Here is a 210,699-nt window from a genome sequence, read left to right as displayed (position 1 = left end):
CCAGCTTGCTGGGACGATCTGGCGCGTGAAACGCAGGTTCAACAATCCCCTCCCGCAAATACTTCTTGATCGTGTTGCGAGACACGCCCGTCCGCCGCGCGATCTCGCGAATGGGCATCTTGTCACGCAGCGCCCATTTCCGGATAACTTTTAAAAATCCCATGTCTATCACTCCAAGTGCTCCCAGCTGATTCAAGCCGGGGTAAGGTTGCACATGGGTCAATTCTCGATGACAATTTCTGCTGCTGCCGGGTCAGTTCTCAGTGACAATCAACAATCTCGGGCCCCGAAATGATCTTGTCTCGGGGCTTGGTGCTGGCGATGAATACATCGTCTTCAGCCGCGGGTCGGACTACCTGCTATACAATATCAACGGCGGTCTGCCCACGACGCCAACGCAGTTGACCTATCTTGCGACCAACGAGAACGGCGATCCGACGGCAGGCAACAACAACGGCGAACTGGAATTTCTGGATGCTTACGGTGCGTTCAACGTCATCTGTTTTTGTGCCGGCACGCTGATCGCGACAGACAAAGGCCCGCATCCCGTCGAGACGCTGGCGGTCGGCGATCTGGTCGAGACGCTCGACAGCGGCCTGCAGCCGATCCGCTGGATCGGACGCAGCGACATCAGCCTTGCCGCGACCCTTTTGCATCGCAATGTGCTGCCGGTCTGCATCGCCGCGGGCGCGATGGGATCAGGGCTGCCGCGCCGCGACCTCTGGCTGTCACCGCAACACCGCGTGCTGGTCCGGTCCAGGATCGTCGCCCGGATGACCGGCAAGCCCGAAGCGCTGGTCGCCGTGAAACAATTATGCGCGACGCCCGGCATCAGCCAGACGACGCAGCCGCGCGACGTCAGCTATCTGCATCTGCGGCTGGACCGGCACGAGATGGTGCGCGCCGAGGGCCTTTGGGCCGAGACCTTGCTGGCCGGGCCGCAGGCCATGCGCGGCATGGACCCGGACGCGCAACGCGAACTGGCGTTGATCTTTCCCGGACTGATCGAAGGTGCCGACAATGCCGTCCGCCCGATCATGGCGGGACACAGCGCGCGTGCGCTTGCCCAACGGCATCTGCGCAACGACAAGGCCCTGCTGGCCGAAAATCACTAAACCTGCGTCAAATCACCCGCCGTCTGGCGCACCACCTCGGCCACCTGCCGGAATTGCGCCGCCATCGGATTGGTCTTGCGCCAGATCATCCCCACCGTGCGCGCCGGTTGCGGGTCGGCAAAACGGCTGATGCGCACAGGTGCGGACCGCGTCTCGACCGCGACGGCCATCTGCGGGATCAGCGTGACACCGATGCCAGCGCCCACCATCTGCACCAGCGTGGACAGCGAACTGCCGTCCAGCCCGTCGCGGGTCATTGCGGATTGCAGGTTGCAGAACGACAGCGCCTGATCGCGGAAACAATGCCCTTCTTCCAGAAGCAGCAACCGCATGTCGCGCAGGTCGGCGGGTTGCGGCACGGGGGCCGCGCCATCCTTTTCGGACCGGACCAGCAGCAGCTTTTCCTCGAACAGTGTCAGTTCCTCCAGCGCGGGCTCGGCCACGGGCAAGGCCACGATGGCGGTGTCGATCTGCCCGTCGTGCAATTCCTCGATCAAGCGTTGCGTCATGGTTTCGCGCACATGCACGTCGAGGTCAGGAAAGCTGCGCCCCAATGCGCCGATCAGCCCCGGCAAAAGGTAGGGCGCGATGGTCGGGATCACCCCGATCCGTAACCGCCCTGCCAAGCCCGATTGCGCCGCGCGCGCCATATCGGCAAGTTCATCGACCGCCTGCAGGATGCCACGCACGCGCTGCGCCCAGTCTTCGCCAAATGCGGTCAGCCGGACCTGCCGCGCGCCGCGTTCGAACAGGGCCGTGCCAAGCGTGCTTTCCAACTCCTTGATCTGCACCGACAGGGCAGGTTGGGAAATGGCGCAGGCATCCGCCGCGCGCCCGAAATGGCCGTGGCGGGCCAGCGCCTCGAAATAGCGCAGCTGTTTGAGCGTGATATTCATAACCTGAAGTTATCGAAACTATTATAAATTGCAACTTAAACAAATGGCATACTTATGTTAGAAGGATTCTAATCGCGCGCGCCATGCAAGCGGCAGCGTTGCGAACCTGCTTTGCCACAACACGATCGGAGAGAGAATCATGGACGGAAACGATGTTGGAAAATGCCCTGTCATGCACGGCGTCGGGCTGAACACGACGACCGGCACACGCGGCAACCGCGACTGGTGGCCCAACCAGTTGAACCTGCGCATCCTGCACCAGAACGCACCCGCGCTCGACCCGATGGGCGAAGATTTCAATTATGCGGAAGAGTTCAAGAAACTCGACCTGCAGGCGTTGAAACAGGACCTGACCGCGCTGATGACCGACAGCCAGGACTGGTGGCCCGCAGACTATGGCCATTACGGCCCGTTTTTCGTGCGCATGGCCTGGCACAGCGCCGGCACCTACCGCACCGCTGACGGACGTGGCGGATCGCGGTCCGGCACCCAGCGTTTCGCGCCGCTGAACAGTTGGCCCGACAACGGCAACCTCGACAAGGCGCGTCGGTTGCTCTGGCCGCTCAAGCAGAAATACGGCAACCAGATTTCCTGGGCCGACCTGATGATCCTTGCGGGCAACGTCGCGATGGAATCGATGGGCTTCAAGACCTTTGGTTTTGCAGGCGGTCGTGCCGATATATGGGAACCCGAGGAAGACATCTATTGGGGCACCGAGGATACATGGCTCGGCGACACTCGCTACAAGGGCGACCGCGAGCTGGAAAACCCGCTGGCCGCCGTGCAGATGGGTCTGATCTACGTCAACCCCGAAGGCCCGAACGGCAACCCCGACCCGCTGGCCTCCGCCCGTGACATTCGCGAAACATTCGCGCGCATGGCGATGAACGACGAGGAAACCGTCGCATTGGTCGCCGGTGGCCACACGTTTGGCAAGTCGCATGGTGCCGGTGATGCCGCCCTGATGGGCCCCGAACCCGAAGGCGCGCCGATCCACCAGATGGGGTTCGGCTGGAAGAACGGTTTCGAGACCGGCAAAGGCGTGCACACCACGACGAGCGGCATCGAAGGCGCATGGACCCCCACGCCCACCACTTGGGACATGAGCTATTTCGACACGCTTCTGGGCAATAATTGGGAACTGACGAAAAGCCCCGCCGGTGCGCATCAATGGCGCCCTGCCAATGGCGCGATGTCGGATGCGGTGCTTGACGCCCACGACCCCGCACGCCGCCATGCGCCGATGATGACAACCGCCGATATGGCGCTGAAACTCGACCCGGCATATGCGAAGATTTCCAAACATTACCACGAAAACCCCGAGATTTTCGCCGATGCCTATGCCCGCGCATGGTTCAAGCTGACCCACCGCGACATGGGGCCAAAGGCGCTGTATCTTGGCAACGAAGTCCCCGCCGAAGACCTGATCTGGCAGGACCCGATCCCTGCCGCCGATCACGACCTGATCGACGCCGCCGATGTGACCGCGCTCAAGGCGCAGATCATGACGACGGGTCTGAGCGTGCAGGAACTGGTGCGCACGGCCTGGGCTTCGGCCTCGACCTTCCGCGGGTCGGACAACCGGGGCGGTGCCAATGGCGCGCGCATCCGTCTGGCCCCGCAAAAGGACTGGACCGTCAACGAACCTGCCGAGCTGTCCAAGGTGCTGGCAGCGCTCGAAGGCGTGCAAAGCGCGTTCAACGCGGCCCAGACCGGCAACAAGCGCGTGTCGCTGGCCGATCTGATCGTGCTGGGTGGGTCCGCCGCGATTGAAGCTGCGGCAAAGGCTGCGGGTCACGATTTGTCGGTGCCGTTCACGCCCGGTCGCACCGATGCCAGCGCCGAACAAACCGATTCCGAAAGCTTTGATGTGATGGAACCGATTGCCGACGGTTTCCGCAACTACCTCAAGCCCGGCCTATCGGTGGCCGCTGAAAAGCTGCTGGTGGACCGTGCGCAACTTCTGGGCCTGTCCGCACCGGAAATGACCGCACTGGTCGGCGGCCTGCGCGTTCTGGGGGCGACCTATGGCAACACCAGCCACGGTGTGCTGACCGACAAACCCGGCACGCTGACCAACGACTTTTTCGTCAACCTGACCGACATGGCCTATGACTGGACCCCTGTCGCAGGTGATGAAAATGCGTTCGAAGGGCGTGACCGCGCCACCGGTGCGGTGAAATGGACCGGCACGCGGGTCGATCTGGTGTTCGGCTCGAACTCGCAACTGCGCGCCATCGCCGAAGCCTATGCACAGAACGATCAGGCAGAGCGCTTTGTCGGTCGTTTCGTTCAGGCATGGACCAAGGTCATGGAACTGGACCGTTTCGATCTGAAGTAAGCAAGACAGGGCGCAGCCGGTTTTCCGGCTGCGCCCCTTTTTCGCGGCCATTGCACGGCAAGGGGGCCGCTGATGAAAACCTCAACCCTCATTATCGGTGGTGGTCTTACTGGCCTTGCCCTTGCCCATCGGCTACAGATGGTTGGGCAGGATTACCTGCTGATCGACGCGCGAAACCGTTTCGGCGGGCGGATCGCATCCTTGCATCTTGACGGTGAAGGCTTCGATCTGGGTCCCTCTTGGGTCTGGCCCGGGCAGATGCGGATCGCGGCCCTGTGCGACCTGCTGGGTATCGCGCTTTTTGGGCAATACGCCAGTGGCGCGCAGCTTTACGAACAACCGAACGGGCAGGTCATCCGCGACAAAGGATTCATGTCGATGGCCGGATCGCTGCGGATTGCAGGCGGCACTGGCGCACTGGTGGACGCCCTTGTCGCGCGGCTCGACCCTGCGCGGCTGATCACGGGTGCCGTCGCGCAACGGGTGTCGGACAGCGGCGCGACCTTGCAGGACGGCCGGACCATCACCGCCGACAGGATCGTGATCGCCATCCCGCCACGGCTGGCGGCAGGTCTGGATTTTACGCCCGCCTTGCCCAATGACGCGCGGCAGGCGCTGGCGGCGGTTCCGGTCTGGATGGGCGCGCATGCGAAATGCGTCGCGGTTTATGACAGCCCGTTCTGGCGCAAGGACGACCTGTCCGGCGATGCGGCAAGCAGGCGCGGCCCTCTGGCGGAAATCCATGATGCGAGCCCTGCGCAAGGTCTGCTTGGGGCCTTGTTCGGGTTTGTGGGAATCTCTGCCGACCAGCGTGCGCGAACCGATCTGCGCGCGCCCGTGATCGCCCAACTGGTCAATCTGTTTGGACCTCAGGCCGCGGGGCCGCGCGCGCTGCGTATCATGGATTGGTCGCGCGAAGCCTTTACCGCCACCCCTGCGGACGCCACGCCCCCGATGGGCCATCCGGCCTATCTGCTGCCACCTGCCCTGCGGCAGGTCGCGCATGACAGGATCATTTTCGCCTGCGCGGAACTGACCACCGACAACGGTGGCCTGATCGAAGGGGCGCTGGCCGCCGCCGAACGGGCGGCCAGTCTTGTCATGACCGCGTGATCATTCTGCCGGAACAAACGCCGTGTTCGGCATGGCCCGCTTGGCCCGCTTTTCGCCCAGCATGAGCATCGCAGGCGTGACCAGCAGGGTCAGCACCGTTGCGAATACGAGGCCGCCCGCAATAGCGCTCGACAGTTCTGTCCACCATTGCGTCGACGGAGCGCCATAGACGATCTCGCGTGTGTAAAAGTTGATGTTCAGCCCGATCACCATCGGCAGCAAGCCCAGCGCCGTCGTGGCCGAGGTCAGCACCACAGGCCGCAGACGTTGCGCCCCTGTCCGCAAGGCGGCTTCCAGTGATGACAGCCCCTCGGCGCGTAGCTCGTTGAACGTGTCGATCAGAACGATGTTGTTGTTCACCACGATACCGGCCAAGGCGATGACACCGATCCCCCCCATCACGACGCCAAAGGGACGGCCCGTGATCATCAGCCCCAACAGCACGCCCGCGACGGAAAACACGATCGCCGACATCACGACAAAGGCCTGCCAGAAGCTGTTGAACTGCGTCAGCAGGATCAGAAACATCAGCCCGATGGCCGACATGAACGCGCCAATCAGGAACACCATCGATTCTGCCTGATCTTCTGCTTCGCCGCCGAACTTGACCGTCACGCTGTCAGGCAGGTCCAGATCCGCAATGGCCGCTTGCAGGGCGAGCGTCTGGTCGTTCGCAAGCACCCCCGGTGCGACATCGGCGGAAATCGTCAGAACCCGTGCCTGATCGATCCGCGTGATCACGCCGCTGCGCGGGGCGGGATTGAACGACACGAAATTCGAGATCGGCACGAGCCCCACGGATGTGGGCACGCGCAGTGCCTCCAACTCGGCGAGCGTGCGGCTATCGGCGGGGAAACGCACGACGATATCGACCTCGCCATCGCCATCCTCGGGACGGAAATTGGCAACGTTGATGCCGCGCGTCAGCAATTGCACCGCTTGTCCAAGCAAGGCGACGTCGGCCCCGCTGCGTGCAGCCTCGGAGCGGTCGACGCTGATCTGCCATTCGACACCGGGGCTGGGGCGCGAATCGATGACGTCGATAAACCCGCCTAGCCGGTTCATCGACCCGAGCACGGCTTCCACGGCTGCGGTCTGGTCCGCATCGTTCCCGCTGAAGATTTCCAGGTTGATCGGCTTGCCACCGCCCGGCCCGGCGGCGCTGGTCTGCACCTGCACCTCGATCCCGGGGATTTGCGCCATCTCGGTGCGGATATCCTCGGCGATCAGGGCGACAGGCCTGCGGGTGTCCCAATCCGTCAGTTCGAGTTGCAGCGCGCCGATCACGTCGCCGCTTTCGCGGGACCCGCCGGACCGCGCGTAGATACTGGCGATTTCGTCATAAGCCTCGAGGCGGGACTCGACCTCGCGGACGAGCGCATCCTGTTCATAGACCGAGAAATTGTCCTTGGCCAAGATTTCGACCTGCGCGTAATCGGGTTCAACATCGGGGAAGAAGGTCAGGCCGTTGCCGAAATGCCCATAAGCGACAAAAGACCCGACGAGCGCGATCATCGCAAAGCTGAGCGTCGTCCATGGGCGCAAGATCGACCATTCCAGAACCTTGATATACCCACCCATGAAGCCTGTCATCTGACGCGGATCGCCTTTTTCGGCGGCGTAAAGCTGGGCTTTGGCCTTGGCCGTCTGACCTTGGCGCTTGCCGATCATGCCGCCAACGACGGGAATGAAGATCAGCGCCATGAACAAGGATGCCGACAACGTGACGATCACGGTGATGGGCAGGAATTTCATGAATTCGCCGACGACGCCCGACCAGAACAGCAACGGAAAGAACACGCACAGCGTGGTCGCGGTCGAGGCGATGATGGGCCAGGCCATCCGCTTGGCCGCACGGGCATAGGCGGATTTGGGGCTGTCGCCTTCGTGCAAGTAACGATCCGCCAGTTCGACCGTGACGATCGCCCCGTCCACCAGCATCCCCACGACAAGGATCAACGAGAAGAGCACGACGATATTCATCGTCAGCCCCATGAAATACAAGATCGCGACGCCGGTCAGGAATGCCCCCGGAATGGCCAGCCCGACCAGCAAGGACGACCGCAGGCCCAGCGCATAGACGATCACGATCATGACCAGGATGATCGCTGCGATCACGTTGGCTTCGAGGTCGGACAGCATCGTCTTGACGGTTTCGCTTTCGTCCAGCGTATAGCTGATCTCGACGCTTTCGGGCCAATCGGCGCGCACGCGGTCGATCACGGCGCGCACTTCATCCACGGTATCGATGATGTTGGCCCCGGCACGTTTCTTGATTTCAAGCGCCAAGGCGGGCTGTCCGTCGATGCGGGCATAGCCCGCTGGGTCCTCGAAGGTGCGGCGGATCGTGGCGACATCCGCAAAGGTCACGACCGTCTGGCCGCGTGTGATGATCGGCAATTCCATCACGTCCTGCACATTCTCGATCAGGCCCGGCACCTTGAGCACGATGCGCCCTGCCTCGCTTTCGATGGCACCGGCCGCGATCAACTGGTTGTTGCGCGTGATCGATCCGATCAGTTCATCGAACGACAGATTGTAGGTCTCGAACACTGTCGGGTCGATCAGCACCTCGAGCAATTCATCGCGCTTGCCCGCGACATCCACCTCGAGCACGCCGCCAAGCGCCTCGATCTCGTCCTGCAGATTGTCAGCCAGCGCGTTCAGCGTCCGTTCGGGCACCGGGCCGGACAGGATCACCGTCAGGATCGGGAACAATGCTGTGTTGATCTCGGTGACGGTCAGTTGCACGCTGTCCGGCAGGTCGTTCTCGGCCCGGTCGGCGGCCTGGCGCACATCATCAAGCGCCTGGCTGGCATCGAAACCGGGTTCGAATTCAAGCTGCACAGTGGCAAAACCTTCGCCTGCCTTGGCAATCATCGTGCTCAGGCCCGTCAGTGACGCGAATTCCGTTTCCATCGGTCGGACAAGCACGCCCTCGGCGTCCTGCGGCGAAATCCCGTCAAGCGAGGTCGACACATAGACCACGGGGATCGTGACCTCGGGATTGCTTTCCTTGGGGATCGCGATGTAGGCGAAAGCCCCGACCAGCAGCAGAAACGCCAGAACAAGGCTGACGACCTTGCTGCGGCCAAAAGCGGAATCGATCAGTCCGTTCATGGCTGCACCAAGGCTGTCTGGTCCTGCGTCGGTGCGCGCGGTTCGACAGGGTCACCCTGATTGACAAAGCCCTGACCCACGGTGATGATCCGCGCCTCGTCCGGAAGACCGGCGACCCAGATCCCGTCGGTCTGCGCGCGTACGATCTGCACGACCGAGAAAACCACGCGATTGTCCGAATCCACGGTCTTGATCCCAAGATCGCCGTTGGTGCCCAGCGACAGCACCGCAGGCGACACGAAATGCCCCCGCGCCTGTCCGGTCGGCATCGCCACACGCGCGCTGAGACCCGCAGGCATGACGCTGTCGGGATTATCGACCGTCACCTCGACCCGGAAAGTCCGCGTCTGTTCGTCCGCATTCGCCCCGATAAAGGCGACGGTGCCGGTCTTTTCCTCGCCGGTGATAAAGGACACCTCGGCGGTCTGGCCTGTCTCTAGACGTGAAAGCGCCTGTTGCGGCACTTGCACCACAACCGTCAGAGGATCGTTGTCGAGCACTTCGGCAACCACAGCGCCATTGTCGACGAATTCACCGACATTGACGGTCAGATCGTTCAGACGACCGGCAAACGGTGCCGTCAGGATCGTGTTGTTCAGCTGATCCTGCGCCGAAGTGACAGCAGCCTCGGCGGCTGCCCGTGCGGCCCGCGCCTGCGACACGCGGTCTTCGGTCGCGACCCCACGGCCTTGCAAGGCAAGCGCGTTGTCATAGTCGCGCTGCGCCTGTTCCAATTGGGTCTGCGCCTGCAAAAGCTGCGCTTCGGCGATGGCGGCATCAAGCCGCACAATTTCCTGCCCGGCGGTCACCAGATCGCCACGCTTGACCGCAACCGAGGCGATTTGACCGTCGGCCTTGGCGCGCACGGTCGTGGCTCGGTCGGGGATCGACTGCCCCTCGGCGGTCAGGACCAAGGGCACGTCCTCTGCGACCGAATCGACAACGGCGACGCTGACGGCGCGGTCGGGTGTGTCCGTGGCGGCCGTCTCGGCAGGGTCGGCGGAAGGTATGACGAGACCGCTGCCCATCCAGCCAACCAGCGCAAGCGCCAGCATGCCAGCGATCCACTTGGACCGCCCGGCACCCTTGTCGGTGTCGAATTGGAGTTTCCCCGTCTGATCGGGGGGTGTCGCGCCAGCCATCGGTTTTCCTTTTGCGTCAGGCCATCATAGAACATGGGCCGAGTCGTGTCTAAGTAGTACCGCCGCAGCGGTGTTACCAGATGCAAGCAACAGCTTCATGTGACAACATCGCATCACGATCAAGCCAGCGGCGGCTGCACGGCGCGGTCGCGACCGTCTGGACATTCCCCTGCGCGCCATGGCTAAGTCGGGGTGATGCAAAAGAACAGGAGCGGTGCTTTGCCGGATATCCATGGCGGCCCCGGACAAGACCCAAGCCTGACACGTGACCCCCGCCTTGACCCGACCTTCTGTCCCTTGGGTATCGATGGGATTCTGGTGCGGTTCTCGCGCGTGCTGACCCCGCAGGCAAATGCCGCCGCTCATGCCTTCTGCGACGTCATCAGGGGTGCCAATGTGCCCGGCGTGACCGAAGTGGCGCCATCGCTCACCTCTGTGCGGGTCGGGTTCGATCCGGCGGCGACCGACCGACCCAGGGTGATGGGGCACCTGCGCGGCCTCTTGGGCGACCTGCAACACGCCGAAACCTCGCCCCGCCGCCTGTGGCGCATTCCGGTGGCCTTCGGTCCGATGCATGCACCGCAGCTGGCCGAGGCGGCGGCCCTTGCCGGGCTGACGACGCAACAGGCGGTGGCGGAAATCACGGCGCAACAGCTCCGTGTTCTGGCGATCGGTTTCGCGCCTGGCCAGCCCTACTTGGGGATGATGCCGCCCCATTGGGACATACCGCGCCTGTCGGAATTGACCCCGAAGGTGCCGCGCGGCGCGCTGGTGACAGCGGTGCGCCAATTGATCATTTTCGCCGCCGACACGCCGACAGGCTGGCGACAGATCGGGCAAAGCGCGTTTTCGGTCTGGCGGCCCGACAGTGACACACCGTTCCCGCTGGAACCCGGCGATGCGGTGCAATGCGTCGCGGTATCGGACGATACGCTGCGCGGCTTGCGTGCCAATCGCGACAGCAACGGCGGCGCGACCTGCGACGTGTTGCGCTGATGCCTGTCCTGACAATCCACAAATCGGGTCCCGGCGTCACATTGCAGGATCTTGGTCGCCCCGGCTGGACCGCTCAGGGCCTGTCGCGCGGCGGCGCTGCCGACCGGCTTGCGGTGCTGGAAGCCGCAGCGCTGCTGGATCAGGATGCCGGCTTTGCGGTTATCGAATTCATGGGGCTTGGCGGTGTTTTCAGCACTGACCAGCCCGTGCGCATGGCCCTGACGGGCGCGCTGATGCAGGTCAGCGTCGACGGTGTGCCTGTGCCCCCGAACACCACCCATCTGCTGACACCACGCGCAACGCTGACTGTCGGCGGCGCGAAAAGAGGCGTTTTCGGCTATCTTGCCTTTGCCGGTGGTTTCACGACTGATCCGGTCATGCGCAGCCGCGCGACACATCTGAGCGCAGGGCTGGGACGCGCGCTGAGCGCGGGCGATACCTTGCCGCTGGGCGATGATCCGGCGCCGGACTGGCCGGCACAAAGACTGAACGTCGCCGACCGATGCAGCGGCGGCATCATTCGGATGATGCCGGGTCCGCAGACGGATCTTTTCGATGAAGCGACGCTCGCCGCGTTTCTGGCGACGCCGTTCCGGCGCGATCCGCGCGGCAACAGGCAGGGCGTGCGGCTGGACCATGACGGTGCGCCGTTCGCGGCGCCAGGCGGGCTTGGCATCACGTCGGACCTCATCGTGCCGGGCGACGTGCAATTGACCGGAGACGGGGTGCCGTTCGTCCTGCTTGCCGAATGCCAGACGATCGGGGGCTATCCGCGCATCGGCACCGTCATCCCTGCCGATCTGCCGCGCGTCGCGCAAGCCGCCCCCGGTACGGCATTGCAATTCACCTTGCTCGATACCGCAGCGGCCGATGCGACCGCGCAAGCCGACGCCGATGTCCTGCGTGCCTTGCGGCAGGCGCGGCAGCCACTGATCCGCGATCCACATGACATCGCCGATCTCTTGGGCTACCAACTCGTCAGCGGGGTGACCGCAGGCGATGATCTGGAACGGGACGAATATGGCAATCAAGGTTGATCTGAACGCCGACATGGGCGAAAGCTTTGGCCCCTGGACGATGGGGGATGATGCGGCTTTGCTCGACATCATCACGTCGGCCAACGTGGCTTGTGGGTTTCACGCGGGCGATCCTGATGTGATGGACCGGACGATGCGGCAAGCCACAGCACGCGGCGTGAGCCTTGGCGCGCATCCGGGCTTTGCCGATCTCAAGGGTTTCGGACGACGCAACCTGCCGATCCCGGCCGCCGAGGTCGCGAATGCCGTCGCCTATCAGCTGGGTGCGGCCCAGGCGATGGCGCGCCGCGCAGGTGGGCGCATCAGGCATCTGAAACTGCACGGGGCGCTGGCCAACATGGCCTCGGTCGATGCAACCCTCGCGCGGGCCTGTTATCAGGCGGCGCTGGATGTGGACCCTAATCTCGTCATCATGGTGCTAGCCGCCACCGCACAAGAACAGGCCGCGCGCGATCTGGGCTGCGCCTGGGCGGGCGAGATTTTCGCCGACCGCGCCTATAACGATGACGCCACATTGGTGGACCGTCGGCTAGCGGGTGCAGTGCTGCACGACCCCGCCGTCATTGGCCCGCGTATTCTGGCGATGGTGCAGGCGGGTGCCATCATCGCGGAAAGCGGCAAGCACATATCTTGTCGGATCGACACGATCTGCCTGCACGGCGACACCCCCGGCGCAGTCGCCGCCGCGCGCGGCCTGCGCGATCACCTGAGGCAGGCGGGGATCACGCTTGCCCCCTTCTGAAACGGAGCCTGCAATGACCAGTTACTACGCACCCGAGGGCGGCCTGCCCCCGCAGACCGACCTGCTGACAGGCCGCGCGGTTTTCACCACCGCCTATGCCGTGATCCCCAAAGGGGTGATGGCCGATATCGTCACCAGCAACCTGCCGTTCTGGGACAAGACCCGCGCATGGGTGCTGGCGCGACCTTTGTCGGGGTTCGCGGAAACCTTCAGCCAGTATATCATGGAGGTGGCCCCCGGCGGCGGCAGCACGCGGCCCGAGACGGACAAGGGCGCGCAAGGCGTGATCTTTGTGGTCAAGGGCGGGTTTACCCTGACCATCGCGGGGGTGGATCACGCGATGCGCCCGGGCAGCTATGCCTATCTACCCGCGCGCTGCGACTGGCAGGTGCGCAACGGCACCGATGCGCCCGCGACGTTCCACTGGGTGCGCAAGACCTATTGCGCGGTCGATGGCATCGACGCGCCAGAGGCTTTCGTCACCGACGAGACGGCTGCAACCACCATCGCCATGCCCGACACCGCCGGCGCATGGGCCACGACCCGCTTCGTGGACCCCGCCGATATGTGCCACGACATGCATGTCAATATCGTGACACTCCAGCCCGGCGGCGTGATCCCCTTTGCCGAAACCCATGTGATGGAACACGGGCTTTATGTGCTCGAAGGCAAGGCGGTCTACCGCCTCAATCAGGATTGGGTCGAGGTCGAGGCGGGCGATTTCATGTGGCTGCGCGCCTTCTGCCCCCAAGCCTGTTATGCAGGCGGTCCGGGGCCTTTCCGCTATCTGCTTTACAAGGATGTGAACCGGCATATGCCGCTATAAGAACTTTTATGCCTCCGGCGGGGATATTTAGGCTCGGAAGATGGGGGAAGAGGCACGAAATCCGTCGGGGATCGCGTCGTGGTTTTCCAGGATCAGATCAGCCATGACCTGCCCGACCTTGGGCGCCATACCAAAGCCGATCTTGAAGCCGCCATTGGCGATATACGCACCCGCACGCGTCGGGTGATGGCCCAAAACCGGCGCGCGGCTGGGCGCGCGGGGGCGCACACCGGCCCAGCGTGCGATGATTTCGGCCCCGTGCAGCACCGGAAAGGCGGCGATGGCGCGCGCGATCACGTCATCAAGGGCGGCATCAGTGCTGGCGGGATCGGTGAAATCCCGCTCCGAGGTGGACCCGATCGCGACGGTGCCATCCAGATGCGGGATGATATGCAGCGCGTCAGCAAAGAGTTGCGGGCTGCCAGCCGCATCATAGCGCAGCAAGGCCGCCTGGCCCTTTACGCCATTGCCGCCGATCTCGGTCATGCCAGCCCAGCCGGTGGCCCAGACGACCTTGCCCTCTGGTGCACCATTGCGCAGGACCCTGCCGCCCAAGGCTTCCACCGCAACGGCCAAGGCGTGCGTCGCACGGCGGGGATGGACCAGTGCGGACAGCGTGTCGCGCACCACGTAGCGGCTGGGCGACGGCGGCATCCACGGCGCATCGGTGGCGGGTTCGACCTGCCATGTCGCCAGACCTTGCCATAGATCGGCGGCAGATAGCGCGCGCGCGCGTGCCAAGTCCACCGCCTGCGCATCCGCCAATGGCTGCAAGCGTCCGGTGCGGGCATAGCCGGTGTCGGTCCCGGTCAAGGCTGCAACATCCGCCCAGAAGTGTTCCGCCATGATCAAGCTGTCGAATTGGAACGCTTTCTTGTCGTTCCAATGCTCCGGCACATGCGGGGCAAGCGCACCGACGAGGCCACCGCTGGCCCCCGCCGCGACACCGGCAGGGTCGATCACCTGCACCTTGGCCCCGCGCTGCGCGCAAGTATAGGCCACCGACAGGCCGAACACCCCCGCCCCCATCACCGTGATATCAGCAATTGCCATTCTGTGCCCTTCGCCCCAATGATGCCTATGACCTAGGGCAGACCGGCATGACAGACCAGACAGCAAAACTCGATTGGCGCGGCGGGGTGCCGATCGCGCGCGATTTCGACGACCCGTATTTCTCGCTTGATGACGGATTGGCGGAAACGCGGCATGTGTTTCTGGAAGGTAACGACCTGCCCGCGCGGTTCGGGGGGGATCTGCGGATAGCTGAACTGGGTTTTGGCACGGGTCTGAACCTGCTGGTCACATGGGACGCTTGGGTGCACGCGGGCAGGCAAAGCACGCTGGATTTCACCTCGTTCGAGGCTTTCCCGATGGCAGAGGCCGATATGGCGACAGCGCTTGCGCATTTCCCCACGCTGGGGGGCTATGCCGCGCGGTTGCTTTCGGCATGGACACCGGATGCGGGACGAATTGCGCTGGACGACGGGCTGACATTGGACGTTATCATCGGCGATGCCCGCCTGACGCTGCCAACTTGGCAAGGTGCGGCTGATGCATGGTATCTGGACGGTTTTTCCCCCGCCAAGAACCCCGAACTGTGGGAACCCGCGCTGCTGCAGGCGGTGGCGGCGCATACGCGCGCAGGCGGCACGGCGGCGACCTATAGCGCGGCGGGACATATCCGGCGCGCATTGGCCGAGGCCGGTTTCACCGTCACCCGTCACCCCGGATACGGACGCAAGCGGCACATGACCCGCGCGAGGATGCCAGATGCAGACGAATACTAGGCTCGGGATCATGCTGATGATCCTCACGACTTTCATCTTTGCGATACAGGACGGGATTTCGCAGCATCTGGCGGCCAACAACAACGTCATCATGATCGTGATGATCCGCTACTGGTTCTTTGCCGCTTTCGTCATCGCCATCGCACGGCGGCAATCGGGGTCGATCCGCGCTGCGGCGCGCACCAAACAGCCGCTTTTACAGATCGCGCGCGGCACGCTGCTTGCGCTGGAGATCTGCGTCATGGTCACGGCCTTCGTCTATCTGGGGCTGGTGGAAAGCCATGCGATCTTTGCCTGCTATCCGCTGCTGATCGCGGCGCTGTCCGGCCCTGTTCTGGGCGAAAGCGTGGGCTGGCGACGCTGGGTCGCGATCGGGATCGGCTTTGTGGGCGTGCTGGTGATCTTGCAACCGGGCTTTGCGGTGTTTTCGCCCGCCGCCGCGATCCCGCTGGCTTCGGCCTTCATGTTCGCGCTTTACGGGCTTTTGACGCGCTATGCGGCGCGGCTCGACAATACGACAACCTCGTTCTTCTGGACCGGCACGTCGGGGGCGGTGGTGATGACCGTAGTCGGCGTCTGGTTCTGGGAGCCGATGTCAGCCTCCGACTGGCGCTGGATGATCACGCTGTGCATCACGGGGGCTGCCGCGCACTGGCTGCTGATCAAGGTCTATGAAGTCGCCGAAGCAAGCGCCGTGCAACCCTTCGCCTATCTGCAACTGGTCTTCGCCAGCATCATCGGCGTCGGGCTGATGGGCGAGACGATCCGCCCCAATGTCGCCATCGGTGCCGCCATCGTCGTGGGTGCCGGGCTCTTCACCTTGTGGCGCGCCCGCCAGAAAGCCTCATCTTCCGAGTAAAAATATCCCCGCCGGAGGCATAAAAGTTTTTAATCCCGCACGGGCCGTGCCACAGGGCGCAAGATCGGTTTCTGCCCGATCAACAGCGCCATAAACTGCACCGGCCCCGCTTGCCCGCTCAGCCGCGCCTGATAGACCGGCAGGCTTTCGGTGACGCGCTGCACGTAATTGCGGGTCTCGACAAAGGGGATATGTTCGATCCAGTCGACCACATCCATCTGCCGCAGACGCGGATCACCGCGTTCGCGCATCCAGGCCTGCGGACGGCTGGGGCCCGCGTTATAGCCTGCGGCGATCATCACGGGGCTGGGGCCGAATTCGTCCTGCAGATAGGCCAGATAGGCCGCGCCCAGCGTCGCATTATACTGCCAGTCGCTGGTCAGCCGCGCGCGGGAATAGGGCAGGCTCAGCCAGCCTGCGACCTCTTCCGCGGTCGCGGGCATGACCTGCATCAGGCCCAGCGCACCGACGGGGCTGCCAATCCCGATGTTGAATTCGCTTTCGCGCCGCGCAATCGACAGGGCAAGCGCCGGATCGACCGGCAGGTCCATTTGCGCCAGATCATGCACGGGATAATAGATTTCGGGCAGGACTTCGCCACGCGTCACGGCGGTCTTGCCCAGCAGCAAGGTATAGTAATCCTCGTCGATCGCGGACAGATAGGCCCCCAGCGCGCGCAAGGCGTCAGGTTCCAGCCGTTCGCCAAGCGCGGCAAAGAACGTGACGGCAGCCCCGCGTTCGCCCCCTTCCAGCAGGATCAGCGCGGCGCGGGTCAGGTCATCCTCGAACACGGGCGCACCCTGCCACGCGACATCCGCCCCGACCAAGGCCGCATCCAGCGGCCGGTCGATCCGTTCCGAGGCAAGCAGGCCATAGAACGTCGTCTGATGCGCTGCCGCGCGCGCATAGGCGACAAGGGCAAGGTCAGTGTTGCCCTTCACATCCTGCGCGCGCCCGATCCAGTAGTTCATCCGCGCCATTGATATGGGGCCGGACACACGTGCCGCCGCCGTCTCGAAATGCGCAAGCGCCTGCACCGGATTGCCCTGATAGATCAACGATATATAGCCTGCGAGCCATTCGAGATCGGCAAAAGCCTCGCCTTCGGTCAGGAAATGGGTGGCAGCCAATTCATAGGCCAGATCGGCGCGGCCTTCGCGCATGTGCCAGCGCGCCAGCACCTGCCGGTAGCCTGACCAGCGGAAGGGTTCCTGCAAGGCAGCAGCGTTGGTCGATTGCGCGCGCAGCACCTCGGTCGCGTCGGTCCAGTCGCCGCGCGCGGCCAGCCAGCTATAGCGGGCATAAATCAGGCCGGGATTGTCACGCAGCGCCGCTGGCACGGCATTGAACAAAGGCAGCATGTTGTCGGTGCCATTGGCATAGCCGATGCGCGCGGCGGTCAGGGCGCGCTGATCCTCGGGCAGCACTGGCAAAAGGCGCGCGGCATCGCTGGTGCGCCCGCGCCAGAGCAGGGCATCCGCGCGGGCGGCGTGCCAAGGGGCAAGCCTGTCCGCGAAACTGGCCATCACGATGGCATGGCCCTCTTCGTCCAGCCCCAGCGTCAGCCAAGCGGCGCGCAAGGCGGTCTCGGCCGCCTCGGCCTGCCCTGCGGCGGTCAGGGCCTCGACAAGCCGGACGACACCGGCGCCAGTTGCGGGGGGGGCCGCGTCGAACCATGCGATGACGGTCTGCGGGTCGGCATCAGGGGGGATCACCGCCTCGGCGGCGCGGCGCAATTGGGTCAGGCCCGGCCAGTCGGGGCGGGCGGCGACAAAGGACAGGTAGTCGGCGAATTCAGCCTCGCCCGCGCGCAGGCGCAGCCATGTCAGCACGTCGCGCGCGACCGGATCGGCATCTGCGGCGATCTGATATGCCACGTCCCAACCATCGCCCGCAGCGACAACCGCCGCGACAGCGGTCTGATCGACTCGCTGCGCCGCGACCGGCGTGGCCACGACGAAAGACAGAAGGCACAGGGCCGTAAGACGCATCAGGATCACCGCTCTTGCTTGTTTTGGTGCAGGGTAAAGCAGCCGTGCGCCAAGGCAACTGACAAACTTGGCATCCGCCGCAAAGGCGTCTAGGGTCCGCGCGATTTCGCCAAGACGGGAATCGTCCCGCACACAAGGAAACGTCGCATGTTCAAGGGCTCCATCCCCGCACTCGTCACACCGTTCGCAAACGGGCAGGTGGATGTCGCGACGCTGAAAAAGCTGGTGAACTGGCATGTGGAACAGGGCAGCCATGGGCTGGTTCCCGTCGGCACCACCGGCGAAAGCCCGACGTTGACCCATGAAGAACACGACATGGTCGTGGAAATTGTGGTGCAGGAGGCCGCAGGCCGTATCCCCGTGATCGCCGGTGCCGGATCGAACAACACGATCGAAACCGTGCGTCTGGTCGAAGCCGCGAAAAACGCCGGTGCCGATGCCGCCCTTGTCGTGACACCCTATTACAACAAGCCGACCCAAGCCGGATTGATCGCGCATTTCACCGCCGCCGCCGATTGCGGCCTGCCGATCATCATCTACAACATCCCCGGCCGGTCGGTCGTCGATATGACCCCCGACACGATGGGCGCGCTGGCGCAGCATCCGATGATCATCGGGGTCAAGGACGCCACCGGCGATCTGGCGCGCGTCCCCAAGCAGCGCATGCGCTGTGGCACAGATTTCGTGCAATTGTCTGGCGAGGATGCGACCGCGCTCGGCTTTAACGCGCATGGCGGGGTGGGCTGCATTTCGGTCACGGCCAACGTCGCCCCGGCGCTTTGCGCCGCATTTCAGGAAAGCACCTTGGCGGGCGATTATGCCAAGGCCCTGACGCAACTTGACCGTTTGATGCCGCTGCACGAGGCGATCTTTACCGAACCGGGGGTCGCAGGGGCGAAATACGGCATGTCACTGCTGGGGCTGTGTTCGGACGAGGTGCGCAGCCCTCTCATCCCGCTGACCGATGCCACCAAGGCCAAGATGCGCGCAGCGATGGTCCATGCGGGCTTGCTGACCTGAGGCCAAGCGCCTATCTGGGACCGATGGCCAAGAAGAATGAAAAGACGAATTACAAGGTCGTCGCCGAGAACCGGCGCGCGCGGTATGACTTTGCCATCGAGGATGACATCGAGGTCGGGATCATCCTGACCGGGTCCGAGGTGAAATCCCTGCGCGTCGGCCAGTCGAATATCGCTGACAGCTATGCCTCGGTCGACAATGGCGAATTGTGGCTGACCAATGCCTATATCGCGCCCTACGAACGCGCGATGTTCAGCCATGAGGAACGCCGCAAGCGCAAGCTGCTGGTCAGCCGCAAGGAATTATCGCGGCTCTGGAACGCGACCAAGCGCGAAGGCATGACGCTGGTGCCGCTGGTCATGTATTTCAACGACCGCGGCTTGGTAAAGCTGAAGATCGCGACGGCCAAGGGCAAGAAGAACCACGACAAACGCGCGACCGAAGCCGCCCGTGACTGGGGCCGCCAGAAGCAGCGGCTTTTGCGGCACGGGGACTAAGGGGCGCTGCCCCTCGGCCCGGACAGGTCCGGCCCTCACCCCGGAGTATTTTCGGAAAAAAGAAGGTGCCAGGGCCGGGGCGGGCGGTGATCCCTTGTTTCCATGCGGGTTGCGCGATAGTCACGCATCCATGCGATCAAAGGGCAATGTCATGACCAAACCCGCGCCGGATGACACCAGAACGCTGGTCAGCACCGATTGGCTGCTGGACCATCTCAAAGACCCCGATCTGCGACTACTGGATGCAAGTTGGTATCTGCCGGACGCCGGACGGTCGGGTCTGGCGGAATATCAGGCCGGTCATATCCCCGGCGCGCGCTTTTTCGACATCGACGAGATCAGCGATCTGCGGTCGGAATTGCCGCATATGGCACCCCCCGTAGAAAAATTCATGTCGCGGATGCGCGCGATGGGTGTGGGTGATGGTCATCAGGTTGTGGTCTATGACGGGGCGGGGCTGTTTTCGGCCGCGCGCGTCTGGTGGATGTTCCGGCTGATGGGGCATGATGCCGTCGCCGTGCTGGATGGCGGCTTGCCCAAATGGGTGGCCGAGGGCAAGCCTGTCACCACTGCCGCACCCGTGATCCGCGACCGCCACATGACCGTGCAGCGCCGTGCGCAGATGGTGCGCGATGTGACCGATGTCGCACGTGCGGCCAAGCTCGGGGATCACACGATCATCGATGCGCGCGCGCCCGGACGGTTCCGCGGCGAGACGCCGGAGCCCCGCCCCGGCATGCGGTCCGGCCATATTCCTGGATCGCGCAACGTCTTTTATCAGGACCTGCTGAACGCCGATGGCACCATGAAACTGCCCGCTGCACTGCGCGCCGTTTTCACCGATGCGGGCGTCGATCTGGACAAGCCCGCGATCACGACCTGCGGGTCGGGGGTCACGGCGGCTGTGGTGTCATTGGCCCTTGAACGGATCGGCAAGACCGATCACTCACTTTACGACGGCTCCTGGTCCGAATGGGGCATGTATGCCGATCTTCCACTTGCAACCGGAGCCGCCTGATGCTGCACAATCTGCACCCGCAACCCGCCGACAAGATCCTGATGCTGATGGCCGAATACCGGGCCGATCCGCGCAGCGACAAGATCGACCTTGGCGTCGGCGTCTACAAGGACGCAACCGGCAACACGCCGGTCATGCGTGCGGTGAAAGAGGCCGAGCGCCGGATCTTGGCGGATCAGACGACCAAGGCCTATACAGGTCTGGCCGGTGATCCGGCCTTTGGTGCGGCGATCCGCGATCTGGTGCTGGGCGACAGTGTCGCGGCTGACCGCGTGGCCTGTGTGGCGACACCCGGTGGCACGGGCGCGATCCGGCAGGCGCTGGAACTGATCCGCATGGCGGCGCCGGATGCCACGGTCTGGCTGTCGAACCCGACATGGCCGAACCATCCGTCGATCATCAAGTATCTTGGTATGAAGATGGCCGAATACCGCTATTTCGACAATGCGACGCGCGGCGTGGATTTCGACGGGATGATGGCCGATCTGGGCGCGCTCAAGGCAGGCGATGTCGTGCTGCTGCACGGCTGCTGCCACAATCCGACAGGCGCGAACCTGACGGCAGAGCAGATGGCGCAGGTCATCGCCCTGATGCAGGACCGTGGCGCCGTGCCGTTCGTCGATATCGCCTATCAGGGCTTTGGCGACGGGCTGGAGGCGGATGCCCAGATCACGCGCCAGATCGCGGGTGCGTTCGACAATTGCCTGATCGCCGCCAGCTGTTCCAAGAACTTTGGCATCTACCGCGAACGCACCGGCGCGCTGATGGCCATTGCCAAGGATGCCGACCAGCAGGCGCTGGCGCAACAGAACCTCGCCTTTCTGAACCGGCAGAACTATTCCTTTCCGCCCGATCATGGCGCACGGGTCGTCACCACGATCCTGACCGACCCGGCCTTGCGCGCCGAATGGGAGGCGGAACTGGAAGAAACCCGCCTGTCGATGCTGGGCCTGCGCCAGCAACTGGCCGATGAATTGAAGCGCCTGACGAACACCGACCGTTTCGATTTCCTTGCCCATCATCGCGGGATGTTCAGCCGCCTCGGGGCGACACCGGAACAGGTTGCGGCGATGCGCGCGGACAAGGGCATCTACATGGTGGGTGACAGCCGGTTCAACGTCGCGGGCCTGAACGCGCAAAGCGTGCCGGTACTGGCGCAGGCGATTGTGACCGCAGGCGTCTGAGCCTGATTGCCGACAGCTGTGCAACCGCAATGCTGCGGTTGCAAACGCCTCTTGTGACCCGTTGCGCAATATAATACCCAATGGGAAACCCGTTGCGCAATTTTGCTACCCGAAGGATCGCCATGTCATTCCGCCTGCAGCCTGCCCCCCCTGCCCGTCCGAACCGTTGCCAGTTGTTCGGCCCGGGATCGAACACCAAGCTGTTCGCGAAAATGGCGGCAAGCGCCGCGGATGTGATCAATCTCGATCTGGAAGACAGCGTCGCACCGTCGGACAAGGACAGCGCGCGGGACAATGTGATCGACGCGATCAATACCGTCGATTGGGGCACCAAGACGCTGAGCGTGCGGATCAACGGGTTGGACACGCCCTATTGGTACCGCGATGTCGTGGATGTGCTGGAACAGGCGGGCGACAGGCTGGACCAGATCATGATCCCCAAGGTGGGCTGTGCGGCGGATGTTTATGCCGTGGATGCACTGGTCACCGCGATCGAACGCGCCAAGGGCCGGACCAAGCCGATCAGTTTCGAGGTCATCATCGAATCGGCTGCCGGTATCGCCCATGTCGAGGAAATCGCAGCCAGCTCTCCGCGCATGGCGGCGATGTCGCTGGGGGCTGCGGATTTCGCGGCCTCTATGGGGATGCAGACCACAGGTATCGGCGGGACGCAGGACAACTATTACATGCTGCACGGTGACACGCGGCATTATTCCGACCCGTGGCACTGGGCGCAGACCGCGATTGTCGCGGCCTGCCGGACGCATGGCGTGCTGCCTGTGGATGGCCCGTTTGGCGATTTCAGCGATGACGAAGGCTATCGCGCGCAGGCGCGCCGGTCGGCCACATTGGGCATGGTCGGCAAATGGGCGATCCACCCCAAGCAGATCGCCCTCGCCAACGAGGTGTTCACCCCGTCCGAGGCCGCCGTGGCCGAAGCGCGCGAGATCCTTGCGGCCATGGAACAGGCCAAGGCCCGTGGCGAAGGTGCGACCGTCTACAACGGGCGTCTGGTCGACATCGCCTCGATCAAGCAAGCCGAAGTGATCGTGCGCCAGTCCGAGATGATCGCGAGCTGACGCGCCGTTGCCATCGGTCCCCGGTTGCGCCATATAAGTCGGACATCCGCAACAGGGCACGCACCCATGACACTATACCTCGACTTTGAAAAACCCCTCGCCGAGATTGAAGGCAAGGCCGAGGAATTGCGCGCAATGGCGCGGGACAATCCCGAAATGGATGTATCGAAAGAGGCATCGGCGCTGGACAAGAAGGCGGGCGAATTGCTGACCTCGCTTTATGCCAACCTGTCACCATGGCGCAAATGTCAGGTGGCCCGCCACCCCGAACGCCCGCATTGTATCGACTATATCGAGGCTTTGTTCACCGAATTCACCCCGCTTGCGGGCGACCGGAATTTCGCCGACGACCATTCCGTCATGGGCGGCATGGCGCGGTTCAACGATATGCCTGTCATGGTCATCGGCCATGAAAAAGGCAACGACACCAAATCGCGCATCGCGCGCAATTTCGGCATGGCCCGCCCCGAAGGATACCGCAAGGCGATCCGGCTGATGGATCTGGCCGACCGGTTTGGCCTGCCCGTCATCACGTTGGTCGATACCCCCGGTGCCTATCCCGGCAAAGGTGCCGAAGAACGCGGCCAGTCCGAGGCGATTGCCCGGTCTACGGAAAAATGTCTGGCGCTCAAGGTGCCGCTGATCAGCGTCATCATCGGTGAGGGCGGATCAGGTGGCGCGGTCGCCTTTGCCTCAGCGAACCGTGTCGCGATGCTGGAACATTCGGTGTATTCGGTGATCAGCCCCGAAGGCTGTGCCTCGATCCTGTGGAAGGATTCCGAAAAGATGCGCGAATCCGCCGAAGCCCTGCGCCTGACCGCCAAGGACCTGCACGAGTTGGGCGTCTGCGACCGGATCATCGCGGAGCCCAAGGGCGGCGCGCACCGCGATCCTGCCGTGGCCGTGAAAGCCGTAGGCGAGGCGCTGAAATCCATGCTGGCGGAACTCGGTGGCAAATCCGGCGACAAGCTGCGCAAGGACCGCCGCGGCAAGTATCTGGCACTTGGCAGCAAGGGGCTCGCCGCTTAAGCCGACCGGAGCGGAAAACCCGCCTCGGCGGCAAGCCTGTCAGAGGCGGTTTCGATCTCGGTCTCCAGCCGCACCATGAAATCCGCAATCTCGAGCCCCGGTTCGATGCGGGGCAGGAATTCGAACACCGCCGTGCCTTGGTGGCGGTAGACACCCCGTTTTGGCCAGAACACGCCCACATTGGTGGCAACCGGCACGACCGGCTGACCCAGTTCACGATAAAGCGCGCCTGTCCCGATCTTGTAAGGCGCCTTGACCCCCGGCGCGATGCGCGTGCCTTGCGGATAGATGATCAGCTGCCCCGGCATGGCGCGCCCGGCCTGCACATCGGCCACCATCTGTTTGATCGCCTGCCCGCGTTTGCCGCGATCCACCGGGATGCAGCCGATCCGCAGACCGAACTGGCCAATCACCGGGGCATATTTCAGGATCGCCTTGAAGATGAACTTGCCGCGCGGCATGGCGCCGTAAATCATCAGCACGTCCAGAAACGACTGATGCTTGGGCGCGACCATCACCTCGTCCGTGGGCGGCGTGCCGCGGATTTCTGTTTTCAGCCCGATCATCCAGCCCGATGTCCAGCGCACCCAGCGGCAATAGGCGTGACAGGCGGCAATGGCCCCTTCGCGCGACCAGATCGCGGCAGGCAGGTAAAGGATGCCGATGACCAGCATGGCGACATACATTTGCGCGTTGAAGATCAACGACCGCAGCCATTGTATCGCATAACTCATGTCTGTTCCTTCAGCCTGCGAAACGCGGCCGCTCGTGTCGCCGCAAAGGCCACGATACCCGACAAGGGCGGAATCGCCAGCGGCCAAATCCAGTCGAGTCCGACAAATCCGAAATGCACACCCGTGCCCCCCGCGACATCGGCCTGTGGCAACCCTTGCAACGCCACCAGCGCCAGCACCGCCCCAAGGATCGCGCCCAGCCCCGCACGCAGGGTGAACCGCCGCACAAAGGCCCGCGCGATATAGGCATCCCGCGCGCCGACCAGCCGCAGCACGCGGATCACCTGCGCATTCGCCGCAAGGGACGCATGGGCGGCCAGCGTGATCATCGCGGCCATCACCGCCCCGATCAGGGCCAGCACGCTCCACCCCACCAGACGCAGCCGCTGTGCGGCGGCCAGCAGGGGTTCGCGCCACGCGCCGTGGTCGTCCAGCACGGCCCCCGGCACCTCGGCCTGCAGGCGGGCGCGCAGCCCTTCGGCGTCGTAACCGTCCTCATCGGGTAGAATTTCGATCAGTTGCGGCACAGGCAGGGATTCCACGGGAATATCCGGCCCGAACCACGGGGCCAGCAAGGCGCGCTGTTCATCCGCCTCCAGCACGCGGGCAGAGGCGACGCCTGTCGTCGTCTGCAAGACATTGACGGCAGCGCGCAACGCCTCGTTCGTTTGGTCCAGATCGGCAGGCAGGCGCAGCGTCGCGGATTGCGCCAGATCGTCGGCCCAACCACTGGCCAACCGCCCCGCCGTCAGCGACAGCGCCAGCGCAAAGACGGCCAGAAACGCCATCGCTGCCGCGACAAACACCGTCAGACGCGCGGAAATGCCCGTCGGCGGCACCGCGCGATCGGCGAGAGGGTCACCCATGATCAGCGCGAGAAGGTTCTTCACAATTCCGCCCCCGCCTGAATCAACTGCCCGCCCTTGAGCCGCAGGACACGCGCGTTCACATCCGCCTTCATCGACCGGATCATCGCCAGATCATGCGTGGCGATCAGGATCGTCTTGCCCATTCGGTTCAGCTCTATCAGTAAGGCCAGCAGGCGCTGGGACATGTCCCAGTCGACGTTTCCGGTGGGTTCATCGGCAATGACTACATCAGGCGACATGATGACGGCGCGCGCCAGCGCCGCGCGTTGTCTTTCGCCACCCGACAGCTCCGGCGGGCGCTGGCCTGCCTGCGGGCCAAGGCTGACCCAAGACAGCAGTTCAGCAAGATTGTTTTGCGCATCCGCGATCCGGTCAGCGACCGTCAGCGGCAGTGCGATGTTTTCGGCGATCGACAGATGGTCAAGAAATTGGCAATCCTGATGCACGACCCCGATCCGTCGGCGGGCCATCGCCACCTCGTCGCGGGTCAGGGTGGCGGCATCCTGCCCAAACAGCCGCACCTTGCCCGTCTTGGCCCGTAAATCGGCGTAGCACAGACGCAACAATGTTGTTTTTCCGGCACCGGACGGCCCTGTCAGGAAATGAAATGACCCTGGCGCCAACTTGAGCGAAAGCCCCGAAAACAAGGTCGTTCCACCATATCCATAAGACACGTTGTCGAGTTCTATCACGATCTTTCCTTTGCCTGCCGCTGCTGTATTGCCTAAAAGCACGGCGGGATTCAATGATGGCCGCATCCCGCCTTGCGCAAATCCTTTGCGTTTGGCAGGTTGATCGCTAGGTTGGCGCGGACCAGAACAACAAAACCGAAGTCGCCGGTCAGAGGGTAGAGTAGAATGCGTTTGATTTGTCCGAATTGTGGCGCGCAATACGATGTCGCGGATGACGCGATCCCGGCAGGTGGTCGCGATGTGCAATGCTCCAGCTGCAACCACACATGGTTCCAGACCGAAAAGAAATTCGCGCCTGCGCCTGACCTTTCGGTGCCTGAACCAGCACCTCGGCAGGAACCGCAGCCAGCGCGCAAACCCGTCGATCCGTCGATCAGCGACATCCTGCGAGAAGAGGCCGCACGCGAACAACAATTGCGCGCGCCAAGCACCTCAAGCCCGCCCAAGACGCAGGAAGATACCACGCCAAAGCCCGCAATCGACGCCGAAGAAACCCGCAAGCGGATCGCCCAGATGACCGAGGCCGAAGGCGGGGTGCGCATCGCCCCTGCACCGAAACCAACGGAAACCGGTACCGTCGCGGCATCCCGCGTGGAACCGGCACCGCCCCGCGTCGTGATCCCCGAACTGCCGGAAGAGGCCGACACAAACCCGCGCGACATGCCCGGCATGAACGAGATCAACACCAGCCTGCGCGCCCGGTCACAGACAACCGAGCCCCAGTTGACCCCCGAAGAGGAACAGGAGGTCGTCAAGCGGCGCGGTTTCAGGCGCGGCTTTGTCTTTGTGTTGCTGGTGTTCGCGATCCTGTTCGCACCTTACGTGTTCGCAGACCAGATCACGCAAACCTTCCCCCCGATACAGGATACCATGGCAAGCTATGTGGCAAATGTTGACCAGCTACGCCTGAGACTTGATCAGGTGATCGGGACATTGGGCGACACGATCGCAGGCTTCACCGCAGCCGACGAGCCTGTTCAGAACTGACCGAGCAACCGGCGCAGATAGTCACGCTCGACCTCGGGGCGTTCCTGTTCTGCTGACCGCCGACGGATTTCGTCCAGCAATTCGGCGGCCCGGCGGTTGATATCCATCCCGCCCAGCATGTTCTGATCGCTGCCCATCTGGCCGGTGTTGCCGGTTTCACGGCCCAGCGGGTCACGCTGGCCCGGCACCGCGCGGCCTGCGGCCTCTCCCTGTTCGCCGTTCTGGCCTGTCTCGCCGGTCTGTGCTTCGGCCATAGCTTGCCCCAGCTCACGCATCCCGTTGCGCAGGGCATCCAAGGCTTCGGCCTGACGGTCGATCGCTTCGGCAAGATCACCGCCGCGCAGCGCCTCTTCGGCACCCTCCATCGCCCCTTCGGCCCGGTCCAGCGAACCGCGCGCGGCCTCGCCCGCTTCGCCCGGAAGGTTGGGCAAACCGTCGCGCTGGCGCTGCAATTCCTGTCGCAGCGCTTGCTGGCGTTCGGTCAGGCTACCTTGGTCGCTGCCGGATCCCTGCCCGTCCTCGCCCAGCTGGCCACCCTGACCCGGCTGACCCTGCTGGCCATCCTGCTGCCCGCCTGGTCCCTGCTGGCCATCCTGCTGACCTTGGCCCTGCTGCCCTTGCTGCTGGCCCGGCTGTTGTCCCTGCTGCTGGCCTTGCTGGCCCTGCTGCCCTTGATTGAAACCTTCCTGCAGATCACGGAAGGCATCATCGGACAGGTCCTGCTGATCGCGCAATGTCTCGGCCAGATCCTGCATCGACTGCTCGCCCGGCATTGGCGGCCCGTCGCCACCCTCGCCTTGCGTCACGCGCATGTTTTCCATCAGGCGGTTCAGTTCTTCCATCAGCGCCTGCGCCTCGGCCATGCGGCCTTCCTGCATCAGTTCCTCGATCCGGTCCATCATGGCCTGAAGATCGCTCATGGACATTTCCATGCCGTTTTCGCTGTTGTCGGCCTGATCGGTGCCGTCGCCCGGTTCGGCCTGTTCGGCCAGCATGCGCATGTAATCGTTGGTCGCTTCGCGCAATTCCTGCATCAGTTCGGCGATTTCGGCATCGGACGCGCCGTTGCGCATCGCCTCTTCCAGCCGTTCCTGCGCGCGGCGCAGGCGTTCGCGGGCATCGGCAAGCCTGCCATCCTCCAACTGGATTGCAAGGTCCCATAGGGCAGTCACAATCTCGGCCTCGGCTTCGTCATCCATGCCAACCGGCATCGTATTGTCGATCCGCCGGATGATCGTGCGCAGGCGCAGATACATGGTTTCAGAGGTAAAGATATCGTCGGGCCGGTGCGAGATCGCGCGCAGGATCTGCCCCACGCGGCGGGCGTTGTCGCGCGACCACATCAGGTCGCGGCGCTGTTCGATGACCGCGCGGGCAAAGGGCTGAAAGAAACGACGCCCGGGCAGGATCAGCGGCTCTGCCGCTGTCGTTGCAGTCTGGCCCGCCGCATCGGTCACCTCCAGTTGCAGCGTCACCGGCAGGTTTGCCAAAGGATGCTCGCTGAGGTTTTCGACAAGGAAGGCGTCGAATTCCGACCTGTCACCCGTGAACGGCATCGGCAGGTCCAGCACCAGCGGGTCGATCGGGTCAGGATCGGTGGTCAGCCCGTAAACACGATCCACCGCCGCAAGATCCAGCTCGATCGTCGCGGTGCCGCTTTCAATCCCATAATCATCGGTGGCGCGGAACGGCTGCGACATCTCGCCCATGGCGTCGGCTGTGATCGGCTCGGTCAGCGTGACGAAGGGAGGCTCGTCCGCCAACGCCGTCACCAGCCAGCGCCGCCCGTTTTCACCATCCAGCGTCAATGTACCGGAATAGACGATGTCGAACTGCTGCTGGCCATCGGCCAAGGGAATCGCTTCTTCACCACGGCCAGAAACGTCCTCGATCAGGCTGAGCCCGCCGTCTTCGCCATAGACGCGCAAGGTGACCTTGCTGCCAGCGGGCACCTGCAACGGTCCTTCGGGAATGTCGTTGAGATATAGCGACGGGCGGCCGGTATAGGCGGGCGGTTCGACCCAGCCTTCCCAGATCGGCCCTGATGCCACCGCGGCAGACGGTCCCGTGACGATGTCACCGACCGACGCCACGCGCAGGAACGACCCGAACAGCAGCGCCGTGACAAAGAACAGGACCGCGATGAACCGCAGTCCGTAAGGGTCGCGGTCCGCGATCCGCAGGTCGGGTTCAATGGCGCGGGCGGATTTCGTGCGTTCGGCCATGCGTGCGACATGCGCCTGCCAGACAGCGATCGACGCAGGATCGGAGGCGCCGATCGCCTGCACATCCGCCACAGCCGCAATCGGACGGCCCGGCATGGCGGCATCGACACGGGCCAGCGCCTCGGTCGTCGTGGGCATGTGGAAACGGCGCTGGCCCCAGATCAGGGCCGCGACAAACGCCACCCCGCCGATCCCTGCAAAGGCCCAAACCACCTCGAGCGGCAGGATATCCTGCCAGCCCATCATCAAGGGTGCGAGACACAGAAACCCGATGGTCCAGAGCGGCCAGAAACACCGGACTGCGTTTTCAGCCAGCATTCCGATCCGCGTGAGGCGGACAGGCAGGCGCAGGTGGCGCATCGGGTCGGGGATTTGTGTCAGCGTCACTCTCCGCTTCTGGTGGATCAGTCCAGCCATTCTGGCAGGCTATCGCGTGCGATCATCTCTTCATAGCTAGGACGCTTGCGGATAACTGCAAATTGATCGCCATGAACCAGCACTTCGGGGATCAGCGGGCGGGAATTGTATTCCGAAGCCATGACTGCACCATAAGCGCCCGCAGACCGGAATGCGACAAGATCGCCCGCCTGCATCGGCGGGATCTCGCGGCCCTTTGCGAAGGTGTCGCCACTTTCGCAAACAGGCCCCACGATATCATAACGCGCAGGGTCCGTACCGGGGACGGGTTCGACCACGGGGACAATATCGTGCCATGCGTCGTACATCGCAGGGCGGATCAGGTCGTTCATCGCACCATCAAGGATCAGGAAATCGCGGTCTTCGCCGGATTTGACGTAGATGACCTTGGACACCATCAGCCCCGCATTGCCCGAAATCAGGCGGCCCGGTTCGATCTCGATCTCGCAGCCCAGATGACCCAGCGTGCGTTCGATCATCGCGCCATAATCGGACGGCAGCGGTGGTGCGTCGTTCGAGCGTGCATAGGGGATACCCAGACCGCCGCCCAGATCAAGGCGGGTGATCTCGTGACCATCCGCACGCAAGGTTTCGGTCAATTCCGCGACCTTGGCATAGGCGGCCTCGAACGGGGCCAGTTCGGTCAGTTGCGACCCGATATGCACGTCGATGCCCACGACCTTCAGCCCCGGCAGGGTGGCGGCCAGCGCATAAACCTCGCGCGCACGCGAAATGGGGATGCCGAATTTGTTTTCGGATTTGCCAGTGGCGATTTTCGCATGGGTTTTTGCATCGACATCGGGATTGATGCGCAGGGTGATTGGGGCCACCTTTCCCAAGGATTGCGCCACCGCGTTCAGCGCCACCATCTCGGGTTCGCTTTCGACGTTGAACTGGCGGATGCCGCCTTCGAGCGCGAGACGCATTTCATCCGCTGTCTTGCCCACGCCGGAAAACACGATTCTTTCGCCGGGCACGCCTGCGGCCTTGGCGCGCAGGTATTCGCCGCCCGACACCACATCCATGCCCGCGCCCGCCTGTGCCAGCACCCGCAGCACGGCGATATTGGACAAAGATTTCATCGCGAAACACACCAGATGGTCGGCAAAGCCCAAGGCATCGTCGAACAGCTGGAAATGCCGTGTCAGGGTTGCGGTGGAATAGACATAAAACGGCGTTCCGACAGCGGCGGCGATATCCGCGACGGGGACATCTTCGGCATAAAGCGCGCCGTTGCGGTAGAGAAAATGATCCATGCCTTGCGGCCCTTATCCAGTGTCCTGACGGGACATAGCAGAGCCGCGCCAAAGACCAAGCCCGCAAAACGTATCAGTAATTGCGCACCATATGTTTGTCGCGCGTATAGACGACACGGCTGCGCAGATAGAGGTAAAGCGGCAACCCGCAGCTCACCCCGATCATGAAGGTCGCTGGAATAGCGAGCAGGCTTAAAAAATTGCGGGTCGACAGGGATTCGTAGATCACCCAGATTGTCAGCGTCACCGCAGCAATGGTCAGATCCCAGACCAAACCGCTTGACGCGGCATTGGCGTGCCATGCATCGACCATCGCCATGATGTCCCAAGTATTCGCCTGAAACCACGAGATGAAATAATACATCGGGTGGATCGTGCCCCAGACCGCCAGTGCCAGCCAGACGTTGCGCATCCTACAGACCCAACCCTACTGAAAACCTGCCGTTGCTGGCACCGACGCTGGCGTTCGTCGAAACGCCACCTGTCCCGAGACTTAGGCCGACGTTGGCATTGGGTGTCATCGGCGGCGCATCGGCACCGCAGGCGGCCAAAGCGGCAATGGCCGCGATCAGGGTCAGGCGTTTCATGTCAGAACCTCTTTCCAGGCTGCGATCCGTGCGCGGACCTGTGCAGGCGCCGTGCCACCGTAGCTTGTGCGCGAAGCCACCGAATTTTCAACCCCCAAGACATCGAACACATCCTGCCTGATGCCGGCATGCACGCCCTGCATGTCCGCAAGGGTCAGGTCCGGCAGGTCGCAGCCTTTGGATTCGGCCAGAGCGACCAGCGATCCGGTGACGTGATGCGCCTCGCGGAACGGCAGGCCCAGTTCACGCACCAGCCAGTCGGCCAGATCGGTCGCGGTGGAAAACCCGCTGCTGGCCGCAGATTTCAGCACGTCGCGGTTGGCGGTCATGTCGGCCACCATGCCCGTCATCGCGGCCAGCGCCAGCATCAGGCTATCGGCGGCGTCGAAAGTCTGTTCCTTGTCTTCCTGCATGTCCTTGGAATAGGTCAGCGGCAGCCCTTTCATCACCGTCATCAGTGCGACGTTCGCCCCGAAAATCCGCCCGATCTTGGCGCGGATCAACTCGGCGGCGTCAGGGTTGCGTTTCTGCGGCATGATGGATGATCCGGTGGACCATTTGTCCGACATCTTCACGAACCGGAATTGCGCCGATGACCAGATCACCAGCTCCTCGGCCAGACGGCTGAGGTGCATCGCACAGATGCTGGCCGCTGCCAGAAACTCCAGCGCGAAATCGCGGTCGCTGACGGCGTCGAGCGAATTGGCCATCGGGCCATCGAACCCCAAGGCCTCCGCCGTCATGTGCCGGTCGATGGGGAAGGAGGTGCCCGCCAGCGCCGCAGCGCCCAAAGGTGACAGGTTCATGCGTTTGCGCGCATCGGCGAAACGGCCCCGATCCCGCGCCAGCATCTCGACATAGGCCAGCATGTGATGGCCCCATGTCACCGGCTGGGCGGTTTGCAGATGCGTGAAGCCGGGCATCACCCAATCCGCCCCCGCCTCTGCCTGACCGAGCAGGGATTTCTGCAAAGCCGCAAGCGCCGCATCCGCCTGATCGCATTGATCACGCACCCAAAGCCGGAAATCCACCGCCACCTGGTCGTTGCGCGACCTCGCGGTGTGCAACCGGCCCGCCGGTTCGCCGATCAGGTCTCGCAGACGCGATTCCACGTTCATGTGAATGTCTTCGAGCGCGGTCGAGAACGGAAAATCGCCCGTTTCAATCTCTGACAATACGGTGAGAAGGCCTTTCCTGATCGCATCAGCGTCTGTATTTGAAATGATGCCACAGGCGGCCAACATGGCGGCATGGGCACGCGAACCGGCGATGTCTTGCGGTGCCAGACGGCGGTCGAACCCGATCGAGGCGTTGATCGCCTCCATGATCGCGTCCGGTCCGGCGGCGAAACGGCCGCCCCACATCGTGTTTGCGTTCTTGGTCATGAAGGAATGCGCCCATGCGTCAATTGATGTCAGCCCTGCTTTATACGGCCCTGCTGGGTGTTGCAAACCTTGGCGCGGCTCAGCCTGCCGATATCGCTGATCTGCGGACCGGCGACATGCGCAAGCTGGTGTTCCATTCCGCGCCAGTGGCCACGACGGACACGCCCTTTACCCATGAAGACGGCAGCGAAATGGTGCTGGCCGATCTGCAAGGCCGCTATGTCGTGCTGAACTTCTGGGCGACGTGGTGCGCGCCTTGCAGGGTAGAGATGCCGCATCTGTCTGCCCTGCAAAGCGACCTTGGCGGCGATGATTTCGAGGTGGTGACAGTCGCCGTCGGCCCCAACCCGCTGCCCGCGATGCAAAGGTTCCTTGACGAGATCGGCGTCGACAACCTGCCGCTGCACACCGATGCCCGCCAGCGGTTCGCGCGCAGCATGGGCGTGCTCGGCCTGCCCGTGACGCTGATCCTTGACCCTGACGGCATGGAAATCGCGCGCATGCAGGGCGAGGCGGATTGGTCGAGCGACAGCGCTGTCGCGATCATCACCGCGCTGCTGAATGGTCCCAGCTAGGCGTGCCCCGCCGTCGCGGACAACAAAAGCGGGTCGATACCAAGGAGTTTCAGCGCCCCCGACCATTTGTGGTCATTGGCGCGGCCAAAGATGATGTCGTCACGCGGATCGCAGGTCAGCCAGCCGTTCTGGCGGATTTCCTGTTCCAGCTGCCCCGGCCCCCAGCCTGCATAGCCCAGCGCCAGCATCGCCTGCGCCGGGCCACGCCCAGCGGCGATGTCTTCGAGCACATCCATGGTCGCAGTCATGCCGATCCGGTCGTCGACCTGCAACGTCCCTAAACCGGACCTGTAATCCAACGAATGCAGCACGAAACCTCGCCCGCTTTCGACCGGGCCGCCGATATGAACGCGAATATCACGTGTGTCCGGGTCGTGGGGAACCTGCATCTGGTCCAGCAATTCGGTAAACCGAACCTGCGTCTGCGGCTTGTTAACGATCAGGCCCATGCCACCGTCATCCGAATGCGCGCACATGTAGATCACGCTATTGGCAAAACGCGGATCAGCCATGTCCGGCATGGCGATCAGCAGCTTTCCGGCAAGTTGAATGGCGCTTTGATCCATGCCGCAAGAATGCGCGCGGCGGGTGTTTCGCGCAAGCCACAACATGTCACGCACTCGCCCAAACGTGACTTTTCATGTCAGCCGGAATCGCCCAGATAAGACGAATGCGCAAGATTTTGCTGATCCCTCTCGCCCTGTGTGGCCTGCCTGCGACCGGCTTTGGCCAGTCGCTCGATGACCTTGCGACCGTCACTGTGCTGCCCGGCTGGCGAGAGGCGGATGGCACCCATGTCGCGGCGCTGCGGATTGATCTAGCCGAAGGCTGGAAAACCTATTGGCGCGCCCCGGGCGACAGCGGCATCCCACCGGCTTTTGCGTTTTCGGGCGTGGATATCACCGCGGTTCAGCCACATTTTCCGGTCCCTGAAGTCTATGAGGATTTCGGGATGCGTTCGATCGGCTACGAGGACAGCGTGATCTTTCCGTTGCGCCTGACCGTCCCGGATGATGGCACCGCGATCAGCATGGCGGGCCAGATCGAAATCGGGGTCTGCGATGAAATCTGCATTCCGGTCACGCTCGACTTTGCGGCGTTGCTGCCATCGGAAGGGTCGTCCGACCCCGCGATCCTTGCGGCATTGCGGGACCGCCCGCTGACCAAGACCGAGGCCCATGTTGCCGCCGTGACCTGTGCATTGACCCCGATCAGTGACGGGTTGCAAATGACCGCCAGCATCGAGATGGCCCCAACGGCGGCAGAGGAAATCGTCGTCATCGAAACGGGCGATCCGCAAGTCTGGGTGTCCGAACCGCATGTCCACCGCGATGGCGGCACGCTGAGCGCGGTCGTGGACCTTGTGCATGTCACGGGCCAGCCATTCGCGCTGGACCGATCGACAGTGCGGATCACCGTTCTGGGCGATGACAAGGCCGTGGATATTCAGGGCTGTACGGCGCATTAAGTCCGTAGGCGGCGTGTGATCGCGGCGGCCATTGCGACGGCATAGATCAGCACAAGAACCACCAGCAGCGCCAGCGTGAACAACCCAAGCGCAGGGCCGAACCCACCAGCAAGCAACGGCACGACATCACGCATCGGCGCCCAAGGTGCGCCGGTCACCAGCAGCGGCAGGACAAGTGCTGCAAACAGCATCGCGGCGACGACAGCCCCAAATGCGGCCGGCACCAGCATGGCGGCGCGCCTGCCCCGCAGTGCGCGCTGGGCCGATTGCACCTGCCGCGCGATATCGGCCTGCATCGCCATGATCGACGGCACCACCAGCAGCACCAGCACCATCCCGAAGGCCAGCCCGAACACAAGCGTCACCACTGTCGGTTTCAGGAATTCGGCCTGCGTCGAGCGTTCATAAAGCAGCGGCGCAAGGCCCAGTACCGTGGTCAGCGTCGTCAGCAGCACGGCGCGCAGACGGTCCACCGTGCCGTCGATGATGGCAGGCACCAGCCCACGGTCCTGTGCGTATTCGTCCACCGTCGTCACCAGCACGATACTGTCGTTGATGATGATCCCGACCATGCCGATCAGGCCGACAACAGTGAACAGGCTCATCGGGATGCCCCAGAAGTAATGCCCGTAGATCGTACCGACCAGCGCGAAGGGGATGATCGACATCACGACAAGCGGGCGCGTCCAACTGCTGAAAATCCACGCCAGCGTCAGGTAGATGCCCAGCAGCACCAGCGTCAGCCCGACCTGCGCGTCCGACAGGAACTGGCGTTCCTGTTCGCTTTGGCCCGACAATTGTGTTTCGATCCCGAAATTGCTTTGCAGGCGGGGCAGGATGTCGCCGGTGATGATCTGCTGGATGTCGGTCGCACGCGCCGCATCCTCGCCATCCAGCGCGCCGGTCACGGAAATCAGCTGGATTCCGTTTTCGCGGCGGACGGTCGAAAATCCGGTGCGGGTCTGTGTGGTGACCACATCGGCAAGCGCCACGTACACGCCGTCGCCCGTGCGCACCTGCGTGCGGTCCAGAAAATCGGCCGTCAGTTCGGCATCGGGCAATTGCACGCGGATCGTGGCGGACCGGCTGCCATCGGGGAAGGTCGCCGCCTCGATCCCGCCTAGCGTGTTGCGCAACACGCGGCCCAGCGCCTCGATGCTCAGACCCAGCGCCTGCCCCTGCGGGGTCAGTTGCAGCACCAGTTCTTCCTTGTCGTAGGACAGCGAATCCTCCAGCCCGGACACTTCGGCAAATTGCGCCAGTTCGGCTTTCAATGCCTCGGCGGCGGCCTTGAGCGTCTCGCTGTCCGCGCCGAACAACTGGATATCCAGACCGTCCGCACTCGGCCCCGATCCCCAACTGCGGAAACTGACGGTTTCGGCCATCGGATGCTGCACAATGCTTTCCTGCAAGGCGCTGACAAAGGCATTGCTGCCATAGGGGCGGCTGTCGGCGTCGATCAGTTCGATGGTGATCGCGCCCAATTGGTCGGCGTCTTTGGTTTCGGCCCCCGCAATCGCGCGCCCGGAATTGCCGCCAATCTCGGCGATGGCGATCAGGATCGGGTTGATCCCGTATTCGGCCTCGTACTGCGCGCCCAGCGCCTCGGTCGCGCGCTGCATCTCGCGCATCATCTCGAACGTATCCTCGCGGGTGGCACCGGGCAGCATGGCGAAATTGCCGGTCACTTCGCTTTGCTCGGGCGCGTTGAAGAACCGCCACGCGACATCGCCGCGAATGACCAGCGCGACCGAGGATGCGAGGGTCACAATCGCCAGTGCGACGACCGGATAGCGCGCACGGATCACCAGCGCCATGAAGGGTTTGAACAGTGTGAAGCGGAACCAGTCAAAGCCGCGGTTCACGACCCGAGATGGCTTGTCATACCAGTGATCCTTGGCCGAATGCGCGATGGCATGCGACAGGTGGTTCGGCAGGATCAGGAAACATTCAACCAGACTGGCGATCAGCACGACGATCACGGTATGGGGAATATCCGCGATAAGGTCGCCGAACCGCCCGCCGATGGCGACCAGCCCGAAAAAGGCGATGATCGTCGTCACACTGGCCGAAAACACCGGGCTGAACATCCGCCGTGCCGCGTTTTCGGCGGCGACGGTGGGGGTTTCCTTCAGCTGCCTGACCCGGAAATCCGCATGTTCGCCCACGACAATCGCGTCATCGACCACGATCCCCAGCGTGATGATCAGCGCAAAAAGCGAGATCATGTTGAACGTGATACCCGCCGCCCACATCAGCGCCACCGCCGCCAGCATCGCCACGGGAATACCCGCCGCCACCCAGAAAGCCGTGCGCGCGTTCAGGAACAGGAACAACAGTGCGACGACCAGCGCCAGACCCGTCGCGCCATTGGTCAGCAAGATGTTCAACCGCCCCGTGATCTGTTCGGCGCGCGCGTTGGTCAGCTGGATCGTGACACCCTCGGGCAAGGAGGCCTCCAGTTCCGCTGCCACCTGTTCGACGCTGCGCTGCAATCCGATGGCATCGCCGCTGGCGGACCGCTGGACGATGACCTTGATCGCAGGGTCTGGGCCGACGAAATAGGCGCGGTTGCGGTCGATGCCTTCGACCCGCAGGTCGGCCACATCGGCGATGGTCAGGAACGATCCGTCAGGATTGGCGCGCAGCGCGATGGCACCGATATCCTCGGCGCTGCGGCGGGCGACACCCGTGCGCAGGCGTGCGTTCGCCGACACGTCACCAGCAGGGGAGGCGGCGGTTTCCTCGGCGATGCGCTGGGCGATATCGGCCATGCCGATATCATGTTCGATCAGCGACAGTGACGGCACTTCGACAAGGATCGAAGGTGCTGCGACGCCCTGCACCACTACGCGGGTGACGCCTTGGGCGAACAGACGCGCCGCAAGTTCATCCGCAAAGCGCCCCAACTGGTCCACCCCGACCGGCCCCGAGATGACGACATCGGTGACCCGGTCCGACCAGCCCCCGCGCCGCACGCTGGGGTCATCGGCGTCGTCTGGCAGGTTGCTGGCGCTATCGACGGCCAGCTGCACATCCTCGGCGGCGCGGTCGATGTCATAACCCGGCTCGAATTCCAGCGTGATCCGCGCGCTGCCTTCGGTCGCGCGGGACGATGACGAGGCTACCCCTTCGACCGCCAGCAACACGGGTTCCAGCACCTGCACGATGGCCGCGTCCACATCTTCGGCACCGGCACCGGACCAACCGACATTGACCGTGATATTGTCGACCACGACATCGGGGAAATACTGGGCGCGCATGTTGGGCACGGCCAGCATGCCCGCCGCCAGCATCAGCACCAAAAGCAGGTTCGCCGCCGTCCGGTGCCGCGTGAAATAGGACAGGATGCCGCCTGCCCCCGCCGTCAGCCTGTCACCGCCAGTGGCCATCAACTGCCCATCCGGCTTTCCAGCCGCTCCACGGTTTCGGACGACACCTCGTCCTGTTCCAGTTGCGCGATGATCCGCGCCTTGACGTTGTCAGGCATCTGCCCTTCGGCCACATAGGCGATCAGCCGCGCGCGCCGGTCGGCATCAAGCATGATCATCTGCGCGGTTTCTTCTTCGACGACGCCGGGGCGGATTGGACGCACCTTGATCCCCGCCCCCAGCAAGGGCGAGCGTTCCATCACCACGTTCAGCCCCGCAAGGCCCGCGGCGGCGATGATGACATCATCCCCCTGCCGGCGCAGCACATCGACGGGCTGAGGTTGCAAACGGTCCTCGGCATCGACGGTCAGGATCATCTGATCCGATCCGACTGCCGTGGCCGGCAACAGGGCCACATCATCCAGCGCAGGTTCGGCGATCCGCACTGTCACGAAATCGCCGGGGCGCAAGCCCGGCGCACTGTCGATCTGTGCGAAAAGCTGCCGCCCGGTCTGGCCCGCGCCAACGCTGGCGCCTTCGCGGGTGATCCGGCCTGCAGCGGTCAGGTTCACGCCAGAGGCATCCAGCGCCACGCTCACAGGCGCACGCGTCAGAGACCCGGTGTCGTCCAAGAGCCGCGCATATTGCGAGGTCGCAACACGAAACGCGACTTCGAGCGCGGTCGGGTCCACCAGCCGCGCGAACATTTCGTTGGCCGTCAAGCGCCCGCCGGGGCTGACGGTGACATCGGTCAGGGTGCCGTCAAAGGCCGCCCTGATTTCGGTTTCGGCAAGGTTCCGCTCGGCCTGGGCAAGGTCGATCTGCACGCGGGCAAGGCGGGTCGTTGCCTGATCGATCCGCGCCTCGGCGGTGGCGATGGATTGCCTGCGCGTCAGCACCGCCGCCGCAGCGCTGGAGGCGGCAAGTTCGGCATCCTCGACAGCTGCCGTCGTGCCGACACCGCGCCCTTGCAGATCGAGCGCGCGCGCGAGCGCCTGATCACGCAAGGCCGCCTGCGCGCGCGCTGCAGCCAGTTCGTCCTGCCCGAGTGCCAGCGCGCGTTCGGCATCGCGCAATTCGGCCTGCGCATCCTGCACATCGGCGCGGATGCGCGCCAGCGCCTCTTGCGCCTCGACCGGATCGATCCGCAGCAAAAGCTGCCCTGCCGTCACGCTGCCGCCTTCGACAAGCGCATCCGATGCCTCCAGCACCGTGCCACCCGTGGCAGACCGCAGGTCCAGCGTGCGCTGGCTGCGTAATTCGCCAAAGACGACAAGTTCGGGCACGATGGTCTGCGCCGCCAGCGTCACTACATTGACGCTGAATTCCCGTTCCCGCTGCGGAAAGCTGCGGGGTTCCGCGTTCAGGCGCGCCTCGACGGCACCGCGCACGGTGTTTCCCGCCCATGCCAAAAGCACCAGCGTGACCGACAACAGGAAGATACCCGTCAGGCTTCGTCGCAGAAATCGCATTTGATCGTCCTTTTTGCCGCCTTCAAGACATGGGCGCGCGCGGCAGTCTGTCCAGTGATACGACAGACAGGATCATTTCCGTCGCAAATGTTCGTCCAATCGGGGCATGATCTCGACAAAGTTACAGGGCCGATGCCGGAAATCGAGCTGACGGCCTAGAATTTCGTCCCAGGCATCGCGGCAGGCCCCCGGCGATCCGGGCAGGGCGAACAGATAGGTGCCATGCGCCACACCCGCCGTCGCGCGGCTTTGGACAGCGCTGGTGCCGATCTTTTGCATCGAAACGATGGTAAAGATCGTCCCGAAGGCGTCGATCTCCTTCTCGTAAACATCGCGGTGCGCCTCGACCGTCACATCGCGCCCCGTCAGGCCGGTGCCCCCTGTCGAGATGACGACATCCACATGCGCATTCATGCACCAGACCCGCAATTGATGCGCGATCTGGTCGCGTTCATCGGGCAGGATCATGCGTTCGGCGACATGATGGCCCGCCGCCTCGATCCGGTCGACAAGGGTCTGGCCGGATGTGTCGTCGGCCAGCGTGCGGGTATCGCTGACCGTCAGCAAGGCGATGCGCACGGGGATAAAGTCTTTGGTCTCGTCGATCCGGCTCATGTCTTCAACCTTGCATTCAGGGCCAGAAGGTCGGCCCAAGCCTCGCGCTTGGCGGCGGTATTGCGCAAAAGATAGGCGGGGTGGAACATCGGCAGGCAGGGTTTGCCCAGCGCCGTGGTCCATGTGCCACGCAGCGCGGTGATGCCCTTTTGTCCAAGCAATGCCTGACAGGGCGTGTTGCCCATCAGCACGATGATTTGCGGATCGGCAAGCGCGATATGGCGTTCCAGAAACGGCAGCATCATCGCGATTTCATCGGCATCGGGCGTGCGGTTCGACGGGGGCCGCCACGGCATGACATTGGTGATATAGACTGCACGGTCCCTCTTTTCATGCGCGCGCCCCATATTGATCGCAGCCAGCATCCGGTCCAGCAACTGGCCTGCCTGCCCCACGAAAGGCTTGCCTGCGCGGTCCTCTTCGCGCCCCGGAGCCTCGCCCACGATCATCACCCGCGCGCCGGGCTGGCCATCGGCGAAGACGGCATGACGGGCACCGCGCTTGATCTCGCAATGCTCGAAGGCGGCCATCGCTGTGGCCAAGGCGGGCAGATCGGCGGCGGCGGCGGCGGCGGCGCGCGCGACGGCGACGGGGTCCAGTTCGCGGGCAACAGCCGGGGCCGCCACCTCGGCCACAGGCGCGGATTTCACCGGGACCGGATCGAGCGCATAGCGGTCCACCGGCGCATCGAGGATCGCATCGGTCGCGCCCAGCTCGACCTGCCATTCCAGCGCCGCGCGGTCCTGCCAATATGTGTCTTGCGAATCCATGCAGCGACATTAGGCGCAATCGCGGCATTTGGGCAGGGCCTGCGGCATTGAAGCCTGCGGGTGGGCAGCCTATAACCCACCGGACGACGGCAAAGGATCACCGCATGACATTCCGCGCACGGCATCTTCTGGGGATCGAACCGCTGCATCCGACAGAGATCACGACGCTTCTGGACCTTGCCGATACCTATGCCGACCACAACACGCGTGGCCTTGCCCACCGCGAGGTGCTGGCCGGTCTGACCCAGATCAACATGTTTTTCGAAAACTCCACCCGGACGCAGGCCAGTTTCGAACTGGCGGGCAAAAGGCTTGGGGCGGATGTAATGAACATGGGGATGCAGGCGTCATCCATCAAAAAAGGCGAAACGCTGATCGACACGGCGCTGACGCTGAACGCGATGCGCCCTGATCTGCTGGTCGTGCGCCACCCACAATCGGGTGCTGTGGACCTTTTGGCGCAAAAGGTGAATTGCGCCGTGCTGAACGCAGGCGACGGGCGGCATGAACATCCCACACAGGCGCTGCTTGATGCGCTGACCATTCGTCGCGCCAAGGGCCGGTTGCACCGCCTGAACATCGCGATCTGCGGCGACATCGCGCATAGCCGCGTCGCGCGGTCCAACATCATGCTGCTGGGCAAGATGGAAAACCGCATCCGCCTGATCGGGCCGCCGACGCTGATGCCCGCAGGCATTGCCGATTTCGGGGTCGAGGTGTTCGACGACATGGTGAAAGGCTTGCAGGACGTCGATGTCGTCATGATGCTGCGCCTGCAAAAGGAACGGATGGACGGCGGTTTCATCCCGTCCGAGCGGGAATATTTCCACCGCTACGGTCTTGATGCGGCCAAGCTGTCCCACGCGAAACCCGACGCCATCGTCATGCACCCCGGCCCGATGAACCGCGGGGTCGAGATTGACGGGACGATCGCCGATGACATCAACCGATCCGTCATCCAGAAACAGGTGGAAATGGGTGTCGCCGTGCGCATGGCAGCGATGGACTTGCTGGCCCGCAACCTGCGCGAGGCGCGGCGCGACAAAAGCGTGATGGTCTGATGAACGCTCAAGCGAACCCCGCCCCCTGGATCGACTGGCAGCGCCATCTGGCCCCTGACGAAACGTTGCTTTGGCACAGCGCACCTGTACCGGGGTTCGCGACGCCCTCGCGCCTGATCGTCCCCTCCGCAGTGGGCGCGATGCTGCTTTTTGTGGGCTATACGCTTATTCAGGGCCTGTTCGACGACGCGCGCCAACCTGATGCGGCCAGCGGTTTCATGGGCAACCTGCTGAACGGTCTGGGCGCGGTGGTTGCGCTCCTGTCAGGGCTGGCCTTGACCATCGGCGCGTGGATCACCGCCTATATCGGGCCGCGCGTCACCGGCTATGCCATCAGCGACAAACGCGCGTATATCGCGCGCCATCTCTGGACGACCCGTGTGGACAGCTTTGTGATCGCACAGGATGACGCAGTCACGCTTGAAAAAGGCCCGCTGGACCGCGTGCTGTTCAAGAAAACCGCCATCCGCGATGGCGAAGGTGGCCTGATCGCACAGGACGTGGGCTTCGCGCGCCTTGCCGACGGGCAAGAGGTGTTCGCGCTGATCCGCGCCATACAAAAGAGAAGCGCATGACCCTGACCATCCCCGCCAATGACCACGGTGCCCTTTACGTGCTGGCCCATACCGGCCCCGCCTCTGACGCGCTGACAGCAGCGACAATCATCGGGCCGGTCGCGCTCAACTTGGATTTCGTCGATGTGATCACCCCTGCCCAGCGTGCCGCCGTGCCGTTGCCAGACCTGATCCGGCAAGGCTATGACCTGCCGCTGACACCCGCGCAGGACGCCATGCTGCGGCATGTCCAGGGGACGATCCTGCTGGTCATGTCGCGGGCCTTCGGCGGACAGGCGCAGCAGATCGACCTGCCCGCGGACACCACGTTGGTGACGGTCCTGCGCGAAACACCCGCGATCACCCCTCCTGAAAAGCTGACATCGGCCTCGGGTGCGGGCGCACTGACCGGACCGCCCGCCAAGCCGCGTAAATCCGATGCAAGGATGAGCGGGATGATCGCAACAATCGCCTTGCTGATCATGTTCGCATTGGTCGGGCTGATGGTCTGGGTCGGCGGATGACCCCTAGCAAGGAAACCAACGCATGACCGCCACTTTCTTTGCCAATGCGCGCATCATCGACCCGGTCGCCCTGACCGATGCGCCGGGCTGCGTTCTTGTTGTGGACGGGCTGATCCATGACGTGACAGGTAGCGAAGCGACCCCCCCCGTCGGCGCGAAAGTCGTCGATTGCGGCGGCATGTGTCTGGCGCCCGGGATCATCGACATCGGCGTGAAAGTCTCCGAACCGGGCGAGCGGCACAAGGAATCCTTTCGTTCCGCTGGCCGCGCGGCAGCGGCGGGGGGCGTCACGACGATCGTCACGCGGCCCGACACGGACCCCGCCATCGACACGCCCGAAAAGCTGGAATTCGTCGCGCGCCGCGCGCAGCTGGATGCGCCTGTGCATGTGCTGCCGATGGCGGCACTGACCAAAGGGCGCGACGGCCAGGAAATGACCGAGATCGGGCTTTTGTCCGATGCGGGTGCCGTCGCCTTCACCGATTGCGACCATGTGGTGACCAAAACCAAGGTGATCGCCCGCGCGCTAAGCTATGCGCGCGCGCTCGATGCGCTGGTGATCGGCCATGTGCAGGACCCCGGCCTGTCCGAAGGGGCCGTGGTCACGACCGGGAAATTCGCGTCCTTGCGCGGCCTGCCTGGTGTGTCGCCGATGGCGGAACGCATGGCGCTCGACCGGGATATCAGCCTGCTGGAAATGACCGGCGCGCGCTATCATATCGACCAGATCACCACCGCCCGCGCCCTGCCCGCGCTGGAACGCGCCAAGCGCAACGGGCTGCGGATCACGGCGGGCGTCAGCATCCACCACCTGACGCTGAACGACATGGATGTGGCCGATTACCGGACGTTTTTCAAACTGACCCCGCCGCTGCGGTCCGAGGATGACCGCACAGCCGTAGTGCAGGCCGTGGCCGAAGGGCTGATCGACGTGATCTGTTCGATGCACACGCCGCAGGACGAAGAAAGCAAACGCCTGCCGTATGAGGAGGCCGCAAGCGGCGCCGTGGGCTTGGAAACCCTGCTGCCCGCAGCACTGCGGCTTTATCATGCAGGCCAGATCGACCTGCCGCGCCTGTTCCGCGCGCTGGCGCTGAACCCTGCACACCTCTTGGGGCTTGCAGCGGGGCGGATGCTGGCCGGTGCGCCCGCCGATCTGGTGCTGTTCGATCCCGACGCGCCGTTCCAGCTGGACCGGACGACATTGCAGTCGAAATCGAAAAACACCCCCTTTGACGGCGCGCGTCTGCAAGGCAAGGTGATTGGCACATGGGTGGACGGCACCCGCATCTGGGGGACCGCATAAATGCCCATCTTGGAAAGCGGCGCGGCCGTGCTGGCACTCTGGGGCGCTGTCGGCTATCTGCTGGGGTCGATCCCCGGCGGGGTGATCATGGCGCGGCTGATGGGGCTGGGCAATCTGCGCAACATAGGGTCGGGCAATATCGGGGCCACGAATGTGCTGCGCACTGGCAACAAGAAAGCCGCCGCTCTGACGCTGATCTTTGACGCAGGCAAGGGTGCAATCGCCGTGCTGGCCGCGCGCGCCGCAGCGCCCGAGGATGCAGTGCAACTGGCCGCACTCATGGCCTTCATCGGCCATTGCTTTCCGGTCTGGCTGGGCTTCAGGGGTGGCAAGGGGGTTGCGACCTATCTGGGTATCCTGCTGGCGCTGGCTTGGCCGATGGGCCTGGCGGCCTGCGCGATCTGGCTCGCCGTGGCGGTGATCACGCGCTATTCGTCACTGGCCGCCTTGGTCGCGGCGGGCTGGGTGCCGATCGTGATGGCCTTCGCGGGATATGGCATGGCATCCGTTCTGGCCGCGGCCCTCTGCCTGCTGATCTATGCGCGCCACTGGGGTAACATCCAGCGTCTGCGCAACAAGACCGAAAGCAAGATCGGGGCGAAATAGCCCCATCTTCCGAGCCGAAATATCCCCGCCAGAGGCAGCAAGCGCGCAGCGCGCAGCCCTAATAGCTGTATTCCGTATAGATCCTGTCCAGATCACCGGCCCAGTCGCCGTGGTAATGGTCCAGCAATTCATCCGCCGGTGTCTTGCCGGTCTCGACCGTTTCCTTGACCGCATTGAGGAAATGCGTCTCGTCCGGCACGAGACCACCGGCGCCGGGAAGGGCGCGGGCTTTCAGGCCAGCCTCGGAAATCGCCACGACCTCGCGCGCAAGTGCATGCATGTCGATCCCGTCGACCTGCGCCTGCAATCCGTCCACCGATGCGGCGACCCGCAAAGCGTCGCGCTGTGCGGCGGTCCAGTTCTTGCACAGGTCCCACGCGGCATCCAGCGCGGTCTGGTCATACATCAGCCCCGTCCAGAACGCGGGCAGCGCGCACAACCGCCGCCACGGGCCGCCATCCGCACCGCGCATCTCGATGTATTGTTTCATCCGCGCTTCGGGGAAAACGGTGGTCAGGTGATCGGCCCAGTCGGACATGCGCGGCTTTTCACCGGGCAGGGCTGGCAGTTCGCCGCGCAGAAAATCCCGAAACGACATGCCCAGCGCGTCGATATATTTGCCGTCGCGATAGACGAAATACATCGGCACATCGAGAACCCATTGCACCCAGGCCTCGAACCCGAAGTCTTCGTCGAAGATGAACGGCACCATGCCGGTGCGGCTGGCATCCAGATCGCGCCAGATGCGGGCGCGCCATGATTTATGCCCGTTGGGCTTGCCTTCAAAGAAGGGCGAATTGGCGAACAATGCGGTCGCCACAGGCTGCAAGGCCACACCCACGCGCATTTTCTGGACCATATCCGCCTCTGATCCGAAATCGAGGTTCACCTGCACGGTGCACGTCCGGCGCATCATCGCGGTGCCCATTGTCCCCACCGATTGCATATAGCGGTCCATCAGCTTGTAACGCCCTTTGGGCATCAGCGGCATCTGGTCATGCGTCCAGACCGGCGCCGCCCCCAGACCAATGAAGCGCACGCCGATCTCGTCGGACACGGCCTTGACCTCGGCCAGATGGCTGTTCACCTCGTCGCAGGTCTGGTGGATGGTCTCCAAGGGTGCGCCGGACAGTTCCAGCGCGCCGCCCGGTTCAAGGCTGACATTCGCGCCGTCCTTGGTCAGGCCGATGATCTTGCCGTCCTCTTCCACGCGGTCCCACGCGAACCGGCTGTGCAACGCCTCCAGCACGGCCTTGATGGACCGGTCGCCCTCATAGGGCAAGGGTTGCAGCGTATCGACGCAATAGCCGAATTTTTCATGCTCGGTCCCGATGCGCCATTCGTCCTTGGGTTTGCACCCTTTCGCCAGCAATTCGGCCAACTGGTCGTGATGTTCGATCGGGCCGCCGCCGGTTTGTGGGATGGACATCGGGAAGGCTCCGTTCAGAGGACAGGGGACGTATCCGTGACCTGCACCAGTGCATCTGTCAATGCAAGAGAGGACGCGCACGCGACCATATGACGACCAGCGCATCGGGTGTGCGCGAAAGCACATCCAGCACGGTGCCCGTCTTGATACCCGGCAGGGCCGCGAAAACGTCGAACAGCGCATCCGCCCCCGCCGCGTTGATTGGTATCGCGATCCGCTGGCCGCCGATTCCGGTCAGAATCCAGCTTGGATCGGGATAGCTGCCGGGGTCGAGCGCCACCTGCGTCAGATCGTCCAGATCGATGATACCCCCGTCAAGCGGGCCGAAATAGGCAAGACGGCGTTCGCGCACCTGCACCACACCCGGCCCTTCGCCATCCTGCGCGAAGCGCGCGCGCTGGATGGCGGCAAAGGCCCAGCCCAGACCGATGGCCCCCACAAGATAGCCAAGCCAGACCGTGACACCCGCCGCGTTCAGCCCCCACCACAGGCCGAACAGCGCGAGTGCGACGGCGGCCAGCACCTCGCGCCAGCGCCAGAAAAAGGCGCGCGCCTCGGGGCGAAAGAAATCAGCCATGGACCACCTGCGGTTTTGCGTGCAGCACGATGGCGAAGGTGCCGATCCGGCGGAACCCGATCGCGGCGTAGGCCTTGCTGGCCGAGGCCGTTGCCGCGAACAGGATCGCGCGGGTCACGCCGGTCGCGCGCGCCTGCGCCAGATGCAGCGCCACCGCCCGCCGTGCAAGCCCGCGCGAGCGCGAACCGGGCGGCGTATAGACCCCGCCAACCTGCACCGCATCGGGCAGAACCGCGTTGAAGCCCGTCATCGCCACAGGCGTATCGCCATCAAACAGCACCCTGTGGCTGTCCGCCGCAAGATAGCTGTCGATATCCCTGATCGCCGTTGCGTCCACGTTGGTCTCCTGCGCCAGCATCGTCTCCAACAGATAGGCACGCCGCCAGCCGATGACCAGATCGCGCGGAGCATCGGCCAGCGGACGCAGGGTCAAGCCGTCGGTTTCGGGCATGACCAGATCGGCAAGGGTCAGGTCGTACTGCGGTTCGGTTGTCACATGGCCTGCCGCGCTGTCCAGACCCAGTACGGCGCGCAGGCTGGTGACCTGCCCGGCCTCGCCCAGAATCGCGGCAACGGGGCTGCCCCGCATCGCATCGCGCAGCTCTGCCCAAGGGTGCGTGGGGCAGACGGGAAACAGGAAACCGGCCTCGGTGATCGCCGCGATATCGGTGATCGCGCCACCGGCCTTGCGCAGCCAGAACGCCATCGCGCGCGGATGGCCACCCGCCATGCCGTGCCGGTGCAGGTTCGCCAGCGGGAACATCGCAATTTGCAGATGGTGGCGCAGGAAACCTTCAACCTCGGCCCTGTCGGCCAGCGTGGCGCGGATCATCCCCAGTCGCCCAAGGCCTGCTGCCACAGCGTCAGCGCCGCGACCGCCGCCGTGTCAGCGCGCAGGATGCGCGGGCCAAGGCTGACGGCATGGGCGAACGGCAAGGCCAGCAGCTTTGACCGTTCAGACGGCGAAAACCCGCCTTCGGGGCCGATCAGCACCGCCCAAGGGCCGGGAATTGCGGGCAGACGCACCGGCGCGCCGATGGCGCTTTCATCACAGAACATCAGCTGCCGGTCCTTGGGCCAAGCGGCGAGCAACCGGTCGAGTTTCACCAGATCATCGACAGGGGGCACAAAGGTCCCGCCGCATTGTTCAGACGCCTCGACAGCATGGGCCTGCAATTTGTCAGTGCGGATGCGGTTGGCGGATTGGGTAAACTCGGTCTGCACGGGCATGATCCGCGCAGCCCCCAGTTCCACCGCCTTTTCGACGATAAAGGCCGTGCGTTCCTTGCGGATCGGGGCAAAGACCAGGCACAGGTCAGGCGGGGTCTGCAAAGGGCGCGTCTGCGCCTGACAGGCCAGCACGCCGCCCTTGTTGCCAGCCTTTTCGACCACCGCGTCCCATTCGCCGTCACGGCTGTTGATCAGCGACAACACGTCACCCGCCGCCAGCCGCATGACCCCGAAGAGGTAATGCGCCTGATCGCGGTTCAGCGGAACCGATTGCCCTACCCCCAAGGGGTGATCTACATAAAGCCGGACCTTGGATGCCATGAAGCGGAGCATATGACCCAAAACACCCGGATGCCAGAGCCTGCGGGCACCGTCGCGGATGCCGTGCGTGGCAACTGGGTGGACCGGCTGGCACCTGTGCGCACGCGCCCCTTTCTGCGGTTGTCGCGCGCGGACAGACCCGTGGGCACATGGCTGCTGTATCTGCCCTGCCTGTGGGCGCTGGCGCTGGCGGTGCTGGCGACAGACAGGTTCGACAGCTTTGCCATCTGGATCGTCGCGGGCTGCGGGATCGGGGCGTTCCTGATGCGCGGTGCGGGCTGTACATGGAACGACATCACCGACCGCGACATCGACGGATCGGTCGCGCGCACAAGATCGCGGCCCATCCCGTCAGGCCAGACCAGCGTGAAGGCAGCGATGATCTGGATGATTGCACAGGCGCTGCTGGCGTTCGGCATCATTATCACATTTCCGCCTGCGGCGATCGCGCTGGGCATCCTCGCGCTGCTGCCGGTGGCGGTCTATCCTTTCGCCAAACGGTTCACATGGTGGCCGCAGGTGTTTCTGGGCCTCGCGTTCAACTGGGGCGCCTTGCTGGCCTGGGCCGCGTATACGGGCGGGCTCGGGCTTGCGCCGGTCATGCTGTATCTGGCGGGGATCGCCTGGACGCTGTTTTACGACACGATCTATGCCTATCAGGACGCCGAGGATGACGCCCTGATCGGCGTGAAATCCACCGCACGGCTGTTCGGCGATCAGGCGCGCTGGTGGCTAAGGCTGTTCCTGACGCTGACGGTGATTCTGTTCGGCGCGGCGGTGGTGCTGGCCGCGCAGGACAGATCGATCCTGTCGCTCGTCATCGCGCTTGGCGGGCCATGGGCCTTGGGCTGGCACCTGACCTGGCAATTGCTGCGGTTCGATCCCGATGACAATGATGTATTGTTACGCCTTTTCCGATCCAACCGCGACGCCGGTCTGATCCCTCTGCCATTTTTCGCCGTGGCGTTTTTCGTATGATTGAACACCCCGGCTGCAAGGCCTATGCAGAGCCGGGACAAATGAAACGGACTTGAATGCGCCTCTCTGCCATCTTCATACGGATTATCGCCTTCAGCGTCGCGGCGGCCGGATCTGTCGCAGCCGCACAACTGACGGTCGCCACGGTCGAGGATCGGTCGGTCGCGGCCGTTCAAGAGACACTCGCTGAAAACGGCCATGACTGGGCCGACGTTCTGGGCGACGGGTTGCAGGTGATCCTCGAAGGCACGGCCCCCAACGAAGCCGTGCGCTTTCGCGCCATATCGGCGGCAGGCGGGGTCGTCGACGCAAGCCGGGTCATCGACAACCTGTCCGTTGCGGATGCGGCGGATTTCGAGCCGCCCGAATTCAAGATCGAGATTCTGCGCAACGACAGCGGCGTGTCGCTGATCGGGCTCATCCCCGCCGAAACGAACCGCGACGCGCTTGCCCGGCGGATCACACGGATCGCGGATGGTCAGAGCGTGGCAGACTTGCTGGATACCGGCGATTATCCGGTGCCCGAGACATGGCGCGCCGCCCTCGATTTCGCGATCGTCGCGCTGGAAATGCTGCCGCGTTCGAAAATCTCGGTGACGGCAGACCGCGTGACCGTCAGCGGCATTTCTGACAATCTGGTGGAAAAGCGCAGGCTCGAGGCAGAGCTTGCCCGCAGCAGGCCCGAAGGCGTGCGGCTCGGGCTGGAGATCAGCGCGCCGCGCCCCGTGATTTCGCCGTTCACAGTGCGGTTCATCCTTGATGACGATGGCGCACGGTTCGATGCCTGTGCTGTCGATACGGTCGAGGCGCGCGAGGTGATTCTGGGGGCCGCCACAGCCGCAGGTCTTGAAGGACGGGTGAATTGTACCCTCGCGCTTGGTGCGCCGTCCCCTGATTGGGGCGAAGCAGTTGCGCTGGCCATCTCGGCCGTCGGTGAACTGGCCGGCGGGACGGTCACGCTGACCGATACCGATGTCATCCTTGTTGCCTTGCCCGGCACAGAACAGGCGACCTTCGACAGTGTCGTCGGCACCTTGGAAGACGGCTTGCCCGATGTCTTCGCACTGAATGCAGAATTGCCTGCAATGCCCGAAGACAATGCCGAAGGCCCGCCGCAATTCACCGCCACGCTCAGCCCCGAAGGGCACGTGCAGATGCGCGGACGGATGCCCGACGACCTGACCAACATGGTCGCAGAGAATTTCGCCACCGCCAAATTCGGCCAGCGCAACATCACGATGCGCACCCGTGTCGTCGAGGGTCTGCCCGCAGGCTGGTCGGTGCGTGTCCTTGCCGGAATCGAGGCGCTGTCGGAATTGTCCAACGGTGCCGTCATCGTCGAGCCAGAGACGATCACCGTGCGCGGCAACACCGGCAACGAAACCGCCGCCGCCGAAATCTCTCGGTTGATGATCGAAAAACTGGGGCAGGCCGCCGACTACAATCTCGATATCACCTATGTCGAGGAACTGGACCCGATCGCCGCCTTGCCGACGCCCGAACAATGCATTGCGCAGATCATCGCGATGACCGAAGGGCGCAAGATCACTTTTGATCCCGGGTCAGCCAGCATCACCGCCGCGGCACAGCCCGTGATCGACGATATCGCAGAAGTCCTGCGGTTGTGCGGCGACCTGCGCATCCGCGTCGCCGGTTACACCGACAGCCAAGGCCGCGAGGAAATGAACCTGCGCCTGTCGCAGGACCGCGCCGATGCCGTGTTGACGGCCCTCCGGGCGCGGCGCGTGCCTGTATCGACGTTCGAGGCTGTGGGCTATGGCATGGCCAATCCGATTGCCGACAATGGCACCGAAGAAGGCCGCGAGGCGAACCGCCGCATCGAATTCAGCCTGATCGTGCCCGAGGACGCAGAGGCAGCGGTCGACGAAACTGCGGCCGAAGAGCTTGAAACCGACGCCGAAACCCCGCAAGACGGTGCAGGGGAAGACGACGCGGCAGAGGCAACACCTTGAACAGAACCGAATTCATCATCGCAACGGCAGTGATCCTGTTCGTGGCCTTTGTGCTGGGCTGGTTCGCCAGCTGGCTGGTCAACCGCTTTACCCGCGTGACCACGTCGGAAATCGGTGAACTGGACAAGATGGCCCAAGCCCTGCACGAGGCCGAGGAAACCCGCGATCAGGCCATCACCTATCTGCAACAGCGCGAGGCCGAGATGACCAACCAGCTGTCCCAGACCGAGGCCGAACTGCGCGCCGCGATGGATGGCCTGCGCGAGGCCCGCCGCGAGGCCGAGGAACTGCGCGGCTATATCGAACGTCAGCACGCGGGCTAAGGCGGATGCCGACGACCCTGATCGTTCTGGCCCATCCCGAACCCCGGTCTTTCAACGCCCAATGGGCACAGGCGAGTGCCGATGCGAGTGCTGCACTCGGCCATGATGTGATCTGGTCCGACCTCTATGCCTTGGGCTTCGATCCAGCGGAACGCGCCGCGCATTACGACCACCCTGCCGATGTGCCCTTCGATCCGCTCAAGGCGCAGGGCCATGCCGCCGAAACGGCGTTGCCTGCCGATGTCGCGGCAGAGGTGGACAAGCTACGGCGCGCGGACCGGATCATCTTTCACTTTCCGATGTGGTGGTTTTCGCCGCCTGCCATGCTCAAAGGCTGGTGCGACCGCGCGCTGACCCACGGCGCGCTGCACACCACGGCGGAACGGTTCGACACCGGCATGCTGAAAGGCAAAAAGGCGCTTTTGTGCGTGACCACCGGATCAAGCACCGATGAAAGCGCCTACAACGGCAAGGAAGGCGATGTGAACCTGCTGCTCTGGCCGCTCGCCTATACGCTGCGCTATGTCGGGCTGACGGTATTGCAGCCCGTCTGCGTGCATGGCGTGCATGGCTATCACCGCGGCGACCGCGCGACTGCCCTCGCGGACAGGCTGGGCAAGGCGCTGGAAGGTCAGGCGGAGCTGATCGCAGGGTTCGACGATCTGCCGGAAGTCGCCTTCAACGCCGATGACGATTTCGACGCCAAGGGCCGGCTGCGCGCGGGCACCCCCAGCGTGACGCCGTTCATCCGGCACAACCCGTAAGGCGGGGTGAACCCCGACCTACCGTGGCGCCGCCGCGCGTTTCAGCCTGTCATTGATCGCCCATCCCAGCCCGTGATCGGGGATCGGGGCGACAGCAATCCGCGTCGCGCCCATTGCATCCAGCTGGTGCAGGCAGTCGAACAGCCGCGCCGCAGCCTCGGTCAGATCACCAGTGGGTGACAGGTTCAGATCGGCGTCCATCGCGCCAAAGCCCAGCATCACCTCGCCGTCTTGTCGCGCGGTCGCGTTCAGCCGGACCTGCCCCAGCGGCGCGTAATGCGACAAAAGTTGACCGGGCGAGACGGGTGCCTCGGGGTTTTCCGATGTGGCCAAAGGACGCCCCAGACAGGCGGCAATCGCCTCCGCGGGGATGCCGCCCGCGCGCAGAAGGGTGGGCGCACCAAGACAGGCCACAATCGTGGATTCCAGACCCACCGCGCAGGACCCGCCATCGACCAGCGCGTCGATCCGGTCGCCCAAGCCTTCGCGCACATGGGCCGCCGTCGTGGGGCTGATCCGGCCTGACGGATTGGCCGAAGGTGCCGCCACCGGCCCGCCGAAGGCGGCCAGCAGACCCTGCGCCACCCTATGGTCCGGCACCCGCACCGCGATACTGTCCAGCCCCGCCGTGACCAGCCGCGATATCCCTGCATCCGCGCGCAAAGGCAGCACCAGCGTCAGCGCGCCGGGCCAGAAGGCCGCGGCCAAGCGTCGTGCATCATCGTTGAAATCGCAGATCGCGGAGGCTGCGGCGAAGTCCCCCAGATGCACGATCAGCGGGTTGAACGACGGACGGCCCTTGGCGGCAAAGATGGCGGCGACAGCCTTGTCGTTGCGGGCATCGGCCCCCAGCCCGTAGACCGTTTCGGTCGGAAACGACACCAGACCGCCCCGCCTCAGGATAGCGGCCGCGCCCGCCAGACCGGCGGCATCGGGCAGCAAAAGCGACAGCACGCGCGCATTCATGACGTGGCGTTCAGGTTGAAGGGTGACATCGGATGGATAACTTTGCCATTATGCGCCATGCATAGCCGTGCCACCCGCGCTTGCCAAGAAGACCATTGAACCGGAGATTTTGACATGCCCTATCGCGCACCGATCAGTGATTTCCGTTTCCTGCTGGACCATATCGTGAATTTTGCCGAAGTGGCAGGCACCGACCGCTTCTCCGAGGCGACCCCCGATATGACCGGCGCGATCCTGACGGAAGCGGCGAAGATTTGCGAGGACATCCTCGCTCCGCTCAACCAGATCGGCGACAAGCATCCCGCGCATCTGGACAACGGCATCGTGCGCACCCCGCCAGGCTTCGCGGACGGCTACCGCGCCATCGCCGAGGGCGGCTGGATCGGCATGTCGGCAGCAGCGGAAAACGGGGGACTTGGCCTGCCGATGACGCTGACCACGACCGTGAACGAAATGCTGTCGGGGGCCTGCCTGGCGCTGCAACTGAACCCTCTGATGACCCAAGGCCAGATCGAGGCGCTGGAACACCATGCCTCGGACGCAATCAAATCGGTTTATCTGCCGAAACTGATTTCGGGCGAATGGTGCGGCACGATGAACCTGACCGAACCGCAGGCGGGGTCCGACGTGGGCGCGCTGCGCACCAAGGCCGAGCCGAACGGCGATGGCACCTATGCGATCACGGGACAGAAGATCTACATCTCCTGGGCCGACAACGATTTCACCGCGAACGTCTGTCATCTGGTCCTGGCCCGCCTGCCTGAGGGCAAGCAAGGCACCAAGGGCATCAGCCTGTTCATGGTGCCCAAGCTGATCCCTGATGCGGATGGCAATCCGGGGCAGAAGAACGACCTGCGTGTCGTCAGCCTCGAACACAAGATGGGCCTGCATGGCTCGCCCACCGCTGTGATGGAATATGCGGGTGCGACCGGCTGGCTGGTGGGGCCGGAACATGGCGGGATGGCCGCGATGTTCACGATGATGAACAACGCGCGACTGGGTGTCGGCATGCAGGGGATCGGGACCGCCGAACGCGCGCTGCAACACGCGCTGGCCTATGCGCAGGACCGCAAGCAGGGCCGCGCGGAAGGCACGGGTGCGATTATCGAACATGCCGATGTGCGCCGGATGCTGACCACGATGCGCGCCGATATCTATGCCGCCCGCGCGATCGCGCTGATGAACGCCGTCGCCATCGACATGGCGACCGCGACAGGCGATGGGGCCTGGGTCGCGCGGGCGGCCTTCCTGACCCCGATCACCAAGGCGTTTGGCACCGATGTCGGCGTCGAGGCCACGAATACCGGCGTGCAGATCCATGGCGGGATGGGCTTTATCGAGGAAACGGGTGCGGCCCAATTCGTCCGCGATGTGCGCGTCAGCACGATCTACGAAGGCACCAACGGCATTCAGGCGATGGACCTTGTCGCGCGCAAGCTGATGGATGGCGGCGATGCCGCGTTCCGCCTGCTGGATGATGTGGTGCGCGGCGCCGAGGCCGCCAAGGCGACCCACCCCGATCTGGCCCATGCCGTCTGGGAAGCAGCCGAAACCCTGCGCGAAGCGACCGAATGGCTGGTCGGCCGCGCCGACCTTGACGACCGCTTTGCGGGTGCCGTGCCTTACTTGCGCGCCTTTGCACGGGTGCTGGGAGGCCATGTCCATCTCGCCAGCGCGGTGGCAGGCGATGCGGGCCACCTGCGTCTTGCCACGTTCTACATCAAGCGGTTGCTGCCCGAACATGCTGCCCTGCTGGCCCATACCCGCGAAGGTGCCGCCGATCTCGTCGCGATCACGCCCGAAGACCTGGCCGCCGCCTGATGCCCGATGGCGCGGGCGGTATCCGGTATCCGTTTGCCGACCCGCCCGCGGCGGGCCAAGCGATCGAAGTTGCCGACGGCATCCTGTGGATGCGCCTGCCGCTGCCGATGGCGCTCGATCATGTGAATGTCTATGCGCTGGATGACGGCGACGGCTGGACCGTGGTGGACACAGGTTTCGCCAGCGCCAGGTCCAAGGCGATCTGGCAAAGCCTGCTTCACGGGCCACTGGCGGGCAAGCCCGTCACCCGCGTGATCGTCACCCATCACCACCCCGATCATGTGGGCCTTGCCGGTTGGTTCGTCGCACAGGGCGCCGCGTTGCACATGCCCCGGACGGGCTGGCTGATGGCGCGGATGCTGACGCTTGATGCGCAGGACCGGCCCACGCCCGAAACGATCACGTTCTATGAACGCGCAGGCATGGCGGCGGACGAACTGGCGCGGCGCAAGGCCGAACGCCCGTTCAACTTTGCCGATTGCGTCGCCCCCCTGCCGCTGGGCTATGCCCGGCTGCGCGAGGGCGATACGATCCGCTTGGGCGGGCGGACATGGGATATCCGCATGGGCGATGGCCATGCGCCCGAACATGCGACCTTCTGGTCGCGCGACGATGCGGTGGTCCTGGGGGGCGACCAGTTGCTGCCCTCGATCAGCGCCAATCTTGGGGTCTATCCGACCGAACCCGATGCCGACCCCGTCGGCGATTGGATCGTGTCCTGTGAAAGGTTCCAGCCGCTGGCGCGGCCCGACCATCTGGTTCTTGGCGGGCACAAGCTGCCGTTCACCGGCCTGCCGCTGCGGCTGTCGCAGATGATCGACAACCATCATGGCGCGCTGGACCGACTGTCTGCGCATCTCGACCAGCCGCGCGCGGCGGGCGAATGCTTCATGCCGCTGTTCAAGCGCCCGATCGGCCCCGCCGAATACGGGCTGGCGCTGGTCGAGGCGGTCGCGCATCTGAACCACCTGCACCAGACAGGCCGCGCCATCCGGCACCTGCGCGACGATGGCGCTTGGGCCTTTTCGGCAGCCTGACACCCGCAAAATATCCGGCGAACAGACAGTCCCCGATCGCCGGAACGACCGCTGAGCCATTGGCATGACGGTGTCAGGACTAAATTTACCAATCCCTGCGATCTTCCCCAAAGCCAGCGCCGCGATCCTTCGTTCGCGCGCCAATCGGATCACAGATGCCCGGTGCCCTTGCGCTGCGCAGGAAAGGGGAACACATGAAACCGGCATCGTCCGCATATCGCCCTGACACGCCTGCAGCCATCGAATCGCCGCGCGCGGATACGCGCCCGCCGGTGCCAAGCGTGGCGGATGCCGCGACGTTGATCGCGCATCTGTCCGCCATTGGCGGGACGCGCCGGATCATGCTCTTGCAGGGCCCGGTCGGACCATTCTTCGCTGATCTGCACACGCAGCTGCTGCGTGGCGGGTTTGCCGTCGAAAGGATCGTCTTCAATCCTGCGGACCGACTGTTCCTGCGCAAGGGCCAGGTCACCCGCATCACGGGCGGCGCAAACGTCTGGCAGGACTGGCTGCGCGAAAGCCTTGCCGTCAGCCCGCCCGAGGCGATCATCCTGTTCGGGTCGAACCGCCCGCCCCATGCCTGCGCGCGCGCCGTCGCGGCAGAGTATGGCATCACTGTCATCAGCCTTGAGGAAGGGTATCTGCGTTCGGGCTACATCACCTGCGAAATCGGGGGGAACAACCAGCATTCCCCGTTTGCGCAATGGCGGTTCCGCCGTCATCTGCAGATCGTACCCCCTGCGCGGAGCCAACCTTTACCTGCGGTCCGGTCATCCATTCTGACAATGAGCCTGTGGGGCGCGATCCATTATCTTGTGCGCGACTTGCTGTCCAAACACACCGACGAGGCGTTGTTCCATCGCGGCAAGGACCGGATCACGACGCTGACAGGGCGCTGGTGCGCGCATGCAGCGCGCAGGCTGGTCGCACGCGGTGTTGAATTACCCGCGCGCCGCCGTGTGCAGGCCACGAAGGATTACATCCTGGTACCATTGCAGGTCCCGACCGACAGTCAGCTTCTGGTCGCGGCACGGGGCTGGACCAGCGCCGCGCTGATCGAGGCCTGCCTGCAGGCGCTGGTCCGGGCTGATGCGCCACAGCGGCTGGTTTTCAAGCTGCACCCGCTCGACACTTCGGGTGCCCGCATGAGGCGGGTCATCCTCCAGCGTCTGGATGAACTGAAGATCGGGCGTGACCAGGTCCAGGTGCTGGAAACCGGCCGCATGGCGGATCTTGTACGGCACGCCACAGGGATGGTCGTGATCAACTCGACGTCGGCATTTTCAGCGCTGCATCACAACGTACCCGTCCTCGTCTTGGGAGAGGCGGTCTATCGCCATGACACGGTCGTCACAATCGGGGAAACGCCTCAGGACATCGGCGCGTTTTTCCGCACGCGCCAGACAAAACCGCGCCCCCTGATCGACGCTTTTCTGGCCGACCTGAAGGCCGAAAGCCTTCTTGCGGGTGATTTCTATATCGCGAGCGGCCGCAAGGTCGCTGCCGCGGGGATCATCGCAAAACTCGACCAGCTCAGGTCGGCAGACCATGGCGGACCTTGCGCATGAGGCGCAGATTGGCCCGCATAATCCTGCGCAGCCTCGTCGGCCTGCTGCTTTCGGGCTGCGCGACATTGCCGTCCTCTGGACCCAGCGCTGCTGCCATCGACGCCGCCGCGGTCGAGACCGTGTCGCGCCCGCAAGATGTGCTGCCGTTCCGCATCATCGACGTGTCGATGTCGACCTTGCCCACCGAGGCGACACAGGCGCACCGCTTTCCTGTTGCGTTCCGCGAGCAAGGCCTGCGCACCGCTGATGAAGTGATCGACGCGGGCGACCAGTTGGACATCCGCCTGTGGGAAGTCGCTGAAGACGGGCTTTTCGCGACAGCAGGTCGCCGGGAAACCCTGTTGTCACTGGCTGTGTCGAATTCTGGTACAATCAGCGCGCCCTATGCGGGCACGATCACTGCACGCGGTCTGACCACGCAGGGCCTGCGCGCGCTGCTGCTGGACCGCTACAGGGGACAAGCGGTCGAACCCGAAATCACCGTTTCGCTTGTGCAGACCCAGTCACGCAGCACCGCGGTCCTCGGGGCGGTCGGCACGCCGGGACGGGTCGTCATTCCGCCCGGCGGTATCCGGCTTCTTGATCTGATCGCACAGGCCGGGGGCACGCCCCATGCCGCTTGGGAAACAACGGTCACCGTCCGGCGCGGGACGACATCGGCGACCGTCGCGCTGGCCGACATCCTGCGCCATGCATCGAACGACATCGTCGTGCTGCCGCGTGATGTGGTCAGCGTCGCCCATATCCCCCGGCGCTTTGCAGTCTACGGCGGGGTCAGGCGGCCGGGCAATATCGAAATCCCGCTCGAGACGCCGCATCTTGCCTATCTGCTGGCGGAAACCGGCGGGCTGGATGACGGGGTCGCACAGGCGAAATCGGTCTTTGTGTTCCGCCCGGCGCAGGGCACAGCATCGGGCGACACGGTGCGCGCCCTTGCCTTCCGGTTCGATTTTTCGGTGCCGGACGCTTTTCTGCTGGCTGGCCTGTTCGTCCTTGAACCGACCGACATCGTCTACGTCACATCTGCACAGGCGGCCGATTTTCAAAGGTTCGTCGCACTTGTCCTGTCACCGATCGTGGGAACAGCCGCCCAGGTCGGAAACTGAAATGTCCAACATAATCACAACATCGAGGTGCCAAGGATGAACGTCCGAACTCAATCCGACAAGACCAGCTTTGAAGCCGTGTTCCTCAAAGAACCCCGCCTGTCGGTGATCGTCCCGTTTCGCGACGAAGGTCGTGCGCCATGGTTTCTGACCCGCCTGGAAGAATTGTGCCAGTCATTCCCCAGACAGGACGATCTGGAGTTTGTCGTCGTCGATTCCGGCTCTGTGCGGGAGGCAAGCAAAGCCTGTCGCGCCATTTGCGCGCGTGCGGATGTCAGCTATCTGTATCATGACAGCGCGGGGCAGGCATTCTCGATCGGGCAGGCGCGCGACTTTGGCGCAATTCATGCCCAAGGACGCGCGATCACGTTTCTCGATGTCGATTTCCGGGTCCCGCATGATTTCTGGACGCGTCTTTTGGTCTTCATGAAAAGCTACGGGATCTCCGACTACAAGAAACGTTTTTTCGTCGTGCCGGCCCTGTATCTGACCGAAGAAGGCACCGATGAATTCCGGTCGATTGACGACGACGCCCGCTTTCAGGATTTCTATCTGCGCTGGATGCACGGCGATACGCGCTCCATCCAAAATCTTGCGCCCTGTTCTTCGATCATCGTGGTGGACCGGTTTCATTATCTGGCGATCGGCGGCCACAATCCGATCTTCAAGGGCCACGGATTCGAAGATTTCGAGCTTCTGCATCGGCTTGCAGAAGACGAAGGCCGTTTTCCAAGACCGGATGTCTATCTAAAGGATACGAAATCCTGGGAGACGGCCACCTATAACGGTTTCAGGTCGCGCCTGGCCCTGTTTGGCAGGCCGGCGTTGCTGTCGAACCTGTTCGTTGTCCATCTGTGGCACCCACGGCCCAAAACCCTGTCGTTCTATGACCAGTCGCATATGAAATCCGCAAGGGACGTCGGCCCGCGTCTTCTTGGCGACTTCGACAAGAACCGGGATCACCCGACGCCGATTGCCCCGGCCATCAACGCGCATCAGACATTCCTGGTCCTGGGCGAGCCACGCACGAATGTCACACGCTGCATGCGCGATGTGTACCCGCATCTTGGCCGGCCCGTGTTCGTCAAGGAAACCGATCTTGTCATGTCGGGAGACGATCTGGGCAGTGTCGACCTCACCGCCTTTGTCACTGCGCATGGGATCGGGCTCATGCTGATCAACAGCCCCTATGCGAACCCCGTCCGCAAGGCGATTTATGATTGGTGCCGCGCCAGTGGATTTCCCTATTTCGTTTTCGAACGCGGCGCATTGCCGGACAGCTGGTTTTTTGATCCTGACGGGTTCAATGCCGATTCGCGCAGCTATGACCGGCGCAAATGGGACAAGCGGATCAGTGCAGAAGACAGGTCGGATGCGGCCGCCTACATCCACGCCACCTTCACCGGCGACGCTGCACTGGAACGTCAGGGTACGATGATCGGCGGGTCAGCGCTTGGCGAAAAGCTCCGGATCGGGGGGCGAAAGGTTCTGTTCGTTCCACTGCAACGCCCCAGCGACACGGTGACGACGCATATGGCCGGTCCCGCCAAAAGCTGTGGTGATTTTCTTCAGGTCATCGATGCCACCGCCGCGCTTTTGAAACGCGCAGGCTGGGTCGTGCTTTGCAAAAGGCATCCGTTGGAAACCGCAAGTCCCACCCTGACCCATGCACAATATGTTCCCGAAGATACCCATTTCATCGACCTGCTTGAACTGGCCGATGCCGTTGCGTTGATCAATTCCGGCGTCGGGCTCTACGCGATGATGATGGGCAAGCCGTGTTACATCTTCGGCGAGGCGTTCTACGCCTTTGACGGGGTGAATACCCGTGTTGCAGACCTCGACCCCGGGGTCATTCGCGATACGATCCTTGCGGGGTCCAGCGTCGATCGCGAAAGCGTTCTGCGTTTCATTCATTACCTGACCAAGGACTTCTACAGCTTTGGCGTGGCCAGAACCGCCCCGCGCATCGAAGCTGACGGGTCGCGGCGCGTTGCGACACGCGAAATCGACTTTTACAGTCTCAGGGTGCCGGGACAGGTGCGCCTGACCTACAAAAAAGAAATCTGGCCGCACATTCCGCTGACGGCACCGCTGTTCGAGCGCTACAAACTGGACATCGTCCAAAAGAACAATGCCAGGAAAGCCGCGCCCGTTTCAACACCGTCGCATCCGGCACCTGAGCCGCGCCCGCAACAGACGCCAAGCGCGGAATTCGCGGCCGTTCTGCCCAAACAGGACCGGCGCATCGCGAAACTGGCCAAACTGCGGCGGTCGCCACATGCATTTTTCCGCGACGCGAAGAATCCGGCGCTCAGGCAGCTCAGCCACGTCTTCCGTAGCCGCTGATGGCCGAGCGCAGGCAAGTGTTGATGCTTGGCGCGCGCGCGCATAAACCGTCGGGGCTGCTGGCGGGTCGTCGTATGCTGTCGGTAGGGAAGGCCCGCTTGCGTACCCTGCCCATCTGGCTGTACGAGGCCATCCGGGCCACACGGGCCGATGGCGTAACCGCCTATGCTTGTACCAGTCTGGCGATGACCCGGTCCGCCGGCCTTGCCATCGCGCTGGGGGCGCGCCCGATCTTTCATAGCAGGTTGTTGCCGCTCCGGGCGTCTCATGTTGTCGGCTGGGGGCGCCGCTGGTCCGGCCTGCGCGCCACACGGCTTGCCGCCGGAACGGCGACGACTGCATGGCTGGTCGAGGACGGGTTTGTGCGATCCGTCGGCCGTTTCGATACCAGCCTGTCCTATCTGATCGACAGGCAAGGGGTCCATTACGACGCCGATCACCCCTCCGATTTCGAAGATCTTGCCAAGCTGCCGCTGACAGCCGCCGCCCGGTCACGCGCGCGGAACGTCGCACGTGTCTGGCGCCGTCTGGACATATCGAAATACAATGATCAGCGCGACGGCGCGATGGACTTTGGCGTGCCTTATGTTCTGGTCATCGATCAGACCTTCGGCGATGCCTCGATCGCTTATGGCCGGGCGGATGCGCAAAGTTTCCAGCAAATGCTTGCGGCTGCGTTGGACGAAAACCCCGATCACCTCGTGGTGGTCAAGACGCATCCCGACACGGCAAGCCGCAAACGCAAAGGGTATTTCGATATCCGCGCCCTGCAGCGTCACGACCGGATCCGCCTGATCACCGCCCCGTGCCATCCCGTCGGGCTGATCGTGCGGGCCGCAGCGGTCTATACTGTCACATCGCAAATCGGCTTCGAGGCGCTGATCCGGCAAAAGCGGGTCCGCACATTCGGCATGCCGTTCTATGCAGGGTGGGGCCTGACCGACGATGCCTTGGCCCCCCCCGTGCGGCGACAGCCGATCAGCCTTGATCAGCTTGTGTATGCCGCGTTGATTGCCTATCCGCGCTATGTCGATCCCATGCGAAAACAGCGGTGCGAGGCCGAGCAGGCGCTGGCGCATGTCGGATTGCAACGGCGCCACCGCACCGCCTTGCCGCCCGATGTGCAAGCATTGGGGTTTTCGCGCTGGAAACGCCGTTTTGTTGCGCGCTTTCTGCAAGGGTCGCAGGTCGTTTTCAGAAACAAACCACCAGCGAAACCGCAGGCCGTAGCGCTGTGGGGCAGCGCGGCGCCGCCGTCGTTGCCGGCGGACACGGCGGTCATCCGACTGGAGGACGGGTTCCTGCGGTCATCCGGTCTGGGCGCGGATCTCGTGCAGCCGCTGTCTTTGGTGGTCGACGACATCGGCATTTACTATGATGCAACGCGCCCGTCGCGGCTCGAACAGATGCTGTCCACACAGGTCCTGACCGACCCAGACCGCAGCCGCGCGCGCGCCCTGCGCCAAAAGCTCGTCGCGCTTGATGTCACGAAATACAATCTGGGCCGGGCGTTCCGGGCTCGGTCTGCCACCGGCCGGCAGGTGCTGCTGGTGATCGGACAGGTCGAAACCGATGCCTCGATCAGGTTCGGGTCGCCCGAAATCACCAGCAACATCGCGCTGTTGCGCCGTGTACGGGCCGAAAACCCATGCGCCTGGATCGTCTACAAGCCGCATCCGGACGTGCTGGCAGGTCTGCGCCGGCAGGGCGTGGACGAAGACAGCGCAGCTACCATCGCCGATGAAACCGTCACGGACCCGGTGTCGCTGAACAGCTTGCTGTCAGGCGTGGATGAAGTTCACACGATGACGTCGCTTCTGGGTTTCGAGGCGTTGATCCGCGGCAAAACGGTGATCTGCCACGGACTGCCGTTCTATGCCGGGTGGGGATTGACGCGGGACCGGCTGACCTGCACCCGCCGCACAGGCCGACCGACCCTTGACGAATTGGTCTATGCGACGCTGATCGCCTATCCGCGGTATTTCAGCCATGACCACCGTTGCTTCATCGAACCCGAGGATGCCGTCGACCAGCTTGTCCGTTTGGCGGCCGCCGGCCCCACCACACGGCGTTGGTACCGAAAACTGATGCGGGCAGGCCTCTTGGGTTGGCTGCGCCTTGTGGGGTCACAACGATGACCGCATCGTCCATCGACCAAAAAACCGCAGGGACCGGGCAGGTGTTGGCGCTGAACGCGGCTGGCGCCGCTGACGTTGCCACAATGCGCCCGCAGAAAAGGCGGCGCAGCAGGCTCTGGGCATCTTTCGTGGTCTGCGTTCTTGTGCCGGTGTTGATGGCAAGCGTGTATTACGCCGCCATCGCGACCGACCGTTATGCCGCCAGGGCCGGGTTTTCCATCCGCGGGATCGACACGGGCGCAGGCAGCGACGGGATAGGTGCCTTGACCGGCCTTGCCTCTGCGGGGTCCACGACATCCGATTCCTACATTGTTCTCAGCTACCTAGGCAGCCGCGCCTTGCTCGAGGCTGTGGATGCGCAGCTTGACCTGCGCGGGGCTTTTTCCAGCCCCGATGTCGATCTCTTGTCGCGCCTGCCGAACGACGCCAGCATCGAGGATTTCCTGATCTATTGGAATCGCGGTATCCGGACGCAATTCGACCCGACTTCGGGCATCATAGAATTCGAGGTGCGGGCACCCGATGCCGCCCACGCCCGCGATATCGCGGCGGCCGTGCTGACCTTGACACAGACGCTGGTCAATGACTTGTCCGCGCATGCCCGCAACGACGCGCTGCGCTTTGCCCGCGCAGAGGTTGCCCTGCAAGAAGCGCGGTTACGGGCGGCGCTTGCCGCGATCCGCAGCTTCAGGTCATCCGAGCAATCGGTCGATCCTTCCGCCAGTGCGGCACTGGACATCGAATTGATCGCCAGCCTTGAAGCGCGGCTGATCGACGTGAATGCGCGGATGTCGGCCCTGCGCCAGACCCTTGACGAAAACGCGCCAAGCCTTGTCGCTCTGCAACGCAATGCCGATGCGTTGATCGCCCAGATCGCCGCCAGGCGCGCCGCGATCGGGGCGGCACCGCCGGGTTCGGGGGGGGGGGGCGATGTGACCCGACAACTTGCCCGCTACGAAGAACTGGAGGTCGAACGCGGCCTTGCGCAGCAGGGCTATGCATCCGCGCTGGTGTCTCTGGAACAGGCGCGCCGCGACGCGGACCGGCAACAACGCTATCTGGCGATCCACCTGCGCCCGCAAGCCGCTGAATCTGCGCAATATCCGCGCAGCATGCGCAATGTGCTGATCCTTGCTTTCGCGCTAGTCGCGGCCTGGGGGATCGGCACATTGCTGACCTATTCAGTCCGGGACCATCTGACGTGACGCTGGTCAGCACCATCGACCTTCTGTCCTTGCAGGCCCGTGTGATCGCCAGCCTCGTGCTGCGAGAGACGCGCGCCACCTTCGGCACGTCAGCCTTTGGCTATGTCTGGGCCGTGATCACGCCAACGGCCAGTGTCGGTCTTCTGGTGTTTTTGTTTTCGATCATCGGACGGCAGCCGCCTTTTGGATCGAGCCTGGCGCTATTCTTCGCGACCGGCATCCTGACCTTGCAGTTCTTCACGGAATTTTCGACCAAGTTGATGACGGTGTTCGATGCCAATCGCGCGCTGCTGACTTATCCGGTCATCAAGGATATCGATACCTTGATCGCCCGTGTGCTGCTGATCGCGGCAACTTATGCGGTGATCACGACGCTGTTCTATACGTCGTTGATCCTTCTCGGACAGGCGCGGCTGCCGGCGCATCCGGGGCATTTGCTGCTTGCGTTCGTATCGACCGCGCTTCTCGGTTTCGGGTTTGGGACATTGAATGCGGTCATCGTCTCATTGTGGGATACATGGGCGCAGATCGAAAAGGTGCTGACGCGCCCGCTCTTTTTCATCTCGGGTATCTTTTATGTCCCGAGCCATCTGCCGCCGCAAGCGCGCGAGCTGCTGCAATGGAACCCTGTACTACATCTCGTGGAATGGATGCGCCATGGATTTTACCCCAATTACAATTCGTCGGTGCTGAACCCCTGGTATCCCGTCGCGGTCGGGGCGGGGCTCCTGTTTTTGGGGCTGGCGGGGGAACGCCTGTTCCGGCGGAGGCGATTCTAGATGCTTGTCTTCGACCATGTCAGCAAAGCCTACAAGATGAAGGGCGTGACAAAGACGATCCTGACGGACTTTTCGTTCCGGTTCATGGCCGACCGCAATGTCGCGATCATGGGGCGCAACGGCGCAGGCAAATCGACACTGATGCGGCTGATGGCGGGGATCGAGCCGCCGGACCTTGGCCATGTCTACCGCACGTCACGTGTCTCTTGGCCACTGGGCTTTTCAGGGGGGTTCAACGGCAGCATGACCGGGTTGGAAAACATCCGCTTCGTGTCGCGCATCTATGGGCAGGATACCGAACGCGTCATCGCCTATGTCACCGAATTTGCAGAACTCGGCAAATCCCTGCGGTTACCGATCAAGACCTATTCCAGCGGCATGAAAGCCCGTCTTGCCTTTGGCCTGAGCATGGCGATCGATTTCAACATCTACCTCATCGACGAAATCACGGCCGTCGGCGACGAGGATTTCAAAAAGAAAAGCAAGGCCGTGTTTCAGGACAAGTTGTCAAAAAGCCAGATCATCATGATTTCCCACTCGCCGACCACGATCAGGGATTACTGCGAGTGCGGCCTGCTGCTGGACGGGGCCAGCATCCGGTTCTACGACCGGGTCGACGACTTGCTCGAAGCCTATACCGATCTGACCCGGCGCTGATCCGGCATCAGACAACCGCAGGCTCTGCCATGCGCAATCCGACCTCCTGGGTTTGCAGACCCTCTGTGGATATCCTGCAAAGCTGGTTGCAGGGCAAAGCGGTCCAGCGTTCGGTCACGCCGCAAAGTGGCTCTGACGCAACAGCACGGCCACCGTTGTCCAGCACGCCGGACAGGTACAGCGTCGGGCTGGAACCGCTTGATGCATGCCGGAACGCAAAAAGCGATTGCCCGTCCGAAAACACGCAGGTCAACTTGACCGGCCCATTGTCTCCCTCGGGCCCGATATCGCGCAAGGTTGCTGCGATGGCGGCGGCCGGATCGGTGTCCAGCCCATGCGCCTGCAGCGTCAGAAAGATCATCTCGCTGTCGGTGGTGCCGCGCCGTGCATCGAACAGGGCATCCGGCAGCGCAGCCATCATCCGCCGCTTGATCTGGCCGAAATGGGGGATCTGGCCGTTGTGGCAGAACGACCAGCGGCCCAGCGCGAAAGGATGGCAATTCGCGCGGCTCGTCTCGCCCACGGTCGAGGCGCGGATATGCGCGATGAACAGATGTGACCGCACCATCCGGCAGAGGTTGGTCAGGTTGTCATCCGCCCATGCGGGCAGCACGTCCCGGTAAAGACCGGGCCGGTCATCCTGCCCATACCAACTGATCCCGAAACCGTCACCATTCACAGCCAGCTTGGCCTCGTTCGCGTGCTGGCTTTGCGTCAGCAGCGAATGGCGTGGCCGCACGATGATGTTTTCCAGCGGAATGGCCGGCCCAGTATAGGCGGCGATGCGACACATCAGTGCCGGTCCGTGATCCGGGCGTGCAACCGCTTGAGAATGCGGCTGGCCGTCGTCTCGCACAGCGCGGGGATGAAGGCGTGGATTAGCGCGGCAGCCGCAGCAACCCCCAGCCAGAACGCGAACCCCAAGGCAAAGCGCATGTGTCCGAAATAGGTTTCGTTCACGCTGGCCGGATGATCGAGGAACAATGTGGCGACCAGATTGCTGCGGGTGGAATCCTGGGATGTATCTGACATTGGAACCTCTGTTGGTGGCATTTCGACCACCCTAGCCAAGGTCATGCCGAATCCGGTCCCAAAAATAGCTGTGTTATAAGAATTTATTGGGATATCATCCCGAGCATGGCAAATATCATCGACGAAACAGACCGCCGTATCCTGCAATTGCTGCAAACCGACGCCAGCCTGTCGGTCGATGACGTCAGCGCCGCCGTGCATCTGTCGCGCAATGCCTGCTGGCGGCGGATCAAGGCGCTGGAAGCGGCGGGCGTGATCCGCGCCCGCGTTGCTCTGGTCGATGCCGCCAAGGTCGGCGTGCCGCTGATGGCGATGGTCCTGATCCGCACCAATGCGCATGACGCGCAATGGATGGACAAATTCCAGACCGCCCTGCGCAGCCTGCCCGAGGTCGTGGGCGCCTACCGGATGACAGGCGATCTGGATTACGTGCTGCGCGTGCGCGTGGCCGATGTGCCTGCCTATGACGCGTTCTACAAACGGCTGACCGCGCGTATTTCCGTGTCCGACATCTCCGCCAGTTTCGTGATGGAAGAGATCAAGGAAACAACAGCGGTCCCCTTATAGCCTATGACAAAAAGTGACCATCTGACCGGGTGACAGGCACATGCAAATCGGTTAAGCGAGACCAAATCACCAACGAAGGAGCCGACGATGGCCAATAACGACCACGAGCATGGCAAGATGGACATCTCCGAACAGGAAAAGACCTTTAACGGGTTTGTCAGCATGTCCGCCAAAGGTGCCGCCATCTGCATCGGCCTGTTGATCTTTCTGGCCCTCGTGAACGCCTGATTTCGCGTGCAGCGTCGTTTTTTCCTGATCGGTGCGCCTTTGGCGCTGTCTGCCTGTGCAGGCCAAGAAATCTGGGCCTCCGAAGATGTCGTGTCGCGCGCCATCTTCCGCGACCCCGACAACAGCTACCTGACGCTTTACACGATGAAGAATAACGGGTCCGGCAACGGGGCCCATTCCTCGCTGCTGATCAACGCAAGCCAGCGTGTGATGTTCGATCCGGCAGGGTCTTTCGTGCAAAACCGGATGCCCGAACGCAACGACGTATTGTTCGGCGTGACCCCGGAACTGGAACGGTTCTACGTCAGCTACCACGCCCGCGTGACCTATTATGTCGTCGGCCAAAAGGTGCCGGTTTCGCCCGAGGTTGCCGAACGCGCGCTGCAACTGGCACTGGCGAATGGTGCCGTGCCGCAAGCGCATTGCGCGCGCGCGACCTCGCGGTTGTTGGGCCAATTGCCGGGCTTTGATGGGATCAGCCAGACGTGGTGGCCGAACCGCCTGTCGGATGATTTCGCGAAACTGCCCGGCGTCGAAACCCGCGAATACCGCGAAGACGACACCGACGACAAGGCCGTCGCAGCAGCCCGGATCAACGCCGCCCTCACCGAATAGCGAACACCCACAGCGCCAGATACAATGTGCCGATCCCCGCGCCGATCCCCCAGATCGCGCTGCGTGTCCGGATTCCGACAGCCACGGTCACGATGGCCGCGATCATTCGCGCGGGGTCCGGCACGCCACCTGTCGCCGCAGGCCACAGCACAAGCGGTGCCACCATCCCCGGCAACACCGCCACCGGCGTGAACCGCAGAAGCTTCAGCACAATGGGCGGCATCGGCCTGTCCCCGATCAGCCCCAGAAACGAAAACCGGATCAGGAAGGTCCCAACCCCGAGAATCGCGATGATCAGCCAGATTTCGAATGTGGAATAGGTCATGCCTTGCGCCTTTCGATCCAGGTTTCGACCAGCGCACCAGTCACCATTGCCGCCCCCGCCGCGATCAGCAATCCGGTGCCGGACGGCAGGCCGACCAAGGCCAGCGCCACGATCATCGACACAGCCGCCGCCGCCACATGGGCCAACGATTTCAGCATCGGCGACACCATCGCGAGGAACATGATCGGCACGATGAAATCAAGCGCCCAAGCCTCGGGGATGGCGGACCCGACCATGATCCCGACCAGCGTCATGATAAACCAAAGTGGCGTGATCGGGGTCGCCACACCAAGGAAATAGGACACACGGTCCTGCACACTCATCTCGGGGCGCGCCTCGTAGCGGGCGACCGAGGTGATATAGGTCTGGTCGAAATTCAGATAGGCCACCAATGCGCGTTTCCACAAAGGCGCCGCCCCCAGATAGGGCACAAGCGACGCCGAATACATCGCCATCCGCAGATTGACGGCCAGTGCCGCCAGCAGCACAAAGGCGATGCCCGCATCTTCCATCATCATCTGTACGGCGGCGAATTGCGCAGCCCCCGCGATGACCAGCACGGTGAACCCCATCGCCTGCGCCACCGTCAGCCCGGCATCGGTCGCCACCACGCCAAACAGCGTGGCGAACGGCACGGCCATCAGAATGAACGGGCTGCCGTCGCGAACACCCGCCCAATAGGCGGATTTCGCAGGTGCTTTGACGGTAGAAGTTGTCATGGCTTTGGCCTAGCTTGGCTGTGGTGCGGCAGGCTTAAACCCGCAGAATGGAAATGACAATTGGCACGGCTTGATGATCTCTCGTCCTATCTGATCGCGCCTGACCCGGCTGCCGACCGGCTGACGCGCGCCGTCACCGGCACCGACCAGACAGGCGCGCCCATCGCCCTGCGCGTGATCGAGGAACGGCCGCTGACAATTTACCTGAACGCTCAGGAAATCGTCACCGCCATGACGATCGGCGATTACCCGCAATATCTCGCGCTGGGGTTCCTGCGCAATCAGGGGATGCTGCGCGACGACGACACCGTGACCGGCATCGACCATGACGAGGAATTAGAAACCGTGGTCGTGCGCACCGCATCGCAGACGACCTATGAAGATAAGCTGCGCAAGAAAACCCGCACCAGTGGCTGCGCAATAGGCACCGTCTTTGGCGACATGATGGAAGGGCTGGCCGATGTCACCCTGCCCGACATGGCCCTGCGCACCTCGGACCTCTATGCGCTCGCCGCCACGATCAACCGGACGCCCTCGCTCTACCTCGAGGCGGGCGCCATCCACGGCACGGTGCTCTGCCAAGGCGACCGACCGCTCGTCTATATGGAGGATGTGGGCCGCCACAACGCCGTCGACAAGATCGCAGGCTGGATGCTGCACCACGGCGTGACAGCAGGTGACAAGCTGCTCTACACCACCGGCAGGCTCACCTCCGAAATGGTGATCAAGACCGCGCTCATGGGCATTCCCGCGCTGGCCTCGCGCTCGGGCTTCACCGCATGGGGGGTAGAAATCGCGCAACAGGTCGGGTTGACACTGATCGGGCGGATGAAAGGCCAGCGCTTCGTCTGTCTGGCGGGCGAACACCGCCTGATCCGCGACGCCGATCCCAGCCTGATCCCGGATGAACCCGCGCGCATGGGGCGCAAGGCCGCACCATGATTCGTCGCGCTTCTTATTTCCAAAAATACTCCCGCCGGAGGCTCCCAAACCATCACCATATGCAGGTGGCGCGGTGAACGCGCCTTTGGGGGTGATCCTTGCGGGTGGCCTGGCCAGGCGCATGGGCGGCGGCGACAAAGGGCTTTTACCCCTGGGCTCCGGCACGATCCTCGGGTCCGTGATCGACCGGCTGCACCCGCAAGTCGCCGGGCTTGCGCTGAATGCAAACGGCGATCCGGTCCGTTTCGCAGACCTCGGCCTGCCCGTGATCGCGGACAGCGTCGCAGGCTTCGCCGGGCCTTTGTCGGGCGTGCTGGCCGGTCTCGACTGGGCGGCGGCGCAGGGGGCCACCCATATCGTCACCGCCGCCGCCGACACGCCGTTCCTGCCTTGCGATCTGGTGCCGCGCCTGCAACTGGCGGGCGGCGATATGGGGCTCGCGCTGGCGGCAAGCCCGGGTGGCAGGCAGCCGACCTTCGGTCTCTGGCCTGTCGCGCTGCGCGATGACCTGCGCGCGGCCTTGCAGGACGGGCTGCGCAAGGTCGTGCTCTGGACCGAAAGGCATGGCGCGGGCACGGCGGAATTCCCCGATGATCTGGCCTTTTTCAACGTCAACACGCCCGATGATCTGGCCCGCGCGCAGGCGATGCTATGAAGGTCTACGGCATCGTCGGTTACAAGAACGCAGGCAAGACCGGGCTGATGGAACGGCTGGTAAGTGACATCACGGCACGCGGGTTCAGCGTTTCGACCCTGAAACACGCACACCACACGTTCGACGTGGACCAGCCGGGCAAGGATTCCTTTCGCCACCGGCAGGCGGGGGCTAGCCAGGTCTTGCTGGCCTCGGGCGACCGCTGGGCGCTAATGACCGAATTGCGCGGTGCGGATGAACCACCGCTTGCCGATCTCTTGCGCCTGTTGTCGCCCGTCGATCTGGTGCTTGTCGAAGGCTACAAACGCGACGCCCACCCCAAGGTCGAAGCCTTCCGCGCCGCCACCGGCAACCCGCTGATAGCACCTGACGACCCGACCGTGCGCGCGGTGGCCAGCGACACTCCCCTGACACTCGACCGGCCTGCTTTCGATCTCAACGACACCCGCGCCATCGCCGATTTCATCCTGTCCGAGGTTGGCCTTTGATGTGGGACACTGTGCTGATCGTCGATTGGTCAGGCGGCAATGACCGCGGCGCCAGCCCCAAGAAAGACGCGATCTGGACAGGTGTGGCCCGCGCAGGCGTGGCCGAGGACCCCGTCTATCACCGCAACCGCCAACTGGCCGAGGACTGGATCACGCACTTCCTGACGACGGAACGCAATGCCGGACGGCGCGTGCTGGCGGGGTTCGATTTCGCCTTCGGCTATCCGGCGGGGTTCGGGAAGGTGCTGACCGGATCGGACGATCCTTTTGCGATCTGGGACTGGTTCGCCGCGCGCGTGCAGGACAGCCCCAACGCCAACAACCGTTTCGATCTGGCGGGCCGGATCAACGCGCTTTTCCCCGGGATCGGGCCGTTCTGGGGCAACGGGCTGGCCCGCGACATTCCCGACCTGCCGCGCAAGGGGCTGGCGCGGCACGGGCACGGGATGCCCGAAAAACGCACCGCCGAACAAAATGCCAAGGGGGCCTTTCCGGTCTGGCAACTCTCTGGCGCGGGGGCTGTCGGCAGTCAGGTCATCATGGGGCTGCCCGTGCTGGCGCGGCTGCGGCACCGCTTTGGTGCAGAGTTTGCCGTCTGGCCGTTCGAACCGCTGACGCCGCCGATTGCGCTGGTCGAGGTCTGGCCCTCGCTTATCGCCAAGACCATCGCCGCGACCTGCCCGCCGGATGCGATCAAGGACGCGCATCAGGTGCGGGTTCTGGCGCGCGCGCTCTCGGCGCTGGCACCTGACGATCTGGCGCGCATGCTTGCCGTGCCCGCAAATGCCGAAGGGTCGATCCTCGGGCTCGGCCATGTGCCGCTGCTGGAACAGGCGGCCCGTGCGCCCGTTCTGCGCAACGATTGCTTTGCCCTCCCGCAAGGGGTGCATTGGACGCCGGTGGATCAGGCGCTGGCCCACCTGCGTCACCATCTGCGCCCTGTGGCCGAGGTTGAAACCCGGCCGCTGGCGGATGCATCAGGGCGGTATCTGGCGCAGGATGCCACCGCCTTGCGCGCGCATCCTCCCAGCCCCAATGCGGCTGTTGACGGCTATGGCTTCGCCGGACCGGCAGGCACCGGCACGCAATCCTTGACGCTGGTGCAAGGGCGCGCCGCCGCTGGCCAGCCATTCGCCGGCACCGTCCCTGCAGGCCACGCCATTCGCATCCTGACCGGCGCGATCCTGCCGCTGGGCGTGGATACTGTCGTGATGCAGGAAGACGTGCAGGCGACGGACACCGCCATCACCTTTCAAGGCCCGCTGAAACGCGGCGCCAACGCGCGCGCGGCGGGCGAGGATATGACCGCAGGCCAGACCATCGCACGGCAAGGGCGCAGGCTGACGCCCGCCGATCTGGGCATGTGCGCGGCGGTTGGTATCGGAACGGTCCACGTCTATCGCCCCCTGCGGGTTGGCATTTTGTCCACAGGCGATGAATTGCGCGAACCGGGCAGTCAGGCCGCAGAGGGACAGATTTTCGATGCCAACCGCCCGATGCTGACCGCCCTCGTGCGGCAATGGGGCCACGATGCTGTCGATCTGGGCCGCGCGCCCGATGACCGCGACGCCTTGCGCGCAATCCTCGATCAGGGGGCCGCGACCTGCGACGTGATCCTGACCTCGGGCGGGGCCTCTGCGGGGGATGAGGATCATATGTCCGCAATGCTGGCGGGCACCGGGACACTCGCACTTTGGCGGGTGGCGATGAAACCGGGGCGGCCGCTTGCCATGGGCGTTTGGGGCGGCAGGCCGGTGCTTGGCCTGCCCGGCAATCCGGTCGCAGCGATGGTCTGTGCGCTGGTCTTTGCGCATCCGGCACTGGCCCTGATGGCCGGCGGCGACTGGCCGGAACCGCAGGGGTTCATGGTGCCCGCCGCCTTTGCCAAGTCCAAAAAGGCAGGGCGGCGCGAATACCTGCGCGCGCGCATCAGGGACGGCAAGGCCGAGGTCTTTGCCTCCGAAGGATCAGGCCGGGTCAGCGGGTTGGCATGGGCCGAAGGGCTGGTGGTTCTGCCGGACGCGGCGATGAATATCTCTCCCGGCGATCCTGTCACCTATATCCCGTTTGGTAGCTACACATGAAGATCACCGTCGGCATTCCCGATGCGAACCGTGCCGAAGTCGCCGCGCTCTACTGGGAGGCGTTCGGCGAAAAGCTGGGTTTCGTCATGGGGCCGAAATACCGCGCGCTTGTGTTTATCACGCAGGTCCTGCGGTCTGATCACGGCATCTGCGCACATGATCTGAATGGCCGTTTGCTGGGCGTCGCCGGTTTCAAGACGCATCACGGCGCGCTGGTCAGTGGTAGTTTCACCGACCTGCGGCGGGTTTACGGCTATGTCGGCGCGGCGGTGCGGATGGGCCTTTTGTCGGCGCTGGAACGGGACACCGACAATGACCGTTTCCTGATGGACGGGATTTTCGTGGCCCCCGAATATCGCGGGCGCGGCGTGGGCACCGCGCTGCTGAACGCGATCACGGCAGAGGCCAAGACGCGTGGCTACCGGCAGGTGCGTCTGGACGTGATCGACACGAATCCGCGGGCGCGGGCGCTATATCTGCACCAAGGCTTCGTCGAAATGCAGACGCATAAACTGGGGCTCTGGCGGCATGTTTTTGGCTTCAATGCCGCCACGACCATGGTGCGCGACATCTATCCCGACCCGATCAGCACGCCTGCTGCAAAGACCAAGGCACCGCCCAGAACCACCTGAAAGATCGCCCGCCCCCATGGCGTTTGCATGTATTTGTTCTGAATCCACGCGATCGCCCACAGCTCGACGACGACGACGATCAGCGAGACGGTGGTCGCGGTCCAGAAATCCGCGATCAGGTAGGGCAGCGCATGACCCAACCCGCCGAGCGTCGTCATCACACCTGCCGCCAGCCCGCGTTTATAGGGCGACCCCCGGCCCGAGATCTTTCCGTCGTCCGACGCAGCCTCGGTGAATCCCATCGAGATCCCCGCGCCGACCGACGCTGCCAGTCCGACAAGGAATGTCGTCCATGTGTCCTGCGTCGCGAAGGCGACCGCGAAAATGGGCGCGAGTGTGGAGACAGAGCCATCCATCAACCCCGCCAGCCCCGGTTGCACCCATGTCAGCACGAATTGCCGATAAGCGGCGGATTCCTCTGTCGACCTGACATCGTCATCCAGATATGTGGCGGTCAAGGTTGCGGCCTTGTCGGAATGTCCGGCCTCTGCTGCGGCCAGATCGCCCAGCAGTTTGCGGGTGGCCGCATCGCGCGCCTTGGCCGCGGCAAGTTCATAAAACCGCTGGGCGTCGCGTTCCATCCGTGCCGCTTCGTCGCGGATGCGCTCAAGGCTCAGGTTTTCGACCAGCCAGACCGGACGACGGGCATAAAAACCTGCAACATGTTCGCGGCGGATCAGGGGAATGACGTCCCCGAATCGCGCGATATGCAGGTCGATCAGGCGACGGCGATGTTCGTTCTCTTCAGCGGCCATGCCGTCAAAGACGCCCGCCGATGCGGGATACTCCGCGCGCAGTTTATCGGCGTAGGACCTGTAGATCCGCGCATCATCTTCTTCGGACGAAATTGCGAGTGCCAGAATTTCCTGTTCCGACAAATCGTTAAAGCGGCGGCGTTCGGCAAAACCCGGAATCATCTGAGGCCCTCGAATTAGAATGATTCTAATCTAAACACTTCATGAGATCTGACAAGCAACAATAGTGAACTACCCGGTTCATTTTTATCTTGAAAAGTAAACTGAACTGTTTAGTAGATAATCAAACACACCACAGGAGATGACCCATGACCCGCCTGATCCTTGCTTTCGCGCTTTGCGCCGCCTTCGCCGCCCCTGCCACCGCATTTTCGGTTTCGTTCAGCTTGCCCACGCTGACCTATCCACCCGCGCCCGTGCCTGACGTCGCGCAATCTTGTGGCGGCCTGGTCACCCCGCTGGTTGATACCTGCGCGGCACCTGCCAAGTAAGGCAGGGGTCAAGACACGCATCGCCATCTGGCGTTATCGCCTTGCCCGAAGTGAACTGCTCGGTTTATGATAGCACACAAGGGGAGACTACAATGCCAGATGGTGCGATAGAGCCGAAGAAGGGCCGCAAATTCGATCAGGTTCTGGAAGGCGCGCGTCAGGTTTTCATGTCTGACGGCTATGAGGGCGCATCTGTCGATGACATTGCGCGAGCTGCGGGTGTGTCAAAGGCGACGCTGTACAGCTATTTTCCCGACAAGAAGTTCCTGTTCATGCAGGTCGCGAAAACCGCCTGTCACCGCCAGACCCAGCACGCGATCGAAACCATCGACTTTAACGCGCCGACAGCGCAGGTGCTGCACCGGATCGCGACCGAGATGGTGGATTTCATCACCTCCGAATTCGGGACCCGCGTGTTTCGCATCTGTGTCGGCGAAAGCGAACGGTTCCCCGAACTGGCCCGGGAGTTTTATGAAAGCGGACCGATGCTGATCCGCGAACGCCTTGCCGATTTCTTCCGCATGGCGATGGACAGGGGCGAATTGCAGATCGACGATGTGCTGTTGGCCGCCGACCAGTTTCACGAATTGTGCAAGGCCGACCTGTTCCCGCGCATGATTTTCAGCATGTCCGACCCGATCACACGGGCCGACAAGGACCGCACGATCAACGGCGCGGTGGAAATGTTCATGGCCCGTTACGGGGTCAAACGCTAATCCAGCCTGCGGGCTTCAAGATGGTTGCCTTGGCCTTTGCGGACCTCGAACCGGCCTGATTTGACCAACAGATCGGACAGTTTCGCGCTGCCATAGGTACGCGGGTCGAAATCGGGTGCGGCGCGCGTGATATACTGGCCCAGCTGACCCAACGAATACCATTCACCTTCGGCGTCGATGCTGTCCATCGCCTTGATCACCATCGGGATCGCAGCAGACGGCGGGTTGCGCGGTGGTGCGCTGGCAGGCGCGGGTCTTGCGGCGGCCCCCTTGGCCGCGACCGGCTGGTCCTTGTCCTGATCCACAAGGTTTTCGATCAGGATGAACCGGTTGCAGACGTTGCGCAGGCTGACGGGCGCCTTGCCTTCACCGATCCCGATCACGACGACACCGTTTTCACGCAGCCGGTTGGCAAGCGCGGTGAAATCGCTGTCGGAGCTGACCAGCACGAACCCGTCGAACCGCCCCGAATGCAGGATATCCATCGCGTCGATCACCAGCCCGATGTCGCTGGCGTTCTTGCCGCGGGTATTGGCTGTTTCCTGATTGGCGACCAACCCCAGGTCCATGACCTCTTTCTTCCAGCCACCCAAGGCGGGGCTGGACCAGTCGCCATAGACGCGGCGCAGGGCCGGTTCGCCATAGGTCGTGACCTCGCGCAGGATCGGGCCTGCGTATTTGGCGGGGATGTTGTCCGCGTCGATCAACACGGCCAACAACATACGATCCTTGGCCATGTCTGCCCTTTCTGTGCTGCTCATGCGGCTTAAAATTCGACGACCGCGCGGATGCTTTTGCCTTCGTGCATCAGATCAAAGCCATGGTTGATGTCGTCAAGGCTCAGTTTGTGGGTGATCATCGGATCAATCTCGATCTTGCCCTGGATGTACCAGTCGACGATCTTTGGCACATCCGTGCGGCCCCGCGCGCCGCCGAACGCGGTGCCCCGCCAGCTGCGCCCTGTCACCAGCTGGAACGGCCGGGTCGAGATTTCGGCACCCGCAGGCGCCACCCCGATGATGATGCTTTCGCCCCAGCCTTTGTGCGCGGATTCAAGTGCTGTACGCATCACGCCGACATTGCCGGTGGCGTCGAACGTGTAATCGGCCCCGCCTTTGGTCAGCGCGACCAGATGCGCGACCAGATCGCCCGATACTTTCGACGGGTTCACGAAATCGGTCATCCCGAAACGTGTCGCCATCTCGATCTTGCTCTCGTTGAGGTCCACGCCGACGATCTGGTCGGCCCCCGCCAGACGCAGGCCCTGGATCACGTTCAACCCGATGCCGCCCAGACCGAACACAATGGCACGGCTGCCGATTTCGACCTTGGCGGTGTTGATCACAGCGCCGATACCCGTGGTGACACCGCAGCCGATATAGCAGATCTTGTCGAAGGGCGCGTCCTTGCGGACCTTGGCAAGCGCGATTTCCGGCAGGACCGTGTGGTTGGCGAATGTCGAACAGCCCATGTAATGCAGGATCGGCGTGCCATCGAGCATGGAAAACCGGCTGGTGCCGTCGGGCATGACGCCTTTGCCTTGGGTCGTGCGGATCGACTGACACAGGTTGGTTTTCGGGTTCAGGCAATATTCGCATTCGCGACATTCGGGCGTGTAAAGCGGGATGACGTGATCGCCCGGCTGCAAGGATGTCACACCTTCGCCCACCTCGATGACGACGCCCGCGCCTTCATGGCCAAGGATCGCTGGAAACATACCTTCGGGGTCTGCACCGGACCGGGTGAATTCGTCGGTGTGACAAATACCTGTTGCCTTGATCTCGACCAGGACCTCACCCGCGCGGGGGCCTTCGAGATTGACTTCCATCACCTGCAACGGCTGCCCTGCTGCCATTGCCACTGCTGCTCTTGTGCGCATGTCGACCTCTCCGTGCTGTTGTGCCATGTTGATCTGCGAAACCGGCAGGGATTTCAACCTCACACTTGCCAAGGATTGCAATGACAGGGAAACTCCGACCATGCGCTACCTGATCCCCCTTGTGGTCCTTGCGGCCTGTGCAACCGTGGACGACACGACCAGCGCGCCATCGCTGCCCGACACCTGCGGCGCTGGCGCCTACACCTACCTGGTCGGGCAACCGGCGACGGCCCTTGAACGGGTGCTGATCATGGACGTCGTGAGGCTTGTCCGACCAGACACGATTGTGACAATGGACTACCGCCCGGAGCGGATCAATTTCATGATCAGCGATCAGGAGATCATCGCAGATATCACGTGTGGCTGACTGAAGAGCAAAGTCCTCGATGCCGCGAACTGGGTGGGGGCTGTTGGCCGCGACATCGAGGTAGCATTTCGCTATGCATTAACTATTGCGGCGACATGTGTTCCAATTGGGCTGCTGTCGGGGCATTCCGGCGGTATAATTACGGCAGAACGATGGCCGTATTGTAACGCGGCTTGATTTCCAAAGCGGACGGGGTGAACATTCAGGATGACCATTCAGACACCCTCACCTTTCCACGCGCCCGCGCAGGTCGCTTTTCAACGCACTGAGCTTGGGCTGATTCTGGGGCTTTACGGACGCATGGTCGCGGCCGGTGAATGGCGCGACTATGGCATTTCCAACCTACGTGACATGGCGGTCTTTTCGATCTTCCGGCGCACGGCGGAAAACCCACTTTATCGGATCGAAAAGCATCCGCGCTTGCGGCTGCGCCAAGGGCAATATGCGGTGATCGGCATGGACGGGCAGGTGCTCAAACGCGGCAACGATCTCAAGGCCGTGTTGCAGGTGCTCGAACGCAAGCTGATCCGGCTGGTCGACAAATAATTTATACCTGACTAAAAAACTCGGATTGACATTCGGACCCGCCAGCGGGAATATCGGCATGTGTCCAGCCAGCCTGTCCCCCTTGCAGGCAAGCCCGATCAACTGCTTTGAAAGGTCCGTGGCAAATGACAGTTCACACTCTTCCCCCGTCCGAAGCGCAGGCGACCCGGGTCTTGCCAGCGCATGATGCCGCCAGCCTGACCGAGGGCGGTAACCAGGCGCTGATCGTGCTGGGTGATCAGACCTATACCTTGCGGATCACCCGCGCTGGCAAGCTGATCCTGACGAAATGAGCCTGGATGATCCGTTGCTGTGCAATCAAACGACCGCCCGCCTGTCCCAGCTTGATGATGTGGAAGCCTGCGTCGTCATCTATCGGCGGCTTTGGTGCAAAGGGTCCCAAGGGCGCTGCGCCAGGCGTGCCGATCTGGCCCCGCACCTGACGGCGACGGCAGGGTCATCCGGCCTACGGATCAGGCAGATGCTGGTGCAGCGGCCCGAGACGCCGGCCTATCTGCACTAGATGCGGCGGCGCGCGGTCACCGACCCGCCGTCCTGGGCTGCAATGCGCAGCGTCGCGGCCTCAAGCGGTTCATAGCTGGTGGCCATGTGATGCGCATTGGCATGGATCAGCGTCGCCTCGTCCACCATCATCGCGACATGCCCCCGCCAGAAGACCAGATCGCCCCGCCGCGCAGGTCCTGTGAAATCGACACCGAGCCCCGCGCATTGCAGGTCGCTGTCGGCAGGACACGGGACACCGCAAGCCCCAAATGCCGCCGCCACCAGACCCGAACAATCGATGCCGCGCGTGGAATTGCCACCCCAGAGATAGGGCACGCCGAAATGCAACTGCGCGACAGTGGCGGGATCGGTAAAAGGCCGGTCCAGCGGGCGCAGGTGCTTTTTCGGAACATAGCCCAGCGTCGTTTCAAAGAACTTCGATCGTTCATCCAGAACCGTGACACGCGCCCCGAACGGCAGCGCCATCACATCGGGCGATTTCATATCCTCGGCCAGATAGGCATGGGTCGCCATGGTGCCGACCATATGGGTCGCCACTTGCACCGCGCCCAGCCGGTCTGACGCGACATAGCCGACATAGCCATCCGCGCCTTGCACAAAGGACCAGCCGTCCCGATCCTCGAACACCGTGACAACGGCGCCCAACAGCATCTGCCGGTCGCGCGCCCCCGCAGGTGCCGCACACAGATCGCTGACAGGGCGGACCAGCATCATCGGCTGTCCCGCCAGATAGCGGTCCGCCGTGACCTGCCCCGCCAGATGCAAGGCGGCGACACGGCCATTCGCAGGCGTCAGGCGGCGGTCGGTCACAGTTTCAAAAGGCGCGGCAGGGCCGCGAGCAGCGCCCGTGCGCCCATGCCGACGCCACCTTTGGGGCGCGACGGGGCTGCAGATGGTTGCCAGCCGTAAATGTCGAAATGCACATAAGGGCTTTGCACAAAACGCCGCAGAAACAGCGCCGCCGTGATGCTGCCCGCCATGCCACCGCCCGGCGCGTTATCCAGATCGGCAATGCCCGGTTCGATCAGCGCCTCATAAGGGTCGTGGAACGGCATCCGCCAGACAGGGTCGGCCACCTGCCGCGCAGCGGTTGCAATCGCGGCGGCGTGATCGTCGTGGTCGGTAAAGAACGGCGACAGGTCCGGCCCCACCGCAACCCGCGCTGCCCCCGTCAGTGTGGCCATGGAGATCACCAGATCAGGGCTTTCCTCATCCGCGAGTGCCAGCGCATCGGCCAGGACCAGCCGCCCTTCGGCATCGGTATTGTTGATCTCGACCGTCAGCCCCTTGCGCGACGGCAGGATGTCCTGCGGACGGAAAGCATTGCCCGCGATACTGTTTTCCACCGCCGGTATCAGCACGCGCAAGCGGACCTTGAGGCCCAGCGCCATGATCATCTGCGCCAGCCCCAGTACGGTCGCGGCCCCGCCCATGTCCTTTTTCATCAGCCCCATGGATGCACCCGGCTTGATGTTCAGCCCGCCGGTATCGAAACACACGCCCTTGCCGACCAGCGTCAGCGTTGGCCCCGCGTCACCCCAGCGCATGTCGATCAGGCGCGGCGCGCGGGTGCTGGCGCGCCCGACGGCATGGATCAGCGGAAACGCCCCGATCAGGTCGTCGCCTGTCGTGACGGTGATCGCCGCGCCATAAGCCTCGCCCACTGTGCGCGCGGCGTCCTCAAGCTCCTGCGGTCCCATGTCAGATGCAGGCGTGTTGATCAGGTCGCGCGTCAGTGCCTCGGCCTGCGCGATGATCTCTGTGCGCGCGGCGTCGATGCCGTCCGGCGCGATCAACCCCGCGATCGGCTCGGCGGGCTTGCGGTAGCGGTCGAACTGATAGCCTGCCAACAACCAGGCAAGCGATGCCTCCTCCAGATCAGGTCCGGCCAAGCCGGACGCGATCCGGTAGGTCCCTTTGGGCAATTGCCGCGCAACCGCGCCCATATGAAAGCGCGCGCGCGCGCGCCCTTTCGGTGATCCGTATCCAACCACCACCTGTGCAACGGCACCCTGCGCATCGGGCAGCACCAGCACCTGCCCCAGGGTCCCCGCGAATGCCTGATGCCGCGCCCAAGCCTGCCCGGCAGCGGGCAAAGCGGCAAGATAGTCCGCCGCCTCATCGGCTTGCACGACATGAACGGGGATCGCCGACATGTCGGCAGGAGCAAAAGAAAGCGGCATGGTTCATCCAGTCTGGTCAGGTCACATGCCAGACTAACGGTCGCCATCGGGGCTGCAAGGGCCATCCTGTGGTCACGGATCGCGGAAATCCCACACTTTTGTCACTGCAATGTCGAACGCGCGCTCCAGTCGCCCGATTGTTGCGGCCAGCGCGTGCCTGTCGCCACGGGTCGCACATTGCACGACATGGTCGGCAGCGATTGCGACATCCGTCAACCCGATCTGGCCCGCAACCAGCGCGATCCGGCGGGCGGGCTTGCCGATCATGCCGTGATTTCCAGCCGCCAGCCCCTGTTGCAACAGGTCCAGCCAGTCGGCGATCCCTTCCAGAATGGCGCAAAGCATATCCTCAGCTTCGCGCTGCGACCTGTCGGCGAAGGCATGCGCAACAAGCGGCATATCCTGACGCGGGTGCTCCAGCGGGCGCAGAATCACCACCTCGCACTCGGGGCGATGCCGCGGCATGGGGAAGGGTACGGTCTTGTCCATGCCCGCAGTCCTAAACCACCGAGCTTCCCATAAGGTTGACGCAACAGTGAAAAATAGCTCGAAATTCCCGAAAATGCGACGTATCCAGTCGCAAGTCGCAAGGATTGATGCATGCAATACGTCCGCCCGCTTCCGGCCTATCTGGTCAAGCGCTATCACGGCTGGAAATCGACCGTCTTCGAAGCCAACAAGGCGGTTTTCGGTGAATTGGCGACCCAGGGGCAGCGCCCGCGGATTATGGTGGTGTCCTGCTGCGACAGCCGTCTGCATGTCACTTCGATGTTCGGTGCGGATTTGGGCGAATTGTTCATCCACCGCAATATCGCGAACCTGATCCCGCATTACGAACCCGACGGCCTGCACCACGGCACCTCGGCTGCGGTGGAATACGGGGTGCGGACCCTGAAAGTCGAACATCTGATCGTGCTTGGCCATTCGGGCTGCGGCGGTGTCGAAGGCTGCTACAACATGTGCGCAGGCCACGCGCCGGAACTGAACGAACAGACAAGTTTCGTGGGCCGCTGGCTCGACATCATGCGTCCTGCCTATCACGCCCTGCCCGCCGGGGACGACGCCAGCCGAAAAACGGCGTTGGAAAAGGCGTCAATTCTGGTTTCGTTGCAGAACCTGATGACGTTCCCGTTCATCCGCGTTGCGGTGCTGGATGGCAGCATCACCCTACACGGATTATGGAAGAACATCGGCGAAGGCCGGCTCGAAACCTACGACCCGGATCGCGATCTCTTTGTCCCTTTGTGAAAGCCTGACATGACCGAAATCCTGTCCCTTGCGGGGGCCAACCTGATCTCGCCGATCATCCTGAGCTTTGCCTTGGGGTTGCTTGCGGCGCTGGCACGCTCCGACCTGACCATTCCAGAGGCGGTGGCGAAGGGCATGTCGATCTATCTGCTCTTCTCCATCGGGTTCAAGGGCGGCGTCGCGGTCAGCGCGCATGGGATCGACCAGACGTTGGTGCTGGCCTTGATCGCAGGGCTGGTGCTGTCGTTCGTGTTGCCGCTCCTGGCCTTTGGGCTGCTGCGGGTGATGACCGGGCTGTCTGCCATCGACGCCGCCGCCGTCGCCGCACATTACGGGTCGATCAGCATTGTCACCTTCGTTGCAGCGACATCAGTCCTGAACGGACGGATGATCTCCTCCGAAGGGTACATGGTCGCCGTAGCGGCCGTGATGGAGGCACCCGCGATCCTGTCGGCGCTCTGGCTTGTCGCGCGCAGCGGCAGCGGAGAGGCAAGGATGGACCCCGGCCTGATCCGCGAATTGCTGTTGAACGGGTCGATCGTGCTGCTTGTCGGGGCCTTCTTCATCGGGGCCATCACCGGCGAAAAGGGCTTTGCAGAGATCAGCGCCTTCATCGAGGCCCCGTTCAAAGGCGTGCTGTGCCTGTTCCTGCTCGACATGGGGCTGATCGCGGGACGCGGGTTGCGTCAATCACGCGGCGTCCTGGGCATGGGCGCCGTTGGTTTCGCCATCGCCATGCCGCTGGTCAGCGCCATGATCGGGCTGGGCATCGGGGCGCTGATCGGGTTGTCGCTGGGCGGCGTGGTGCTGATGATGGTGCTCTGCGCCTCGGCCAGTTACATCGCCGTGCCCGCCGCGATGCGTGTCGCCTTGCCAGAGGCCAATCCGGCCGTCTATCTGACCCTGTCGCTGGGCGTCACCTTCCCTTTCAACCTGACGCTGGGCATTCCGCTTTATCTTGCCATCGCCCAAGCCGTGACCGGAGCCTGACATGCAGACCCATATCGCCAAACGCGTCGAGATCGTCATCGAAGCCCCGCTGGAACGCCGCCTGACCGATGCCCTGACCGCTGCCGGTGTCACCGGCTATACGGTGCTGCCGGTGCTGGGCGGGTCGGGACGGTCCGGCCAATGGTCCCGCGACGGACAGGTTGGGCGCGCAGGCATGGTCAGCGTCGTTTGCCTGATCAAGCCTGAGCGGCTGGACGGCCTGCTGGATGCGATCTTTGCGGTGGTCAAGAAACATATCGGCGTCGTCAGCGTCACTGATGCGCATGTGCTGCGTGCCGAACGGTTCTGATCCGCGCGGACCGCGCGGAAAAAACGTCGAGGCCTCCGGCGGGGGATATTGGGGCTCGGAAGATGAGGATTTAGGTCTGTGCATCTTCCGAGTGGAAATATCCCCGCCGGAGGCCAGAAAGTCTTTATCCTGCCGCCTGCCCCCATCCCGCCGATTGCATTTCGCGCAAGCGGCTGGCGGTACGGGCGAATTCGAACGTGCCTTCGCCTTCCAGATACAGCATCTCGGGGCTGGCGGCGGCCGCGCAGATCAGCCGCACCTTGGCCTCGTAAAGCGCGTCGATGAGCGTGACAAAGCGTTTGGCCTCGTTGAAATTGCTGCGCGACAGGGCGGGGATATCTTCAAGGATCAGGACGCGCACGGCATCGGCCAGCGCCAGATAATCCGCAGGGCCCAGCGGGCGGCCGCAGAGATCATAGAATGTCGCCCGCGCGACGCCGTTGTGAAACCGCGGCAGCGTCACCTGCCGTCCGTTGACATGCAGCACCAGCGCTTCGGACTGGCCCATGCTGAAATCATCCCAGATAGCGTTGATCGCGGCCCGGGCGTCAGCATTGATCGGAGTAAAATAGCTGGGGCTGCCTGCCAGCCTGTCCTGCCGGTAATCGGTCGCACTCGCAAGTTCATGCACCACCATCCGGTCCTTGAGAAGCGCGATGAACGGCAGGAACAGCTGCCGATTCAACCCGTTGAGATAGAGATCATCCGGCGGGCGATTCGAGGTGGTCACCACCACGACCCCCGCCGCCATCAGCGCAGTGAACAGTCGCCCCACAATCATCGCATCGGTGATGTCGCTGATCTGCATCTCGTCAAAGGCCAGAAACCGCACACGCCCGGCCAGCTTTGCCGCCACCGGCGCGATGGCGTCATCCACCCCGTCCTTGCGGGCCAGCGCGATTTCGGCATGGACCCATTGCATGAAAGCGTGGAAATGGCGGCGTTCCTTGGGCGCATCCACGGCAGCAAAAAGCATATCCATCAGCATGGATTTGCCGCGCCCGACCCCGCCCCACAGGTAAAGGCCCTTTGCAGGCGGCGGTGTCTTGCGGAAAACCCCCGATTTGACGGGCACGGCCAGCGCCACCCTGATCCGTTCCAGTTCGGGCAAGGCGTCCTGTTGCGCCCGATCAGGCGTCAGTTTTCCCGCAGCGACGGCGGCCTCATATGCCTGTTGGAGTGTCATGCGCGCTGCATAGCGTCACCGTGCTGCCTTGAAAAGCACCCTGCCGCCAGGATCAGTCCCGCAAGCCGATGCGCAGCGCCTTCATCGCTTCGGTGGGATGGCTGTAGGGCATGGCATGGCCTGCGCCTGCCACGACCTCGTGATGCGCGCTGCGGTTCCACTGGGCAAGCAGGCCAAGTGCGGAAAGCGGAATCACCTCGTCATCTTCGGCCCAGATCGCGATGACGGGCAGCGCCATCTTGGCGATCTTGCGATGCTCTTTTTCCAAGCGCTCGGACAGGACGCCGCGCCTGCTGGACAGGATCGCGCGCAGATATCCCTTGCGGTTCAGCTCTTCGCGCTGAGCGTATCTGACGACATTCAAATTCGGGTTTGGCCCATCCGCCGGAATCGCATCGAGAATACGGCGGCGCGCGAACATGCCGTGGACCCAGTCACCGATCACGGGTGTCCGCCTGCAAAAGCGTGCGAAATCATCCTCGGGGGTCACGATCCCGGCCGTGGCGAACAGGATCAGCCGCGTCACCCGGTGCGGGTTCCGCGCGGTGAACAGCGTCGCGATCGCACCGCCCATGGAATAGCCGACCAGCGTCACTTCATCCGGAACGTCCTGATGGTTCAAGAGGTCCGATAATTGCCGCAGAAAGAACGCGCCGTTCTGCCGCCCGCGCGGCGCGTCCGACAAGCCCCGCCCGTAAAGATCATAGACCAGCACGCGATAGCCCATTCGGCCCAGCCCTTCGGCCAGATCGTACATCGCGACCGAAGGTGTCGCGATTTCGTGGACCAGCACCGCGACAGGGCCGCGCGCCGACCCCAGCCAGCGGTAATAGGTGACACCTTGGGACAGCACCGCGAATTCGCCCTTGGCGTTCTGGCGTTGCGCGGGTCCGATCGTGATCCGCCGCCGTTCCAGCCAGATGGGCAACGCCGCGACGGCGACAAGGACCGCAAGAAAAGAAACCAGATACCACATAACGCCGCGTCCTTTATCACTGCCGCGTTTGCCAGACGTCCAGAATGTGCCGGCATGTCATCAGATCAAGATGGGCACCGCCGCCGTTCTTAAAAAGGGTAACTTCGTCCTGACTTTCACGTTCAAAGCGATCTAGCGCATAGAAATCCGCAAGAACATCTTTTTCTGAAATGACCCCAGTGGCGATCGGGATCTTCAGCTCGCCGATATGGTGGGTCGTCGTGTCGCGGCTGTCGACGAAGATCCGCGCCTTTTGCAGGGCGGCGTCATCGACCTCGCGCATGTCGGGACGGTAGGCGCCGATCAGGTCGACATGGGTGCCGGGGCGCAGCCAATCGCCCTTGATCAGCGGGGCGGTGGACATGGTGGCAGAGGTCACGATGTCGGCCTCGCGCACCGCTTGTTCCAGATCCTGCGCGATGGTCACATCGGGAAAGGTCTGGCGGAACGCCTCTGCCGCTTCGGCGGAGCGGTTCCAGACGGTGAAGCGTGCGTCCGGAAAGGCCGCGCCATAGGCTTGCCGCAGCGACTGGCCCACGGTGCCAGCCCCCACGATCAGGATGTTGCGGCTGTCAGGGCGCGCCAGGCGGCGCGCGGCCAGCAAGCTGTCACCGGCGGTTTTCCATTTCGTCACCAGATGGAAATCAAGGATCGCTTCCAGCGCCCCGTCCTGCCCTGAAAAGAGGTTCACCGCACCACCTATGGCGGGCTTGCCCAGCGCCTTGTTGCCCGGAAAGATCGTGGCGCATTTCACCGCGAGCCCCAGCCCCGCGATCCAGGCGGAACGGTTGAGCAAGGTGTTCGCCCCTTCGTACAGGAACACATCGGCCACATCGGCCTTTGGCCGTTCATGCCCTGCGGCCAGCGCATCGGTCAGGGCGAGCCAGTCGAGCATGGCATCGGCTTCGGCGAAGGGGATCATCACGGTCATCGGGCTTGGCTTTCTGACAAGAGCCCCGCCCCGACAAGGCGGTCGGCCCAGCCTTGGGGATGCGTGAACAGATGCGTCTGCCAACCGCGCGCGGCGGCGGCGTTGATATTGTCGATCCGGTCGTCGGCGAACAAAAGCGTTGCAGGGTCCAGCCCGCAATCGTCCTCGACCATGGCATATATCTGGGGGTCGGGTTTGATGACTGCCATATGGCCAGAGATATAGCGCCGGTCGAACTCGCCCAGAAACGGATAGACAGGTTCGGCGATCTGATACGTCTGGATGCCGAAATTGGTCAGCGCAAAGACCGGTACGCCGTTGGCGCGTAGCGCACGCAGCAGGCGGACGGAATGGTCGATGGCGGGCGCTGCCATGTCGATCCAGCGGTCGTGCCACATCAGGACCTCGTCGCGCCAGTCGGGGTTGGCGTCAGCGGCGGCCTGGATCGTGTCGCGGAAATGCCCACCCCGGTCGACCACATCATTGATCCCGTGCAGATCAATCGCGGCAAACATGGCTTTGCGGCGTTCCGCACCGATCACGCTGTCGAAGAATCGTTCCGGCTGCCATTCGATCAGCACATTTCCGATGTCAAAGATGACCGCGTTGATCTGGGACATGACTGCTCCTGCTTTGGTTCTGCACAGCTTAGCGCCGCAGCGGGCGCTGTAAACCGGCAGGTGGTTTTTGCGCGTCGCGCCACAGCATGAAAAGCCCCGCCGCCATGATCAGTGCCATCCCCAGATAATCGGCAAGGACCGGAAATTCGTCGAACACCACCATCCCCCAGACCACCGCCATCGGCAGTGCAAGGTATTCGAAAGGGGCGACAAAGGACGCCTCGGTCACGCGGTAAGCCTGGCTGATCAGATAACCGGCAAAGGCTGTACCCGCCCCAATGACCACAAACACCGGCATATCCGCCATCTGCGGCCAGTCCCATGCGCGCAGCAGAAACGCCAGCGACGGGTCGGACTGGTCCGCGAACTGGCCCCAGCCCACCGTCAGCCCCATTGCGGTGCAGACGATGATGAACACGATCTGGATGTAGAACGCCATTGTCGCCGCACTTTCCGTGCCGCCGATCCGGCGCGTCATCACATGCATCGCGGCATAGCAAGTCGCCGACACCAGCGGCAGCACGGACGCAGGTTGAAACGCCGCCGTGCCGGGGCGCACCATGATCAGCACGCCCGCGAAACCCAGTGCAATCGCCGCCCAGCGTCGTGGCCCGACCTTTTCGCCCAGAAACAGGACCGAAAAGATGGTGATGACCAGCGGGCTGATGAAGAATATCGCCACCGCCTCGGCCAGTGGCATGGCGGCGAGGGCGAGGAAGAAGGTCAGGTTGGCGAAGACGACAAAACCGCCGCGCAGCAAATGCATCTTCAGCCGCTTGGTCCGCGCGATGGCAAAACCGTCGGTCAAGGGTGCGATGAGCGCAAGGATGAAGGCCAGCCCGATGAAGGACCGGATCAGCACGACCTGATGCAGGGCATAGCCATCGCTCAGCGATTTGATCGCCACGTCATTGGCCGAAAAGAACACCACCGCCAGCACCGCGCAAAGCGCGCCCAGCGCCTTGGGCGACAGCGCCGTCATTCGCGCGCCGCCGCACGGACCATGCGTTCGAGCGCGTCGAGAAACCGTGCGCGGTCAGCCTTGCTGAAAGGTTTGCCGCCGCCTTGCCGGAATGGGTCGGCGGCGCGCATGTCGGCCATCAGATCGCGCGTCGCCAGCACGTTGCCGATATTGGCCTGCGTCAGCGCCTCTCCGTTATGTTTGAGCACCAGTGCGCCGTTTGCGATGCAACGTGCCGCCAGCGGAATGTCGCCCGTGATCACGACATCGCCCTTGGTGGCACGATCCGCGATCCAGATATCGGCAATGTCAGGCCCGTCCGGCACCACAACGGTTTCGACCAGCGGATTGGGTGAAGGCCGGATGCCGCCGTTTGACACCACGAACATCCGCAGACCGTGGCGGGTTCCGACGCGTTCCACCTCTGCCTTCACAGGGCAGGCATCGGCATCAATGTAAATCATGCGTAAAGCGCCTGCGCGTGGAAATCGACGTGGTCTTCCATGTAGGTCGCGATGAAGAAATACGAATGGTCATAGCCTTTTTGCAGGCGCAGCACCCCGTCTTGTCGGCGCGCGGCCATCGCGGCGGCCAGATGTTCGGTGCCCAGCAAGTCGCCAAACTGATCCGCCGTGCCGGTGTCGATCAGCACAGGACCGTCAAAGCCCCGCTCCTTCATCAAGATCGTCGCGTCATGCGCGGCCCATGCCGCCTCGTCCGCGCCCAGATAGGCGGTGAACTGCTTGCGGCCCCAGTCGCTGCGCGTGGGATGGCAGATCGGCGCGAAGGCAGAGACAGACCGGAACCGCCCCGGCAAGCCCATCGCCAGCGTCAGCGCACCATGCCCGCCCATCGAATGGCCGGTGATCGCCTGACGGTCCATGTCGAGCGAGAAATTGACCCCGATCAGGTCGGGCAATTCGCGGCTGACGTAATCCCGCATCTGGAAATGCGGCGCCCAAGGGTCTTGGGTAGCGTCCACATAAAACCCCGCCCCCTGCCCCAGATCGTAAGCCTCGTCATTGGCGACACCTTCGCCGCGCGGCGATGTGTCTGGAAATACCACCGCGATCCCCTGCTCGGCGGCCCAGCCCTGCGCGCCCGCCTTGATCATTGCGTTTTCATGCGTGCAGGTCAGCCCCGACAGGAACCACAACACCGGCACAGGGCCATCTGCGGCCTCTTCGGGCAGGAACAGGCCAAATGTCATATCGACGCCGCAGGCGTCCGATGCATGGCTGTAAACGCCCTGTGTGCCGCCGAAACAGCGGTTTTCCGCGATTGTTTTCATCAGTCTGTCCTATCCCATGAATCCCGTGACCCAGCCGATCACCAGTGACACCGTCACCACGCTGCCCGCCGTCGACAGCAGGATCGATGCCGAAACACGCGCAGGCGCGACGCGGTAATGCTGCGCCAGAATGAACACATTGCCCGCCACCGGAAGGGCGGCGGCCGCGATCATCACACCTGCAGCGTAGGGGTCGATTGTAAAGACCAAAAGGGCGGCGATGGCCACCGCTGCAGGATGCAGCACCAGCTTGCAGAACGTCAGCCAGCCTGCGACCGCGACGCGTTCGGCCGATTTCGTGGCCAGCGACGCACCTATGGCAAACAAAGCGCCGGGTGTCGCGGCAGCCCCCAGCAGGACCAGAAATTCGTTGACGGGGACAGGCACAGCCCAGCCAAAGGACGACACCGTCAGCCCCAGCGTGATCGACACGATCATCGGATTCTTGATCAGCCCCGTGAACACCGTGACAAGGATCAGGGGCGACATGCGCCCGTCACGCGATCCCGTGATCAGGATGACGATCAGACTGCCGAACACGATCAGATCGACCGCCAGCACCAGCATGATCGGGCCGATCGCCGCCTCGCCCAAAAGCAGGACGAGCATCGGGATGCCAAGGAAACCGACGTTGCCGATCACGGCGCATTGCGCCTCGACCGCGGCTTCGGTCATCGGGCGGTGGCGGCGCAGCGCGACCAATGTGGCCAGCACATATACGACGCTGGTCCCCACCAGATAGGCAAAGACGAATTGCCAGTCGAGGATCGCATCCAGCGACAGATTGGCCGAAAACCGGAACAGCATCGCCGACAGCGCGAAATAGAACACGAATTTTGTCAGATAGGCCGTGGCTTCAGCGGAAAAGAATTTCGTCCGGCCCGACCCGTAGCCAAGGGCGATCAGCATGAAGAACGGCAGCGTCTTGAGAAAGATGTCCCACATGCGCCTAGTCGAAGGTCCGTGTCGCGCGTCCAAGCAGCATAAAAGCCCGCGCGGTGCGCGTTTCAGCCAGTTCCAACAGGTCGGTGTCGGTGGCGTTTTCCTCGAACGTCACGAGGATTTCGTCGAAACGGCGCATGAAATGATGCACGGCGTCGCGGAAAATCGTGTCTTCGCGCATCCGTCCCGCGACAAGCGACAGCGCCGCCTGGTCGCGGACAGCGCCCAATGCATCCATGCTGCGCCCGCGTTCGCCCTTGGAAAAGCGGCGCCAGAGATCGGCGCTCGCGGGTTCGGGGCGCAGGTCGTCCATATAGATGCCGTCCTGCGACAAGAGCGTCAGCACGTCCTGGCTCGCTTGCACCAGACGGCGCGCACGCCTGTCGCGCAAGGCACGGCGCAGCGCGGCGAAGCCATCGGTGTCATCCTGATTTTCGGGAAAGTTCAAGGCGCGCACCAGATCGGGGCGCTCCAGCGGCGGGTCGTCATCCTCGGGTCCGGGACCCAGCGCAAGCGTGGGCTGGTCGGCCTGCCTTTGCGGGGCGGCGCGCGGCACGATCAGGCGCGACACCTCGCGGCGCGAGGCGAAACGTGATGTCGCAGCCTCGGATTTGGGTTCTGCCACGGGTGCAGCGGGGGCCGGTTTCGCGGCGAGCACGGCCTGTTGCAAGGCATCAATTGCCGTTTCCAGCCGCTGCGTTTCAGCAGCCATACGGCGCGCCGCGCGCCCAGAGACGAACGCGACCCACGCCATGCCGACCGGCACAAACATCGCAAGCAGCATCACCACAGGGCGCAGACCGCCGGCATCGTCAGGCAGATACCAGAAGAAAAGGCCAATGCCCGCGATCCAGAAAACCGACAGTACCGCGGCCGCGGCTTCTGTCTGCGTAAACCCTTGCAGATCATCGGTGTGCGGCCTCTGCGGCATGCGATGCGCGCTTTCTATTTGTAGGTGATCTTCAAAATCTCGTAGCTGCGCACCCCACCGGGCGTGCTGACCTCGATACTGTCGCCTTCGTCCTTGCCGATCAAGGCACGCGACAGGGGTGATTTCATGTTCAGCTTGCCGCTTTCGATGTCGGCCTCGTATTCACCGACGATCTGGTAGGTCTTTTCCTCGTCGGTGTCCTCGTCGACCAACAGGACTGTCGCGCCGAATTTGACGGGGCCCGAGAATTTGGACGGGTCGATCACCTCGGCCAACGAAATCACGCCTTCCAGTTCCTTCACGCGCCCTTCGATAAAGGACTGCTTTTCCTTGGCGGAATGGTATTCGGCGTTTTCCGACAGATCGCCATGTTCGCGCGCCTCCGAGATCGCGCGTATGATCGCGGGGCGTTCCACGGTCTTCAGATGCTTCAACTCGGCATCGATCTTGTCGAAACCCGCACGGGTCAGTGGAATCTTTTCCATCTCGCAGGCCCTCCCGGGCGAAAAATATCAGTCCGACGTTCATAGCCTATCAGGGCAGAGCAAAGTCAAGGCCTGCCGCGATAAGGCGCGCACTGGCGCATTTTGACGCTGTGTCTTGATTGCCCCGTGCCACCGCATCAGGTAACTCTTGCTGCGACCGGATAAAAGGGGGCGTCCCCCGATCTTCAAAGGCCCGTTTTTCTAAAGGATAGACAATGACCCAGATCGAACGCGAAGCGATGGAATATGATGTCGTGATCGTTGGCGCAGGCCCCGCAGGTCTGTCCGCGGCGATCCGCCTGAAACAGCTTGATGCCGATCTGAACGTGGTCGTTCTGGAAAAAGGGTCGGAAGTCGGCGCGCATATCCTGTCGGGCGCGGTGCTTGACCCTGTTGGCCTGAACAAGCTCATCCCTGACTGGAAGGCCAAGGGCGCGCCCCTGAACGTGCCCGTGACCGACGACAATTTCTACATGCTGGGCGAAGCGGGGCAACTGCGCATTCCCAATATCCTGATGCCGCCCTTGATGAACAACCACGGCAATTACATCGTGTCGATGGGAAATGTCTGCCGCTGGATGGCCGAACAGGCCGAGGCACTGGGCGTCGAGATTTTCCCCGGCATGTCCTGTTCTGAACTGGTTTACGGCGCCGATGGCGAGGTCAAAAGCGTGGTCGCGGGTGAATTCGGCAAGAACCCCGATGGCACCCAAGGCCCGAACTATGAACCCGGCATGGAATTGCATGGCAAATACGTGTTCCTTGGCGAAGGCGTGCGCGGATCCTTGTCCAAACAGGTGATCGCAAAATACGATCTGGATGCGAAATCCGACGTGCAAAAATACGGCCTCGGCATGAAGGAAATCTGGGAGATCGACCCGGAAAAGCACCGGCCCGGCACCGTGACGCATACGATGGGCTGGCCGCTGGACAGCAACGCAGGCGGCGGGTCTTTCATCTATCACCTTGACAAAAATCAGGTTTATGTTGGCTTCGTCGTCCACCTGAATTATAAGAACCCCTATGTCTTTCCCTACATGGAATTCCAGCGGTTCAAACATCACCCGATGGTGGCGGAGCTGCTGAAAGGCGGCAAGCGCGTGGCCTATGGTGCGCGCGCGATTTCCGAAGGCGGGTTCCAGTCGATGCCACAACTGGCCTTTCCGGGCGGTGCGCTGCTCGGCTGTGCGGCGGGCATGGTCAACGTGCCGCGCATCAAGGGCAACCATAACGCCATGCTGTCGGGCATCGCTGCCGCCGAAGCCGCCGTTGCGGCGATCAAGGCAGGGCGTAGCGGTGACGCGCTGGACGATTACAACAGCGCGGTGCGCAAGGGCGAGATTGGCAAGGATCTGAAAAAGGTCCGCAATGTCAAACCGCTGTGGTCGAAATACGGGCTGATGGCCTCGCTGGGCATCGGCGGCGCGGATATGTGGATGAACACGCTGGGGATCGGCGTTCTGGGCACGCTCAAGCACGGCAAATCCGATGCCTTGGCGACAGAACCCGCAGACAAGCACAAACCCATCGATTACCCCAAGCCCGACGGCAAGCTGTCCTTCGACCGGCTGACCAATGTCGCCTTCAGCTTTACCAACCACGAGGAAAGCCAGCCTGCGCATCTGCAACTGATCGACCCCACCATCCCGGTGGCGGTGAACCTGCCGAAATTCGCAGGCCCGTCAGCGCGCTATTGTCCGGCGGGGGTCTATGAATTCGTGGGCACGGGTGATGACACGCGGTTCCAGATCAATTTCCAGAACTGCGTGCATTGCAAGACCTGCGATATTAAGGACCCCAGCCAGAACATCGTCTGGACCGTCCCGCAGGGCGGCGACGGGCCGAATTACCCCAATATGTGATCGCGGATCAATGCGCCAAGGCGGCTGATCCCTGTGTCGATCGTCGCCTCGTCGGCCAGTGAAAAGCTCAGACGGATCGTGTTACCGCCCGATCCGTCCGCGTGAAACGCACGGCCGGGCACAAAAGCCACCCGCGCGCTTTGCAGTGAATTCGCCAGCAATTCGGCCCCGTCGACATGGGCAGGCAGGGTGATCCAGACGAACATGCCGCCTTCGGGTTTGGTCCATGTCACACCGTCTGGCATATTTTCGGCCAGTCGTTTCAGCATATGATCGCGCCGCGCGCGATAGGTCTGGCGTAAATTTGCCACATGATCGGCGAAAACGGTTTCCGCCACCCGCGCGATGGCCATCTGGTTGATCGTGGAGGAATGCAGGTCCGCCGCCTGTTTCATCAGCACCAGCTGGCTGATCACAGGCTTGGCCGCCACGACCCAGCCCACCCGCAACCCCGGTGCCAGCGTCTTGGAAAAGCTGCCGCAATAGATGGTCCGGCAGGCGTCGATATCGCCCTTGGCCGCGATTTCCAGTGCAAGGATCGGGGGGATCGCCTCGCCGTCATAACGCAGCGCCTGATAGGCCGCATCCTCGATCACGGCGATATCCAGCACCTCGGCCAGCGCCAGCACGTTGTCGCGCCCGGCACGGTCGATGGTTTCACCTGTCGGATTGGCGAAATCGACGGACATATAGGCGAATTTCACCGCCCCGCCCTTGGCCGCCGCCATGTCGGCGTAGTCAGCAGGCGCGCGGTTGCCGTGGGTGTACAGGCGGTCGTAATGCGGCTCATAGGCGTTGAACGCGCCCAAGGCCCCCAGATATGTCGGCCAGCCGACAAGGGCGGTATCACCGGGCGACAGGAACAGCTTGCCCAGATAATCCAGCCCCTGCTGCGATCCTGACGTGATCAGGATATTGTCGATCCCGCAGGGCACACCCAGACCCGCCATGTGGTCCGCCAGCCAGCGGCGCAGCGGCGCATAGCCTTCGCTGACGGAATATTGCAGCGCGTCCGTATGATCGCCCGATGTGAAGATATCGGCATAGGCCGCCTGAAACGCCTGCGCCGGAAACAACGCCGGATCGGGAATACCACCCGCGAATGAGATGATGTCGGGCTGATCCAGAAGCTTGAGAAGTTCCCTGATCTCGGACGCCTTCATCCGCGCGATCCGTGTCGCGAACACCTGTTCCCACCGCATGAAAGCCCTCCCCAATGACCGATGATCCGGTCACTGGAAAGGTTTACCGCGAACACATGCTAAGTCAACAATACTGACTTAACTGCGCGATCAGTTCCCGCTGGCGCGCAGCGGGCCAAGCGCGTTCAACCCCTTGAGGATGTCGATCGCATAGGCAAGCTGGTAATCTTCCTCGCGCAGCTGGGCGGCTGTCTCGGCGCGGGCGCGCTCTTCCTCGATCTGGCGCAGCTGGTCATCGGACAGGCCGTTGTTCAAAGCACCGCGCAGATCCGCTTCGGAGCGGGTGATCGGCGCGGTTTCATCCTCTTCCGATACCGGCTGCGGGCGCGGCTGTTCCACGATGATGTCGGGCGAAATGCCCAAGGCCTGAATGGACCGTCCCGATGGCGTGTAATAGCGCGATGTCGTCAGGCGCATTGCCCCTTCGCCACGCAGCGGTACAACGGTCTGGACCGACCCCTTGCCAAAGGAATTGGTACCGATGATGATCGCCCGGCGATGATCCTGCAAGGCACCGGCGACGATTTCAGACGCGGATGCGGACCCGCCGTTGATCAGCACCACGATCGGCTTGCCTTCGGCCAGATCACCGGGTGTGGCGTTGAAGCGGTCCCCATCCTCGGGGTTGCGGCCGCGCGTCGATGTGATCTCGCCCGCGTCAAGGAACGCATCGGCAACGAAAATCGCCTGATTGAGCAGCCCGCCCGGGTTGTTCCGCAAATCCAGCACGATCCCGTCGATGTTCTCAATCCCGCCCGCGGCTTCGACTTGTTCGGCCATGCCGTCGCGCAGGTTGGGGAAGGTCTGTTCATTGAAGGTCGACACCCGCAACACGACGGCGTCGCCTTCGGTCCGGGTCCGCACGGCGGTCAGCTTGATCGTGTCACGGATGATCGAAACCTCGAAAGGTTCCACCTCGCCCTCGCGGACAACAGTGATCACGATTTCAGATCCGACGGGGCCGCGCATCAGGGTAACGGCATCGTCCAGCGTCAAGCCCATGACACTTTCGCCATCGACCGCCGTGATATAATCGCCCGCCATGATCCCCGCGGCATCCGCCGGTGTGCCATCCATCGGGGATACGACCTTGACCCAGCCTTCTTCCTGCGTGACCTCGATCCCTAGACCACCGAATTCGCCCGATGTCTGCACCCGCATCGCGGCGGCATCCTCGGCAGACAGATAGCTGGAATGCGGATCAAGCGACGTGAGCATACCGTTGATCGCCGCTTCGATCAGCGCCTTGTCGTCGACCTCTTCGACATAGCCCGCGCGGATCCGTTCGAAGATATCGCCGAACAGATCAAGCTGTTCATAGACGCTGCCACCGTCGCCGGTTTCCTGCGCCAACAGCGGCCCTGCCACCTGGCTTGTCACCAGAAGCCCTAGCACGGCACCGCCTGTCGCAGCCATCATCAGCTTTTTCATGTCATTCCCCATTTTCATTCCAGCGCGAACCACGCGTCCGGGTTGACGGAACCTTGCCCGCCTCTCACCTCAAGATAAAGGGGCTGCGCGGTTTGGCCCGCTTCAATCGCCTGATTGTGACCGATCATAGCGTCATCCATGCCCACGTCGCCCCCCATGAGACCAAGTGGCGCACCGGCCTCGATGATCTCGCCCGGCTCTCCAAAGGCCTCGGCCATGCCGGCGATCACGAAAAGCACATCCTCGGCGGGTTCCAGAATGATCACATTGCCATAGTCGAGCAAGGGTCCACGAAACAGCAGCGTCGCGCGCACAGGGGATGTGACCAGCGCGCGGGGGGCCGCAGCGATTGTGATGCCGGGGCGTTCACGGGTGCCGGTGCTGATGATCCCCGCGACAGGCAGCGGCAGATCGGCGGCTGGTTCTCGCGTGCTATCCCCGGGCGACCCCAGTGCCGCCAATTCGGCAGCCAGCGCGCCCAATGTCTCGGCGCTGGCGATACGCTGGGCTGTCTGGGCCGGATCTTCGACGAAAAGGCGCGGCACGTCCTGCCTTTCCGAAATCGCGCGCCCAAGCGATGCCCGCGCCGTCTGCGCAAAATCCAGCCCTTCGCGCAGCATATCCGCCGCAGCAACCCGCCGGTCACGCAGGTCGCGCAATGTGTCAAGCTCGCCCTGAAGCCTTGCCACATCATCGCGCAAGGCAGGCGCCAGATCGGCGATCATCATCCCCGCGCGCACCGCACCCACCGGTCCTTCGGGGTTGGCAAGCATCACGGGCTGCGGGCTTTGGCCGATACTGGCCAGCACCATCAGCAGCCCGGCGATTTCGTCCCGGCGCGCGGCAAGCTCAGAGGCCAGCACAGCCTCGCGCTCGGTGATCTCGCGCAGGCTCTGGCGCATCGCGATCAGCCCGGCCTCATAGGCCTGCACCGTCTGGGTCAGCGCCGTCACCTGATCGGCGGCCCCTTCCGCCGCGCCAAGCTGCGCATTGGCCGCCAAAAGCTGCCGGGCGGCCTCGTCTGCCGTTTGCTGGGCGGCGGCAGGCAGCGCCAACATGATAAGGAGAGCGACAAATCTCATCGCCGGATCAGGGTCCGGCCGGTCATTTCAGGCGGCAGGTCCAGCCCCATGAGGTCCAGAACCGTGGGCGCGAGATCGGCCAGACGCCCATCCCGCAGGGTCACGCCGTCAGGCCCACCGACCAGCGCCACAGGCACGGGGTTCAGCGTATGCGCCGTATGCGGCCCGCCCGTGACCGGATCGATCATGGTTTCGCAATTGCCGTGATCTGCCGTGACGATCATCGCACCGCCTGCCGCCTTCAGCGCGGCAAGCACAGCACCCAGACCCGCGTCAACGGCCTCGCAGGCCTTCACCGCGGCCGCGATGTCGCCGGTATGCCCGACCATATCGGGGTTGGCGTAATTCGTGACGATCAGGTCATAGCCCGCGCCGATCGCCTCCACAAACGCCTGCGTCACGGCGGCGGCGGACATTTCGGGCTGCAGGTCATACGTCGCAACCTTGGGCGATTGCGGCATATGGCGGTGCTCGCCGGGATAGGGCGTCTCGACCCCGCCATTGAGGAAAAACGTCACATGCGGATATTTCTCGGTCTCGGCCAGCCGAAACTGGCGCAGACCGTGCTGCGCGACCCAAGCCCCCAACGTGTTCTGGATGTCGCGCTTGGGAAAGACGGTCTCGAACCAGCCGTCGTGACGATCGGAATAAGACACCATCCCGAGCAAAGAGGCCAGCGCTGGCTTTTCCCGCCCGAAGCCATCGAAATCAGGATCGGCGATGGCCGCCAATATCTCGCGCGCGCGGTCGGACCGGAAATTCAGGCAGAACAGCCCGTCACCGGGCGCAAACCCCGCGTAATCTCCGATGATATGCGCCGGGATGAATTCGTCGGTCTGGCCCAGCGCCTGCGCCGCGGCAACCGCCGCCAGCGGATCATCGGCGGGCACGCCCTGCCCTTGCGCAATGGCACGATAGGCAGTTTCCACCCGGTCCCAGCGATTGTCGCGGTCCATCGCGAAATAGCGCCCGGTCACCGTGGCGATCCGCACCTGTGGTGGCAACATTTCCATCAGCTCCGTCATGAAATGACGGGCCGAAGACGGAGCGACATCGCGCCCGTCCGTGAGCGCATGCACAATCACCGGCACGCCCGCATCGCTGATCGCGCGCGCTGCGGCGGCGATATGGCGAAGATGCCCATGCACACCGCCATCCGACACCAACCCCATCAGATGCGCCGCGCCGCCGCTGGCGCGCAGAGCCGCGATGAACGCGAGCAGAGCCGGGTTGCGGTAGAACGAACCATCCTCGATCGCCAGATCGATCTGCCCGAGGTCCATCGCCACGACGCGACCCGCGCCGATATTGGTGTGCCCGACCTCCGAATTGCCCATCTGTCCGGTCGGCAGGCCCGCATCATTGCCATGCGTCAGCAGCTTCGCGCGCGGCCCGTGCATGATCACGTCGAAATGCGGGGTATGGGCGAGCTTGGGCGCATTGCCTTCAGCGTCGTCGCGCAGGCCCCAGCCATCGAGAATACACAGAACGACAGGTTTGGGTGCGGACATGGAGGACTCCTTCACTTGCCCGCGTGTCATACCGCCGGATCAGTCCAGCGCCAACCCGACAGGCAACTTCTTTTTTCCAAAAATACTCCCCGCGCGGAGCGCATCAAAGTCTGTGATACGGCCCGCCCGAAAGGATCGACGCTGCACGGTACAGCTGTTCGGCCAGCATCACCCGCACCAGCATATGCGGCCAGACCATCGCACCGAAACTCAAGGAAGCATCCGCATCCGCGCGCAGGGCGGGATCGATCCCGTCCGCGCCACCGATCACAAAGGCCACGTCCTGCCGCCCCTGATCGCGCCACAGCGCCAGAAGGTCGGCAAACTGCGGTGAACTCATCACCTTGCCACGTTCATCGAGCGTGCAGATCATCGCGCCATCCGGCACCGTGCGGCGCAGCAATGCGGCTTCCGCCACCATGCCACCACCCTTCTTGTGCTCGACCTCGATCAGTTGCGCGGGGCCAAGGGCCAAGGCCCGTCCTGTCCGGTCGAACCGGGTCAGGTAGTCGTCGTACAATTCGCGCTCCGGGCCCTGCCGCAGCCGGCCCACGGCGCAAATCTGGACGCGCATCAGCCGGCGGCGACTTTGCCCGGCTGCCACATCTTTTCAAGCTGGTAGAACTCGCGCACTTCGGGGCGGAAGATGTGAACGATCACGTCGCCGGTATCCACCAGCACCCAATCGCCGATATCCTTGCCTTCGGTCTTGGAGATGATGCCAAGGTCCTGCTTGAGCTTGTCCGTGAGCTTTTCAGCCATCGCCGAGACCTGACGCGTCGACCGGCCGGATGCGATGACCATGTAGTCACCCATTTCCGACTTTCCGCGCAGATTGATCTGCACGATGTCTTCGCCTTTGTCATCATCGAGGGATTGCAGGACAGCCGCCAGAATGGTTTCGCTGTTCACGGTGTTCAGAGCCTGCATGGCATGGGCTCCGGTGTTGGCTGCCGGTGCAGCCGATGGAGAAAGAGACAGTGCATTGTCCTCCTAGGTTGGCGCCGACAAAGCCTCGGCGCAGGGCATAGCTATAAACTAGCAATCGCCCTGCCATTTTTCAACAAATCCGAGAGGGCAAGCCGCTCCTTTGGCGGAAATACACCGTGATGGCAATGCCGGATCACGCGGTCGGGTCGATAAACGCCTTGCCATCCGGCTTTGCCAGAACCTCCGGCAGCTTCGTCATCGCGTCCGACAAGGGCACGATGCCCGCGACATCGGTGGTCCATGCCCCTGTGACGAAACGGTCCTGAATGGTCGCGAAGGCCGCAGGGATGAGCGCGGGGTCGACCTCTTTCATCCAGCGCGTCAGCCAGAAACCTTCGATTCGCTTGCCTTGAAAGATCATCTGCCCAAGCTCGGCGATTTTCGGCGCATCGGTGGACAATTTGCCGTAATTGACCCAACGCGCGCCACCCGGCATAGCAAAAAAGAGATCGGCGGTGAACTGGTCACCGACGGCATCGAGCAGGATGCGCGGCTTGCGGGTCTTGAAGACGGCGCGCGCCTGATCCAGCGGATCAGCCGCGCCCGTTACGATCACATCCGCCGCGCCCAGCGCGCGCAAGGCATCGGCCTGTTCCGCACGGCGTACAACGGCGATGGGTGCTATCCCATGATCCCGACCCAAGGCGATCAGCAGCTTGCCCAGTTGAGAACCAGCAGCGTTCAGCACGAAACTGTCCGCACCGCTGTCCTTGACGAGATCGAACATCGCAATCGCGGTCAGCGGGTTCACCAACTGCCCTGCGGCATCCACATCCGCCAGATCGGGGCGGCAGGGGATCAGCCCGCTGATGTCGGTCATCGCATATTCGGCCCATGTGCCCGAAGCACCGGCAAAGAAACTGACGCGCTGGCCTACCAGCGGCGTGTCACCGGCGACAACTTCGCCCACGCCTTCGAAACCAGCAGGCTGGCCTGCCACACGCGGCTGGCCGTATTCACCCTTGATGAAATGGATATCCGATGGGTTCACGGCGGCCAGTTTCACCTTAATCAGCGCCTGCCCTTTGCCGGGGGTTGGCACGGGAATGTCCCGCAGGGCGACAAAAGGCGCAGGATCGGCAAGGTCGGGGCCGGTCTGGGTGCCGGCATAGCCATCGTGCAATTGCACAAGGGCGCGCATCGTTGTGGGAAGTGTCATAGATCAAAGCTCGCAAATACAGGGGCGTGGTCGCTGGGTTTGTCCCAGCCACGCACATGACGCAACACACGCGAACCGTGTGCCGCCCCACTGATGTCGGGTGTCGCCCAGACATGATCAAGCCTGCGGCCCTTGTCGGCGGCATCCCAATCAGGTGATCGGTAGGACCACCAGCTGTAAAGATTGCCCTGCGGGATGTCCTGTCGCGTCACGTCAACCCAGCCGCCCGCGTCCATCACCTGCCCGAAATGATCGACTTCGATGGGCGTGTGGCTGACCACCTTCAGCAGCGCCTTGTGGTTCCAGACATCATCTTCGCGCGGGGCGATGTTCAGATCGCCGACAAGGATCGCCTTTTCAGGCTTCATCTCGTGATAAGCGTCGCGCATGTCGGTCAGGTAATCCAGCTTGTTGCCGAATTTGGCATTCACCTCGCGGTCGGGGATATCGCCGCCAGCGGGGATATAATGGTTGTGGATCGTCACGCCGTTTTCCAAACGCGCCGCGACATGGCGGGCATGGCCCAGCCCTGCGTAATCCTCGGCCCCGGCCTCCTCCAGCGGGAGCTTGGAGATGATGGCGACACCGTTATACCCCTTCTGCCCGCGCGCGACCATGTGGGTGTATCCCAGCGCCTGAAACTGCGCGACGGGGATCAGGTCAACCGGGCTCTTGCATTCCTGCAGGCACAGGATGTCGGGGGATTCGTCGCGCAGCAATTGCAGTACAAGCTCTTCGCGCAGGCGGACCGAGTTGATGTTCCAAGTGGCAAGGGTAAAGGGCATGGCAGGCTTTCTATCAGCAAATCAAAGAAGGGCGGCGGTCGGCGTGATATGGCCCGTCACGCGGCCATCCCAGTTCAGCACGGGCGGCGTCATCCGCGCCTTTGCCGCGGGATGCGCGGCGTTCAGAACGCCAAGCTTGACCAGAATGGCGGCCATCGCGCATTCGCTGGCGCGCGTGGCACCATCAGTGATCTTGAGCGCGACGCCCAGCCGCTTTTCAGGGATGATCGCGATGAACACGCCCTCGGCCCCGGTTTTCACTGCGACCTTGCCATCCATCGCGCGCATCAGCTCCGTACAGGCCCGGCCCTGCCCTGCGACGAGTTCGGGAAAGGCCATCATCGCGTCGGTCAGTTTCTGCGCCGCCGTGCTGCGGGTGTCGTGGCGGTCCCGCGCCGAGGCGAAAAACGCCATCGCGCGCGCAAGGCCGTGGACCGTGCAGGCATGGTTGGGGGCGGTGCAACCGTCGATCCCGTAGCCGGGGCTGGTTTCCTGCGTGACTTCCTCGAAGGCGGATTTGCAGGCGACCTGCACCGGATGGTCGATCTCGGTATATTCAGGCCCTGCGTGCAAATGCTTGGTCAGCGTCAGGAAACCCGCATGTTTGCCCGAACAGTTGTTGTGGATACGGCAAGGTTCGCGGTGCGCGCGGATCATCGACAGATAAAGGTCCTTGTCGCGCGACGCCTGCGGACCGCAGCGGAAATCATCGTCCCCCAGCCCCAGATCGGCGAGCCAGTCGCCCACCATCGACACATGGAGCGGCGCACCTTCATGCGAGGCGCAGGCCAGTGCCAGCTGTTCGCCCTTCAGATGCGCGCCTGCGCCGCTTTCCATCAAGGGCAGCGCCTGCAGCATCTTGCAGGACGATCGCGGATAGATGACCGCTTGCGGGTTTCCCCAGGCCTGCACGATTGCGCCTGTGTCGTCGCAAACGACGGCATGGCCCTGATGCAGGCTTTCGCACAGGTCGCCGCGCCAGACTTCGACCAGATCAACAGGATGTATCATGTTTTGCCTTTTTTAGAACGGTGCCTTTACTGCGCTACTTTGCCGAGTGCAATTTTCGGGGGTTTCCCAGAGGCGCTTTTTCTTGATAGCTGTCAGCGTATCGGGTTAGAGACGTGCCTGCCAGCCAAAAGGGTGCCGCAAGATGCATCTGGGGCGTGCAGATGGACGTCCAGAGGCAAAGACGGTTTGGAGACGACAGGATGATCTTGAAAACGATGAAGATGGGCGGATTGCTGGCGGCGATGATGCTGGCTGGCATGGCGACGGCACAAGAACAGAGCGAAAACCGCGTCGCGGCGACATCGGACTGGGCGGTTTATGTCGAGGCAAGCCCGCGTGAATGCTGGGCGGTGTCCGCCCCCGTCGAGACGATCAACACCCGCGACGGGAACGCGGTCGATGTGAACCGTGGCGATATCCAGCTGATCATCTTTTATCGCCCCGGCGACAGTATCGCAGGGCAGGTAATGTTTGCGGGCGGCTATCCGTTTGCCCCCGGATCGGTCGTGACGATACGGATCGGCGAGACAACCTATGAATTGTTCACCGAGGGCAATTTCGCATGGCCCGCCTCTGCCGCCGATGACGCCAGTATTGTCGCCGCGATGAAGCGGGGCGCTGATGCCACGGTCGTCGGCCGGTCGTCGCGCGGCACGCAGACCAGCGACCGCTTTAGCCTGATCGGGTTCACCGCCGCTGTGGACGAAGCGGCAAGCCGCTGCGCGGGTTGATGGATCTGTAAAAAACATCCTTGCCTCCGGCGGGGATATTTATACTCGGAAGATGGGGGCGGTTTTCTTGTGGAAACCGGCCCTTTCGCCTATATGGCGGGGATATCCTGCCAGAAAGACCCATCATGGACGCCCAAGCCCCGATCACGCAAGACGTGCTGACCATTCCGCGCAAGGTGCCGGACGGTCTGCCGAACCTTGTCGGTATGACCCGCGATGCGATGCACGATGCGCTGATCGCGGTCGGAACGCCGGAAAAGCAGGCGAAAATGCGCGTGGGCCAGATCTGGCAATGGATCTATCATTGGGGCGTGCGCGATTTCGCGCTGATGACCAACCTGGCGAAAGAATATCGCGCCATGCTGGCCGAAAACTTTGTCATGACCGTGCCAGAGGTTGTGACCCGTCAGGTCAGCAGCGACGGAACGCGCAAGTACCTGGTACGCATCGCGGGCGGCCACGAGGTCGAGGTTGTCTATATCCCCGAAACCGACCGTGGCACGCTTTGTATTTCGTCGCAGGTCGGTTGCACACTGACCTGTTCGTTCTGCCATACCGGCACGCAGAAACTGGTGCGCAACCTGACCGCCGCCGAGATTATCGGGCAGGTCATGGTCGCGCGGGACGATCTGGGCGAATGGCCTGTGCAGGGCGCGCCCAAGGATGAAACACGGCTGTTGTCCAATATCGTGCTCATGGGCATGGGCGAGCCTTTGTACAATTTCGAGAACGTCCGCGACGCGATGAAGATCGCGATGGACCCGCATGGCATCCAGTTGTCGCGCCGCCGGATCACGCTGTCGACATCCGGTGTCGTGCCGGAAATCGCGCGTACGGCACAGGAAATCGGCTGCCAACTCGCGATTTCCTTCCATGCGACGACGGACGAGGTGCGCGACAAGCTGGTCCCGATCAACAAGCGCTGGCCGATCGCGGACCTGCTTGACGCCCTGCGCAGCTATCCCAAGGTCAGCAATTCGGAACGGATCACGTTCGAATATGTGATGCTCGACGGCGTCAACGACAGCGACGCCGATGCGCGCCGCCTGATCAAGCTGATCGACGGCATCCCCGCCAAGATCAACCTCATTCCGTTCAACGAATGGCCCGGCGCGTCTTACAAGCGGTCGTCGAACAACCGGATCCGCGCCTTTGCCGACATCATCTACAAGGCGGGCTATGCCTCGCCCATCCGCACCCCGAGGGGCGAAGATATCATGGCCGCCTGTGGCCAGTTGAAATCCGCGACGGAGCGCGCGCGCAAATCCAAGGCCCAGATTGCACAGGAAGCCAGGCTCTGATTTTCATTCATGGCTAACGAAATTTTCACCAATTCATGGTGAAACGGGGTCATGAAACACATCATCCTTGGCCTTCCGCCCGAAATCATGGACGCCCTGCAACATCTGGGCGGCCGAGACGATACAGAGATCCGAAGGATCATCTGCGAAGCCCTGCGCAACGATTTCAATCGCCGTGCCAAAATGGCGCGGGACCGCGGGCGCAAATCCGTCGCCGCCTGAAACTGGCGGCGACGGATCATCAAACCAGCAGCGCGCGCGCCTGATCGGGCGACAGCGCTGCGGGACGATCGCAGGTCGTGGTCATGTCGATGAACCGCCGTTCTTCGCCTGCGCGCAGGATGCCGGTCATCACATCCACCGCATGAACGGCAAGGTCGATGTTGCAGCGATGCGCGCGGCCTTCCGTCACTGCTGTGGCCATATCGGCCAGCCCCGCGCAGCGGTAATTGGCGCGGTCGTCCTGATTGGGGATGCGGAACGGGTGGTCCCATGCAGGCAGCGCCGTGATTGCCTTGTCCTGTCCGCCGATTTCCACCGTGCCGCCAAAGAAATTGGGGTCGGGGATGAACAGCGATCCGGTTTCGCCGTACAGTTCCATATTGGCGTGGCGATGCGCCCAGACGTCCCAGCTGGCGCCCAAGGTCACGGTCGCGCCATTGGCGAATTCCAGCAGCGCGTGGATGTTCGTGGGCGTGTCGACAGGCACCTTTTGGCCAAGGCGCGCGCCATTGCCGATGGTGCGTTCGGCAAAGGTCGCGGTGGCAAGGGCCGCCACCGATTTCACAGGCCCGATCAGCTGGATCAGGTTGGTGATGTAATAGGGGCCGATATCCAGCACGGGGCCCGCCCCCGGCTGGAAAAAGAAATCGGGGTTCGGGTGCCAAGCCTCCATGCCGTGGCCCATCACATGGCAGGTGCCGCCGATGATCTGGCCCACATCGCCCGCATCGATGGCCGCGCGCGCCTGTTGATGCGCGCCGCCAAGGAAAGTGTCGGGCGCGGACCCGATGGCCAGCCCCTTGGCAGCCGCCAGATTGCGCAATTCCTCGCCCTCGGCCAGCGTCAGGACCAGCGGCTTTTCGGAATAGGCGTGTTTGCCCGCCTCGAGGATCAGCTTTGTTACCGCGAAATGCACCGCAGGAATGGTCAGGTTGACCACCACATCGACATCCGGCGACTTGAGCAGGTCGGTGACGCTTTCCGCCCGCAGACCGTATTCGGCCGCCCGCGCGCGCGCTGCATCCATGTTGATATCCGCCACCGCCACCAGCCGCAAAGATTTGAAGATCGGTGCGAATGTCAGGTAGGTGGTCGAGATATTGCCGCATCCGATGATGCCGACGCCAAGCTGTGTCATGGGATGGTCCTTAGAATGAGTGCACGGCAGCAAGGCTGCGGCGGGCGAAACGGGCGTCATCGCTGGGGTTGTCATGTTCGACGACATAGTGGTCGACACCCGCCTCTTGCAGCGCGGCGTGGATGGCGGCCCAGTCCATGATGCCATGGCCCACATCGGCCCAGCCATCCTCGTCCACGGCGGTGCCGTCGGCGGCGATGTCCTTGATGTGGACAGCGGTGATGCGGGGCCCGAATTTCTGGACCCAAGCCACCGGATCATGGCCCGCAACACGCACCCAGCCCAGATCAAGCTCCAGCATCAGATCGGGCGAGGCGGCGGCGATCAGGTCCAGCGGCAGATCGCCTTCGGGGGTGGGGTCCAATTCAAAGGCATGGTTGTGCCAACCGAACACCAGCCCCGCATCCTGCACAGGCTTGCCTGCTGCGGCCAGCCTTGCGCCGAAAGCGGCCCAACCTGCGGTATCGGTGGGCCGGCTTTCGGGGTTGAGGTAAGGCACGATCACCTTGCCGATACCCAGCGCCTTGGCCGTGGCGATGGCCCCCGCGCTGTCCTGTTCCAGCATGTCGAGCGCGAAATGACAGCTTGGCATCTGCAGCCCAGTTTCACCCAAGGCGGCCTTCAACCCGTCGGTATCCGCCAGCAGGCCGCCATAGCCTTCGACATCCCGATAGCCGATCTCGGCCAGCGTGCGCATGGTGTCGGCAAGGGGCGGGAAATTGCGTGAGCAATAGAGCTGATAGGCGATGCGTGGCATGGTCGTTTCCTTTGTTCATTCAGGCATAAGTGGCGCTGTGCAGGTCGCGCAGCGAAAAGGTGGGTGTGCTGGCGGGATCGGCGGGCTGAAAGGTCAGGGTGCAAGTCTCACCCGGCAGCAAGTGGAGGACGTTGCCCGACCAGCGTCCGGCGACACCCGCCTCGACCGCGACGAAGAGCGCGAGCGCCTGCGCAGTGATGGTGACGGACAGGCCATCGACCTGCATCGACAGATGGGGTGCCACAAGGTCATAGGACTTGAACGGAAGGGGTGCGTGAATATCGTTGCCCCGGATACCGGCGTCATCCTGCCAGCGAAAGTGGAGCATTTCATCCTCGGCCAAGGCGGAGCACGGGATTTCCATCATATTCACGGCCCCGCCAGACAGTGTCACACGCGCCATCCCCATATCGCGCTGGCTGCCGTCGGGGCGTATCGCACGGGCGCAGACTTGGACTGATTGCGGTGTGGCATTGTCGTTGATCCCGCGCAGCACGATCCGGTCACCCACAGGCACCGCTGTCACCAGCACCGGCGCATAAAACGCCTTTGCCATATGATGCATCAGTTTCCAGTCGCCGCCATGATCGAGCGAGGCCCAGGAACAGACCGGCCATGTGTCGTTCAGCTGCCAGATCAGCGTGCCCATGCAATGCGGCTTCAGGCTGCGCCAATGAGTGACGGCGGTCTTGATCGCAAGGCCTTGCTGGATCTGCGACAGATAGACGAAATCGTCGAAATGTTTGGGCCAGCGGAAATAGCGGAACATGGTTTCCGCGATCCGCGCATTGCCGCCTTTGTTCTTCTGGTGGCTTTCCAGCACCGGGGCTGCGATATTCTGGTCATGTAGTCCGGTGAACCGCCGGATCGCATTCATCGACGGATAGCTTTGGAACCCGAATTCAGAACAGAAACGCGGGGCCACATCGCGGTAATGGTCGAAATCGCGGCCTTCGTGCCAGACCGACCAGAAATGCATGTCGCCCGATCCGTCGTTATGCCAAGCATCGCCAAAGGACATCAGGCCGGGCGATGGTGACGACGGCCACCAGATCGCGGCAGGGTCGGTCTCTTTCAACGCGGTTTCAATACAGCGGTTCAGCCGGTCGTAATTCGCCAGATAGCGGTCACGGTCCTTGCGGCTGACCTCGTACCAGTTCAGCGCGCCGATCAGTTCGTTGTCGCCACACCACAGTGCCAGACAGGCGTGATGCTGGATGCGGGTGACGTTTTCGGCGACCTCCGCCGTGACCTCGGCCAGAAATGCAGGGGTCGAGGGGTAAAGATTGCAGGCGAACATGAAATCCTGCCAGACCAGCAGGCCCAATGCGTCGCAGGTATCGTAGAAACTGTCCCGCTCGTACCGCCCGCCACCCCAGACGCGGATCATGTTCATGTGCGCATCGACCGCGGATTGCAGCAGGTCGCGGGTCTTGGCATCGGTGATCCGGCCCGCCAGCGCATCGGCGGGAATCCAGTTGGCACCCTTGCAGAACACATCCCGCCCGTTGACGCGGAACTTGAAACCTAGGCCGGCGGCGTCGGGTGTCGTGACCAAGGCAATTTCGCGCAGCCCGATCCGGCGGTGGGCCTGTGCCGCGCCCGCCGTGATCGTCAGATCATAAAGCGGCTGGTCCCCCTGCCCCACAGGCCACCAGAGGTCGGGGTTCTGGATGGCGATACGCAGCTTGGCCGTGCCGTTTTCCGATGGCGCAGAGGCTGTCTGCCCCGCAATTGTGGCGGTCAAATCGCCAGCAACATGAGCCGTTGCGACGGTGATATCCAGCGTCACCACCCCGTTTGCATGGCTCTGCGCGACCATCACACTGTCGATCCGCGCGGCGCGGGATGGCACCACCTGCATCAAACCGTAAATCCCGAAAGGCGCCAGCGCGATGTTCCAGTCCCAGCCGAAATCGCAGGCGGGTTTGCGCAGCATGTTGCCATTGGGGATCGGGCAATTATCGGGGTGATGCGGCACGACAAACGGCAAGGCCGCCTGTTTTTCCGCCCCGACCCTGACAGGTGAATGAAAGGTCACGCTGATGCTGTTGCGCCCGACGCGGGCAACAGCCGCCAAAGACACGCGGTAGCTGCGGAACGCGTTTTCGGCCTGCAGGACAACCTGATCGTTGACCCGCACCGTCGCAACGCAATCGACCTCTGACAGGACCAGATCGACCCCTGTTTCGGTCAGGTCAAAATCGCGCGTCGCTGTCCAGTCGCGTTCGCAAATCCAGCGCATGTCATATTCGTTGCGCCCCCAATAGGGATCGGGGATCAGCCCCGCCGCGTGCAGCGCAGAGATCCCGTCGGTGGGCATCAGCATCGCACAAGCGTGCGTGCCGCTGTCATCCGACAGCGACCATGCGCCTGCCAGATCATAGTGCATCAGAGGCGATCCTCGGTGGTTTGGTCAAAGAGCGACGCGCGCGACGGGTCGATTCCGATGGCCAGAACCTCGCCCGATCTGACGCGCGCCTGCCCGTCCATGCGGATACGGAACGGATGCTGGCCCAACTTGGCATAGATCAGCGTGTCGGACCCCATCGGCTCGACCAGATCGACATCGACGCTGAATTGCAGCGGCGCGTTGCGCACCAGTTCGCCGGTGACGACATGTTCGGGCCGGATGCCGATCACGGCAGGGCGGTCCGCAACTTGCGGGGCGGCGAATTCGTAACCTGTCATCGGCATGACCATGTCATCGACCTTGAACTGGCCGCCTTGCAGATGCCCGTGCAGGAAATTCATCGACGGGCTGCCGATGAAATCCGCGACATAGAGGTTGCGGGGCCGGTTGTAGATCTCGTCCGGGCTGCCCAGTTGCATGATCTTGCCACCCTTCATCACGGCGATCCTGTCGGCCAGTGTCATCGCCTCGATCTGGTCGTGGGTCACATAGATCATCGTATTCTGCAACTGGTTGTGCAGGCGCTTGAGTTCGACCCGCAGATCGACGCGCAGCTTGGCGTCAAGGTTGGACAGGGGTTCGTCGAACAGGAACACATCGACATCCCGCACCAAGGCGCGGCCGATGGCAACGCGTTGGCGCTGGCCACCCGACAAGGCCCCCGGCTTGCGGTCGAGCAGCGGTTCGATCTGCAGGATCGACGCCGCACGGGCCACGCGCTTTTCGATCTCATCCTTGGGCAAGCGCGCGTTTTTCAACCCGAACGACAGGTTCCCCCGCACCGTCATCTGCGGATAAAGCGCGTAGGACTGGAACACCATGCCGATGCCACGCTCGGACGGTTCGGCCCAGGTCACATTGCGGCCCTTGATGAAGATCTGGCCATCGCTGACCTCCAACAGCCCCGCGATACAGTTCAACAAGGTGGATTTGCCGCAGCCGGACGACCCCAGCAGGACAAGGAATTCGCCTTCATGGATATCGAGGTCGAGGTTTTTCAGCACCTTGACCGCGCCGAAGGACAGGTCGAGTTGTCTGATTTCAACGGAATAGGTCATGGATCAGCCTTTGACTGCGCCGGCGGCGATGCCGCGGACAAAAAGTTTGCCAGAGGCAAAATAAATGATGAGAGGGACAAGACCGGTCAGCAGGGTCGCGGCCATGTTGACGTTGTATTCCTTCACGCCCTGCACCGAGTTGACGATGTTGTTCAGTTGCACCGTCATCGGATAGGTGGCGGGCTTGGTGTAGATCACACCAAAGAGGAAATCGTTCCAGATGCCTGTCACCTGCAGGATGATCGCCACCACGAAGATCGGCAGCGCCATCGGCAGCATGATCTGGAAATAGATCCGCCAGAACCCTGCGCCATCGACGCGCGCCGCCTTGAACAATTCTTCCGGCACAGAGGCGAAATAATTGCGAAACAGCAGCGTCAGGATTGGCATCCCAAAGATCGTATGCACCAGCACCAGCCCCGACAATTCGCCCATCAGCCCGATTTCACGCAGCAGGATCACGATCGGATACAGCATCGTCTGATAGGGGATGAAGGCACCGATGATGAGGATGGTGAAAAACACTTCTGATCCTTTGAATTTCCAGTTCGACAGCGCGTAGCCGTTCACCGACGCAATCCCGATCGACAGGATCACGGACGGGATCAAGATATTGACGGAATTCCAGAAACCACGGCTGAGGCCGTCGCAGTTGATGCCTGTGCAAGCCTCTGACCATGCTTTGACCCACGGCTCGAACGTCACGTCCATTGGCGGGCCGAAGACGTTGCCCATGCGGATTTCGGGCATGCCTTTCAGCGAGGTCACGATCATCACGTAAAGCGGCAGCAGGTAGTAGATACTGACCAGCAGCAGGGTGCCATAGATAAAGATATTGGCACGCGAAAAGGCGCGTTTGGGTTTCGGCCCGCGCGGGCCCGCGTGCAAGGTTGCGTCAGCCACGTTTCTTGCCTCCGAATTCAAGGTAAGCCCAGGGGACAAGAATGATCAGCACCGACACCAGCATCATCGTGGATGCAGCAAAGCCCTGCCCCAAGTTCTGCGCGCGAAACATGTAGTCGATGACGTATTTCGCCGGCACTTCCGATGAAATGCCGGGGCCCCCGTTGGTTTGGGCGACGACCAGATCGTAAAGCTTGATGATACCCGACGCGATCAGCACCAGCGCTGTGACGAACACAGGCCGCATCATCGGGATGATGATCCGCACATAGGTTTTCACCGTGCCGATCCCGTCGACGCGGGCCGCTTTCCAGATATCCTCGTCGATGCCGCGCAGACCGGCCAGCATGATGCACATGATCAGCCCCGAGCCCTGCCAGATGCCCGCGATCAACAGGCCGAACATCACGGTGTCAGGGTCATTGAGCGGGTTGAACGCGAAACTTTCCCAACCCCAGCCGCGCACAAGGTTTTGCAATCCGAAATCGGGGTTCAGTATCCATTGCCACGCCACGCCCGTGACGACGAAGGACAGGGCGAAAGGACAAAGAAAAATGCTGCGGAACGCGCCTTCGAACCGGATCTTGCGGTCCAGCAATGCGGCCAGCGTAAAGCCGATCACCAGCGACAGGATCATGCTCAAAAAACCATAAAGCGCGAGGTTCTGGATCGACACGATCCAGCGCGCCGTGGACCACAGCCTTTCATATTGGTCGAAACCGATGAACTCCAAACGCGGCAACAGGCGCGAATTGGTGAAGGAATGAACAACCGTCCAGGCCGTACCGCCGACAAAAACAACCAGCGCGGTCAGGATCATCGGGATCAGCGCGACCTTGGACATCAGATGCCGGAACAGCCGGACAGGCCGCTTCGCAGGGCGCGCCTGCGATGGTGCAAGTGTTGTGGTCATTGTCCGTTCCCCCGGCATGACGTATTGGTCTTGGGCTGAAAACGGGCCCGGCACTCAGGCCGGACCCGCCCGCGGGAGAGATCAGTCCGCGCTGGCGATGATGGCTGCGTACCGTGCCTGCGCATCTTCGGCAGACATGTCACCGGACCAGAATTCGGCCATCAGATCCTCGATCTGCAACTGGCTGTCGGGGGACAAAGACTGGTCTCCGGACGGCAGGATGCCGCCGTTTGCAAGGATTTCGAGACCCTTCTGCATACAGCCGTTGGCGGCGACCAGATCGATGTCACCGCGCACCGGCAGCGACCCTTTGGCGAGATTGAAATCAACCTGCACGTCCGGCGAAATCAGCAGCGCGGCCAGTTCAAGCTGGGCAGCGGTGATTTCAGGGTCACTGTTGACAGGGAAATAGAACGCATCCCCGCCGGTATCCAGAATGGCGTTCAGACCAAGGCCGGGCAGGCAGGAATAATCGACGCCTTCCTGCATCCCCGCGACCGAAAATTCCCCCTGTGCCCAGTCGCCCATCAACTGCGCGCCTGCCGTGCCGGAAATCACCATGTTGGTGGCCTGGTTCCAGTCCTGCACGTTCGAGCCGCGCGCGAATTCACGCGCATCGGCCACAGCCGCAAACACGGCTGCATAGTCAGGACCAGCGGCCACATCGGCGTTCTTGTTCACGGTCACTTCGCGCCATGGGTCAAGCCCGGCAACCGCCAGAGTGATCGCGCCGAACGCAAGGTTCTGCTGCCAGCCTTGCTGCCCCATTGCCAGTGGCTGAAGGCCCGCTTCGCGCAGGGCCGGTGCGGTTTCGACGAATTCGGTCCAGGTCGTCGGCACTGGCAGACCTGCGGTTTCATAGGCCGCATGGCTGAGCCACATCCATTGCGCGGAATGGATGTTCACCGGCACGCAATAAATCCGGCCATCCAGCGTGCAGCTGTCAAGCAGCGACGACGGGTTGACGATGTCGCGCCAACCACCAGCCTCGGCCACCTCGGTCAGGTCGAGCATCAGGCCCGCCTCGATCAGTTCCTCGGCCTGACGGCCATGGTTCAGCTGGGTCGCGGCCATCGGGTCGCCGCCCAGAATACGTGAAATGATAATGGGGCGCGCTGTGCCACCGGACCCGGCGATCGCGCCGTCGATCCATGTGTTGCCGGTCGCGTTCCAGGCTTCTGCGAATTTCGTGACAGCGGCCGCCTCTCCGCCGGATGTCCACCAATGTGTGACCTCCAGTTCGACAGCCGAAGCAGCGGATGCGCTGACGATACACGTCGCAGCAAGCAATTTTGTTGACAGTTTCACGATTCTTTCCTCCCTGGCCTAAATCGTTATAGATTAGCCTATATCGATTTAGATTGACCTCGCAAGAAAAAATAAGACAATATCTTTCAGGGCAGATGGTGCATATATAACGTCTTATCCTATATCATTTTTCGACCGACGCAGGGGTCTTGGGCGTGATTTCTGACGGGACCACCTGACGCGAGGCAAGGAAAGACGTTTCATGGCGGCAAGCAGAACCAGCGCTGAAATCGCGGCATCCACCGCCGAAGTCAGCGGCAAGCCGACATTGAAAACCATCGCCCGCATCAGCGGCCTTGCCGTCCCCACCGTTTCACGTGCGTTGAACGATGCGCCCGATATCGGCCATGAGACCAAGAAACTGATCCGCAAGATCGCCAGCGACATCGGCTATGTCCCCAACCGCGCGGGCGTTCGGCTGCGCACAGGGCGCACGAACGTCATCAGTCTGGTGATGTCCACCGAAATGGATCTGATGAGCCATACCGCTCGGCTGATCTCATCGGTGGCGGGGGCGCTGCGCGACACGCCTTATCACCTGATTGTCACGCCCTATTTCCCCGATCAGGACGCGATGGAACCCGTCCGCTACATCGTCGAAACAGGGTCCGCCGATGCGATCATCCTGAACCAGATCAGGCCCGATGATCCGCGGGTCAATTACATGATGGACCGGCATTTTCCTTTTGCGACCCATGGCCGGACCAAACGGGCCGACCTGCATCCCTATTATGATTTCGACAACCAAGCTTTCGGCACCCTTGCGGCACAGCGGCTGATCGCACGTGGGCGCAAACATATCCTGCTGATCGCCCCGCCCACGGAACATAATTATGCCCAGCACATGATCGCGGGCGTCAGCGGTGCGGCGCGCGAAGGCGGGATCGATCTGACGATTTCCAAGGCAGTCTCAAGCGACAACAAAAGCGCCGAGGTCGTGACCTTCATCATCGACACCCTGACCCGCAATCCCGACATTGACGCGGTGATCGTCGGCTCGACCACATCGGCGATGGCCGCGGTATCGGCGATCGAACAATGCGGCAAAACAGTTGGCAAAGAGGTCGACGTCTTCGCGAAAGAGGCCGTGCCGTTCCTGAAACTGTTCCGCGCCGATATTCTGACGCTGTCCGAAAAAATCGGGATCGCGGGGGAATTTCTGGCCAAGGCCGCGATTCAGGCGATACGCAACCCCGACCTGCCGCCGATGCAGGCGCTGGAGGTGCCGTCAGACGATCCGCCGTAGCGCGGCGATGATCGCGGCGACTGGCTGGTCGATCCGCACGGCGATCGTCGGATGTTGCGGGATTTCCAGTGTGGCGTATTGGCTGTCAAGCAGGCTTGCTGGCATGTAATGCCCCTGCCTTTGCGCCAGACGCGCCGTCACCACATCGCGCGGCGCATCGAGATAGGCGATCCGCAGGTCGGGGACGGCCGCGCGCAGATGGTCGCGGTAAGGTTTGCGCAGCGCGGAACAGGCAAAGACAACCGGCCCGCCCTGCCGCGCGTCCTGCACCGCCTTTGCCAGCGTATCAAGCCACGGCCAGCGCATCGCATCGGTCAGTGGCTGGCCTGCCGCCATCTGCGCGACATTCAGCGGCGGGTGGTAATCGTCGCCATCCAGAAAGGTGCCGCCGATGGCAGCGGCCAGCCCCGCACCGACCGTGGACTTGCCACAGCCTGACACGCCCATGACCATGATCGCGGGATGCATGTCAGCGCCCCGGGATCGCGCTGCGCTTGGTGCCGGTGCCTTCCCATGTGTCCATCGCCTCAAGCGCCTCTTCGGCGGTTTCGACAAAACGGAAGAGGTCGAGGTCATCGGCGGAAATCGTGCCCGCATCGGCCAGCGCATCCCAGTTGATGATCTTTTCCCAGAACGCGCGGCCAAACAGCAGGAACGGCACCCGCCCCATGCGCCCGGTCTGGATCAGGGTCAGCGCCTCGAAAGTTTCATCGAGCGTGCCGAACCCGCCCGGAAACACGCAGACCGCCGAGGCGCGCATCAGGAAATGCATCTTGCGGATGGCGAAGTAATGGAAGTTGAAACACAGCTCCGGCGTGACATAGATATTCGGCGCCTGTTCATGCGGCAGCACGATGTTGAGCCCGATAGACCGCCCACCTGCGTCCTGCGCGCCGCGATTGCCCGCCTCCATCACGCCGGGGCCGCCGCCTGTGACGATGACATTTTCGGTGCCGCCCGCCTGCAAGGACCGTTCCGTCACCAGCCGCGCGAATTTGCGCGCCTCGTCGTAATAGGCGGACAGACCCGCCAGCGCTTCGGTCTTGGCTGTGTGTTTTTGTGCAGGCTCGGGAATGCGCGCGCCGCCAAACAGAACGATTGTCGAATTGATCCCCGCCTCGTTCATCATCAGTTCCGGTTTCAGCAATTCCAGTTGCAACCGAACGGGGCGTAATTCCTCGCGCAGCAGGAAATCCTGATCGGCAAAGGCCAGCGCGTAGGACGGCGCGCGGGTCTGCGGCGTGTCGGGGATATGCGTTGCGGCCTCGCGGTCCTGCTGGCTGTCACGAAACGGATGGCGGCGGTCGTCTTTCATGGCGTCTTCCTTGATTGCGCCCTCGGGCTGTTCCGGTCTATAGCCCCTTGCAACCACAGACCACAGCAAATCCGGAGAAACGCATGTCGCACACAGCCCTGGAAACCGCCATCGAAGCCGCATGGGATGCGCGCGACACGATCACCCCCGCGACCACGGGCGAAGTCCGCGACGCGATCGAGACGACTCTGGACGCGCTGGACAGCGGCACGTTGCGCGTCGCCGAAAAGCAGGCGGACGGGTCCTGGCATGTGAACCAATGGGCGAAAAAAGCAGTGCTTTTGTCCTTCCGCCTGAACGACATGGCGCCGATTTCCGGCGGCAATGGCGGCAGCACATGGTGGGACAAGGTGCCGTCCAAATTCGACGGCTGGGGCGAGGCGGAATGGCGCACCGCCGGTTTCCGCGCTGTGCCGGGGTCCATCGTGCGCCGCTCGGCCTTTATCGGCAAAGGCGTCGTGCTGATGCCGTCCTTTGTGAACCTTGGCGCCTATGTCGACGAAGGCAGCATGGTCGACGGCTGGGCCACGGTCGGGTCCTGCGCGCAGATCGGCAAGAACGTGCATCTGTCCGGCGGCGTCGGAATCGGCGGCGTGCTGGAACCGATGCAGGCGGGGCCGACCATCATCGAGGACAATTGCTTTATCGGCGCACGCTCCGAGGTCGTCGAAGGCTGCATCATCCGTGAAGGGTCGGTCCTTGGTATGGGCGTGTTCATCGGTCAATCCACCAAGATCGTCGACCGCGCCACCGGAGAAGTGATGTACGGCGAAGTGCCGCCCTATTCGGTGGTCGTCGCAGGCTCCATGCCATCTTCGAACGGGATCAACCTCTACTGCGCCGTGATCGTCAAACGCGTCGATGAGAAGACCCGCTCCAAGACCGGCATCAACGAATTGCTGCGCGACTGACATGATCCTCAGCCGGAGCCTTGCGCGCAAACGGATCGCGGCACAGACCTTGCCGTCATTCCGTGCCGCATGGGCGCCGGTGGCGTTCGATATCGTTGCGATCGTTCTTGTGCTGGCGGTGATCTGGCAACCGGTCCTTACGATGATATACGTTGCGCATCTTGGGCTGGCGCTCACCATACTTGTGCTTTTCACGGTGATCTACGTGCCTTTTCAGGTCGTTGCCATCGTATCGACGATCTGGGCTGTGCGGTCCCGCTGGACCGAGAAAGACGAAAAATGACAAAGAAGGAAAGCCGCCAAAAGGTCTTTACCCTGCTGGTCGAAGTCGGGCGCAGCACCGGCGACGGTCTGCCCGACGGGGCGACGGGTGCGGCGCTGATGTGCTATGCCTCCGGCGTGGACGAGGCCGAGGCGGTGCGCGAAACCGTGGCGATCCTCAAACAGGCCGATCTGGCACCTCTGGACGTGTCAGGCTATGGCACGCTGGAAGAACGACTGGCCGAAGGGCACGACATCTCTGACGAAGAACGCGAATTGATGCAGCGCGCGCTGGATGAAAACAGCGTCATCGTGGCCCAGATGACGCCGTTCTACGACAAAGTGGATTAAACCGCGACCTTGCGGCTTTCATCCAGGTAAATCTCGCGCAGACGCGCCGCGACCGACCCCGGCACGCCGGTGCCTACGGCAACCCCGTCGATCTCTACCACCGGCATGACGAACATGCTGGCCGAGGTGATGAACGCCTCGTCCGCCTCCTGCGCCTCTTCGATCGAAAAACTGCGCTCTTCGACCTGCATCTGCGCTTCGCGCGCGAACCGCAGCACGGCGGCGCGGGTGATCCCGTGCAGGATCTCATTGCCCAGATGGCGGGTGATGATCGTGTTGCCCTTGACGATATAGGCGTTGTTGGATGTGCCTTCGGTCACCATCCCGTCCTCGACCATCCATGCGTCATCGACACCGGCGGCCTTGGCCATCATCTTGCCCATCGACGGATAGAGCAGTTGCACCGTCTTGATGTCGCGGCGCGCCCAGCGCTGGTCGGCGACGGAAATGACCTTGATGCCGGTCTTGGCAACGGGGCTGTTGGCCAGTCCGGGCTTGTTCTGGGTGAACAGCACCACCGTCGGCGTGCAGGTTGCAGGGTCAGGAAAAGCGAAATCGCGATCACCGGGCGCGCCACGGGTGATCTGCAAATAGATCATCCCTTCCTCGATCCCGTTCAGGCGCACCAATTCGCGGTGGATGTCCAGCAGATCAGGCAGGCAATCGGGGTGCGGCATGTCGAGTTCGTTCAGCGACCGTTCCAGCCGTTTGGCGTGGCCGGCGAAATCGATCAGCTTGCCGTCCAGCACCGAGGTAACCTCGTAAACGCCATCGGCCATCAGGAACCCACGGTCAAAGATCGAAATCGTAGCTTCGTTTTCGGGCAGATAGGTGCCGTTGACGTAAACTGTGCGCATATTCATCCCCAAAGGTCAGCGGCGGGCGGATGCACGCCAGTGTCGTCATAGTGCAAAGGTGCAGCACGGTCTTCGGCCAATAAGAGCGGCCCGTCAAGGTCCGTGAAGGCCACGCCCTGCGCCAGAATCGTCGCGGGCGCCATCGCCAGTGATGATCCGACCATGCAGCCGACCATCACCCCGTACCCTTCGGCCAGCGCCTGCGCCTTCAGCGCCAGCGCCTCGGACAGCCCGCCGGTCTTGTCGAGCTTGATATTGACCATGTCATATTTGCCACGCAACCCCGGCAGGCTCGCACGGTCATGGCAGCTTTCGTCGGCACAGACCGGCAAAGGCCGGTCGATTTCCGCCAGCATGTCGTCAGCACCGGCAGGCAAAGGCTGTTCGACCATCTGCACGCCAAGCCGGATCAGATGCGGGGCCAGATCGGCGTAAACCTCAGCGGTCCAGCCTTCATTGGCATCGACGATGATGCGGGCGGCGGGCGCGCCACGCCGCACCGCCTCCAGCCGCGCCATATCGTCGGGCGTGCCGAGTTTGATCTTGAGCAGCGGACGATGCGCGTTCAGCGCCGCCTGCGCCTGCATCGCCTCAGGCGTATCCAGCGACAGCGTGTAAGCTGTGATCGCAGGCCGCGGAGCAGGCAGACCCAGCAGGTCCCAGACACGTTTGCCTGCCTTCTTGGCCGCATGATCCCAGAACGCGCAATCAAGCGCATTGCGCGCGGCCCCTGCGGGCAATGCGTCCTGCAAGTCAGGCCACGCCCCCGCGAACCCCGCGATCTGCGCGGCAACACTCTCCAAAGTCTCGCCATAGCGCGCATAGGGCACGCATTCGCCGCGCCCGACAAAGCCGTCACCCGCCACGGTCACGGTCAGCACCTGCGCTTCGGTCCGCGACCCGCGGCTGATGGTAAACACCTGCGCCAGCCGGAACACATCAGATGAAACTGTAATCTTCATCATCTTCCGAGCCCAAATATCCCCGCCGGAGGCGTCGGATTTCGCCAGAAATCCGGCATCAAATCCCCTCCAGCGCATCAACCAGCCGCGCTGCCCCCTGTCGGAACGTATCGACTGTCGGCAAGCCCATCCGCCCTTCGACCTCGGCCAGATAGGCCAAAGCGTCATCCTCGGACAGATGCTGCGTGTTGACCGAAACGCCCACGATCCGGCAGGCGGGGTTGGCAATCTGCGCAATCGGCAGAACCATGTCGCGGAGCGCCTCGAGAGACGGCAGCGCATAGCCGGGCAAGCCGCGCATATGCTTGCGCGTCGGTTCATGCGCCAGCACCAGCGCGTCGGGCTGGCCGCCGTGGATCAGCGCCATGGTGACGCCGGAGTAGGACACATGAAACAGGCTGCCCTGCCCTTCGATATGATCCCAATGGTCGGGGTCGTTGTCGGGGGTCAGATATTCGACGGCACCGGCCATGAAATCCGCAACCACCGCATCGAGCGGCACGCCGCCACCGGTGATCAGGATGCCTGTCTGACCTGTGGGGCGGAAAGTCGATTTCATGCCGCGCTTGCGCATCTCGATATCCATGGCAAGGCCGGTATACATCTTGCCCACCGAACAATCCGTGCCGACAGCCAGACAGCGTTTGCCTGTCCGCTTCACGCCATTCGCGATCGGATAGGCGACCGATGGTACGCGCACATCGAACAGGGTGCGGCCACGTGTGCGGGCGACCTCGACAAGATCGGCCTCGTCGCGCAGCAGGTTATGCAGGCCCGAGGCCAGATCAAAGCCCATCGTCAGCGCCTCGATCAATATCTCCTTCCACGCGGCAGAAATCACGCCGCCGCGATTGGCCACACCGATAACCAAGGTCTTGGCACCCGCGGCTCTCGCTTCGGCCAGGGTCATATCGGTGATCCCGACATCAGCCCCGCAACCGGGCATCCTGTATTGGCCAACCGCGTTCTGCGGACGCCAATCCTTGATCCCCTGCGCCACCTTGGCGGCCAGCTGGTCAGGCGCATCGCCAAGGAACAAAAGGTAAGGGGTCTGGATCATCGCAAGCTCCGGTCAGGGTAAAGGTGTCAACGGCAGGATAACGCGAAAACCGCGGGGCAATCTTTGCAAATACACCGCTCAGGGCCGCATTATTCGACGAAGACCGCGCATACCGCGCGTTTCATCGAAGAATCGACCACAACTGCCTGAGCGTCCTTGCCGATCCTACAACAGAAAAACCCGGGCGCGAACGCCCGGGTTGATGTTTTGTCCGCAAGGATGACCTCAGCTCTTGGAGAACTCGGGGTAAGCTTCCATACCCAGCTCGCTCAGATCGAGACCGGTCAACTCGGATTCTTCCGAGACGCGGATACCGATCGTCATCTTGAAGATGTACCACACGATGAAGGACACAACGAAGGTGAACACACCGTAGGCGACAATGCCCGTCAGCTGCGTCATCAGGCTGGTGCCCTCGTTGTAGAACACGACGGCGATGGTGCCCCAGATGCCTGCGAAGAGGTGAACAGGAATCGCACCGACCACGTCGTCGATCTTCATCTTGTCGAGCAGCGGCACGGCAAAGACGACGATCGCACCACCGACGGCACCGATCCACAGCGCCCCGAACAGCGACGGGTAAAGCGGCTCTGCAGTGATCGCGACCAGACCGGCCAGCGTGCCGTTCAGCACCATGGTCAGGTCGACCTTCTTGTAGAGGATCTGCGTCAGGATCAGCGCGGTCACGGCACCGGCAGATGCGGCCATGTTGGTGTTTGCAAAGATCCGGCCGACATCGGTGATGTCACCAACAGTGCCCGCAGCCAGCTGCGAACCGCCGTTGAAACCAAACCAGCCCAGCCACAGGATGAACGTGCCCAATGTCGCCAGCGCAAGGTTCGACCCTGGCATCGGGTTGACACGACCGTCCTTGTATTTGCCCAAACGTGGACCCAGCACGATTGCACCGGCCAAGGCTGCCCAGCCACCAACCGAGTGAACGATCGTCGAACCGGCGAAGTCGGAGAAGCCCATCTCGGACAACCAGCCGCCGCCCCACTGCCAGGAACCCGAAATCGGATACATGAAGCCCGTCAGAACGACGACGAAGGCAAGGAACGGCCACAGCTTGATCCGTTCGGCAAGCGCGCCCGACACGATGGACGCGGTCGCGGCCACGAACATCAGCTGGAAGAAGAAGTCAGACGCGACGGATGCATAATCCAGCGACGCTTCGTCCGCACCCAAGCCCACAGCCTCGAGGACAGTGATATTGAAGAACCCGCCGACATAGCCGTTGAATTCACCCGGATACATCAGGTTGAAGCCAACGAGCCAGTACATGATGCCCGCAATGGAAAAGAGGGCGATGTTCTTGGTCAACTGCGTGGTGACGTTTTTGGACCGGACCAGACCGGCCTCCAGCATGGTGAAACCTGCCGCCATCCAGAACACCAGAAAGCCGCCCACAAGGAACAGCAGGGTGGTCATGATATAGGGGCCGATTTCGTCGAAGGACGGCGCGGCTTCTGCGATCTCTTCGGCCACCTCTGTGGTTTCTTGCGCGAATCCGATGACCGGAAGCAGCGCAAGCCCCGCACCAAGCATAAGTAGTTTTTTCGTATTCATCGATTTGTTCCTCGTTACGCCGCGATCAAAGCGCGTCATCATTGGTCTCGCCGGTGCGCACCCGCAGGGCGCTTTGCACGTCGAGCACGAAAACCTTGCCGTCCCCGATCTTGTCGGTCTTGGCAGTGGTGGCGATGGTGGAGACGACCTGATCGGCCATGCTGTCGGGCACGACGATCTCGAGCTTCACCTTGGGCACGAAATTCACGGCATATTCCGCACCGCGGTAGATTTCGGTGTGGCCAGACTGCGATCCGAACCCCTTGATTTCTGACACCATCATGCCGCGCACGCCGACAGAGGTCAGCGCTTCGCGGACCTCCTCGAGCTTGAACGGCTTGATTGTTGCAATGATGAGTTTCACGTTCTTCCCCTCGCAATGGATTGCGGCAACGCCCAGCCCGGCGTCCGCTTGCACGCACCAAAGAACGCGGCAGTGCAGCATGAGCAAGGTTCTGCCTATGTCCGGACGGGTGCAGATCAGGCGAGTTTGCACAATTATTGCACAATTTAAGCCATTAGCACAGAAATTAGGCAGTACAAAAAACAGGCAGCGCGACTCATCGCGTCTCTACAATTCGTTTCGATCCGTTTAAGATGCCGCAAAACAGACGCACAAACAGTCGAGCGGATCATGAGTGGCAACGACAATCGACGGACACCGCTGGTGGCCGAAAAACGCTATCAGGGCAGGGCAGCCCCGAAAAAACCCGCAGCCAAGAAACCTGCGCCCAAACGTACGGCGCGCGCGCGCAAGGCCCGCACCGGCGGGCGCCCTACCACGGTTCTTGGGTGGCTGCTCTGGCCGTTCAGGATCATTCTGCGCATCCTCTGGGCTGTCAGCTGGCGGGTCGGGCTGGTCACGGCACTGATCGTCGGCGGCATCTCGGCCTATTTCGCGTCGCAAATGCCACCTATCGAACAGATCATCGACCAGCGCGCGCGTGGGTCGGTCACCATGGCCGATCTCACCGGCGACGTCTTTGCCTGGCGCGGTGACCAGTTCGGCGGGATGGTGACGGCCAGCACGGTGTCACCCCACCTGCACAATGCCGTCGTCGCCACCGAGGACCGGCGGTTCTATCGGCATTTCGGCCTGTCGCCCCGCGGCATCGCATCCGCCATCCGCATCAACCTGAGCGAAGGACGCGGCCCTTTGTCGGGCAACGGTGGGTCCACGATCACGCAGCAGACGGCCAAATTGCTGTGTCTTGGGGTGCCCTACGATTCGACCGCATGGGACTCCGAGGCCGCCTATGAAGCCGATTGCCGCCAATCGTCCCTGTACCGCAAAGGCCGCGAGGCGCTTTTCGCCATCGGCATGGAAATCGCCTATACCAAGGAAGAGATCCTGACGCTCTATCTCAACCGGGCCTATCTGGGTGCCGGTAGCCGTGGTTTCGAGGCGGCGGCGCAACGCTATTTCGGGATCTCGGCGGCACAGGTGAACCCCGCGCAGGCGGCGATGCTGGCGGGTCTTCTCAAGGCGCCGTCGACCCTTGCCCCCACGGCCAATATCGAACGGTCGCGTGAACGCGCCGCCGTGGTGATCGGCCTGATGCGGGACCAGGGCTATCTGACCGCCGTGCAGGCGCAGGAAGCGATCGCCAACCCCGCCGCCCTGTCGCGCGCCGCCGAGGCGCGGTCAGGTGGGTTCTTTGCCGATTGGGTCATGGAAAGCGGGCCGGAATTCTTTACCCGCAACACGACCGAAGACGTGATCATCCGCACCACGCTTGACCAGCGTATCCAGCGCGCCGCCGAAGAGGCGCTGGTCTCGGTCTTTGAAAACCAGGTCGCCGAAGGGTCCGAAGCACAGGCCGCCATCGTGGTGATGTCTGCTGATGGGGCTGTCCGCGCCATGGTTGGCGGGCGCAACCTGCGGGCCACGGGCGCGTTCAACCGCGCCACGCAGGCCCTGCGCCAGACCGGATCGGCGTTCAAACCGTTCATCTATGCGGCGGCGCTCGATCTGGGTGTCTCGCCCTATGCGTTGATCAGCGATGCGCCGCAATGCTGGTCTATCCCCGGGTCACGGCAATGGTGCCCAGAGAATTATGACCGCGAGTTCAAGGGGCCTATCACGATGACCCAGGCGCTTGCCGAAAGCCGGAACCTGCCCGCCATTTTCCTGTCCGAGGATGTTGGGCGCGAATATGTCCGCAACGTCGCCAACGGGTTCGGATTGCAAGGGGAACTGGCCGAAGGGCCGGCACTGGCGCTGGGCGTGTCCGAAAGCACGCTGCTCAACCTGACCGGCGCCTATGCGGGCATCCTGAACGGCGGGTCTCAGGTGACGCCTTACGGCCTTCTTGATCTGCGCATTCAGGGCGATTCCGCGGTGCTGATGGATTCGATGGGTGCAGGCATCGGCGACAGGATCATCAGCGAAGAGGCCGCGCGGCAACTGACCTGGATGATGACCAAGGTCGTCGAGGAAGGCACCGGAAGGCGTGCGCGCATCGATGGCTGGGAAATCGCAGGCAAGACCGGCACGACAAATTCGTCGCGCGATGCATGGTTCATCGGTTTTACGGGCGATTACGTGACGGGTGTCTGGATGGGTTATGACAACAACACACCCTTGCGCGGTGTGACCGGGGGCGGCCTGCCCGCCGAGATCTGGCGCGAAACCATGGTGCGCGTGCTGGAAGGGCGGATGCCGACGCCGCTGCCGATGATGGCACCACAAGCGGCGGCTCCGACAGGCATTCTGGAAAGTCAGGGTGGTGAAGTGGTGGATGACGACATCGTCAACCTGCTGGACCTGCTGGTCAACGGCGACGCGACGAACTGAGAACGGGGCGTTATGGCGCCCCTTCCGGGCACAGGCTGTAGACAAAGACATACCCGTCCCAGATCATATAGAGCCCCCCGCCATCGGCTGTGCGCATCAGCATCGCCCGTTCCGTCCATTGCTGGTCGTCGGCCACGCATTCCATCGTGTAGAGCGTGGCCTCCATCCCGTTGACATCCACCGGGCGGGTCATCTGGCACTGGGTTTCGACGCCATAGAAGATGCCTGCCGCAATCCGCACCGACCCGCCATCAACGCCGATCAGCGCACATTCGGCATTGGCGGTCTGGCGATAGACGCCATCATAGGGCGCTGCCGACAGCACGGCAGGCACAAGGCCGATCAAAACGGCAGGAAGGCTCAAAAATCGGATCATCCCCCACTCATGCGGCAAATTCCACGCGCAATCAACAGGTGGCAGGGGTGATGCACATGGTTGTCATGTGGATTGGTGCGATCAGACTCGGCACGCAAAGCGTTTATCAAAAGGTGCGAAGAATGCGAAACCCGTAAAAGTCACGGCGGTAGTCCTCTGTGGGGCGTGCTCTGCTCGCTAGGCGCAGTCCGTCCATGGCAGTTCCGTAACCTCCCCCTTTCCCGACACGAATACACGGCTTGTTTGATTGCGCATGATCAAAGTACGCTGATGCTGTGGGCAGACCCAAGTGTGTGTCCGACCAACAAGAGAGCGTGACTTCGTCAACGTTGCCAGACAAGTGGCGCACGCCCCACGCGTTTGCCGCATCAAGCGTGTCAACTTCGACCGGCATTCGACGATTGACGAGGTCAGGCATTTCGCGTCGGCGGACGTTCTCGGTCGCCGCGCGACTGAAATTTGCCTGATCCGTCGTCAACTCATCCCCTTGGGCAAAGCGCGTCGTCGTACCAGCCCTCGCGGCATACTCCCATTCGGCTTCTGTCGGCAGACGGTAAACAACGGCACCAACCTTGGCATTCAACCAAATCACATATTCCTGCGCATCAAGGAAAGAAACATTGACCACGGGGTGGTTGGGACCAAGCGGCACATAGCCTTGCCCAAAAACCAGTACTTCATGCCGGGGCGTATGAGAACACCCTCCATCGGCCACACAGGCATCCCATTCAGCAACCGTCACTTCATTACGCGCGACAGCGAAGGGAATATCAATCTCCACCAGATGGCGGGGGTGTTCGTTGGGAATAATGTTGATCTCATCTGGTCTACGAACACGGCCCGTCGCACCTTGACCATAGAAGTCAAACGGATTGCGTGACTCCCCCTCGATCGCCCCCATCATGAACGACCCCTGCGGCATGACGATCATCTCCGGACAGACATCGCATTCCTTGAACATGTCGAAATCGGTGACCGTCGTGCCGTTGGTGAGCAGATAGGTCGGCGTCTCCTCGGCCGCCGCGGCCAATGGCAGCAAGGCCAGCGCGACTGTACCGCCTAGCGTCGCGATCATGGCCGTCAACTGGGTTTTGCGCATGAAGATGACCCGCTCTGCAATCTTGAGGTGTACGAAGCGTTACACGCTCTTCCCCATCCGGACCAGACCGAACCGGCGCAGCCTGCACCAGATTTCGTCACGATACGTAAACCTTTTGCTTCTCACCCTTCAACCGCGAAAGTCGGGAGCGATGCAAGCATGCGGTCGGCGGACTGAGCATAACACGCCCCGTCTTGGACGAGGGTGTCCGGCCAGAGAGCCGCTGAAAAGGAGGATCGCGTGATAACTTGTCTTGAGTTGATCGATTGAGGACGCGGTGCCACCATTACACCACGACAATTGGGAAAGGTTCACCTTGAAACAGACGCTTCTGACACTTGCGTGGTTCTTCACGCTCTTGCTGTCTGCTGCGAGAGCGGATCAACCGGCGCCGCGCCCGGACAGGAACGCGCAACCGCCCAGCATGATTGATCCGGCTCTCGATCCCTGCCGCTACTTTACGCCCGACGAGGACATGGTCGGATTTTTTATCGAGATGCAGCAGGAGGAGCGGTTGGTCCCGATGCGCGTACCGAAACGCTATTTGGAGGACCGCTTTGATCATGAAGAAGGGGTCAAGCATGGCACCCAGTTGTTTCGGATCGAGGTTCCAACGTTCGAGCCAGTCACGCGCGCGGAAACGGGAAGACGCAATGCGGCTGCACTCCCATGGGACTGGATGGACTTCGCAGTGACAGACCAGCTTCCGATGCATCATACAGTGGGTCTAACGCTAGACTTGCCCATCACCATCGAAGATATAGGAAAGCCTCGGCCTATTCCTGACGTCAATGATTTCCCATCTGAGCCGGGACCCAATGGCCTGACCCGCGTCGTCGCGCCTGAACGTTTGGGAGGCGAAGACCTTTTCGTGCATTACGACGACGAACAGCAGTTAGCCGGATGGATGCTCTGCGGGGTGAGTGGAGTCAATTTCACCCTCAACGCAGGCTGTAGCCACACGACCCGTCTTTCCGGGATGGACGTGCGCATGAGCTTTCTGCGCACGGAATTACCAAATTGGCACATCATTTATCAGAACGTGGCAAGGTTTCTCACTTGCGCCACCTCCGAGGGCCTTTGAGGACGAGGAAGCAGTGCTTTTTGTCGCAACACAACTCGACTTTCTTCGAAAGCACAGTCAAGCTCGGACTATATTGCCTGGCGGAAAACACTGTTATCCTTCAGTACCAACGAATTGTATTTTGGTCCTCGCACAAGCGGAAATTGATTGCGCAAGATGACGGATAATCCAGCGGCACAAGGACGGGCGGAACTGCGCAGCGCGCGGCGCGAGAGCAGGCTGCTCTATTGGATCGTCGGCATCTTCAGCTTTTTCGTCAACCTGCTGATGCTGACCGGCCCGCTTTACATGCTGAACGTCTATGACCGCGTGCTGAACTCGCGCTCGGTCGAGACGCTGATCGCGCTGACGGTGCTGGTGGCGTTTCTGTATGCGATGATGGGCATTCTCGACCATGTGCGCGGCCGGGTCATGGCGCGGGTCGGTGCGCGGTTTCAGGCGCGGCTGGACCGGCGCGTGTTTGCAGCCGTCATGCGCGCCACCACCTTGCAACGCGCCCCGCGCGAGGCAGCGACCGGCCTGCGCGATCTGGAATCCGTGCAGCGGCTGATCACCTCGCCCGCGCTGATGGCGGTGTTCGACCTGCCTTGGGCGCCGTTGTTTTTCTTCGGCATCTTCATCTTCCATCCGCTGATGGGGCTGCTGGCCGTCTGCGGTGCGCTGGTGCTGGTCGTCGTGGCCGTGCTGAACCAGATCAACACCCGCGCGCCTTTGGTGCAGGCCAATGCCGCCAGTTTTGCGTCCGACCAGATAGGCAGCCAGATCCGGCAGGAAAGCGAGATGGTCCATTCGCTGGGCATGCGGGGTGCTGCCTTCGACCGCTGGCAGGTCGCGCGCAATGCGTCGCTTGATGCCAGTATCGGCGCGTCGGATGCCGCCGGCAGCTATACCGCGCTGACCAAGGCGTTCCGGCTGTTCCTGCAATCGGCAATGCTGGGCCTTGGCGCCTATCTGGTGCTGCAAGGGGAACTGTCGCCCGGTGCGATGATCGCGGGGTCGATCCTGCTCGGCCGCGCGCTCGCCCCGATCGAGATGATCGTGGGCCAATGGGCCGTGTTCCAGCGCGGGCGCGAAGGCTGGGGCAATCTGGCGGTCCTGCTGGGGCAGGTCACGCCAGAGCCAGCGCGCACCCGCCTGCCACGGCCCAAGGCGCGGCTGAGTGCGGAACAGATCACCGTCGTTCCCCCGGGAGAGAGTGTCGCCGCCATGCGCATGGTCAGTTTCGATGTGGGCGCAGGGCAGGCCGTGGGGGTCATCGGCACATCCGGCGCGGGCAAATCCACGCTGGCCCGCGCATTGACCGGCGTCTGGCAACCGGCGGGCGGGCAGATCAGATTGGATGGCGCGGCGCTGGATCAATATGATGCGGACGTGCTGGGCCAGCATATCGGGTATCTGCCGCAGCGCGTGCAATTGTTCGACGGCACGATCAAGGACAACATCGCCCGCATGGCGATGGCGCCCGACGATGCGGCGGTCGTGCTGGCCGCACAAAAGGCCGCGGCGCATGACATGATCCTGAAACTGCCAGACGGTTACGACACCCGCGTGAGTGCGACAACGGGCCGGCTGTCGGGCGGGCAGATCCAGCGGATCGGCCTCGCCCGCGCGCTGTATGGCGACCCCGTGGTGCTGGTGCTGGATGAGCCGAATTCCAACCTCGACAATGACGGGTCGCTGGCGCTGAACGCCGCGATCCGCGCGTTCAAGGCGGCGGGCGGGATCGTGTTCATCATGGCGCACCGGCCTGCGGCGATACAGGAATGCGACCTGCTGCTGGTGATCGACAACGGGATGCGCCGCGCCTTCGGCCCCAAGGACGAGGTGCTGGCCGACCTTGTGCAGAACCACGCCCAGATCAAACGCGCCGCACCCCAGTCAGGGGGCGTGTCATGACCGCGCAATGGCCCGTCCGGCGCTATATGATCATCGGCACGGCCGCGCTGGCTGTTCTGGTGGGTGGGTTCGGCACATGGTCCGTCATGGCCGAGATCAACGGTGCGGTCATCACCAGCGGCCAGATCGAGGTCGACCGCAATCGTCAGGTCGTGCAGCACCCGTTCGGCGGGGTGGTGGCGGAGATCCTTGTCGTCGAAGGCGACAGCGTGGCGGAAGGCGACCTGCTGATCAGCCTCGATCCGACTGACCTGCAATCGGAACTGGCCATCGTCGAAGGGCAGTATTTCGAAATCCTCGCCCGCCGCGCGCGGCTGGAGGCGGAACGCGACGACGCGACAGCTTTGGTGTTCGATCCGATCCTGCTGGGCGCGGGCACGCCCGAGGCGGCAGAGCTGATGCAGGGGCAGGAACGGCTGTTCGCGGCGCGGCTGGAAACCAGCCTGCAATCCATCGACCAGCTGACCCAGCAGCGCGCCCAGATTGCAAGCCAGATCACGGGCATCACCGCGCAGCAGACCGCGCTGCAAACGCAACAGGGCCTGATCGCGCGCGAACTGGCCGACCAGCAAAGCCTGCTCGACCGCGGGCTGTCGCAGGCCAGCCGCGTGCTGGCACTGCAACGCGAAGAGGCAAGCCTTCTGGGCCGTGTCGGCGAATTGACAGCGCAGGCCGCCCAAGCCGCCGAGCGCATGACCGAGATCGAGATTCAGGTGCTGGGCCTTGCATCGGCGCGCCGCGAAGAGGCGATCACCCGCCTGCGCGATCTGCAATTCAACCAGCTGGAACTGGCCGAACGCCGCCAGACCCTGCTGCGCCAGCTTGACCGGCTGGACATCCGCGCGCCGGTGTCGGGGATCGTCTATGGCATGCAGGTCTTTGCGCCCCGCTCTGTGATCCGCCCCGCTGATCCGGTGCTGTTCCTGATCCCGCAGGACCGCCCCCTTGTGATCGCGACGCAGGTGCAGACCACGGACATCGATCAGGTCTTTGTAGGCCAAGACGTGACCTTGCGGTTTTCGGCCTTTGACCAGCGGCGCACGCCTGAACTGGCGGGGCGCGTCACGCTGTTGTCGGCGGATGCGTTTCAGGACGAGGTGACGGGCCAGTCGTTCTACCGCGCCGAAGTGCAGTTGAACGACGGGGAAATCCAGCGGCTACCCGCCGATCTGGCCCTGCTGCCCGGCATGCCGGTCGAGGCGTTTGTGCGCACAGGCGACCGCAGGCCGATGGATTACCTGATCAAACCGCTGGCGGATTATTTCACCCGCGCGTTTCGCGACAGCTGATTGCACCCCCGCGCATTGCCCGCTAGCGTCCGGCCAAACATCCAAGGAGTGTGACATGAGCGTGATCGAAACCCGTCTTGCCGAACTGGGCGTGACCCTGCCCGACGCCCCTGCCCCTGCGGCGAATTACGTGCCTTTCGTGCAGACAGGCAATCTGGTGCATGTGTCGGGGCAAATCTCGGCCAATGCGGATGGCATGATCAAGGGCAAGCTGGGTGCTGACATGGATGTCGAGGCCGGAGCCGCCGCCGCGCGTGCCTGTGCGGTCAGCCTGCTGGCACAACTCAAAGCCGCCTGTGGCGGTGATATCGACCGGCTGGTGCGGGTCGTGAAACTGGTGGGTTTCGTCAATTCGACCCCCGATTTTGGCGACCAGCCCAAGGTCATCAACGGCGCCTCTGACTTCATGGTCGCTGCCTTGGGCGACAAAGGCCGCCATGCACGGTCTGCCGTCAGTGCCGCCAGCCTGCCCTTTGGCGTCGCGGTCGAAATCGAAGGCATTTTCGAGATCGCATGACCCTGCCTGCCGCGTTCCTTGCCCGCCCCATCGCGCACCGCGCCTTGCATGACCGCAAGGCGGGGCGCGTGGAAAGTTCGATGGCCGCGATCAAGGCCGCGATTGCTGCCGGATACGGCATCGAAATCGACGTGCAATTGTCCAGCGACGGGCAGGCGATGGTGTTTCACGACGACATGCTGGACCGGCTGACCGCGCAAAGCGGGCCGGTCCGTGCGCGCAGCCGTGCGGAACTGGAAAAGATCGCGCTGAAGGATGACACCGGCACAATCCCCGCGCTTGCCGATGTGCTCGCCTTGGTCGCAGGCCAAGTGCCCCTGCTGATCGAGATCAAGGATCAGGATGGCCGGATGGGCCCCGATGTGGGGCCGCTGGAAACAGCGACCTGTGCCGCGCTCGCGAATTACGCGGGCGATGTCGCGCTGATGTCGTTCAACCCGCACAGCATCGCCGCCTGCCGGACCATCGCCCCTGCCATTGCACGCGGGCTGGTGACATCGGCCTATGATCCGGTGTTCTGGCCCGAACTGACACCGGCGATCTGCGACCATCTGCGCGGCATCCCCGATTACGACCGCGTTGGTGCCTGTTTCATCAGCCACGAGGCGCTTGATCTGGCCCGCCCCCGCGTGGCTGAGATCAAGGCGACGGGCGCGCCTGTCCTGTGCTGGACGATCCGGTCCGCGATAGCCGAGGCACAGGCCCGCGAAATCGCGGATAATGTGACGTTCGAGGGTTATCTTGCTTGACGCGCGCCCTGCGCCCCCCAGTTAAAAGCAGATGGACGGATCAGCGATCGAAATTACCACCCATGCCAGCATCACCGGCATTTCCCCCGCCGATTGGGATGCCTGCGCCTGCCCCGAGGCCACGGATGGCCGCCCGACCGACCCCTTCACGACGCACCGCTTTCTGAAGGCGCTGGAGGACAGCTATTCCGTTGGTCCCGGCACGGGCTGGCAGCCACGGTATCTGACCGCGCAACAGGACGGGCAGATCATTGCCGTGGCCCCGCTTTATGCCAAGGGGCATAGTCAGGGCGAATACATCTTCGATCACAACTGGGCGCATGCCTATGAAAACGCGGGCGGGCGATATTACCCGAAACTCCAGATCGCGGTGCCATTCACGCCAGCCACAGGGCGACGGTTCCTGACACGTCCGGGGTTCGAGGCCGTGGGCATGGCGGCGCTGATCCAGGGTGCTGTCCAGATCGCGGACGACAACAACCTGTCGTCGCTGCACGCCACCTTTTGCACCGAGGCCGAGGCGCTGGCAGGGGCCGAAATGGGCCTGCAATCGCGGATCGGCCAGCAGTTTCACTGGGTCAACGAAGGCTATGGCAGCTTCGACGATTTCCTTGCCAGCCTGTCCAGCCGCAAGCGCAAGAACATCCGCAAGGAACGCGAGACCGCGCAAGGGTTCGGCGGGCAGATCGTGGCGCTGACGGGCGACCAGATCGAGCCTGCGCATTGGGATGCGTTCTGGGAATTCTATCAGGACACCGGCAACCGCAAATGGGGCACGCCCTATCTGACACGGAATTTCTTTCACTTCGCGCACCAGACCCTGCGTGACGATATGCTGATGGTCCTCGCGATCCGCGATGGCAAGCCTGTCGCGGGGGCGCTGAACTTTATCGGGCGCGAGACGTTATATGGACGGTACTGGGGCTGTACCGAACACCACGCCTGCCTGCATTTTGAATTGTGCTATTATCAGGCCATCGACTTTGCCATCGCCCATGGCATGGCGCGGGTGGAGGCCGGGGCGCAGGGCGAACACAAGCTCGCGCGCGGCTATCTGCCGGTGCCGGTCCATTCGCTGCACTGGTTTGCGGATGCAGGCTTTCGCGATGCGATTGCCCGCTATCTGGTGGCCGAACGCGACGCGGTGGATCATGAAATCGAGGTGCTGACCAGTTACGGTCCGTTCCGCAAAACCGACAGGGAAGAACAGCAATGACCGACGCACTGACCCAAACCGAACGCGACACCGACCTTGCGCCATTGCTGGCCAATGGCTGGCAGATGGTCGAAGGGCGCGACGCGATCCATAAGCAATTCGTCTTTCGCAACTTCGTCGAAGCCTTTGGATTCATGACAAAGGTTGCCCTTTGGGCGGAAAAATGGAATCACCACCCCGAATGGTCGAATGTCTACAAAACCGTAGAGGTGACATTGACGACCCATGACGCTGGCGGATTGTCGGCGCTGGACACCAAACTGGGCGCCAAGATGGACGCGCTCGCCGGGGGCTGACTTGGAAGACTTTCTGACAACCGAAATCATCAACGGGCGCACGCTTGCCGATCTTTTGACGCTGGAATTCCTGATATCGATCTTCGGCAGCGTTCTTGCCGCGATCCTGATCCTGATCGCTGGTTTCATCATCGGCGGCTGGCTGCGCGGGCGGCTGGTGCGGGTCGGTCAGATGAACCGGCATCTGGATGACACATTGTTCAGCTTTTTGGGCAATATCGTCCGCTACGTCATCATCGGTTTTTCGTTTCTGTTCGTTCTCAACACCTTCGGCGTGCAGACGACATCCTTTGTCGCGGTCATCGGTGCCGCCGGTCTGGCCATCGGTCTGGCTTTGCAAGGCACGCTGTCCAATATCGCGGCGGGTGTGATGATCGTGTTCTTCCGCCCCGTGAAGCTGGGTGATTTCGTCGAGGTGAACGGCCAGATGGGGACAGTGAAGGAAATCAACCTCAACTTCATCGAACTGGCGTCGATTGCCAATGTGCAGATCATCATTCCCAACAGCCAGGTCTGGGGCAATACGATCGTCAATTATTCCGCATATGACAGCCGCCGCGCGGAATGGGTGTTCGGCGTCAGTTACGGCGCGGACCTGAAACTCGCCGAAGACACGATCAGGTCCACCATCCTGTCCGATCCGCGGTCGTGGACTGAGCCTGCACCGTTCATTCAGGTCAACAACCTTGGCGATTTCTCGGTCGATTTTCTGGTGCGCGTCTGGTGCGCCAGCGGCGATTTCTTTCAGTATCAGGCCGATATGAAGCGGCGGGTGAAAGAGGCGCTGGATGCAGCCGGTGTGGAAATCCCCTTCCCGACGCGCACGGTGCTGAGTGCGGCGGAGTGAAAAAGGGCGGTCCGTTGGACCGCCCGTTGTCGTTACCCCAATTCCGCCAGCAAGGTTTCGCCTGCCGAAATCTCGCACTGGCCCGGTCCGGCCTCGACGTTGAGGATCTTGACCACGCCATCCTCGACCAGCATCGAATACCGCTTGGAGCGGTTGACGAAGCCCACGGGGGCTGCGCTGAAATCCATCCCGATGGCCGTGGTAAAGGCGCTTTCGGCGTCGGCCAGCATCGTGATGCCGGTTTCGGTCGCGCGGGTGCTTTCGCCCCAGGCCTTCATTACGAAAGGATCGTTGACCGACACGCAGATGATTTCATCCACGCCTTTGGCCATGAAGTCGTCATAGGTGACCATGAAGCTGGGCACATGGGCCGTCGTGCAGGTGCCGGTAAATGCGCCCGGCAGGCCGAAGATCACGACCTTGCGGCCTTTGATCTTGTCGGCAAGAGCCACGGATTCCGGCCCGTTGTCGCCCATCTGCAAAAATGTCGCATCCGGTAGTGTATCGCCTGTCTTGATTGTCATGGCTTTCGCCCCCTGTTCGCGTTGTATAGCCGATTGCTTCCCATATAGAGTGCTGCAAAACAAGTGGTCACACCAAGGGAACAGTTCATGACGCATGTTGTCGTCGTCGGCGCAGGGCAGGCCGGAGCCTCGGTCGTCGCGAAATTGCGGGCCGAAGGGTTCACGGGTGCGATCACCCTGATCGGCGCGGAAAAGGTGCCGCCCTACCAGCGCCCGCCACTGTCCAAGGCCTATCTGCTTGGGGATATGGCGCAGGAACGGCTCTATCTGCGGCCAGCGGAGTTTTACGCCGATCAGGACATTGCCCTGCGACTTGGCACGCGTGTCGTGGCGATTGATCCGGCGGCAAAGACCGTCACGCTGACCGGCGATGAAACGCTGGGCTATGACCAGCTTGTGCTGACGACAGGCGCGCATCCGCGCACCCTGCCTGCGGCGATCGGCGGGATGCTCGACGGGGTCTACGCGATGCGCGATCTGGCAGATGCCGATGCGCTGGCGCCAGAGCTTGTCGCGGACCGGCAGGTGCTGATCGTCGGTGGCGGCTATATCGGGCTGGAGGCAGCGGCGGTCGCGGCCAAGCGCGGCTTGCGCGTGACGCTGGTGGAAATGGCGGACCGTATCCTGCAACGGGTGGCGGCGCCCCAGACCTCGGATTACTTCCGCGCGCTGCACCAATCGCATGGCGTGACGATCCGCGAAGGCGTGGGGCTGGACCGTCTGCTGGGCGATACCCGCGTGACAGGGGCGCGGCTGACCGATGGCACCGAACTGGCCGTCGACTTCGCCATCGTCGGCGCAGGCATCACGCCTGCAACGATCCTTGCCGACAGTGCGGGCCTGCATGTGGACAACGGGATCACCACCGACGGCCACGGCCGCACGTCCGACCCGCATATCTGGGCGGCGGGCGATTGCGCGTCCTGCCTGTTTCACGGCACCCGCATCCGTCTGGAAAGCGTGGGCAACGCGATTGATCAGGCCGAGGCGGTGGCGCTGAATATCATGGGCCGCGACCTGCCCTACCAGCCCAAGCCTTGGTTCTGGTCGGATCAATACGACTGCAAGCTCCAGATCGCGGGGCTGAATGCGGGCTATACCGATGTGCATGTGCGCAAGGGCGAGGCGCCGGGCGTGCAATCGCACTGGTATTATCGCGGCAGTGACCTGCTGGCGGTCGATGCGATGAACGATCCCCGCAATTACATGATCGGCAAGCGCCTGATCGAGGCGGGCCGGAGCCCTGCCCCCGCGCTGATCACAGACCCTGCCACCGACATGAAGGCGCTGCTGACCGCATGAGGATCATCGCAGGCACCCATCGCGGCACCCATCTGACGGATGTCGGCATCGGCGACGACGCAGCCCATCTGCGCCCGACCAGCGACCGCGTGCGCGAAAGCCTGTTCAACGTGTTGCAAGGCGGGCGGTTCGGCGATGCCGTGCGCGGCGCGCGGGTGCTGGACCTGTTCGCAGGCACCGGGGCCTTGGGGCTGGAGGCTTTGTCGCGCGGCGCGGTCCACGCGACATTCGTCGATAACGGGCGCGCGGCGCAGGCGCTGATCCGCGCCAATATCGTCAAACTCCGGCGCGAGCGGGACACGCGGCTGATCCCGACGAGCGCCGTCGCGATCCCCGCGGGCCAGCCTTGCAATCTGGTGTTCCTTGACCCGCCTTACGGTCTGGCGCTGGGGCATGCCGCACTTGACGCGGCCTTGCGGCAAGGCTGGATCGCGCCGGGTGCGGTGATCGTCTGGGAAGAAGGGCGCGGGCAAGTCGCCCCCAAAGGCTTCACCGTCGAGGATCAGCGCCGCTACGGCGATACATTCGTGACGCTGATGCGCCGCGATCAGGCGGGCTGAAGCACCGCCGCAGGGGCCACCCACCAGTTCATATGCGCAACCTGCATCCGGCGCGCGACCTGACGGGCGGTGGCCATGTCCTTGACCAGCCCGTAACACGTGGCACCCGACCCCGACATGCCCGCATAGCTGACGACCGGCAAAGCGCGTAATGCTGCAATCGCCTCGGCGATATCCGGCGCGATGCTCTCGGCGGGGGCTTGCAGATCGTTGCGCTGTGCGGCCAGCCATTGCGCGAAACCGTCGTAATCCATCCCCTGCGGCAGATCATCCATGCCGCTGCCATCGCGGGTGGTCAAAGCCTGGAAAACAGCCAACGTCGGCACCTCGACAGGCGGGCGGACCAGCACCAGCGCGCAATCCGGCAGGCGCGGCACATCCGACAGTGTTTCGCCGATGCCCGTCATCCGCGTGGGTGCGGGCGCTTGCAGGCAGACTGGGACGTCGGCACCCAAGGCGACCACCTCGGGCGAATCGGCGGGCAAAGGCGGCACGCCCCAGAGCTCTGCCAGCATCGCCAAGGTCAGCGCCGCATCCGACGACCCGCTGCCGATGCCCGCCGCATGCGGCAGGTGTTTCTCCAGCGTCAGTGCGGCACCCATTTCGACACCGCGCGCCTGTTGCAGCGCGGTCGCCGCGCGCATCATCAGGTTGCTGTCGTCGGTCGGCACACCGGGCGAAAACGGGCCGCTGACGCTGATCCGCATGTCGGGGGAACTGGTGGCGCTCAATTGGTCGCAGACACCTGCAAAGACCACCAGACTATCCAGCAGGTGGTAGCCGTCGTCGCGACGGCCGGTGACATGCAAGGTCAGGTTGACCTTGGCCGGGGCTGTGGCCTTAATCGTTGCCACGGGCCAACCGGATCGGTTCTTCGCCTTCGGAGATCAGCACAAGATCAAGACCACGATCCAGTTTGTCGCGAATGCGCTGCGCGTCGACATCTTCAGGACCAAATGACAAAGCCCGCTGCCATTGGAACCGCGCCTCGGTGGTGCGCCCGACCGCCCAAAAAGCATCGCCCAGATGGTCGTTGATCACCGGATCGACAGCTTCCAGTGTGACGGCCCGTTCGAGAACCGCGACCGCCTCTTCGTATTGGCCAAGCCGGAACAGCACCCACCCCAACGAATCGACGATGGCGCCGTTGTCGGGCATGGCAGCAACGGCCGTTTCGATCATCGCAAGCGCCTCGTCCAGCTTTTCCCCGCGCTCGACCAGCGAATAGCCCAAATAATTCAACACCTGCGGATTGTCCGGTGCCAGCGCCAGCGCCGCACGGAAATCAGCCTCTGCCTCGGGCCACAGATCAAGCTGGTGATTGGTGATGCCGCGCGTGTAATACACGATCCATTTCGCGGGTGCCGTGTCGTCATAAAGCGACAAGGCGCGCGTATAGGCTGTCTTGGCATCGTTCAGCCGGTTCGCCTCGCGCAGGACGTCGCCTTTGCCGGCAAAGACCTGCGGCAGATCGGGGTAACTGCGCGACAAGGCCTCCAGCACCTCGATCGCAGCGTCGCGTTTTCCGGCTGCACGCAGAACCTCGGCACGGCCGATCTCGGCAGACGAGAACGATGGATCGTCGCGGGCGATCCCGGCGTATGCGGTATTGGCCAGATCATATTGGCCAAGCCTTTCCAGCAAGGCGGCTGACATAAGGACGGCGGGGGTGTTTTCCGGTGCAAGGTAGGTCGCGGCGCGCGCGAACAGCAAGGTATAGGTATCAGGGGCATCTGACTGCACCAGCACCGCAACCGTCAGATACATGTCGGCCATGCCCGCACGGGGGGTTTGCACCGCTGAATAAGGCAGCGTTTCACCCGCCTCCAGCGCGTCGCGCAGATCGGCCACAGCCGGATCGAGCCGCGCGCCGAAGATCGCTTGCAGGATCGCGAGCGCATCTGCATTCCGGCCGAGCTGGCTGAGAATCTCGATCCGGGCGATGGCGCTTTGACGGCTGTATTCCATGTCCGTTCCACGGGTGGAAAACAGCGCCTCTGCCTCTTCAAAATTACCGACAGAGGCAAGCGCATAGGCCTTGTGCGTTACCCCGTAAACTTCCATCCCCTCGGTTTCGATCACCTGATCGAACTGCCCCAGCGCCCGGCGGATATTGCCGTTGCCCATATGTGCCCAGGCCTGTGTCAGCCCGTCGATCAAGGGGCCGATCGACCGGCCACCTTCCAGCGCCTCGAATATGCCGTCCCAATTGCCTGTTGACGCATCGACGACGTTGATCGTCAGATCAGCGATCTGGCTTGTCCGTTCAAGCCGCACCATCTCGCGCGCCAAAATCTCGGCCTTGTCGAATTCGCCCAACGCCACCAACGACGCAAGCGCGCTGTCCAGCAACAACGGATTTCCCGGATCAGCCTCGAGCGCCTGACCGAAGTACAGCGCGCCACCAGCGAAATCATTGTCGGTCGCGGCCTGACGTCCCGCCAGATAGGCACCCATATCCACCTGCGCCACGGCAGGCGCTGCCGAAAAAACGGTCGCAACGATCACACCAGCGGTCAGAGTATTTCTCAGCACGATAAAGCCTGCCTTTCGGGATTGTGGCTTTACGCTAACGGGTGAACGGGCGTCTTGCAAATGCAGTGCAGCAGGACTGGCGATATGCTGCGGATCGCCGCCGCATCGTAGGCTTTGCGCACAAGCAGACAGGCCCGAAAGCCTGTCTTCTCGTCCCGCCCCACTGCCCGGTAGCGCCTGTTTTTACGGCACCTCTCGTTGGAACGACCCTAAGCGATCAAGTGATTCGCCGTCAAGTGACTGATTCGTTTTTAGCTGGTTGGCGCGTAGACTTCGCAGATGGGACTGACAGGGGTGGGGCTGACCAGAAACGGGGTTTCGGGGGGCATCCCGCTGTCCTCGACCCAGACACCGTTGAGGCAGAAATCCTGCGCGTAATTGCCAAGGTTGAACCCAAAGCCCGGATTGCCGCAATCATCGGCGTTGCCGTTTGCGTTCCAGGCCTGGCTGACCCCCAGCCCCAGTTCGCCGGGTGTCAGAAAGGCCCCGCGCGTGGGGTCGAAATGCAACTGCCACGTGTCGTCGGCCTCGCGCGTCTGCATGTCCCATTTGCCGATCAGCGTGCCATCCAGATAGCCCGCGATGCGGAATTCGGTCACGTCGTTTTCCGTGACCAATGGCTGCGACAGGGCGGCGGGGTTCACGGTCATCTGGCCGGTCATGGTATAGCCATTGGCCCCGTCCCAGCAAAAATAGAAATCGACGGCCTGCGCCTGCGTGCCGATCAGCGCCAGAGCGGCGGCAAATCTTGCGATCATTGGCTGTTCTCCCGGATGACATGGCCCGCCAGATAGAGTGACCCGCAGATCAGGATGCGCGCCTGCGGATGGCTGGTGCGGATCGCGGTGATCGCATCCTGCACGCTGCCGGCGGTGGTGGCAGGCAGGCCCACGTCAGCCGCAAAGCGCGCTGTCTCTTCGGCGGGGATCGTATTCGCCTCGCCGGGGATCGACACGGCGGTCAGGCTTTGGGCGATCCCCGCCAAGGGGCGCAGATAGCCCGCGATATCCTTGGTGTTCAGCATCCCGCAGATCAGATGCGTGGGGCGCGGTGATTGCGCGCGCAAGGTCGCGGCAAGGGCCACGCCAGCGGCCGGGTTATGCCCCCCGTCGAGCCAGAGTTCCGCAGGGGCAGCCAGATCGACCAGCGCACCGCGCGTCAGCTTTTCCATCCGTGCGGGCCAATAGGCGCGGGTGACGGCGGCCTCGCAAGCGGCCTCATCCTTGCTCAAATGGCGCAGTGCGGCGATTGCGGCACCCGCGTTCATCACCTGATGCGGGCCGGGCAGATTGGGCAGCGGCAGGTCCAGCAAGCCACGTTCGTCCTGATAGATCAGCCGGTCGCGTTCGGTGCTGACATGCCAGTGTTGGCCGTAGGCCAGCAGGGGTGCGCCGTTGCGCGCGGCCACCGCCTCGATCACATCCATGCTTTCGGGGTGCTGCGGGCCAACAACGCAAGGCACGCCGCGCTTGATGATCCCCGCCTTTTCACCCGCGATGGCGGCCAGCGTGTTGCCCAGATATTGCTGGTGATCCATGTCCACGGGCGTGATGATCGTCAGCGCAGGCTTTGCGATCACATTGGTCGCGTCCAGCCGTCCGCCCAAACCGACCTCGAGCAGGGTGTAATCGGCAGGGGTTTCGACGAAAGCCACCAAGGCCGCGACGGTCGTGATCTCGAAATAGGTGATCGGGTCGGTGCCGTTGGCCTGATAGCAGCGGTCCAAAACGTCGCTCAGCGCGGGTTCTGAAATCAACTCTCCCGCCACCCTGATGCGTTCATCAAAGCGCGCCAGATGGGGGGATGTATAGGCATGTACCACGCTGCCGCCCTGTTCCAGCCCCGCGCGGATCATCGCCTGCGTGGACCCTTTGCCATTGGTGCCCGCCACATGGATGACGGGCGGCAGCCGGTCCTGCGGATCGCTCACAGACGCCAGCAAACGCCAGACGCGGTCCAGTGTCAGGTCGATGACCTTGGGGTGCAGCGCCATCATCCTTTGCAGGATAACGTCAGAGGCTTGTGTCACTTCTCGGCTTCCACCGGTTCGGGGGCGGGGACAGGTTCAGGTGCGGGCAGGTCGCCCTTGACCGCCGGGGCCTGCTTGGTCAGCAGGCGCACGATGGTGACCAGTTCATCCTTGAGGTGGGTGCGTTTCGTCACCCGGTCCAGCATCCCGTGATCCAGCAGATATTCTGCGCGCTGGAACCCTTCGGGCAGTTTTTCCCCGATGGTCTGCTCGATCACCCGCGCACCGGCAAATCCGATCAGCGCATTGGGTTCCGCAATCTGGATATCGCCCAGCATCGCATAGGACGCGGTAACGCCGCCCGTCGTCGGGTGGGTCAGCACGACGATATAAGGCAAACCCGCCTCTTTCAGCATCTGCACGGCGATGGTGGTGCGCGGCATCTGCATCAGGCCGAGGATGCCTTCCTGCATGCGCGCGCCACCTGCGGCGGAGAAGAGGATCAGCGGGCGCTTCAGCGCAATCGCGCGTTCGGCGGCTGCGACAATGGCATTGCCGACATACATCGACATCGACCCGCCCATGAAGGAAAAGTCCTGCACCGCGACGACGACACCGGTGCGGCCCATGTCACCCTCGGCCACCAGCATCGCGTCTTTTTCGCCGGTCTTCTTGCGAGCTTCCTTGATCCGGTCGGTGTATTTCTTCTGGTCGCGGAAATGCAGCGGGTCAGTGACGGGTTCAGGGACCGCGACTTCGACGAAGACGCCGCCATCGAACAGCGACCGCAGCCTGTCGCGCGCGCCGATCGCCATGTGATGATCGCAGTTGGTGCAGACGTTCAGGTTATCGGCCAGTTCGCGGTGGAACAGCATGGTTCCGCATTCGGGGCACTTGGTCCACAAGTTTTCGGGCACTTCGCGGCGCGAAAACAACGAATTGATCGTCGGGCGAACGTAATTGGTGATCCAGTTCATATGCGGGCCTTTTTCTAGTCCTCCGTCAGATATGACCCTGCGGCAGAAAATGCAATCAGCGCCTGATCGCGATCCTTGCGGCAAACCACATCACCAGCACCGAACCGGCCATGGTCAGCGCATAGGGGATCATCCACGGGTCAAGCAGGGTTGGCAGGCTGTAATCAAAGTCGGTGGGATCTTCATAAGGATAAAGAAACAGCGCAAGCCCCGAGGCCGGCCAATCCTCGACCGCGTAAAGCAGCAGCGCAAAGGCGTTGTTGGCCAGATGCAGCCCGATGGCCGCCCCCAGATTGCCGGTCCGCGCCGTCAGGTCGGCGCAAGCCATTCCCAGCAAAGCTGCCCAGATCGCCCAGATCAGGCCGTCGGCCGGGCCGTAGCCGTTCCAGAAATGGACCACGCCGAACAGGACCGACGGGAACACCATCCACGCCCAGCGCGAGGATGAGAGGCAGGCCATCTGCTGTTGCAGATAACCGCGAAAGAACATCTCCTCGGTGCCGACCTGCACCAGTAACGCGAGCAGGCCGAGCGGTAGTAGCAGCATCCACGTGCCCGGATCACGCATCACGACGGTTTCGCCATCCAGTGCCCATGGTGGCAGCAATTCGACCACAAGCAATACGAGCCCTACCGCCCAACAGACACGTTTCAGATCGTCCCACGCCGCGCTGCGGTCCCCGATCAGCGACCAGAACCCCCGGCGGTGCAAGAGGTGCAGCAAGCCGACCAGCCCCAATCCGGCAACCCCGAAACTGTAGAATTGCGCCAGCGTGCCAAAGGCGGTGGTGCCTTGATAATACGCCTCCAACGCATCGCCGGACAGCAAAAGCGCCAAGATTGCCGGTGAGAAGTTGAAAACCAGGTCGACCAGAAAAATCATGGCGACCACGCGCCACGCGTCCCGCACCGACCATGCGGGGCGGATGAACTGGGCATGGGCGCGGTAAGGATCACTCATGCATCTGTTTAGACAGGCATCCGCCGAGCCTGCAATAACGGTTTCACGCTTGTGTCAGTCCCGCCCGTTATTTAGACCGGAGCCAACAGTTTTTCGGGGAGAGATGTTATGCCTAGCAGCCGTGTCGACAAATCCAGATTGCCCAGCCGCCATGTGACCGAAGGCCCGTCGCGCGCGCCGCACCGGTCGTATTTCTATGCGATGGGTCTGGACGAACATGAAATCGCGCAGCCCTGGGTCGGTGTCGCCACCTGCTGGAACGAGGCCGCCCCCTGCAACATCACCCTGAACCGGCAGGCGCAGGCCGTGAAGGTCGGGGTCAAGAACGCCAAGGGCACGCCGCGCGAATTCACCACGATCACCGTCACCGACGGGATCGCGATGGGGCACGAAGGGATGCGGTCCTCGCTCGCCTCGCGCGAAGCCATTGCCGATACAGTGGAACTGACGATGCGCGGCCATTGCTATGACGCGCTGGTAGGTCTTGCGGGCTGCGACAAATCGCTGCCCGGCATGATGATGGCGATGGTGCGGCTGAACGTGCCGTCCGTGTTCATATACGGCGGGTCGATCCTGCCGGGCCGGTTGAACGGGCAGGACGTGACCGTGCAGGACGTGTTCGAGGCCGTGGGCAAGCATCAGGCAGGCAACATGACCGATGCCGAACTCGAAATCCTCGAACGCGTCGCTTGTCCATCGGCGGGTGCCTGCGGTGGCCAATTCACCGCCAACACCATGGCCTGCGTGTCCGAGGCGATCGGTCTGGCGCTGCTCAATTCATCCGGCGCGCCTGCGCCATACGAATCGCGCGATCAATACGGTGTCGCATCAGGCGAGGCGGTGATGGAACTGATCGCCAAGAACATCCGCGCGCGTGATATCGTGACGCGCAAATCGCTGGAAAACGCGGCGCGCATCGTGGCCTGCACCGGCGGGTCGACGAACGCCGGTCTGCACCTGCCCGCCATCGCCGCCGAGGCAGGGATTGATTTCGATCTCGGCGATGTCTGCGACATCTTCCGCGATACGCCCTATTTCGTCGATCTGAAACCGGGCGGCAAATATGTGGCCAAGGATCTTTACGAAGCTGGCGGCGTGCCTGTCGTGCTGAAAGAACTGCGCAAGGCCGGTCTGATCCACGAGGATTGCATGACCGCCTCTGGCCGCGTGATCGGTGAAGAGCTCGACATGATCAAGGGCGAGGCGGACAACCGTGTGATCTATACCGCCGCCAATCCGATCACCAAGACCGGCGGCGTGGTCGGCCTGAAAGGCAACCTTGCCCCCGAAGGCGCGATCGTGAAGGTCGCAGGCATGTCCGAAGAAGAACAGGTCTTTGCCGGCCCTGCCCGCGTGTTCGAATGCGAAGAAGATGCGTTCGAAGCCGTGAAGGCGCGCCAATACAAGGAAGGTGAGGTCATCGTCATCCGCAACGAAGGCCCCAGAGGCGGCCCCGGCATGCGCGAAATGCTGTCCACCACCGCCGCCCTTTCGGGCCAAGGCATGGGCAAGAAGGTCGCACTTATTACGGATGGCCGGTTTTCGGGGGCGACACGCGGGTTCTGTGTGGGCCACGTCGGGCCGGAGGCGGCGCAGGGTGGTCCCATCGCGCTGTTGAAAGACGGCGACATGATCACGCTGAACGCGGGCACCGGCGAATTGTCGGTCGCTTTGACCGATGAAGAACTGGAAGAGCGGCGCAAGAACTGGGCTGGCCCGCGCGACACGATCTATGCGTCGGGTGCCTTGTGGAAATATGCGCAGTTGGTCGGATCGACGCGTCTGGGCGCGCTGACCCATCCGGGTGCCAAGGGCGAAAAGCATATCTACATGGACCTTTAAGGGCATGTTCAGGCACGCACTGGCCCTGACCGGGATCGCGGCGCTTGCCGCATGCGATCCCGTCGGGGTGGCGCAGCCGGTTGCGATGCGCGACGGTGACCTGATCGTGACTCCGCCTCGCGGCTATTGCGCGGACCCTTTGTCCAGCAGGTTGCGCGCCGGATTTGCGGTATTCGCCCCTTGCGTCACCCTGGGAACCGAAGCGCCGATTCCAGCGGTTCTTGGCGTTGCCACCGTGCAGGCAGGGGACGCCAATTCAGCCATGGTCGTCGGCGCGGAATCCAGTCTGCGCGATTTCCTGATCAGCCCGCAGGGCGCGGGATTGCTCAGCAAGGGTGGCAGCGGAGCGACCGTTTCAGTCGTCTCGTCACAAGCCTTCGGCGGACGCGTCGTCGTGCACTTCCGTGATAGCGGCGCGCCGCCGATGGACGGGCTTGGCCAGGACGAATGGCGGGCCTTCACCGATGTGGACGACAGGCTGGTCACGGTGTCGGTGCGCGGCCTCGATGATGCGCCCTTGTCCGCCGGTCGGGGTGCCGCGCTGCTGGACCAAATGGTGGGCGGCGTGTCTGCCGGATCGACCGCTGTCGAGACCACGCGATAGGCGGCCGTGCCGGAAAGGACAGCCAACCGATGCCGATCAAACCACAAGGATTGCTGGGCCGGATATTTCACAAAGGTGCGCTGGCGCGGTGGCGGTCCGCTGCCCATTCTGCCGATACGACCGACCTGACGGCCTTGCGCGCGCAGCGATATCAGGCACGTCAGTTGAAATCGACCTTGCAGGAGCTCTGCCATAAAGCCGATGATCGATTGACGTTGCCGCGCATCGGGGCCGACACATTTCCACGGCCCGTCGGGACCGATTGGTCGTGGCGGCCTGAGGCCTGGCGCGCGCGCCTTGATCGACCTGGATGCGCGCCGGTTCTGGACAAGACAAAGCTTGGCGAGGAGATCGCGATCTTTCACGATTGTCCCCGTGCGGAAATCACCGCGCGACAGATCAGGAATACACGCGATATTGATCTTTCGGCGTTCGGAATGCAGCTGGAGGTTTTTCATTTTGATGGGTCTTATCTGTCACTCGTGGTCGATCTTCCCGCGGAGGCATGCGCGGGCCTGCACAAGCAGCACTTGATCCGCCTTGCGGTCACTGTCGTGGCCGAGCAGAAAATCACCATCTTGGCGCGGCTGAATGTGCGCAATGGCCCCAACACGGAACAGATCCTGCTGACCCTGCCGCAAGAACAGGGGCAATCGGTCGTCGAATTCGATCTTGCCTATACCCAATTGAATGCACAGCGCGCGGAACGGGCGTGGATCGATCTGATGTTCCAAAACCCGGCGATGAACCGGATCGCGCTGCATGATGTGACGATCTGCCGCCATCCACGCGCGCAACTTTGAAAGGGTATTTCATGTCTTATCCAGCCCTGACGCAATCGCGCCTGTACGCCGGCATCTGGGAATTCTCGGTCACATGCGATACCGCCCCCGAACTGGTTGCCAGCCATGAAGGACAGGTGCTGCCTGATCTGCGGTGCAGCGCCGGGCCGGATGCCGGTACCTGGCGGTGCAGCCTGCCGGTGCCGTCCGCCGTACTGAGCGACGGATTGCAAACGATCGTGATCCGTACGCCCGACGCCATCAGCATCGGCAGTCTGGCAATCCTGTCGGGAGAAGCGCTTGCCGACGATATCAGGGCAGAAATCACCCTGCTGCGCAACGAACTCGACTTGCTAAAAGCCGCTTTTCGTCAGCAACACCGTGCCAACTAAGCCCGACCCTACGTTTGGCGTTTCAAATTGGATGACAATATGTCGCGGTTTCAACTCATCGTCAGATTGGGAACCGGAGGTGCTCTCGGCGCGTAACAAAAGCGTCAACCAACATGAGAGGACACCCACATGAACCGTCGTTTTGCATTGAAATCCGCTTTTTTCGCCGCGGGCATCGCCGCTGTCGCCGCCTGTACACCCATGATGGAGAACGAACCGGATATCGTTGATATCGCCGCCTCCAACGGCAATTTCAACACGCTGGTCGCCGCCGTGACTGCCGCAGGTCTGGTCGATACACTGAAAGGCGAAGGCCCGTTCACCGTTTTCGCGCCCACTGACGCTGCATTCGCTGCGCTGCCCGCAGGCACTGTGGACACCTTGTTGCTGCCTGAAAACCGCGACCAGCTTGTCGCGATCCTGACCTATCACGTCGTCCCCGGTGCCGTGACATCCGACCAACTGGCCGGTCAGCGTCTGAGCGTGGCGACCGTGAACGGCGCGAACGTGCATATCGATGGCCGCAACGGCGTGACCGTCGAAGGGGCCAATGTGACGACCGCCGATATCATCGCGTCCAACGGCGTGATCCATGTGATCGACGCAGTTCTGCTGCCATAAATCGCCCAAGCTGCGCGCGGCCCTGCTGGCGGCGCGCAGCAAACCCCATGTGACGCCACGTTGGGCGTGACGCGACCCGCGGCTTTGGCCATTCTTCGCCCATTGAGGGAGGCCCGCCATGTCGCATTATCCGCATCTTCTTGCACCGCTTGATCTGGGGTTTACCACGCTCAAGAACCGCGTGCTGATGGGGTCGATGCACACGGGGCTGGAAGAAACCGGCGACTGGAACCGCGTCGCCGAATTCTATGCCACCCGCGCGCGCGGCGGTGTCGCACTGATGGTCACGGGCGGCATGGCCCCCAACCCCGAAGGCGGGTTTTTGCCCGGTGCGGCAGGGCTTTATACCGACACCGACATCGCCAACCACCGTATCGTGACCGACCGCGTCCATGACGCCGGCGGCAAGATCGCGATGCAGATTCTGCATGCAGGCCGCTATGCTTATGGCCCCAAATGCGTGGCACCTTCCGCGATCAAGTCACCCATTTCCCCGTTCCCGCCGCAGGAACTGGGCGAGGACGGGATCGAAAAGCAGATCAACGACATCGTCACCGCCGCCACCCGCGCCCGCGCGGCAGGCTATGACGGGGTCGAGGTGATGGGATCGGAAGGCTATTTCATCAACCAGTTTCTGGTCACCCACACCAACAAACGCACCGACCGCTGGGGCGGGTCCTATGAAAACCGGATGCGCCTGCCTGTCGAGATCATGCGCCGCGTGCGCGCCGCCGTCGGCGCTGATTTCATCGTGATCTACCGGCTGTCGATGATCGACCTGATCCCGAACGGGTCGACTTGGGAAGAGGTCGTGCAGCTTGCCAAGGCGATGGAGGCGGCGGGAGCCAGCATCCTCAACACCGGCATCGGCTGGCACGAGGCGCGCATTCCCACCATCGCCACATCCGTGCCGCGCCGCGCCTTTGCATGGGTCACGCGCAAGCTGATGGGCGAGGTGTCGATCCCCATCATAACCTCGAACCGGATCAATACGCCCGACGTGGCCGAACAGGTGTTGGCCGAAGGCTGCGCCGATATGGTCAGCATGGCCCGGCCCTTCCTTGCCGATCCCGATTTCGTGGCAAAGGCTGCGGCGGGCAAATCCGCCGAAATCGCGCCCTGCATCGCCTGCAATCAGGCCTGCCTCGATCACACTTTCAGCGGCAAACTGTCGTCCTGTCTGGTCAATCCGCGGGCCTGCCACGAAACCGAACTGAGGGTCGCGCCCGCCACGACCCGCAAGACGATCGCTGTCATCGGCGCTGGCCCTGCGGGATTGTCCGCTGCCTTGACGGCGGCAGAACGCGGGCATGATGTCACGCTGTTCGACAAATCCGACCGGATCGGCGGGCAGCTGAACCTTGCCAAGCAGGTGCCCGGCAAAGAGGAATTCTGGGGCCTTGTCGATTACTACGACACGATGGTCGCCAAGACAGGGATCACGCTGGCGCTGGGCAAGGTCGCGACACCGGATGATCTGGCCGGTTTCGACGAGATCATCATCGCGACAGGCGTGCTGCCGCGCGATCCGGGCATCCCGGGGCAGGACGGCCCCAATGTGGTGTCTTATATCGACGTGCTGCGCGGCGATGTGCAGGTCGGCGAAAAGGTCGCGATCATCGGGGCGGGCGGGATCGGGTTCGATGTCGCGGAATTTCTTGTGACCGAACACAGCCCGACGGACCACCTGCCCGACTGGTTGCAGGAATGGGGCGTTGGCGACCCAGCCGATGTGCGCGGCGGTCTGCGCACCGAGGGGCCGCAGCCCGATGCACCCGTGCGGCAAGTCACCTTGTTACAGCGCAAGGCCGAAAAGCTGGGCAAGCGGCTAGGCAAGACGACAGGCTGGATCCACCGTGCGGGCTTGCAGATGAAGAACGTGCAGATGATCGGCGGGGTGAACTACGACCGGATCGACGCGCAAGGCCTGCATGTCAGCCACGGTGCCGACCGCAGCGACCCCAAAGTCATCGCCGCCGATACGATCGTGCTGTGCGCAGGCCAGTTGCCCGAACGCAGCCTTGCCGATCAACTGATTGCGGCAGGGCGTACTGTGCATATCATCGGCGGTGCGGATGTGGCGGCAGAACTTGACGCGAAACGTGCGATCGATCAGGGAACACGGCTTGCGGCGGCATTGTAGCCCCTTCTGCCACTATGTTGCGAATTTGAACCCTGCGGCCAAACCATTGGTTGCGTGGGATATTCGGTGGTTTCTGTTTCCGTATTGTCACCAAAGCCGATAGTTTCCCCCGTATTGTCAGGCATTTGTCCCATTCCTGCCTGAATTGGCGGTCAAGAACAGCCCAGCTGCACAAGTAAGTTGGAAGTCGGAATGGATCGCCTCACGGAAATGGAAGCCTTCGCAACAGTCGTTGACCAGGGTGGCTTTACCGATGCAGCGAAAAAAATGGGGATTTCCAAATCGGCCGTCTCCAAACATGTTTCCGCGCTCGAGGCGCGCCTGGGCGCACGTCTGTTGAACCGCACCACCCGCCGCGTGAGTCCCACCGAGATCGGACTGGCCTATTACGACCGGGCGCGGCGCGTGCTGAACGACGCGGGCGAAGCCGATGCGCTGGTCACATCCATGCAGACAGCGCCGTCCGGTTTGTTGCGGATCAGCGTCGCCACCGATTTCGGCGTGAACCATCTGTCGCCGGTTCTGGGCGATTTCCTCGGCGAATACCCCGATATCACTGTCAACATGGTTTTGAACAACCGCTATGTCGAACTGATTTCGGAAGGCTTCGATATGGCCGTGCGGATCGGCGAACTGGAAGACAGCACCCTCCGCGCGCACAAGCTGACCGAAACAACCCGCCGCATGATCGCGAGCCCCGCGTATTTCAACCAATATGGCCGCCCCGAAAAAATCGACGATCTGAACGATCACAAGCTGTTGCACTATTCGAACCAGGCCAATTCCGCTGTCTGGAAACTGACCGCACCATCGGGCGAACGGCGCCAGGTGCGCACGGCCGGCTGGCTGACGGTGAACGACGGGCAATCCTTGCTGAATGCCTGCATCGGCGGGCTTGGCATCGCATATCTGCCAAGTTTTCTTTATGCCGACGCCATGCGCAAAGGTCTGGTCCAAGAGGCGATCCCCGATCTGCCAGTCGAAACGCAGGGAATTTTCGCAGTCTATCCGCAAGGGCATTTCACGCAGCCAAAGGTCCGCGCCTTCGTTGATTTCCTATCCCGCACCTTTTGCGACAAAGGCCCCGACGCCTGGTAAGGGCCCATCTGCCGAAGTTCCGTCAACGAAATCTTAACATTTGACTGCCAAGCTCCGCCTCAAATTGGCGGGGACGCTTATGGAACGGTTAATGCGGCTACTCGAACCCCGCAGCAGGTTGGGTATCGTTGTCCGGGTGCTTTTCTTCACGGTGCTGCTGGCCCTTGCGAATATCCTGTTTGCAACGATTGCCGGGCCGTTGTTGCCCGGAAAACCGTTGTTGTACCAGATTGCCAAGGCGGTTTTCATCGGCGCGCCGTTCCTTTGGTTTTTCTTCGTCGTGATGCTGTATCAGGTCCGTCTGCAGCGCCACCTGTCGCATTTGTCGCGCAAGGACTGGCTGACGGGATTGAACAACCGACGCACCTTTTTCGACCTCGCCGGCAAACGGAACAAGGAACACAAGGCCGGTATCCTGCTGATGCTTGATGCGGATAACTTCAAGCAGATCAACGATACCCACGGGCATCACGCAGGCGATACCTGCCTGAAGGCGATCGCCTATATGCTCAACCGCAACCTGCGTGAAGAGGATGTGATCGGCCGCATCGGAGGCGAGGAATTTGCCATCCTGCTGGCCAATTCCTCGCCCGAACAGGCCCGCGTGATCAGCGAACGCCTGATCAGGCCGATCCCGTTTCGCGCCGGACCTGCGCATTTGACCGTAACGCTGTCCATCGGCGCTGTCGTCACGTCGCCCGACACCCCGCTTGAGGCATTGTTCATTCATGCCGACAGGGCGCTTTACCAGGCAAAATCCGAAGGGCGGGCGCGGATGATCTTTGCCCAGCAGCCAATGGTGCCCGACCAGATGCGACTGGCGGTCTGACCGGCCTATTGTGTCGACGTCACGATCACCTCGACGCGCCGGTTGGCTTCGCGTCCTGCGTCGGTCAGGTTGGTGGCGACGGGGGCAAGATAACCCATACCCTCGGCAGCCAGTTGGGCGCGGTTGACGGCGTGTACCGTGACAAGCCGTTCCAGCACCGACCGCGCGCGCCGTTGGGACAGCGCGATGTTGGCATCCAACGCACCGGCGGCATCGGTATGGCCGACCAGCGCGACCGACCTGTCGGGCTGCGCATCCAGATATGCCGCAAGTTCCGTCAGTGACGGATACGTCCTGTTGCCCAGCTGCGCAGACCCCGTCGCGAAATCCAGATCCGGCAGGATTGCGCGCCCGATGCTGTCCAGTTGATCCGCGATGTCGTCGGTTGCAGAAACCTGCCCGGCAGCAGGAGCCAACGCACCGGCCAGTGGTTCCGCATCGGGGCTGACCGGGGCCACACGTGTGACCTGAACAAAACCAGCCTGCGCCGTGCGGCTGACGAAGAGCGTGACGTATTCAGGCCCGTCCGCCGTTGTCCGTTCCGCGCTCAGGAACCTGAAATCACCAAGGTTGATCTGCATCTCGGGCGGCGGCAGCGTTTCCGTTGCAAAGCGGAAATCGAAACCGCCACAGGCCTCTGTCTGGCATTCGAACAGGATGCGAAACCGCGAATCGCGCAATTGTTCGCGCAAGGGTCGCAGCAGTTGCAAAGTGGTCAGTGATTGCGTTTCGATCCGCCATGCCTGCCGCGTCATTCCGCCTTCGACCAGCGTCGTCGGGACCGACCCGTTCGCCCAGATGCCCACTGGCAGCGCGTAACTGTCAAGCGGACTGGTCTCTTCGACGAGCACCTCGGCGTCGGCCGGAAACGCGAGCATTTGCGCCTGCACCGCCGTTGAAGACAGCACTAGCAAGACCGCAGCCAGTCTGATCATCGGGCCTGCGCGTGATAGGCGTCATTCGGGCGCATGTCAGTCGCCGACGCGATCCGGTTGGTCATGTTGTAGAACCCCGCCACTGCGGCGATGTCCCAGATATCGCGGTCCGAAAACCCCACCTGCCGCAGTGCGTCACGGTCCTTTTCAGTGATTGTCGCGCTGGCAACCGTCATGGTTTCGGCAAATTGCAGCATCGCCGTCTGGCGCGCATCCAACGGTGCAGCCCGCCAATTCATCACCAGCATTTCGCCCAAGGCCGGATCGCCCGACATCTGCCGGACAGCCGCACCATGAGCAGTCAGGCAGTAATAGCATTTGTTCACCGACGACACCGCCACCGCGATCATCTCGCGTTCCAGCTTGGACAGGCCGGAAGGGGCCAGCATCACATCATTGTAAAGCGCGGTGAAGGCGTTGAGCTTGTCGATATCGAAGGCATAGGCGCGCAGGACATTCGGCACCATCCCCAGCTTTTCCTGACAGATGTCGAAATATTTCTGTGTCGTCTCCGGCAGCGGGTCGACTATCGGCAGATCAAGGGCGGTCGGTTGGTCGGTCAAGGCTGTCCTCCGGCATGATGCGATGATGGTACTGTCCCACAACCTCCATCCCGAGGGAAGCATAGAGCGCGTTGGCGGCGGTATTCGCCCGTGTCGCGACCAGCGTCATCCAGCGCGCGCCCTGCCCCTGCGCCCAGAATGCGCTGGCGACCATCATGTGCCGCGCCAACCCTTGGCGGCGAAACGCTGTCGCGATTTCGACCGCATGGACCATTGCGCAATCACCGTGGACGCCCGCAAACAAGGTGCCCGCAGGCCGGTCCTTTGCGCGCCCGAGGATCGTTGTTTTCGGCATCGGCGCGCGGTCCATGATGGCAAGCCTGCCTGCGCTGATCCCGCCTGCGGCCCAAATCTCGGCCTGCGCGGCAAGCGGCGGCCAGACCTCGAAGGTCGTCACAGGGGGCGGGCGCTGGGTGGCGATCCGGTCAAGTGCGACGGCATGGATATTGACGGGGTCCTTCACCAGATAGTCCCGCTGCGCCAGCGCGTCATCAAGCGCGCCCTCGCCTGCGCGGATCATGAACAGCGGCCTTTGACCCGCCGCTTGCATGGTGGACGCGGCCAGCGTGATATCGTCATCCGTCCAAGGCCGCTCTGCCGTGGCCGAACAGACGCGGCTGCTGTTGCTCGCGTCCAGCCGGATCGTCCAAGCGCCGACCCTGCGCCGCGCGGCAGGCGGCCAGGTGCCTTCGACCACCTGATAGCACCGCTGCGCGGATGGCAGGGTCATGCGGCGAACAGGTCTTGCAGACGCGTGAAGGCGGCCTCGACCTGCGCGGCATCGGCGCCCCGGATCACAAGGTTCGCGCCGTAAATGCCGTTGCGCTGGAACGGATAGGACCCGACCGACAGGTCGGGGTGGTCAGCGGCAAAGACACCCAAAGGCCCCGCGATATCGCCCTCACCCCGCATCACCTCGAGCGTGCGGGACAAAAGCGGCGCGCCGCCCGTCAGGGTCGGCAGCACGCTTGCGACCATCGCCTGAAAGACCAAAGGCACGCCCGCCATCACATGCACATTGCCGATGCTGAACCCCGGTGCCGTGCTGACCGGATTGTCGATCAGCGTTGCGGTTGCGGGGATGCGGGCCATGCGCAGACGCGCGGCGTTCAGTTCCTGCCCCGACCGGTCGTAATGCGCCTGCAACAGCGCACGCGCATCATCGCGCACGTCGATCGTGTCGCCAAAGGCGGCGGCGATGCAATCGGCGGTGATGTCGTCATGCGTCGGCCCGATGCCCCCGCTGGTGAACACATGGTCGAACCCTGCCGCCAGCGCCTGCACGGCGGCGATGATCGCGGGGGCGTCATCGCTGACGATACGGACCTCGCGCAGGTCGATCCCCGCCTCGGTCAACCGCCCCGCCAGATGGTGCATATTGGCGTCGCGCGTGCGGCCTGACAAAATCTCGTCCCCGATCACAAGCATCGCGGCGGTGGGGTTTGGCATCTGGCTCTCCTTTTGGTGTCACGGACTTTCTAGATCGCACGGCGCGCTTTGCCATGCCCTAGAACTTGGGCGAGACTTGCAATATATCATCGGGCAGATGGCAAAGGATAGCGACTTGGATACGAACAAAGGCCGCCTGACCAAAGACGGCATCCGGATTTATGAACTGGCCGATTTCGACGGCATGGCCAAGGCAGGCGCGCTGGCGGCCATGATCCTTGACGAGATTGCAGCGCATGTGACGCCCGGCCAGACCACGGGTGAGTTGGACCGGATCATCACGCAGATGGTGGGCGACGCCGGTGCGACATCCGCGACGATCGGCTACAAAGGCTATCAGCACGCCAGTTGCATTTCGGTCAATCACGTCGTCTGCCACGGCATCCCCGGCGACAAGGTGTTGAAGGATGGCGATATCCTGAACATCGACGTGACCGTCATTCTGGATGGCTGGTATGGCGACACCAGCAGGATGTATGTCGCAGGCAGCCTGTCGCGCAAGGCGGAACGGCTGATCGACGTGACCCACGCCGCCCTGATGAAGGGTATCGAGGCCGCCAAACCCGGCAACACCTTTGGCGACATCGGCCATGCGATCCAGACCTATGCCGAAAGCCACCGGATGAGCGTGGTGCGCGATTTCTGCGGGCATGGCTTGGGCCGCGTGTTCCATGCGCCGCCCAACGTGCTGCATTACGGACGCGCGGGCACGGGTGCTGTGCTGGAAGAAGGCATGTTCTTCACGATCGAACCGATGATCAACCTGGGCCGCCCCGAAACCAAGGTACTGGCCGATGACTGGACCGCCGTGACACGCGACAAATCGCTGTCGGCGCAGTTTGAACATTCGGTGGGAATCACCGCTGACGGCTGCCAGATCTTTACCGCATCTCCCAAGGGGCTGTTCCACCCGACCTATACCGTCTGATCCATGCTGGCAAAGGTCTCGCCTTGGCTGGTTCTGACAATTGCGCTGGTCTTGGCGGGCCTGTCGATGTTTCGGCTAGAACAGGCGGGGGCCGGGCTTGTCACGTCCGAATTGCAGGTCGGGCAGACGCCCGTGACGGTTTCACACTTGCCCGATGTCACAGACGCCCCGGTGGTGGTTATCGCGCATGGTTTCGCGGGATCACGCCAGTTGATGATCGGTTTCGCCCAGACGCTGGCGCAGGCCGGCTACATCGTCGCAAACTATGACCTGCAAGGGCATGGTCGCAACCCGGTGCCAATGTCCGGCGACGTCGCATCCGTTGACGGCACAACCCGCCTGCTGCTCGAGGAACTGGGCCGCGTGGTGGATGCCGCCCTTGCATTGCCCGGTTCGGATGGGCGGCTGGCGATTCTGGGGCATTCGATGGCCTCTGACATCATCGTGCGGCAGGCGATTACCGACAGCCGCGTCGATGCGACCGTTGCCGTTTCGATGTTCGCAACAGAAGTCACCGGAAATGCCCCCGGCAACCTGCTGGTCATCAACGGGGCATGGGAAACCGCCCTTGCCGCCGAGGCGTTGCGCGTGCTGCGCCTGACCGACCCTGACGCGACATTTGCGCAGACACTGGGCGATCCTGCGGCGGGCACAGGGCGGCGCGCGGTGCTGGCCCCGTCGGTCGAACATGTCGGCGTGCTCTATTCCCCGACCAGCATGGTCGAGACACGCGACTGGCTGAACGCGGTATTCTACCGCCCGCATGACACGCCCATCGCCGCGCGCGGCGGCTGGATCGCGCTGCTGATCGTCAGTGTGACAGCACTTGCCTGGCCTTTAGCGCGTCTCGCGCGGCCTTTGCGCGCGGCCACGCCGCCTGTGCGTCTGCCGCGCGGTGCGTTCTGGGCGGCGACCTTGGTGCCGACGATCCTGACGCCGCTGATCCTGTGGCCTTTCGACATCGGGTTTCTGCCTGTGCTGGTTGCCGATTACCTTGCCCTGCATTTCGCGCTGTTCGGGCTGATCGGCCTTGTGTTCCTTGCCCGTGCAGGGGCCTTGCGCTGGGATGCGACAGGATTGCTGCTGGCGCTGCCCATCGCATTGTTCTGCATCGGCATCTTCGGGGGTATGCTCGATATCTATGTGGCGTCTTTCTTTGCCGTCGACGCACGGATCTGGATCATCCTTGCCATCGCGGCGGGGGCTGTGCCGTTCATGCTGGCCGACGCCTATCTGAGCGAGGCTGGCCGCGCGCCTTTGTGGCGGGTGCTGGTGGTGCGTACCAATGCGCTGGTCTCACTTGGGATCGCCACGGCACTCGACATGGAAGGGTTGTTCTTTCTGCTGCTGATCCTGCCGATCATCCTGCTCTTCTTTCTGCTGTTCGGCACTTTGGGCGGCTGGATCGGGCGGGCTGCGCAGCGGCCCGTCGCGGCGGGCGTGGGCCTTGGCGTGTTTCTGGGCTGGGCCTTGGGCATGACATTTCCGCTTTTCGCGGTGTGACCTTGCAATCTGGGGTGGCATCGTTATCTTTGACGGGTTGCTAGCGGCGACACCTTTCCCCCATCATTATGAAAGGATGCACGCGATGCACCTGCCCCCCTATGCCATGCTGGCTTTGCTGGCGCTGACGACACCTGCCTTTGCGCAAGAGGTGACCCTGCGGTTCCAGCACTTTGTCTCGCCCGCGAGTGCGAACCCCACCTATTTCATGCAGCCTTGGGCCGATGCGATCGAGGAACAATCCGGCGGGCGGATCAAGGTCGAAATCTACCCCTTCATGCAATTGGGCGGATCAGCCACCAACCAATATGACCTGATCCGCGACGGCGCGATTGATGGCGGCTGGGTGATCCCCGGCTATCAGCCCAACCGTTTCCCCGAGGCCGAGGCGCTGGAACTGCCCTTCATGACCACCAAATCGGCGGAAGAGGCCAGTGCGGCGGCATGGGACTTCACGCAGGATTACCTGCTCGATGATTTCGCCGATGTGCATATCATCGCAGCCCACATGCACGGCCCCGGCATTCTGCACACGCGCGGGGATGCGCCCACCACGATGGAAGATTTCGCAGGGCTGAAACTGCGCGGCCCGTCGCGTACGGCGACCTTGTTGCTGAAAGAACTGGGTGCGGAGCCGATCGGCATGCCCGTCCCGCAGTTCCCCGAGGCGATTGCGCGTGGCGTTGTGGATGGCGGCGTGATCCCGTGGGAACAGGCCCCGTCGCTGAAGCTGGATGAATTGACGGACAGCCATACCGATGTTGCGGGCGACAGGTCGCTTTATAACCTCTATTTCCTCTGGGCGATGAACAAGGCCACCTATGACGCCCTGCCCGACGATCTGCGGGCCGTGATCGACGCCAATTCCGGCCTGATGGCCAGCCGCTGGGCCGGGCGCGCGCATGACACGGGCGATGCTGTCGGGCGGGACATGATGGCGGCCAGCGGCAACACGATTGCCGAGCTTTCGGCCGAGGAGACCGCAGACATCATGGCTATTGGCGCAGGTGTTACCAGCCGCTGGATCGCGGAGATGAATGCCAAAGGCTATGACGGTGCGGCGCTGGTCAGCGCGGCGCAGCTGGCGGTCGAAAAGGCGATCGGGCAATAAAGAAAGGGGCTTTGCCCCTCACCCCGGATCAAGTCCGGGGCTCACCCCAGAGTATTTTTGGAAAAAAGAAGTATCCGGTGTCAGGTCAGCCGGGCCACGACATAATCCGCCAGATCGACCAGCATGGTTTTCAGCGGATGGTCTGGGATAATGCCCAGCGCATCCTTGGCCTTTGCTGCCCAAGCAATCGCATCCTGACGGGTGCTTTCCAGCGTGCCGTGCCGGTGTAGCAGCGCAATCGCATGGTCCAGATCTCCGTCTTCCTGACGGCCTTTCTGGATCGTGCGGGTCCAGAAGGCGCGTTCCTCGGCATCCACAGCCGCGACTGCGCGGATCACCGGCAAGGTCAGCTTGCGTTCGCGGAAATCGTCGCCGACGTTCTTGCCGGTGGCCTTTGTGCCGCCGTAATCCAAAAGGTCATCGACGATCTGGAACGCGATCCCCAAGGCATCGCCGTAATCGAAAAGCGCCTGTTTGGTGGCAGCATCCTGTCCGGCAATCTCGCCGCCGACTTCCATCGCGGCGGAAAACAGGGCGGCGGTCTTGCCGCGCACGACCTTGATGTAGATCTCTTCGGTGGTGGCCAGATCGGCGGCGGCAGTGAGTTGCAGCACCTCGCCTTCGGCAATGGTGGCGGACGCATTGGCGAGAATGTCGAGCACCCGGAGCGATCCGGTTTCCACCATCAACTGGAACGACCGCGCGAACAGGTAATCGCCGACCAGCACGCTGGATGTATTGTCCCAAAGCAGGTTCGCCGTGGGCCGCCCGCGCCGCTGGCTGCTTTCGTCGACGACATCGTCATGCAAGAGGGTCGCGGTGTGGATGAATTCCACCGTCGCCGCCAGATGGATATGGTACGGCCCGTCATAGCCGCACATCCGCGCCGCAGCGAGCGTCAGCATCGGGCGCAGGCGTTTGCCACCCGCCTCGACCAGATGGGCGGTGACCTGAGGGATGCGGGGTGCGTGTTCGGAGGCCATCCTGTCCCGGATCATGACGTTGACCGCCGTCAGGTCATCCGCCAAGGCGGCCGCCAGTTGTTCATGGGGTTTGGTGGCGGCGTGATCAAGGCTCATGCGAGGTTCCGTCATGTGAATGGACAAGGGCGCAGCACCGCCGTAATCCTTGGGTATGAAAGAGCTTTTACGCACCAATGACGTGACCGTCATCGCCTTTGCAACCGCCCTGTTGGACGCGGAAGGTATAGACTGGTTCACCTTCGACGACAATATGAGCATCATGGAAGGCAGTATCGGCATCATGCCGCGCCGCCTGATGGTGCATGACCGCGACCTGTTCATGGCCGAAGCCGTGATGCGCGATGGCGAGATCGATCTGGGGCGTGACTGAGGATGTGACGCAGGACGCCTTTTTGGGCGGGCGTTTGCAGATCGTGCAGCCGCGCCACGGCTATCGTGCGGGTGTCGATCCGGTTCTGCTGGCCGCCAGCATCGCCGCGCGCGCGGGCCAGTCGGTGTTGGAACTCGGTTGTGGCGTGGGCACTGCGGCCTTGTGTCTCGGGCGGCGGGTGCCGGGGCTGGCGCTGACGGGGGTCGAGGTGCAGGCCGATTACGCGGATCTTGCGCGGCGCAATGCGGTGGCCAATGATCTGCCGCTGGAAGTGATCACCGCCGATCTGCGCGCGCTGCCTGCGGACCTGCGCCAAAAGCGATTCGATCATGTCATCATGAACCCGCCCTATTTCGACCGCGACACCGGCACAGCAGCCACCAACCCCGGGCGGGATACGGCGCTGGGGGGCGACACGCCCTTGGCGGATTGGCTCGACATCGGCGCGCGGCGGCTTGCGCCCAAGGGCTATCTGAGCGTGATCCAGCGGATCGAACGCCTGCCAGAGGTCCTGTCAGCCCTGCAAGGACGGCTGGGGTCGGTGGTGGTTTTGCCCATCGCGGGGCGGCCGGGGCGTGCGCCTGGCCTCTTCATCCTGCGGGCACGGCAGGAAGGGCGTGCGCCCTTCAGTCTGCTACCCGCGCTGGAGAGGCATGTAGGCACCGCGCATGACGGCGACAAGGACAGCTATACCCCGCAGGTCGCCCGAATTTTACGCAATGGCGCTGATCTGCCCATGGATCGTTAATCTTTTGGCAGGAATTGGCTGCCAAGCTGAAATGATCGGGAAATTGCTGCAGTGCCGCGTGACAGCGGGTCTGAATCGTGTTGCAATTCCGTTACGTTCAACCAGCAGGAGGAAGATCATGAGCTTGAGTTCGCATTTGCAGGAACTGAAGAAAAAGCACCAAACCCTCTCGGACCATGTCGAGGTGTTGCAACGCTCTCCCGGCGTCGATGATCTTGAGCTGGCGAAACTCAAGAAGAAAAAGTTGCAGATCAAGGAAGAGATCACCCGCCTTGCACCGCATTGAATAAATGCTGACGCCGGCCCACGGGCTGCCAGCAAAAACAATAGGCCGCGCCATCATGGCGCGGCCTTTCCTTATTCTGCCCAGAACGGGGTCAGCACATATACTGACCGCCATTGGCGGAAATCGTGGACCCTGTGACGAAACCCGCATCGTCGGATGCCAGAAATACGACCGCGCGCGCGATTTCGGACGCTTCACCCAGACGGCCCACGGGAATCTGCGGCAGGATCACTTCGTTCATCACTTTTTCAGGAATCGTGCTCATCATCTCGGTGTTGATGTAACCGGGGGCGATCACGTTCACGGTGATGCCCGCCCGCGCGCCTTCTTGCGCCAGCGCCTTGGTGAAACCGATGTCACCAGCCTTGGCGGCAGCATAATTGGCCTGCGCGAACTGGCCTTTCTGGCCGTTGATTGACGAAATCGTGATGATCCGGCCGAATTTACGTTCGCGCATGCCGGGCCAGACGGGGTGGGTCATGTTGAACACGCCCGACAAGTTGGTGTCGATCACCTCTTGCCACTGCTGCGGCGTCATCTTGTGGAACGGCGCATCGCGGGTGATGCCCGCGTTGTTGACCAGCACCTCGATCGGGCCGATGTCCGCCTCGACCTGGGCGATGCCGGCGGCGCAAGCCTCGTAATTGCCGACGTCCCATTTATAGGTCTTGATGCCGGTTGCGGCGGTAAAGGCGGCTGCCTTTTCGTCATTGCCCGCATAGGTCGCGGCGACGGTATAGCCTGCATCCTTCAACGCGGTTGAAATAGCCGCGCCGATGCCGCGCGATCCCCCAGTGACAAGTGCCACACGTCCCATAGTCTCTCCTCCCGCGAGTTATTGTCGTACGGGCGGCCATTACCGGACCGCCCCTGTCGTCAGAACCGTTCGACGCAAAGCGCGACACCCATGCCGCCCCCGATGCACAGCGTCGCCAGACCCTTCTTGGCATCGCGGCGCTTCATTTCGAACAGCAAGGTGTTGAGGATGCGCGCGCCGGATGCGCCGATCGGATGGCCGATGGCAATGGCGCCGCCGTTCACGTTCACGATGGCAGGGTCCCAGCCCATGTCTTTGTTCACGGCACAGGCCTGTGCGGCAAAAGCCTCGTTCGCCTCGACCAGATCAAGGTCCTCGACGCTCCACCCGGCCTTGGCCAGTGCCTTGCGGCTGGCCATCACCGGACCCACGCCCATGATCGACGGGTCAAGCCCGGCGGTGGCATAAGACGCGATCCGCGCCAAGGGTTCGATCCCGCGCTTTTCGGCATTTTCGACGGACATCAGCAACGTCGCCGCCGCTCCGTCGTTCAAACCGGACGCGTTTGCCGCGGTGACCGATCCGTCCTTGGTGAAGGCGGGGCGCAGTTTCTGCATCGCCTCCATCGTGGCGCCGTGGCGGATGTATTCATCCTGATCGACGATGATGTCGCCTTTACGCGTCTTGACGGTAAAGGCCATGATTTCATCGGCGAATTTGCCGGCCTTTTGCGCGGCTTCGGCCTTGTTCTGGGACGCGACGGCGAATGCGTCCTGCACGTCGCGGGTGATCTGCCATTGGTTGGCGACGTTTTCCGCTGTCTGGCCCATGTGGTAATTGTTGAACGCATCCCACAGCCCGTCACGGATCATCGTGTCGATATAGGACACATCGCCCATCTTGTGACCGGCGCGCAGATGGGCTGCATGCGGGCTGAGCGTCATGCTTTCCTGACCGCCCGCCAGCACGATTTCGGCATCGCCCAGCTGGATATGCTGTGCGCCCAGCGCGACAGCCCGCAGGCCGGATCCGCAGACCTGATTGATGCTCCATGCCGCCGCCTCGATGGGGAGGCCCGCGTTGATATGCGCCTGCCGCGCCGGGTTCTGCCCTTGGGCTGCGGTCAGCACCTGGCCAAGGATCGTCTCGCTCACTTCGGATTTGTCGATACCCGCGCGCGCCACAACCTCTGACAGGACAGCCGCGCCCAGATCATGCGCGGGCGTGTTCGCGAATGCGCCGCCGAAACTGCCGACAGCGGTGCGCGCTGCGGATGCGATAACAACATTGATCATGGATTGGTCCCTTCAGGTTTGTGCCGCCGAAAGGATGCGTGCCCCGCACGCCGGACATGCGCGACCCCACTTCCTCCCGTTTGGAACATGCTATTGGGTTGCACCAGAGAGGGCAATTCAATTTCCCCGCTCACCCGCCGTCACCGTCAAAAGGTGAACCGGGGCACGCCGTAGAGATAGCCTTGCAGACAATCCACACCGATGCTGCGCAGGAATGCCGCCTCTTCTTCGGTTTCAACACCGTCGGCGATGGCGAACATCTCGAACTGGTGGGCGACGGTGATCAGCGCCTCGGCCAGGACCTGATTGTCGGGGTCCCGGTCGATGCCACGCACAAAGCTTTTGTCGATCTTCACAAGGTCGAAAAAGAAATCCTTGAGATGGCGGAATGCCGTCATTCCCGCCCCGAAACCATCCAAGGCAAAGGCGACGCCCCTGGGCTGCATTTCCGCCATGAAGCGGATCATCACGTCAGGCAACATCATGGCGGACGTTTCGCTGATTTCGAAAATCAGCCGGTCGCCCAGACGGGACGGAGCGCGCAACCCGTCGTCCAGAATGCGCCGCCATTCCCCATCCGCGACCGACCGTGCCGACAGGTTGATTGACAGGCGCAGGCTCGGATTGCGCCGCAAGTGCCGCAGCGCCAGCGCGAGGCTGACGCAATCAATCTCGCGCCCGATGGCCGTATCTTCGACCAGCCCCATGAAATGCGCAGCCGGAATGATGCGCCCGGCGTCATCATGCAGCCGGATCAACCCTTCATGAAAGGCGATCTGCGGGATCGCATCGGCAGTAACGATCTGGTGGAACGCAAGGCTGGCCCGGTCCGCCGCGAGCGCGTCGCGCACCAGTGTCACGACATCGCCATCACGGCTGGCCAAGGCATAAAGCAGCGGGTCAGCCACCGGCAAATCGGTTATATCCGTGCGGGAAAGCGTAGCGTTCGACATCGGGCCCATCCATAGTGACAGCCGCAGCTTGCACCAATAGCCGCTAACAAAGCCTTAAGGGAAACGACATGGCACGATGCGACTGGGCCGGACCCGAACAGATCTACATCGATTACCACGACACCGAATGGGGCGTGCCCGAATATGACAGCCGCGCGCTGTGGGAAAAGCTGGTGCTCGACGGGTTTCAGGCGGGTCTATCCTGGATCACGATCTTGAAAAAGCGCGACAATTTCCGCGCCGCCTTTGCGGGCTTTGACCCCGAGATCATCGCGGGTTGGGGCGAGGATGACGTGCGCCGCCTGCTGGCCGATCCCGGCATCATCCGCCACCGCGGCAAGATCGAGGCCACGATCACCAACGCCCGTGCATGGCAAAGGATCGAGGCCGATCAGGGCTTTGCCGCCTTCCTCTGGGCGTATGTCGACGGCGTGCCTTTGCAGACGACATTGGCCGACCGCAGCGCGATGCCCACGCAATCGGCGCTGTCGGTGCAAATCTCGAAGGACCTGAAAAAAGCGGGGTTCAAATTCTCTGGGCCAACGATCGTCTATGCTTTCTTGGAAGCGACCGGGCTGATCAACAACCACGTCACGACCTGCCCGCGCCACGCGGCTTGCGCAGCCATGGCACGTTCACCAGCGGTTTAGCGCGTCCTCGTCGGCGTCTTTTGCCGCGACCCATGCGGCGTCGGATAAGGTGACTTCCTTCTTCCAGAACGGTGCGCGGGATTTGAGGTAATCCATCAGGAAATCGGCGGCGGCAAAGGCTTCTGCGCGATGGGCGGCGGCGGTGGCAACCATCATGATCGGCGCACCGGGGGGCAACGTGCCGAAACGGTGGATCACCAGCGCACCGGCCAACGACCAGCGCGCCACGGCCTCATCGACGATCTTGCCAATCGCACGTTCAGTCATGCCGGGGTAATGTTCGATCAGCATGTGCCGCAGATCACCCGATGTGTCGCGCACAACGCCGGTAAAGCTGACAACCGCACCGATATCGCGGCGACCCGTGGCAAAACCCGCAAGTTCGGTGCCGGGGTCGAATACCGCCTCTTGAACGCGGACCTGCATCAGCCGCCTGTCATCGGCGGAAAGAACGCAACCTCGCGCACACCGGCAAGGGGCGCATCGAAATCGGCAAGTTCCTGATCGACCGCGACGCGCAACGCGCTGACATCGGCAAAGGCGGCCGCATAGCGGTCTTCCCGCGCAACCAGTTCGGCGACAAGATCAGCGACCGTCGCAGCATCGGTCTTGACCGTTTCCTGCGGCAAGCCGATCCGTTCACGGACCCAGGCGAAATACATCACGTTCATGGCACCGGTCCGCGCAGATAGGGCTGCGCCTTGCGGAAATAATCCCAGCCCGTCAGCAAAGTCAGGACCCCCGCGATCCACAAAGCGATGATCCCCAACCACCAGGTCACGAAAGTCGACATCGCCTCGACCCCGTCATAATGCTCGAAAGCGCCCTTGGCGAAAAGAATGGCGATCGCGACCATCTGTGCCGTGGTTTTCCACTTGGCCAGCTGCGTGACCTTGAGCGTGCCGGCGGTATCGCCCAGAAATTCGCGCAGGCCCGACACAAAAACCTCGCGGAACATGATCACGGTCGCAGGCAACAGGATCCACGGGTCCATGCCAGAAAATCCGGTGATCACCAAAAGCGCGATCACCACCATCGCCTTGTCGGCGATCGGGTCCAGCATCGCACCCAGCTTGCTTTCCTGTTTCCACTTGCGGGCCAGATAACCGTCCAGAAAATCGGTCAGCGCCGCCGTCACGAACAGGATCAGCGCGAACCAGTCGGCGGCAGGACGGTGAAAATAAAGGAACATGATCACGACACCCGGCGCGGCGGCCAGTCGCAGGATCGTCAATATATTGGGTACAGACAGCATGATGGAGTCACATTAAACCGGCTTTGCACAAGACACCAGCACCCCCATCTTCCGAGCATCAATATCCCCGCCGGAGGCAGAAAAGTTTTTACCCCTGCTCGTGGAAATAGTCGTAGATCACCTGCGCCATATTGGCCGACACACCATCCACCGCCCTCAGATCCGCCAGATTGGCGCGCGCCACGGCCTTGGCCGAACCGAAGTGCGCCAGTAGCGCGCGTTTGCGCGTGGCCCCCACACCCGGCACATCGTCGAGAGGCGTTGCACCGATCGCCTTGGACCGTTTCGCACGATGCGTGCCGATGGCGAAACGGTGGACCTCGTCACGCATCCGCTGGACAAAATACAGGACCGGATCATTGTGGCGCAGCGCCATGACTGGCTTGCCGGTGCGGTGGAATTCCTCTTTGCCTGCATCGCGGTCCAGCCCTTTGGCCACCCCGACCATGGGAATATCGCTGACGCCCATGTCATCCATGATCTGGCGGACGGCAGACACCTGCCCTTGGCCACCGTCGATCAGCAACAGGTCGGGCCAGGTGCCCTGCGTCCGTTCCGGGTCTTCCTTGATCAGGCGCTGAAAGCGGCGTTTCAGAACCTCTTTCATCATGCCGAAATCGTCGCCGGGGGTCAGGTCGTCGCCACGGATGTTGAACTTGCGATACTGGTTCTTGTCGAAACCGTCGGGTCCCGCCACGACCATTGCCCCCACGGCATGCGCGCCCTGGATATGGCTGTTGTCATAGACCTCGATCCGCTGCGGCACTTTGGGCAGATCGAACGCCTCGGCCAGACCTTTCAGCAACCGGCTTTGCGTCGCGGTTTCCGACATCTTGCGCGCAAGGCTTTCGCGGGCGTTGCGCAGCGCGTTCTGTACCAGTTCCGCCTTTTCGCCGCGCTGGGGGATCACGATCTCGACCTTGCGACCGGCCTTTTCGGCCAGCGCCTGCGCCATCAGATCGTCATTGTCCAAGCCATGCGACAGGATCAGCATCCGCGGCGGTTCGCGGTTGGCATAGAACTGGCCGACGAAAGCCTCCATCACTTCGGCCATGTCCTCTTCGCCGCTGATGCGGGGGTAGTAGTCGTGGTTGCCCCAGTTCTGGTTGGCGCGGATGAAGAACACCTGCACACAAGCCTGCCCGCCATCGGTGTGCAGCGCGATCACGTCGGCCTCTGCGGTATTCTGCGGGTTGATGCCTTGCGCCGATTGCACCTGCGTCAGTGCCTTGATCCGGTCGCGGAGCGCCGCGGCGCGTTCGAACAGCATCTCTTCGCTTGCGGCCTGCATCTGCGCGGCGAGTGCTTCCTGAATCCCCTTGGTGCGGCCTTGCAGGAAGTTTTCGGCCTCTTTCACGGACAGGGCGTAATCGTCCTTGCTGATCATCCCGCAGCAGGGGCCGGAACAGCGTTTGATCTGGTATTGCAGGCAAGGCCGCGTGCGCGTCTCGAAATCACTGTCCGAACAATTGCGCAGCAGGAAAACCCGCTGCAACTGCGACAGCGTGCGGTTGACGGCACCGGCACCGGCAAAGGGGCCGTAATAATCGCCCTTTTGGCTTTTCGCGCCGCGGTGTTTGCGGATCATCGGGAAATCATGATCCTTGGTCACAAGGATATTGGGAAAGCTCTTGTCGTCGCGCAGCAGCACGTTGTAGCGCGGCTTGAGCTGCTTGATCAGGTTCTGTTCCAGCAGCAGTGCTTCGGTTTCCGTCCGCGTCGTGAGGAACATCATCGACGAGGTTTCCGAAATCATCCGCGCGATGCGGGGCGAATGCGGGCCGGGGCGGGAATAATTGCTGACCCGCGCCTTGAGGTTGCGGGCCTTGCCGACGTAAAGCACTCGGCTGTCCGCATCCAGCATCCGGTACACCCCGGGCGAGGAATCGAGGCTGCGCAGATAGCCGTGGATCACGTCATATCCGGTGCTGGCTGTCTGGGGTCCGGTATCGGTCATGCGTCGGGTTCTTTGATTCTATCTGTGCTGCAATGGTAACGCGGCAGGGACAAGAGAAAAGGCATCCACCGTTTCTGTGGATAAGTCGGTGGACGAACTGCGGGTATTTGGAATTTATCTTTGTTTCCGGCCTACTTCGTCTCTTTGCCCAAAAATTAAGCGGATTTATACATCGTTGTTTTAACACGATATATTTATTAATTCCTTCTTAACGCATTGAAAAACCGTGGGTTTATGACAGTTTCGTGAACGTTGACCCTGCCGGTGCGTAACTTTCGGAACCCGTCACTCGACGCCAAGCACATCGGGGGTCTGCCACGCCAGATGTTGCCCCCCGTCCACGGCAAGCATTTGCCCCGTCACGCCCGGCGCATCAAGGAAGTATCCGAGCGCTGCGCAGATCTCCGCGGGGTTCGCTCCGCGCTGCAGGACGGTCGCCGCGCGCTGGCGGGCAAAGTGGTCGGCCGATTGCCGCGCGCCTTGCAGGGTCGGCCCCGGCCCGATCGCATTGACCCGCACATCGGGGGCCAGCGCCTGCGCTGTGGTGCGCGTCATCGCCCATAGCCCCATTTTGGCGATGGTATAGGTCATGAATTCCGGTGTCAGTTTCTGCACACGCTGGTCGATCATGTTGACCACCAGCGCCTGTGCGACGGGTTCGCCCCTGCTGTCGGTCTGCGCCTTGGGGGCCTGCGCCGCAAACCCTTGGGTCAGCACAAAAGGCGCGCGCAGGTTCGACCCGATGTGCCGGTCCCAGCTTGTCCTGGTGGCGCTGTGGATCGTGTCGTATTCAAAGATCGAGGCGTTGTTTACAAGGCAGGTCAGCGGCCCGCCCAGCGCATCGCGCGCACGCCCGACCAGTGCGGCTGTCGCATCCTCATCCAGCAGATCGGCCTGCAACGCCACGGCCTGCCGCCCCATCGCGCGCAATTGCGCCACGGTGTCCTGCGCACCGGCCAGCGAGCCCGCGTAATGCACCGCCACGTCATAGCCGCGCTGCCCCAGATACAGTGCCATCGCCTGTCCCAGCCGCGCCCCTGCCCCTGTCACCAGTGCCTTCATCGCCGCCCCTTTTCACAGGCGCAGGGCCCTTTGCCGATGCAGAACCGCTGGCATTTGGGGCATTTCGCCGCCGCGAGCCTTGCCTGCCCCGGAAACCGCCATTTGCCGAAAATGCCCAGCACGACCATGAAGGCCAGAAACAGCAGGACCGATTTGACGATCATAGGCCGAACCGCGCAAAGGCTGCCCGTTCCTCGATCCCCGCGATGGTGTCATCGACGATCTGCGCGCCGAACCGCGCCAGCAGCGGCTTGCGCTGGCCATAGCGGCGGAATTTGACCTTGTCGCCAAAACGCGCCCGCATCACCGGCGCCAGATGCCCGATCCCGTCGACCAGCCCTGCATCGATGCCTTTCTGGCCGATATACACCTCGCCCGTGAAGAGATCGGCATCGTCGGACAGTTTTGGCCCGCGCCGTGATTTGACGTAGGCGATGAATGTGCCGTGCAGGTCCTCGAGCCAGCCTTTGAGCTTTTTGACATCGGCGGGGTTCTGCGGCTTGAACGGGTCCAGCTGGCTTTTGGATTTGCCTGCCGTATGCACGCGGCGTTCGATGCCGATCCGGTCGATCGCCTCATGTGCGCCAAAACTGGCGCTGATCACGCCGATAGAGCCGGTGATCGAACAATCGTCGATGAAAATCTCGTCTGCCGCGCAAGCCAGCCAATAGCCGCCAGAGGCCGCCACATCCTCGACAAAGGCGAAAACGGGGATTTTCTTTTCATCCGCCAGCCGCCGGATGCGCGACGCGATCAAGGACGATTGCACGGGCGATCCGCCCGGACAGTTGATTTCCAGCGCGACAGCGGCGGGCTTGCCCTTGCCGAAGGCCTTTTCGATGACCGGCGCAAGACCGGGGTTGTCCAGACCACGGCCGGAATTGCTGATCGCGCCTTGCAGGCGAATCACAGCGACGAAGGGGTCGGACTTGGTAAAGGGAATGTATTTCATGCCCTCATACTTAAGCCGATCCGCGCGCCCCGCAAGGTCCCCACGCGGTCACTGCCGGATGCGCCAGCCAGTGCGGAAAATCCACCAGATGAAGGCAAGACAGGCCGCCGTGAACACCGTGATCGCCAGCAGCGACACCCCGATGCTGACATCGGCGACGCCAAAGAACGACCAGCGGAAGCCGCTGATCAGGTAAACCACCGGATTGAACAGCGTGATCGCCTGCCACACGGGGGGCAGCATCGTGATCGAATAAAACGACCCGCCCAAGAAAACCAAAGGCGTGATCACCAGCAGCGGGATCAGTTGCAACTGTTCGAAATTGCCCGCCCAGATGCCGATGATGAACCCCAACAGCGAAAAGCTGATGCAGGTCAGGATCAGCAGGGCGACCATCGCCACGGGATGCGCGATCTCGATGTCGATAAAAAAGAACGCCGTCAGCAGGATGATGATGCCGATGAACAACGCCTTGGTCGCGGCCGCCCCCACATAGCCCGCCACGATTTCCAGAAAGCTGACAGGGGCCGACAGCAATTCATAGATCGTGCCGGTGAATTTCGGGAAATAGATACCGAAACTGGCGTTCGATGTGGCCTGCGTCATGACCGACAGCATGATCAGTCCCGGCACGATGAAGGCACCATAGCTGACCCCTTCGACCTGATCGATCCGGCTGCCGATGGCCGCGCCGAAGACCACGAAATACAGCGAGGTCGACAGCACCGGCGACACCAGCGACTGCATGATCGTCCGCAGGAACCGGCGCATTTCATGCACATAGATCGTCTTGATTGCGTTCAGGTTCATTGGTCTTCCTTCACCAGTCCGACAAAGATGTCTTCGAGACTGCTTTGCTGCGTCTGCAGGTCCTTCATCTGCAAACCGGCGTTTTGCAGATCGTTCAGCAAGGTCGTGATGCCGGTGCGCGGCCCTTTGGTGTCATAGGTATAGGTCAGGCTTTGCCCGTCCGGTGCGCGCAGCAGATCGTATTTGGCCAGCGCTTCGGGGATCGCAGCCGTGGCTTCCGCCAGATCGATGCGCAATTGTTTCTTGCCCATCTGCGCCATCAGTTCGGCCTTGTCCTGAATCAGCAGGATTTCACCCTTGGCGATGATGCCCACGCGGTCGGCGATGGCCTCGGCCTCTTCGATATAATGCGTGGTCAGGATGATCGTGACGCCGGATGCTTTCAGCCCGGCCACGACATCCCACATATCCTTGCGCAATTCCACGTCGACGCCCGCGCTGGGTTCATCGAGAAACAGGACGCGCGGTTCATGCGCCAGCGCCTTGGCGATCAGCACGCGGCGTTTCATGCCACCCGACAGGGTGATGATCTTCTTGTCGCGCTTGTCGTCCAGCGACAGCTGCGCAAGGATCGCGTCCACCTTGCCGTCGTCGCGGGGTTTGCCGAACAAGCCGCGCGAAAACTGGACAGAGGCGCGGACCGTCTCGAACGGTTCCAGACTGATCTCTTGCGGCACGAGCCCGATCATGGCACGCGCGGCGCGGTAATCGGTCTGGGTGTCATGCCCGCCCACCGTCACGGTCCCCGACGTCGGCGTCGTGATCCCGCAGATCGTGGAAATCAGCGTGGTCTTGCCTGCGCCATTGGGGCCGAGCAGGGCGAGGATTTCACCCTCCTCGATTTCGAGATTGACGGATTTGAGCGCCTCGAACCCGCCGTCATAGGCTTTGCGCAGGTTCTTGACGGAAACGATTGCGGTCATGGGACGGCCTTTGTGTTGGTCAGTGATTACCTAGACCCGCACAGTCCGAAGTAAAAGAGCCCACACCGTGCGCTGATCCACGACAGGGCTGGGCCGGTTTGCACAGCGGGCAAAACAAAGAAAACGGCTTGGCAGATTTCCGATTCTCGACAATGTTTGGCCATCGGCTGCGAAAGTTATGCGATGTTTCGATTGATTTTGCGCGCAATGGGTCTGAAGGCTCGGCGCAACCGGGCGCGAAGTGCGCAGCGTTCCGCTGATTCCGCGAAGTTGCCGCCGATCAATTACCACTTGCTCGTCGAGACCCAACGCACCGTCGTTCAGACACAGCAGCAGCCGCTTGTTCAAAAACCGCAGCCACCGCTTGTCGACGACAAGGCAGACCGCCCGTTACCGGATTTCCCACCCAGCGGACAACTTGTTGGCCGCGCCTATGTCATCGACGGTGACACCATCGCGATCAAGCGCATCAAGATCCGCGTCTCGGGGATCGATGCGCCCGAACTTGACCGCCCATGGGGCAAAAAATCGAAGTGGACGATGGTGGATATCTGCAAGGGTCAGACGGTCACTGCGAAACTGAATGGTGAACGGTCACATGACCGCCTTGTCGGCACATGCTATCTGCCCGATGGCACCGACATCGGCGCAGAGATGGTCAGGCGCGGCGCGGCACTTGACTGGGACCTGTTTTCAGGCGGCAAATACCGCCACCTCGAACCGGACGATGCGCGAAAACGCCTGCTCGGTTTTGGCGCGCGGTCACATTAGGTCACCCCATCCGCGCGGCCATATCCAGCATCCGGCAGGAAAAGCCCCATTCGTTGTCATACCAGCCGAACACCCGCAGCATGCCGCCTTGGGTGACGCGGGTTTCGGGCAGGGCGACGATCAGGCTTTCGGACCGCGCGCGCAAGTCCGAGGATACCAGCAACTTGTCGGTATGGCCGATCACCCCAGTCTGGGCGCGCAGCAGATCGTGCAGCCCCGCGCGGTCGGGCGTGTCGCGCACCACGACCGCAAGGTCGATGGCGGACACCGAGGCAACCGGCACCCTGACCGCCGCCGCCTCGATCCGGCCTGCGATCTGCGGCAGCACATCGCTGAGCAGCTTCTGCGCCGACGTCGTGGTCGGCACCATCGACAACCCCGCCGCCCGGCTGCGCAGGAAATCGCCCCGCGGCGCATCAATGGTGGGCTGGCTGCCGGTGTAGCAATGGATCGTCGTCATCCAGCCGGTCTGCAGCCCCCAGTGATCGTCGATCAACCGCACCAGAGGTGCCAGCGCATTGGTCGTGCAGGACGCGTTCGACACGATAGGCTGGTCCGCCAACAGATCATCGTTCGCCCCCAGCACGATGGTCAGATCCGCTGCCGAAGACGGACCGGAGATCAGGACACGGGCCGCCCCCGCACGCAATCCGGCTTCGGCCGTTGTGCGGCTGTCAGCCTTGCCGGTGCATTCCAGCAGCACATCGACGCCGGACAGATCAAGCGTGGCCACGTCATCGGTCCGGTAGATGGGGATCGGCTGGCCGTTGATGACCAGCGCGTCACCCCGCAATTCTGCCTGTCCGGGAAACGGGCCAAAGACGCTGTCATAGGCGAACAGATGCGCGCAAAGATCGCTCGCCGCCACATCGTTGATCCCCACAACCTCGATCCCCGCACCGTATCCCAGTGCTTGCGCGCGCAGCAGCGTCCGCCCGATGCGACCGAACCCGTTGATGAATACTTTGGTCATGCCTGCCCCCGGATTTTGCCGGATGCTGCATCTTTGTGCAGCCGTCCACAAGACACAACGCAAGCCGGTAGCGCATCACAGAATCATCTTGCCGGCAGTGACGTCGAAATGGAATCAGTCCCAACAAAGGTGTGAATTTTCCGTTTCACGGTGGCGTGCCGACAGAAATAATGCACAAATATACAGCGCAGGCGGCTATGCGCGGCGAAATGGTCGCGCGGCCACTGAAGAGTGTCAAAAGTGGTGCTATGGTAAAAAATCCCCGATTTTAAGGGGAAATCGGCCCGGTACTGTTTCGATTTCTTCCTACAATCACTTCGAAAGCGCAGGATTAAGAACCATCAAACAACAAGTTAGCGTCACTTTTTGGCCTAATTTGAATGAGACTACAAAACAAAGGCAGGCGCATTACGTCTTGCTGTTGAGTGTGAGAGCTGGAAATAACGATGGCCAAACCGCTAGTGCAAGACAATGCAGATGAAAATGACAGCTTCGTCGATGAACTGAAGCCGGGCACCAAGTTGATGCACGGCCAGTACACGATCGAAAGCTTCCTGAATGCCGGCGGGTTCGGGATCACCTACCTTGCGCGCGACAGTCTCGACCGCAAGATCGTGATCAAGGAATGTTTCCCCGGTGCCTTCTGCCGTCGCAGCCGCTATGTCGTGCAGGCCCGGTCGCGTGCGCATCAGAACGAGCTGAAATCCATCGTCCGCCTTTTCGTCCAAGAGGCCCGGAGCCTTGCCAAGCTGGATCACCCCAACATCGTCGGCGTGCACCAGGTGTTCGAGGACAACGACACCGCCTATATGGCGCTCGATTTCGTCGAAGGGCGCGACCTTCTTGACACGATCGAAGACCCCAATCACGGTCTGACACCCGCGCAGATCAAGACGATCCTCAAGGACATTCTGGGTGCCGTTGGATTTATCCACGAGCAGGGCATCCTGCACCGCGATATCTCCCCGGACAACATCCTGATCGGCACCGATCTGCGGCCGGTTCTGATCGACTTCGGTGCAGCCCGCGAGGAAGCGACCAAGCAAAGCCGGGTGTTGTCCGCGTTGCGCGTCGTCAAGGACGGCTATTCACCGCAGGAATTCTATATCGCCGGGTCCGAACAGGGGCCAAGCAGCGATCTTTATGCGCTGGCAGCGACGTTCTATCACCTGATCTCGAAAGAAGTGCCGCCGAATTCGCAGGCCCGGTTGGCGGCCATCGCGTCCGGCGACCCCGATCCTTATGTCAAACTGGCCGGGCGCATCACCGAATACGACGAACCGTTCCTGACCGCGATGGACAAGGCGCTGGAGGTCCTGCCCAAGGACCGTCTGCAATCCGCCAAGGCATGGCTGGACATGATGGATGGCGCACAAGGGAATGTGACCCCACTCAAGATCGCCTCGCCCAAGAAAGAGGCGGTCCAGACAACCGCGAGCCAGCCAAAATCGAAAATGCCCCTGCTTTTGGGCTCTGCTGCTGTCGTGGCGCTTTTGGTCGGCGTCGGCGTTTTCATGAGCGGGACACAGAGTGATCCCGTCACGCAGACATCCGCCGCGACAGAGCCACCCAGCGTGGCGACCACCGCCGTCACGCCTGTTCAGCCCGAGGCCGCCCTGCCCGCCGTCGAAGCGACCACCATCGCCGAAGAACCGGCGATCGGCGATGCAGACCCGGCCGCGACGGATATTGCCGAAACGGATGCGCCGACACTTGATTTCGCCGCCGCCGAAATCGTGCTGCCCGAACCCGAGGCACCCGCCGATACAGAGGTCGACGATATCATCGCATCCATCGTCACCGACACACCCGAGACCGCTCCGGTGATCCGTCCGCTGGCCCGGCCAGAGCCTGCGGCGGATGCAGAGCAAGCGCCATTGCCGACTCCTTTGGACACACCGGAAGCTGCGCAAGAACCCGACATCGCCGTGGAATTGCCCGCAACTGCTGATTTACGTCCTGCGGCGGAAGACGGCAGCGCCGCTCTGAGTCTGCCCGGCACACCCGAAATGATCGCGGCGGTCGGCACTGGCCCGGTCTTGGAAATCACGGCGGTCACCCCCGGCAATGAATTGACGACCTCCGGGCTCGTCGCGGACTGGGCTGTAGACTTGCCGTTCGAGGCAGCAGGCAGCGGGTCCAATATCATCGCGACGGTCGCGCCTTCTGCGCCCGCCTGGGCGCAGCCCGGTCTGGTGATCACCGATGTAAACGGCATTTCAGTCAATGCGATCAACGATATCCCAGGCGTCTTGCGCCAGACCGCCGATACATCTGCAAACACGACCGATGTGGCGATCACCTTTGGAACGATGAACCCGACCTCGGGCGAACGGATCGAACGGCAGTTGACCGTGCCCGTGGTGCAAACGGTTGCCCTATCTAACGGGGTCGCGTTCGAGACAAGCTTTGCCGATCAGGCCTGGCGGACAGTGGTGGCCGCGGTGCCAACGGACCTTGGCAGTGGTTTGCAGGAAGGTGACATCGTCACATCCTACATTCCCACCGCAGAGACATTGGAAGACCGCGACAGCCTGTTGACGATCCTCAACCGCGAAATCGAAAACGGAACGGATCGTTTCATGTTCGCGGTGCAACGTGACGGCAGTATGTGGGTAGCATCAGTAACGTATGACGATGCGGCAGAATAAGCGTTGCACGCCTTCCCACGAAGGCTGCTGCGCCGGCAATTTGAAAGGTTGAAACCATGAAGTTTATTCGTGATCTCATTGGCAAGAAACAGTCGGGGCCGGATAGTCAGGCTGCCAAAACGACTGACAAGCTGGAAAAATCCTATCGCGACACCATCGGCTCCATTTCGGACGACGCGGCAGCGCGGCAGCGCGCGGGCGATTTACCCGCCGATGTGAATGAAATGCTGACCAGCATCAACGCCAAGACCAAGGCTCCCGAAGCGCCGGTGTCAGCAGCGCCAGAGACGCGCGCGCCGGCCGCGCCTGCCTTGAACATCTGGGACATGGAAACCGACGACGGCTCGACCGCGCTGCCCGAAACGGCCCCCGTCCTGCCGACACCTTCGCCTGCCTTGGCGTCTGCCGCGGCGGCCCGTTCGCCCGCGCGGTCGCGCCGGACCAAGACCCGGTTGATTGGCTTCGAGAAATCCGACGGCGATGTTGTCGACCTGTTCAACGACGCACCCAAGGTCGTGGCCACCCAGCGCGCCAAGTTTCCGGTGGGCTGGATCGTCGTCACCGAAGGTCCGGGACGCGGCGAAAGCTTTGCCCTGATGGCTGGCATGAACCCGATTGGACGCGGCGAGGATCAGGCAGTGCAGCTTGATTTCGGCGATAACGCCATTTCACGCAGCAATCATGCCGCGATCGTCTATGATCCCGACGGCAAGGAATTCCTGCTGGGCCATGGCGGCAAGTCCAACATCGTGCGCCTGAACGACAAACCCGTCATCAGCAACGAAACACTCAAGACCGGCGACGTGATCCGCATCGGCGAAACTGTCCTGCGTTTTGTCGCGCTGTGCGACAAGTCATTCAACTGGTCAGAAGGCGCAACCGGGGAGGACGAAGATGTGGCGATCGCCTGAACCGCGCTTTGACGTCGCCTCAGCGATCTGCCAGGGCGGGCGCGATTATCAGGAAGACGCGATCGTCACTGATTTTCCGTTCGGTGCCGACACAGGTGTCGTGGTGCTTGCAGATGGCATGGGTGGTCATGCCGCCGGTGATGTCGCCAGCAAGATCGTCGTCACCGAAGTTTTCAGCGAACTGAAGTTTCAAAGCGCCAATTTTTCGGATTTCGAAGGCGAGATACCACATTATCTGACCGCGGCTGCCGTGAATGCCAATGATGTCGTCCGGCAGCATGTGTCACAAAACCCCGATACGCGTGGCATGGGCGCCACGCTGGTGTCGGTGGTTTTGGTGGAAAACCGCATGTTCTGGATGTCGATCGGGGATTCGCCACTTTATCACTTCCGCAATGGGAAATTGCAGCAGTTGAACGAAGACCATTCGATGGCGCCACAGATCGATTTCATGGTGCAATCCGGTCTGCTGGACCCGGTTGCGGGCAAGAACCATCCTGACCGCAACTGCCTGACCTCGGTCATCCTCGGCGACCGTGTGGCAAAGTCCGATTGCCCCAAGACGCCGTTCAAACTTGAGGTGGGCGACATTGTCGTGGTTTCCAGCGACGGGCTGCAATATCTCGAAGATGCGCAGATCCAGCGCATCCTGCAGAAATACCGCCGCAAGAAGGCAGCAGAGATCGCTGGCTATCTGCTCGAGGCGATCGAGGCACTGGCCGATCCCGATCAGGACAATTGCACTTTTTCGGTCATCAAGCTGAACCACAACAAGCCCGTCATCCGTGCCGTGCGTCCGAAACCGGTCGGTCATGTGGATGCTCATACGAATACGACGACCCGTGTCGTCGAAATCGACGATGTCGCAGCCGCCACCGCCGCCCGGGCAGAACAAGCCGATGACCGACGCGAGGTCAAACCTGTCGTGAAAGAGGTCAAGCCCGTCAAACACGTCACCGTCGCCGAAAACGATGACAGCAATCAGGAAGTCGATGAGACGGCACCGCCAGCCAAGATCGCTGCCGGGGGTAATTAATGTCCAACCAATCACTTTCCGCCCGCGTGCAGCAAGGTCTCGCGCGGGCGATTGCGTCGGGCAAGTTGCCCGAACAGGTCCAGACCCGTGCCGAAGCGCTCATGGAGCGGATCGAAAAACCTGTGCGCATCGGTCTTCTGGGTCGGCCCGGCGCGGGTAAATCCATGCTTCTCAACCTGCTGGTCGGGACCGAAGTGGTGCCAAAGGGCATGCGTCTTCCGACGCTGGAACTGACGCATGGCGCGACCGCGCGGATCATTTGTACGCTGTCTGACGGGTCAAAGACAGAATACGACGGCGACGATCTGTCCGACATCGCGGACCTTGCCCCTGTCTTTGTCGAAATGCAGTTGCCATTGCCGGCCTTGGCCAAGATTTCTTTGCTGGAGATCGTATCGCCCAATGACGCCGCGTCGATCCACCGTGCAAGCCAGTGGGCTTCCAAGCGTAGCGATGTGATGTTGTGGTGCAGCCTGTCTTTCGATGCCGAAGAACAGACGATCTGGGCGCAAATGCCTGATCTTATCAAGGATCACGGCTTTCTGATGATCACCAAGGCCGATGTGTTGAGGGCAAACAATACGCTCGATACGGTTCTGGCGCAGGCGAACGCGGTCGCGCGTGACGAATTCAACCAGATCCTTGCGATCGCAACCAAGGATGCCATCGCCGCGCGCGACATTGATGGGTCGGTCGACAAGGACCGGATGCGGGAAAGCGGCGGTATGGCGTTGATCGCCGCCGTGCTCAAGCAAGTGGAACTTGGCAAACAATCTGCGGTCGACATGGCCGATATGCTGCTGGCCCAGCATCCCGAAGCGGTGACCGACCAAAAAATCCCGACAGAACCCGCTCCTGCGCCAAATGCGGCAGCAAAAGCGCAGCCAGCGTCGCCCGCACAGGAAACCGTTGCGCCCAAAGCAGCGGATCTGCCGGATGAAAACGCTATTCTCCAGCGTGTCAAAAACGCGATATCAAAACCCTTGGTCCCGACGCCCGCAACACCGGCGGTCGCTGCCCTGAAGCCTGCGAGCCGGGACGCCTGTCGTGCCGCTGTTGATCATATCACCGGGCAAAGTGCCGCGCTGCTGAAAATGGCCCAAAGCGGCGACCTTGGCGCACCGGCGAAGATCATGGCGCAGACTGTGGCGCAATTGCAATGGTTGTGTGACCATCTCGACGGGGCCGGGGACGACACCGATCCGCTGCTGCAACGCGCCCGCGACACCGCGTTTGACGCCGCAGACCTTGTGCAATTGATGCAGATGGAAAAGCGTGACAGCGCCGCGATCGAGGCCGTAAGCCTTTTATTGCAGGTCAAACGCGAGTTGCAGGCCGACCTCGCAGCGTAACGCATGACATCGGTTGAACAAACCGCCCAAATGGCGTCATACTTAAGCCGCGCATATTTGTTTCCATATACGCAATAAATGTCGTGTAGTCTCATGATTTGGCGTTGGGACGAACTGCTGTTACTAGTGCTGCGACCGCGTTATTGAGGACGGAACCGAATGAAGATGGAAGAGCTGGCAAAAGTGGACGGCTACAAGGTCCCGGCAGCACATCACCCGTTCATGAGCCTGGGTCTTGAAAAGCTTGACCTGTTTCATGAAGAGATCGCCGACCTTGAGGCGACGTTGAAAGACGTCGTCAAGCTGGGCGGTCAGGATGCCGAAAAGAAATCTGCCAAGCTAATCAAGCAGTTACGATCCTTTGAACCCAGCATCACGATGATTGGCCAGATCAAGTCCGGCAAGACGTCGCTGGTCAATGCGATGGTCGGTCGTCCCGATCTGCTGCCCGCCGATGTCAACCCGTGGACCTCTGTCGTCACGTCGTTGCACTTGAACGCGCCTTTGCCGGACGATGCGCCGACCGCGACCTTCCAGTTTTTCAACAAGGACGAATGGGACCATCTTGTCGAGAACGGCGGCCGAATCGGTGAATTGTCCGCCCGCGCCGGTGCAGACGAGGAAATGGAGAAAATCCGCCTTCAAATCGCCGAAATGCGCGACAAGACCAAACGCCGTCTTGGCCGTAAATTCGAGCTTTTGCTGGGTCAGAAGCATAATTACGCCGATTTGAACGATGAACTGGTGCAGCGCTATGTCTGCATGGGCGACGATTTCGACGATCTTGACGAACCCGACCAGCAGGGCCGTTTTGCAGATATCACCAAATCCGCCGACCTTTATCTGGACGCCAAGGCGATCCCGATGCCCTTGTGCCTGCGCGACACACCGGGCGTGAACGACACATTCATGATGCGCGAACAGATCACGATCAACGCGCTCCGCGACAGCCGCATCTGCGTTGTCGTCCTGTCGGCGCATCAGGCGCTCAGCTCCATGGATATGGGCCTTATTCGACTGATTTCAAACGTAAAATCGCGTGAAGTCGTGATTTTCGTGAACCGGATCGACGAATTGGCGAACCCTGCCGAGCAAGTCCCTGAAATCCGCGACAGCATCTTGCAGACGCTGATCGACAACAACGGCCCAGAAAACCCCGAACTGATCTTCGGCAGTGCTTATTGGGCCAATATCGCGCTTGCGGAAAATCTGGACGATATCGTGGCCGACAGCGCCGAGGCGATGTTCAACTGGGCCGAAGCATCGCTAAGCGCTGAAACCGCCGACATGGGCACGAAAGAACTGGTGTGGCATTTGTCGGGCGTGCCCGAACTGTTCCGCGCGGTTTCCGAACGCATCACCGAAGGGCCCGGCGCTGAAATTCTGACCGCTTCACGCAAACGTGCGCTGAACCTCGTCGCAGGTGTCAGGGCGTCGTCGTCCATCGTCTCGATGCGTCTGGACGGCGACACCGTCGAGGTGATGCCGCATGACCAACTGGTCCGGCATTTGGACAAGATCGCGGAAACCAACCTCAAGTTGCTGGATGATCGTCTTGATATCGTGTTCCAGCAATTCGGGTCCCGGATTGATCAATCGCACAAGCGGTTCCTTGATCGCGCACTTGAATCGCTGCTTCAGCATCTTGAAAGCCGGGGTGAAGACGAAGTCTGGCAATACAGCCCCGACGGCCTGCGGATGTTGCTGCGAACCAGCTATCAGGTCATGCGACGCAACGTGTCTGCCGCCTGCGATCAGGTGTTCGCGGCGACGTCGGATGATCTGGCGGAAACCTACCGCGCTGCGTTCGGCGTTGCTGTGGACAATTTCAAGATCACACCACCCGCAGCCCCCGAAATCCCCGCTCCGGTCACGCTGGGCCAAACGATCGCGCTGGATTTGCAAACGTCATGGTGGAAAGGCTGGTGGAAACGCCGCAAAGGGTATCGCGCCTTTGCCAGTGGTTTCTATGATCTGATCGAAGCGGAAACAGCCCCGATCGTGGAAGAGTTGAAGGACAGGCAAGCGACCGACATCCGCGCGATGGCCGAACGTGAATTGCGCGATTTTCTTGACGAACAGCGCGCATTGCTGACCGATATCAGCGAAAAATCCACGGTGCATATCAACGATCTGAAGGATATTTTCGGGATCACCGCACAGCAGGAACGCGAAGAACTGTTCGACTACATCATCGAAGAGCTGACCGCGCAGACCCGTTCCGCGCCGCAAGGAACCGAATAATGACCGACGAAACCGCCGCATTGCAAGCATCGCGCAAACCCCGGATTGCGCTGATGGGTGAATTCAGCGCAGGCAAAAGCACGTTGTCCAATCTGCTGCTAGGTGCGCGTCCCCTGCCGGAAAAGGTAACGGCGACGCGGCTTGCCCCTGTGTGGATGTCATACGGGGACACCGCGCCCTACCGCGTGACTGTCGAGGGCGCGACAGAGCCTGTGGCGCTCGAACGGCTGGAATCCATCCCGGTGCAGGAAACCCGCGTCATCCGGCTTTTCATGGAATGCGACATCCTCGAATTATGCGACCTGATCGACTTTCCGGGCATTTCGGACCCAAACATGTCGTCCAACGTCTGGGAACGCATGCTGCCAGAGGTAGACGCCGTCATCTGGTGTACCCATGCGACCCAAGCCTGGCGTCAATCAGAAGCGGCGGTCTGGGACATGATGCCCGACGCGGTGCGCGACTTTTCCGTCCTGTTGATCACCCGCTATGACAAGCTGACAACCGACAAGGATCGCCGCCGGGTGTTCCAACGTGTACGCCGCGAAACAGACGGGCAGTTTGCCGCGACCTTTCCGATTTCCTTGCTGCAGGCGCTGCAAGCGGGCGACGATTACGAAAAATGGGATGCCAGCGGGGCGGGCCCGTTCGTGACCCATCTGATCGACATGATCGAGAAACTGACCAAAGTCGCCGCCCGGACCGACCAGCCGCTCTACAACATCGCAAACGGGACCAAGATCCCCGAACCGGTGCGCGCGACGATCATGCCACGGCGGGTGCAGCGGGTGCGACAGGATGCCGAGCCTGACGATGACACCAGCGACGGCGCTGTGCGAGCCTCGTCCTGACATCCGCGCGACAGCCCTTCCCCCTGCCTTAAAATTGCCTTAGTCAGATATATGACTGGAACAATGGGCAGGACCGATGGTCGCCGACGCGCTGGACAACTTGCACGACAAACACCCGGGTTGTGAGACACTGGCCTTTGCGGATTTGTCGACAAACATGGTTCTGATCACCAATTCCAACACGACGTTTCGCCGCGAAGGTCTGGATTCGCTCTGCGCAGAAGCAGCACTTGCCTTCGGAACCGGCGGCAAATTCGCAATCGGCGATACAGAGGCGATGACAGCCATTGTCGCAACGCGGGACCACCTGCGCATCTACCTGCGCGATGCGCGGGAACCGACAGATGCGTTGTGCTGCGTGTGCAGCCACGATGTCATTGTGGACAGTTTTCTCAAAGACGCCCGTGCCTGTCTAGAAAAGATCAGCCATGGTGCATGACCACCGACAAAAAGGGATCCGCAACCGTGAGTGACCAGAGCGCGCTTGTCACGAAACTTCAGGCATTGGCAGACGACGATGCCACCTTTGTCGGTAGCGCCCGGGTCATTTCGATGGCCGGTGTGCCCGCTCCGATGACCGCAGTTCTTGCCGAAATCGACAATGCGGTGCTCGAACGGACCTTTGTTTTCGATATCGACGGTGTGATGCTGCGCATGTCCGTGGCAGGCCGCCGCTTGCGCGGGTTGGTCGACATTGCCGGGGTGCCGCCAACGGCAAAGGCATTGACAGGCAAGGTCCTGTCGCAGGATGACCCCAGTACGACAAAGGCGCTTGGCACCTTGTTGTTGGACCTGTGCAAGGACGCAAAACAGATCACCATTCAGGCGCAACCTGCCGAGCCGCTTGGCAACCCCTCAGAAGCGGGTATCCCTGTGGCCGGCCTGGCAAGCTTGTGGCAAGTCGCGGAAACCGCCGCGCCACAATCAAGAATGATCCGGTTTCTCAGCGTCAACGCGGCGGCGATCACAGCTTACATCGTCGCCGTAGACGGTGAAATCAGCAACACGCAGGGTGAAACGGCCCAGCTGGATATGATCTGGCGTGACCAGTTCGGGCCGTTCCGCAAGCGGCAAAAGTCGATTTTTCCACGGCAGGAAAGCCCGCTTCTGGTATGTCTCGATCATGCGCTGGGTGACGGGCGCGCAGCCGCTATCGCCGTTGTTGGCGACGAGGCCAGCGTTTTCGCCTATGACCCTCCCGCGATCAGCGCGATCCTTGCGTCCTGGCGTATGATCACGAAATAGCGTCAGAGCCGCGCAGGAAAGCCATCCGCGCGCAGATCGGTCTTAAGCAGATCCTCGAGCAGTTTCACGATCATCGGGGATTGCGCGTGCCCGCCATAGGCCGCCCGCGCCGCGACATAGGTCTGTTCCGTCGCCCCCGCCAGATCCAGCGGGACCTCGAATTCGCGCCCGAAATCCAGTGCAAAGCCCAGATCCTTCAGCGCCAGGTCGATGTTGAACGCGATGTCATAGGACCCGTTCAGCACCAGCGCCCCTTCGGTTTCATGCACGAAGGAATTGCCCGACGACGCCTTGATCGCGTGCCATGCCTGCCCAAGGTCAAGACCCCCGCGTTTCGCCAGCATCAGCGCCTCGCCGCAGGCTTTCAGGTGGATGAAGGCCAGCATGTTGGTGATGACCTTGATGATCGACGCGGACCCCAGCGGCCCCATGTGGAACACTTGGTTGCCGATAGCCTTCAGGGCTGGCAGGTGCAGGTCGAACATGTCCTTGTCGCCGCCCGCCAGCATCGTGATCTGCCCTTGTGCCGCCAGATGCACGCCGCCGGTGACAGGCAGTTCCATCATCCGCACACCAGCCGCCGCTGCCTGATCCGCAAAGGCCAGCACGTCGTCGCGGCCAAGCGTGGACATCTCGATCCAATGCGCGCCGGGTTTCATCACGGGCAGGATGCGCGCCAGCACCTGTGCCGTGACGGCGGGCGACGGCAGGCAGGTGATGACATGATCGACCGATGCCGCGACTGCCTCTGGCGTGTCGGCCCAGCGCGCACCGGCGGCGCAGACAGCATCCCCCGCCGCGCGGTTCAGGTCGGTGACAGTAAGCTCCATCCCTGCGCGCAACAAACTCGCGGCACAATGCCCCCCCAGATTACCCAGCCCGATATAGCCGTAATGCATCGCTGGCTCCTTAGTTGAAGTAGATGCGGTAGTCCGCACGAATCGCGGCATCGACGTCAGGGTCGATCTGACGACCGGCCTTGGCCAGAATGCTATTCTTGCGTGCGATGGCCTTGTCCAGCAACATGGGCCGGTCCGCCTCGACCCATTCCTTGGGGCTCATGCGGTTGCCGAGAGTTGGATAGATATACTCCGTCTGCATCAGTTGCAGCGTCTGGTCGGTGCCAAGGTAATGGCCCGGCCCACCCAGACAGACCGCCTTCATCGCCTCGATCGAGGTGCTGTCCTCGGTCACGTCGATCCCGCGCACGCAGCGCATGACTTGGCCCAGAATGTCATCGCCCAGCACCAAGGATTCGAGACAGAACCCCAGCAAGGAGGCGTGCATCCCGACGGCCTCATAGACCATGTTCAGCCCCGACAGGCCCGCCAGCACGTTGGTAATCCCCTGCTCCCATCCGGCTTGCATATCGGGCAGCTTGCTGTCGGAAATTCCTGCCGCCGCCCCACCCGGCAGGCCATAAAAATGATGCATCTGCGCGCAGCCCGCCGTCAGCAGCGCCTGTTCGGCCGATCCGCCCGACATGGCACCCGTGCGCAGGTCCGACACGAAGGGCCATGTGCCGAAAATCGCCGGATGCCCCGGTGCCATCGCATTGACATAGACGACGCCCGCCAGACATTCCGCCACCGCTTGAACGATGGCGAGCGCGATGGGTGCCGGTGCCGTCGCCCCCGCCTGCCCTGCCGACAACAGCAGCACCGGCATGCCCCCACGGATGCAGCTTTCCATCGCCATGCAGCTTTCCTCGGCGAATTTCATGGGCGGGACGACAAAACAGTTGGAATTGGAAATGAAAGGCCGCGCGCGCCAAGCCGCCTCGCCGCCCGCGATCCGGTGGATCATGTCGAAACCGGGGGCCACATGCGACGGGTCGCTGAAGGATGTGCCGACGTGTTTGGTGGTGCCCGAACAGCAGGCAAAGATCGTGTTCAGGTCCATTTCGAGATTGTCGAGAACATCACGGCAGACCATCGCGCGCTGGAAGAAATGCACGTTATCAAGGTTGTGCGTGATCCGTGCCGCATCGAACAGGTCCTGCGCCGTGCTGTCGCGATAGGTGTTTGTCGCAAGGTCCACGATATGCACCGCCGCCCCCGCCGTGCCGAAATGCACGTTGGTGCCGGACAGGTGCAGGTCGTATTTCGGGTCGCGCCCGAACAGGGTGATGTCGCGCGCGGCCTTGGCCAGCATATCCTCGACCAAGGCACGCGGAAACCGCAGTCGCCCGTCATCGCCAAGGATCGCCCCGGTGCGGGTCATGATCTCGATCCCCGATTGCGGGGCCTGGGACAGGCCGATCTGTTCCAGCGCATCTAGGGCTGCGTAATGAATGCGCAGCACCTCGGCATCGGTCAGCACCTTCAGGCGGCCACCGGGCAGGCCCGCGCGCACGGGGCGCTTGTCCTCGGCCAAGGGTGCAGACCGCAAGGCGACCCGCGCGGCGCGGCCACCGCTGCGGGATTTCAGTTGGATCGTGTCGGACATGGGCGTCTCCACAGGGGGGATTTGCCGTGATCCTGCGCCCAAACCGGACATCTGGCAATCAGGCATTCCGGTTGTTATTGATCGGGATTGCCGATCAGGGCAGAGTGGTTTCCATGCAAATCGAATTGATCGAAACCTTCCTTGATCTGTGCGAAACGCGCAGCTTCAACCAGACAGCCGAACGGCTGGGGGTGACGCAATCCACGATCTCGGGCCGGATCAAGGCGCTGGAAAAGGCGATTGACCGCCCGCTGTTCATCCGCTCGCGCGCGGGCACGGCGCTGACCACCGAAGGGCTGCGGTTCGAACCCCATGCGCGCAGCCTGCGGCACAGCTGGATCACCGCGCTGAACGCCACACGCGACAGCGGGATCGCAGGCGTGACGATGCGCATCGGGTTGCAGCACGACCTTGTCGGCATGGCGATCAGCGCGCTGATCGGGCAATTCCGCGCCGCCCTGCCCGATACGGTGTTTTTCTTCGAGGCCGATTATTCCGCGCAGATGTGCGCCGATCTGGTGACAGGCGCGCAGGATGTAGCGGTGCTTTACACGCCGAAAATCCACCCCGATCTTTATTTCCAGACCTTGGGCGAGGTGCCTTATCTAATGGTCTCGACCCACGCGACCCGCCTGACCGAGGTGCGCGCCGATAGCTATATTCTTGCCAATTACGCCCCCGCTTTTGCGCAAAGCCATGCGGCCTTGCTGCCCGACTTGACCAATGTATCGCTGTCTATCGGGCAGAACGCGGCGATGGTCGATCTGGTCACATCGCTGGCGGGCAGTGCCTATGTGCTGGCCCCGTCTGCGCAGGCGCTGATCGCGGCAGGCCAGTGCCATCTGGTGACGGATGCGCCGGTCATCACGCAACCGGTCTTTGCCGGCGTCACCCTGCGCAACCGGCACCGTGCCGCCTATCGCCGGATGGTGCGGATACTCGACGGCCATTTCGGATCATCGCCGCCGATGACAGCTGGCCGGTCCTTGCGGATGACGCGCGGCGGCGTGCCCTAGCTCTTGCAGACCATGCGCGACTCCTTTAGTTATGTTATAACAGTACATAGAGGAGAAGAGCATGGCAGACACACGCTTGCCCGTCACGGTTTTGTCGGGGTTTCTGGGTGCGGGAAAGACCACCCTGCTTAACCATGTCCTGAACAACCGCGACGGCCGCCGCGTTGCGGTGATCGTCAACGACATGTCCGAGGTGAACATCGACGCCGACCTGATCCGCGAAGGCGCGGAACTGTCCCGGTCCGAGGAAAAGCTGGTCGAGATGACGAACGGCTGCATCTGCTGCACCCTGCGCGATGACCTGCTGCAAGAGGTGCGCCGCCTGTCCGCCGAGGGGCGGTTCGATTACCTGCTGATCGAATCCACCGGCATTGCCGAACCCTTGCCCGTCGCCGCGACCTTTGATTTCAGGGACGAGGATGGCGACAGCCTGTCCGATGTCGCCCGTCTCGATACGATGGTGACGGTGGTCGATGCGATCAACCTGCTCAATGATTTTGCTAGCCATGATTTTCTGGCCGATCGCGGCGAAAGTCTGGGGGACGACGATACCCGCACGCTGGTCAACCTGCTGACCGAACAGATGGAATTCGCCGATGTCGTGATCCTGAACAAGACAACCGACGCAGGTCCCGAAAAGGTCGATGCCGCGCGCAAGATCATCCGCGCGCTGAACCCCGACGCCCGCCTGATCGAGACGGACCAGTCCCGCGTCGATCCTGATGCGATCTTTGACACGGGCCTTTTCGATTTTGACCGCGCGCATGAACACCCGTTCTGGGCGAAGGAGCTTTACGGCTTTGCCCATCACACGCCCGAAACCGAAGAATACGGCATTTCCTCCTTTGTCTACCGCGCCCGCGCGCCGTTCGATCCGGCCAAGGTCCACGCAGTCCTGACCGGCGACCTGCCCGGCGTGATCCGCGCCAAGGGGCATTTCTGGCTGGCGACGCGCCCCAATTGGGTGGCGGAATACAGTCTTGCGGGGGCGGTTTCCTCCGTCACGCCTCTGGGGGGCTGGTGGGTGTCGGTGCCGCGCGACCGTTGGCCCACGCATCCCGACATGTTGGCCGAGGTTGCGGGTAAGTGGGCGGAACCTTGGGGCGACCGGCGGCAGGAACTGGTGTTCATCGGCGCGGGCATGGATGAGGCCGCGATCCGCGCGATGCTGGATGCGGCCCTGATCCCGGCGCAGAATTTCACGCCCGACGCATGGACAGGGCTGGCCGATCCGTTCCCGCACTGGGGCAAGCAGCAGGCGGCATGATGGGACGCAATCTGCAAACTACCCTGCGCGGGAAACCGCGCCCTGACCCGATGCGCGATTTCGATGCCCTGCCGCCCCCCTTGCGGCAATGGCTTGCCACCGCACGCCTGCCATGGAGCCCACGGTCCGCACGGCGTATCTGGGCCAGATATCAAGGGGATGCGGCGGCGGCACTGGCGTCCCTGGAACGGGCCGGACGGGCGACCCTTGCCCGCGACGTGCCGAAAATCTGGGGCAAGGCGCATCCGTCCGCACAAATCTGACTGCGGCGGATTGCCCGTCGTTGTCGTCTGCCATTGACGAACAAAGGCAGAACATTAATGTGGGGTCATGGTAAAAATGACCCTGCAAGACAAGCTCGCGATTCTGTCGGATGCCGCGAAATACGACGCCTCTTGCGCCTCTTCGGGGGGTGAGCGGCGGGATTCACGCAAGGGCGGACTGGGGTCGTCCGGCGGCGCTGGCATCTGCCATGCCTATACGCCGGACGGGCGATGCATATCCTTGCTCAAGATCCTGATGACGAATTTCTGCATTTTCGACTGCGCCTATTGCATCAACCGCGTGTCGTCGAACGTGGAACGCGCAAGGTTCTCGGTCGAGGAGGTCGTGACCCTGACGCTGGAATTCTACCGGCGCAATTACATCGAAGGGTTGTTTTTGTCGTCGGGCATCATCAAATCGCCCGACCAGACGATGGGCGACATGGCGCGGATCGCAAAAAGCCTGCGGGTCGATCACGGCTTTCGCGGCTATATCCATCTGAAAACCATTCCTGATGCCGCGCCGGAATTGATCAAGGAAGCGGGGCTTTACGCCGACCGATTGTCGATCAACGTGGAACTGCCGCAGGATGCATCCTTGCGCAAATTCGCGCCCGAAAAGCGCCCCGAGACGATCCGCGCGAGCATGGCGCAGGTCAGGTTGGAAGGCGAAGCTGCCAAGGACAAATCCCACACCGGCAAACGCCCGCCAAAGTTTGCGCCCGCAGGTCAAAGCACGCAGATGATTGTCGGCGCAGACGGCACCGATGACGTGGCGATCCTGAACAGCGCGACGCGGCTTTATTCCGGCTATAAACTGCGGCGGGTCTATTATTCCGCCTTTTCCCCGATCCCCGATGCATCGGCCATGTTGCCGCTGGTCCAGCCCCCTTTGGTGCGGGAACACCGGCTTTATCAGGCGGATTGGCTGCTGCGGTTCTACGGCTTTTCGGCAGAAGAGATCGCGACCGGCACCAAGGCGGGACATCTTGATCTGGAGCTTGATCCGAAACTGGCTTGGGCGCTGCAGCACCGCGACCAGTTTCCCGTCGATGTGAACCGCGCCACCCGTGACATGCTGCTGCGGGTCCCCGGTTTCGGCACGCGGATCGTGGACCGGATCATCGCCGCACGGCGCAGCGGGGCCTTGCGGTACGAGGATCTGGTGCGCATGGGCGCCTTGATGAAAAAGGCCAAGGCTTTCGTCGCCATGCCCGGCTGGACCCCGGCCGCGATGACCGACAGCGCGAATTTGCGCGCGCGTTTCGCGCCGCCGCCCCAGCAGTTGCAGCTGATTTGACCTACGCCGTCACGCTGCCCGATCTTGGCACGCTGGATGCTTGGCGTGATGCGGCACGGATCGCCATTTCGCACCGGATCGCGCCGGACCTGATCGACTGGACCGGCGGTGGCGGGTTGTTCGCAGCTCACCCCCTGCCGCGCGAGATGGGGCCGCATCAGGCAAAAGTGCCCGCTGCCTTCTTTGACATCGCGAAATCCGCGATCTGGCACAAATCGCCCGACCGCGCGGCGCTGCTGTATCAGGCATTGTGGCGGATCGACCGGCGCGATGGCGATCCTTTGTCCGCCGCCGATCCTTTGGGGCGGCAGCTGCAACTGCTGGCCAAGAACGTCCGCCGCGACATTCACAAGATGCATGCCTTCGTGCGGTTCCGCGAATTGCCCAGCGCCACCACCCGCCGCCGTTTCGCGGCATGGTTCGAACCCGAGCATCATACGCTGGAACCCGGTGTGCCGTTCTTTGCCAAACGCTTCGCCGATATGGACTGGATGATCGCGACCCCCGAACTGACCGCGCATTTTGAAGGCGGCAAGCTGCGGTTTGGCCCTGCCGCCGCCCGCCCCGATCTGCCCGATGATGCGTCCGAATCCCTCTGGGCCACGTATTTCGCCAATATCTTCAATCCTGCGCGGATCAAGCTCGATGCGATGCGCTCCGAGATGCCCAAGAAATACTGGAAAAACCTGCCTGAAACGCAGCTGATCCCCGCCATGCTGAAAGACGCCGAAGCCCGCGTGCAGCGGATGCGTGAGGCTGGCAGCACCCCCGCCCGGCCCGGTGCGGCGGCGGTGTCCACCCGCTACCGAGCGGCCATGCCGCAAGCGGTGGATTTGCCCGACAGCTTGGATCAGGCGCAGCAGGCCGCCTTGCACTGCCGCCGCTGCAACCTCTGCGAAAAGGCGACGCAGACGGTCTGGGGCGCAGGCGCGCCGGATGCCGCGCTGATGATCGTGGGCGAACAGCCCGGCGACCGCGAGGATCTGGAAGGCAAGCCCTTTGTCGGCCCGGCGGGGCAGGTCTTGCGGCAAGCGATGGCCAAGGCACAGATTGACCCCGCCAACACGTGGCTGACCAATGCGGTCAAGCATTTCAAATTCACCCCGCGCGGCAAACGCCGCATCCACCAATCGCCCGACAGGTCGGAAATTGACCATTGCCGCTGGTGGCTGGGGCTGGAACTGGGGTTCGTACAGCCGAAACTGACCGTCGCCTTGGGGGCCAGCGCCGCCTACGCGCTGACAGGCAATGCCGCCCCGATGAAGGACCGGCAGGGCAAGATCGAACAGGGCCTGCACAACGGGCCGGTGCTGGTGACCTGGCATCCGTCCTATATCCTGCGCCTGACCGACGCTGCGGCACAGGCCAGAGCGCGCGCCGATCTGACCACCGCCCTTTACGAAGCGGCGCGCCGCGCCAGTTAGCAGGTGATGCAGACGACAGGTGCCCAGTGACCCGACCCGATGACAGAATGCGCGGCACGCCCGTGCCGACCGGCCGCGCGAACCGCCTTTTGCGCATGGGCGGGATCGCCGCAGGGATCGCGGGCGGTGTGGCGACGGGTGGCTTGCGGCGCTTGGCCAGCGGCCAGCGCCCCGGTATGGCGGACCTGCTGTTGACGCCAGCCAACGCGCTGCGGCTGACCGACGGTCTGGCACAAATGCGGGGGGCGGCGCTGAAGATGGGGCAGATGTTGTCCATGGATACAGGGATCGTGCTGTCGCCGGAACTGACCGCGATCCTTGCCCGCCTGCGCGACGATGCCCGCCACATGCCGCCCAAGCAGCTCCAAGGCGCATTGAACGCGCAATGGGGTGAAGGCTGGCGCAAGCGCTTTGCATCCTTCGACGTGCGCCCATTTGCCGCCGCCTCCATCGGGCAGGTGCATCGCGCCACGACGTATGATGGCCGCGATCTGGCGATCAAGGTGCAATACCCGGGCGTACGCGCCAGTATCGACAGCGATGTGGACAATATCGCGGGATTGATGCGCCTGCCGGGTCTCTTGCCGCGCGGCATGGATATTGCCCCGCTGCTGGCCGCTGCGAAAGCGCAGTTGCATGAAGAGGCCGATTACAGCGCCGAGGCCGCGCATCTGCGCCGCTTCGGTGATCTGCTCGCAGGGTCGGACGCGTTCATGGTCCCGCAGGTGCAGGACGATTTCAGCACCGACGCGGTGCTCGCGATGACCTATCTTGCGGCTGATCCGGTCGATGTGCTGGCGGATGCGCCGCAGGACGTGCGCGACCGCGCGGCGCGCGATCTGATTGATCTGGTGCTGCGCGAACTCTTCACCTTTGGCGCGATGCAGACCGACCCCAACCTTGCCAATTACCGCGTGGACCGCGCGACAGGCCGGATTGTCCTGCTGGATTTCGGGGCGGTGCGGATGATCAGCCCCGCGCAACAGGCCACGTTTCGCAACCTGATGAATGCGGGGCTTGAGGGGGATGCGCCCGCCGTCAGGCAGGCGATGCTGGCGATCGGCTATTTCAGCACGGCCACACCGCCGCAGCATCAAGACCTCATCCAAGCGATGTTCGACACCGCGATGGTCCCGCTGCGGCAGGATGTGCCGTTTGATTTCGGCACGACGGACCTGCTGGAACGGCTCCGCGATATGGGCATGGCCATCGGCAACGACCGCGACCTGATGCACGTCCCGCCTGCCGAGACGCTGTTTTTACATCGCAAGATCGGCGGCATGTATCTGCTGGCCACCAAACTGCGCGCGCGGGTCAATCTGCGTGCGCTTCTGGAAAACTACCGCACAGGACCCCTGACCGATGACGCATAAACCAGATACGGCCCCTGCAATCGTGATCGGCGCTGGCATCACCGGACTGACCGCCGCGCGCAGGCTGGCGGATGCCGGACGCGCCGTGCTGGTGCTGGACAAAGGCCGCGGCATCGGCGGGCGGGTTGCGACACGGCGGGCAATGGGCCTGCATTTCGACCATGGCGCGCAATATGTCAGCGCCAAGGGTGCGGGTTTTGCGGCCGTGCTGGGCACACTCGCCGCGAGCGGTCATGTCGGCGGATGGCAGACAGGGCTTGTTGGCACGCCCGGCATGTCGGCACTGGCCAAGGGGATCGGCGCGGGGTTGAGCATGCGGCAAGAGGCGCTGGTCACCGGGCTGTCGCGCGAGGGCGAAGGCTGGCGGGTACATCTGGAGGACGAGGTGCTGCCCGCATCGCATGTGATCTGCACCGTCCCCACCCCGCAAGTGGCGGGCATCATCGGCGCGGATCACCCCTTGGCCGCGCGGCTGACGGATGTCGCCTATGCGCCAAACCTGACGCTGATGGCTGCGATCGACGGGCCTGCGCCCTTCATCACCGCCCGCGATGAAATTGCCGATCTGGCGTGGATCGCGCAGGACAGCACAAAACCTGATCGCCCGCAGGGGCCGGTGGCTTGGGTGGCGCAAGCCAGCACCGCGTTCAGCGAAACCCATCTGGAACTGGACAAAGAGGCGATTGCAGACCTGATGCTGCCCTTGCTGCTGGACCGGCTGGGCGCGCAGATGGCGCAGGTCCGCTATGCCGCCGCGCATCGCTGGCGCTATGGGCAGGTGACGCAGGCGTTGGGCGAACCCTTCCTGCGCGACGAGACCGGCACGCTCTATCTGGGCGGCGACTGGTGCCTCGGGCCGAAGGTCGAGGATGCCTGGACAAGCGGCACAGCCATCGCTGACGATCTGCTGGCGCACCATGCTGGCTGATCCGCGCATCGCACGGCTGATCGGCTTGATCCGCGCGGCCTTGCACCCGCCTGCGGGGATGGGGCGGATGATGCTGGCGCTGTTGATGGGGGCTCTGTGCCATCTGCTGTTCGCCGCCGCCGTGCTGGCGATGATCGCGGCGATGTTCTTTGGGCTGAGCGAGAGTTTCGGCACCGTGCCCTGGCCTTGGGCCGCACTGGCCAATGCCGCGCTGATCGCGCAATTCCCGCTGGCGCATTCGTTCTTTCTGTCGGCGCGCGGCAGCAAATGGCTTGCCCGGCTGATCCCCGGACCGCATGGCGCGACGCTGGCCACGACCACCTATGCGATCATCGCCTCGGCGCAATTGTTGGCGCTATTCGCGCTTTGGACACCGTCGGGCATCATCTGGTGGCGCGCCGAAGGGGCCCTGTTCTGGGCCATCACCGCCGCCTATGCCGCAAGCTGGCTTTTACTGATGAAAGCCAGTTTTGATGCGGGCGCCGAGGTGCAGTCCGGCGCGCTGGGGTGGATGTCGCTTTTGGCGCGGATCAGGCCGGTGTTTCCCGACATGCCCACGCGCGGGCTTTTCGCGCTGATCCGCCAGCCGATCTATGTGGCTTTCGCGCTGACGCTGTGGACCGTGCCGGTCTGGACGCCGGATCAACTGGCGCTGGCTTTCAGCTATACCGCCTATTGCCTGCTGGCCCCGCGGATGAAGGAACGGCGCTTTGCCCACCGCTATGGCGCGGACTTTGCGCGTTACAAGGCGGATGTGCCCTATGCGCTGCCGCGATTGAAAAAGGACAAACCCCATGCGCAATGACCTGACCATCTATGACACCTATGCCGACAAATGGTGGTCGGATGATATCCGCTGGGTCAGGACGCTGAAAAACCTTGTGCCCGGACGGTTGAAGCATTTCGACAAACTGATCGACTGGCAAGGCAAGGATGTCCTTGATCTGGGCTGCGCGGGCGGGTTCATGGCCGAGGCGCTCGCCAATCGCGGCGCGCGGGTCACCGGCATCGACCCCGCCGCCGAGGCGATCGCCGCCGCGCGCCAGCATGCCACAGCCGAAGGCTTGAACATCGCCTATGATGTGGGCGTCGGCGAGGCGTTGCCCTATCACGCCGCCAGCTATGATGCGGTGGTTTGTGTGGATGTGCTGGAACATGTGACCGACCTGCAAAAAGTGATGTTCGAGGTCGCGCGCGTGCTGCGCCCCGGTGGGCTGTTCCTGTTCGACACGATCAACCGCAACCCGCTGGCACGGCTTGCCACGATCACCGTGGCCGAGGATATCCTGCGGCTGCTGCCGCGCGGCACACACGACCCTGCGCTGTTCATCAAACCTGCCGAATTGCGCAAGGCGATGACGGCGGCAGGGCTGGTGCCTGCGCGTTTCACCGGGCTTGGCCCGCGCGGCGTGAACCGGCGGCTGGACCTGACCTTTGGGCCTTTGCCGCTGACGGCGATCCTGTACATGGGCCATGCAATCAAACCGGAAACCGCATGACCCGCGATCTCGACCCCGCCACGATCAGCGAGATCATCGAAATGGCGCTGAGCGATCACACCAGTTTCGCCCAGATCCGCGATCTGCACGGGCTGTCGCCGGATCAGGTCAAGGCGCTGATGCGGCGCGAACTGGCCCCCGGCAGCTATCGAGCGTGGCGCAAGCGCGTGCGACAATTCGGTGACAGGCGGGCGATCTACAAATAAACCGCCCGGAGAAGGCGCAAAACCGCGTTGATCCTGCCGATCCGCCAAGTTTGCCCATGCGTTTCCTGATCTGTGTGATATTTCAAGATCATGGACATCATTCTCATCACGACGGTCATCGCGTCGCTGTTCCTGCTGATCGGCGTGGCAGAGCCGCTGGCCGACCGGCTGCGCGTGCCGTTCACGGTGATCCTTGCGCTGTTGGGCGTGGCCATCGCCACGGCGGCGCTGTTTTTCCTGCGCACGGACCTGACCAATGCCCTGAACCCGATGGCCGAGGCGATCCTTGGCCTGCCGATCCGGTCCAACGTGTTCCTTTACGTGTTCTTGCCGACCCTGCTGTTTCAGGCAACCTTGGGGATGAACCTGCGGCGGATGCTGGACGATTGGGTGCCGATCCTTGTGCTGGCGGTCGTCGCCGTTGTCGTGGCGACCCTGACGGTGGGCTATGCGCTATCCTTTGTCAGCGCACTGCCGCTTGCGGCCTGCCTTTTGGTGGGGGCCATTGTGTCGACGACCGACCCCTCCGCTGTTGTGTCGAATTTCCGGTCGATTTCCGCGCCGCAGCGTCTGGGGCGGATCATCGAAGGCGAAAGCCTGCTGAACGATGCCGCGGCCATCGCGCTGTTCGGGCTGTTCATGGGGTTCGTCATGCTGGGCGTGCCGGACCCCAACCTTGGCGACGCGCTGGCGCGGTTTCCGGTGCTGATCTTGGGCGGTGCTGTCGCGGGCTGGTTCGCGGCACGGATCGCGGTCTGGCTGATGGCGCTTTTCGCGCGGTTCGAGCTGGCGCAGATTTCGGTGTCGGTGGCACTGCCCTATCTGGCCTATATCGGGGCCGAACAGATCATTGGCGCCTCTGGCGTGATCGCGGTCGTCGCGGCGGGGCTGACGCTGAACCTGACCGGCCCCAGCCGTCTGCCGCCCCAATCGTGGGCGAACCTGCGCGAAGTCTGGGGCTTGCTTGCGCATTGGGCGGGGGCGCTGATCTTCGTGCTGGCGGCGCTGTTCATCCCGCGTCTGCTGGAAGAAGCCCGGCTGAGCGATTTTGCCCTGATCGCCGTGGTGATCGTGGCGGCCATCGCCGCGCGTGTGGTGGTCCTGTTCGGATTGCTGCCGCTGTTGATGCTGCTGCGCGCCTCGCCGCCAGTGGACCGGCCCTACCGTGTCGCGATCCTGTGGGGCGGGTTGCGTGGGGCGGTCACGCTCGCACTCGCGCTGGCCGTCACCGAAAGCGCGCGCGTCCCGCTGGAGGTCAAGCGCGTGGTCGGGATCCTTGCCACGGGTTTCACGCTGTTCACGCTGATCGTGCAAGGGTCGAGCCTGCGCTGGGTGATCGCAAAGCTGGGCCTTGACCGGCTGTCGCCCATCGACGACGCGCTGTCGCGGCAGGTCGTGGCTGTCGCGCTCCAGACCGTGCGCGAGGATGTGGCGCGCACGACCGAAAACTACGAACTCTCGCGCGAGATTGTCCGGTCCGAGGCGAAACGGTTCGGTGAACGGCTCGATGATGCTGTCAAACAGGCCGAGGAAAGCGCGGACCTGCTGGACCGCGACCGGATCACATTGGGGTTGATCGCGCTGGCGGGGCATGAACGGGATACGATTCTCGACCGCGTGCGCGACCGGACGATTTCCGCGCGGATGGCCGAACAGGTGCTGGCCGATGCCGAACGTCTGATCGAAAGCGCGCGGCAAGGCGGGCGCAGCGGCTATCAGCGCGCGGCAAAAAGGTCGGTCACCTATGGGCGGGCGTTCCGCGGGGCGGTGTTTCTGCACAACCGCCTGAAACTGTCGATGCCGCTTGCGCGGATGACCGCGGACAGGTTCGAATACCTGCTGTCGCAACGCCTGATCCTACGCGATCTGGATGTCTTCATCGACGGGCGTATCCGTCGCATCCATGGCCGCCGCGTGGCCGACCTGTTGCAAGAACTGCTGGCCCGCCGGATCGAGTTGGTGGAAACCACATTGGAAGGTCTGCGTCTGCAATATCCCGGCTATGCAGAAGAGCTTGAACGCCGGTTCATCAGGCGCACCGCACTGCGTCTGGAAGAACGCGAATATGCCGCCATGCGCGACGACGGGCTGATCGGCGCAGAAGTGTACACAACGCTGGCGCAGGATCTGTCGCAACGGCGGGCGGCGGCGGAAAAGCGTCCCCCCCTGGACATCGCGCCGCAACGGTCCGACCTTGTGCGGCAATTGCCGCTGTTCGCCGATCTTGACGATGCCACATTGCGGCAACTGGGGCGGGCGTTCCAGACCCGCTATGCGAATGCCGACGACATCCTGATCCGCAAGGACAACGCGGCAAAGCGCGTTTTCTTCATCGCCTCGGGCGCCGTCGAATTGCAGGTCGCAGGCCAGACATGGCGGCTTGGCCCCGGCGAAATGTTCGGTCAGATGGCGATCCTGATGCAAAAGCCGCGTCGGGCGCTGGTGCGTGCGATCGCGCCGTCCACCTTGCTGGTGCTGGACGAAGACCGGTTCCGGCGGTTGCTCAAGCGCAGCGACGGGTTGCAACAAGCGGTGCGCGCCAGCGCCGAAAAGCGCGGGATCGCGCCGGACCGGCTGCTGTCGGACGTCACAGAGGCCAGACCACCAGCAACAGCGGCAGGCTGACGACCACCACCACCAGTTCGAGCGGCAGGCCAAGACGCCAGTAATCGCCAAACCCGAAACCGCCGGGGCCTAGGATCAGCGTGTTGTTCTGGTGCCCGATCGGCGTCAGAAACGCGCAGGATGCGCCAATCGCCACCGCCATCAGGAAACTGTCCGGGTTCACACCCAAGGTCGCCGCGATCCCGATGGCGATGGGGCACAGCACCGCCGCCGTCGCTGCGTTGTTCATGACATCGGACAGGAACATCGTCGTGATCAGCACCACGGCCAAGGCCGCCACCGCATTCCCCTGCGCGATCGTACCGACCAGGAACTGCGCCAGCACATCAGCGGCCCCGGTGGTTTGCAGCGCACCCGCGACGGGGATCAGCGCGCCCAGAAGAACGATCACGGGCCAGTCGATCGCGGTATAGACAGACCGTGGCGGCACCGTGCGCAGCACCATCGTCGCGATCACGCCGAGCGTAAAGGCCGCAGCCGCAGGCAACAGCCCGAAGGTGACGATCCCGACCGACAGCAGCATGATCGCCCCCGCAATCAGCGCCATGCGTTTGTCAGGGATTCGCAATTCACGCGCGCCCAAGGGCACGCATCCGGTGTCATTGGCGAAATCCGACAGCGCCTCGGCCGGGCCTTGCATCATCAAGAGATCGCCGGATTTGAGCTTGAGCGTGCGCAGCCGCGCGCGCGGCGGATGCCCTTCGCGGGCCACGGCAAGCAGGTTCAACCCATAGCGCGTGCGCAGCCGCAGATCACGCGCGGACCGCCCGACGATGGTGGACGCCGGCAACACGGCCAGTTCACGCAAAACGATCTCGGCGTCGCGCTTGGATTTGCCGGTATCGTCATCATCCGCCTTGTCAGGCTTGTCCGCTTCGACAGAAGAGGTCTTTTGTTCTTCGAGTGTAATCCCGAAAACCGACAGCGTTTCCGCAAGCGCGTCCACATCCGCTTCGAGAACCAGAATATCGCCGGCGCGGATGCTCCTGTTGCCGTGCGGCGCGGTGATCCGCACCTCGTTGCGGACCATGGCGATCACTTGGGCTTCGCTATCCGCGATCTCGCTTTCGAAGGCGCGCAGCGTCAGACCGACCGCCTTGCTGTCGTCGGGCACGCGCACCTCGGTCATGTAAGCGCCGGTCGCGAAATCGCCGTCGGACACCGATTTGCGCCTGGGCACCAGCCGCCAGCCGATCAGGATAATGAAGGCAACACCGCAAAGCGCGACAGCGACGCCGACCGGCGCAAAATCGAACATGGCGAACTGGCCCAGCCCCGCCTCGGCACGGAAACCCGAGACGATCAGGTTGGGCGGCGTCCCGATCAGCGTGGTCATCCCGCCAAGGATCGTCGCGAATGCCAGCGGCATCAGCACCTGCCCCGGTGTCATGTCGAGCCTGCCCGACACCTGCACCGCCACCGGCATCAGCAAGGCCATCGCGCCCACGTTGTTCATGAACCCAGACAGCAAGGCTCCCAACCCCATCAGCGCCGCAAGGCTGCCCGTCCGCCCCGCCGTGCGCGGCAGGATCGTCCGCGCCAGCCAGTCGACTGCGCCGGTGGTCTGCAGACCCTGGCTCAGGATCAGCACACACGCCACGGTGATGACAGCCGGATGCCCGAAGCCTGCAAAAGCGGCCTCGGTCGGAACCAGCCCGGCGACGACGCAAGCCATCAAAGAGGCAAGCGCGACGATGTCATGTCTGAACTTGCCCCAAAGGAACAGCGCCATCGTGGCGGTCAGAATGGCGACGATCAGGATTTGGGGTGTGGTCATGGGACAACTTTCACATCAGGCCGGACGCGGCCGCAACCGCTGGCTGAGACGACCTATATGGGGCACCCCGTCCCGGACCGCAAACGCGCCGCTACGGCAAAAGAAAAGGGGCCGGATCGATTCCGGCCCCTTTTCGTGCTTGCCACGGGTTTCGCCCCGTCAGCGCGGTTCGTTCATCAGACCGCGCACAACGGCATAGCAGGCCGCCAGCAGCACGAAGGTGAACGGCAGACCGGCCGACACCGCCATTGCCTGCAAAGCCGCCAGACCACCACCCAAGAGCAGGGCCACGGCCACCGCGCCTTCGAAGCTCGCCCAGAACACGCGCTGGATCACCGGGGCATTGGTCTTGCCACCCGCTGCGATCGTGTCGATCACAAGGCTGCCGGAATCGGACGAGGTGATGAAGAACACCACGACCAGAATGATCCCGACAAAGGATGTGATCGCCGTCAGCGGCAATTGGGTCAGCATCTCGAACAGCTTCACTTCCAGCGCGGCGTCCTGAACGGCGGTAAACCCGTCGTTCACCACCTGCCCGATGGCCGTGCCACCCAGCGCGGTCATCCACAACACCGAAAGCAGCGTCGGCACGATCAGCACGCCGATCAGGAATTCCCGCACCGTCCGGCCACGGCTGACGCGGGCGATGAACATGCCCACGAAAGGTGACCAGCTGATCCACCACGCCCAATAGAACGCGGTCCAGCCTTGGGAAAAGTTCGCATCCTCGCGCCCGAAGGGCATCGACAGCGCGGGCAGGTATTGCCCGTAAGCCAGCAGGTTGTCGAAAAAGCCGGTCAGGATCGCAACCGTCGGCCCGACGACGATGATGAACAGCAATAGCAGGATCGCAAGGCCCATGTTGACCTCGGACAGGACTTTCACCCCGCCGTCCAGACCCCGGACGATCGACCCGATGGCGATCAGCGTGATCACGATGATCAGCAGGATCAGCATCGAATTCCCGGTGCCGAGACCGAACAGGAAATCCAGACCGGCCGCGGCTTGTTGCGCGCCGATCCCCAGCGATGTCGCCAGACCGAACACGGTCGCCAGCACAGCCAGAATGTCGATCACATGGCCCGGCCAGCCCCACACCCGTTCGCCAAAGATCGGGTAAAAGCACGACCGCAGCGTCAGCGGCAGACCCTTGTTGTAGCTGAACAGCGCCAGCGCCAAGGCGACGACCGCATAGATCGCCCAAGGATGCAAACCCCAGTGAAAGATCGTGGCAGCCATGCCCAGACGGCTTGCCTCCGCGATATCGCCTGCGGCACCGCCCAAGGGTGCCCAGTCAGTGCGCAGTCCGTCATCGCCTACGACGATCCCGCCCAAGGCCGCATCGAAATGGCCCATAGGTTCTGAGACGCCAAAGAACATCCGCCCGATGCCCATGCCCGCGGCAAACAGCATCGAAAACCAGCCGACATAGCCGTAATCGGGCGTGGCATCAGGCCCGCCAAGGCGCACCTTGCCCAGCGGCGAGACAATGAGCCCCAGACAGACCAGCACAAAGATGTTTCCCGCGCTGAGGAAGAACCAGTCGAGGTTGGCGGTCAGCCAGTCGCGCAGACCGATGAACAGGGGTTCGGCCTCGTTCTGGAAGGCGAGCGTGAGGAAGGTGAAAAGCATGATCGCGATGGCCGAGACGGAAAACACGATCTTGTGCAGGTCCAGTTCCAGCGCGACAGCACCACTGAAATTATCCTGGCCGATGTCATAATCGGTCTCGATAATTTCAGTGTCACCTTGGGGTTCGGGGATCGCTTCGATGTCCGGCGGCGCGTGGCCGGGCGCGGTATGATCGGTCATATCGTTCCTTTCTTTTCCTTTTCTGTCCGACCGGGATCAGCCAGATAAGGGGCCGCACCTAGCGTATCCATCGCCAAGCTTCAACCAAGCCCCACGAAAAGTCCTTGTTTTCTGGGAAATTCATCTCTGCGCCCGCTCCAAAAGTCTAAAGGAGCGCCCGCCGCAGCACGGCGAGTTTTACAAAAACATCATGCCGGTTTTACAATTCTTTTGCTTTACGCGGTCAGTGACGGCGGCATCACCCTGCCGACGCAAAGGAACTCTGCCATGAAAATGACTGCGACACTCACAGCGATGACGGTCGTGCTTGCCACGCCAAGCTTTGCCGAATTCGCCATCGCCGACCGCTTTACAGATACCGATGGCGACCTGATCGCCGACGTGCCGACCGACGAAAGCCAGTGGCTTGACCCTGACACGCTGGTCTTTGCCTATACCCCCGTCGAAGACCCTGCCGTCTATGCCGAAGTCTGGCAGCCCTTCCTTGACCACATGGCCGAGCTGACAGGCAAAACCGTGCAGTTCTTCCCCGTGCAATCCAACGCCGCCCAGATCGAAGCGATGCGCGCAGGCCGTCTGCATGTCGCAGGCTTCAACACAGGGTCGAACCCCTTGGCCGTGGCCTGCGCCGGTTTCCGGCCTTTCGCCATGATGGCCGCCGCCGACGGGTCCTTCGGCTATGAGATGGAAATCATCACCTACCCCGACAGCGGCATCGCCGAGATCGCCGATCTGGCTGGCCGGACGCTGGCCTTCACCTCGGAAACCTCGAACTCGGGCTTCAAGGCACCATCCGCCTTGCTGGAATCCGAATTCGGTCTGGTCGCAGGCAACGATTTCGAAACCGCATTTTCGGGCGCGCATGACAATTCGATCCTTGGCGTCGCCAACCGCGACTATGACGCCGCCGCCATCGCCAATTCGGTGCGCAAGCGGATGGAAGCCCGCGACGTGATCAGCACGGATCAGGTGCAGATCATCTATACGTCGGACACGTTCCCGACGACGGGTTACGGCACCGTCTACAACCTGCATCCCGATCTGCAGGAGGCGGTCCAGGAAGCGTTCTTTACCTTCGACTGGGCCGGCACCAGCATGGAAGAAGAATTCAGCGCCTCGGGTGAAGCACAGTTCATCCCGATCACCTTCCTCGAAAACTGGGCCGTGATCCGCCAGATCGATGCGGCGCTGGACGTGCAATATACCTGCGAATAACCTCCCTCCCTAGGTTCGACGCGGGCGGTGCAAACCGCCCGCGTTCCCTTTTTCAGGACTTTCCATGCTGATCCTCCAATCGCTTTCCAAGACCTACAAGACCGGCGACACCGCCCTGTCCGAAGTGTCCCTGACCGTGCCGAAAGGGCAGATCATGGGGCTGATCGGCCCTTCTGGCGCGGGTAAATCCACCCTGATCCGCTGCATCAACCGGCTGGTCGAACCCACCGGCGGCCAGGTGCTGCTGAACGACGTGGACCTCGTAGGCCTTGGCAAGCGCGAGTTGCGCCAGCAACGCCGCCGGATCGGGATGATCTTTCAGGAATATGCCTTGGTCGAACGCCTGACGGTGATGGAAAACGTCCTGTCGGGGCGGCTGGGCTATGTCCCGTTCTGGCGCAGCTATCTGCGCCGCTTTCCGGCCGAGGATATCACCCGCGCCTATGCGCTTCTCGACCGTGTGGGGCTGTTGCAACATGCCGACAAACGCGCCGATGCGCTATCGGGCGGGCAGCGGCAACGTGTCGGCATCGCGCGCGCGCTGGCGCAGGACCCCGAATTGCTGTTGGTCGATGAACCGACCGCCAGCCTTGACCCCAAGACATCGCGCCAGATCATGCGCCTGCTGATCGAGATCTGCGCCGAACGCGGATTGCCCGCCATCGTCAACATCCATGACGTGCCGCTCGCGCAGCAGTTCATGCAGCGCATCGTGGGCCTGCGCGCCGGCCGCGTCGTGTTCGACGGGTCACCCGATCTGCTGACGCAGGACGCGCTGACCACGATCTACGGTGAAGAAGACTGGAACGCGATGCGCAAGGGCGACGAAGAACAGACCGCCGCCGAAGCCGACGCGCGCGACCGTATTTCGGCGCTGGCCCGATGAGCGCGCCCTATCCTACCCGCTGGACGCGCCCGCCGCAGATTATCAAGGACCGGCGCTGGCGGATCGCGGTGCAGGTCGGCATCGTCATCTATCTGGTGCTGGCGATGGGCACGGTCGAGGTCAACTGGACCCGCGTCTATGAAGGGCTGGAACGCGGACAGCGGTTCGTAATGGGCTTTCTCCAACCCGATTTCGCCAGCCGCTGGCGCGATATTTCCAACGGATTGGTGGAAAGCCTGACGATGACGCTGACGTCGACCGTGGTCGGTGTCGCCATTTCGGTCCCGATCGGGATCGGGGCGGCGCGCAATATCGCGCCTGTCTGGATCTACCGCATCTGCCGGTCGATCATCGCGGTCAGCCGCGCGCTGCAGGAAATCATCATCGCGATCTTTCTGGTGGCGATGTTCGGTTTCGGCCCCTTTGCGGGGTTCCTGACGCTGTCCTTCGCCACCATCGGGTTCATTGCCAAACTGCTGGCCGACGATATCGAGGAGATCGAGGAAGCGCAGGCCGAAGCGATCCGCTCCACGGGCGCATCATGGTGGCAGGTCGTAAATTACGCCGTGCAGCCGCAGGTCATGCCGCGCCTGATCGGGTTGTCGCTTTACCGGCTTGATATCAATTTCCGCGAATCCGCCGTGATCGGGATTGTCGGCGCGGGCGGGATAGGGGCCACGCTGAACACTGCGATCAGCCGCTATGAATATGACAGTGCGGGGGCAATCCTGCTGATCATCATCGGGATCGTGATGGTGGCGGAATACAGCTCCAGCTATCTGCGAAAGTTTCTGCAATGACCGATGTGACGCATCATTCCCAGGTCTGGACCTACCGGACACCCCGCGCGCGGCTGCTGCTCTGGGGGGGCTGGTTCGCGCTGGTGGCGCTGTTCGTCTATTGCTGGCAGGTCATGACGGCGGGCACGATGTGGGTTTTCGTCTGGGACGCGCCAAAGCAGGCCGCCGATATCGGGGGCCGGATGCTGCCGCCGCGCTGGGGGTATCTGGGCGAATTGATGGGCCCTTTGTGGGACACGATCAACATCGCCACACTGGGCACCTTGGGCGGGGTCATCATGGCCGTGCCGGTGGCGTTTCTGGCGGCGCGCAACACCTCGCCATCCTTGCTGGTCCTGCGCCCCATCGCGCTGTTCATCATCGTGGCCTCGCGGTCGATCAACGCGCTGATCTGGGCGCTTCTGCTGGTGGCGATCATCGGTCCCGGCCTGCTGGCGGGGATCATCGCCATCGCGCTGCGGTCCATCGGGTTCATCGGCAAGCTGTTGTATGAGGCAATCGAGGAAACCGACGCCCGGCAGATCGAGGCGATCACCGCGACGGGTGCCAGCGGCGCGCAGGTGCTCAGCTACGGGATCGTGCCGCAGGTGCTGCCGACGTTCTGGGGGATCACCGTGTTCCGCTGGGACATCAACATCCGCGAAAGCGCCATTCTGGGGCTGGTCGGTGCCGGTGGCCTCGGGCTGAAACTCGAAGCCTCGCTCAATACGCTGGCCTGGAGCCAGATCAGCGTGATCCTGCTGTTGATCCTTGGCACTGTGGTCGTCAGCGAATGGGTGTCATCCAAAGTGCGGCACGCAATCATCTGATGTGATGCCCGCCGGAGGCGTCGGTCCGAAAAGATCGATGCCTCCGGCGGGGATATTTAGGCTCGGAAGATGTAAAGCGTCAGCGCATCAGCACGACCGGCACCTTGCAGGCGCGGATCATCGCCGTGGTGGTGGACCCGATCACAAGCCTGCGGATTCGGCTGTGCCCGTAGGCGCCCATCACCAGCATGTCGAAATGCTCTTTTTCCACCAGATCGGCCAACGCTCTTTCAGGCTGGCCGGGCAGGACGGATGTTTCTGCCTCCAGCCCTGCGGCTTTCAGCATCGCCTTGGCGTCATCCAACCCTTTCTTTACCTCGGCAGCGGCCGTGCCGACGGTGACGACATGGATGGACAGCCCCTGAAACAGCGGGCTGCGCGCGATGTGGTCGACCGCTTTCATCGCGGAGGCACCGCCGTCATATGCCACCAGTACCTTCCTGATCGGCTTGAAGGCGCGCGAGGCCACGAAGACTGGCCGGGTGCTGGTGCGCACGATCCGTTCGAGGTTCGATCCCAGATGGCCCTTGGCGAAATCCGCCTCCTCGCCGCGTTTGCCGACGATGATGACGCGGGCGTCGTCCTCGACCTCGGCTACCGCCTCGACCACGTCGCCGTGGCGCAGGCGGGTGTTGATGTCGGTGACACCGTCCGTTTCCAGAATGGCGCGGGCATCGTCAAGGATGGCGCGGCCCCGGTGGCTCATCAGTTTTGAGCGTTGCGCGTCAAGGTCGGCCAGTTCCTGCAAAAGCGCCGTGCGTGCGCCCAGCGCGATAGCACCGGAATGATCGCGCGTGCCCGATGTGTCGCGCGGGCCAAGCACATGGATCAGTTCCACCGCAGCACCCGTGCGGTCGGCGATCCATGCGGCGTGGTGACAGACGCTTTGCGAATAAATCGACCCGTCGATGAAGGCCACGATCTTTTGTGTCGGTGTCATGGTCGTCTCCTCAATGCGCCATCAGCTTGTCCATCGCGCCGGGCTTGTCATGGATGGCAAGCTTGTCCACGATGGTTTCGGTCGCTTCGTTCATGCCGACGATGTCCACATCGGCGCCGTCACGGCGGAACTTGAGGATTGCCATATCCAGCGCCTGCACCGAGGAAATATCCCAGATATGCGCGCGGCTGACATCGATGATGACCTTGTCCAGTGCTTCCTTGAAGTCGAAAGCGTTCATGAAATCCTCGACCGAGCCATAGAAAAGCTGGCCTTCGACCACATAGGTCCTCTCGCGCCCGTCCTTGGAGATACTGGTCGTGACCTTGAACAATTGCGCGATCTTGCCGGCAAAGAAGATGCCCGACAGCAGCACGCCGACCAGCACCCCGATGGCAAGGTTGTGGGTATAGACCACAGTCGCCACAGTGGCGATCATCACGATGGACGAGGATCGCGGATGCGTCCGCAGCGATTTGATCGAGGACCACGAAAACGTGCCGATACTGACCATGATCATGATCGCGACCAAGGCGGGCATCGGGATCTGGCTGACCAGATCGTCCAGAAACACCACGAGGATCAGCAGGACCACACCCGCCGTGAGGCAGGACAACCGCCCGCGCCCACCCGATTTCACGTTGATGATCGACTGGCCGATCATCGCGCAGCCCGCCATGCCGCCGATGAACCCCGTCGCGGTGTTGGCGATGCCTTGGCCGATACATTCCTGATTGCGGTCGGATTTCGTATCGGTCAAGTCATCGACGATGTTCTGGGTCATCAGGCTTTCCAGCAGGCCGACGATGGCGACCGCGATCGAATAGGGCAGGATGATCATCAGCGTCTCAAGGTTCAGCGGGATCTGCGGGATCAGGAAGACCGGCAAGGTGTCCGGCAATGCGCCCATGTCGCCCACCGTGCGCACATCCCAGCCAAAGACCATCACCAGCGCCGTCAGCACCACGATCGTGACCAGCGGCGAAGGGATCGCCTTGGTCAAAAGCGGGAACAGATAGATGATCGCAAGGCCTGCGGCGACCAGCACATAGGTCAGCCATGTCACGACGCCGGGGTCGAGTTCGGGCAATTGCGCCATGAAGATCAGGATCGCCAGCGCATTGACGAAACCCGTCATCACCGATTTCGACACATAGCGCATCACGAAGCCAAGCCGCAGCATACCCGCGCCGATCTGGATCAGGCCCGCCAGCACGGTCGCGGCGAGCAGATATTCCAGCCCGTAATCGCGCACCAACGTCACCATCAGCACCGCCGTCGCCGCCGTCGCCGCCGAGATCATGCCGGGCCGCCCGCCCGTGATGGCCGTCAGCACCGCGATTGAGAAACTGGCATATAGCCCCACCTTGGGGTCGACGCCTGCGATGATGGAAAAGGCAATCGCCTCGGGGATCAGAGCAAGGGCGACGACCAGCCCCGCCAATAGGTCACCGCGGATGTTGCCCGTCCACTGGGCGCGGTATGCATCAAAAGATATCATGTAAATGTTTCCTGTCCGGCGACATGCGCCGACACGATCTGGGTCTTGCAGGTTGTCCGGCGGATCGGCGGCCGGAAGAGCCACCCGAGGCTTACCCTCGGGTCGAGGTTATATGCGCGGTATACACGAAACCGCGCGCCTGCCAACCCTTGGGCGGTGCCTACCGTCTGACAGGTGGCGCCGACACAAAAGGGGCGCGCCGTATCAGGCCATCATCCGCGATCGCCGCGACCATCGCGCGGGCCAGATCGGCACGGTCGATCTTGGTCGTCGCGGGTTTGTCATGTGTGAACAGCCAGTCCCCCGCACCTCCCCCGTCTTTCAGCATCGGTGGTCGCAGCATGGTGAAAGACAGATGGGAATCGGCCAGTAGATCGTATTCGGCCTGCCGCTCGGCCAGCATCTTGCGCATCAGCAGTTTGAAGATGCCGCCAATGAATCGGTCGGGTAGCCCTTTCGCGTCGCTGGGCACATCGACGGCCGCGCCCGCGACGGTCAGATACCGTAACCCGGGCTTGCCCACGGCGACCACGCTTTGCGCCGCAGGCAGGCAGACAGACGTGGACCGCGACGATGCCAGCGCGGACAGAACCACATCCGCCCCGTCAAGCGCCTGCGCGATCTGCGCGCGGTCATCCAGCGCGCCGATCACCGCCTCGCCCGTCCAACCGTCGGGCTTGCGCCGCCCGTAGGGGATCACCTCATATCCCGCGGCGGCCAGTGCCGCCAACAGATGCCGCCCCGTGCGCCCTGTCGCGCCAAATACCACTGCTTTCATCGTCAATTCTCTCCGTTTTGCTCTCGACGTGGCGGATATGGGCGGGTTACAGTCTTTTTCGCAAGTACGTACCAAAAGGATACCACCCATGGACGGCCATGTCAGAACCTTCGCCGACCAGCCCGATCCTGCCCTTGGCGAAACCTGTCCGGTGGAAACCGCGATGGACCTGCTGACCGGCAAATGGCGGATGCTGGTGCTCTACCGCCTGCGCAAAGGGCCTGTGCGGTTCAACGCCTTGCAGCGCAGCCTGGCGCCCGTGACGCAAAAGGTGCTGACCGCGACCCTGCGCAGTCTGGGGGAGGACGGGCTGATCTGGCGCGACGTGCGGGCAGAGGTGCCGCCGCATGTGACCTATGGGCTGACACCCTTTGCCGAAGGGGCCGCGCCAGTCTTTGACGCGATGGCGGAATGGATCATCCGCGGCAATCGCGCCTAGCCGAACACCAGCCCGCCATCCACGATCAGGTTCTGCCCTGTCACCGCCCGTGCCCATGGGCTGGCGAAAAACAGCACGGCATCGGCCATGGCGGCGGGTGTCGTGACCTGCCCCAGCGGCGTCTGGCCTGCGATGATGTCGAAGACCGCTTCGGGTGTCGCGGCGCTCGCATCGGTGGTGCGCAGCAGACCGCCCGAGACCATGTTGACCGTCACCCCCAGCGGACCAAGTTCTTTGGCCGCCGTGCGGGTCAGCGCCAGCAGCGCGCCTTTGGCAGCGGTGTAGTCGTGATAGGGCACGACCGGGTTCTGCATCAAGTTGGTGCCGATCAGGATGACCCGCCCGAACCCTTGCGCCGCGAAATGCGGCTGCACGGCGTGTAGGCAATGCAGCGCGCCGCCCACAGCCGTTTCCGCCTGCTGCGCGATATCGGCCCAGCGCATCTGGTCCAGCGTCTTGCGCGCATCGCCGTTGAAACTGAAATCGGCCAGCGCGTTATGGACCAGCACGTCCGGCGCGCCGAAGCGGTCGGTGATCGCGGCGATCATCGCGCTGACCTGAGTGGGATCGGTCACATCGGCCTGAAACGCCGCCGCGCGCGGGCCAAGCTCTGCCGCCAGCGCCACGGCCGCATCACGACTGTGGCGGTAGTTGATCGCGACCTGCGCACCTTCCTGTGCAAAGCTGCGTGCGATGGCAGCCCCAAGGCCGCGCCCTGCGCCGGTAATCAGGACAGTCAGGTCAGAGATAGTGCGGGTCATTGGTTATCCTTTGAAAAAATCGTGGAAATGGTGGGTCGGGCCGTGCCCCTGCCCCACGCGCAGCGCATCCGCGCCTGCGATGGCGCGGGCGACAAAAGCTTTCGCCTGCGCCGCCGCCTGCGGCAGCGGCAGCCCCTGCCCGAGCAAGGTGGCCAGCGCCGACGACAGGGTGCAGCCCGTGCCATGCGTGTTGCGGGTGGCATGGCGCGTGCCTGCCAGCCACGTCATGCCACCTGCATCCGCCAGCAGATCGGGGCAATCATCCCCCGCCAGATGCCCGCCTTTCAGCAGCACCGCACACGGCCCCAGCGCCAGCAGCGCCAATGCCTGCGCCTGCATCCCATCGCGGGTTGTGGCCTCGGGTTGGTCCAGCAGGTCGGCGGC

Annotated in this window: 215 protein-coding genes and 1 other annotated feature (1 of these 216 only partly in view); of the genes, 112 read left to right on the top strand and 103 right to left on the bottom strand. The window is 62.7% G+C overall.

The genetic code is table 11. The features are described from left to right. The coding region (locus H147_RS20460; protein WP_019953608.1) for a helix-turn-helix domain-containing protein at positions 1 to 163 on the bottom strand (163 nt) is incomplete at its 3' end. Between the two features lie 100 nt (positions 164 to 263). On the opposite strand from H147_RS20460, the gene H147_RS19215 reads away from it, so the two are divergent. Continuing rightward, positions 264 to 1,115 carry a Hint domain-containing protein gene (locus H147_RS19215; RefSeq protein ID WP_019953607.1) on the top strand — a complete coding sequence of 284 codons (852 nt, stop codon included), beginning with the start codon at positions 264 to 266 and terminating at the stop codon, positions 1,113 to 1,115. Here the strand turns inward: H147_RS19215 and H147_RS0101710 are convergent. Then, entirely contained in the window at positions 1,112 to 2,011 is a 900-nt protein-coding gene (locus tag H147_RS0101710) for a LysR substrate-binding domain-containing protein (RefSeq protein ID WP_019953606.1), read from the bottom strand. The genes H147_RS19215 and H147_RS0101710 overlap by 4 nt on opposite strands. Before the next feature lie 139 nt (positions 2,012 to 2,150). Between H147_RS0101710 and katG the strand changes: the two genes are divergently transcribed. Then, positions 2,151 to 4,352, top strand: coding sequence for a catalase/peroxidase HPI (gene katG / locus H147_RS0101705; RefSeq protein ID WP_019953605.1), 2,202 nt, complete (start codon positions 2,151 to 2,153; stop codon positions 4,350 to 4,352). A gap of 72 nt (positions 4,353 to 4,424) precedes the next feature. After that, positions 4,425 to 5,465 carry a flavin monoamine oxidase family protein gene (locus tag H147_RS0101700; protein ID WP_026352163.1) on the top strand — a complete coding sequence of 347 codons (1,041 nt, stop codon included), beginning with the start codon at positions 4,425 to 4,427 and terminating at the stop codon, positions 5,463 to 5,465. On the opposite strand, the gene H147_RS0101695 is transcribed toward H147_RS0101700, so the two are convergent. Next, the gene (locus H147_RS0101695) at positions 5,466 to 8,585 is read right to left on the bottom strand and encodes an efflux RND transporter permease subunit (RefSeq protein WP_019953603.1); all 3,120 of its coding nucleotides are present in this window, start codon (positions 8,583 to 8,585) and stop codon (positions 5,466 to 5,468) included. It abuts the gene before it with no gap. Continuing rightward, positions 8,582 to 9,727, bottom strand: coding sequence for an efflux RND transporter periplasmic adaptor subunit (locus H147_RS0101690; RefSeq protein ID WP_019953602.1), 1,146 nt, complete (start codon positions 9,725 to 9,727; stop codon positions 8,582 to 8,584). Before H147_RS0101690 ends, H147_RS0101695 begins: the two co-directional genes overlap by 4 nt. Before the next feature lie 195 nt (positions 9,728 to 9,922). Between H147_RS0101690 and H147_RS0101685 the strand changes: the two genes are divergently transcribed. Genes H147_RS0101685 through H147_RS0101670 form a run of 4 tightly spaced genes read left to right on the top strand, consistent with a single transcriptional unit; the run spans position 9,923 to position 13,328 of the window. Next, complete coding sequence (locus tag H147_RS0101685; protein ID WP_019953601.1) at positions 9,923 to 10,723, top strand: 5-oxoprolinase subunit B family protein; 801 nt, start codon at positions 9,923 to 9,925, stop codon at positions 10,721 to 10,723. Further along, positions 10,723 to 11,760, top strand: coding sequence for a 5-oxoprolinase subunit C family protein (locus tag H147_RS0101680; protein ID WP_019953600.1), 1,038 nt, complete (start codon positions 10,723 to 10,725; stop codon positions 11,758 to 11,760). The genes H147_RS0101685 and H147_RS0101680 overlap by 1 nt, the downstream gene beginning before the upstream one ends. Next, complete coding sequence (locus H147_RS0101675) at positions 11,744 to 12,502, top strand: LamB/YcsF family protein (protein ID WP_019953599.1); 759 nt, start codon at positions 11,744 to 11,746, stop codon at positions 12,500 to 12,502. Before H147_RS0101680 ends, H147_RS0101675 begins: the two co-directional genes overlap by 17 nt. Before the next feature lie 13 nt (positions 12,503 to 12,515). Further along, the gene (locus H147_RS0101670; RefSeq protein ID WP_019953598.1) at positions 12,516 to 13,328 is read left to right on the top strand and encodes a bifunctional allantoicase/(S)-ureidoglycine aminohydrolase; all 813 of its coding nucleotides are present in this window, start codon (positions 12,516 to 12,518) and stop codon (positions 13,326 to 13,328) included. 27 nt (positions 13,329 to 13,355) lie between these two features. Here H147_RS0101670 and H147_RS0101665 read toward each other — a convergent pair whose 3' ends face one another. Next, positions 13,356 to 14,381: an NAD(P)/FAD-dependent oxidoreductase gene (locus H147_RS0101665; protein ID WP_019953597.1), complete on the bottom strand. Its 1,026-nt coding sequence runs from the start codon at positions 14,379 to 14,381 to the stop codon at positions 13,356 to 13,358. Between the two features lie 47 nt (positions 14,382 to 14,428). Between H147_RS0101665 and mnmC2 the strand changes: the two genes are divergently transcribed. Together mnmC2 and H147_RS0101655 are read left to right on the top strand one after the other, a co-directional pair. Further along, positions 14,429 to 15,115, top strand: a complete 687-nt coding sequence (gene mnmC2, locus H147_RS0101660) for a tRNA (5-methylaminomethyl-2-thiouridine)(34)-methyltransferase MnmC2 (RefSeq protein WP_019953596.1) — start codon at positions 14,429 to 14,431, stop codon at positions 15,113 to 15,115. After that, positions 15,099 to 15,974, top strand: a complete 876-nt coding sequence (locus tag H147_RS0101655) for a DMT family transporter (protein ID WP_026352162.1) — start codon at positions 15,099 to 15,101, stop codon at positions 15,972 to 15,974. Before mnmC2 ends, H147_RS0101655 begins: the two co-directional genes overlap by 17 nt. A 29-nt stretch (positions 15,975 to 16,003) precedes the next feature. Here H147_RS0101655 and H147_RS0101650 read toward each other — a convergent pair whose 3' ends face one another. After that, positions 16,004 to 17,965, bottom strand: a complete 1,962-nt coding sequence (locus H147_RS0101650) for a lytic transglycosylase domain-containing protein (protein ID WP_245541088.1) — start codon at positions 17,963 to 17,965, stop codon at positions 16,004 to 16,006. 147 nt (positions 17,966 to 18,112) lie between these two features. On the opposite strand from H147_RS0101650, the gene dapA reads away from it, so the two are divergent. From dapA to H147_RS0101620, 6 genes are all read left to right on the top strand, one after another. Further along, positions 18,113 to 18,985 carry a 4-hydroxy-tetrahydrodipicolinate synthase gene (gene dapA, locus H147_RS0101645; protein WP_019953593.1) on the top strand — a complete coding sequence of 291 codons (873 nt, stop codon included), beginning with the start codon at positions 18,113 to 18,115 and terminating at the stop codon, positions 18,983 to 18,985. Positions 18,986 to 19,008: 23 nt separating this feature from the next. Then, positions 19,009 to 19,482 carry an SsrA-binding protein SmpB gene (gene smpB, locus H147_RS0101640; RefSeq protein ID WP_019953592.1) on the top strand — a complete coding sequence of 158 codons (474 nt, stop codon included), beginning with the start codon at positions 19,009 to 19,011 and terminating at the stop codon, positions 19,480 to 19,482. A gap of 151 nt (positions 19,483 to 19,633) precedes the next feature. Further along, positions 19,634 to 20,500 carry a 3-mercaptopyruvate sulfurtransferase gene (sseA, locus tag H147_RS0101635; protein WP_026352161.1) on the top strand — a complete coding sequence of 289 codons (867 nt, stop codon included), beginning with the start codon at positions 19,634 to 19,636 and terminating at the stop codon, positions 20,498 to 20,500. Next, entirely contained in the window at positions 20,500 to 21,684 is a 1,185-nt protein-coding gene (locus tag H147_RS0101630; RefSeq protein ID WP_019953590.1) for an amino acid aminotransferase, read from the top strand. The genes sseA and H147_RS0101630 overlap by 1 nt, the downstream gene beginning before the upstream one ends. Before the next feature lie 122 nt (positions 21,685 to 21,806). Beyond that, a complete protein-coding gene (locus tag H147_RS0101625; protein WP_019953589.1) occupies positions 21,807 to 22,763 on the top strand; it encodes an L-malyl-CoA/beta-methylmalyl-CoA lyase in 957 nt (318 codons plus the stop codon). 66 nt (positions 22,764 to 22,829) lie between these two features. Then, positions 22,830 to 23,792: an acetyl-CoA carboxylase carboxyltransferase subunit alpha gene (locus H147_RS0101620; protein WP_019953588.1), complete on the top strand. Its 963-nt coding sequence runs from the start codon at positions 22,830 to 22,832 to the stop codon at positions 23,790 to 23,792. On the opposite strand, the gene H147_RS0101615 is transcribed toward H147_RS0101620, so the two are convergent. The 3 genes from H147_RS0101615 to H147_RS0101605 are packed head-to-tail and all read right to left on the bottom strand — an operon-like array spanning position 23,789 to position 26,087. Beyond that, positions 23,789 to 24,526 carry a lysophospholipid acyltransferase family protein gene (locus H147_RS0101615; protein WP_019953587.1) on the bottom strand — a complete coding sequence of 246 codons (738 nt, stop codon included), beginning with the start codon at positions 24,524 to 24,526 and terminating at the stop codon, positions 23,789 to 23,791. The genes H147_RS0101620 and H147_RS0101615 overlap by 4 nt on opposite strands. Beyond that, positions 24,523 to 25,416, bottom strand: coding sequence for a cell division protein FtsX (locus H147_RS0101610; protein ID WP_019953586.1), 894 nt, complete (start codon positions 25,414 to 25,416; stop codon positions 24,523 to 24,525). The genes H147_RS0101615 and H147_RS0101610 overlap by 4 nt, the downstream gene beginning before the upstream one ends. Further along, entirely contained in the window at positions 25,413 to 26,087 is a 675-nt protein-coding gene (locus H147_RS0101605; RefSeq protein ID WP_026352160.1) for a cell division ATP-binding protein FtsE, read from the bottom strand. Before H147_RS0101605 ends, H147_RS0101610 begins: the two co-directional genes overlap by 4 nt. 165 nt (positions 26,088 to 26,252) lie before the next feature. Between H147_RS0101605 and H147_RS0101600 the strand changes: the two genes are divergently transcribed. Beyond that, positions 26,253 to 27,074, top strand: a complete 822-nt coding sequence (locus H147_RS0101600) for a zinc-ribbon domain-containing protein (RefSeq protein WP_110570884.1) — start codon at positions 26,253 to 26,255, stop codon at positions 27,072 to 27,074. Here the strand turns inward: H147_RS0101600 and H147_RS0101595 are convergent. From H147_RS0101595 to argH, 5 genes are all read right to left on the bottom strand, one after another. Beyond that, on the bottom strand, positions 27,065 to 29,659 hold the full coding sequence (locus tag H147_RS0101595) for a TIGR02302 family protein (protein WP_026352159.1): 2,595 nt from the start codon (positions 29,657 to 29,659) through the stop codon (positions 27,065 to 27,067). The two genes, H147_RS0101600 and H147_RS0101595, sit on opposite strands and share 10 nt — an antisense overlap. A gap of 44 nt (positions 29,660 to 29,703) precedes the next feature. After that, positions 29,704 to 30,972 (bottom strand): diaminopimelate decarboxylase, encoded by a 1,269-nt coding sequence (gene lysA / locus H147_RS0101590; protein ID WP_019953582.1) that lies wholly within the window; start codon positions 30,970 to 30,972, stop codon positions 29,704 to 29,706. Between the two features lie 73 nt (positions 30,973 to 31,045). After that, positions 31,046 to 31,384: a DUF2834 domain-containing protein gene (locus H147_RS0101585; RefSeq protein WP_019953581.1), complete on the bottom strand. Its 339-nt coding sequence runs from the start codon at positions 31,382 to 31,384 to the stop codon at positions 31,046 to 31,048. A 1-nt stretch (position 31,385) separates the two neighbouring features. After that, complete coding sequence (locus tag H147_RS21125) at positions 31,386 to 31,559, bottom strand: hypothetical protein (protein WP_019953580.1); 174 nt, start codon at positions 31,557 to 31,559, stop codon at positions 31,386 to 31,388. Then, the gene (argH, locus tag H147_RS0101575) at positions 31,556 to 32,944 is read right to left on the bottom strand and encodes an argininosuccinate lyase (protein WP_019953579.1); all 1,389 of its coding nucleotides are present in this window, start codon (positions 32,942 to 32,944) and stop codon (positions 31,556 to 31,558) included. The genes H147_RS21125 and argH overlap by 4 nt, the downstream gene beginning before the upstream one ends. A 14-nt stretch (positions 32,945 to 32,958) precedes the next feature. On the opposite strand from argH, the gene H147_RS0101570 reads away from it, so the two are divergent. Next, a complete protein-coding gene (locus H147_RS0101570) occupies positions 32,959 to 33,519 on the top strand; it encodes a TlpA family protein disulfide reductase (protein WP_019953578.1) in 561 nt (186 codons plus the stop codon). On the opposite strand, the gene H147_RS0101565 is transcribed toward H147_RS0101570, so the two are convergent. Then, positions 33,516 to 34,085: a YqgE/AlgH family protein gene (locus H147_RS0101565; RefSeq protein ID WP_019953577.1), complete on the bottom strand. Its 570-nt coding sequence runs from the start codon at positions 34,083 to 34,085 to the stop codon at positions 33,516 to 33,518. The genes H147_RS0101570 and H147_RS0101565 overlap by 4 nt on opposite strands. A 104-nt stretch (positions 34,086 to 34,189) precedes the next feature. Between H147_RS0101565 and H147_RS0101560 the strand changes: the two genes are divergently transcribed. After that, positions 34,190 to 34,987: a protein-disulfide reductase DsbD domain-containing protein gene (locus tag H147_RS0101560; RefSeq protein ID WP_019953576.1), complete on the top strand. Its 798-nt coding sequence runs from the start codon at positions 34,190 to 34,192 to the stop codon at positions 34,985 to 34,987. Here the strand turns inward: H147_RS0101560 and H147_RS0101555 are convergent. The 4 genes from H147_RS0101555 to H147_RS0101540 form a co-directional block, all read right to left on the bottom strand. Next, on the bottom strand, positions 34,984 to 38,379 hold the full coding sequence (locus H147_RS0101555) for an efflux RND transporter permease subunit (RefSeq protein ID WP_019953575.1): 3,396 nt from the start codon (positions 38,377 to 38,379) through the stop codon (positions 34,984 to 34,986). The genes H147_RS0101560 and H147_RS0101555 overlap by 4 nt on opposite strands. After that, positions 38,379 to 39,830 (bottom strand): efflux RND transporter periplasmic adaptor subunit, encoded by a 1,452-nt coding sequence (locus H147_RS0101550; RefSeq protein WP_019953574.1) that lies wholly within the window; start codon positions 39,828 to 39,830, stop codon positions 38,379 to 38,381. Before H147_RS0101550 ends, H147_RS0101555 begins: the two co-directional genes overlap by 1 nt. 72 nt (positions 39,831 to 39,902) lie before the next feature. Beyond that, positions 39,903 to 40,445 carry a molybdenum cofactor biosynthesis protein B gene (gene moaB / locus H147_RS0101545; RefSeq protein WP_019953573.1) on the bottom strand — a complete coding sequence of 181 codons (543 nt, stop codon included), beginning with the start codon at positions 40,443 to 40,445 and terminating at the stop codon, positions 39,903 to 39,905. Next, positions 40,442 to 41,215: a uracil-DNA glycosylase gene (locus H147_RS0101540; RefSeq protein WP_019953572.1), complete on the bottom strand. Its 774-nt coding sequence runs from the start codon at positions 41,213 to 41,215 to the stop codon at positions 40,442 to 40,444. The genes moaB and H147_RS0101540 overlap by 4 nt, the downstream gene beginning before the upstream one ends. Before the next feature lie 104 nt (positions 41,216 to 41,319). On the opposite strand from H147_RS0101540, the gene H147_RS0101535 reads away from it, so the two are divergent. Genes H147_RS0101535 through plsY form a run of 5 tightly spaced genes read left to right on the top strand, consistent with a single transcriptional unit; the run spans position 41,320 to position 45,266 of the window. Next, on the top strand, positions 41,320 to 42,276 hold the full coding sequence (locus H147_RS0101535) for an aspartate carbamoyltransferase catalytic subunit (protein ID WP_019953571.1): 957 nt from the start codon (positions 41,320 to 41,322) through the stop codon (positions 42,274 to 42,276). Further along, positions 42,276 to 42,851: a hypothetical protein gene (locus H147_RS0101530; RefSeq protein WP_019953570.1), complete on the top strand. Its 576-nt coding sequence runs from the start codon at positions 42,276 to 42,278 to the stop codon at positions 42,849 to 42,851. The genes H147_RS0101535 and H147_RS0101530 overlap by 1 nt, the downstream gene beginning before the upstream one ends. Next, positions 42,848 to 43,354, top strand: a complete 507-nt coding sequence (locus tag H147_RS0101525) for a hypothetical protein (protein WP_019953569.1) — start codon at positions 42,848 to 42,850, stop codon at positions 43,352 to 43,354. Before H147_RS0101530 ends, H147_RS0101525 begins: the two co-directional genes overlap by 4 nt. A gap of 22 nt (positions 43,355 to 43,376) precedes the next feature. Then, entirely contained in the window at positions 43,377 to 44,660 is a 1,284-nt protein-coding gene (gene pyrC / locus H147_RS0101520; protein ID WP_019953568.1) for a dihydroorotase, read from the top strand. Then, on the top strand, positions 44,661 to 45,266 hold the full coding sequence (gene plsY / locus H147_RS0101515; RefSeq protein WP_019953567.1) for a glycerol-3-phosphate 1-O-acyltransferase PlsY: 606 nt from the start codon (positions 44,661 to 44,663) through the stop codon (positions 45,264 to 45,266). It abuts the gene before it with no gap. Between the two features lie 58 nt (positions 45,267 to 45,324). Here the strand turns inward: plsY and H147_RS0101510 are convergent, their stop codons facing one another. The 4 genes from H147_RS0101510 to H147_RS0101495 are packed head-to-tail and all read right to left on the bottom strand — an operon-like array spanning position 45,325 to position 48,823. After that, positions 45,325 to 46,695: a glutamate--cysteine ligase gene (locus H147_RS0101510; protein WP_019953566.1), complete on the bottom strand. Its 1,371-nt coding sequence runs from the start codon at positions 46,693 to 46,695 to the stop codon at positions 45,325 to 45,327. Positions 46,696 to 46,753: 58 nt separating this feature from the next. Further along, complete coding sequence (locus H147_RS0101505) at positions 46,754 to 47,272, bottom strand: hypothetical protein (RefSeq protein ID WP_019953565.1); 519 nt, start codon at positions 47,270 to 47,272, stop codon at positions 46,754 to 46,756. Continuing rightward, entirely contained in the window at positions 47,265 to 48,131 is an 867-nt protein-coding gene (locus tag H147_RS0101500; RefSeq protein ID WP_245541087.1) for a GNAT family N-acetyltransferase, read from the bottom strand. Before H147_RS0101500 ends, H147_RS0101505 begins: the two co-directional genes overlap by 8 nt. Continuing rightward, a complete protein-coding gene (locus H147_RS0101495; RefSeq protein WP_026352158.1) occupies positions 48,101 to 48,823 on the bottom strand; it encodes a 16S rRNA (uracil(1498)-N(3))-methyltransferase in 723 nt (240 codons plus the stop codon). Before H147_RS0101495 ends, H147_RS0101500 begins: the two co-directional genes overlap by 31 nt. Before the next feature lie 12 nt (positions 48,824 to 48,835). On the opposite strand from H147_RS0101495, the gene ubiA reads away from it, so the two are divergent. From ubiA to H147_RS0101475, 4 genes are read left to right on the top strand one after another with little or no spacing between them, the layout of a single operon-like run. Next, a complete protein-coding gene (gene ubiA / locus H147_RS0101490; RefSeq protein WP_019953562.1) occupies positions 48,836 to 49,801 on the top strand; it encodes a 4-hydroxybenzoate octaprenyltransferase in 966 nt (321 codons plus the stop codon). A 56-nt stretch (positions 49,802 to 49,857) separates the two neighbouring features. Next, positions 49,858 to 51,774, top strand: coding sequence for an OmpA family protein (locus tag H147_RS0101485; protein ID WP_019953561.1), 1,917 nt, complete (start codon positions 49,858 to 49,860; stop codon positions 51,772 to 51,774). Next, positions 51,771 to 52,097, top strand: coding sequence for a hypothetical protein (locus H147_RS0101480; protein WP_019953560.1), 327 nt, complete (start codon positions 51,771 to 51,773; stop codon positions 52,095 to 52,097). The genes H147_RS0101485 and H147_RS0101480 overlap by 4 nt, the downstream gene beginning before the upstream one ends. A gap of 5 nt (positions 52,098 to 52,102) precedes the next feature. Then, entirely contained in the window at positions 52,103 to 52,861 is a 759-nt protein-coding gene (locus tag H147_RS0101475; protein ID WP_019953559.1) for an NAD(P)H-dependent oxidoreductase, read from the top strand. 18 nt (positions 52,862 to 52,879) lie between these two features. Here H147_RS0101475 and H147_RS0101470 read toward each other — a convergent pair whose 3' ends face one another. Then, positions 52,880 to 53,827, bottom strand: a complete 948-nt coding sequence (locus H147_RS0101470) for an L-threonylcarbamoyladenylate synthase (RefSeq protein ID WP_019953558.1) — start codon at positions 53,825 to 53,827, stop codon at positions 52,880 to 52,882. Positions 53,828 to 53,941: 114 nt separating this feature from the next. On the opposite strand from H147_RS0101470, the gene H147_RS0101465 reads away from it, so the two are divergent. The 9 genes from H147_RS0101465 (at position 53,942) to H147_RS0101425 (ending at position 66,487) form a co-directional block, all read left to right on the top strand. Continuing rightward, positions 53,942 to 55,648: an acyl-CoA dehydrogenase gene (locus H147_RS0101465; RefSeq protein WP_019953557.1), complete on the top strand. Its 1,707-nt coding sequence runs from the start codon at positions 53,942 to 53,944 to the stop codon at positions 55,646 to 55,648. Continuing rightward, complete coding sequence (locus H147_RS0101460; protein ID WP_019953556.1) at positions 55,648 to 56,685, top strand: MBL fold metallo-hydrolase; 1,038 nt, start codon at positions 55,648 to 55,650, stop codon at positions 56,683 to 56,685. The genes H147_RS0101465 and H147_RS0101460 overlap by 1 nt, the downstream gene beginning before the upstream one ends. A gap of 194 nt (positions 56,686 to 56,879) precedes the next feature. Continuing rightward, entirely contained in the window at positions 56,880 to 58,253 is a 1,374-nt protein-coding gene (locus tag H147_RS0101455; RefSeq protein ID WP_162561614.1) for a capsular polysaccharide export protein, LipB/KpsS family, read from the top strand. Continuing rightward, positions 58,250 to 59,359 (top strand): SLBB domain-containing protein, encoded by a 1,110-nt coding sequence (locus H147_RS0101450; RefSeq protein WP_019953554.1) that lies wholly within the window; start codon positions 58,250 to 58,252, stop codon positions 59,357 to 59,359. The genes H147_RS0101455 and H147_RS0101450 overlap by 4 nt, the downstream gene beginning before the upstream one ends. 36 nt (positions 59,360 to 59,395) lie before the next feature. After that, positions 59,396 to 61,708: a glycosyltransferase gene (locus tag H147_RS0101445; RefSeq protein ID WP_019953553.1), complete on the top strand. Its 2,313-nt coding sequence runs from the start codon at positions 59,396 to 59,398 to the stop codon at positions 61,706 to 61,708. Positions 61,709 to 61,806: 98 nt separating this feature from the next. Then, positions 61,807 to 63,846, top strand: a complete 2,040-nt coding sequence (locus H147_RS19210) for a capsule polysaccharide biogenesis protein (RefSeq protein WP_162561613.1) — start codon at positions 61,807 to 61,809, stop codon at positions 63,844 to 63,846. After that, a complete protein-coding gene (locus H147_RS19205) occupies positions 63,843 to 65,051 on the top strand; it encodes a KpsE/RkpR family capsule polysaccharide export protein (protein ID WP_019953551.1) in 1,209 nt (402 codons plus the stop codon). Before H147_RS19210 ends, H147_RS19205 begins: the two co-directional genes overlap by 4 nt. Then, entirely contained in the window at positions 65,048 to 65,830 is a 783-nt protein-coding gene (locus H147_RS0101430; RefSeq protein WP_019953550.1) for an ABC transporter permease, read from the top strand. Before H147_RS19205 ends, H147_RS0101430 begins: the two co-directional genes overlap by 4 nt. Further along, positions 65,831 to 66,487, top strand: coding sequence for an ABC transporter ATP-binding protein (locus tag H147_RS0101425; RefSeq protein ID WP_019953549.1), 657 nt, complete (start codon positions 65,831 to 65,833; stop codon positions 66,485 to 66,487). Between the two features lie 7 nt (positions 66,488 to 66,494). Here H147_RS0101425 and H147_RS19200 read toward each other — a convergent pair whose 3' ends face one another. Then, positions 66,495 to 67,280, bottom strand: a complete 786-nt coding sequence (locus H147_RS19200; RefSeq protein ID WP_019953548.1) for a class II glutamine amidotransferase — start codon at positions 67,278 to 67,280, stop codon at positions 66,495 to 66,497. After that, positions 67,280 to 67,519, bottom strand: a complete 240-nt coding sequence (locus H147_RS0101415; RefSeq protein WP_019953547.1) for a DUF6356 family protein — start codon at positions 67,517 to 67,519, stop codon at positions 67,280 to 67,282. Before H147_RS0101415 ends, H147_RS19200 begins: the two co-directional genes overlap by 1 nt. Before the next feature lie 105 nt (positions 67,520 to 67,624). On the opposite strand from H147_RS0101415, the gene H147_RS0101410 reads away from it, so the two are divergent. The 3 genes from H147_RS0101410 (at position 67,625) to H147_RS0101400 (ending at position 68,929) form a co-directional block, all read left to right on the top strand. Continuing rightward, entirely contained in the window at positions 67,625 to 68,086 is a 462-nt protein-coding gene (locus H147_RS0101410) for an Lrp/AsnC family transcriptional regulator (RefSeq protein WP_019953546.1), read from the top strand. An 87-nt stretch (positions 68,087 to 68,173) separates the two neighbouring features. Continuing rightward, positions 68,174 to 68,314 carry an aa3-type cytochrome c oxidase subunit IV gene (locus H147_RS20455; protein ID WP_019953545.1) on the top strand — a complete coding sequence of 47 codons (141 nt, stop codon included), beginning with the start codon at positions 68,174 to 68,176 and terminating at the stop codon, positions 68,312 to 68,314. Between the two features lie 6 nt (positions 68,315 to 68,320). Further along, entirely contained in the window at positions 68,321 to 68,929 is a 609-nt protein-coding gene (locus H147_RS0101400) for a hypothetical protein (protein ID WP_019953544.1), read from the top strand. Here H147_RS0101400 and H147_RS0101395 read toward each other — a convergent pair. Both H147_RS0101395 and H147_RS0101390 read right to left on the bottom strand, forming a co-directional pair. Next, positions 68,919 to 69,254 (bottom strand): branched-chain amino acid transport AzlD family protein, encoded by a 336-nt coding sequence (locus H147_RS0101395; RefSeq protein WP_019953543.1) that lies wholly within the window; start codon positions 69,252 to 69,254, stop codon positions 68,919 to 68,921. The genes H147_RS0101400 and H147_RS0101395 overlap by 11 nt on opposite strands. After that, positions 69,251 to 69,973: an AzlC family ABC transporter permease gene (locus tag H147_RS0101390; RefSeq protein WP_019953542.1), complete on the bottom strand. Its 723-nt coding sequence runs from the start codon at positions 69,971 to 69,973 to the stop codon at positions 69,251 to 69,253. Before H147_RS0101390 ends, H147_RS0101395 begins: the two co-directional genes overlap by 4 nt. Before the next feature lie 60 nt (positions 69,974 to 70,033). On the opposite strand from H147_RS0101390, the gene H147_RS0101385 reads away from it, so the two are divergent. From H147_RS0101385 to H147_RS0101365, 5 genes are all read left to right on the top strand, one after another. Continuing rightward, positions 70,034 to 70,915, top strand: coding sequence for a formate dehydrogenase accessory sulfurtransferase FdhD (locus H147_RS0101385; protein WP_019953541.1), 882 nt, complete (start codon positions 70,034 to 70,036; stop codon positions 70,913 to 70,915). 73 nt (positions 70,916 to 70,988) lie between these two features. Beyond that, positions 70,989 to 71,570, top strand: coding sequence for a molybdenum cofactor guanylyltransferase MobA (mobA, locus tag H147_RS0101380; protein WP_019953540.1), 582 nt, complete (start codon positions 70,989 to 70,991; stop codon positions 71,568 to 71,570). Beyond that, entirely contained in the window at positions 71,567 to 72,058 is a 492-nt protein-coding gene (mobB, locus tag H147_RS0101375) for a molybdopterin-guanine dinucleotide biosynthesis protein B (RefSeq protein ID WP_019953539.1), read from the top strand. Before mobA ends, mobB begins: the two co-directional genes overlap by 4 nt. Further along, a complete protein-coding gene (locus tag H147_RS0101370) occupies positions 72,058 to 74,142 on the top strand; it encodes a molybdenum cofactor synthesis domain-containing protein (RefSeq protein WP_019953538.1) in 2,085 nt (694 codons plus the stop codon). Before mobB ends, H147_RS0101370 begins: the two co-directional genes overlap by 1 nt. Continuing rightward, entirely contained in the window at positions 74,139 to 74,774 is a 636-nt protein-coding gene (locus tag H147_RS0101365; RefSeq protein ID WP_019953537.1) for a GNAT family N-acetyltransferase, read from the top strand. Before H147_RS0101370 ends, H147_RS0101365 begins: the two co-directional genes overlap by 4 nt. On the opposite strand, the gene mbfA is transcribed toward H147_RS0101365, so the two are convergent. Continuing rightward, a complete protein-coding gene (gene mbfA / locus H147_RS0101360; RefSeq protein WP_019953536.1) occupies positions 74,714 to 75,691 on the bottom strand; it encodes an iron exporter MbfA in 978 nt (325 codons plus the stop codon). The genes H147_RS0101365 and mbfA overlap by 61 nt on opposite strands. Before the next feature lie 146 nt (positions 75,692 to 75,837). On the opposite strand from mbfA, the gene H147_RS0101355 reads away from it, so the two are divergent. Continuing rightward, entirely contained in the window at positions 75,838 to 76,020 is a 183-nt protein-coding gene (locus tag H147_RS0101355) for a hypothetical protein (RefSeq protein ID WP_019953535.1), read from the top strand. A gap of 92 nt (positions 76,021 to 76,112) precedes the next feature. Continuing rightward, complete coding sequence (locus tag H147_RS0101350; protein ID WP_019953534.1) at positions 76,113 to 76,736, top strand: TetR/AcrR family transcriptional regulator; 624 nt, start codon at positions 76,113 to 76,115, stop codon at positions 76,734 to 76,736. Here the strand turns inward: H147_RS0101350 and H147_RS0101345 are convergent. Together H147_RS0101345 and H147_RS0101340 are read right to left on the bottom strand one after the other, a co-directional pair. Continuing rightward, positions 76,733 to 77,473 (bottom strand): NYN domain-containing protein, encoded by a 741-nt coding sequence (locus H147_RS0101345; RefSeq protein ID WP_019953533.1) that lies wholly within the window; start codon positions 77,471 to 77,473, stop codon positions 76,733 to 76,735. The genes H147_RS0101350 and H147_RS0101345 overlap by 4 nt on opposite strands. 29 nt (positions 77,474 to 77,502) lie before the next feature. Further along, entirely contained in the window at positions 77,503 to 78,615 is a 1,113-nt protein-coding gene (locus H147_RS0101340) for an S-(hydroxymethyl)glutathione dehydrogenase/class III alcohol dehydrogenase (RefSeq protein WP_026352156.1), read from the bottom strand. A 100-nt stretch (positions 78,616 to 78,715) separates the two neighbouring features. Between H147_RS0101340 and H147_RS0101335 the strand changes: the two genes are divergently transcribed. The 4 genes from H147_RS0101335 (at position 78,716) to H147_RS0101320 (ending at position 80,051) form a co-directional block, all read left to right on the top strand. Continuing rightward, positions 78,716 to 78,982 carry an I78 family peptidase inhibitor gene (locus H147_RS0101335; protein ID WP_026352155.1) on the top strand — a complete coding sequence of 89 codons (267 nt, stop codon included), beginning with the start codon at positions 78,716 to 78,718 and terminating at the stop codon, positions 78,980 to 78,982. A 207-nt stretch (positions 78,983 to 79,189) separates the two neighbouring features. Next, a complete protein-coding gene (locus tag H147_RS0101330; protein WP_019953530.1) occupies positions 79,190 to 79,528 on the top strand; it encodes a DUF2794 domain-containing protein in 339 nt (112 codons plus the stop codon). Positions 79,529 to 79,653: 125 nt separating this feature from the next. Further along, complete coding sequence (hemP, locus tag H147_RS20450; protein WP_019953529.1) at positions 79,654 to 79,821, top strand: hemin uptake protein HemP; 168 nt, start codon at positions 79,654 to 79,656, stop codon at positions 79,819 to 79,821. Next, positions 79,818 to 80,051, top strand: coding sequence for a hypothetical protein (locus tag H147_RS0101320; protein WP_019953528.1), 234 nt, complete (start codon positions 79,818 to 79,820; stop codon positions 80,049 to 80,051). Before hemP ends, H147_RS0101320 begins: the two co-directional genes overlap by 4 nt. On the opposite strand, the gene H147_RS0101315 is transcribed toward H147_RS0101320, so the two are convergent. From H147_RS0101315 to H147_RS20225, 3 genes are all read right to left on the bottom strand, one after another. Next, complete coding sequence (locus H147_RS0101315; protein ID WP_019953527.1) at positions 80,048 to 80,863, bottom strand: C40 family peptidase; 816 nt, start codon at positions 80,861 to 80,863, stop codon at positions 80,048 to 80,050. The two genes, H147_RS0101320 and H147_RS0101315, sit on opposite strands and share 4 nt — an antisense overlap. Then, positions 80,860 to 82,236, bottom strand: a complete 1,377-nt coding sequence (locus H147_RS0101310; RefSeq protein ID WP_019953526.1) for a leucyl aminopeptidase family protein — start codon at positions 82,234 to 82,236, stop codon at positions 80,860 to 80,862. The genes H147_RS0101315 and H147_RS0101310 overlap by 4 nt, the downstream gene beginning before the upstream one ends. Before the next feature lie 72 nt (positions 82,237 to 82,308). Further along, positions 82,309 to 82,725, bottom strand: a complete 417-nt coding sequence (locus H147_RS20225) for a hypothetical protein (RefSeq protein WP_019953525.1) — start codon at positions 82,723 to 82,725, stop codon at positions 82,309 to 82,311. Positions 82,726 to 82,836: 111 nt separating this feature from the next. On the opposite strand from H147_RS20225, the gene H147_RS0101300 reads away from it, so the two are divergent. The 3 genes from H147_RS0101300 to H147_RS0101290 are packed head-to-tail and all read left to right on the top strand — an operon-like array spanning position 82,837 to position 84,784. Continuing rightward, positions 82,837 to 83,484, top strand: a complete 648-nt coding sequence (locus H147_RS0101300; protein WP_019953524.1) for a carbonic anhydrase — start codon at positions 82,837 to 82,839, stop codon at positions 83,482 to 83,484. 9 nt (positions 83,485 to 83,493) lie between these two features. Next, a complete protein-coding gene (locus H147_RS0101295) occupies positions 83,494 to 84,474 on the top strand; it encodes a sodium-dependent bicarbonate transport family permease (protein WP_019953523.1) in 981 nt (326 codons plus the stop codon). A gap of 1 nt (position 84,475) precedes the next feature. Then, positions 84,476 to 84,784 (top strand): P-II family nitrogen regulator, encoded by a 309-nt coding sequence (locus tag H147_RS0101290; RefSeq protein WP_019953522.1) that lies wholly within the window; start codon positions 84,476 to 84,478, stop codon positions 84,782 to 84,784. A gap of 124 nt (positions 84,785 to 84,908) precedes the next feature. On the opposite strand, the gene zapE is transcribed toward H147_RS0101290, so the two are convergent. From zapE to greA, 10 genes are read right to left on the bottom strand one after another with little or no spacing between them, the layout of a single operon-like run. Beyond that, positions 84,909 to 85,970 (bottom strand): cell division protein ZapE, encoded by a 1,062-nt coding sequence (gene zapE, locus H147_RS0101285; protein WP_019953521.1) that lies wholly within the window; start codon positions 85,968 to 85,970, stop codon positions 84,909 to 84,911. A 52-nt stretch (positions 85,971 to 86,022) separates the two neighbouring features. Further along, positions 86,023 to 86,946 carry an alpha/beta fold hydrolase gene (locus H147_RS0101280; protein ID WP_019953520.1) on the bottom strand — a complete coding sequence of 308 codons (924 nt, stop codon included), beginning with the start codon at positions 86,944 to 86,946 and terminating at the stop codon, positions 86,023 to 86,025. 16 nt (positions 86,947 to 86,962) lie between these two features. Next, a complete protein-coding gene (locus H147_RS0101275) occupies positions 86,963 to 87,877 on the bottom strand; it encodes an ornithine cyclodeaminase family protein (protein ID WP_019953519.1) in 915 nt (304 codons plus the stop codon). Continuing rightward, complete coding sequence (locus tag H147_RS0101270; RefSeq protein ID WP_019953518.1) at positions 87,874 to 88,497, bottom strand: HAD family hydrolase; 624 nt, start codon at positions 88,495 to 88,497, stop codon at positions 87,874 to 87,876. Before H147_RS0101270 ends, H147_RS0101275 begins: the two co-directional genes overlap by 4 nt. A 28-nt stretch (positions 88,498 to 88,525) precedes the next feature. After that, positions 88,526 to 89,479: a DMT family transporter gene (locus H147_RS0101265; protein ID WP_019953517.1), complete on the bottom strand. Its 954-nt coding sequence runs from the start codon at positions 89,477 to 89,479 to the stop codon at positions 88,526 to 88,528. After that, on the bottom strand, positions 89,476 to 89,922 hold the full coding sequence (locus H147_RS0101260; RefSeq protein WP_019953516.1) for a YaiI/YqxD family protein: 447 nt from the start codon (positions 89,920 to 89,922) through the stop codon (positions 89,476 to 89,478). Before H147_RS0101260 ends, H147_RS0101265 begins: the two co-directional genes overlap by 4 nt. Further along, positions 89,919 to 90,749 (bottom strand): S-formylglutathione hydrolase, encoded by an 831-nt coding sequence (gene fghA / locus H147_RS0101255; protein ID WP_019953515.1) that lies wholly within the window; start codon positions 90,747 to 90,749, stop codon positions 89,919 to 89,921. Before fghA ends, H147_RS0101260 begins: the two co-directional genes overlap by 4 nt. Positions 90,750 to 90,758: 9 nt before the next feature. Then, positions 90,759 to 91,694 (bottom strand): AEC family transporter, encoded by a 936-nt coding sequence (locus H147_RS0101250; protein ID WP_019953514.1) that lies wholly within the window; start codon positions 91,692 to 91,694, stop codon positions 90,759 to 90,761. Positions 91,695 to 91,698: 4 nt separating this feature from the next. Beyond that, positions 91,699 to 92,622, bottom strand: a complete 924-nt coding sequence (locus H147_RS0101245; RefSeq protein ID WP_019953513.1) for a hypothetical protein — start codon at positions 92,620 to 92,622, stop codon at positions 91,699 to 91,701. A 14-nt stretch (positions 92,623 to 92,636) separates the two neighbouring features. Continuing rightward, positions 92,637 to 93,107 (bottom strand): transcription elongation factor GreA, encoded by a 471-nt coding sequence (gene greA, locus H147_RS0101240; RefSeq protein WP_019953512.1) that lies wholly within the window; start codon positions 93,105 to 93,107, stop codon positions 92,637 to 92,639. 215 nt (positions 93,108 to 93,322) lie between these two features. On the opposite strand from greA, the gene H147_RS0101235 reads away from it, so the two are divergent. After that, positions 93,323 to 94,969 (top strand): electron transfer flavoprotein-ubiquinone oxidoreductase, encoded by a 1,647-nt coding sequence (locus tag H147_RS0101235; protein ID WP_019953511.1) that lies wholly within the window; start codon positions 93,323 to 93,325, stop codon positions 94,967 to 94,969. Here H147_RS0101235 and H147_RS0101230 read toward each other — a convergent pair. From H147_RS0101230 to H147_RS0101190, 9 genes are all read right to left on the bottom strand, one after another. Continuing rightward, positions 94,954 to 96,171 (bottom strand): aminotransferase-like domain-containing protein, encoded by a 1,218-nt coding sequence (locus H147_RS0101230; RefSeq protein ID WP_019953510.1) that lies wholly within the window; start codon positions 96,169 to 96,171, stop codon positions 94,954 to 94,956. The genes H147_RS0101235 and H147_RS0101230 overlap by 16 nt on opposite strands. A gap of 90 nt (positions 96,172 to 96,261) precedes the next feature. Next, positions 96,262 to 97,602 (bottom strand): S41 family peptidase, encoded by a 1,341-nt coding sequence (locus tag H147_RS0101225; RefSeq protein ID WP_026352154.1) that lies wholly within the window; start codon positions 97,600 to 97,602, stop codon positions 96,262 to 96,264. A gap of 14 nt (positions 97,603 to 97,616) precedes the next feature. Next, complete coding sequence (locus H147_RS0101220; protein ID WP_019953508.1) at positions 97,617 to 98,660, bottom strand: murein hydrolase activator EnvC family protein; 1,044 nt, start codon at positions 98,658 to 98,660, stop codon at positions 97,617 to 97,619. A 20-nt stretch (positions 98,661 to 98,680) separates the two neighbouring features. Further along, positions 98,681 to 100,195, bottom strand: coding sequence for a 2,3-bisphosphoglycerate-independent phosphoglycerate mutase (gene gpmI / locus H147_RS0101215; protein ID WP_019953507.1), 1,515 nt, complete (start codon positions 100,193 to 100,195; stop codon positions 98,681 to 98,683). 103 nt (positions 100,196 to 100,298) lie between these two features. Further along, positions 100,299 to 100,769 (bottom strand): 23S rRNA (pseudouridine(1915)-N(3))-methyltransferase RlmH, encoded by a 471-nt coding sequence (gene rlmH, locus H147_RS0101210; RefSeq protein WP_019953506.1) that lies wholly within the window; start codon positions 100,767 to 100,769, stop codon positions 100,299 to 100,301. After that, positions 100,769 to 101,176: a ribosome silencing factor gene (gene rsfS / locus H147_RS0101205; RefSeq protein ID WP_110570883.1), complete on the bottom strand. Its 408-nt coding sequence runs from the start codon at positions 101,174 to 101,176 to the stop codon at positions 100,769 to 100,771. Before rsfS ends, rlmH begins: the two co-directional genes overlap by 1 nt. 142 nt (positions 101,177 to 101,318) lie before the next feature. Beyond that, complete coding sequence (locus H147_RS0101200) at positions 101,319 to 102,344, bottom strand: zinc-binding dehydrogenase (RefSeq protein WP_019953504.1); 1,026 nt, start codon at positions 102,342 to 102,344, stop codon at positions 101,319 to 101,321. Further along, positions 102,341 to 103,129, bottom strand: coding sequence for an exodeoxyribonuclease III (locus H147_RS0101195; RefSeq protein ID WP_019953503.1), 789 nt, complete (start codon positions 103,127 to 103,129; stop codon positions 102,341 to 102,343). Before H147_RS0101195 ends, H147_RS0101200 begins: the two co-directional genes overlap by 4 nt. A gap of 21 nt (positions 103,130 to 103,150) precedes the next feature. Then, a complete protein-coding gene (locus H147_RS0101190) occupies positions 103,151 to 104,140 on the bottom strand; it encodes an asparaginase (RefSeq protein ID WP_019953502.1) in 990 nt (329 codons plus the stop codon). A 200-nt stretch (positions 104,141 to 104,340) separates the two neighbouring features. Here H147_RS0101190 and H147_RS0101185 point away from each other — a divergent pair, with 200 nt between their 5' ends. The 3 genes from H147_RS0101185 (at position 104,341) to H147_RS21120 (ending at position 106,394) form a co-directional block, all read left to right on the top strand. Further along, positions 104,341 to 104,871: an invasion associated locus B family protein gene (locus H147_RS0101185; protein ID WP_019953501.1), complete on the top strand. Its 531-nt coding sequence runs from the start codon at positions 104,341 to 104,343 to the stop codon at positions 104,869 to 104,871. Between the two features lie 125 nt (positions 104,872 to 104,996). Beyond that, positions 104,997 to 106,172 carry a dual-specificity RNA methyltransferase RlmN gene (rlmN, locus tag H147_RS0101180; RefSeq protein ID WP_019953500.1) on the top strand — a complete coding sequence of 392 codons (1,176 nt, stop codon included), beginning with the start codon at positions 104,997 to 104,999 and terminating at the stop codon, positions 106,170 to 106,172. A gap of 51 nt (positions 106,173 to 106,223) precedes the next feature. Next, positions 106,224 to 106,394, top strand: coding sequence for a hypothetical protein (locus H147_RS21120; RefSeq protein WP_019953499.1), 171 nt, complete (start codon positions 106,224 to 106,226; stop codon positions 106,392 to 106,394). Positions 106,395 to 106,413: 19 nt separating this feature from the next. On the opposite strand, the gene H147_RS0101170 is transcribed toward H147_RS21120, so the two are convergent. The 7 genes from H147_RS0101170 to H147_RS0101140 all read right to left on the bottom strand — a co-directional run bounded on the left by H147_RS0101170 (position 106,414) and on the right by H147_RS0101140 (position 114,884). Continuing rightward, the gene (locus tag H147_RS0101170) at positions 106,414 to 107,532 is read right to left on the bottom strand and encodes a Gfo/Idh/MocA family protein (RefSeq protein WP_019953498.1); all 1,119 of its coding nucleotides are present in this window, start codon (positions 107,530 to 107,532) and stop codon (positions 106,414 to 106,416) included. 10 nt (positions 107,533 to 107,542) lie between these two features. Continuing rightward, positions 107,543 to 108,289: a sugar phosphate isomerase/epimerase family protein gene (locus H147_RS0101165; protein ID WP_019953497.1), complete on the bottom strand. Its 747-nt coding sequence runs from the start codon at positions 108,287 to 108,289 to the stop codon at positions 107,543 to 107,545. Positions 108,290 to 108,308: 19 nt separating this feature from the next. Beyond that, positions 108,309 to 110,681 carry a beta-mannosidase gene (locus H147_RS0101160; protein ID WP_019953496.1) on the bottom strand — a complete coding sequence of 791 codons (2,373 nt, stop codon included), beginning with the start codon at positions 110,679 to 110,681 and terminating at the stop codon, positions 108,309 to 108,311. Then, entirely contained in the window at positions 110,681 to 111,760 is a 1,080-nt protein-coding gene (locus H147_RS0101155; RefSeq protein WP_019953495.1) for an ABC transporter ATP-binding protein, read from the bottom strand. The genes H147_RS0101160 and H147_RS0101155 overlap by 1 nt, the downstream gene beginning before the upstream one ends. Positions 111,761 to 111,763: 3 nt before the next feature. Then, positions 111,764 to 112,663 carry a carbohydrate ABC transporter permease gene (locus H147_RS0101150; protein ID WP_019953494.1) on the bottom strand — a complete coding sequence of 300 codons (900 nt, stop codon included), beginning with the start codon at positions 112,661 to 112,663 and terminating at the stop codon, positions 111,764 to 111,766. After that, entirely contained in the window at positions 112,656 to 113,576 is a 921-nt protein-coding gene (locus H147_RS0101145) for a carbohydrate ABC transporter permease (protein ID WP_026352150.1), read from the bottom strand. The genes H147_RS0101150 and H147_RS0101145 overlap by 8 nt, the downstream gene beginning before the upstream one ends. An 81-nt stretch (positions 113,577 to 113,657) precedes the next feature. Next, positions 113,658 to 114,884: an ABC transporter substrate-binding protein gene (locus tag H147_RS0101140; protein ID WP_019953492.1), complete on the bottom strand. Its 1,227-nt coding sequence runs from the start codon at positions 114,882 to 114,884 to the stop codon at positions 113,658 to 113,660. 202 nt (positions 114,885 to 115,086) lie between these two features. On the opposite strand from H147_RS0101140, the gene H147_RS0101135 reads away from it, so the two are divergent. After that, a complete protein-coding gene (locus tag H147_RS0101135) occupies positions 115,087 to 116,130 on the top strand; it encodes a LacI family transcriptional regulator (RefSeq protein ID WP_019953491.1) in 1,044 nt (347 codons plus the stop codon). On the opposite strand, the gene H147_RS0101130 is transcribed toward H147_RS0101135, so the two are convergent. Together H147_RS0101130 and H147_RS0101125 are read right to left on the bottom strand one after the other, a co-directional pair. Continuing rightward, positions 116,113 to 116,598, bottom strand: coding sequence for a gluconokinase (locus H147_RS0101130; protein WP_019953490.1), 486 nt, complete (start codon positions 116,596 to 116,598; stop codon positions 116,113 to 116,115). The two genes, H147_RS0101135 and H147_RS0101130, sit on opposite strands and share 18 nt — an antisense overlap. Before the next feature lies 1 nt (position 116,599). Then, on the bottom strand, positions 116,600 to 117,445 hold the full coding sequence (locus H147_RS0101125; RefSeq protein ID WP_026352148.1) for an LOG family protein: 846 nt from the start codon (positions 117,443 to 117,445) through the stop codon (positions 116,600 to 116,602). Positions 117,446 to 117,528: 83 nt separating this feature from the next. On the opposite strand from H147_RS0101125, the gene dapD reads away from it, so the two are divergent. Genes dapD through H147_RS0101110 form a run of 3 tightly spaced genes read left to right on the top strand, consistent with a single transcriptional unit; the run spans position 117,529 to position 118,968 of the window. Then, positions 117,529 to 118,356 carry a 2,3,4,5-tetrahydropyridine-2,6-dicarboxylate N-succinyltransferase gene (gene dapD / locus H147_RS0101120; RefSeq protein WP_019953488.1) on the top strand — a complete coding sequence of 276 codons (828 nt, stop codon included), beginning with the start codon at positions 117,529 to 117,531 and terminating at the stop codon, positions 118,354 to 118,356. Position 118,357: 1 nt separating this feature from the next. After that, the gene (locus H147_RS0101115) at positions 118,358 to 118,639 is read left to right on the top strand and encodes a hypothetical protein (RefSeq protein WP_019953487.1); all 282 of its coding nucleotides are present in this window, start codon (positions 118,358 to 118,360) and stop codon (positions 118,637 to 118,639) included. Then, on the top strand, positions 118,636 to 118,968 hold the full coding sequence (locus H147_RS0101110) for a DUF8846 family protein (protein ID WP_019953486.1): 333 nt from the start codon (positions 118,636 to 118,638) through the stop codon (positions 118,966 to 118,968). The genes H147_RS0101115 and H147_RS0101110 overlap by 4 nt, the downstream gene beginning before the upstream one ends. On the opposite strand, the gene H147_RS0101105 is transcribed toward H147_RS0101110, so the two are convergent. From H147_RS0101105 to H147_RS0101085, 5 genes are all read right to left on the bottom strand, one after another. Beyond that, positions 118,965 to 119,831, bottom strand: coding sequence for a D-amino-acid transaminase (locus tag H147_RS0101105; RefSeq protein ID WP_019953485.1), 867 nt, complete (start codon positions 119,829 to 119,831; stop codon positions 118,965 to 118,967). The genes H147_RS0101110 and H147_RS0101105 overlap by 4 nt on opposite strands. Next, complete coding sequence (dgcA, locus tag H147_RS0101100) at positions 119,828 to 120,787, bottom strand: N-acetyl-D-Glu racemase DgcA (RefSeq protein ID WP_026352147.1); 960 nt, start codon at positions 120,785 to 120,787, stop codon at positions 119,828 to 119,830. The genes H147_RS0101105 and dgcA overlap by 4 nt, the downstream gene beginning before the upstream one ends. Before the next feature lie 58 nt (positions 120,788 to 120,845). Next, the gene (gene dgcN / locus H147_RS0101095; protein ID WP_019953483.1) at positions 120,846 to 121,847 is read right to left on the bottom strand and encodes an N-acetyltransferase DgcN; all 1,002 of its coding nucleotides are present in this window, start codon (positions 121,845 to 121,847) and stop codon (positions 120,846 to 120,848) included. Positions 121,848 to 122,072: 225 nt separating this feature from the next. Then, positions 122,073 to 123,416, bottom strand: a complete 1,344-nt coding sequence (amtB, locus tag H147_RS0101090) for an ammonium transporter AmtB (RefSeq protein WP_026352146.1) — start codon at positions 123,414 to 123,416, stop codon at positions 122,073 to 122,075. Positions 123,417 to 123,441: 25 nt separating this feature from the next. Then, positions 123,442 to 123,780 (bottom strand): P-II family nitrogen regulator, encoded by a 339-nt coding sequence (locus H147_RS0101085; RefSeq protein ID WP_026352145.1) that lies wholly within the window; start codon positions 123,778 to 123,780, stop codon positions 123,442 to 123,444. Positions 123,781 to 124,050: 270 nt separating this feature from the next. On the opposite strand from H147_RS0101085, the gene H147_RS0101080 reads away from it, so the two are divergent. Next, on the top strand, positions 124,051 to 126,213 hold the full coding sequence (locus H147_RS0101080) for a transglycosylase domain-containing protein (protein WP_019953480.1): 2,163 nt from the start codon (positions 124,051 to 124,053) through the stop codon (positions 126,211 to 126,213). Positions 126,214 to 126,223: 10 nt separating this feature from the next. Here H147_RS0101080 and H147_RS0101075 read toward each other — a convergent pair whose 3' ends face one another. Beyond that, complete coding sequence (locus H147_RS0101075; protein WP_019953479.1) at positions 126,224 to 126,589, bottom strand: hypothetical protein; 366 nt, start codon at positions 126,587 to 126,589, stop codon at positions 126,224 to 126,226. A gap of 106 nt (positions 126,590 to 126,695) precedes the next feature. Continuing rightward, positions 126,696 to 127,688: a formylglycine-generating enzyme family protein gene (locus H147_RS20220; RefSeq protein WP_019953478.1), complete on the bottom strand. Its 993-nt coding sequence runs from the start codon at positions 127,686 to 127,688 to the stop codon at positions 126,696 to 126,698. A gap of 316 nt (positions 127,689 to 128,004) precedes the next feature. Here H147_RS20220 and H147_RS0101065 point away from each other — a divergent pair, with 316 nt between their 5' ends. The 8 genes from H147_RS0101065 (at position 128,005) to H147_RS0101030 (ending at position 135,582) form a co-directional block, all read left to right on the top strand. Beyond that, complete coding sequence (locus tag H147_RS0101065; RefSeq protein ID WP_019953477.1) at positions 128,005 to 128,772, top strand: hypothetical protein; 768 nt, start codon at positions 128,005 to 128,007, stop codon at positions 128,770 to 128,772. A 156-nt stretch (positions 128,773 to 128,928) separates the two neighbouring features. Continuing rightward, on the top strand, positions 128,929 to 130,668 hold the full coding sequence (locus H147_RS0101060) for a type I secretion system permease/ATPase (RefSeq protein WP_019953476.1): 1,740 nt from the start codon (positions 128,929 to 128,931) through the stop codon (positions 130,666 to 130,668). Continuing rightward, positions 130,665 to 131,957: an HlyD family type I secretion periplasmic adaptor subunit gene (locus H147_RS0101055; RefSeq protein ID WP_019953475.1), complete on the top strand. Its 1,293-nt coding sequence runs from the start codon at positions 130,665 to 130,667 to the stop codon at positions 131,955 to 131,957. The genes H147_RS0101060 and H147_RS0101055 overlap by 4 nt, the downstream gene beginning before the upstream one ends. A gap of 55 nt (positions 131,958 to 132,012) precedes the next feature. Continuing rightward, positions 132,013 to 132,474: a RidA family protein gene (locus tag H147_RS0101050; RefSeq protein ID WP_019953474.1), complete on the top strand. Its 462-nt coding sequence runs from the start codon at positions 132,013 to 132,015 to the stop codon at positions 132,472 to 132,474. Next, complete coding sequence (locus H147_RS0101045) at positions 132,471 to 133,223, top strand: glycerophosphodiester phosphodiesterase family protein (protein ID WP_019953473.1); 753 nt, start codon at positions 132,471 to 132,473, stop codon at positions 133,221 to 133,223. The genes H147_RS0101050 and H147_RS0101045 overlap by 4 nt, the downstream gene beginning before the upstream one ends. A 31-nt stretch (positions 133,224 to 133,254) precedes the next feature. Then, positions 133,255 to 134,439: a GNAT family N-acetyltransferase gene (locus H147_RS0101040; RefSeq protein WP_019953472.1), complete on the top strand. Its 1,185-nt coding sequence runs from the start codon at positions 133,255 to 133,257 to the stop codon at positions 134,437 to 134,439. Then, complete coding sequence (locus H147_RS0101035; RefSeq protein WP_019953471.1) at positions 134,436 to 134,735, top strand: 4a-hydroxytetrahydrobiopterin dehydratase; 300 nt, start codon at positions 134,436 to 134,438, stop codon at positions 134,733 to 134,735. Before H147_RS0101040 ends, H147_RS0101035 begins: the two co-directional genes overlap by 4 nt. A gap of 1 nt (position 134,736) precedes the next feature. Continuing rightward, positions 134,737 to 135,582 carry a mechanosensitive ion channel family protein gene (locus H147_RS0101030; protein WP_019953470.1) on the top strand — a complete coding sequence of 282 codons (846 nt, stop codon included), beginning with the start codon at positions 134,737 to 134,739 and terminating at the stop codon, positions 135,580 to 135,582. 32 nt (positions 135,583 to 135,614) lie between these two features. Here H147_RS0101030 and H147_RS0101025 read toward each other — a convergent pair whose 3' ends face one another. After that, positions 135,615 to 136,106 (bottom strand): peroxiredoxin, encoded by a 492-nt coding sequence (locus tag H147_RS0101025; RefSeq protein WP_019953469.1) that lies wholly within the window; start codon positions 136,104 to 136,106, stop codon positions 135,615 to 135,617. An 87-nt stretch (positions 136,107 to 136,193) separates the two neighbouring features. On the opposite strand from H147_RS0101025, the gene H147_RS0101020 reads away from it, so the two are divergent. Both H147_RS0101020 and rsmD read left to right on the top strand, forming a co-directional pair. Then, complete coding sequence (locus H147_RS0101020) at positions 136,194 to 137,408, top strand: NAD(P)/FAD-dependent oxidoreductase (RefSeq protein ID WP_019953468.1); 1,215 nt, start codon at positions 136,194 to 136,196, stop codon at positions 137,406 to 137,408. Next, positions 137,405 to 137,968, top strand: a complete 564-nt coding sequence (rsmD, locus tag H147_RS0101015) for a 16S rRNA (guanine(966)-N(2))-methyltransferase RsmD (protein WP_019953467.1) — start codon at positions 137,405 to 137,407, stop codon at positions 137,966 to 137,968. The genes H147_RS0101020 and rsmD overlap by 4 nt, the downstream gene beginning before the upstream one ends. On the opposite strand, the gene H147_RS0101010 is transcribed toward rsmD, so the two are convergent. The 6 genes from H147_RS0101010 to H147_RS0100985 form a co-directional block, all read right to left on the bottom strand. Then, a complete protein-coding gene (locus H147_RS0101010; protein WP_019953466.1) occupies positions 137,956 to 138,822 on the bottom strand; it encodes a 4-(cytidine 5'-diphospho)-2-C-methyl-D-erythritol kinase in 867 nt (288 codons plus the stop codon). The genes rsmD and H147_RS0101010 overlap by 13 nt on opposite strands. Continuing rightward, positions 138,809 to 140,503: a tetratricopeptide repeat protein gene (locus H147_RS0101005; protein WP_245541086.1), complete on the bottom strand. Its 1,695-nt coding sequence runs from the start codon at positions 140,501 to 140,503 to the stop codon at positions 138,809 to 138,811. Before H147_RS0101005 ends, H147_RS0101010 begins: the two co-directional genes overlap by 14 nt. A 251-nt stretch (positions 140,504 to 140,754) precedes the next feature. Next, on the bottom strand, positions 140,755 to 141,261 hold the full coding sequence (locus H147_RS0101000) for a hypothetical protein (protein ID WP_019953464.1): 507 nt from the start codon (positions 141,259 to 141,261) through the stop codon (positions 140,755 to 140,757). Beyond that, positions 141,258 to 142,499 (bottom strand): bifunctional folylpolyglutamate synthase/dihydrofolate synthase, encoded by a 1,242-nt coding sequence (locus H147_RS0100995; RefSeq protein WP_019953463.1) that lies wholly within the window; start codon positions 142,497 to 142,499, stop codon positions 141,258 to 141,260. The genes H147_RS0101000 and H147_RS0100995 overlap by 4 nt, the downstream gene beginning before the upstream one ends. 29 nt (positions 142,500 to 142,528) lie before the next feature. Further along, the gene (gene accD / locus H147_RS0100990) at positions 142,529 to 143,449 is read right to left on the bottom strand and encodes an acetyl-CoA carboxylase, carboxyltransferase subunit beta (protein WP_019953462.1); all 921 of its coding nucleotides are present in this window, start codon (positions 143,447 to 143,449) and stop codon (positions 142,529 to 142,531) included. Between the two features lie 55 nt (positions 143,450 to 143,504). Next, on the bottom strand, positions 143,505 to 144,410 hold the full coding sequence (locus tag H147_RS0100985; RefSeq protein ID WP_019953461.1) for a CPBP family intramembrane glutamic endopeptidase: 906 nt from the start codon (positions 144,408 to 144,410) through the stop codon (positions 143,505 to 143,507). Between the two features lie 108 nt (positions 144,411 to 144,518). Between H147_RS0100985 and ilvD the strand changes: the two genes are divergently transcribed. The 8 genes from ilvD to H147_RS0100945 all read left to right on the top strand — a co-directional run bounded on the left by ilvD (position 144,519) and on the right by H147_RS0100945 (position 152,721). Further along, complete coding sequence (gene ilvD / locus H147_RS0100980) at positions 144,519 to 146,252, top strand: dihydroxy-acid dehydratase (RefSeq protein ID WP_019953460.1); 1,734 nt, start codon at positions 144,519 to 144,521, stop codon at positions 146,250 to 146,252. 4 nt (positions 146,253 to 146,256) lie between these two features. Then, positions 146,257 to 146,856, top strand: coding sequence for a hypothetical protein (locus tag H147_RS0100975; RefSeq protein WP_019953459.1), 600 nt, complete (start codon positions 146,257 to 146,259; stop codon positions 146,854 to 146,856). A gap of 29 nt (positions 146,857 to 146,885) precedes the next feature. Continuing rightward, positions 146,886 to 147,659, top strand: coding sequence for a DUF6478 family protein (locus H147_RS0100970; RefSeq protein ID WP_019953458.1), 774 nt, complete (start codon positions 146,886 to 146,888; stop codon positions 147,657 to 147,659). Positions 147,660 to 147,670: 11 nt separating this feature from the next. Then, on the top strand, positions 147,671 to 148,030 hold the full coding sequence (locus tag H147_RS0100965; RefSeq protein ID WP_019953457.1) for a hypothetical protein: 360 nt from the start codon (positions 147,671 to 147,673) through the stop codon (positions 148,028 to 148,030). A gap of 129 nt (positions 148,031 to 148,159) precedes the next feature. Further along, positions 148,160 to 148,651, top strand: coding sequence for a fasciclin domain-containing protein (locus H147_RS0100960; protein ID WP_019953456.1), 492 nt, complete (start codon positions 148,160 to 148,162; stop codon positions 148,649 to 148,651). A 118-nt stretch (positions 148,652 to 148,769) separates the two neighbouring features. After that, entirely contained in the window at positions 148,770 to 150,794 is a 2,025-nt protein-coding gene (locus H147_RS0100955) for an NADPH-dependent 2,4-dienoyl-CoA reductase (RefSeq protein ID WP_019953455.1), read from the top strand. A 192-nt stretch (positions 150,795 to 150,986) separates the two neighbouring features. Further along, a complete protein-coding gene (locus H147_RS0100950) occupies positions 150,987 to 151,892 on the top strand; it encodes a LysR family transcriptional regulator (protein ID WP_026352142.1) in 906 nt (301 codons plus the stop codon). A gap of 91 nt (positions 151,893 to 151,983) precedes the next feature. Next, positions 151,984 to 152,721, top strand: a complete 738-nt coding sequence (locus tag H147_RS0100945) for a GGDEF domain-containing protein (RefSeq protein WP_019953453.1) — start codon at positions 151,984 to 151,986, stop codon at positions 152,719 to 152,721. Positions 152,722 to 152,726: 5 nt separating this feature from the next. Here the strand turns inward: H147_RS0100945 and H147_RS0100940 are convergent, their stop codons facing one another. Genes H147_RS0100940 through H147_RS0100925 form a run of 4 tightly spaced genes read right to left on the bottom strand, consistent with a single transcriptional unit; the run spans position 152,727 to position 155,668 of the window. After that, a complete protein-coding gene (locus tag H147_RS0100940; protein WP_019953452.1) occupies positions 152,727 to 153,656 on the bottom strand; it encodes an OmpA family protein in 930 nt (309 codons plus the stop codon). Continuing rightward, entirely contained in the window at positions 153,653 to 154,219 is a 567-nt protein-coding gene (locus H147_RS0100935) for a peroxidase-related enzyme (RefSeq protein ID WP_019953451.1), read from the bottom strand. Before H147_RS0100935 ends, H147_RS0100940 begins: the two co-directional genes overlap by 4 nt. Beyond that, entirely contained in the window at positions 154,194 to 154,949 is a 756-nt protein-coding gene (locus H147_RS0100930) for a GNAT family N-acetyltransferase (RefSeq protein WP_019953450.1), read from the bottom strand. Before H147_RS0100930 ends, H147_RS0100935 begins: the two co-directional genes overlap by 26 nt. Continuing rightward, positions 154,946 to 155,668, bottom strand: coding sequence for a competence/damage-inducible protein A (locus tag H147_RS0100925; RefSeq protein WP_019953449.1), 723 nt, complete (start codon positions 155,666 to 155,668; stop codon positions 154,946 to 154,948). Before H147_RS0100925 ends, H147_RS0100930 begins: the two co-directional genes overlap by 4 nt. Positions 155,669 to 155,765: 97 nt before the next feature. Between H147_RS0100925 and map the strand changes: the two genes are divergently transcribed. The 3 genes from map to H147_RS0100910 all read left to right on the top strand — a co-directional run bounded on the left by map (position 155,766) and on the right by H147_RS0100910 (position 159,210). Beyond that, positions 155,766 to 156,596, top strand: coding sequence for a type I methionyl aminopeptidase (gene map / locus H147_RS0100920; protein ID WP_375342048.1), 831 nt, complete (start codon positions 155,766 to 155,768; stop codon positions 156,594 to 156,596). 3 nt (positions 156,597 to 156,599) lie between these two features. Next, positions 156,600 to 158,099, top strand: coding sequence for an alpha/beta fold hydrolase (locus H147_RS0100915; protein ID WP_019953447.1), 1,500 nt, complete (start codon positions 156,600 to 156,602; stop codon positions 158,097 to 158,099). A gap of 85 nt (positions 158,100 to 158,184) precedes the next feature. Beyond that, positions 158,185 to 159,210 carry a TRAP transporter substrate-binding protein gene (locus tag H147_RS0100910; RefSeq protein WP_043699234.1) on the top strand — a complete coding sequence of 342 codons (1,026 nt, stop codon included), beginning with the start codon at positions 158,185 to 158,187 and terminating at the stop codon, positions 159,208 to 159,210. An 80-nt stretch (positions 159,211 to 159,290) separates the two neighbouring features. Here the strand turns inward: H147_RS0100910 and H147_RS0100905 are convergent, their stop codons facing one another. Beyond that, the gene (locus H147_RS0100905; protein WP_019953445.1) at positions 159,291 to 160,289 is read right to left on the bottom strand and encodes a polyprenyl synthetase family protein; all 999 of its coding nucleotides are present in this window, start codon (positions 160,287 to 160,289) and stop codon (positions 159,291 to 159,293) included. 55 nt (positions 160,290 to 160,344) lie between these two features. Between H147_RS0100905 and H147_RS0100900 the strand changes: the two genes are divergently transcribed. From H147_RS0100900 to H147_RS19185, 3 genes are all read left to right on the top strand, one after another. After that, positions 160,345 to 160,563 carry a putative signal transducing protein gene (locus tag H147_RS0100900; protein ID WP_019953444.1) on the top strand — a complete coding sequence of 73 codons (219 nt, stop codon included), beginning with the start codon at positions 160,345 to 160,347 and terminating at the stop codon, positions 160,561 to 160,563. Then, on the top strand, positions 160,535 to 161,311 hold the full coding sequence (locus H147_RS0100895) for a tRNA1(Val) (adenine(37)-N6)-methyltransferase (protein WP_019953443.1): 777 nt from the start codon (positions 160,535 to 160,537) through the stop codon (positions 161,309 to 161,311). The genes H147_RS0100900 and H147_RS0100895 overlap by 29 nt, the downstream gene beginning before the upstream one ends. Before the next feature lie 118 nt (positions 161,312 to 161,429). Next, positions 161,430 to 161,597, top strand: coding sequence for a DUF465 domain-containing protein (locus H147_RS19185; RefSeq protein ID WP_081625810.1), 168 nt, complete (start codon positions 161,430 to 161,432; stop codon positions 161,595 to 161,597). A gap of 91 nt (positions 161,598 to 161,688) precedes the next feature. Here the strand turns inward: H147_RS19185 and phbB are convergent, their stop codons facing one another. The 3 genes from phbB to H147_RS0100875 form a co-directional block, all read right to left on the bottom strand. After that, a complete protein-coding gene (gene phbB, locus H147_RS0100885; protein ID WP_026352139.1) occupies positions 161,689 to 162,414 on the bottom strand; it encodes an acetoacetyl-CoA reductase in 726 nt (241 codons plus the stop codon). A gap of 59 nt (positions 162,415 to 162,473) precedes the next feature. Beyond that, a complete protein-coding gene (locus H147_RS0100880) occupies positions 162,474 to 163,649 on the bottom strand; it encodes an acetyl-CoA C-acetyltransferase (RefSeq protein WP_019953440.1) in 1,176 nt (391 codons plus the stop codon). Positions 163,650 to 163,795: 146 nt separating this feature from the next. Continuing rightward, the gene (locus H147_RS0100875; RefSeq protein WP_026352138.1) at positions 163,796 to 164,602 is read right to left on the bottom strand and encodes an EAL domain-containing protein; all 807 of its coding nucleotides are present in this window, start codon (positions 164,600 to 164,602) and stop codon (positions 163,796 to 163,798) included. A 68-nt stretch (positions 164,603 to 164,670) separates the two neighbouring features. Between H147_RS0100875 and H147_RS0100870 the strand changes: the two genes are divergently transcribed. Further along, a complete protein-coding gene (locus tag H147_RS0100870; RefSeq protein ID WP_019953438.1) occupies positions 164,671 to 165,252 on the top strand; it encodes a DNA-3-methyladenine glycosylase I in 582 nt (193 codons plus the stop codon). Here the strand turns inward: H147_RS0100870 and H147_RS0100865 are convergent. From H147_RS0100865 to H147_RS0100825, 9 genes are all read right to left on the bottom strand, one after another. Continuing rightward, positions 165,238 to 165,678, bottom strand: a complete 441-nt coding sequence (locus H147_RS0100865) for a molybdenum cofactor biosynthesis protein MoaE (protein WP_019953437.1) — start codon at positions 165,676 to 165,678, stop codon at positions 165,238 to 165,240. The genes H147_RS0100870 and H147_RS0100865 overlap by 15 nt on opposite strands. After that, positions 165,678 to 165,923, bottom strand: coding sequence for a molybdopterin converting factor subunit 1 (gene moaD, locus H147_RS0100860; RefSeq protein WP_019953436.1), 246 nt, complete (start codon positions 165,921 to 165,923; stop codon positions 165,678 to 165,680). The genes H147_RS0100865 and moaD overlap by 1 nt, the downstream gene beginning before the upstream one ends. Continuing rightward, positions 165,920 to 166,507 carry a CDP-diacylglycerol--glycerol-3-phosphate 3-phosphatidyltransferase gene (pgsA, locus tag H147_RS0100855; RefSeq protein ID WP_019953435.1) on the bottom strand — a complete coding sequence of 196 codons (588 nt, stop codon included), beginning with the start codon at positions 166,505 to 166,507 and terminating at the stop codon, positions 165,920 to 165,922. Before pgsA ends, moaD begins: the two co-directional genes overlap by 4 nt. Positions 166,508 to 166,595: 88 nt before the next feature. Next, complete coding sequence (gene uvrC / locus H147_RS0100850; RefSeq protein ID WP_019953434.1) at positions 166,596 to 168,464, bottom strand: excinuclease ABC subunit UvrC; 1,869 nt, start codon at positions 168,462 to 168,464, stop codon at positions 166,596 to 166,598. A gap of 285 nt (positions 168,465 to 168,749) precedes the next feature. Next, a complete protein-coding gene (locus tag H147_RS0100845) occupies positions 168,750 to 169,526 on the bottom strand; it encodes an SDR family oxidoreductase (protein WP_019953433.1) in 777 nt (258 codons plus the stop codon). Next, positions 169,523 to 169,690: a hypothetical protein gene (locus tag H147_RS20890; protein WP_019953432.1), complete on the bottom strand. Its 168-nt coding sequence runs from the start codon at positions 169,688 to 169,690 to the stop codon at positions 169,523 to 169,525. The genes H147_RS0100845 and H147_RS20890 overlap by 4 nt, the downstream gene beginning before the upstream one ends. After that, on the bottom strand, positions 169,687 to 170,478 hold the full coding sequence (locus H147_RS0100835) for a S49 family peptidase (protein WP_019953431.1): 792 nt from the start codon (positions 170,476 to 170,478) through the stop codon (positions 169,687 to 169,689). The genes H147_RS20890 and H147_RS0100835 overlap by 4 nt, the downstream gene beginning before the upstream one ends. Positions 170,479 to 170,526: 48 nt before the next feature. Next, the gene (locus H147_RS0100830) at positions 170,527 to 171,288 is read right to left on the bottom strand and encodes an ABC transporter permease (RefSeq protein WP_019953430.1); all 762 of its coding nucleotides are present in this window, start codon (positions 171,286 to 171,288) and stop codon (positions 170,527 to 170,529) included. Beyond that, a complete protein-coding gene (locus H147_RS0100825; RefSeq protein WP_019953429.1) occupies positions 171,285 to 172,211 on the bottom strand; it encodes an ABC transporter ATP-binding protein in 927 nt (308 codons plus the stop codon). The genes H147_RS0100830 and H147_RS0100825 overlap by 4 nt, the downstream gene beginning before the upstream one ends. A gap of 291 nt (positions 172,212 to 172,502) precedes the next feature. On the opposite strand from H147_RS0100825, the gene H147_RS20215 reads away from it, so the two are divergent. Then, entirely contained in the window at positions 172,503 to 172,982 is a 480-nt protein-coding gene (locus H147_RS20215) for a thermonuclease family protein (RefSeq protein ID WP_162561612.1), read from the top strand. 1 nt (position 172,983) lies between these two features. Here the strand turns inward: H147_RS20215 and H147_RS0100815 are convergent, their stop codons facing one another. Beyond that, positions 172,984 to 173,955, bottom strand: coding sequence for a type I glyceraldehyde-3-phosphate dehydrogenase (locus H147_RS0100815; RefSeq protein WP_019953427.1), 972 nt, complete (start codon positions 173,953 to 173,955; stop codon positions 172,984 to 172,986). A 446-nt stretch (positions 173,956 to 174,401) separates the two neighbouring features. On the opposite strand from H147_RS0100815, the gene H147_RS0100810 reads away from it, so the two are divergent. The 8 genes from H147_RS0100810 (at position 174,402) to H147_RS0100775 (ending at position 184,245) form a co-directional block, all read left to right on the top strand. Continuing rightward, complete coding sequence (locus H147_RS0100810) at positions 174,402 to 176,606, top strand: serine/threonine protein kinase (RefSeq protein WP_019953426.1); 2,205 nt, start codon at positions 174,402 to 174,404, stop codon at positions 176,604 to 176,606. A gap of 56 nt (positions 176,607 to 176,662) precedes the next feature. Beyond that, on the top strand, positions 176,663 to 177,517 hold the full coding sequence (locus tag H147_RS0100805; RefSeq protein WP_019953425.1) for an FHA domain-containing protein: 855 nt from the start codon (positions 176,663 to 176,665) through the stop codon (positions 177,515 to 177,517). Next, positions 177,501 to 178,553, top strand: a complete 1,053-nt coding sequence (locus tag H147_RS0100800; RefSeq protein ID WP_019953424.1) for a PP2C family protein-serine/threonine phosphatase — start codon at positions 177,501 to 177,503, stop codon at positions 178,551 to 178,553. The genes H147_RS0100805 and H147_RS0100800 overlap by 17 nt, the downstream gene beginning before the upstream one ends. Continuing rightward, positions 178,553 to 179,905 (top strand): P-loop NTPase family protein, encoded by a 1,353-nt coding sequence (locus tag H147_RS0100795; RefSeq protein ID WP_019953423.1) that lies wholly within the window; start codon positions 178,553 to 178,555, stop codon positions 179,903 to 179,905. Before H147_RS0100800 ends, H147_RS0100795 begins: the two co-directional genes overlap by 1 nt. Positions 179,906 to 180,064: 159 nt before the next feature. After that, entirely contained in the window at positions 180,065 to 182,149 is a 2,085-nt protein-coding gene (locus H147_RS0100790) for a dynamin family protein (RefSeq protein ID WP_019953422.1), read from the top strand. Next, a complete protein-coding gene (locus H147_RS0100785) occupies positions 182,149 to 183,000 on the top strand; it encodes a dynamin family protein (protein ID WP_019953421.1) in 852 nt (283 codons plus the stop codon). The genes H147_RS0100790 and H147_RS0100785 overlap by 1 nt, the downstream gene beginning before the upstream one ends. Positions 183,001 to 183,157: 157 nt before the next feature. After that, a complete protein-coding gene (locus H147_RS0100780; RefSeq protein ID WP_245541085.1) occupies positions 183,158 to 183,439 on the top strand; it encodes a hypothetical protein in 282 nt (93 codons plus the stop codon). A gap of 26 nt (positions 183,440 to 183,465) precedes the next feature. Continuing rightward, on the top strand, positions 183,466 to 184,245 hold the full coding sequence (locus H147_RS0100775) for a hypothetical protein (protein ID WP_245541084.1): 780 nt from the start codon (positions 183,466 to 183,468) through the stop codon (positions 184,243 to 184,245). 2 nt (positions 184,246 to 184,247) lie between these two features. Here the strand turns inward: H147_RS0100775 and H147_RS0100770 are convergent, their stop codons facing one another. Both H147_RS0100770 and H147_RS0100765 read right to left on the bottom strand, forming a co-directional pair. Further along, the gene (locus H147_RS0100770; protein ID WP_019953418.1) at positions 184,248 to 185,144 is read right to left on the bottom strand and encodes an NAD(P)-dependent oxidoreductase; all 897 of its coding nucleotides are present in this window, start codon (positions 185,142 to 185,144) and stop codon (positions 184,248 to 184,250) included. Between the two features lie 10 nt (positions 185,145 to 185,154). Then, on the bottom strand, positions 185,155 to 186,693 hold the full coding sequence (locus tag H147_RS0100765) for a trimethylamine methyltransferase family protein (protein WP_026352136.1): 1,539 nt from the start codon (positions 186,691 to 186,693) through the stop codon (positions 185,155 to 185,157). A 113-nt stretch (positions 186,694 to 186,806) separates the two neighbouring features. On the opposite strand from H147_RS0100765, the gene H147_RS0100760 reads away from it, so the two are divergent. From H147_RS0100760 to H147_RS0100705, 11 genes are all read left to right on the top strand, one after another. Next, positions 186,807 to 187,709, top strand: coding sequence for a LysR family transcriptional regulator (locus H147_RS0100760; RefSeq protein WP_019953416.1), 903 nt, complete (start codon positions 186,807 to 186,809; stop codon positions 187,707 to 187,709). Between the two features lie 61 nt (positions 187,710 to 187,770). After that, positions 187,771 to 188,976 (top strand): GTP-binding protein, encoded by a 1,206-nt coding sequence (locus tag H147_RS0100755; RefSeq protein WP_019953415.1) that lies wholly within the window; start codon positions 187,771 to 187,773, stop codon positions 188,974 to 188,976. Next, positions 188,973 to 189,239, top strand: a complete 267-nt coding sequence (locus H147_RS0100750; protein WP_019953414.1) for a DUF6525 family protein — start codon at positions 188,973 to 188,975, stop codon at positions 189,237 to 189,239. The genes H147_RS0100755 and H147_RS0100750 overlap by 4 nt, the downstream gene beginning before the upstream one ends. Positions 189,240 to 189,315: 76 nt before the next feature. Then, positions 189,316 to 190,539: a putative DNA modification/repair radical SAM protein gene (locus tag H147_RS0100745; RefSeq protein WP_019953413.1), complete on the top strand. Its 1,224-nt coding sequence runs from the start codon at positions 189,316 to 189,318 to the stop codon at positions 190,537 to 190,539. Then, positions 190,536 to 191,963 carry a UdgX family uracil-DNA binding protein gene (locus tag H147_RS0100740; RefSeq protein ID WP_019953412.1) on the top strand — a complete coding sequence of 476 codons (1,428 nt, stop codon included), beginning with the start codon at positions 190,536 to 190,538 and terminating at the stop codon, positions 191,961 to 191,963. The genes H147_RS0100745 and H147_RS0100740 overlap by 4 nt, the downstream gene beginning before the upstream one ends. Positions 191,964 to 192,010: 47 nt before the next feature. Beyond that, the gene (locus tag H147_RS0100735; RefSeq protein WP_019953411.1) at positions 192,011 to 193,336 is read left to right on the top strand and encodes an ABC1 kinase family protein; all 1,326 of its coding nucleotides are present in this window, start codon (positions 192,011 to 192,013) and stop codon (positions 193,334 to 193,336) included. Continuing rightward, positions 193,326 to 194,264: an NAD(P)/FAD-dependent oxidoreductase gene (locus H147_RS0100730; protein ID WP_019953410.1), complete on the top strand. Its 939-nt coding sequence runs from the start codon at positions 193,326 to 193,328 to the stop codon at positions 194,262 to 194,264. Before H147_RS0100735 ends, H147_RS0100730 begins: the two co-directional genes overlap by 11 nt. Beyond that, positions 194,254 to 195,069, top strand: coding sequence for a methyltransferase family protein (locus H147_RS0100725; protein ID WP_019953409.1), 816 nt, complete (start codon positions 194,254 to 194,256; stop codon positions 195,067 to 195,069). Before H147_RS0100730 ends, H147_RS0100725 begins: the two co-directional genes overlap by 11 nt. Further along, on the top strand, positions 195,059 to 195,763 hold the full coding sequence (gene ubiG, locus H147_RS0100720) for a bifunctional 2-polyprenyl-6-hydroxyphenol methylase/3-demethylubiquinol 3-O-methyltransferase UbiG (RefSeq protein ID WP_019953408.1): 705 nt from the start codon (positions 195,059 to 195,061) through the stop codon (positions 195,761 to 195,763). Before H147_RS0100725 ends, ubiG begins: the two co-directional genes overlap by 11 nt. Continuing rightward, positions 195,760 to 195,969: a DUF2805 domain-containing protein gene (locus tag H147_RS0100715; protein WP_019953407.1), complete on the top strand. Its 210-nt coding sequence runs from the start codon at positions 195,760 to 195,762 to the stop codon at positions 195,967 to 195,969. Before ubiG ends, H147_RS0100715 begins: the two co-directional genes overlap by 4 nt. Positions 195,970 to 196,059: 90 nt before the next feature. Continuing rightward, the gene (locus H147_RS0100705) at positions 196,060 to 198,594 is read left to right on the top strand and encodes a cation:proton antiporter (RefSeq protein WP_019953405.1); all 2,535 of its coding nucleotides are present in this window, start codon (positions 196,060 to 196,062) and stop codon (positions 198,592 to 198,594) included. On the opposite strand, the gene H147_RS0100700 is transcribed toward H147_RS0100705, so the two are convergent. Then, positions 198,557 to 200,371, bottom strand: a complete 1,815-nt coding sequence (locus H147_RS0100700; protein ID WP_019953404.1) for an SLC13 family permease — start codon at positions 200,369 to 200,371, stop codon at positions 198,557 to 198,559. The two genes, H147_RS0100705 and H147_RS0100700, sit on opposite strands and share 38 nt — an antisense overlap. Positions 200,372 to 200,530: 159 nt before the next feature. Then, positions 200,531 to 202,186, bottom strand: a complete 1,656-nt coding sequence (locus H147_RS0100695) for a BCCT family transporter (protein ID WP_019953403.1) — start codon at positions 202,184 to 202,186, stop codon at positions 200,531 to 200,533. Positions 202,187 to 202,453: 267 nt separating this feature from the next. On the opposite strand from H147_RS0100695, the gene phnD reads away from it, so the two are divergent. The 4 genes from phnD (at position 202,454) to phnE (H147_RS0100675) (ending at position 205,896) form a co-directional block, all read left to right on the top strand. Continuing rightward, entirely contained in the window at positions 202,454 to 203,401 is a 948-nt protein-coding gene (gene phnD, locus H147_RS0100690; RefSeq protein WP_026352134.1) for a phosphate/phosphite/phosphonate ABC transporter substrate-binding protein, read from the top strand. Positions 203,402 to 203,465: 64 nt separating this feature from the next. Further along, entirely contained in the window at positions 203,466 to 204,287 is an 822-nt protein-coding gene (gene phnC / locus H147_RS0100685; RefSeq protein WP_019953401.1) for a phosphonate ABC transporter ATP-binding protein, read from the top strand. Next, entirely contained in the window at positions 204,284 to 205,087 is an 804-nt protein-coding gene (gene phnE / locus H147_RS0100680; protein WP_019953400.1) for a phosphonate ABC transporter, permease protein PhnE, read from the top strand. Before phnC ends, phnE (H147_RS0100680) begins: the two co-directional genes overlap by 4 nt. Beyond that, positions 205,084 to 205,896: a phosphonate ABC transporter, permease protein PhnE gene (phnE, locus tag H147_RS0100675; protein ID WP_019953399.1), complete on the top strand. Its 813-nt coding sequence runs from the start codon at positions 205,084 to 205,086 to the stop codon at positions 205,894 to 205,896. Before phnE (H147_RS0100680) ends, phnE (H147_RS0100675) begins: the two co-directional genes overlap by 4 nt. Before the next feature lie 79 nt (positions 205,897 to 205,975). Here the strand turns inward: phnE (H147_RS0100675) and H147_RS0100670 are convergent, their stop codons facing one another. The 3 genes from H147_RS0100670 to H147_RS0100660 all read right to left on the bottom strand — a co-directional run bounded on the left by H147_RS0100670 (position 205,976) and on the right by H147_RS0100660 (position 209,115). Further along, complete coding sequence (locus H147_RS0100670) at positions 205,976 to 206,836, bottom strand: universal stress protein (RefSeq protein ID WP_019953398.1); 861 nt, start codon at positions 206,834 to 206,836, stop codon at positions 205,976 to 205,978. A gap of 10 nt (positions 206,837 to 206,846) precedes the next feature. Next, entirely contained in the window at positions 206,847 to 208,337 is a 1,491-nt protein-coding gene (locus H147_RS0100665; RefSeq protein ID WP_019953397.1) for a SulP family inorganic anion transporter, read from the bottom strand. Between the two features lie 50 nt (positions 208,338 to 208,387). Further along, positions 208,388 to 208,445, bottom strand: a sequence feature (sul1 is cis-regulatory element that is thought to sense ions involved in sulfur or methionine metabolism; They are found in Alphaproteobacteria). Positions 208,446 to 208,497: 52 nt separating this feature from the next. After that, a complete protein-coding gene (locus H147_RS0100660) occupies positions 208,498 to 209,115 on the bottom strand; it encodes an NAD(P)-dependent oxidoreductase (protein ID WP_019953396.1) in 618 nt (205 codons plus the stop codon). Between the two features lie 88 nt (positions 209,116 to 209,203). Between H147_RS0100660 and H147_RS0100655 the strand changes: the two genes are divergently transcribed. Next, the gene (locus H147_RS0100655) at positions 209,204 to 209,554 is read left to right on the top strand and encodes a winged helix-turn-helix transcriptional regulator (protein ID WP_019953395.1); all 351 of its coding nucleotides are present in this window, start codon (positions 209,204 to 209,206) and stop codon (positions 209,552 to 209,554) included. Here the strand turns inward: H147_RS0100655 and H147_RS0100650 are convergent. Beyond that, on the bottom strand, positions 209,551 to 210,315 hold the full coding sequence (locus H147_RS0100650; RefSeq protein ID WP_019953394.1) for a 3-oxoacyl-ACP reductase: 765 nt from the start codon (positions 210,313 to 210,315) through the stop codon (positions 209,551 to 209,553). The genes H147_RS0100655 and H147_RS0100650 overlap by 4 nt on opposite strands. Before the next feature lie 3 nt (positions 210,316 to 210,318). After that, positions 210,319 to 210,699, bottom strand: partial view of a bifunctional hydroxymethylpyrimidine kinase/phosphomethylpyrimidine kinase gene (gene thiD / locus H147_RS0100645; RefSeq protein ID WP_026352133.1) — the 3' end only. Its footprint extends 417 nt past the window's final position; the window shows 381 of its 798 coding nt (coding positions 418-798); its start codon lies off the right edge, out of view; it ends in the stop codon at positions 210,319 to 210,321.

This window comes from Yoonia vestfoldensis DSM 16212 (assembly GCF_000382265.1).
In the GTDB taxonomy this organism is placed as follows: Bacteria; Pseudomonadota; Alphaproteobacteria; order Rhodobacterales; family Rhodobacteraceae; genus Yoonia; species Yoonia vestfoldensis.
The sequence above is the reverse complement of the archived record's forward strand: the minus strand, read 5'-3'. Positions and strand labels throughout refer to the sequence as shown.

Coding starts and splice junctions, on each gene's coding strand:
- H147_RS0100895 (WP_019953443.1), top strand. CDS start 160,535: ATGGCGAGATCGATCTGGGGCGTGACTGAGGATGTGACGCAGGACGCC.
- H147_RS0101455 (WP_162561614.1), top strand. CDS start 56,880: ATGAAACCGGCATCGTCCGCATATCGCCCTGACACGCCTGCAGCCATC.
- ubiG (WP_019953408.1), top strand. CDS start 195,059: ATGCGCAATGACCTGACCATCTATGACACCTATGCCGACAAATGGTGG.
- H147_RS0101335 (WP_026352155.1), top strand. CDS start 78,716: ATGCGCTACCTGATCCCCCTTGTGGTCCTTGCGGCCTGTGCAACCGTG.
- H147_RS0101655 (WP_026352162.1), top strand. CDS start 15,099: ATGCAGACGAATACTAGGCTCGGGATCATGCTGATGATCCTCACGACT.
- H147_RS0101615 (WP_019953587.1), bottom strand. CDS start 24,526: ATGAGTTATGCGATACAATGGCTGCGGTCGTTGATCTTCAACGCGCAA.
- H147_RS0100880 (WP_019953440.1), bottom strand. CDS start 163,649: ATGATCAATGTTGTTATCGCATCCGCAGCGCGCACCGCTGTCGGCAGT.
- H147_RS0100810 (WP_019953426.1), top strand. CDS start 174,402: ATGGCCAAACCGCTAGTGCAAGACAATGCAGATGAAAATGACAGCTTC.
- H147_RS21120 (WP_019953499.1), top strand. CDS start 106,224: ATGAAACACATCATCCTTGGCCTTCCGCCCGAAATCATGGACGCCCTG.
- H147_RS0100915 (WP_019953447.1), top strand. CDS start 156,600: ATGCTGGCAAAGGTCTCGCCTTGGCTGGTTCTGACAATTGCGCTGGTC.
- ubiA (WP_019953562.1), top strand. CDS start 48,836: ATGACCCAAAACACCCGGATGCCAGAGCCTGCGGGCACCGTCGCGGAT.
- H147_RS0100705 (WP_019953405.1), top strand. CDS start 196,060: ATGGACATCATTCTCATCACGACGGTCATCGCGTCGCTGTTCCTGCTG.
- dapA (WP_019953593.1), top strand. CDS start 18,113: ATGTTCAAGGGCTCCATCCCCGCACTCGTCACACCGTTCGCAAACGGG.
- H147_RS0101665 (WP_019953597.1), bottom strand. CDS start 14,381: ATGGCAATTGCTGATATCACGGTGATGGGGGCGGGGGTGTTCGGCCTG.
- H147_RS0101395 (WP_019953543.1), bottom strand. CDS start 69,254: ATGACCTATTCCACATTCGAAATCTGGCTGATCATCGCGATTCTCGGG.
- H147_RS19205 (WP_019953551.1), top strand. CDS start 63,843: ATGACCGCATCGTCCATCGACCAAAAAACCGCAGGGACCGGGCAGGTG.
- H147_RS0101275 (WP_019953519.1), bottom strand. CDS start 87,877: ATGACCGTGATGATCCCCTTCGCCGAAGCCGATGCCATGCTCGACTGG.
- H147_RS0101560 (WP_019953576.1), top strand. CDS start 34,190: ATGCGCAAGATTTTGCTGATCCCTCTCGCCCTGTGTGGCCTGCCTGCG.
- H147_RS0100905 (WP_019953445.1), bottom strand. CDS start 160,289: ATGAGCCTTGATCACGCCGCCACCAAACCCCATGAACAACTGGCGGCC.
- H147_RS0101160 (WP_019953496.1), bottom strand. CDS start 110,681: ATGCACTATGATCTGGCAGGCGCATGGTCGCTGTCGGATGACAGCGGC.
- H147_RS20220 (WP_019953478.1), bottom strand. CDS start 127,688: ATGCGCAAAACCCAGTTGACGGCCATGATCGCGACGCTAGGCGGTACA.
- H147_RS0101620 (WP_019953588.1), top strand. CDS start 22,830: ATGACACTATACCTCGACTTTGAAAAACCCCTCGCCGAGATTGAAGGC.
- H147_RS0101460 (WP_019953556.1), top strand. CDS start 55,648: ATGCCCGATGGCGCGGGCGGTATCCGGTATCCGTTTGCCGACCCGCCC.
- H147_RS0101165 (WP_019953497.1), bottom strand. CDS start 108,289: ATGCCACGCATCGCCTATCAGCTCTATTGCTCACGCAATTTCCCGCCC.
- H147_RS0101350 (WP_019953534.1), top strand. CDS start 76,113: ATGCCAGATGGTGCGATAGAGCCGAAGAAGGGCCGCAAATTCGATCAG.
- dgcN (WP_019953483.1), bottom strand. CDS start 121,847: ATGATCCAGACCCCTTACCTTTTGTTCCTTGGCGATGCGCCTGACCAG.
- H147_RS0100925 (WP_019953449.1), bottom strand. CDS start 155,668: ATGCCAAACCCCACCGCCGCGATGCTTGTGATCGGGGACGAGATTTTG.
- phnC (WP_019953401.1), top strand. CDS start 203,466: ATGCTGATCCTCCAATCGCTTTCCAAGACCTACAAGACCGGCGACACC.
- H147_RS0100845 (WP_019953433.1), bottom strand. CDS start 169,526: ATGAAGGCACTGGTGACAGGGGCAGGGGCGCGGCTGGGACAGGCGATG.
- H147_RS0100960 (WP_019953456.1), top strand. CDS start 148,160: ATGAACCGTCGTTTTGCATTGAAATCCGCTTTTTTCGCCGCGGGCATC.
- H147_RS0100745 (WP_019953413.1), top strand. CDS start 189,316: ATGACCCTGCAAGACAAGCTCGCGATTCTGTCGGATGCCGCGAAATAC.
- H147_RS0100910 (WP_043699234.1), top strand. CDS start 158,185: ATGCACCTGCCCCCCTATGCCATGCTGGCTTTGCTGGCGCTGACGACA.
- rlmH (WP_019953506.1), bottom strand. CDS start 100,769: ATGCGCGTCCAGATTTGCGCCGTGGGCCGGCTGCGGCAGGGCCCGGAG.
- smpB (WP_019953592.1), top strand. CDS start 19,009: ATGGCCAAGAAGAATGAAAAGACGAATTACAAGGTCGTCGCCGAGAAC.
- H147_RS0101050 (WP_019953474.1), top strand. CDS start 132,013: ATGAGCGTGATCGAAACCCGTCTTGCCGAACTGGGCGTGACCCTGCCC.
- H147_RS0101425 (WP_019953549.1), top strand. CDS start 65,831: ATGCTTGTCTTCGACCATGTCAGCAAAGCCTACAAGATGAAGGGCGTG.
- H147_RS0100955 (WP_019953455.1), top strand. CDS start 148,770: ATGTCGCATTATCCGCATCTTCTTGCACCGCTTGATCTGGGGTTTACC.
- H147_RS0101125 (WP_026352148.1), bottom strand. CDS start 117,445: ATGAAAGACGACCGCCGCCATCCGTTTCGTGACAGCCAGCAGGACCGC.
- H147_RS0100830 (WP_019953430.1), bottom strand. CDS start 171,288: ATGAACCTGAACGCAATCAAGACGATCTATGTGCATGAAATGCGCCGG.
- H147_RS0100765 (WP_026352136.1), bottom strand. CDS start 186,693: ATGTCCGACACGATCCAACTGAAATCCCGCAGCGGTGGCCGCGCCGCG.
- amtB (WP_026352146.1), bottom strand. CDS start 123,416: ATGAATACGAAAAAACTACTTATGCTTGGTGCGGGGCTTGCGCTGCTT.
- H147_RS0101415 (WP_019953547.1), bottom strand. CDS start 67,519: ATGTCAGATACATCCCAGGATTCCACCCGCAGCAATCTGGTCGCCACA.
- H147_RS0101200 (WP_019953504.1), bottom strand. CDS start 102,344: ATGACACTTCCCACAACGATGCGCGCCCTTGTGCAATTGCACGATGGC.
- H147_RS0101225 (WP_026352154.1), bottom strand. CDS start 97,602: ATGAAAAAGCTGATGATGGCTGCGACAGGCGGTGCCGTGCTAGGGCTT.
- H147_RS0100695 (WP_019953403.1), bottom strand. CDS start 202,186: ATGACCGATCATACCGCGCCCGGCCACGCGCCGCCGGACATCGAAGCG.
- H147_RS0100805 (WP_019953425.1), top strand. CDS start 176,663: ATGAAGTTTATTCGTGATCTCATTGGCAAGAAACAGTCGGGGCCGGAT.
- uvrC (WP_019953434.1), bottom strand. CDS start 168,464: ATGACCGATACCGGACCCCAGACAGCCAGCACCGGATATGACGTGATC.
- gpmI (WP_019953507.1), bottom strand. CDS start 100,195: ATGTCCGCACCCAAACCTGTCGTTCTGTGTATTCTCGATGGCTGGGGC.
- phnE (WP_019953399.1), top strand. CDS start 205,084: ATGACCGATGTGACGCATCATTCCCAGGTCTGGACCTACCGGACACCC.
- H147_RS0101220 (WP_019953508.1), bottom strand. CDS start 98,660: ATGTTGGCGCTGCCTGCCGCCGCCCAGCAAACGGCAGACGAGGCCGCC.
- H147_RS0101630 (WP_019953590.1), top strand. CDS start 20,500: ATGCTGCACAATCTGCACCCGCAACCCGCCGACAAGATCCTGATGCTG.
- greA (WP_019953512.1), bottom strand. CDS start 93,107: ATGGAAAAGATTCCACTGACCCGTGCGGGTTTCGACAAGATCGATGCC.
- H147_RS0101250 (WP_019953514.1), bottom strand. CDS start 91,694: ATGTGGGACATCTTTCTCAAGACGCTGCCGTTCTTCATGCTGATCGCC.
- H147_RS0101045 (WP_019953473.1), top strand. CDS start 132,471: ATGACCCTGCCTGCCGCGTTCCTTGCCCGCCCCATCGCGCACCGCGCC.
- H147_RS0101310 (WP_019953526.1), bottom strand. CDS start 82,236: ATGCCGCTTTCTTTTGCTCCTGCCGACATGTCGGCGATCCCCGTTCAT.
- pyrC (WP_019953568.1), top strand. CDS start 43,377: ATGACCGCCACTTTCTTTGCCAATGCGCGCATCATCGACCCGGTCGCC.
- H147_RS0100930 (WP_019953450.1), bottom strand. CDS start 154,949: ATGACCCTGCCATCCGCGCAGCGGTGCTATCAGGTGGTCGAAGGCACC.
- H147_RS0100795 (WP_019953423.1), top strand. CDS start 178,553: ATGTCCAACCAATCACTTTCCGCCCGCGTGCAGCAAGGTCTCGCGCGG.
- hemP (WP_019953529.1), top strand. CDS start 79,654: ATGACAGTTCACACTCTTCCCCCGTCCGAAGCGCAGGCGACCCGGGTC.
- rlmN (WP_019953500.1), top strand. CDS start 104,997: ATGGACGCCCAAGCCCCGATCACGCAAGACGTGCTGACCATTCCGCGC.
- H147_RS0101300 (WP_019953524.1), top strand. CDS start 82,837: ATGCAATACGTCCGCCCGCTTCCGGCCTATCTGGTCAAGCGCTATCAC.
- H147_RS0101475 (WP_019953559.1), top strand. CDS start 52,103: ATGCCGACGACCCTGATCGTTCTGGCCCATCCCGAACCCCGGTCTTTC.
- H147_RS0101355 (WP_019953535.1), top strand. CDS start 75,838: ATGACCCGCCTGATCCTTGCTTTCGCGCTTTGCGCCGCCTTCGCCGCC.
- H147_RS0101370 (WP_019953538.1), top strand. CDS start 72,058: ATGTGGGACACTGTGCTGATCGTCGATTGGTCAGGCGGCAATGACCGC.
- mnmC2 (WP_019953596.1), top strand. CDS start 14,429: ATGACAGACCAGACAGCAAAACTCGATTGGCGCGGCGGGGTGCCGATC.
- H147_RS0101340 (WP_026352156.1), bottom strand. CDS start 78,615: ATGCGCACAAGAGCAGCAGTGGCAATGGCAGCAGGGCAGCCGTTGCAG.
- H147_RS0101695 (WP_019953603.1), bottom strand. CDS start 8,585: ATGAACGGACTGATCGATTCCGCTTTTGGCCGCAGCAAGGTCGTCAGC.
- H147_RS0100760 (WP_019953416.1), top strand. CDS start 186,807: ATGCAAATCGAATTGATCGAAACCTTCCTTGATCTGTGCGAAACGCGC.
- phnD (WP_026352134.1), top strand. CDS start 202,454: ATGAAAATGACTGCGACACTCACAGCGATGACGGTCGTGCTTGCCACG.
- H147_RS0101540 (WP_019953572.1), bottom strand. CDS start 41,215: ATGGATTCGCAAGACACATATTGGCAGGACCGCGCGGCGCTGGAATGG.
- H147_RS0101505 (WP_019953565.1), bottom strand. CDS start 47,272: ATGGCTGATTTCTTTCGCCCCGAGGCGCGCGCCTTTTTCTGGCGCTGG.
- H147_RS0101470 (WP_019953558.1), bottom strand. CDS start 53,827: ATGAATGCGCGCGTGCTGTCGCTTTTGCTGCCCGATGCCGCCGGTCTG.
- H147_RS0100865 (WP_019953437.1), bottom strand. CDS start 165,678: ATGCAGGTCCGCGTTCAAGAGGCGGTATTCGACCCCGGCACCGAACTT.
- H147_RS0101115 (WP_019953487.1), top strand. CDS start 118,358: ATGATCCTCAGCCGGAGCCTTGCGCGCAAACGGATCGCGGCACAGACC.
- H147_RS0100835 (WP_019953431.1), bottom strand. CDS start 170,478: ATGAAATACATTCCCTTTACCAAGTCCGACCCCTTCGTCGCTGTGATT.
- H147_RS0101025 (WP_019953469.1), bottom strand. CDS start 136,106: ATGACAATCAAGACAGGCGATACACTACCGGATGCGACATTTTTGCAG.
- H147_RS0101185 (WP_019953501.1), top strand. CDS start 104,341: ATGATCTTGAAAACGATGAAGATGGGCGGATTGCTGGCGGCGATGATG.
- H147_RS0101495 (WP_026352158.1), bottom strand. CDS start 48,823: ATGGCATCCAAGGTCCGGCTTTATGTAGATCACCCCTTGGGGGTAGGG.
- H147_RS0100665 (WP_019953397.1), bottom strand. CDS start 208,337: ATGATATCTTTTGATGCATACCGCGCCCAGTGGACGGGCAACATCCGC.
- H147_RS0101135 (WP_019953491.1), top strand. CDS start 115,087: ATGGCGGCAAGCAGAACCAGCGCTGAAATCGCGGCATCCACCGCCGAA.
- ilvD (WP_019953460.1), top strand. CDS start 144,519: ATGCCTAGCAGCCGTGTCGACAAATCCAGATTGCCCAGCCGCCATGTG.
- H147_RS0100750 (WP_019953414.1), top strand. CDS start 188,973: ATGATGGGACGCAATCTGCAAACTACCCTGCGCGGGAAACCGCGCCCT.
- moaD (WP_019953436.1), bottom strand. CDS start 165,923: ATGAACGTGATGTATTTCGCCTGGGTCCGTGAACGGATCGGCTTGCCG.
- H147_RS0100770 (WP_019953418.1), bottom strand. CDS start 185,144: ATGCATTACGGCTATATCGGGCTGGGTAATCTGGGGGGGCATTGTGCC.
- H147_RS0100900 (WP_019953444.1), top strand. CDS start 160,345: ATGAAAGAGCTTTTACGCACCAATGACGTGACCGTCATCGCCTTTGCA.
- H147_RS0101075 (WP_019953479.1), bottom strand. CDS start 126,589: ATGATCCGATTTTTGAGCCTTCCTGCCGTTTTGATCGGCCTTGTGCCT.
- H147_RS0100755 (WP_019953415.1), top strand. CDS start 187,771: ATGGCAGACACACGCTTGCCCGTCACGGTTTTGTCGGGGTTTCTGGGT.
- H147_RS0101555 (WP_019953575.1), bottom strand. CDS start 38,379: ATGGCCACTGGCGGTGACAGGCTGACGGCGGGGGCAGGCGGCATCCTG.
- H147_RS0101535 (WP_019953571.1), top strand. CDS start 41,320: ATGACATTCCGCGCACGGCATCTTCTGGGGATCGAACCGCTGCATCCG.
- H147_RS0100870 (WP_019953438.1), top strand. CDS start 164,671: ATGGCACGATGCGACTGGGCCGGACCCGAACAGATCTACATCGATTAC.
- H147_RS0101410 (WP_019953546.1), top strand. CDS start 67,625: ATGGCAAATATCATCGACGAAACAGACCGCCGTATCCTGCAATTGCTG.
- H147_RS21125 (WP_019953580.1), bottom strand. CDS start 31,559: ATGAAACGCCTGACCCTGATCGCGGCCATTGCCGCTTTGGCCGCCTGC.
- H147_RS0100965 (WP_019953457.1), top strand. CDS start 147,671: ATGTCTTATCCAGCCCTGACGCAATCGCGCCTGTACGCCGGCATCTGG.
- katG (WP_019953605.1), top strand. CDS start 2,151: ATGGACGGAAACGATGTTGGAAAATGCCCTGTCATGCACGGCGTCGGG.
- H147_RS0100995 (WP_019953463.1), bottom strand. CDS start 142,499: ATGATGGCGCTGCACCCCAAGGTCATCGACCTGACACTGGACCGCGTC.
- H147_RS0100875 (WP_026352138.1), bottom strand. CDS start 164,602: ATGTCGAACGCTACGCTTTCCCGCACGGATATAACCGATTTGCCGGTG.
- accD (WP_019953462.1), bottom strand. CDS start 143,449: ATGAACTGGATCACCAATTACGTTCGCCCGACGATCAATTCGTTGTTT.
- H147_RS0100650 (WP_019953394.1), bottom strand. CDS start 210,315: ATGACCCGCACTATCTCTGACCTGACTGTCCTGATTACCGGCGCAGGG.
- dgcA (WP_026352147.1), bottom strand. CDS start 120,787: ATGAAGATTACAGTTTCATCTGATGTGTTCCGGCTGGCGCAGGTGTTT.
- map (WP_375342048.1), top strand. CDS start 155,766: ATGGCAAAGGATAGCGACTTGGATACGAACAAAGGCCGCCTGACCAAA.
- lysA (WP_019953582.1), bottom strand. CDS start 30,972: ATGGATCATTTTCTCTACCGCAACGGCGCGCTTTATGCCGAAGATGTC.
- H147_RS0101105 (WP_019953485.1), bottom strand. CDS start 119,831: ATGAATATGCGCACAGTTTACGTCAACGGCACCTATCTGCCCGAAAAC.
- H147_RS0101195 (WP_019953503.1), bottom strand. CDS start 103,129: ATGCCCTTTACCCTTGCCACTTGGAACATCAACTCGGTCCGCCTGCGC.
- H147_RS0100800 (WP_019953424.1), top strand. CDS start 177,501: ATGTGGCGATCGCCTGAACCGCGCTTTGACGTCGCCTCAGCGATCTGC.
- H147_RS0101510 (WP_019953566.1), bottom strand. CDS start 46,695: ATGTCCATCCCACAAACCGGCGGCGGCCCGATCGAACATCACGACCAG.
- H147_RS0101080 (WP_019953480.1), top strand. CDS start 124,051: ATGAGTGGCAACGACAATCGACGGACACCGCTGGTGGCCGAAAAACGC.
- H147_RS0101270 (WP_019953518.1), bottom strand. CDS start 88,497: ATGTCCCAGATCAACGCGGTCATCTTTGACATCGGAAATGTGCTGATC.
- argH (WP_019953579.1), bottom strand. CDS start 32,944: ATGACCAAGAACGCAAACACGATGTGGGGCGGCCGTTTCGCCGCCGGA.
- H147_RS0100780 (WP_245541085.1), top strand. CDS start 183,158: ATGGTTCTGATCACCAATTCCAACACGACGTTTCGCCGCGAAGGTCTG.
- rsmD (WP_019953467.1), top strand. CDS start 137,405: ATGAGGATCATCGCAGGCACCCATCGCGGCACCCATCTGACGGATGTC.
- H147_RS0101345 (WP_019953533.1), bottom strand. CDS start 77,473: ATGGCCAAGGATCGTATGTTGTTGGCCGTGTTGATCGACGCGGACAAC.
- H147_RS0101055 (WP_019953475.1), top strand. CDS start 130,665: ATGACCGCGCAATGGCCCGTCCGGCGCTATATGATCATCGGCACGGCC.
- H147_RS0101565 (WP_019953577.1), bottom strand. CDS start 34,085: ATGGATCAAAGCGCCATTCAACTTGCCGGAAAGCTGCTGATCGCCATG.
- H147_RS0101295 (WP_019953523.1), top strand. CDS start 83,494: ATGACCGAAATCCTGTCCCTTGCGGGGGCCAACCTGATCTCGCCGATC.
- H147_RS0100970 (WP_019953458.1), top strand. CDS start 146,886: ATGCCGATCAAACCACAAGGATTGCTGGGCCGGATATTTCACAAAGGT.
- H147_RS0100985 (WP_019953461.1), bottom strand. CDS start 144,410: ATGAGTGATCCTTACCGCGCCCATGCCCAGTTCATCCGCCCCGCATGG.
- plsY (WP_019953567.1), top strand. CDS start 44,661: ATGCCCATCTTGGAAAGCGGCGCGGCCGTGCTGGCACTCTGGGGCGCT.
- pgsA (WP_019953435.1), bottom strand. CDS start 166,507: ATGCTGTCTGTACCCAATATATTGACGATCCTGCGACTGGCCGCCGCG.
- phbB (WP_026352139.1), bottom strand. CDS start 162,414: ATGGGACGTGTGGCACTTGTCACTGGGGGATCGCGCGGCATCGGCGCG.
- H147_RS0101530 (WP_019953570.1), top strand. CDS start 42,276: ATGAACGCTCAAGCGAACCCCGCCCCCTGGATCGACTGGCAGCGCCAT.
- H147_RS0101265 (WP_019953517.1), bottom strand. CDS start 89,479: ATGACGGCGCTGTCGCCCAAGGCGCTGGGCGCGCTTTGCGCGGTGCTG.
- zapE (WP_019953521.1), bottom strand. CDS start 85,970: ATGACACTCCAACAGGCATATGAGGCCGCCGTCGCTGCGGGAAAACTG.
- H147_RS0101035 (WP_019953471.1), top strand. CDS start 134,436: ATGACCGACGCACTGACCCAAACCGAACGCGACACCGACCTTGCGCCA.
- H147_RS0101690 (WP_019953602.1), bottom strand. CDS start 9,727: ATGGCTGGCGCGACACCCCCCGATCAGACGGGGAAACTCCAATTCGAC.
- H147_RS0100975 (WP_019953459.1), top strand. CDS start 146,257: ATGTTCAGGCACGCACTGGCCCTGACCGGGATCGCGGCGCTTGCCGCA.
- H147_RS0101485 (WP_019953561.1), top strand. CDS start 49,858: ATGCGCCTCTCTGCCATCTTCATACGGATTATCGCCTTCAGCGTCGCG.
- H147_RS0100790 (WP_019953422.1), top strand. CDS start 180,065: ATGAAGATGGAAGAGCTGGCAAAAGTGGACGGCTACAAGGTCCCGGCA.
- H147_RS0101585 (WP_019953581.1), bottom strand. CDS start 31,384: ATGCGCAACGTCTGGCTGGCACTGGCGGTCTGGGGCACGATCCACCCG.
- H147_RS0100735 (WP_019953411.1), top strand. CDS start 192,011: ATGCGCGGCACGCCCGTGCCGACCGGCCGCGCGAACCGCCTTTTGCGC.
- H147_RS0101110 (WP_019953486.1), top strand. CDS start 118,636: ATGACAAAGAAGGAAAGCCGCCAAAAGGTCTTTACCCTGCTGGTCGAA.
- H147_RS0101525 (WP_019953569.1), top strand. CDS start 42,848: ATGACCCTGACCATCCCCGCCAATGACCACGGTGCCCTTTACGTGCTG.
- H147_RS0101700 (WP_026352163.1), top strand. CDS start 4,425: ATGAAAACCTCAACCCTCATTATCGGTGGTGGTCTTACTGGCCTTGCC.
- H147_RS0101390 (WP_019953542.1), bottom strand. CDS start 69,973: ATGACAACTTCTACCGTCAAAGCACCTGCGAAATCCGCCTATTGGGCG.
- H147_RS0101290 (WP_019953522.1), top strand. CDS start 84,476: ATGCAGACCCATATCGCCAAACGCGTCGAGATCGTCATCGAAGCCCCG.
- H147_RS0101600 (WP_110570884.1), top strand. CDS start 26,253: ATGCGTTTGATTTGTCCGAATTGTGGCGCGCAATACGATGTCGCGGAT.
- sseA (WP_026352161.1), top strand. CDS start 19,634: ATGACCAAACCCGCGCCGGATGACACCAGAACGCTGGTCAGCACCGAT.
- H147_RS0101260 (WP_019953516.1), bottom strand. CDS start 89,922: ATGATTTACATTGATGCCGATGCCTGCCCTGTGAAGGCAGAGGTGGAA.
- H147_RS0101000 (WP_019953464.1), bottom strand. CDS start 141,261: ATGATCGCAAGATTTGCCGCCGCTCTGGCGCTGATCGGCACGCAGGCG.
- H147_RS0100670 (WP_019953398.1), bottom strand. CDS start 206,836: ATGACACCGACACAAAAGATCGTGGCCTTCATCGACGGGTCGATTTAT.
- H147_RS0101680 (WP_019953600.1), top strand. CDS start 10,723: ATGCCTGTCCTGACAATCCACAAATCGGGTCCCGGCGTCACATTGCAG.
- H147_RS19200 (WP_019953548.1), bottom strand. CDS start 67,280: ATGTGTCGCATCGCCGCCTATACTGGGCCGGCCATTCCGCTGGAAAAC.
- H147_RS0101170 (WP_019953498.1), bottom strand. CDS start 107,532: ATGACACAGCTTGGCGTCGGCATCATCGGATGCGGCAATATCTCGACC.
- moaB (WP_019953573.1), bottom strand. CDS start 40,445: ATGAGCCGGATCGACGAGACCAAAGACTTTATCCCCGTGCGCATCGCC.
- H147_RS0101235 (WP_019953511.1), top strand. CDS start 93,323: ATGACCCAGATCGAACGCGAAGCGATGGAATATGATGTCGTGATCGTT.
- H147_RS0101550 (WP_019953574.1), bottom strand. CDS start 39,830: ATGCGATTTCTGCGACGAAGCCTGACGGGTATCTTCCTGTTGTCGGTC.
- H147_RS0101145 (WP_026352150.1), bottom strand. CDS start 113,576: ATGACCACAACACTTGCACCATCGCAGGCGCGCCCTGCGAAGCGGCCT.
- H147_RS0101595 (WP_026352159.1), bottom strand. CDS start 29,659: ATGCGCCACCTGCGCCTGCCTGTCCGCCTCACGCGGATCGGAATGCTG.
- H147_RS0101450 (WP_019953554.1), top strand. CDS start 58,250: ATGAGGCGCAGATTGGCCCGCATAATCCTGCGCAGCCTCGTCGGCCTG.
- mobB (WP_019953539.1), top strand. CDS start 71,567: ATGAAGGTCTACGGCATCGTCGGTTACAAGAACGCAGGCAAGACCGGG.
- H147_RS0101190 (WP_019953502.1), bottom strand. CDS start 104,140: ATGATACATCCTGTTGATCTGGTCGAAGTCTGGCGCGGCGACCTGTGC.
- H147_RS0101465 (WP_019953557.1), top strand. CDS start 53,942: ATGCCCTATCGCGCACCGATCAGTGATTTCCGTTTCCTGCTGGACCAT.
- H147_RS0100940 (WP_019953452.1), bottom strand. CDS start 153,656: ATGATCAGACTGGCTGCGGTCTTGCTAGTGCTGTCTTCAACGGCGGTG.
- H147_RS0100730 (WP_019953410.1), top strand. CDS start 193,326: ATGACGCATAAACCAGATACGGCCCCTGCAATCGTGATCGGCGCTGGC.
- mbfA (WP_019953536.1), bottom strand. CDS start 75,691: ATGATTCCGGGTTTTGCCGAACGCCGCCGCTTTAACGATTTGTCGGAA.
- H147_RS0100785 (WP_019953421.1), top strand. CDS start 182,149: ATGACCGACGAAACCGCCGCATTGCAAGCATCGCGCAAACCCCGGATT.
- H147_RS0101155 (WP_019953495.1), bottom strand. CDS start 111,760: ATGACCTATTCCGTTGAAATCAGACAACTCGACCTGTCCTTCGGCGCG.
- H147_RS0101685 (WP_019953601.1), top strand. CDS start 9,923: ATGCAAAAGAACAGGAGCGGTGCTTTGCCGGATATCCATGGCGGCCCC.
- H147_RS0101020 (WP_019953468.1), top strand. CDS start 136,194: ATGACGCATGTTGTCGTCGTCGGCGCAGGGCAGGCCGGAGCCTCGGTC.
- H147_RS0101675 (WP_019953599.1), top strand. CDS start 11,744: ATGGCAATCAAGGTTGATCTGAACGCCGACATGGGCGAAAGCTTTGGC.
- H147_RS0100715 (WP_019953407.1), top strand. CDS start 195,760: ATGACCCGCGATCTCGACCCCGCCACGATCAGCGAGATCATCGAAATG.
- H147_RS0100950 (WP_026352142.1), top strand. CDS start 150,987: ATGGATCGCCTCACGGAAATGGAAGCCTTCGCAACAGTCGTTGACCAG.
- H147_RS0101670 (WP_019953598.1), top strand. CDS start 12,516: ATGACCAGTTACTACGCACCCGAGGGCGGCCTGCCCCCGCAGACCGAC.
- H147_RS0101330 (WP_019953530.1), top strand. CDS start 79,190: ATGACCATTCAGACACCCTCACCTTTCCACGCGCCCGCGCAGGTCGCT.
- H147_RS0101245 (WP_019953513.1), bottom strand. CDS start 92,622: ATGCCGCAGAGGCCGCACACCGATGATCTGCAAGGGTTTACGCAGACA.
- H147_RS0101230 (WP_019953510.1), bottom strand. CDS start 96,171: ATGCGGTGGGAACAGGTGTTCGCGACACGGATCGCGCGGATGAAGGCG.
- H147_RS0101570 (WP_019953578.1), top strand. CDS start 32,959: ATGCGTCAATTGATGTCAGCCCTGCTTTATACGGCCCTGCTGGGTGTT.
- fghA (WP_019953515.1), bottom strand. CDS start 90,749: ATGAAAACAATCGCGGAAAACCGCTGTTTCGGCGGCACACAGGGCGTT.
- H147_RS0100815 (WP_019953427.1), bottom strand. CDS start 173,955: ATGACCAAAGTATTCATCAACGGGTTCGGTCGCATCGGGCGGACGCTG.
- H147_RS0100825 (WP_019953429.1), bottom strand. CDS start 172,211: ATGACCGCAATCGTTTCCGTCAAGAACCTGCGCAAAGCCTATGACGGC.
- H147_RS0101710 (WP_019953606.1), bottom strand. CDS start 2,011: ATGAATATCACGCTCAAACAGCTGCGCTATTTCGAGGCGCTGGCCCGC.
- H147_RS0101445 (WP_019953553.1), top strand. CDS start 59,396: ATGAACGTCCGAACTCAATCCGACAAGACCAGCTTTGAAGCCGTGTTC.
- H147_RS0100700 (WP_019953404.1), bottom strand. CDS start 200,371: ATGACCACACCCCAAATCCTGATCGTCGCCATTCTGACCGCCACGATG.
- H147_RS20455 (WP_019953545.1), top strand. CDS start 68,174: ATGGCCAATAACGACCACGAGCATGGCAAGATGGACATCTCCGAACAG.
- H147_RS0100945 (WP_019953453.1), top strand. CDS start 151,984: ATGCGGCTACTCGAACCCCGCAGCAGGTTGGGTATCGTTGTCCGGGTG.
- H147_RS0101625 (WP_019953589.1), top strand. CDS start 21,807: ATGTCATTCCGCCTGCAGCCTGCCCCCCCTGCCCGTCCGAACCGTTGC.
- H147_RS20890 (WP_019953432.1), bottom strand. CDS start 169,690: ATGATCGTCAAATCGGTCCTGCTGTTTCTGGCCTTCATGGTCGTGCTG.
- H147_RS0101040 (WP_019953472.1), top strand. CDS start 133,255: ATGGACGGATCAGCGATCGAAATTACCACCCATGCCAGCATCACCGGC.
- H147_RS20225 (WP_019953525.1), bottom strand. CDS start 82,725: ATGGACAAGACCGTACCCTTCCCCATGCCGCGGCATCGCCCCGAGTGC.
- dapD (WP_019953488.1), top strand. CDS start 117,529: ATGTCGCACACAGCCCTGGAAACCGCCATCGAAGCCGCATGGGATGCG.
- H147_RS0100655 (WP_019953395.1), top strand. CDS start 209,204: ATGGACGGCCATGTCAGAACCTTCGCCGACCAGCCCGATCCTGCCCTT.
- H147_RS0100725 (WP_019953409.1), top strand. CDS start 194,254: ATGCTGGCTGATCCGCGCATCGCACGGCTGATCGGCTTGATCCGCGCG.
- phnE (WP_019953400.1), top strand. CDS start 204,284: ATGAGCGCGCCCTATCCTACCCGCTGGACGCGCCCGCCGCAGATTATC.
- H147_RS0101280 (WP_019953520.1), bottom strand. CDS start 86,946: ATGTGGTATCTGGTTTCTTTTCTTGCGGTCCTTGTCGCCGTCGCGGCG.
- H147_RS0101060 (WP_019953476.1), top strand. CDS start 128,929: ATGACGGATAATCCAGCGGCACAAGGACGGGCGGAACTGCGCAGCGCG.
- H147_RS0101320 (WP_019953528.1), top strand. CDS start 79,818: ATGAGCCTGGATGATCCGTTGCTGTGCAATCAAACGACCGCCCGCCTG.
- H147_RS0100660 (WP_019953396.1), bottom strand. CDS start 209,115: ATGAAAGCAGTGGTATTTGGCGCGACAGGGCGCACGGGGCGGCATCTG.
- H147_RS19185 (WP_081625810.1), top strand. CDS start 161,430: ATGAGCTTGAGTTCGCATTTGCAGGAACTGAAGAAAAAGCACCAAACC.
- H147_RS0101130 (WP_019953490.1), bottom strand. CDS start 116,598: ATGCATCCCGCGATCATGGTCATGGGCGTGTCAGGCTGTGGCAAGTCC.
- H147_RS0101365 (WP_019953537.1), top strand. CDS start 74,139: ATGAAGATCACCGTCGGCATTCCCGATGCGAACCGTGCCGAAGTCGCC.
- H147_RS0101650 (WP_245541088.1), bottom strand. CDS start 17,965: ATGCGTCTTACGGCCCTGTGCCTTCTGTCTTTCGTCGTGGCCACGCCG.